The organism is Desulfobacterales bacterium (genome assembly GCA_034520365.1).
Classification (GTDB): Bacteria; Desulfobacterota; Desulfobacteria; order Desulfobacterales; family Desulfosalsimonadaceae; genus M55B175.
The window spans coordinates 344,692-575,377 of the sequence record JAXHNP010000007.1 but is presented as its reverse complement, the minus strand read 5'-3'; the positions used below and the strand labels follow the sequence as shown (position 1 = coordinate 575,377).

The window sequence follows — 230,686 nt, the reverse complement described above, 5'->3', positions numbered from 1 at the left end:
CGGAAGGCCCCTTGGTGCTCGGTTTTTACCGGGGCCGGTGGTGACCGTTCTGCAATCTGGAGCTGGAAGCTCTTGAAGCAGCCCATGCCAAAATCCGGGATCTGGGCGCCACCCTGGCCATGATTTCCCCGCAGTCCCAGGCGCATTCCCAGGCATTTATCGAAGAAAAAGGCCTTTCAATGGAACTTTTGATCGATGCCGGCAACCAAATCGCACAAAAATACGGATTGGTCTATACCGTGCCCGAGGACCTGCAGAAGGTTTACAAACAGCTGGGAATTGACGTGTCCCAATATAATGACGACGGCTCCTGGCAGCTGCCCATGTCCGCCCGCTATATTATCGACACGGACAACCTGATCCGGTATGCCGCAGTTAATGCCGATTACACGGTGCGGCCGGATCCTTCTGAAACCATTGCGGCGCTGGAGAAAATATTGACCTGAGCCGCCGGGCATTTTCCCGACTCATTCGCTATTTACAATTTTTACTTAAACTTTACATTGACATTTACATTATGCCTTTGTATTTTTTTCTCAACTGATAAAAATACGGAGGCGATCTATATGTCATCCCCATTAACAGCCAAGCAGCAGCAGCTTCTCGACTATTTTCAGGACTGGATAGCCGAATCCGGGGACTCCCCCTCGCTGCGGCAGGCCGCACAGGACCTGGCCGTAAGCCATACGGCCGTGGCCCAGACGCTGAATCGCCTGGAAGAAAAGGGCTTCCTCAAGCGGGAGGGCCGATACGGGCGGACCGTCCATCTGATTAACCAGGCCGGGCAACCCGCGGGCCTTCACCGGTGGCGGGAGGTGCCGGTCATCGGCCGGATTACGGCCGGGCTTCCCATGTACGCGCAGCAGGAATGGGAGGACAGCATTGTCATTGACGCTGATATCTACAAGGGGGAAAATTTGTTCGCCCTTCGCGTCAAGGGGGATTCCATGGTCAATGCCGGGATCCTGCCCGGCGATCTGGCGATCTGCTCGCCGCGGCAATACGCCAGTGACGGAGAAATCGTGGTGGCGCTCATCAACGGCGAAGACGCCACGGTCAAACGGTTCCATGCCCGCCCCGACCACATCATCCTGAAACCCGAAAACCCCGCCTATGAAAGCGTACGATACAGATTCGACGAAATCCTGGTGCAGGGCAAGGTGATCGGCATCCAGCGCGGGCCGGATGTGATGCAGCGGGTGTCGTCATGACTGAAACCGCCGATATATGCCGCCTGCGCGTCGGCACCAGCGGCTACTCCTATACCGAGTGGACGGAAGCGGGCTTTTATCCGCCGGGGACCCGGGCCGGAGAGATGCTTCCGCACTATGCGGGCCTGTTTTCAATCACCGAGTTGAACTACACATGGTACCAGATGCCCAAGGCGGAAGCCATCGAGCGGATGCGCCGGCTGGTGGGGGAGGAATTTTCCTTTGCCGCCAAACTCACGCGCACCCTGACCCATGAAGTCGACCCGGACGACTGGCCCGGCCAGGCGGCCCGCTACCGGGACGGCATCGCGCCCCTGGTGCAGGCCGGCCAGCTGGCCGCGGTTTTAATCCAGCTCCCGCCGTCTTTTGACCGCTCACCGAAGAACCGGCATTATCTTGCCGCCCTGCTGGAAAAACTCGAAGGCCTGCCCCTGGCTGTTGAATTCCGGCACAAGTCCTGGGCCGTGGACCGGGTGTTTGAGGAGCTCTCCCGGCGCCGGGTCGCCCTGGCGGCGGTGGACGAGCCGAAGCTGCCCGGCCTGTTTCCGCCCCTGGATGTGGTGACCCACCCCGATTTTTTCTATATCCGGTTTCACGGCCGCAATGCCGCGGGCTGGCGCACCGGCCACATGCAGAAGCAGTTTGACTACGATTACACCGAAGCCGAATTAAAGGAATGGATCGATTCCCGGATTGCCAAGATGGCATCCCAGGCAAACGCCGGCCTGATTTTTTTCAACAATCATGTCCGCGCTCAGGCGGCAAATAATGCGCAGGTGATGATGCGGCTGCTGGGTGAGAAATTTGGATATCAGCCTATCAGACGAGCTTAATTTTGAACTCATGCAGAATTGCTTTTACCCCCATCCAGAGATAAACTCGGTAGAGGTGACAGGTGTATCATCGAAGACTCTCATTTGCCACTTCACTTGCAATGAACGCTAAATCAATATAATATTTATTTATGCCTTTTGAAATTCTAGGCGATATCAAACAGATTGAAATTATTTCGTATGGTAAAAGCACAACAAGAAAAAAAATTTGCGCTTTGCATCGAGAATAAGGATGCCGAAGACTTGGAAAAACGAAAGATTTATCAAGTCATTGCTAACGATTCAGCTGAATCAGAGGGCTATCTTAGAGTCATCGATGAATCCGGAGAAGATTATCTTTATCCGGATTCATATTTTATTATGATTAAATTGCCGCACGCGGCTCAGAAAGCCCTGCAAACAGGCCTTTAAAACATCGAATCCGGCCATAAGTTTTCTTTGCCCGGCATTTTTCCGGTTTGATTCCGCCAGATTTTTTTGCACACAATTACTTCCTCTCAACAACCCTGATGCCGCTTCAAAAATAAAACGATCCCGCACCCCCCCAATTACCTCGGATGCATCTATTTCCGGAAGAAATTCTGATGTCCCATCAAACAAAATTTCTTTAATTAAAACCTATATTGTTAAGTTAAATTTTAATTTAAAAATTTACATTGAACTTTACATTTTTCTTTTGTAATCTTTTATTAAAACCTATGGCCTTTCATGCAACAACATACCGCTCGCGCGCCGTCATCCACCTAAACGTCGCGGACTTTGCCGTGGCCGTCGAACGGCTGGTAGACGGGGGGCTCAAGGACCGGCCCGTAGTCATCGCCCCGGAGGGGGCGGCGCGCGCCGTGGTCCATGACATGAGCGAAGAATCTTACCAGGCCGGCATCCGAAAGGGCATGCCGCTTAAGCGGGCCCGGCGCATCTGCCGGGACGCCCGCATACTGCCGCCACACCCCGACCGGTACGAGCGGGCCATGCGGGAGCTTTTCCGGGAAGTGCTCCCTTATTCCCCGCTTATCGAACCCGGGGAAATCGACGGCCACCTGTTTATCGATGTGACCGGCACCAGCCGGCTGCTCGGTCCTTCGGTTGACGTGGCCTGGCGCATGTACCGGGGGATCCGGGACCGGCTGGGGCTTTCCCCCATCTGGTCGGTGGCCCCGAACAAGCTGATCTCCAAGGTCGCCACCCGCCTGGTCAAACCCATTGGGGAATACATCGTCGGGGAAGGTGAGGAGCGGGCATTGCTTTCGCCGCTGCCCCTCTCCTTAATCCCCGGCATTGAATCCGCCGATCTATTCCGCCTAAAGGAATTCAATCTATTTCACGTGAAACAAGTGGCCGATCTGGCCAAGGATCAGCTGGCAGTGCCTTTTGGCAAACGCGCGGATTTCATCTACGAATCCGTGCGCGGGATCGATCCGTCACCGGTGCTGCCGGCCGGCCGGGAGCCGCCGAAAATCAAAGCATCCCATGAATTCGGCAATGACACCAACGATGTCGCCACAGTAGAACGCGCGGTGTATCTGCTTGCAGAAACCATCGGCGCCCGGCTGAGGAAACGCCGAAAAGCCGCCCGGAGCCTGGTGATCACCATCGATTATGCCGACGGCCTGCGCTGCTTCCGGCAGCTGGCGGTTACGCCGCCATCAGCCAATGACATCACCCTGTTCGAAACAGCGCAATCGCTTCTGTACAAAGCCTGGATCCGGCGGGTTCGGCTGCGGCACGTGCGCCTGACCTGTCCGAAACCGGTTCACCCCCAGGCCCAGATGGATCTTTTTTCCGAAGCCCCGGCGGTCAAGGAAAAACGCGAGGCGGTGATCGGGGCGATGGATGATATTCGGGAGCGGTTTGGAAAGGAGGCTATAAACATTGGCCGGATGTTGGCTTCTTGAGAAAGCTGATGAATGATTTTATCGCTGGAGGTTCACAATTGGCAATTTGAGATTAAGAGCAAGATTAAGAGTAAGATTAAGACGTTAAAAAACCGCCGATGCGGCGGACAAAATTGCTTTTGAAGAAGCTATCAATCAATTGAAAACCATGATCCCCTTAACCGTCCGATCCGCATATTCGCTCATGTGGGGCGTATCCGGTATTAAATCCCTCTGCCGGCATGCAAAAAACTTGGGCTACAACCGGCTGGCCCTGACTGACACGGACAACCTCTATGGGCTCTGGCCGTTTCTGGCTGCCTGCAGAAATGAAGGCATCCGGCCGATCATCGGCGCCGAGGTCACGGACAAAAACACTTCGGCCCGCGCGGTGTGCCTGGTCAAAAATAACCGCGGATACGGCCGTCTCTGCCGCCTGCTCACCCGGCGTCACACCTGCGCTGATTTTGATCTCAAATTCGCGCTCATAAAATACTCCGACGGGCTGACCGTGCTGACGAGCAGCCCGGAACTGCTGCGCACCGGCCATGACGCCGGGATCGATATCGCGGCCGCCCTGCCGCGAAAACCCGTTCCCAAAGCCCACCCACTGCGCGAAACTGCCCGCCGCTTAGGGCTTCCAGTTGTTGCCACGCCCGGGAGTTTCTTCAATCACCCGGCGGACTTTACCATCCACCGGGTGCTGCGGACCATTGACAGGAACACGGCCCTCTCCCGCTTAAAAAATGAAGATACCGCCCCGCCGGATGCCTTTCTGGCCTCGCCTGAAACTTACCGGCAGCGGTTTGCCCCCTGCCCCGAAGCCATCGAGAATACAAAGACGATCGCCGAGCGCCTGTCCTTTACCGGCCCGGATTTCGGCCTGATTATGCCGCCCTATGAGTTCGGCCCGCCGGAAAAGGCCGCCGCCCATTTGCGCCAAGCCGTCTATGAAGGGGCAAAAAGACGATACGGCGAGATATCCGATACCGTGGCGGATCGCCTGGAGCATGAACTCCGGATTATCTCAAAAATGGGATTTTCCGGGTATTTCCTGATCGTCTCCGACATTGTCAGCCACAGCCCCCGGACCTGCGGCCGGGGCTCGGGCGCGGCCTCCCTGGCGGCCTACTGCCTGGGCATCACCAATGTCTGCCCGGTCAAGCACAACCTCTACTTTGAACGCTTTTTGAACCCGGGTCGGACGGATGCCCCGGACATTGATGTGGATTTTGCCTGGGACGAACGCGATGATGTCATTGCCAGGGTCCTTTCCAAGTATAGCGGCCGCGCCGCCCTGGTGGCCAATCACGTCTGCTTCAAGCCCAGAATGGCAGTTCGCGAGACCGCCCGGGTCTTCGGCCTCACCGACCGGGAAATCAACCAGATTGCCACGCGCCTGCCATGGTTCTGGGAATCCGACGGGGATCAGAGCCTTCAGGAGCGGATGGCTACGCTCCCCCAAATGCGGGGCATCGATTTTCCCGAGCCATGGCCGGAAATTCTCGCCATTGCCCGGCGGCTTATCGGGCTGCCCCGGTATCTCTCGGTGCACCCGGGCGGCGTGGTGATAACCCCAAAGCGGATCGACACCTACGTGCCCATCCAGACCGCGCCCAAGGGGGTGCCCATTGTGCAGTGGGAAAAGGATGCGGTGGAAGACGCCGGGCTGGTCAAGATCGATCTTCTGGGAAACCGCAGCCTGGGCGTCATCCGCGATGCGCTTGCCAATATGGGCGAAAACGGCGTCGAACTGGATGAATCCCGCTGGGAACCGGAAGACGATTATGCCACCCAGGAGGCGCTTGCCCGGGGCGGCACCATGGGCTGCTTCTACATTGAAAGTCCGGCCATGCGGCTTCTACAGCAGAAAAGCCGGGTGGGCGATTTCGAGCACCTGGTGATTCATTCCTCCATTATCCGGCCGGCGGCCAACGAGGTGATCCAGGAATACATTCACCGCCTGCACGGCGGCGCGTGGACGCCGATCCACCCCCTGATGGCGGACGTGCTATCCGAAACCTTCGGCCTGATGGTCTACCAGGAGGACGTTTCCCGGGTGGCCGTCCGGGTGGCCGGATTTTCCCATGCCGAGGCGGACGGGCTTCGCAAGGTGATGGCCAAAAAGGACCGCGAGCGCCGGCTGCGGGATTACTTCTACCGGTTCTCGGCCGGGGCGCGGGCCAAAGGGCTGGATGATGACCGAATCGAGCAGATCTGGCGGATGATCATGAGCTTTAACGGCTATTCCTTCTGCAAGCCCCACAGCGCTTCCTATGCGCGGGTTTCATTCCAGGCCGCGTATTTAAAGACCCACCACCCGGCGGAATTCATGGCCGCGGTGATCAGCAACCAGGGCGGGTTCTATTCCGCATTCGCCTACGTGTCCGAGGCCCGCCGCCTGGGGCTCTCCATTCTCCCGCCGGATATTATGGAAAGCCGAATCCGCTGGACCGGACGGGACGATTGCTTACGGGTAGGGTTTTTATCCATAAAAGATCTCTCCGCCGCCACCCGGGCGCGCATCCTCAATGAGCGGAAAAAACGCCTGTTTGCCGATCCGATCGACTTTTTCGAGCGCGTCCGGCCGGATGACACGGAAGCCCGGGCGTTGATCCACTGCGGCGCCTTAGACCGGCTTCACCCCAAAAAACACCGGGCCGCTATCCGCTGGCAGTTCTCCGCCTGGCAGAAACGCCGCAGCCGACAGAACATAGAGCCCTCCCTGTTCTCCGATCCCGATCCGCCGGCCATGCCGGATCTCCCCGAAGACGACCCCCGGCAAAGGCTGCGCCGGCAGTTCTCCGTGCTGGGGTTTTTATGCGACCGCCATCCCATCACCCTGTTTGCGGATCAGCTAAACCCCTTAAACACCGTCAAGGCCGAGAGCATCCCTGTACACCTCGGCCGCCGCATCCGGTTTGCCGGCTGGCTGATCACCGGAAAGACCGTGGCAACAAAAACGGGCGATCCCATGAAGTTTGTGACCTTCGAGGACGAGACCGGACTCGTGGAGACCACCTTCTTCCCGGCCGCCTACAACCGCTTCTGCCACATCCTGGACTACGGCCGGCCGTTTTTACTCTCAGGCAAAGTCGAGGAAAACTGGGGGGTGACTACGCTTACCGTGGACGGGGTGCGGACGGTTTGAATCATCCGGCCCGGCGGCCAGCATGCCGATGCGGTAGCCCGCAATATAGGCGGACGCCATCATGGCCTGCAGCTCACTGCCGGCGGATTCAATGCGGTAGGCGTCTATAACGATGTCCTGGGTTGCCGCGGAAAATCCAAGCATGACCGCAGCCAGCGCCATTATATAGACATGGGGCCGGCTCTGCTGGGGATCGGTTAGCCCGATCCACAAAAGCGCCAGAATGATCATTAACTGGGCCAAAAGAATCCATCCGCGCCGCCGGCCGAATTTTTTTGACAAGTACAAAACCGGCAGCCGGTCCACCAGCGGGGCCCATACGAATTTAAAGGAATAGCCCAGGGCGGCCCAGCTGAAAAAGGTGACATCAGCGCGCTCCACGCCGGCCTCCCGGAGCCATAGGGAAAGGGAGGAAAAAATCAGCAGAAGCGGAAGACCGGCGGAAAAGCCGAAAAAGAGCATGGTAACGACTCGGGGATGCAGAAAGGCCAGAACCGACTGCTTCCAGTTTAACGCTTGCATTTTATGAAAAATCCATCATACTTGGAATCGGTTCTTCAGTCGCAACCCTTACGTCATGTCCAAATTTTATGTGACAGCCAATTGCAGCAATTGGCGATTCAATAACAACCGGCAAAAAAATGGAGGTTCCAATGAGCAGAAAATTGACCCGCATCACCATTTGCACCCTTACCTGTATTGTATTGATCCTTTCCCTGTCAACTTCGCTGTATGCTGAGCAGTATTCCCATGTCGTGGCCTTCGGGGACAGCCTGACCGACCATAACGGACTGAACCAGTATGTCTCCGAGGCACCCGAAGCCTTTACGAACTGCCAGGGGACCCCTTGCGTTTGGGTTGAATACATGGCCGCCGAACTGGATATTGATCCGGAAAGTATAGACAATAATGCCATCGGCGGAGCCATGAGCAAAGGGCACTCGGATGAAAAGCTTCAGGCCGCCATTGATGCGGGCAATCTCCCGCCGCTCGGCATGGTGGGCCAGGTCGGCACCTATCTAAGCGAAGTCCCGGAATTTAACTCCGAAGACACCCTGTTTACCATCTGGATCGGCGGCAACGATCTGCTCGAATTCCTCCGGGAAGAGTCTTCCGCCGCGACCCCCGAGGCGCTTGTCCAAGGGGCCATGGCCAACATCAAGGCGGCGGTGACCGATTTAATTGATGCCGGCGCCCGGAATTTTCTGGCCTTAACCCTCCCGGATTTATCCAAAACCCCGGCCTTTAACCAACTGCCGGAGGACAAACGGGCCCAAATCAGCGAGCTGACTCAAGGCTTTAATAAAGGGCTTTCCGTATCCCTTGAGGCCATTGAATTCCAGAACTCGGGCGTTTCTGTGGTTACTCTGGACGCCTTTTCTCTTATGAACAGCCTGATTAACCAGGGAGTTTTTAACAACACCACGGACACTTACCTGGAACTCGACGAAAACCTCGAATGGACCGGCAATGTCAACGGCGATGCCGAGGATTTTCTCTTCTATGATCCCATCCATCCCATGACCCGGGCGCACGCCATCATCGGAGAAGAAGCCGCCACGACTGTGGAGACGGCCCCCGGCCCGCGGGATTTTGATGACAGCGACACATGCTTTATTAAAGCGGTGGCAGCCGATTAGCAATCCCGTTTAAGAGGTTTCAGTGTTCAGGTTTCAGGTTTTAGTAGCGGTTTAGCGTTTTTCCTGAAACCTGAACACCGAAGTTCACAGTTCAGGATTCACAGTTAAATGTTATACAAACTTAATGCCTCAGTGCCTCAGTGCCTTAGTGCCTTAGTACCTTTAAGGTGCAAATGAAGTTACTTTTACGCTCGGTCCCGGGCTGCGGCCCGGGGGGATTACTCTCGTTTCTGACGGATAAACGCCGCGGCATATTTTAGAGTGCCGTAATCGTATTTTTCAGCAAAAAATTCATACACCGGTTTGAGGTAATTGGTCTCCAGCTGCTTGAATGCGGCATCGATTTCATCAAGCGCCGCCTGAGAGACCAACCGGGAGATGTCGATTTCGCCCGCTTCAACGCAGTGCGCAATGTGGCCCTGAATGGTCGTGATGGCCAGCGAGCGTTCAGCGGCGATCTCCTCGACGGTCTTGCCCTGATTGAACAACTCCAGGCTGACGGTTTTGGTGTTCGGCTTTTTCCGGGTATCCGAATCCTTTTTGACCGGGCCCTGGCCCGGGACCGGGGCATTTTCATGCGGCGGGACCTGCATGCCGGCTTTGGTCAACTCTTTACCGCTTCGGACCGATGCGGCCAAATCCCGGGCCTTATAGATTTTCTGGACCTGGCTGTAAAATAAAAGCTCAAGCTCCTCGAGTTCCCGGATATACTGTTTGACGCCCTTCTTCTGTTTTTTCAAGTCCGCGATATGCCGCCCGATCCGTTCGGAAAATCCGGCAAATATCGGCTCAAAATAGCCTCTGGCCGCCTCGATCCGCTCCTGAAGGTAGGATAAATCGTCATCCCCCCCGGTCTGCAGGATCCGGTCCAGCTGTTTTAAAAACTTATCCCCCACCTCTTTTACGGGCCGGAGGTCTGTCTGTATGGACTGCGCCCAGTCCAGAAAGGTCTGCTTTTTCGAGTGCGCGGCATCCTTGGTATAGGTGCGCCGGTGATAGCTGACCCCCGACCATAATGCGTTAAAATTAAACGCATCCCGGACCATCTCTGCCAGATAGGCCAGGGAGGCGGATTGTAGGGATGGCTCCAGGCTTTGGGTATCGGTTTTCCGGCTCATAAAGTCCAAAAGCGCGGGTTCCGGCGGCATGGCCTCCCAGCGGAAGGGGGCGGTCAGCACCAGCCCCTCCAGGGAAGTCAGCCGGGAGAGCGCCACATATACCTGGCCGGCGGCAAAGGCCTGGGAGACATCGATAACCGCCTTGTCAAAGGTCAAGCCCTGACTTTTATGAATCGTGATCGCCCAGGCCAGCTTCAGCGGAAAATGGGAAAACTTGCCCACTACTTTTTCCTGGATTTCGTTTGTTTCCTTGTCAAGGGTGTAGCGCTTGTTCTCCCATTTATAGGATTCCACCCAGACCGAGGCACTGCCGTCGGCAAACCCCACCTTCACCCCGTCCTCGCGCAGGGCCTCAACACGGCCGATTTTACCGTTAAAAAACCGCTGATCACCGGAGGGATCGTTTTTGATAAACATGACCTGGGCATCCTTTTTAAGCATCAGCACCGCGTCCAACGGAAATGTATGCGCATCAAAGGTCCCTTCCACTTCCGCATGATAGCGAAAGGCTTTACCGGGCAGTTTGTTTAGCTCCGCCTCATTGATCCGGTCCGCCTTGCGGTTATGGGTGGTAAGATAGACATGCCCGTCGCCGGGGGCGGCCTTGAAGTCCGGCCGGTGATGCCGGTTCAACCGCTCGATGTCCTCAGCACTTAGCGCTCCATCCCGCAAGTTGTTTAGGATTGATATAAATGTTTCATCGCTCTGCCGGTAAATATGCTCGAGTTCCAGATAAATGGGCGGCTTCTCGGCAAGCGCCCGGGCGCCGAAGAAAAAAAGGGTCGGATAATACTGGCCGAGCACCTTCCATTCCGGATCCTTAACCACCGGCGGCAGCTGCAGGAGATCGCCGATAAAGAGGATCTGGACCCCGCCGAATGGCAGATGCGGCTGCCGCCGGATCCACCTGAGCACCGCATCAATGGCATCCAAAAGATCCGCCCGCAGCATGCTCACCTCATCAATTACCAGGAGTTCCAGTTTCTTTAGCATATTACGCTTGGCCGCCTGCATTTTGACATGCCGGCGGAGCGTCTGCGGGGTATTCAGTTCAAACGCGGGCGCCTCCTCCCCTGGATACTGTTCAGTGGGGATAAACGCCCCAAACGGCAGCTGAAACAGGGAGTGGAGGGTAACGCCCTCGGCATTGATGGCGGCAATGCCGGTGGGCGCTGCAATAATCGTGTTTTTGTGGGTGCGCCGGCTGATATCATGCAGAAATGTGGTCTTGCCGGTGCCGGCCCGGCCGGTCAAAAACACGTGATGGTTGGTGCTGTTTACAAATTTCGACGCCATGAGGGCGGCATTGTCTGTCCATCGGGGCATACCGATCCTTCTAAAATCCGGGCAGTTTGAATTTCATGGTGACTTCTCCGGTTTCCTTGTCGATTTTAACCATTTTGTCCGATGCTGCACTGGTTTCTATCTTTTGGCCGGTGGCCATTTCAAGGAGCCCGCCGATAAACTCCATACCGGAATTGAGCACCGCCTCCATTTTCTCCGGGGGCTGATCCGCCAAAACCGCGGCCGCCGATTCCCCGCCGGCCGATTCCGGGCGCTCCGCAGCGGCGGCCGCCTCTCCGGGGGATTCATCTGTCCCGGCCTGCTCGTTGGCCGCCCCGCCCGTCTCCTCCGCATCATAGGCAAACGCCCCTTCCGCCTGGTCCTTGAACACCTCGGGGTTTAAATAATGCGGCGTATCCTCGGGAATTTCCTCTGCAGCCGAAGGCTCCGGCGAAACCGGCTCGGGCGCCTCCTGCATCATTTCCCGAAGCTGGTTTAACATCTCTGTGCGCTTTTCCCGGGAAAACTCCACCATATCCGTGGTGCCGTCAAAAACCCCCTGAAACAGATCGGTTTTCAGCTGAATGCCCGCATAAATTCTTTCTTCAATGCTGTTTTTGGCGATCAGGTTGATCACATTGACCGTGCCGCTCTCCTGGCCGATCCGGCTGACCCGGCCGATGCGCTGGTTCATCCGCGCCGGATTCCAGGGGAGTTCGAAGTTGATCACGCAGTCAGCGGCCTGCAGATTCAAGCCCGTCCCCCCGGCATCCGTGGACAGAAATACGCGGCAGTCCGGATTGTTGGTAAATTCATCAATCAGCGCCTGGCGGCGGTTGACCGGTATCTTGCCGGAAAGCTCCACAAAGGGTATCCCCGCATTGGAGAGGTGCCGCGCGATCAGGTAGGTCATGGTCGTCCATTCGGAGAAAATAACGATCTTGCGGCCCTCCTGGATAGCCAGATCAGAGAGAATCGATTCAAGCTCTTTTAATTTAGGCGAAATCTGGGTTTTGCGATCGATCAGGTACGTGGAGTTGCATACCTGCCGCATTTTGAGCAAAAGCTCCTGGATGCGCCGCAGATCCATGGGCGTTAGGAATTTCTTGTTCATGAGGGGCAGCAGTGACTGGGCATAGCCGCCATGGATCTTGTACTGCTGTTCGGTCAGTTCGATATAATAGTTATTGACCAGCTCTTCCGGCAGCTGCTCCAGCACATCCATCTTTTTCCGGCGGATGACAATGGGTTGAAGCTCCTGATGGAGCTTGTCCAGGTTCCGATAGCCCAGGATTTTGCCTTTTTTCTCACGGCTTAACATAAAATGTTCAGCCGCAAACGCCCATAGGGGCGACAGCCGTTCCGGGTCCAGGAACTGAATGATGGAGTAGACATCCTCCAGCTTGTTCTCAAGCGGGGTGCCGGTAAGCACCATGGCATGCTTGCGGGGCAGGCGCTTGACGGCATCCGCGGTCTTGGTGTTAAAGTTCTTGATCCGCTGCGCCTCGTCAAGAATAACAATATCCGGCTTAAAGCGGGAAATCGGGCCCACGTCCCGCAGCACGGCCTCGTAGTTGGTGATTTTGAAGAGGGCATCATCATTATCATAGATTTGCCTGCGCTTGGCCGCGCTGCCCGCGATGATCACCGCCTTTTCGTCAGTAAACCGGTCAATCTCCCGCTTCCACTGCTCCTTTAGGGAGGCCAGGGTGACCACCAGCACCCGGGAGAACCCAAATATATCCCGTTTGAGTATGGAAGCGGCGATGGCCTGCAGCGTTTTGCCAAGCCCCATCTCATCGCCGATGAGCGCGGCCTTTTTGTACAGGGCAAACCGGACGCCTTCCTCCTGATACGGGTACAGCCGGGTTTTGATCACGGAAAAATCCGGTTCCGTCTGCCGGGAAAGTTCGGCCAGCTGCCGCTCCGCCCAGTAGGTTTCCAACTTTTTATATACGGTGCCGGCAATGCGCACGCGCTTGAACTGGTCCGGCAGATCCAGAAGGGAGGTAAATTCGCCCAAATCCGAGGTTTTAAAGGGGCCATCCGGGTCGAAATTATCTTTGATGACCCGGCGGAGCGATTCCGGCTCGTTTTCCGGATGCTCACAGAAAACCCGGGGCCGTTCAGCCGCTGCATCCCAGAAAATATCCACAAACGGGAATATCTCCTTAGCGACTTTCTCCTTAAACCCTTTATGCTCTTTAAGCAGCCGGTGGACCGCGATCAAATGTTTGCAGATCTGGAGCCGGTTGGTTTCAAAATCCGGACAGGAGCAATGGCCGGTGCCGTTTTCCGGATCATGGAGGGTCACCGTATACTGTTTGCCGGCCGGGGTTTCCACCAGATGCTCGCCCTTATACATATCCCCCACGGTGATCTGAAAATTTTCGGTTTTGGCCCGTTTTTGGCGGTCCTCAAGGGCCTGGGCCCTGATTTCCTCACGGCTCAGATAGGGGGACGGCACTGCTTCGGATGCCGGTTCCGGGGGCTTTTTAGAGGATTTGAAGTTAAAATTCTGTGTTATATCGAGCAGCGCCGCCACCGTGTGCTTGCATCCCGCGCCGGGATACGGGCAGTCACAATAGGTTTCAAGCCGATCGCCGTTAAACTGGATTTCAATGGTATAGTCGCCGTAATTGCCGTCCACCGTATATTCGAATCGCCCGTTTTCTGCATCCAGACACCCACCCACACAGGCCCCGTATTCAAAGAGCCGCTCGCCGCGTTTGAAAATAATATCCGTATCTGCCACTGCGTTTCGAATATAGTCCAGGGTCAGCATCTGCATGGTCGCTCCTTAAAAACTTTAAAAATTGTATTAGGCTTATTCAATCAATAAAGGTTGCAGCCACATGCTGCGGCAGCATTTCTTGTAAGCGGTCAGCTTAAAAGATACAAGCAAACAATTAAAGTCCAAAATGCATTTTTTATCCACCTGACTTTTATTTTCTTCAGGAACCGGACAGCTCAATTTGACAAGCCGGCAGTCGCGTTTATGATAAACTAAGGTGTCCCCAAGCCGAAAATCTTTGTTTAAAACAGGTTGTTGTTTAAGGAGCCGTTATGAAACCTTTCCATGAGCTGAAAAAACTGGAGCCCGGGCTTGAATATTTAGGTATCCGGAATATCAAAAAAGTCCACTGGAACTTAAATTCTCCCAAACTTTATGAACAGGCGACAAAAAGAGGCGAAGGGGTCATGTCGCACTTGGGGCCGCTGGTGGTCGTCCGGCCTTCGGAATCCCCCATCAGCACGGGCCGGGCCCCAAATGACAAGTTCATTGTCCGGGATGAAAATACGGAGGACAAAATCAACTGGGGCAAGGTGAATATCGCTTATGATCCGGACAAATTTAATAATATTTTTGAGCGGCTTAAGGCCTATATGCAGGACCGGGAGATTTTCGTCCAGGACGTATATGCCGGGGCGGATGAGAAATATCGGCTGGCCATCCGGGTCATTACCGAATATGCCTGGCAGTCCCTTTTTGCCCGAAACCTCCTGCTCCGAATCCGCGATCGCAGCAAACTGAAAGATTTTACGCCCGAGTTCACCGTGATTGCCATGCCCAAATTCCTGGCCAATCCCGAGCTTGACGGCATCCATTCCGAAACCTTTATTCTGGTCAATTTCTCCGAGAAACTCGTATTAATCGGCGGCACCTACTATGGCGGGGAAATCAAGAAATCCGTATTTACCGCCTTAAACTATATCCTGCCCCAGAAAGATGTGCTGTCCATGCACTGCAGCGCCAATGTGGGCGAAAAAGGCGACACAGCCCTGCTGTTCGGCCTTTCCGGCACGGGGAAAACCACGCTTTCGGCTGACCCGAAGCGGGCTTTAATCGGCGATGACGAGCATGGCTGGAGTGATGACGGGATTTTTAATTTTGAAGGCGGCTGCTACGCCAAAGTGATTCGCCTGTCAAAAGAAGCTGAACCGGAGATATACGAAACCACGCGCAGGTTCGGCACCATCTTGGAGAATGTGGTCTGTGATGAGGAGACCCGGATGGTGGATTTAAATGATGACAGCATAACGGAAAACACCCGGGGCGCCTATCCCCTGACGCACCTGGAAAACATTGTCAAAGAGGGCAAGGGAGGGCATCCAAAAAACATTGTCTTCTTAACCGCCGATGCCTTCGGCGTTCTGCCGCCTATCTCAAAATTAACAACGGATCAGGCATCATACCACTTCCTCCTCGGCTACACGGCAAAGGTCGCGGGCACCGAAGAAGGCGTGACCGAACCTAAAGCCACATTCAGTACCTGCTTCGGGGCGCCCTTTATGCCGCTGCGCCCAAGTGAATATGCCAGGCTGCTGGCCAAAAAAATTGAAAAACACAACGTCCGCTGCTGGCTCTTAAACACCGGCTGGACCGGCGGCCCCTATGGGGTGGGGGAGCGGATTTCCATTAAATATACCCGGGCGCTTTTAAACGCCGCACTGGACGGCCGGCTCGATGATGTGGAATATGTTCAGGATCCAACCTTCTGCCTGAGTGTGCCGACCTCATGCCCGGGGGTCCCCTCCGAAATACTGACACCCCGAAACACCTGGCCTGACAAGGCCGCTTATGATAAGAAAGCCCGGGAACTGGCGGATCTGTTCACCGAAAACTTCGAACAATACAAGGACTTCGTTGATAACCAGGTGTATTGCGCCGGGCCGTTCCAGTCGAAATAGGCATCCGGCAAGAATCGGTTTTCTTGGCGGGCTCTCTCGATGCAGAGCCCGCCATTAATTTTTTGAATCAATCCGAACAATCGTTTTCAAAACCATTGTTCTCCCCTCCACCATGCGGACCTGCTCACTGATCACGGTGAATTTGTTCTGGCGAGAAACCCCATAACCATGGGGTTTCTCGCATGTAAGGTCGGCACGGTGGCCGACCCTACAAAATGTCGGCATTGTCGCGTAGGGCGGGCCACCGTGCCCGCCTGAAAAATAGATAGAACAAATTTACCGTGGCTCAATGATATCAGGGAGTTGACATTCCCGGCGGGATCTGTGATAATACCCAAAAAATTTGTATGCTTATTTTATTTACATGGAAAGGTTGTAATATCAAGCAATTGAATTGCCAATGACATTTCCCATGGAAGCTATCAATGACTATCAGATTATTGAAAAAATTGCCGACATTCGGGGCGTCACTTATTACCGAGGCCGCAAAACCGCTCAAAGTCCACCCGTTATCATCGAGTTCATCAATGTCGACCTTGCATCGCATTCGAAAATTGCCCGCCTGAAAAACGAATACAAAAAAATTCAAAAACTTGACAGAAACTCTGTCATTCCAGTCTACGAAGTATTCGATTACCAAGATGGCATTGCCATTGTAACAGAAGAATTCACTGAAAATCCCCTTTACAACCGGTTTACCCCCGGCGAGATGGATATCGACAAATTTTTGAAGCTTGCCGCAAATCTGAGCCGGGCACTGGGTGACATCCATTCCTGCGGCATTGTCCATGGCGCCATCACTCCGGCTAACATACTTTGCAACAACCATTCAGATGGGGTCAAAGTACTGGGGTTTGGCGCCACCCGTCTGATCTCCCGCATTCATGAAGAAATTTATGACCCAGTGGTAATCAAGTCGGTTCTGCCCTACATGGCCCCGGAACAGACCGGCCGGATGAACTGCTCGGTAGACCACCGGGTTGATCTTTACGCTGCCGGCATTATTTTTTACGAACTCTTGACCGGTGGCTTGCCGTTTTCATCCGATGATCCAATTGAAATCATCCATGCCCATATCGCCCGGCGCCCTGAACCGCCTGTCAAACGTAGGACCGATTTGCCGCAGATTATCTCTGATATCGTGATGAAACTAATTTCAAAAACAGTGGAAAACCGATATCAAAGCGGCTATGGTTTAGCGGCGGATTTCGAGGAGTGCGCCCGGCAGCTCAAAACTGCCGGCGAGATCAGTCCCTTTGCCTTGGCGAGACATGATATCCCACCCGGCTTGCATATACCGGAGAAGCTTTTCGGTCGCCAAAGCGAAGCCAAAAGCCTAATGGCTGCCTTTGACCGGGCGGCCGGCGGCAGTAATGAAATTTTTTTGGTGGCAGGCCCCCCTGGTATCGGCAAATCCACCCTGGTCAATGAAATACAAAAACCTGTGGTGCAAAACCGCGCCTATTTCATTGTCGGCAAAGCCGAGCGATACAAACGGGACATCCCATATTACCCGCTTATTCAGGCCTTCCAGGAACTGGCCGCCCAGATTTTATGTGAGACCGACGCCCAAATCGAAGCCTGGAAAGACAACATAATCAAGGCCGTTGCGCCAAACGGTAGGTTCATTACCAACCTGATACCCAATTTTGAACGCATCATCGGTCCGCAACCGGATTTATCAGCCATTGGTCCGGATATCACCCAACATCGCTATATCTATGTATTCAAGGAGTTTATTAAGGTCTGCGCCACCCAAGAGCATCCGCTGGTCGTTTTTGCAGACGACCTGCAATGGGCGGATCCGGCGACCCTTAGCCTTATCCGCAGGCTTTCCACAGAGCCCGAAATCGGACATCTCCTTTTGATCGGCGCATATCGGGACAATGCGGTAAAGCCGGACCATCCGTTAATACGCACCATGGACGAAGCTGAAAAAAACGGCGCTGCCGCAACCACTATTAAGTTGCCCCCGCTGTCGGTTGAGAATATCAATCAGTTAATCGCTGATTTTTTGCGATGCGTGGACCGCGACTCTCTTGAACTTTCTGAAATTGTCCACAAAAAAACCAGCGGTAATCCCTTTTTCATCCGACAGTTTTTAAAAACCCTCTATGATGAAGGCACCTTGACTCTGGATCCGACTTCCGGCTGGACCTGGAATATGGAAAAAGTTGCAAACATCCAGTTCACGGACAATGTCGTGGATTTCATGGCCGCAAAGATCGCCCGCATGCCGGTTGAGATCCGCCAAACCCTGAAGATTTGTGCCTGCTACGGAAACCGGTTTGATTTATTTGCCGTAGCTGCAAACCAGAATACCACGATAAACGAGACCATCGCCGCGCTATCCGGTGCCGAGAAGGAAGGCCTGATCTTTTTTAAAGAAGACACAGGGGTGTTTTCACATGACCGCATCCGTGAAGCGATTTATCATCTGTTCAGAGAAGACGAGCGGGTCCGGACCCATTACCGGATCGGTCGCTATCTGCTGGAAAATACCTCTGAAAAGCAACTGGATGAGGGCATCATTGACATCACCAATCATTTCAATATCGCCCGCAAACAAATCACCTCGCTTGATCAGCAATATCAAACGGCGCGTCTAAACTGCCGGGCCGGCCAAAAAGCCCTGGCCTCCGGTGCCTTTGAATCGGCGTTTCATTATTTCAAAACCGGAATTGAGTTTATTGCCTCAGACACTGCGCATGGGGATGCAAACGGGGACTGCTGGCGCATCGACTATAACTTAACGCTTGAGCTTTATTCCGGTTGTGCTGAAGCCGCCTATCTCATCGCCGACTATGATGCAATGTATAGACTCACCGACGAGATCATCAACCGCGCCCAAAAACCAAATGATGCGGTCGGCGCCCATATCGTGCGCCTGCAAACCCTGATGGCGCAGAACAATCTCGACGAAGTGATCCGGTCCGGACTTTTGGTTCTAAAATCCATGGGGATCTCGTTGCCGAAGCAGCCGGGCAAACAGCACATTCTCCGGGAACTGCTTCTGACAAAAATCCAACTGCTGGGCAAACAACCGGATGACATTCTGGATTTACCCCCCATGACAGATCCGACCGTGCAGGCCCAGGTGGAAGTCATGGCCACCATCACCTCCACCGCCTACTGGACCCTGCCGAATCTGCTGCCGATTATTGTCCTCAGATTGTTACGAATATTTGCAAAATACGGCAACACGGGGTTTTCGCCCTATATTTATGCCGGATACGGAATGATCCTTTGCACCCTCGGGGACATTGATACCGGCTATCATTACGGGCAAGCCGCGCTGAGATTGATGGACCGAATGAATAATCCAAAATATAAGGCCTGCACCCTAATGGTGGTAAACACCTTTGTCCGGCACTGGAAAGAGCATGCGAAAAACGTTGTGGAACCGCTTTTGGAGGCACATCAGAACGGGCTTGCCCAGGGGGATATTGAATTTGCCGGACACTCCCTGATGGTCCGGGGATACACCCGCTATCTTCTGGCGACCCCCCTGGACGATTTAGACCGTGACCTTGAAAAAAACCGTACAACCCTAAACCGAATCGGCCAGGTATCCAACCTGCACGTTGCCTCCATATTTCATCAAGCAGTGCTCAACTTACGGAACAAAAGTAGCGAAACCTCGCGTTTAGTTGGAAAAATATATAATGAAACCGAGATGATAACAGTCCACGAAGAGGCCAATGATCAAACCGCGCTTCATCACCTGTTTTTTAATAAAGTTGTGCTGAATTACCTTTTTGGTGACTATACGGCGGCGTTTAATGCATCCCGTAAAATGATGGCTTTTATCGACGGGGCCATAGGATCGCCGCTCCATGTGCCCTCATATTTTTATGATACCCTTGCCCATATCGAATATTTCCCTCATGCCGGTTGGCTGTTAAAACAAAAAATCCTTTCCAGGATTCGCCGGAACCTGAAAAAGCTGAAAAAATGGGCCCGTCAGGCCCCATCCAACTGCCTTCACAAATACCACCTGGTTGAGGCCGAACTGGCCCGCATCAAGGGCCGGTACAAAAAAGCCTTTGCCTTATACAAAAAAGCTGTCACCGGTGCCAGAGACAACCGATATCTTCAGGAACAGGCCATGGCCTGCGAACTTGCCGCCCGGTTTTATCATTTCAATGATTTTGATGATCTTGCGGCTTCATACATGGCCAAAACCCATGAACTATATACCGGCTGGGGGGCCCATGCCAAGGCAAACGATATTAAGGAAAAATACGAGGCATGGTTTCGTGCTAAACCTGTTATAGCCGGCATCGAGAAATTGGAGGACGAATTCATTGCCTCCCCGACTGACCGGGCGGTGAACAAACTCGATCTGGCGGCAATGATGAAAATGTCCCAGGCGATTTCCAGTGAAATCCATCTGGACAAGCTTCTGACGATCTTTATGCGGCTTATTATTGAAATTTCGGGGGCTGAAAAGGCTCTGCTAATTCTGAACCGAAATGACCAGCTCCGGATTGAGGCCACCGCTGACATCAACAAGGAAGATATCCTTGTGCTACAGGGAATTGATATTGAGCAAAGCGACGCCTTATCCCACGGCATTGTCAGTTATGTCAAGCGAACCAATGAAACGATCGTTCTTCACAACGCCGCAGATACAGGCATATTTATCCGGGACCCCCATGTCCAAAAACAAGGTGTGCAATCGGTTTTCTGCCTGCCGCTGGTCCGCCAGCAAAAGCTTATCGGCCTTATCTACCTGGAAAATAATCTCACCCCCAATGCGTTCACCCCGTCAACCACCGAGATGATCTCCCTGCTCTCCACCCAGGCCGCCAACTGCCTGGAAAACGCATTTTTTTTCGAAGAAACCCGGGCGGCTGAGAAACGGGCTCAGCGCCAGCGGGAACAGTACCAGAAGCTAGTTGAGACCATGAATGACGGCCTGACCATCATTGATCCGCAACTCAATATAACATATGTCAACAAGGCCCTCTGTCTAATGTCCGGGTACACGGCGGATGAACTCATCGGCAGGCCGGCCAAGGACTTTCTTGATGAAGCCGGTCGGGAAAAACTCGAGCGGGAGGTTGCGACCTGGCAGCAGCGGGGACGGCATATATTTGAAATCGACTGGATCGTAAAAGACGCCAAAATACTATCCACACTTGTCTCGCCCACGCCCATCTATGATGACAGCGGCGAGTTTGCGGGGTTTTTAGGCATTGTCACCGACATCACCGGCGTTAAAAAAGCCGAAAAGGAAAAGGAACTCGCCCAGGCCCAACTGGTTCAATCACAGAAGATGGAAGCCATTGGCACCCTTGCCGGCGGTGTCGCCCATGATTTCAACAACTATTTGATGACGGTTCTGGGCTCTGTTGACCTGCTCCGCCTTAATAAAGATCATCCGGAAAAGACGGAAAAACATATCGGGGATATTAAGAACGCGGCCGAGCTTTCTGCTGCTCTGACCCGCCAATTGCTGGCTTTCAGCCGGCGTCAGATGCTTGAAAAAACCGCTATCGATTTAAACGCTGTGGTCTCTAACATGGAAAAAATGATGCAGCGGCTGATCGGCGAAAATATTGAATTCAAGACCTCTCTCGATCCGAATTTGAAACCTGTCCACGCCGACTTCGGTCAAATGGAACAAATCATTATGAACCTTGCGGTAAATGCCAGGGACGCCATGCCGCAGGGCGGTCACCTCAAGCTGAAAACCGAAAACCTTTTCGTTGATGAGATGTATTGTCAGCAATACCAATACGCAAAACCGGGAGAATTTACCTGCCTGACCATCGAAGACACCGGCGCGGGCATGAATCAGGAGCAGATTAAAAAAATCTTTGATCCGTTTTTTTCTACAAAACCGGTCGGCCAAGGCACCGGTCTTGGCTTGTCCGTGGTATTTGGGGTTGTTAAGCAGCATAGCGGCTGGATCAATGTTTATAGTGAACCCGATATCGGGACAAGGTTTAGCGTATACCTGCCGGTTGCCGAAACGACCTCTGCCAAGGCAGATTTTAACGAAGACGACATTACGGATTTCTCTTTCGAGTTATATCAAGGCAGCCAGGAACGCATCCTTTTGGTTGAAGACCAGTTGGAAGTCCGGGAGGTCGTGGTCACCGCACTGGAAGATAACGGCTATATCGTTCAGGAAGCCGAATCCGTGGAGCAGGCAAAAGCCCTGCTCAAGGCGGCTGAACAGCCCTTTGATCTTTTGTTCAGCGACGTAATTCTGCCGGATGGCAATGGTTTCGATTTATCAACACAAGTCGCCAAACAGTATTCAAATATCAAAATTTTACTCACAAGCGGCTACACCGAAGAACAATCCCGTCCCGATGCCATTAACCAGAAACAATTCCACTACATCCAAAAGCCTTATCAACTCGGCAAAATGCTTAAAATTATCCGCCAGGTACTGTCCGGTTGAAAAAAATTGACTGAAAAAGGAGAAAACCCGCAGAAGCCAGGCGGGGCTTTTCCAGCCCGCCCCGGATTTATCTTTACAATCACTTCAAACTAATCGCCTTTTCGTCTTTTCCGGACAGATTTCCTGGCAGCAAAAACAGGTGATGCAGATGTCTGCATCCGCCACCGGCAGATTCACATCATCGATCGGCAAATTATGCGGCATTCGTAAAGGCCATTGCCAGCCGGTAGGTGGCCACAACCGTCATTTTGATGATTTTCCCCGGTACCATCAGCAGCAGAATTTTGAATTTGGTCCGGTTGATATCATCTGTAAATGAAAACGGATTGTCCACCAGGCCGCCGAACCAGCCCATATTGTGCCGGTCGAATTCCGGCGGATTGAATGTCCAGCAGATCAGGAGGTAGACCGCAACCACGATCCAGTAATGGGGATTTAACGCTGCGGCCATTCGCTCCGAGGCGGCCACGGGGTTAAATACCGCCGGATCGGCGCCGCCAAAAAGGAGCGGGGCTTTCACCAGCAGCACATAGGGCGCGATCACGAACGCGGCAGACAAAACCCAAAGGCCAAGCAGCTTGATCCAGGTGGCGGCGGAAAGATCCACAGCCGCCGCTGCGGCTTCTGCCTGCCCGGCTGTTTGTTTTTCAAGCCGCTCTTTTCCCCAGCCGCAATTTTCACAAAAAAATATGGGGCCGGCATTTTCCGCGCCGGTTCCCGGAGAGGTGGTTCGGGAAAGGGAGTGGTTGCATTTGGGACAATTCATACAAAAATCCTTTGCTGGCGGGTTTATGTTGGCAGTATTCCGGTTGGCTTTTTATTCTTTTTAACACAGCCGGACTGAACAAGCAAGAATCGACAAAATTACCATTGACATGGCCGGTGGATCATTTTAAAAAAATTGTTTGTATACAAAGGATCTAATGGATGTCTAATTTACCCGAGGATTTACCGGAATGCATGGTCTTTCTGCTGGGCAAAGCCTACCAGAAGGCCCATGCGGACTTTAACCGGCGGCTGCGCCCCTATGGCCTGACCAATATGCAGCACCTGGTGCTGGAGGGTCTCTGGTATGAGCCGGGCATGACCGCAACCGAGCTCTCAAAACTTTTGATTCTGGACAAGGCGACGCTATCGGGGGTTTTGGACCGGATGGCCGAGACCGGATGGATCGAAAAGCACCCGGACCCGGAGGACCGCCGCATTCAGCGGATATATCCGTCTGCGCAGGCCAACCGCTTCAAACCGGATTTGATTGAAGAACGAAAAGCATCCAACAAGGAAATAGTGGGAAGCTTTTCCCCGGAGGAGCGGATTCTTTTTAAGCGGCTTCTGCGGGATATGATTTAACCGGTATTGGACGCCGAATATGGCTGCAACATCTTATGCTTCGATAATTCAGCGGGGGCATGCGCCCGAATAGTTCGCATACAAACCAACAAGCGCCATTACTTTAATAAAAAGGAGAAATACCATGCTGCTTAACCCCAAAACCGAAACGTTTGAACATCTCGACCCCGAATCCCGGGAGTTGATGAAAAAAACCGTTGAATTCTTTGAAAACAAGGGCAAGGCCAAACTCAAGGAGGCCAGCCACGAACGAATCTGGTACCAGGACTTTATTGATTTTCTAAAAGAAAACCAGGTCTTTGCCAAGCTGCTGACCCCGGCCCCCTATGCCCCGGATGACCCGGACACCCGCTGGGACACCTACCGCAACTGCGATTTTAATGAAATTCTGGGTTTTTACAACCTTTCCCACTGGTATGCCTGGCAGGTTTCCATCCTGGGCCTGGGCCCCATCTGGATGAGCAAGAATGAAACAATCAAGCAAAAAACCGCCCAGATGTTAAAAGACGGCGGCATCTTTGCCTTCGGCCTCTCCGAGCGGGCCCACGGGGCGGACCTCTATTCATCGGAAATGTCGCTGACGCCTTTAGGCGACGGCAAATACGTGGCAGACGGCGGCAAATACTATATCGGCAATGCCAACAAGGCGGCCCTGGTTTCCACTTTCGGCAAGGACTCGGAAACCGATGACTACGTCTTTTTTGCGGTAAGCCCCTATCATGAAAACTATGATCTTATCCAGAACGTGGTCAACTGGGAGGGCTATGTGGCGGAATACGCCTTAAACAGCTATCCGATTACCGATGACGACATCCTCGAATACGGCCGGGAAGCATGGGATGCGGCATTAAACACCGTCAACGTCGGCAAATTCAACCTGGGCTGGGGCGCCATCGGCATCTGCACCCACGCCTTTTATGAGGCCATCAACCATGCCAGCCACCGCAACCTCTACGGCAACTATGTCACGGATTTTCCGCACATCAAGCAGCTGTTCGTGGATGCCTATACCCGCCTGGCGGCCATGAAGATTTTCTCCCAGCGGGCCACCGACTATTTCCGTTCCGCCTCGGCCGATGACCGCCGGTATCTTTTGTATAACCCGATGGTTAAAATGAAGGTGCCCACCCAGGGCGAAGAGGTCATCAACCTGCTCTGGGACGTGATCGCCGCCCGCGGATTTGAAAAAGACGTCTACTTTGAAATGGCGGCCAAAGACATCCGGTCCCTGCCCAAGCTGGAAGGCACGGTCCATGTGAACATGGCCCTTATCATCAAGTTTATGGCCAATTACTTCTTCAATCCGGCGGAATTTCCGGAAATTCCCAAACAGGATGCCCCGGCGGATGACGAATTCCTGTTTAACCAGGGACCGACCAAGGGACTTGGAAAAATCCAGTTCCACGACTACAACCTCGCCTACAACAGCGTTGACACCCCGAACATCAATGTGTTCAAGGAGCAGATCAAGGCATTTACGGACTTTCTCGTCAATGCCGCGCCCTCCAAAGAGCAGGCCCAGAACATTGACTTTCTGCTTACCATCGGCGAACTCTTCACCCTGGTGGCCTACGGGCAGCTGATTATCGAGAAATACAATATGGAGAAATTCGACGATGACCTGCTGGAGCAGATTTTTGACTTCATGGTCCGCGATTTTTCAAAATATGCGCTGGAAGTCTATTACAAGCGCGACAGCAGCGAAAAACAGCAGGAAATGTGCCTGAAGATGCTCAGAAAACCGAGTGTGGACTACGAGCGGTTCGACCGGTTCTGGCAAAACCATGTGTATGCGCTTCGGGACACCTATGAAATGAGCGAATAATTTCGGCTACCTCCTTTAGCCCTGCAACCCCCCGAAGCGCCCCCCTATCCGTTGCGCTTCGGGGGTTTAATCCGAGCTCGCCGGATTTCCAGAACAACCGCAAAGATTCAGACAATTCCTAAAAAATCCCCTTGCAAAACCCATATCCATGCTCAACTTCTTTTCATGCGCAGCCATCGGGCCGGCTTATAAAAAAGCATAGTATGCTGATATTCAGTTTTAACGATTGACACTATTGCGTATATGTGCGATTAATTTCCAGTTAAAATAGAATATTATTAACTAGGGCGGCTTGCTTTTAACAGCACCGACCGATAACTCAAACGAATCTGAATGGGGGGGGAGATGATGACAAAACAAAAGCTTTTAATTATTGTCGCATTGATCACGGCTGTTGCATTCGCTGCCGGCTGCACCAGTGTTTCCCGGGGGATCGGCAAGGTAACGGCCAATAAGTACGCAGAACCCAGAAGCGGGACGGTCTGGGCGGTACCGCCGCCGCAGCTGGAGCCGCCCAGACCGGATGATAAGAACGTATACATATCGTTTAGAAACATCAGCGACGCCCAGTCAGTGGATCTCAACGATGAACTGAAAAATGCCGCCCAGGCACAGGGCTGGAACATCGTCCGGGATCCGCAGGAAGCCACCTACCGACTGCGCGCCTCGCTTCGCTACTTCGGTGAAGTTAAACCCGGATCCGGCGGCGCCGGCATCGCCCGGAATATGGGCGCGATCAGCGGGGCAGCGGTGGGCATCGGAACCGGGGCAGCGGTGGGTAAAGCGACAGACAGCTGGGCCGCCGGTGCAGCCGCAGGCGTTGGCGCGGGCGGATTGGTGGGCCAGGGCATCGCCAATGCCTCCAGGCCGCGCGAGTGGGCAATGATCATTGATTTCGTACTTGAAGAGTACAACGAACAGCCGATTGAATATGAACTCATGCGCGATACCGGCGCAAGTACCCGGGATTCGGCCGGCACCGGCAACAGCCGCATGGCTGCCGGCGGCGGTACCCGCGGGACGAACACCAGCACGGGCCGCATGAGCAAAACCAGCAACTATTTCCCGCACGGGGTTCGTCTTTCCGCCTGGGCCAACCAGATGAACATGAAGCAGGAAGAGGCAATGCCCCTGATCAAGGAACGCACCCAGAAAGTGGTGACCCAGATGCTGCCGCAATAGACGGCATCGCTTAAACGAAACACCCGTTAAAAATGCCGTTTCCCCAAGTTTAAGGGGGGAGCGGCATTTTTTATTTTGGGGATCGCTATTTCTAAAACAGGGATTGAAGGATTAAAATGCTGCATTAACTTAAATGGGTATTAGCTGCAATTTAACCAGGCAAGAGGCACAATATGACCTATTTTAAACATATCATATTAATTTTTATGGGGTTATTCATCATGGGCACATATACTGGCTGTCAGGGCGATGCGGTCGGCACCAATTCGCCGGAAAATAAAGACGCACCGGAAAATCTTGAGACCGCGACGTTTGCCGGCGGCTGTTTCTGGTGCATGGAGGCGCCGTTTGAAAAGCTTGACGGCGTATACAAGGTAGTCTCCGGCTACACCGGGGGACATACTGAAAACCCGGCCTATGAGGAAGTGTCAGCCGGCAGAACCGGCCACGCCGAAGCCATTCAGGTTAGCTATGATCCGGAAAAAATCTCCTATGAGCAGCTGCTGGATGTTTTCTGGCGGCAGATTGACCCCACGGATGCGGGCGGCTCATTCGTGGACCGGGGATCGCAATATCGATCGGCAATTTTTTATGAAAACGAAAACCAAAAAAAGCTGGCCGGGGCATCCCGCAAAAAGCTGGAAGCCTCCGCGCGGTTTAAAGAACCGGTTGTCACTGAAATCGTGCCGCTGGATAAATTCTACCCGGCGGAAGACTATCATCAGGATTATTACAAAACCCATCCCATCCGGTACAAATTCTATCGACACGGCTCCGGCCGGGATCAGTTCCTGACAAAGGTGTGGAAAAACGAAAAGGAAGTAGAGCAGGAAGCGGAAAAGGATACCGGGGCTTATAGCCGGCCGCCGGATGCGGAATTGAAAGAAAAACTCACCCCCCTTCAATACGCGGTTACCCGAAAAGATAAAACCGAGCCGCCGTTTGACAATGAATACTGGGAAAACAAGAAAGCCGGCATATATGTGGATGTGGTCTCCGGCGAGCCGCTTTTTTCGTCAACGGACAAATTCGAGTCCGGCACCGGATGGCCGAGCTTTACCCGGCCGATCAAACCGGATGCCGTGGTGGAAAAGAAAGACCGGAGCTTATTCATGACCCGCACGGAGGTGCGAAGCCGGCACGCAGACTCGCATCTGGGCCACGTATTTGACGACGGGCCGCCGCCCACGGGCTTGCGCTACTGCATCAACTCCGCCGCGCTTCGGTTTATCCCTGAGGATGAACTGAAAGAATCCGGATACGGGGAATTCAAAAAGCTTTTTGAATAAGGGCGTTGATATTATTTAAGGTATCAGACGCCCTTTATCGCGATATCCAGCGCTTGATCGATTTCATCCTCGGTGGTCATGCGGCCGACGCTGAACCGGAGGGTGCCCTTTGCCCAATCTTCGGCAGCACCCATGGCCACCAGGACGGGGGATATGTCCACAGTATCCGAATGGCACGCGGACCCGTCCAGCTTGATCCACGGGCAGATAGGTAACGGAAAACCCCTCGGTTTCCAGAAACCTGAAGACTTCGATGACTGTCGGATCATCCACCTGGAAGGTCACAATATGGCGCGGCCCCGGTGTTTCGGGAAGCCTTCTATATTTCGAAACTCGGGGTCTTTTAGCTTCTGGCGCAGTTGTTCGGTAAAATAAGCCCGCCTGGCCTCATCATTTTCAAATGTCATGCCCAGGCAGGTTAGCGGTTCGCCTTGTGTTTCAAACTCTTCATCAAAGAGCTGGCCGGATTCTTTTTTCCCGCGTACGAACTTGGTTTTAAACAGCTCCTGCTCCTTCATTCCATTTTCTCCAGTATCTTTTTTCCCTTGGAAGTATTCCCCCCGGGCTGCCGCCCGGGACCGAGCCTAAAAGTAACTTTAAAGGCACTGAGGCACGGTAAATTTGTTCTATCTATTTTTCAGGCGGGCACGGTGGCCCGCCCTACGAATGGGGAAAAACCTGATTCATCGTAGGGTCGGCCACCGTGCCGACCATAAATTTTTGATTTCATTAACCTAATACCTAATACCCAAAACCTAATACCCGTGAAGTTACTTAGAAGTATTCCCCCCGGGCTCACGCCCGGGACCGAGCTTAAAAGTAACTTTAAAGGCACTGAGGCACGGTAAATTTGTTCTATCTATTTTTCAGGCGGGCACGGTGGCCCGCCCTACGAATGGGGAAAAACCCGATTCAGCGTAGGGTCGGCCACCGTGCCGACCATAAATTCTTGATTTCATTAACCTAATACCTAATACCCAAAACCTAATACCCGTGAAGTTACTTAGAAGTCAGACGATATTTTTGTTTGCTGCTTTTGGGTTTGTCGGGGATTGTCATTTCGATTATGCCCAGGGCAATGCCCGGCTGTTGGTAGCGCTGCCTGAAATGTTTCTGATCTTTTAAGCCGAGAGCAGTCATTATCTCTTTTCTCGTCATATCTCCCTGCAGCACACTCAGCAGGCTTTTGACTTCGGGGGTGACTTCAGGGGCAACTTCGGGGGTGACTTCGGGGGCGTCATGGGCCTCATCCGTCAAATCCGCTTTGGCACTAAACTCCGGCACGCTGATGATCATGCGGAAAATATCACCCTCGATAAGCTGCGGATCCCCGCTGCCGTATTTCATCATGTTGCGCATGCCGGAGCCCAATTCGTCGGCCCGGTCGATTTCCCGGAAAAAGGCGCCGATTACAGGGTTTTTTGGATAGGGGGTAAAGGATTCCGAGTCAAGCCGGCCAAAACCGTGGGGGCGATTGGCGTTGTAAGTGTTAACCTGGCCGTATTCGATGATCAGCTGTCAAGCGACAATTATTTTTGAAGTCGGGCCGGGGTGGCGTTGGTGTATTCCCGGTGTATTAGCAGGTTTGATGCAACTTCCCGGGGAATGGCATCCCGCAGGCTTTTTCTTTCGGTGCCCTCCATCGGCTCCGGTTTCAAGAATTCTGGATGCAAATGTATGCCGACAGGCATGAAGACAGAATTCTGGATCGTTTATCTCCAAGCCTTTTCTTGCCCATCTGAAGGCCCTATTAGCTTGGTCGCTATTGATTTCTTTAAACGGCTTCTTTCCTTTCTTCTCAATGATTGCTTTGGCTCTTTCAGTTAAAGGGACTGTCCGTGGTTTCTGATTTTTAAAATCTTCGGGGAACAGAGTAATTACATCATCAGTCATCAAATTGGATTCATCAAGATCTACAGGAATTCCGCATTCGACGCACCAACGATCCACACATGAGTAAGTAGGTATGGTCTGAAGAAGAAAGGGGGCTTATAGAGGGTCTCAATTTGCCAAAACATCTCAGTTAATCACTCGTTCATCTTTTTAATCCAGAGACTCGTTCCGGAATTTTCCAGGCATAACGGCATGTACTGCTTAAAATAATACCCAAAGAAGTGGCAAACATAAGAACTCATAAGCACAATCTTATACATCTTATTAAACATCAGGAATGCCCTAAGAATATATGCTTCATTCCACGCTCTGCCTTCATAGACCCATTCTTTAGGGTATTCAAATGGCCAGACGATATCATGGAAGTGGACATGGACCCCTGGCTTAAGGACCGGCAGGATCTCAAATAGGATCTTATTCACATCACTGTTTATTTTGGATACATGAGTCGAGTCGACAAAGAGAATATCGTTCTCTTCCAGGTGCTCAAATCGATCCAGAGGCACATCCTGGAGTCTCATCTGTACCAAATTTGGTTTGTCTTCAGTTTTCAATAGTGACCACAAAGTATCCGGATAAGGTTCAATGAGAGTGGTGTCGATAGACCAATTAAAAAACCTTTCATTCGTGTCCAATGTCACACATGAGGAGAACCCGAACCTATCTCAATGACTCGCTTCGGTTTCAGGTAGCGCAACATACAGTAAAGGAATATGCCGTCAGCATAGACATAAGAGTGATTGTCTAAATAATACCGCAAGCCTTCCGTCTGGTTTGGTTCAAAAGGCATTTCCTCATAGAACTTCCGAAATGATTGGTCCAACAAACACATCTGTTCCATATCATTCATCTCAATACCATGAAGAACCTTTGGCATGCTGAAGATCCTTTCAGCATCTCTGTCGACTTCATCCAGGGATGGGATAGGTGAGTAAAAGTGTCCGGGGGGGACAAACTGCTTAACTGATGACATGGCACTTCCTCCGTTAGTAAGTATTTAAGGGATGCTTGGAAATAACAACTAATTCATATCACGCCTTTTTCTGCCAAAAGTATTTATTTATAGGTGTTCGTATTTATTTGCATGGAATTTATAATAACTTGTCAAGACTCCTTCGCTGACTTTTGCTATGTCCGGTCAATGATGGCCAGGAGCAGCCAATGATAAACAGCAAAATAATGTTGACTTGCTAATTGGGTCAATAGTTCTGAAATAAGGAAAAGCTTGATGTTTTGATCTTAATTGGGCTTTAAAAGAGAGAAATCAATTTCATAATCAAACTTTATCATAGCTTTCTTCAGAAGCATTTGCAATCCATACCGCTTCCCATATCGGCCCATCGTAATGGAATCGACAGAATGGCCCAGGAGTTCAGATATCATGTAAGGGTCAACCTGTTTCTGCTTGAGGTGGTCGGCAAATGTGTGCCGGAAATTTCTCCAGAAACAAAAAGCCCGTCCTCAGTTCATCAATTTAGCAAACTGAAAACGGGCTTTAAATAGCAATTGAAAGCTAATGATTTAACAGAATTTGATTTAGATCTGCTTTAAAAATCCTCCGTGCTTTTGCAAAGTCCCAACAGCAGTCACAACAGTCAGGCCTTTTTTAGCCTTTTTATTTTTCCGTTAAACCAACGTAACCTATTGATTTCTCTGGTGGTGCCGGAGGCGAGACTCGAACTCGCATGCCCCGAAAGGCGGAGGATTTTGAGTCCTCTGCGTCTACCAATTCCACCACTCCGGCACAACGTCATTCTATATATGAGAATTAAGCCATCCTGTCAATAGGGATGGCTTAATCGAAACCAAAACCCGGCTTGCCTGATCCGGCCGCCTTTTCGCATCGCTTCCGAATTGCCACATGCCGGAAGTGCTTATTTCAGGCTATTGAGAATATCAATCTCAGACACCCCGCCTTCGCGCAATACAACCGGCGGATCTGTGGTGACATCCACCACGGTCGATCCGGCGCCGCCTGCCAAGGGTCCGGCATCAAGGATCATCGCCATCTTGTTGGCAATATCTAAAGCAAGCTCCGAAAGTTGCGCGCATCCCGGCTCACCGGATAAATTGGCGCTGGTGCCGGTGATCGGATGGGGCAGTTCCGCGAGCAGGGCATCAGCCACGGGATGCGCGGGCATCCGGATACCGATTTTGCCGGTATTTCCGGTAAGTGCGGCCGGCACATCGGGTCCGGCGGCAAAGACAAGGGTGATAAGACCCGGCCAGAATCGGTGCATCAGCCGCCTTGCCGTTTCCGGAACGTCGTCGGCCAGCTCGTTTAGCCGGGCTTCAGATCGGATCAGCACGGAAACGGGCTTATCCGCGGCCCGGCGTTTGGCCTGAAACACCCGGGAGACCGCATCCGGATTATAGATATCCGCACCAATCCCATAGAGGGCGCGCGTGGGAAATACCACCAGGCGGCCGGTTTTTATCAGCTCCGCCGCCTGCCGGATTAAAATCTGGTCCGGCGCAACCGGGTCAATTGAAGCAAACCGGGAATTAAAATTTGAGGGCTGCTGCCTTTTGCTCAACTTTTTCCGCCATTTCCGACTTAAACTCTGAGAGCTGACGCTGTAGATCAGGATCTGAAACGGAGAGGATCTGAACCGCCAGTATTCCGGCGTTTCTGGCCCCGGACTTGCCAATGGCCATGGTGGCCACCGGCACCCCCGGCGGCATCTGAACGGTTGAGAGCAGGGAATCCCAGCCGGACAGGGCAGAGGAGTCAATCGGGACCCCGATTACCGGCAGTGTCGTGTGGGCGGCCAATACGCCGGCCAGATGCGCGGCATGGCCGGCGCCCGCAATAATGACCCGCATGCCGCGATCCAGAGCAGATGCGGCGAACTCCATGGCCCGGGCCGGGGTGCGATGCGCGGAGGCCACGGTGATCTCATAGGGGATGCCGAAGCTTTTCAAAACATCCCCGGCCGCCTGCATCACCTTATAGTCGGAGTCGCTGCCCATGACGATGCCCACCCTGGGCGGGGTTTCCAGCCGTTTCACCGCCTTTTGACCGATGTCCGAGCGATAGTAAACCCCTTTCCAGCTGATTTTGCCGGCCGCCTCATAGGCCTTTTCAATAGACTTATAAATGGTGTCCCCAAGGGCGGTCACGCCAAGCACCCGGCCGCCACTGGTGACCGGTTTGCCGTTTTTCTCCGCAGTTCCGGAATGGAACACTTCGACATCTTTCAGTCTCCGCGCCGCATCCAGTCCGGCAATTTCCATGCCTTTTTTATAGGATCCCGGATAGCCTTCTGCTGCCATAATCACGCACACGGCAAACCGCTCATCCACATCGATCCGGCATTTATCGAGTCCTCCGTCCACCACGGCTTCCATTATCGGGACGATATCGGATTTTACCCGCATCAAGAGCGGCTGGGTTTCCGGATCTCCGAAGCGTGCATTAAATTCAACCACTTTGACCTGGTCCCGCTCAATCATCAACCCGGCATAAAGCACGCCCTTGTAGGGCCGGCCTTCCGCGGCCATGGCCCGGACCGCGGGAATCATAATCTCTGAGAGGATCTTTTGCTGCATGGCCGCATCCACCAGCGGCGCCGGGGAATAAGCGCCCATGCCGCCGGTGTTCGGTCCCTGGTCATTATCATAGACCGCCTTATGATCCTGGGACGCCGGCAGGGGCACCACATGTTCGCCATCGGTGAACGCAATAAAAGAGGCTTCCTCGCCGGTCAGGCATTCCTCGATCACGACCTTTCGGCCGGCCTCACCAAAGCTTTCTTCTTTCATTATCCGGTCTAAAGCATCAAGCGCTGCCTCCCGGGTTTCGCAGACCATAACCCCTTTGCCGGCGGCCAGGCCGTCGGCTTTAACCACGATGGGCGCGGGCATTTTATTGATGTATTCTTTTGCGCTCTCAAATCCGGTAAATGCCCGGCCCGCTGCTGTCGGAATATTATAGCGCTGCATCAGCCGCTTGGCAAAGGACTTGCTTGACTCAATCTCGGCCGCTTTTTTGGTGGGACCGAAAATTTTCAGGCCCGCTTTTTCAAATTCATCCACGATGCCATCCGCCAGGGGCGCCTCCGGGCCGACCACGGTGAGATCCATGGCTTTTTCCCGGGCAAAAGCCAGTAATTTGGGGATATCTCCCGAATCAATGGCCACGCACTCGGCCGCCTGGGCGATGCCGGCATTGCCGGGGGCACAGTAAATTTTTCGGGCTTTCGGACTTTTTGCCATTTTCCAGGCCAGCGCATGCTCTCTGCCGCCGCTGCCAATGATCAAAATCTTCATAAATTCGGTCCTTTCTCAAAATCTGGTTGCCGGCGTTCAAGCCCCAGTTCGATCAGCCGGTCCAGGAGCTGGCCGAAGCTCATTCCCAGTGTCCCTGCGGCCAGGGGCAGTAGGCTTGCCGGGGTCATGCCGGGGATTGTATTGGTCTCAAGCACATAAATCCGGTCCTTGCGCAGGATCATATCCGTGCGGCTGCAGCCCTTGCAGAAAAGGGCGCGATGGGCTTTTACGGCCAGATTTTGGGCCTGTTGGGTAAGCGCCCCGCTGATCCGGGCCGGGCAGATTTCCCGGGTTTCGCCGGCCGTATATTTGGCGGTAAAATTGAAATATTCGTGATGGGCGGCCGGCACAATTTCAACTATCGGGAGCGATTCCAGGGTGTCGTTGCCGAGGACGCCGCCGGTGATTTCGATACCGGAGACATATTCCTCGATTAAGACTGTTTCATCTGCGGCAAATGCGATTTCCAGGGCCTCGGGCAAAGCATCCGCTTTCCGGACAATGCTCATGCCGATACTGGAACCGGAGCTTACGGGCTTTACCACCATGGGAAGCCCTATACGCGCCGCACAATCCGCTGCATCCACTCCAGCCTTCCGGGTCACCCCCATATAGGCCGGTACCGGAATGCCGGCGGCTTCATAGAGTTTTTTTGAGGCCAGTTTGTTCATGGCTAAGGCGCTGCCCAAAGGACCGGAGCACTGATATGGAATGTTTAGGAGGTCAAGGAGGCCTTGCACTGTCCCGTCCTCCCCGTTGGCACCATGAAGAATTACCAGGGCCACATCGATACCGGGGGCATCGGCAAAAAGTCTCGGAATATCGGCTTGGGGATCATAGCGGTGCACGTGGTATTTTTCTTTATCAAGCGCGGCATAAACCTGATCGCCGCCTTTTAAAGAAATGTCGCGCTCAGAGGAAGTGCCGCCGGCAAGCAGGGCAACAGATAGCTTTTTTCCCATAAACCCCTTTTTGAGATGCCTCTTTTGGTTCAATCCGCTTAAGCGCCGCCGGCCGGCCTACTGCCTGGGCGGGGCGTCTTTCATCAGCGCATTTTTGGCGCGATCGTATTCCTCAAAGGATATCAGGTTCTTCTCAAGCAGCCGGGCAAGCTCCGAGAGCTCCCGAACCCGCATGCGCTCCGGATCATCAAGCTGATACACGGACGACGGGCTCTCCTGCTCAATGGCCGGCCAATGAGTATCGCTGTTCTGGTTATCTATTTTAAACGAGGCCAGGCCGCCCAAGATATTGACTTCCACCCGCCGATCCTTTAATTCCGGCAATTCAAGCAATTTGGCGACCATGGTTTTTTCTTTCTGGATATAGCGGTAAAGCAGAAATAGCCCTGCGCCCGCAAGCAGCCCGCCGCCCAGCAGAATCCAGACCAGATAGTTGACAATGCCCCTGAAAATAAGGATCAGCAATCCGATGGCAGCCAGCAGGAGCACGTGAAAAAGCAGTATGGCAAAAGCCAAGAAAAGACTGCTGATTAAATGATTATCACTGGGTTTGCGTTTAAACATGAGTGTTCGATGTCACCATTTTTAAATCCCAATGGACCGGTACAAGCAGGGATTTTTTTAGGCGGGATCATCCGATTTTTTGCTGGTTGCCAGCCGGTCCAGCAGTGCGCCCTCATACTGCTGGGGCACTTCAAATTGGATCGCGCCCTGGCGCAGCGTGTTGAGCTTTAGTATTAAAAAATTCAATTTCTTCATTGTCTTATATTTCAGCCGGACATCGCTGATCTCTTCCAGCAGGGCTTCGGTTTGCCGGATCTCCTTTTTCAGCTCAATTTCCGGCGGCAGACAATCGGCGTTTTTCAATATGCGGTAGGCCAGGCGGAGTTCTTCCGGAATGTGGCTTAAGTCTTCTTTGGGCAGGGGTTTGCCCGCTCCCTTCAGGTTCTCGAATTCCCCGCGTTTCTGCGCCTGGGCAATCCGCTCCTCCACTATTTTTTCAAACCCGGTGTATACTGGAAACATGGATGGAAGCCATTCCTTGTTTATTTTCGAAAAAATAAGCCCCTCTGAAAAAGCAGAGAGGCATCAAAACATTTTTGGTGGCGATGCAGGGATTTGAACCCCGGACGCTGCGGATATGAGCCGCATGCTCTAACCAACTGAGCTACATCGCCGTATTCGAATATTAACCATCAGTTCAATTCAGCGCAACCGGATAGCCGTTTGGGGTTTTCGTAAGCAATCCAACAAAGTAAATAGATTGATACAATACCATTAATTGGCAGTATTGCCCGCCCAATGCCTGGATCAATTACGAAAGCCCCAACCGGAGCAAAGAATGCTCTTTAGCAATTCCCGAATTCTTAGTCAAGCCAAAAACACTCGGCTATTCTGTGGCAGAGGCAATCACCTCCACATTAAATTCCGCCATATTTTCCGGAAGACTGCCAAAGACCACCATAAAGGGGACGGATTGCCCGGGGGTCACATCCACATTGGCATCATCGTCCCCTCTACGGTTGGCCAGTTGTGTTTTAAGGGTTTCAAGGGATTGGCTGGAAAGCTCCGGATCCTCAACCATGTTTCCGGCAAAAGCGGTCTCGGAGCGAAGGACCTGCCCCGCAGGGTTAAACAGGTTCGCCTTCACCTGAATAAAACTGCGGGGCTGGTCGTATCGGTTGGTTACATTGCCGGTAACCACAAGCAGTTCACCGGCGGTTTCATTATTCACAAAACGATAATCCGGATTCGGAATCATTTCGATCTGCAGATTCCCCTGGTCGATGACAGCCGGTTCTTCTTCGCCGCCAAAGAAAAACATATAACCGCCTACGGCAATCGCCCCGAGCACGATCAGGATGATTGCTGTAATCAGCACGGGTTTTACCCGGCTTTTGCGGGCTCTGGCAAACGTGGGCTCAGAAACCGGGGCCACGGGCTCGGGCTCGGGCTCGGCTTCTTCTTCCGGAAAGGCCTCAAAAGCCTCGTCAGCCGCAGCAGCAGCAGGTTGTTCCGGGGCATATTCGGTTTCCTCTGGCGCTTCCTGTTCATCAACGGTTTCCAGGGAGATTTCCTTTTCATCCCCGAACCTGGCATCTTCCTCCTCGTCCAGCATCGTTTCAAGATCCAGATCGGATTCAGCGGCTTCGGATTCAGTCTCCACGGTTTGGCCTTCTGAGGCTGTCTCCAGATCCAAATCCAGTTCCGCACTCTCTTCCATGGTTTCCGTTGATTCGGCAGCCGGCGCTTCTTCCTCGAGAAAGTCCTCGATCTCGGAAAGATCGAATTCTTCTGTTTTGGCGGTTTCGTCGCCGGAGGGGCCCTCAGCCGTTTCGCCCTCGGGCTCAAGGTCCAGATCCAGGTCAAAGTCCTCGTCTGATGCCGCTTTTTCGGGCTCAGCCTCGGAGTCCAGATCCAGTTCATATTCCGCAGTCTCTTCTTCGGATTCAGGCTCAAGGTCCAGATCCAGATCAAATGCTTCATCCGAGACGCCGGCAGCCTCTTTTTCGCCCTCTGGCGTCAGGTCCAGGTCCAGATCAAAGTCTTCTTCAGCATCGGCGGACGCCGCTGCCTCCTGACCCTCGGATTCAAAATCCAAATCCAGATCAAACTCTTCTTCGCCTTCATCGACGGTTTCCGCGGATTCTTTTTCCGGTCTGAGATCCAGGTCCAGATCAAAATCCTCTTCCTCGAGCTCCGCAGTGCCTTCTTCATCTCCTGTTTCCAGGTCCAGATCGTCAAACTCATCCAATTCCAGATCCAGCCCAAAATCTTCTTCATCAGCAGTTTCGGTGGCAGGCTCGCCTTCATCCAGTTCGGCCTCAAAGTCTAAATCAAACTCCTCAAGCTCATCGCTTTCGGCTTCCGCCTTTTCCGGGGTTTCATCGAGATCGAGATCCAGGTCAAACGCTTCTTCTGTATCGCCTGCATCGCCAGCACTCGGTGGCCCCTCATCGAACTCGGATTCGGATTCGGACTCTAAATCAAATTCCTCGAGTTCATCGCTTTCGGCTTCCGCTGCCTCAGGGGTTTGTTCAAGGTCCAGGTCCAGATCAAGCGCCTCTTCCTCGCCGCCTTCTTCATCACCCAGGGCCTTTTCGAGCTCGTCCTCAAAATCGAGCTCAAAATCCTCGGTGGCCATTGACGGGGATTCTTCAGAAGCTTCTTTCTCAGGCTCTGCCGGTTTTTTGCCGCCGTTTTTTTTGTCTGCTGAATCAGAGGATTTTTCTTCTTCTGGTTCCTTGTCTAAATCAAAATCTTCCAATTCAGTATCAAAACCTCCTTCCATTTCTTTTTCTGGTTCTTCGGGCTCAAGCCATACATCCTCGGACTGGGGCTGAAGTTCCGGGGGTTCGGTTTCTTCGGCCACGAGGTCCGTTTCATCAAAAAGGGCTTCATCCTCGGTGGTCGTCCGGGTCATATCATCCAGATCAATCTCTGAAACCGCATCCATTTCCGAGGTTTCTTCAAAGTCGGACGTATCAGCCGACGACTCGCCAAAAACATCTTCATCCTCTGTGGTTTTGACGACATCCTCAAAGTCAATTTCAGAAGTCTGATACAACTCCGAACTCTCTTCAAATGGTGCCTCTTCGATTTCCGTTTCAGCGAAAAGGTCTTCATCCTCAGCGGTTCTGCCGAGATCCGCAAAATCGATTTCCCCGGTTTCATCCATCATGCCGGGGGCTTCTGACTTGCCGGTCAATTCATCGAGATCCACCAGTTCCCCTGAATCCGCTCCGGATTCCAAATCTTCTAAGGAAACGATCTCCTCCGATGCCGGGCCGGCCTCAAGATCCGAGAAACTGATTTCCGGTTCATCAGAGGGCCCAAAAACGGGGCTTTCCTCATCAAAAAGGGTCTCGGTTTCGGATACCTCCCGGGTAACTTCCGTGACATCCTCGTTGATCATGGCCTCCAGATCGCTGATAGTGTCGCCTTCCTTCATCCGGGCGGCCTGTTTGTCCGTATCGCGCAGCGCCTCCAGATCGGTGATGGTTTCACCCTCCATTGTGGCATCGCGGCCGGCTTCCCTGCTTTGCGCAAATTCTTCGTCCGCTCCGAAAATTCCCGGGGAGACATCGTCTTTATAGCCTTTTCCGGCCTGGTCTGCAGAGCGGCTATCCGGCATTGCCGACGGGGCATAGACGATAAATACATGCTGACATTTGGAGCATCGGACCTTTGAGCCCGATTCACTGACCATGCTTGACTTTAACCGAAAGCTTGTGCCACATGTCGCGCAGGTAATTATCATTTTTGTTCAATCCTCTTTGATTAAAATTTTAGATCATAAATCGCCGGCAAATTTCTATACTGCTCTGCATAGTCCAGTCCATAGCCAACCAGAAAGCCGCTTTTGACCGTATGACAGATATAATCAGCGTGAAACGCAATTTCACGGCGTTCATATTTATCGATTAACGCGCACACTTTGACGCTTCTTGCCCCCAGTTGCTGCAAGTATTCGATCAACCGGGTGATAGTGAGCCCGGTATCAATGATATCCTCGACCACCAGGATGTGTTTATTCGCCACATCAACGGAAATGTCGCTGCGAAAAGCAATTTCGCCGCCGGAAGAATCACTGCACCCATAACTGGACAACTGGATAAAATCGATTTCTACAGGAATGGTAAGCTGGCGGGCCAGATCGCTCAAAAACACAAATGCGCCTTTTAAAACCCCAAGCAGCAGGAGGTGCTCATGTTGATAATCGGCTGAAATCCGGCGGGCAAGGGAAACAACCTTCTGATGGATTTCATCGGCTTTCAGCACCGGCACCAAATCCGGCGTTTTTTTTAATATTGGTTGTTGAAGGCGTTCCTTCATTAAGCATTCCGCAATTTGTCACTTGGCTGATGCCGGGGCAAAATGCATCCAACCGGCCCATCGCCTGTGTTTATTTGCGGGCTTCCGTCAACCCGGTGATTGGTGGATAAAAAACCATTTGCCTACGCTGCATTCCAACAACTGCTGGACCGATAACCGCTGAAATTTACTCATTTTATTTTGTATGCCTGATAGGTATCAAACTATATCGCCATCAAATAAAATTGTCAATGAATTTAAAGCACTTCCCTTTACGGCCGGCCGGCGCAGACGCAATCCTGTCAATGGGGTCAGGGGCATCGCGCCGGCTACAGTCACCTAAATTGAGGAGACATAAAAAAACCGGCTGGAACCCTTTGCGCCTTCAGCCGGTTATTATTCAATAATCAGTGGAAAAATGATAGTTTATGCCGGATTAAAGACCGGTTTCGGCCAGCTGCTGGACCAACTCCTTTTGCTTATCGGTGAGGCGTTTGGGCATTTTAATGTTAATCACCACATAGAGATCACCGGCCTTGCCCCCCTTCATATGGGGGAGGCCATGGCCGGAAAGCCGCATTTTCTGCTTATGCTGTGTTCCCTTCGGAATGGTTAGGGATAATTGCTTGCCGTCCACCGTGGGAACAGATATTTTGCTTCCCAGAAGCGCCTCTGTGAGCTTGATTTCGCGATCAATATACAAATCATGGTCTTTTTGTTTATAAACCGGGTCATTGACCACCTTTGACCGGACGTACAAATCCCCTGCCGGTCCGCCATAGGGGCTGGGCTGGCCGCGGCCGGAGAACCGCAGTTTTTTTCCGGTAATCCAGCCCTTGGGAATTTTCACCGTCAACTGCTCAGTGCTGCCGGACGGCGACGTGAGCGAAATCGTCTTGGTGGCCCCGTGAAAAATATCCTGGATGGTAACCGGCAGCTCAGATTCGACATCCCCGCCTTTCATCCGGGCGGTTTCCTGCTGGCCGCCGCCGCCGAAACCGAAGATCGACTCCGGATCGAATGAAAACCGGCCGCCGCCCATACCGGCGGATTTTTTGCCGCGGCCGAAATTGGTAAAAAATGTTCCGCCGCCGAAGCCGAACTCCCGGAGAATGTCTTCGACATTGGAGCCCCGGAAAATATCTTCCTGGGAATATCGCTGCTGGAAATCCTCGGAGCCATAGGTGTCATACTGTTTTCGCTTTTCCTCGTCACTTAACACCGCATAGGCCTCGCTGATCTCCTTAAACTTCTCCTCACTGGCCTTGTCTCCGCCGGCATGATCCGGATGATACTTCCGGGCCAGCTTCCGGTATGCCTTTTTTATTTCATCCTGGCTCGCATTTTTGCTAACGCCAAGAATCTCGTAATAGTCTTTTTGGGCCATAGAGAACTACCCCTTTACAATCAAAATTTGCTATAAAATCAAGGAATTTAGTTATTTATAAGTTAATACCCATTTGCGAAATGTCAACCCGTGATGGACTCGTAAACAGTCGCTTCCGGGACGGCAAAGAAAAAAGTTCAAGTTCGCGGCACGCAAATCCCGAGGAATGCAGCGTACTGACTCGTAGGTGAAATTCCGAGGGATGCAGCGCAACAAAGATATTGGACTTTTTGCGAAGCCGTCAACCCGTGGCCCGGGATTTAAGCGCCACCATAAGGATGGAAATAGCCGCCGGCGTCATCCCGTCAATTCGCGATGCCTGGCCCAGGGACAAGGGCTTGATGCTTGAGAGTTTCTCGCGCAGCTCATTGGACAGGCCGTGAAGGGCCGCATAATTAAAATCCGGTGGAATTTTATGGTGCTCCAGGGACTGAAACTCCGCTATCGCCTTCAACTGTTTATTGATATAGCCCTCATACTTGGTCTCAATCTCCACCTGCCGGATCACTCGCGGGTCTGTGGGCGTCGGGCCGCCGCCAAACTGGCGGACGATGTCATAATCAATCTCACTTCGCTTGAGCAGCTGATCCAGACGCACCCCGTTATCAATCTCGGCTGAATTTTGACGCCTAAGATATTCATTCACCCCGGCAGAAGGTTTTATAACCGTTTTTTGGATGCGTCGGATCTCTTCCGCCACCTGTGCTTTGCGATCTTTTACTTCGGCCAGGGCGTCCTTGTCGATCAGGCCCAGGGCATGGCCGATCTCCATTAAGCGGAAATCCGCATTGTCCTCGCGCAGCATCAGCCGATACTCCGCCCTTGAGGTAAACATCCGGTAGGGCTCGGTTGTCCCCCGGGTCACCAGATCGTCAACCATGACACCCATATAGGCCTGGGACCGGTCCAGAACAAACGGCGGCCGCCCCTGCACCCGGCATGCGGCATTAATGCCCGCCCAAAGGCCCTGGCCGGCGGCCTCCTCATAGCCGGAGGTCCCGTTTATCTGGCCCGCAAGATAAAGCCCCGAAACCCGCTTGGTCTCCAGGGTGGGAAGCAGCTGTTCCGGGTTGACATAGTCATACTCAATGGCATAGCCCGGCCGCATGATTTCCGCCGATTCAAGGCCGTCCACGGACTGGACCAACTGGAGCTGGACCTCCATGGGCAGGCTGTTGCCAAGGCCGCTCACATAAATCTCCTCCGTATCCAGACCTTCGGGCTCGAAGATAAGCTGATGAGAGGTACGATCCGGAAATTTGACCACCTTGTCCTCAAAAGACGGGCAGTAGCGGGCGGATACCCCGCTGATCCGGCCGCTGTATAACGCTGAGTTTTTCAAGTTCTCTCCCGCAATACGGATGGTCCGCTCATCCGCATGCCCGATATAGCTGGGCAGCTGGGGCATGGCAAACCCTTCGGAGAAATAGGAGAACGGCTCGGCGGCTGCGTCTCCGTCTTGTCGCGTCATGCGGCTGAAATCAATGCTTGCCCGATGCAGCCGCGGGGGGGTGCCGGTTTTCATCCGGCCCAGGCTAAACCCGCAGGCCTTCAAATCCTCAGCCAGGCCGTATGCGGCAAATTCTCCGGCGCGGCCCGCCTGGAACGTATTTTCCCCGATATGCACCAGCCCGCTTAAAAATGTGCCGGTGGCCAGGATTATCGTCCGGGCCTCAAATCCATACCCGGTTTGATCCAAAACCCCGACAACGCAGCCGTTTTCAACAATCAGGCGCTCCACCAGCCCCTGTTTGACATCCAGGCCCGCGGTTTTTTCCAGCACGGATTTCATGGCCATATGGTAGCGGATCTTGTCGTTCTGAGTGCGGGAGGACTGAACCGCCGGGCCTTTTCGGGTATTTAACTTCCGGTAATGGATGGCGGTCTGATCGGTGATCCGGGCCATCTCACCGCCCAGGGCGTCGATTTCCTTGACCAGCTGACCCTTGGCCATACCGCCGATGGAAGGGCTGCAGGGCATGGCGGCGATTTTATCCAGATCAATCGCCATTAAAAGCACCCGGCATCCCATGCGGGCGCCGGCCAGGGCCGCCTCGCAGCCGGCATGGCCGGCGCCGACAACGATCACATCATATATTTTCGGATGAGTGCCCATTGCGTGTGTTCAAACTCCAATTGATTGCGGTTTAGTATCGCTTATGATATTGTTAAGCATATATAAAATAGGCATTTTTCAACTTTTTTCTATGATTCAAAGATATTATGATCTAGCCACCTACCTGCGGAAACGCTGCGGCTGCCGGGTGCAGAAAATCTCGATTGATGCGGGCATGTCATGCCCCAACCGGGACGGTACCCTTTCAAAAGACGGCTGTATTTTCTGCAACGCCGCCGGTTCCGGCACCGGCGCCCATGAAAAAGGGCTTTCAATCACCCAGCAGGTGCGAAACAGCAAACAGGCGCTTTCCAGGCGATACAAGGCCAAAAAATTTATCGCCTATTTTCAATCTTTTACAAACACCTATGCGCCGGTTGAAACGCTACGGCGCCTCTATGACGAGGCCCTGGCCGCAGACGACATGGTCGGCCTTTCCATCGGCACCCGGCCGGACTGCGTCAACGAGCCCACCCTGTCGCTTATTGAAGAATATACCAGAAATTATCTGGTTTGGATAGAATTAGGCCTGCAGTCCGCCCATGATGAAACGCTTGCTTTAATCAACCGGGGCCATGAGGTCAAGGCGTTTGAACAGGCGGTAACAGCCGCGCGCAACCGCGGAATAAACATTTGTGCCCATGTGATCCTGGGACTGCCCGATGAACCCCGGGAGAAAATGCTTGAGACCGCTGATTACCTGGCGGATCTGGGAATTGACGGGATAAAGCTCCACCTGCTCTATGTGGTGAAAGGCACCGCGCTTGAGCGGCTGTATTTAAACGGGGATTATCAATGCCTTTCCCAGGCGGAATATGTGGATATTGTCTGCGAGTTTCTGGCGCACCTGCCGGAGAACATGGTAATCCAGCGCCTTACCGGCGACCCCCATCCCAAAGAACTTGCGGCCCCGGAATGGGCGCTTCAAAAAGCCGATACCCTCAACCGGATTCGCCGGGCGCTGGCCGAGCGCAATCTCTACCAGGGCTGCAAACGCCACAAAAACGCCTGATGGGAGCATGTTTTTTTTCATTTAGCTATCCAGCGCCTCCCGAACTTTGGCGGCCAGGTCTTTAATGGCAAACGGCTTTTGTAAAAAATTGACGCCGGTATCGATTACTCCATGATGGGCAATTACGTCCACCGTATACCCGGACATATACACTACCCTGATCCCGGGGTATAAGCCGGATACCCGCTCAAACAATTGCTTTCCGTCCATTTCCGGCATGACCACGTCGGTAAGAAGAAGGTCTATCGACCCCTTGTGGCTTTCCAATAATTCTATTGCAACCTCACCGGTCTCCGCCGCCAAGACCTTATATCCCTTTTCTTCAAGCACGCTGCGCGATAAGTCCCTGACCTGATGGTTGTCTTCCACAAGCAATATGGTTTCCGCCCCTCCCCTGCCTAATAGCTTTGACTGGCTGCCCGCCTCCGTTTCCTCTAAACGATCCGCTGATTCCGGCAGATATACCCTGAAAGTCGTTCCCCTGCCGGGCTCGCTGTAGGCCCATATGTTGCCGCCGTGCTGTTTGACAATGCCGTAAACAGTAGCCAGGCCCAGCCCTGTGCCCTTGCCGAGCTCTTTTGTTGTATAAAACGGCTCGAAAATTGCCTCCAGGGTCTCCTCATCCATTCCATACCCTGTATCCATAACCGTCAGCCTGACATGGGGGCCCGGTGTAACATCCGGATGCTCTGCGGCGTAGCTTTGATCCAGCTCAACAACGGCGGTTTCAATGCTCATTTTCCCGCCGTCCGGCATGGCGTCCTGGGCATTAATGGCCAGATTCATAATAACCTGTTCCAGTTGACCGGGGTCGCCTTTTACAGGCGGCAGGGACGGGGCCAATTGTATATTTATGTCAACATTTTCCCGAATGGTGCGACGGAGGAATTTATCAAAATTTTTTAATAAATCGTTCAGATCAAGGCTTTTAAACTCAAGCATCTGCTTGCGGCCGAAAGCGAGCAGCTGCTGAACCAGGTCTCGTGCGCGCTCTCCCGCCTTAAGTATCTCCTTTAAATTTCCCCTCCAGGAATCCGCCGGCCCGCGGGCTTGCAGAAGCATCTCGCTGTAGCCGAGGATCGGAGAGAGCAGGTTATTTAAATCATGGGCCACGCCGCCGGCAAGGCGTCCGATTGATTCTAGTTTTTGGGCCTGATTAATCTGCTCCTCCAACCGGGCCCTTTCTTGCTCGGCCCTTTTTTTCTCGGTGATCTCCTGGCCAAAAACAGCCAGTGCTTCAACCATTCCGTCATCATCAAGGATCGGATAGGCCCGGATGTCCCATATTCTTCCGTCTGGGGTATGCTTTTCTGAAAACTGCGGCGCCTTCGTGTCCTTTGCCCTCTGAACGGCACAGAATGCGCATGGCGCATTCTCCTGACACCACATCTCCCTGCAGCTCAAGTCCACCAGTTCTTTCTCGCTTTTTCCAGCTGATTGACCGGCAGCCCGATTAGCCCAGATAACCCGCAGGTCAGGGCTGTAATAAATCACTTTTTCCGAGGTGGAATTCAGGATTAAATTTTTCTGCCTTTCGCTCTGCTGCAACGCCTTTTCAGCCCTTTTTTTCTCGGTAACATCTCTTGCAATGCCCCTGAACCCCACTGCCTGCCCTGCTTCATCCCTTACAAGAGAGACAGACGTGTCAATATTTGAAATTGCGCCGTCCTTTCTTATCAGCTCCCAGTCAAATGCCCTGTAAGGCTCACCCATGCGGTATACCCGATTGAACGTCTCAAAAACCTTTTTGGCGTTCGCCTTGTCCATAAACTTCCTGTTATTCATGCCCATCATCTCGTCTTCGGTAAAACCGAGCATTCTGCGCATGGCTTCGTTAAAAAAGGTAAAATTGCCGGCAAGATCAACTTCAAAGTATCCGTCTTCCATGCTCTCAAGAATGGTCCGGAACCTTTCTTCGCTTTTTCGAATCGCTTCCTCAGCCTTTTTCCGCTCCGTCAGATCCAGGCCGAGGCAGGTCACATCAATGACATCGCCCCGGGCATCCCTGGTGATCACGTTAGACCAGGAGACGTTTCTCAATTCTCCGTATTTGGTCACAATTTCGTTTTCATAGCTTGAAAACTCCTTTATATCACGATCCCTGATAACATTCTGGAACACGCCCCTGACCGCTTCCCTGATATATTCCGGGATAAAACAATCAAACCAGTTTTGCCCCATTACCTCCTGTTCGTCCCAGCCTGTAAGGCGCAAAAAATACTCATTGGCAAAGGAAATTTTTCCATCAGGGTTTATGGAGACACCGATCTGCGGTGTCTGAACAAGGATTTGCCGCCATTTGCTTTCAGCACGGATCAACGCCTCTTGCGCTTTTTTATGCTCGGTCACATCCTTTCCAACCCCAATAACGGCCTCACACCCCTTAAAATCTATTGGAGAAACAGTGAGCTCAAGAATTTTGCTTTTACCGTTAACTAAATATTCAGTCTCCACCGTGCCGCCTGTCTGCCATAAAGCCTGATGCTCTGATATCATCTGATCCTTGTTCTCAAAAGGCGAGAAATCGAATACGTTTTTTTTCAAAAGGATCTCTTTTGAAGTTTCAACAAATCGGAGAAACGCCGGATTCGCATCAAGGTATCGCCCCTGCTTGTCAATAATGGCTATCGGATTCAAATTTTTTTCAAACAGGGTCCGGTATCGATATTCACTTTCACGCAAACTCTCTTCGGCACGTTTACGCTCATCTATGTTTACCAGCATGCCCTGTATTCCGAGCAACTCCCCTTCCCGAAAGATCGGCGCGGCATTCGTCAACACCCATACCAGCGATCCATCCTTTTTGACGTATCGATACTCGGTGGCTATTTGCTCTCCATTCAGAATCTTCTGAAAATTCTCAAAACGACCCTCAATGTCATCTGGATAAACAAAATCGGTAAAAGACCGGCCGATGATTTCCTCAGGGGTATATCCGCCAATTTTTTCCACATTAGGAGAAACAAAGGTTACCTTTGCATTTTGATCCAGGGTATAAATGACTTCATTTAAATCCGCCATCAGCTGCAGGCACTTTGAATACCTCTCCTCCAAATCCGCTTCCCGACCCTTCAGCTCCCCGTTTTCCTTTTCCAGAGCCTTAATTTTTTTCAAGAAATCTTCATTAGCTGATTTTGAGGTCATTATGCCCTGCCTGAAAATTGTATTAAAATCAAAACTATGTTTATAAGTTTACCATATAACAAATAATGGGCGATTTTTAAAGGGCGGGGCTGAAGGCGGATTCAACACAACCTAAAATGCATAAGCGTCGAGAAAAGACAAAAGGGTATCAGGAGGGGCATCAGCAATCCGGAAAATAAAAAAGCCGAGCTTTAAAAACCCGGCCAAGTATTTGATATGGCGGAGAGAGAGGGATTCGAACCCTCGATGGAGGTTTCCCCCCATACTCGCTTAGCAGGCGAGCGCCTTCAGCCAGCTCGGCCATCTCTCCGCATGCATAATATGGCGGAGGGAGTAGGATTCGAACCCACGGAGCTTTCGCTCAACGGTTTTCAAGACCGCCGCCTTAAGCCACTCGGCCATCCCTCCGATTGTCAAAGCTGATATAACAAAAGGCGAAAATCCACGTCAATATTTTATTTTATCCGGTTTTGCCGTTTCTCAAATCAGCGGGAAAGGTTTTTCGGCCTCCGGTTTCACCCATTCCCGGTGATCGACAGAGATGTTGACATCTCCTGATTTTGCCTTATTATATCGATATTAAAGGATTTATGTGAATTTAAAATTAACAATCAATTCGCCGTATTGCAACCAATACGGCATATTTTTTGAAGGAGACCCCGGATGAAGCAGAAGTACTTAGTCACCAAAGACCCAAAAACGCAGCAGGTGACCATTCAGGAATTTGCGGAACTTGACAAAGACGTGTTTTCCCTGGTCTGCGAAGAAGCCTATGACGGCAACAAAATCAAGACTGCGGTATCCGAGGGAAAAGATGAACTGATCGAAACCCTGCGCACGCCGAATCTGTATCCGGTGGCCGAATATGCCGACAAAATTGCCGATTCCGTGATTGAGCTGTTCAACCAGGGGGATCAGGAATCCATTGAAATCGCATTCGATGACATTGATGCCCTTAAGAAGGAAAAAGCAGCCCGGTCAGCGGCGGAGGAAGATGAGTCTGTGGCCCTGGATGAGCTCTTAAATGATGATATAGACGACGAGGACGCCGAAGACTCGGATAGCGCGGAAGACAAAAAAGTTGACAGTGCCGATGATGAGGACAGCAGCGATGTCTCTGAAATCGAGGAGGGGTCGCTGGATTTGTTTGACAGTGAAGAAAGCGATGAGGATGATGACGAAGACAAAGACAGCACTAAATAACCCGAAACCCTGAGGATTTTGTCCATCAGGTGGCCAATAAAGGAGAATTCAAATGAATTTTGAGACAAAAGAGCAGGTTCTGGAACGAATCATTGACCAGGTAAAGCCGATCTGCCCCCACTGCGGGAAGGAAATGGAGGTCTGGGAAGTGCCGCCCGTGGCTTTCAGTGACGGACTGGGCTGGGATTCACCGTATATGTATGTCTGTTTTAATGATGAATGCCCCTTATATATCAACGGATGGCAAAATCTGTGGGAAAACTTTGCCCAGCGGGCATCCTACAGATGCATTAAAAGCCCCAATGACAAAAATTTTGAAGCCATGCCGGTTTTCAGCTCCATGGGCGGGCAGGGGCAGGTCATCGATGAACAGGTGATGGCGGAGCGGGAGGCCCTGAAAGAGAGCACCAAGAAAGGGTTTTCCATTCTGGCGGAATGCTATGTATCAAAAGATGAAGTCACTGTCATGCAAATGCTGATGGATGCGACGCAGCCGGCCCGGGTGCGGCTGAAGGCAGCTGAAATAGCGGCGGATGTGGGCGGTCTGGACGCCATTGAACTGATCACCAATCACAAATTCGGCAACCCCGTTCTGCAGGAGAAAGTGGATGAGACGGTGGATAAAATCCACCAGCGCCATTTCACCCGGGAATGCCCGTTCTGTGCCGAGATCATCAAAAAGCGGGCCAAGGTCTGCAAGCACTGCAGCAAGGAGGTGGCCGGCAAATAGGGATTAAGCCGGCTGCACCGCCCGGCTTCGGTCAATATCGTCAATAAATGATTGCGGTTTTTTGCTCTGAAACTTGACGTGAATGGAATAATCGTCAAAAATCATGGATTGGATCGCGATAATGGTCGTCTTTTCACTGACCGGGCGGGCGCCTCCCGAATTAAGCGGCAGATCGAAACTCACCAGAATCGGGCGGCCCAGAAGCAGGCGAAGGGTTTCTTCCTTGGAGCTTTTCACCACAAAAGAGAGGCCGCCGACGGAAATATCGGCAATTTCGCCTTTATAAGCTTTGCCCATAGGATTTCCGCTTTTATCAAGCAACTGCAAGGAGAGCCGGCCGGTCAATTCCAGGCGTTTGTCCGTACGGCGCTCCATCTTTTTGTTTTCCAGCTCCTGTTTGACCCTGTCTTTTTTTACGCAGTAGTCATAGAGTTTGGCCTCAAGCGCCGGCACATCGGCTTTCCATTGTTTCAATACACTGTTTTCCAGAAAGCTTGCCTTAACCCTTGTAAATGCATTCATGGTGACCGTGCAGACCGTGGCAGAAAAAAACGGGGACTGTCCGAGGAGCTCTCCGGAATAAAGGGTTTTAAACAACACCTCGGTATCCCCGCGGGTATAGAGCGCGTTGACTTCCCCGCTTAGGATAAAGTACAAACGGCTGTTTAACTGACCCTGCTCCATAATCGTCTCGCCGGACTCAAATGTCTTCGGTTTCATGGAATAATACAGGGCATTGGCTTCCGATGTGTTTAGCCGACTATATAAATCCGACCACAGCTCCAGATGCTCCGGGTCCAGCGTTTCACTTTTTTCCGCTTCAATGATATCGCTGGAGCGCACAATTTCAGTCAGTGCCATGGGATCGACTTCATACATTTTATTATGCAGGGCTTCGGCTTTTTCGAAATTCTTTTCCTTGGCATATTCGGTAATCAAATCATATAACAGCTTTATCGCGGAGGCTGTATCGTTTTGCGCCACATACTGATCCACCTTGGCTTCCTGCTGCGATCGCTCGCTTGACTGCATTCAAACCCTCCTGTTAAAAATCTGTTTGGCTGTCAACGGCCAATCATTTGCGGCTGATTTTGGCCAGGGCCTTTTCCGCCGCTGCCTTAACTTTTGGATCATAGGTCTTGAGCCCCAAAAAACTCCGGGCTTGAATTACCTTTTCAAGCACTGGTATGGCCCTGGCATCCCCCATCTGGCCCAAGGCTTCACAGATTTTGGCATTTATTGCCGCTGTGGCCTCTCTGGTTTGCCCCAGACTCCGGTTTTCCAATGACATTGTCAAATACGGCAGGGCTTCCCGATAATTCATAAGCCCCAAAACCGAAACGATTACACTCTTTACGCTGTCAGAGACGGCATCCAGTCGATTTAACAGAATCTTGCCGGCCCTTTCCCCGCCAAGATTCTGAATGGCCAGCACCGCTTCCCGCTGTATCCGGAAATCCGAGGCAGATAAAAAACTCTCCAGGAGCTCCAGGTGGCTTGCATCGCCGATACGCCCGAGCAGCAAAACCAGGTTGCGGATGTAATACCACGGGCCTTCCTGATAAAGGCGTTCCACCACGGATTGTACCGCCGGTTCGCCGATCCGGGAAATTACCTGGACGATCCGGTTACGCTCCTGCCGGTTATGGCTGTCCCGCAGCCGATCCAACAGGCGTTCAATGGTCGTGGTGCCCAGGATCACCAGGCTATAAATATCCGCCTCGCCATCCTTTTGGCCTTCCTTGACCTTTTCTTTTAATAACAGATCAAGTATATCGTCTGTAGCGATATTTTGCAACATATTCGCAGCCAGCGCCTGAATCGCCTGATCCCTGGATAAATTCCCGGATGCTAAAAACTGGTAAGCCTCCAGAATATGGGCGGCGTCTTCTGCCCGGTTTTCCCGGATCAGGGTTTCGGATATCTCCTGAAGCTCACGGCTCACGGTTTCAAATGCCGCGCTAATCTCGGCCTCTTGCTTGATCCATTCCGAAAGTTTTTTAGACCATTCGATTCGCTCCGCCAGCCGATCATTTGCCGCCAGCTGCTCATCCATATTGGCGATCATCTCCGCGGCGCCAGCTTTAACATCTGGGTGGCTGCTTTCAAGGCCCTGCATGAGCCGATCAAAAAGCGCGTTGATCGTTTCCGCCCGGCCGCCTGCGGCAAGCTTTTCAACCGCCTGGTTGATTCCGGCCATCAGCGTAAGCCGGGGCAGGACCTCGACATCGCCTTTTAAAAGCTGATTTAAAGCGGTTTTGACGTTTTCTTTGGCGGACTCGACCCCGGCTTCAGCGGCTGGCTGCGGGCCGGGCCTGGAAGCTTCTTCTGAGTCGGGACGGGGTTCTTTTTCAAGCGCCTCGCTATATTGGCTGTCTCCGGCATGATCCGCGGCCTTTAATTCCTGCAGTGCTTTTTTAAGGCTTTTTTCCGCATCTGCCGGTGCGGTTTGGATCATCTCCTCAACCCTTTCCATAAGCCGGTTAAATGTGTCCTGATCCAGGCTCCGGGCAATCTCTTCAAAAAATTGCTTGCCGAATATGGTATTTAAATTCTGGGTTAAGAGGGACTGGAGCACACTGTCATCCATTTCCGCCATGGCCTCGATAATGGCCTGGGAAATGTCCTGCCGATCCACCGGTGAGAAGGCCTCCAGCTCATCGATCATTTGGGAAAACCGCTCTGAAAGGTCGGATCGCATCTGCTCTTCGGATGCCACGGCCTGTTTGACACCACTCTGAAAGACCCGGGAGAGCCATTCAGGCTGCCTGGCCAGTTCGCGCAGGGTATCCATGGCCTCCTCGGAGACCGATTCCTCACCGAAAACTGCCCGGGCAATATCCTCATCCGAGATATCCATTTCAGAGAGGATGCTCTGGCCGGCACCCCGCTCCACATAAATCTTTTCATCGATCAGGATATGCTTGATCTGGCGCTGGGCGAGCAATTCTTTTAACTCACCGGCGATTTCCCGGTCCGCCGGCGGGTTACCGAGCAGCTGTACAAATTCATTAAGTTCCGTTCCGCTCACCCCCCGCTCAAAGCTTAAACTTCTGATTCCCATGGTTAACAGCATGGTCAAAAAGGATTGAATCTGTGGCTTTTTCTGCTCTTTTTCAGGCAGCGGCGCCCCCTGGATCAGGAGGTTTTTTTCGGATTCTGCATAAATAATGGCCGGCGTATCCGCCAGGAGGGCCTCCAGCGTGGCGTTTAAACGGTCAACGGAGCGGACGATCATGGCGCTTTGCGGCGGATAAAGGCGCACATTGGTAATTGCGCCGTTTAAATGATTGATTAGCTCAATCGCCTTATTTTGTATCTGCGCATCCGGCATAATGAATCAAAATTCGGAATAAATTTTAATCAATGACTTATAATTCCGTCGGTTAATCCCCTACAAAAAGCAATGCCAAAAGGATAAGGGGATTACAAGAGAAAGGTTTTAAAAATGAAGTTGGGGCTTGTCCAATGGATAGAAACCTTCGCCGGTCCATCGGCGCGGGTAGGGGTTATTTTTTCAAAAATCGCTGCACATTCATATTCATGCTGTCATAGGATTTAAATATTATTTTCTCCCGCTCCTGCCGGTCCTCGGCTATGGGCGCGGGTGCGTAAGTTTTTATAAATTCCCGGGCCGCTTCATAGGTCGGGATTTGATCGAGGCCCTCGGCGATTTTTTTCCGGCTGCCCGCATCATATATGATGGCGGTTTTCCCGTCCGAGACCACCGCATAGGGCACGGGCACGGATCCCATGACGCGCGCGGCCGCGAGGACCTCCTTTTCCCTGGACTCAAGGGAGCCGGCCGCACATTTAATCACCATAACCGGCTGATCTGAAACCATTACCACAAGATCCAGCTGGGTCTCATACGTCTCTCCGGCCACAGACAGAGATAGCGGCACGTCCACCCCGATGCTTGACAGGGGATAATTTAATTTTTCGTGCAGGTATCGCTCCACCGTCTGCCGATGCGTTTCCGCCCCGATATCCGGAATTTTTCGGCCGGTGGCATAATCGGTGATCATCTCATAGGGTTTTTGCACATCTGATATCATGGCACCCCTTTAATGGATTGTTTTCAGCTCTCAATCAGACTTTTGCCGGTCATTTTCTCAGGCTTTTCAATGCCTATGATCCCCAAAATGGTAGGCGCTACATCGCCCAGCACCCCGGGCCTAAGGCGGGTGCTCCGGAACCGGCTTTCCTCATTTGCCACCAGAATGAAGGGCACGGGATTTAAGGTGTGGGCGGTATACGGCTGGCCGTTTTCATCTTTCATCTTCTCTGAATTGCCGTGATCTGCCGTGACCAGTATCGTCGCGTCCTTCTCAAGGGCGGCGGTCACCACCTTTTCCACGCATTGATCCACCGTTTCACATGCCTTAACCGCTGCTTTCATAACACCGGTATGGCCCACCATATCCAAGTTGGCAAAATTTAGGACGATGAGATCATATTTTTCCATCTTTAGATAGGAAACCACCTGATCCGCCACCTCATAAGCGCTCATTTCCGGCTTTTCATCATAGGTGCCCACCTCCCGCGGGGACGGCACCAGGTGGCGGTCCTCATTGGCAAACGGGGTTTCCTCGCCGCCGTTAAAAAAATAGGTCACATGGGCGTATTTTTCCGTCTCCGCGATCCGCAGTTGTGTAAAGCCCTGATAGCTCAACACTTCGCCCAGGATCTGATCCAGATGAACCGGTGGAAATGCCACCGGCAGTGTAAAATTTTCATCATACTGGGCCATGCAGACATAATCGCAAAGATCCGGCCATACATTGCGGTCAAATTCCTTGAAATCCGCTTCGGTAAATGCCCGCGTGATCTGCCGCGCCCGATCGGGGCGGAAATTAAAAAAAAGGACCCCGTCGCCATCCCCCACCGCGGCCACCGGCGTGCCATCAGCCAGGGTGAGAGCAACGGGTTCGACGAACTCATCCGTCTCTCCGCGGCTGTAGGCATTTTTCACCGCCTCCACCGGATCGGTTTCAAAAATCCCGGCCGCCTCGGTATAAAGCCGATAGGCTTTTTCCGTCCGCTCCCAGCGGGTGTCCCGGTCCATGGCATAGAAGCGGCCGCAGATGGTGACGATTTGGGCATTGGATTTGTCTTTGATATGCTGTTGCAGCTGTTCCATATAGGTCACCCCGCTGTCCGGCGGGGTATCCCGGCCGTCTAAAATCGGGTGGATATAGACATGGGATAGGCCTTTTTCGGCCGCCATATCGATTAAGGCGAACAAGTGGTTCAGCTGGCTGTGCACCCCGCCGTCTGATAGCAGGCCCATGAGATGGAGCGCGGACTGATTGGCCGCGACCTTGTCCATGACCCCGTTTAACGCCTCATTCTCAAAAAACGAGCCGTCTTTGATGGCCATATCAATGCGCAAAAGCACCTGGTAGACCACCCGGCCGGCGCCCAGGTTTAAATGCCCCACCTCGGAATTTCCCATAATGCCCTCGGGCAGCCCCACAGCCTCGCCCGAACAGGCGAGCCGGGTTTGGGGATAGTTGGCCGCAAGCCGGTCCAGAAAGGGCGTGTTGGCCATGTACACGGCATTTCCTTCCCCCGGCGCATCAAGACCCCATCCATCGAGTATCATCAGCATGCACGTCATTTAGATTACTGCTCCATCGGCTTGATCATCGTCCGGCAATTGCTCAACAATCTCATCAATCGGAAGCGGCCGGGCATCCGCCCACAGGCTTTCCAGATCATAAAACTGCCGGACCGGTTCATAAAATACATGGATGACCACCTGGCCGTAATCCAGAAGCACCCAGTGGCCCTCCTTCATGCCTTCCACATAAAGCGGCCGGATGCCGTGCTCTTTTAAAAATCGACGGATATGGTCGGCAATCGCGGAGACCTGCCGGTTGGACCGGCCGGTACAGAGCATGAATACATCCGCCAGCGTGGTCAGCTCCCGAACATCCAAAAGCAGCAAATCCCTGGCTTTTCTTCCCATAGCGGCCTGAACATAGAGCTTTAATTGCCCGCCCAGGTCTTCATGTACCCTATCCATAGAGATCCTTTGCTATAATATATGCCTCCACTGTGTCTGTTACAAGATACTTGATTGATTGCCGGTTCCTCGAAAGTTCCCGGATTTTACTGGATGAAATGGCCAGAGGGGTGACCTCGAAGAACCAGATCGGCTGCTTGGTCTCATGGATAAGGCACAGCCTGTCCGCCCTGGGCTGATATCCCCCATCCACATGGTGCCTCGCGTGTTCGGCCATCGCGTCAAACTTTTTTAAGGGATCAATCCCGGCTTCAGGCGGCCGGGTTATGACGATAAAGGGAATTTCTTCAAACAGGGCTTCAAATGCTTTCCAGGTATTGATTTCAAAAAATTGATCCATGCCGATGATCAGGTAATAATCCGTATCTCCGGCTGAATCATGCTGAAAGGCCCTTACCGTATCAATGGTATAGGATCGGCCCTGGCGCCGGATTTCCACGTTGGAAAGGGAAAACCCCGGATTGGCGGCGATCGCTTTATCGATCATCGCCTGCCGGTCCCGGGCATCGGCCAGGCCCGCCGCATCCTTGTGCGGCGGCAGGGCCGCCGGAACGAAATAGACATAATCCAGTCCAAATCCATTTTTTACTTCCTCCGCCGCCCGGAGATGGCCCACATGGACAGGATTAAAGGTTCCGCCGAACAGGCCGGCCCGTTTCACCAGGGTCCCCATCAGGATCGCAGCTGCCCGCTGCCCCGGGCAACAAATTTGGTGGTGGTCAGCTCATCCACACCCATGGGCCCATAGGCATGAAGCTTGGAGGTGCTGATCCCCATTTCCGCGCCCAGGCCCAGCTGACCGCCGTCATTGAACCGGGTGGAGGCGTTTACCAAAACCAGAGAGGCATCCACTTCCCGGAGAAAACGTCTGGCCCGATTGTAATCCGAAGTGACGATCGCCTCCGTGTGGTTGGAGCCGTATGCAGCGATATGGGCCATGGCCGCGTCCATGTCATCCACCACCCGGACCGCCAGGATCAGGTCCAGAAACTCCGCATACCAGTCCGCTTCTTCGGCGGATTTGGCCTGATCAACCAGCTCACAGGTCTTGGGGCAGCCCCGGATTTCCACGCCGGCTTGCGCAAACCGCCCCGCCATTTTGGGGAGAAAATCCGGTGCAGCGGCCTGGTGAACCAAAAGGGTTTCCATGGCATTACAGACCCCGGGCCGCTGGACCTTGGCATTAAAACAGATTTCCTCGGCCATTGAAAGGTCCGCGGATTTGTCCACATACACGTGGCAGACCCCTTTATAATGTTTTAGTACCGGGATCTTTGAATTTTCCACCACAAACCGGATCAACCCCTCCCCGCCCCGGGGGATAATGAGATCGACACATGCCTCCTGTTGAAGCAGTATATTGACTGCCTCCCGGTCCCGGACCGGTACGATCTGAACGGAATTTTCCGGGAGCCCGACATCGGATAGGGCCGTGGCGATGGTCCGGGCCAGGGCCTGGTTGGAATGTATGGCCTCGGAGCCGCCCCGCAGAATCACCGCATTACCGGCTTTGAGACATAGTCCGGCGGCATCAACGGTTACATTGGGCCGGGATTCGTAGATAATACCGATTACGCCCAGCGGAATCCGCATGCGGCAGACCTCCAGGCCGTTCGGCCGTATCCAGGTCTCACTCGTGGTACCCACGGGGTCGGTTAGCTTCACCACATCGCGCAAGCCCATGGCCATATCCGAAACGGTCGCATCCGTCACCGTCAGGCGGTCGATCATGGCCGCGGACAGCCCGTTTTCCCTGGCTGCGGCCACATCTTTGGCGTTCTCCGCCTTGATACGTTCCGCATCGGCTTCCAATTGGTCAGCAATCTTTAAGAGCGCGGCATTTTTTTTATCCGCTGGGCACCGGGCAAGCTCCCCGGCGGCCGCTTTTGCCGATGCAGCCATTTCCACTATCGTCGCTTCTACTGACATTTACCTCTCCCTTGGCCTTTTATATATGACACTGATCCAGCACAGTCAGGTTGTCCCGATGGATGACCTCGTCATAGGGGTTGTGGCCGAGCCGCGCCTTGATCTGCGAGGTATTTAACCCTTTGATTTTTTTAATATCCCCGGCGCTGTAGTTGACCAGGCCAACGGCCAGCCGTTGGTCGTCCCGACCGGTTAATTCCACCGGCGCCCCCACGCCGAAATCCCCGACAACATCGATGATCCCGCCGGCCAAAAGGCTCTTGCCTTTTTCCCGGATAGCCAGCACCGCTCCGTCGTCAATTTTTATCGCCCCTTTGGGCTTGACCGTAAAGCCGATCCAGCATTTGCGATTGGAGAGCTTACCCTTGGCCGGCACAAAAAACGTACCCCGGGCCGGGTCGCTGAAGAGGCTTTCCAGAACATCCGGCCGCCGGCCGTTGGCAATCACCATGGGAACACCGGCCGTCGTGACCTTCCGGGCGGCCTGGATTTTGGTCATCATGCCCCCGGTGCCCAGGGCGCCGGGGATATCGCCGGCGATTTTTTCAATGGATTTGTTAATGGCGGTGACCTCGCTGATCAACTCCGCATCCGGCCGGGTTCGCGGATCCGCGGTGAACAGGCCGTCAATATCGGTCAGATTAATCAGCATGTCCGCATTCATCATCAGGGTAATCAGCGCGGACAGATTGTCATTATCGCCGAACTTAATCTCCTCGACCACCACGGTGTCATTTTCATTGACAATCGGCAGCACCTGCCAGGAAAGCAGCGTGTACAGGGTGTTCCGGGCATTTAGATAGCGGCGGCGGCTTCCGCTTAAGTCATCGCTGGTCAAAAGCACCTGGGCCACTTTTCGGTTATACCTGGAAAACGCGTTGTCATAGGCCAGTATCAACCCGGCCTGACCCACGGCGGCAATGGCCTGGCGTTTGGGAATCTCATCCGGCCGGCGGGAAAGTCCGATCTTTTTCTGGCCCGCGGCCATGGCGCCGGAGGAGACCAGGATTACCTCAATGCCTTTTTGGATCAATCCGTTGATTTGATCGGACAGGGCGGCGATCACCGAAAGCTCCAGGCCCTCCGGTCCGGTCAGCACATTGCTGCCCACCTTGACCACAACCCGCCGGGCTGTTTGGAAATACGCGGATCGGCTATTGCTTTTCTGCATGCGCATTGATGAATTCGTTTAAGTGATCAATTAATGCAGACACATTGTAACCGGTGTAAGCCGAAATGTACATAAGCCGGGAGCCGGAAAAGGCCGCCTGAAATCGGTCGGCATTATCCTGTGCCTTTGGCAGATCCATTTTATTTAATACCACACATTGGGGCTTATCCAAAAGCCCCGGCTGATACCCGTCAAGCTCGCGGTTGATGGCGTTGTATGCATGCAGCGGATCAGCGGGGTCTATGGCCGCCGCGTCGATTAAATGCAAAAGCACCCGGGTACGTTCCACGTGCTTTAAGAATTTATCGCCCAGTCCGGCGCCGTGGTGGGCGCCTTCGATCAATCCGGGAATATCGGCAACAGCAAAGGGTTCCCCGCTTTTTGGGGTCACAACGCCCAGAGCAGGGGTAAGGGTGGTGAACGGGTAATCGGCGATCTTGGGCTGGGCCGAAGAAATTCGACTAATCAAGGTTGATTTGCCCGCATTGGGATAGCCGATAATACCGATATCGGCCAGGAGCTTTAATTCTAGTTGAAGGGAATGGGTCTCTCCGGCAAGGCCGGGTTGGGCATGGCGCGGAGCCCGGTTGGTGGAACTGACAAAGCGCCGGTTGCCCCGACCCCCGACTCCGCCTTTTGCGAGCACTAAGGATTCGCCCGCTTGGGTAAAATCCTTGATCAAATCGCCGGTTTGCGCATCCCGGACAATGGTTCCCGGCGGAACTTCGATGATGACATTTTCCCCGTTTTTGCCGGTCTTCTGTTTGCCCTGCCCCGGGCTGCCGTTGGCTGCTTTGAAGTGTTTTTTATAACGAAATTGATATAGGGTTCGCCGGCGCGCCGAGGTTTGGATAATGATATCCCCCCCTTTGCCGCCGTCGCCGCCGTCCGGGCCGCCCTTGGGAACATACTTTTCCCGCCTGAAGCTTACACAGCCCGGGCCGCCGTTTCCGGCGCTGACACGAATTACGGCTTCATCAATGAATTTCACACGGCGTAGACGCTCACCCGCTTTTTGGACCGGCCCATGCGTTCATAGGAAACCCGGCCGTCGATCTTTGAAAACAGGGTATAATCCTTTCCCATCCCGACATTCTGGCCCGGGTGAATTTTGGTGCCCACCTGACGCACGAGCACGTTGCCGGCCCTGACACTCTGGCCGCCATAGCGCTTGACCCCGCGATGCTGGGCGTTGCTGTCCCGACCGTTCTTTGAACTGCCGCCTGCTTTTTTATGTGACATGGTTGTACTCCTTATTGACCGATACTGTCGATTTGAACCGCGGTAAACGGCTGTCGATGGCCCTGCTTGCGGCGATACCGTTTCCGCCGCTTATATTTGAACACCAGGACCTTTTTTCCTTTTCCCTGCTCCACAATCCGGGCATTGACTGAGGCGTTCGGCACTGTGGGCTCACCGATGTTTAATTCATTGCCGTCTGACAAAAGAAGTACTTTGTCAAACGCCAGTGACTCACCCACGTTGCCCGGCATTTTCTCAATGCGGAGAACGTCGCCCTCTTTCACCCGGTATTGTTTGCCGCCTGTGGCAATCACCGCATACATAATATCGTATCCTCCAATCAAAATTATCTTTTATATTATAAACTGGAAAAGTATAAAGTAAACTTTTATTTTGTCAATAAAAAAAGGGTTCATCCCAAAGAATGAACCCTTTAACTATGTTTCGAAGCTTTCTTACTCGCCGGTTTCCTGCTTAACCCCCACAACAACCTTGTAGAGAATCGTGAGGATAAGAAATCCGGTGGCATAGATCGCAATGGTGATCATGATTTCCGGCACCGTGGGCACATATTCGCGGACATGGTGAAGCGGATTGGGAATAAATCCGCCGGAAATCATCCCCAGCCCCTTATCAATCCAGATGCCCACGAATATGGCCACACAGGCCACTCCCAGGACCGCCTCATTTTTTCGGGCCGCAGGGATTACCAGCAATATGATGGCCGTAATCATCAGAAATATCGAGGTCCACATCCAGGGCACCAGCACGCCATGGCCCTCGAGGCCGAAGAACAGGTACTGAAGATGGGCGGTGTGTTCCGGAATCTGACTGTATACGGCAACAAAGACTTCACAGAGAAAGAAGAAGATGTTGGCAATGGCGCCGTAGGTGACGATTTTGGCCAGGGTCTGAATCTGCTCGCGCCCCACATCGTAGTTGGCAAACTTTCGAACGATAAAAGCCAGCAGAATAAGAAATGCCGGACCCGCGGCAAACGCGGAGGCCAAAAAGCGGGGGGCCAGTACGGCCGTCAGCCAGAAGCCCCGGCCGGGCAGACCGCAGTAAAGAAATGCGGTGACCGTATGGATACTGATGGCCCAGGGAATTGACAAGTAGATAAGCGGTTTGACCCATTGGGGGGGCGGCACATCATTTCGTTCCGCATCCAGCACGTTCCAGCCGATCACAATATTTAAAAGCAGATACCCGTTCAAGACGATCATGTCCCAGAAGAGCATGGAATAGGGCGTGGGATGGATCAAGACATTGAACAGCCGCATGGGCTGCCCGAGATCGGCAATAATAAACAGCAGACACATGATCACCGAGGAGACGGCCAGAAACTCGCCCAGCACCGTGATCTTGCCGAATTTCTTGTAATCATGCAGGTAATAGGGAATCACCAGCATCACGGCCGAGGCTGCCACCCCGACCAGAAATGTAAACTGGGCGATATAGAACCCCCAGGATACATCGCGGCTCATGCCGGTAATGCCCAGCCCGAAGTTGAGCTGGCGCAGATACACCCCGAAGCCAACCCCGATGACCGCAAGCAGGGCCAGCAGCCACACCCAATAGCCTTTACTTCCTCTTAGCGCCTTTTCAAGCATAATCTACCTCATATAATGTAATATACCGAAGGGTTCGTGCCCAGGCTCTGCTTGCGGCGGATCGCGTAGTTCTCCCGCAGCACCTTCCGGATCTCAGAGTTCGGATCTTCGAGATCGCCGAATACCAGAGCACCCTCTGACACCTCAACACAGGCCGGCATTTTGCCCTCAGCCAACCGCTCCGCGCAGAAATTGCATTTTTCCACCACGCCTTTCATCCGCGTGGGAAAATCCGGATTTTCCTCTTTAATCGCCGGCCGCGGATCCCGGAAGTTAAAACTCCTGGACCCATAGGGGCAGGCGGCCATGCAGAACCGGCAGCCGATGCACCGATGAAAATCCATCATCACGATGCCGTCTTCACGCTGGAAAGTCGCCTGAGTTGGACATGCCTGCACACAGGGCGGGTTGTTGCACTGGTTGCAAAGGGAAAGGATCGGCAGCCCGTGCAGCCGCTCGGCCAGATATTGATCATGCTTCATGGGAAAGATGTGCTCAAAACCGTCTGTCCAGAGCCATTTGATGGTATGGCGGTCATTGTCAAGATCCGGGACGTTATGCGTCTTGTGGCAGGCAGCCACCATTTTATCACACAGACTCCGGGTCAGTTTGCGGGTATCCACCACCATGCCCCAGCGTTCGGCGGTCAGCGCCTTTTCCGTATTCTTATAGAGAGGCTCGGACGCGGTGTCCGCCGCAGTGACCGCTCCCGGCTTCAAACCCGTCAGGATTGATACCCCACCCAGCCCCAATGCTGAAATTCCTGCGAATTTTAAAAAGCTTCGTCTTGAATCATCCATCACTTCTTCTCCTCCGGATAGGTATGGCAGTCCCAGCAGTAAGGATCGACCGATGTATAGGTGTGACACTTGTCACAGAAGTCTTCCTTGTTGGAATGGCAATCCATACATGTGTTTGAAAGACTTGCCATATATTCCTTGCCGCTTTTGTTTACGTATACCCGTTTGTCCTCGCGGGTTACCGTATCCCGCCATTCATCAAGAATCTGCATATGTTCGGTGCGCATGTAGGTGGTATCTTCAACGCATTTTTCAGCCTTCTTGGCCTTATCGGTCAGCTTCGGCTCCGGCGGCTGTGTTGCAGACCCGTGATTGTACCAGAAGGGAAATGTAAACACGGCAACGAAGATAATCAGTCCGACGATGATTTTTCCCTTATCATTCATCCGATTCGTCCTCCTCTTCCTTCAGGGGTTCGAACCGCAGGTTCGTGGTTCGCTCGATTTCCCCGTCCATTACCAGGGCATTGGCCACCAGTTCATGGACACCCGTGGTTCCCACCTCAGGCACCCAGTATTCCATAAGCGGCGGAAAGGCCGCCCGGTCGATGGCGCAGATGCAGGCCAGCATATTGACCCCGTATTTCTCATACACATGCTTGACGGCATTGGCCCGGGGCAGCCCGCCTCTTAACCGCAGGTCCATCACTTCTTCGTTATTTAAGCCGGAACCGCTGCCGCAGCAGAAGGTCTGCTCCCGGATCGTGTTTTCCGGCATTTCATAGAAATTGTTGCATACGTTCTGGATGACATAACGGGGCTCATCCAGAAGCCCCATGGCCCGGGACGGGTTGCAGGAGTCGTGGAAGGTGACCTTGTAGCTGTCGTTTCTGCTTGGATCAAGCTTTAGCTTGTTGTGCCGGATCAGATCCGCCGTAAACTCGGTGATGTGCACCATTTTAGTGGAGGCCGCGTTGTTGAACACCGTGCCGGTGATCGGCGATTTCGGCACTTCCATAAAATCGGCCGGGCCGTTCATGGTATCCATATACTGGTTGATCACCCGCCACATATGGCCGCACTCCCCGCCCAGAATCCATTTAACGCCCAGGCGGCGGGCTTCGGCATACATTTTGGAGTTTAGCTTTTTCATGGTATCCGATGATGTAAACAGGCCGAAGTTGCCGCCTTCCGAGGCATAGGTGCTCAAAGTGTAATCCAGGCCCAGCGCCTCAAACAGCATCAGATATCCCATGAACGTATATGTTCCGGGATCGGCAAAGTAGTCGCCGGAGGGCGTGATAAACAGGATTTCGGCGCCTTTCCGGTTAAAACTCGGGTTTATCTTGATACCGGTGATCTCCTCGATATCATCGGTCAAGAAATCCACTATTTCCTTAAACGCCTGGGGTTGGATGCCCAGATGGTTTCCGGTGCGGAAGCAGTTGGCCACCGGCTCCATGATCCAGTTGATGTTAAGCCCCAGAAGATTTAAAAGCTCGCGGCCCATCATGGTCACTTCCGCCGTATCAATCCCATAGGGGCAGAAGACCGAGCAGCGCCGGCATTCCGAGCATTGATAGAAGTAGGAGAACCATTCCTTGATTGTATCCTTGGTGAGACTCCGGCCGCCCGCAATGGAGCCCAGGATCTTGCCGGCGGTGGTAAAATCCTTGCGATAGATGGAGCGCAAAAGCTCGGCCCGCACCACCGGCATATTCTTGGGGTCGCCGGTGCCGATAAAGTAATGGCATTTGTCCGCGCAGGCCCCGCACCGGACGCAGATATCCATAAAGACCTTCAGGGAGCGGTATTTCTCCAGCCGCTCCTTGAAACCCTCATGGATAATTTCCTGCCAGTTGTCCGGCAAGGGCCACTCTTCATCCTTCGGCGACCACTCCCCCGGCGCGCGAAACTCCATGACCTCTAAGTTCTTGCCTTTGGCCGGATAGGAAAACCGGCCCTCGGTAATGGGGGACTCAATCTTCTCCCACTCCTCCTCCGGGGGGGTATGATCTATGTTCTCAATCAACTCATCGGGTTTTGGGACTTCTGACATATCTACTCCTTTTCCACCGGGATGCCCGCTTCTTTGAGTTTATCCCTGAAATGTTCTTCATATTCTTCATAGGTATGGATTTTAACACTCGGATTCCACGGGTTGATGTGCCGCTTCATGCGATTGTTGTTGGCCAGGTTCCGGGTGGGGCTCAGGAAAACCCCGCCCATGTGCATGATTTTACTGAACGGGATATAGGCGACCAAGAGGCTTACAAAAAAGATATGCACGTAAAACAGGGCGCCCACCCCACCTTCCGGTATACCGGGATGAAAAGAGGCAAGCCCCAGGGTAAGCTCCTTGACCTTCACTACGTCCACCTTGGTAAAATGGCGCATCAGAATCCCGGTCAGGGCGATGCCGATGATCAGAAACAAGGGGAAGTAATCCGCCGGCCGGGAGAAATAATTCATTTTCGGCAGAAGTATCCGGCGGAGCAGGAGCAGGGTGGCCGCCCCCACCAGCACCACGCCGGAGAGGAAAAGCCCCGGCAGCCCGATCTGCAGCATGCCGTCAACAGCCTCCAGCGAAGAGACGAAAAAGGGCACCGGCTCCACAAAGAAGCGCAAATGGCGAATCACCACAACCAGAAAGGAATAGTGAAACATAATGGCAAACAGCCAGAGCCAGACCACCCATTTGTAGGCAACCGTTTTCCCTTTAATTTCCACCCGGGTATTTCTGAACAGGGAGCGGAACAGCAGGATCTCAAGCAGCATCCGGATAATGACGCCGGTGGTGGTACTTGGATTGTCGATTTTTGATTGTTTGATCCAGTCTTGGGACGTCTGCTGCCCGCAGGTGGTGGTAATCCTGAACGGCACCGGGGATTTGGCCCAGTCAAGCACCTTGTTGATAAACCCCAGAAAAAATACCAGAACCGCCAGGTAGGGGATTACAATACCAAAGAGGGCTTCCAGTCCGATGGCCGCTCCCGCATAAGCGATTAATCCCAGTACGATCACCGCCAGAAGCGAATACAAATAACTGACATTCATTGACATTACCTCGCTTTACAGTTTAACCTGTTTGTTAATGGTCCGGCTATGCAATAATATCTTCAAGGTTGTTTCCTTTTTCGGGAATCTCCTCGATATATCCCTTTTTGATCAACAGTTGGCGCACCCGGTCCCGTGACTGATTGGCGCGCATCAAAAAAACCTTCTGGCGGCACTCCATGTAGAGATCAAACGCAATGCGCAGCAACTGTTCGATATTGGCATCCAGCGCGTCCAGATAGGCTTTAACCGCTTTTTCATTCTCATATTTTGTCAGGCGTTTTCGAATCGATGGCTTAATGGAGAAGATAAACCCGATGGCATCCGACGGTTGGAACTCCTGCACAGATTGAATCCGGATAATTCCGTCAATAGCGTTTTTAACCGCTTCCTGATCCCATTCGGATTTGATTAATTCATCGAACAACTCATTTAAGGAACGCTCGATGGTGCTGCCCACCGGGTTGGCAAACGGATCGGCGGTTTTTTTGAAAAATTGGGTGGAGTCGTCCGGATAAGCGGCAATGACCGCATCAAACCATTGGTTGATAATTTTTTTCCGCTTTTGCGATAATAGGGTTTCCGGATTCATGCTCAGTTACCTGTTACTATTTGACATAATTAAACATTTCATGATCAGATGAAACGTTTGGGATAGGTTTACAAAAGGTTGAATATATATTCAATTTTCCCGGGTATGTCAAGATTATTTGTATATATTTAAAAAAGGTTGTATATTATGGGCCCAAACCAAAGTTACTGAGGCGAAACCCCTTTAAACAAACACATGGAAGATCATGAATCGCATAAAGATTAACACGCTGCTGGCTGCGGCATCCGCATGGGACGCCGTCTTAGTCAAAGGCTGGGTCCGGACACGGCGGGATGCCAAAGATTTTTCATTTATCGAGCTAAATGACGGCTCCTGCCGGGAAAACCTCCAGGTGATTGCGGATGCGAACATGGCGGGATACGAAGATGTAAAACGCCTCTCCACCGGCTCCGCTGTATCGGTGACAGGGAAAATGAAACCTTCGCCAGGCAGGGAACAGGCCTGGGAAATCCATGCGGCGCATATCGACATCCATAGCCTCGCACCGACGGATTTTCCGCTTCAGAAAAAACGCCATTCGGATGAATTTTTACGCACTATCGGGCATCTGCGGCCGCGCACCAATAAATACGGGGCGGCCTTCCGCATTCGCTCTGAACTCTCATTTGCCATCCATCAATTCTTTCACGAACGGGGCTTTATCTATATCCATACCCCCATTATTACCGGATCGGACTGTGAGGGGGCTGGTGAATTATTCCAGGTCACGGCCCTGGATCTGAATGATCCGCCAAAAACCGACGGCCGCATCGATTATACCCGGGATTTCTTTGAAAAACCCGCCAATCTCACGGTTTCCGGCCAACTGGAGGCCGAAATGATGGCCCTGGCCTTAGGCGATGTATATACCTTCGGCCCCACGTTCCGGGCGGAGAATTCCAACACCAGCCGGCACATGGCGGAATTCTGGATGGTGGAGCCTGAGATGGCCTTCTGCGATCTTACTGGAGATATGGATAATGCCGAGGCTTTTATCAAGTATGTCACCGAATATATCATACGCCACTGCCCCTCGGATCTTTCCCTGTTTGCCCGGTTTGTGGATAAGACCCTGATGGCGGCCCTCGAAAATATAAATGCCAACAAGTTTATCCGGCTTCCCTATACGGAAGCTGTCCAAATTTTATCCCATGCTAAAAACCGGTTTACCTATCCGGTCCACTTCGGAAGCGATCTTCAGACCGAGCATGAGCGGTTTCTGGCTGAAACCCATTTCAAACAGCCCGTGATCATCTATGATTATCCTAAAACGATCAAACCATTTTACATGCGGGTCAATGCGGACGGCGAAACCGTGGCGGCCATGGATGTGATCGTTCCCCGGATCGGGGAGATCATCGGCGGCAGTCAGCGGGAGGAACGTATGGATGTGCTTGAAGAGCGGATGACCGAAACCGGCATTAATCCGGCGGACTACTGGTGGTATCTGGATTCAAGACGCTACGGCAGCGTCTATCACAGCGGCTACGGGGTGGGGTTTGAGCGGTTGATGATGTTGTTGACCGGTATCAGCAATATCCGGGATGTGATCCCCTTCCCGCGAACTCCGGGAAATCTTGAATTTTAAATATCCAGGGTGTTGACCTCTAAGGCATTGCTCTGGATGAAGTTCCGGCGCGGCTCCACCTCATCGCCCATCAGGATGGTAAACGTATCATCGGTATCCACAATATTTTCCACCCGTACCTGAAGCAGGGTCCGGGTTTCCGGGGCCATTGTGGTCTCCCACAGCTGATCCGGGTTCATCTCTCCCAAGCCTTTGTAGCGCTGAATGCTTAAGCCCTTCTTGCCGTCCTCTAACATCTGATTGATCAGTGTTTCCTTGCTCTCCACCTGGATGGGCTTGGATTCCTTGTCGGTTTTGTGGATGGAAAAGGGCGGGCGGTCATATTTGAGGATTTTCTTATACAATACCAGCGCAGTCTGAAAATCCGTGGAATAAACCAGGCCGCGGCCGATTTTTACCGGAATCCGGTTTTTGGCGGTCTGGTCTTTGAACAGCTGATTTAGAATGTCCTGCTGGGTGGAAGTAACCATCATTTCATAAACATTTCGCTCCGGATTCCATTGGTAATCACTGGCCTCATAGCCGTTTTCCATCATTATTTCACGCAGCGCCGCCATTCGCTCTTCGCTCTGCAGAAATTCCTTGTCTTCCACCCCGCTTTTGATCATCAACTCCACCAGTTCGGAGTAAATCCCGTGTTTTTCCAGCCGGGTTAAAACCGTGAAATATTCGGCCAGATTGGAAATAAACATGTATAATTCCCGGCCGCTAAGATCCTCCGCCCCGTCGTCTAACGTAAGCCGCACATTGTCGCAGACCCGCTCCAGGAGGTAATCCATGTATTCATGTTCATCTTTGAGATAAATGGCATTTTTGCCCTTGCCCACCCGGAAAAGCGGCGGCTGCGCAATATAGAGATACCCCCGGTCAATGATCTCCGGCATCTGGCGATAGAAAAAGGTCAGCAGGAGAGTCCGGATGTGGGAGCCGTCCACATCCGCGTCCGTCATGATGATCACCTTGTGGTATTTGATTTTATCAATATCATATTCCTCACTGCCGATACCGGTGCCCAGGGCGGTGATCATATTCTTGATCTCCTCGCTGCGCAAAAGCTTGTCAAACCGGGCTTTTTCAACGTTTAAAATTTTTCCTTTGAGCGGCAGAATGGCCTGGGATTTACGATCCCGGCCGAGCTTGGCGGAGCCGCCGGCGGAGTCTCCCTCCACAATAAACAATTCCCGGAACTCGGGTTCGGAATACTGACAATCCGCCAGTTTTCCAGGCAGCGTGGTATCTGCCAGCGCCCCTTTGCTCCGGGCCAGATCCCTTGCCCGCTTGGCCGCATCCCTGGCCCGGGCCGCATCCACGGCCTTGGCCACGATTTTTTTGGCAATCGCCGGATTTTCTTCCAAAAAAACGCTTAGCTTTTCATTAAGCAGGGATTCGACAACCCCCTTGACCTCGGAGTTTCCCAATTTGGTTTTGGTCTGCCCCTCAAACTGGGGGGATTTGATCCGGATGCTGATGATCGCGGTCAGCCCCTCCCGCACGTCATCGCCGGAGATTTTGGATTTAACGTTTTTCAGAAGCTCCGCGCCCACCGCGTACTGGTTAAGTGTTCGGGTAAGCCCGGTCTTAAATCCGATTAAGTGGAACCCCCCTTCGGCGGTATTGATATTATTGGCAAAAGAAAAAATCTTTTCTTTATAGGTATCATTGTACTGAATGGCGATTTCAGCCTGGATGTCGTTTTTCTCACCTTCGATTAAAACCGGTTCATGAATGGGGGTGTGGCGGCGGTTTAAGTATTTGACGAACTGGGCAAGCCCGCCCTCATAACAGAACGCCTCTTTCTGATCCGAGCGCTCGTCTTCAATGGTGATATTTAAGCCCTTGTTTAAAAACGCCAGTTCCCGGAGTCTTCGGTTAAGGGTCTCATAGTTGAATTCATCGGTGGTGAGGATTTCCATATCCGGTTTAAAGCGGATCTTGGTGCCCCGTTTCTCGGTTTCCCCGATTACCTTGAGTTCAGAGCTCTTATGCCCCTTTTCATAGGACTGGTAATAAATCTTGCCGTTCAGATACACTTCCACCTCAAGAAAGGCGGACAAGGCATTGACCACCGAAACCCCTACGCCGTGGAGGCCGCCGGAGACCTTATAGGACTCGTGGTCGAATTTCCCGCCGGCATGCAGTTTGGTGAGCACCACCTCAAGGGCGGGCATGTTTTCGCTTTTATGCATGCCCACCGGAATGCCCCGGCCGTTGTCCTCAATGCTGACCGACTTATCGGTATGGATCCTCACTGTTATCAGATCGCAGTAGCCGGCCATGGCCTCGTCAATACTGTTGTCCACGATTTCGTAGATCAGGTGATGCAGCCCCTCCACATCGACATTGCCGATATACATGGCGGGCCGCATCCGGACAGCCTCCAGGCCCTTTAAAACGTTAATGCTTAATTCATCATAGGTATGTTTGGCTTCTTCAGTCATATTTTCATCGGCATGATTATGTTTAGATAGTTATCGGAATTTTCAGCCCGCACAATGCAGGGCCGTTCGCCGTCCACAACATTTAAGCGCACATTATCGCTTTCGATAAAATTTAAGGCTTCAATAAAATATCTGGGGTTAAAAGCGATCTCAAGGGGATCGCGGTCATAGTCAATGGTCATTTTCTCTTTGGACTCACCGACATTGGGGTTAACCGCCCGGATCTGGAGTTCGTGGTTGTTATAGCTAAAAATAACCGCCTTGTACTCCTCTGAGGTGACAATGGTCATGCGTTTTAGCATCATCAAGAGTGGCTCGCGGGGAAACAGGATATCATAGTCGGTCTGAATATTTAAAAGATCCTTATAGGCCGGAAATTCCCCGTCCAGTAGATTGATAATGATGGTTTCATTGGCTTTCCGGACGATGAAATGGTTGGACTGGATCCCCACCTCCACCGTACCGTCCTGGCTTAAAAACTTATTTACCTCAGCCAGGCCCTTTTTGGGAATGATCACGGATTCATCCGATGTAAAACCGGCGGATTCATCACAGATATAGTCTGTTTTGGCCAGCCGTTTGATATCGGTGGAGACCATGCGAACACAGTTTTCGGGATTTTCGGCAATTTTTTCAAAGCTCACCCCGATCATGTGCGCCCGTTTCTCATCCCCGGCAACGCCGATGGCAATGGATTTTTCAATCATCGCCTTAAGGGCGCCGGCCTCCATTTCAAAAAACTCAACCCCCTCTGCTTTTGGAATATCCGGAAAGTCCTCCGGGTTCATGGCGACCAGGTGATACTCCACCGTATCGGAGGTAATAGCAATCCATCGGTTTTCCAGTTCTTCAATGTGAATCTGATCCGCCGGAAACATTTTGACGATATCATAGAGCTTTCGGGCATTAATCGCCATTACGCCCTCAGATTCCACAGTTGCGGGATATGTTCCCTCAAATCCGGTCTCCAGGTCCGTGGCCGCAATGATAACCTCTTCGTCTGCCGTTTGAATCAATACATTTTCCGTAATCGCCAGACTCGTTTTCCGGCCGGTTACGCCCTGGACTTTAGTTAATACATCCAGCAGGCCGGATTTGGGTAAGATCATTTTCATACAATAATCCTGATAATAATTAATCTTTGTTAAATTTATTATTATTATATATGGTTGTTGAAATATTTAAAAACGGTATAATAGACTATAAATATTTTTAATTTTATTGTGCCGGCTTGTTCATAAAATTGATGAAATCGATTCAATAACTGAACCGGTTTTAAAGAACCGGGGTAAGAGCTGTTCAAAACTATTAAGTTGTCGACAAAATATCAACACAAATTTATTTAAAACCAAACAAGGAAATCCGTGGTCGCCCGGCGATGATTGATTTTTTAAAAAAAATATATTTCAGATACTTATGGTGGTTCTGGCAGGTGGTGTTAATTATTTTAGCCGTATTTTTCATGATTTTGGGCATTCAGGTATTGATATTTGCCTACCGCTTAAATGATCCGTTTGATTTCATCCTCTCCTTTTTTGCCTCCAATCTGATGATTTTAATCAGCCTGGTCCTGCTCGTGGGGTTTATTTACCGCATGTTTGGCGTATACCGGTTGATTTCGCAAAAGCGCCGTCATTCGGATAATTGCCAAGAATAATTTAAAACTATATCTTGAATAGCCCCCTGCCGTCAATGTTCGATAATTTACAATATAAAGCTTAGCGCCGGATAACTCCGGCTTGATAAAAACCGGCGGGTTTGCTAAAAACCGGCTTTTCATGGCATCGTTCAGGAGTTAACAGGTTTTATGCGAAGGTTTTTTAAATGGATCGGCATCCTGCTGATCATCGGGATAATGATGGCTGCGGCCGGAATAGGGGGATTATATGTCTATTTTGCGGCGGATCTGCCCAAAATTGTCAATTTGAATGACTATCAGCCGCCGGTCATCACCACGGTTTATTCCCAAAACAATAAAAAAATCGCTGAATTTTATAATCAGCGCCGCATTGTTATTGCATTGGAAGAGATGCCTGAGGATTTGCTCAATGCGTTTGTCGCAGCTGAGGATGCCAGATTTTACGAACACGAGGGCATTGATCTCCACAGTATCATCCGGGCGTTTTTTAAAAATCTCGAGGCCGGCCGGATTGTTCAGGGCGGCAGCACCATCACCCAGCAGGTCGCCAAATCTTTCTTTTTAACCCCCGAGCGAAGTTATTCGCGAAAAATCAAGGAGGCCATTCTGGCCTACCGCATTGATAAGCGTTTTTCCAAAAAACAGATCCTTTTTTTATACCTCAATCAGATATATCTAGGCCATGGCGCCTATGGCATTGAGGCGGCCGCGCAAAACTATTTCGGCAAATCCGCGGATAATCTATATCTTGCAGAATGCGCCATGCTCGCCGGTCTCCCCCAGGCGCCCAGCCGGTATTCCCCTTACCGGCACCCGGAGCTTGCCAAGCAGCGCCAGATCTATGTGCTAAACCGGATGGTGCAGGAGGGCATGGTATCCCGGACCGCTGCGGATCAGGCCATTGATAGGGAACATGACATCAAGGGCCGGAAAAACTGGTATATGGAGAATGTGCCCTATTATACCGAGCACATCCGCCAGACCCTGGTTGAAAAATACGGCAAGAAAAAAGTCTATACCGATGGGTTGAAAGTCTATACAGCGGTGGATGAGAAAATGCAGGAGATGGCCAGAGATTCGGTACAAAAAGCCTTGTATGCCCTGGACAAGCGCCAGGGGTTTCGCGGGCCGATCAAGGAGTTATCCCCTGAAGCCTTTGAATCCTTTTCCAAAGATCTTCAGGCTGAAATAGCGGAGAATCCCCTGAAACCGGGAGATCGCGTAAAAGGGGTGGTTATCGAGGTCGACGATGCGGCAGACACCGTAACCGTGCGCATGGGTAATGAACGGGGGGTTATCGCCCTGGCGGATATGCGATGGGCCAGACCGCCGGATACGGACACATTATATACCCAGGACCGGGTTAAAAATCCGGGCAGTGTATTATCGGTGGGTGATGTGATCCAGGTGCGGATTAAAGAGAAACCATCGGAAAACGGGCTTTGGCAGCTTGCCCTGTCCCAGACGCCCAAGGTTCAGGCGGCCCTTATGTGTATTGAAACTGGGACTGGTCATGTCAAAACCATGATCGGCGGCCGGGATTTTTCAGACAGCCAGTTTAACCGGGCGATTCAATCCCGCCGGCAGCCCGGCTCCGCATTTAAGCCGATTATCTATGCCGCCGCCCTTGATAAGGGGTATACCCCGGCCACGGTTATTTTTGACTCGCCCATCGTATTCAAGGATACCCGGCATGATTTTACCTGGAAGCCGAAAAATTATGACCAGACCTTTCACGGCCGCACCCTTTTCCGCACCGGCTTGATCAAATCCCGGAACATCATTACAGTTAAGATTTTACGGGATATCGGAATCGACTATACCATCGAGTACGCCCGGAAACTGGGGATAAAGAGTCATCTCAGCCGGGATCTGTCCCTGGCGCTGGGCTCATCCGGCATCTCCCTGCTGGAGATAGGGCGGGCCTATTCCGTGTTTGCCAACCAGGGGTCGATGATTGAACCGCAATTTATCACCCGTATCGAGGACCGCCAGGGCAATGTGATTTATGAACCGGATCAAGCGCCCGAACAGGTCATCGAAAAAAGCACCGCCTACATTATTACGCATTTGTTGAAGGAGGTCGTCGAACACGGGACGGGTTGGCGGGTCAGGGCGCTGGAGCGGCCGGTGGCCGGTAAAACCGGCACCACCAATAACCTCTATGATGCCTGGTTTGTGGGGTATACCCCCAGATACGTGACCGCTGTATGGGTGGGGTTTGATGAGGAAGCCCCCCTTGGCAGAAAAGAGACCGGCTCCCGGGCGGCCAGCCCGATATGGCTTGATTTTATGAAACAGGCCCTGGCGGATAAACCGGAGAAGATTTTTCCGGTTCCGGACAGCGTGGTATTTAGCAAGATTGATCTGAAGACCGGGCTTTTGCCCATCCCTGAGTCCAGGCATACCGCCTATGAATGTTTCAAAGAGGGCACGGCGCCCAAACAGAAGACCCAGGCCCCGGATGCCGTTGATTCGGAGGAATTTTATAAAAAAGGCCTGAACTAAAAGGGGGACAAAGCAAATCTGGGGGTATTTTTAATTAACTTCAGGAAGTTTAGGGTTAAGGAATTTAAATATGGATGCAACGAATAAAGATACACAGCCGGTCCAGTCGGAGCGCCGCACGGTCCTGTCCGAATACGATGCCAAGGCGTTTCTTGCCGGCTACGGGGTGCCGGTGGTTTCGGAGAAAAAAGCCGCAGATATTCCGGAAGCGGTGGCCGCCGCCAGAGAAATCGGTTTTCCGGTGGTGCTTAAGGGGCTCGGCCCAGAACTGCTGCATAAAACAGAAAATCAACTGGTCCACTTGAATCTGGAAAGCGAGGCGTCCGTAGAAGCCGCGGCCAAAGCGGTTTATAAATCTGCGGGCGACCGCCTGGCGGCCTACCTCATTCAGCCCCAAATCTCAGGCAAACGGGAATTTGTGGCCGGGCTCTTTAATGACGCCCAATACGGTCCGGTGGTGATGTTCGGTTTAGGGGGGATTTTTACCGAAGTGCTCTCTGATGTGACCTTTCGGCTGGCGCCCATATCCCAGGCGGATGCGGCTGAAATGATCACCGAACTGCGCGCCTCGTCTATGCTGGGCGCGGTCCGGGGGGAAGCGCCGGTCAACCGGGACCGGTTGATTCAAACCCTGACGGGATTGTCCCGGCTTGCCGAAGAAAATCCCGATATCCGGGAAGTTGATATAAACCCGCTGCTGATTGACCCGGACGGAAGTCCAGTGGCCGTGGATGCCCTGGTGATTAAGGGCGGCGGGCAAAGCGCAAAACAATTTCCGCCGCCGGTCGATCCCCGACACGTGGGCGGATTGTTTTATCCCCGGTCCGTGGCCTTTGTGGGGGCTTCAAGCCAGATCGGCAAGTGGGGATACAACCTTTTAACCAACACCATCAGCGGCGGATTCGAAGGCGATATTTATCTGGTCAACCCCAAGGGCGGCACCATCGCCGGCCGGCCGGTTTACCCGTCCATCGAAGATATCCCCGGCCCGGTGGATGTGGGAGTGGTGACCATTCCCGCGGCCAAGGTTAAGGGTTTGATTCCGCAGTTTAAGGAAAAGGGAATCCGCAATATGCTTCTTATTGCCTCGGGCTTTTCTGAAACCGGTGCGGAGGGGGCGCAACAGGAGCAGGAACTGGTGGATGCGGCCCGGGCCGCCGGAATTCATATTATCGGGCCAAATACCATGGGCATATCCAATCCGCATATCAATTTTTATTGCACCGGCAGCCATGTGCGGCCCAAACCCGGGGCGACCAGTGTTGTGGCCCAGTCCGGCAACATGGGCCAGCAGCTCTTAGCCTTTGCCGAACTCCAGGGAATCGGCATCCGTGGTTTTTGCGGTTCCGGCAACGAGGCCATGATCACCATAGAGGATTATCTTGACGCATTTGAGGTGGATGAACTGACTGAAACCGTGATGCTCTATATCGAAAGCGTGAAAAACGGCCGCCGGTTTTTTGAAAGCGCCCGCCGGGTGGGCCGGAAAAAACCCATCGTGCTGCTCAAGGGCGGCCAGACAAAGGCCGGGATCAAGGCAGCCGCCAGCCATACCGGCGCGCTGGCCTCAAACAACCGGGTGTTTAATGCGGTCTGCCGGCAGGCCGGGATCGTGAAGGTGGAAAAACCCATGGATCTTTTGGATTTGTCAGCCGCGTTCTCATCCCTGCCCCTGCCCGCCGGCAGCCGGGTGGCGATTATGACCCTGGGCGGCGGCTGGGGTGTGGTGGCCGCAGACCTGTGCGAGGCCTACGGCCTGACGGTACCGGAGCTCGATCCGAATATTATCGAGGCCGTCAATCAGATCCTGCCCCCGTACTGGAGCCGGTCAAACCCCATTGATCTGGTGGGGGAGAATGATCCAAGTATTCCGATAACTGTTCTTGAGGCATTAATGAAATGGGACGGCTGTGATGCGGTGATCAACTTAGGCATCATGGGCAGACGGCATATGGTCTCCCGGCTGGCCGATTCGGTGCGCCAGGCCGATCCCGCATGCCCGGCGGATTTTCTTGAAAAAATCAATCGGTCCCATGCTGAATTTGAGGATCAATACATTGCGCACATCGTGTCCTTAATGGAGCAGCATCCGAAACCGGTGCTCGGGGTGAGCATGGTAAAGGATGAAACCGACCGGACGGTCTATACCCTTGAAGACCGCAAATACAAAGGGCTTTTCTTTCCCGCGCCGGAGCAGGCGGTGAAATCCCTGGCCAAAATGTACGAATACCAGCGGTTTTGTCAGCGCGAGGACCGCCGGTGCCAATAAGGTGTTGCTTATTCAGCAATTACGGATAGTTCCGGCATTTCCGGATCAGGCAGCAGGCAGATGCGGGTGAGATCAAAGGCGTCTTTTAAAACCGTGAGGTTTTGCTTGTTTAAACCCTGCATCCGGGAGATGCTTTTCGGGTGGATCCGGAGGTTTATGTGGTGCCGGGGCAGGGAAATATGCTGCAGCTGGTGCGTGGCCTGATCCAGCATGATCGTTGAGAGCACCATATGGCCCAGGGCCGGGTGATAGGGACCGGCAATCACGTTGTCTGCAGACAGCCCTTCTGTTGCCTGAAGTCCCATCCGGATCACCTTGATCTGATTTTTTGTAAACAGATGATATAACTGTTTAAGGCGGGCGACACAGGCGGCAAGGGATAGCGGTGTATAGCGCTTTTCCCGGTACCAGCGGGCAAGGGGACTGCCTTTAATCACCAGGGTGGGATAGATCCGGACAAAATCCGGCGCCATTTCCACAATTTCCCGGGCGGTTAAGGCGGCGGCCACGGCATTATCACCGGGAAGGCCGATCATCACTTGAATGCCGGTTTGGTAGCCCGCTTGCTTTAACAAGGCCATGGCCTGCCGAACGGCCGCTGCGTCATGGCCCCGCCGTGAAAGCGCGAGCACATTTTCGGCCATGGACTGGACCCCGATTTCGATCGTTCTGACCGGGAAAGGCGCAATCTGTTTGAGCGTCTCCGGGGTGATCGTATCCGGCCGGGTGGAGCAGCGGATGCTGTCGATCATCTGCGAGTCTGCATATGCTGCCGCAACATCCAGACACATCCGGATTTTTTCCGGCGGCAGGCCCAGAAAATTTCCCCCGAAAAAGGAGATTTCGGTTTTTCCCCGGTTTTTGCCTTTATACGGCATCAGCCGGTCGATCTCACCACGCAGCCCCTCGGCCGAGGGAAAGGGCTCGTTATTTCCGGTGATGGCGGTTTGATTGCAGAATACGCATCTGTGGGGGCAGCCCGCGTGAGGGAGAAAAATCGGGATGATAAAGGGTTTGCTCATTCTTTGGCTTCAAGCCGGTCCAGCGCCTTTCGGGCGGCGGCCTGCTCAGCGCTTTTTTTGCTTTTGCCCGTGCCCTGGGTTCGCGTCGCCCCGATGGAGAGCTCCACCTTGAAGGTCTTGTCATGATCCGGCCCGGATTCTTCGATAACAAAATAGACCGGGGTTTCTTTGAGTTTGGTCTGGACCATCTCCTGGAGGCGGCTTTTAAAATCCCGGAACTGCTCAGGCATCTCAATCTGATCCAGAAGCGGGTCAAACAGGTTGGCAATCATCTGAAACGTCCGGTCAAATCCACTATCCAGGTAGACCGCCGCAGTCAGTGCCTCAAATGCATCCGCCAGGATGGATCTTTTTTTCTGTCCCTTGGTCTGGATTTCGCCCTTGCCCAGTTCGATTTCTCCGCCCAAATCAATTTTTTTTGCAATTTCAGAAAGTTGAATTTCGTTCACCAGGTAGGAACGGGTCCGGGACAGATCACCTTCAGACAAGCGGGGGTAGCGTTCCATGAGCAGGTGGCTGATGATCATGTTCAAAACCGCATCGCCCAGAAATTCATAGCGTTCATTATCCGCCAGCCCGGCTTCCGGGTGCTCATTGACAAAGGAGCTATGCCGCAGGGCGGTTTGCAGGTGCGCTTTATCGGAAAAGGTATACCCCAGGCGGGCTTCCAAATCTTTGAGTCTGTCATTTTCCATAGGCGATTGAGTTAGATCGGTTTTTCTTTAAGACGGTCATGATGGATTCATAGATGGTGTAGGGGATATAGAGATCTCCCCGGCCGATACCCAGCCGGATTTCCGGATTGATGTCCCCGTGAAAATCCGTGCCCCCGGTGATAAGAAGGGCCAGTTTTGCAGCCAGATCCGTAAAAAAGGACTGCTGGCCGGCTGAATGCCCCGGGTAATAAACCTCGATGCCCTGAAGGCCCATGGCCATGAGCTCAAGCAGAAGCCGTTCATAGGTTTCTGCATCCCCCAGATCAAGTAGACCGGGATGGGCCAGCACGGCCAGGCCGCCGGCTTTTAGGATTTGCTGAATCGCCTCATCCGCTGGAATCCGAAATTTTTCAACATACCCCGGCCGCCCTTTGCCGAGATAGCTGTCAAAGGCCTCATCAACGGAGGCTGCCAAGCCTTTTTTCACCAGCCATTGGGCGATATGGGGGCGCCCGACCTGTGGACTTCCGGTTTCCGCCCGGATATCCGCAAGCGCTACCCTGATGCCGAAATGGTTCAGGCGCTCGATAATCTGTGGTGTCCGGTTTATGCGGGCCTGCTGCTGCTTGTTCAGAATTTCATTGAACCCCGAATGGTATACATCCATCCCGTATCCCAGGAGGTGTATACTGCCGTGAAGGCGGAAAGCGGGCGGCGGGGCGGCGCTGATTTCCACCCCTGTGAGGAGGTCTAATTGAGTGGGAGGTTGCGCATTTAAAAGTGTTTTCACCCCTTCGACGGAATCATGATCGGTGAGCGCAATGGCGCATAAATCCTGCTCGGCTGCCAGGGCCAGGATGGCGTCCGGGGAGAGTGATCCGTCCGATGCGGTGGAATGGATATGTAAATCAATTTTTCCAGATTTATAATCCAAGGGCTTTCTCTAAAGCCTCTTCCTTTGTCTTGCACTCAATGCATTGGGTGGTCACCGGCCGGGCTTTCAGGCGCTCAATGGCTATATCATCCCCGCATTTTTCGCATATGCCGAACGTGCCGTTTTCAATGCGATCCATCGCTTTTTTGACCTTTTTGATCAGTTTGTGTTCCCGATCCCGGATTCTAAGCTCAAAATTCCGGTCCGCTTCATAGGCGGCCCGGTCGGTGGGATCCGGAAAATTGTCCTTCGGATCATTCATGTCCGAAACCGTATCATCGGCCTGACTGAGCAGTTCATCCAGTCGTTGGGTGAGAAGGTCTTTAAAATAATCGAGATCTTCTTGTTTCATAATCAAACGTCCCCTTTCCCTCTCCATGGTTTTCCAGCGGGTTGAGGCATTGATGCGAATTGTCCGCAACCCATGTACAAATTATCGGAGGCTTTTCATTATCATGGTCAAAATTAAAAAGTAAAGCAAAAATTAAAACGCGCAACCCTTGGCGGACACGGATTCGGCGTGTGAAAAACCGGGGCAGCCCTTATTCGATGTCATCATCGAGGTTAAACAGTTTGCGGGTCATATCAATGTAAATGGATTTATTCCGGTGGGTGCCGGGGTTTTTGAGAAACAGGGTGGGATCATGAAGCATTTTTTTCACCATGGCATCGGTCATCTTTTTCAGTGCATCTGCGGCCTCAGGCGGTACATCCAGGGTGTGAATGGTCTTATTCAATTCCGCCGTGGCAATCTGCTGCAGCTTATCCCGCAGCGCCACGATCGTTGGCACCACATCCAGGCTGTCATACCATTGGCGGAACCGGACCACCCCCTCATCTACAATGCGCTCGGCCATCATGGATTCCTGATGCCGGATCTGGATGTTTTCATTGATGACGCCCTGCAGATCATCGATATCATACACATACGCGTTGGGAATCCGGTTAATGGCCGGGTCAATGTCTCTGGGCACGGCGATATCAATAAAAAACAGCGGCCGGTTTTTCCGCCGGCGCATGATCGGCTTCACATGATCGCGGGCGATAACAAAATCCGGGGAGCCGGTGGAGCTGACGATAATATCCACGGATTTCAGGGTCTCCGGGATCTCTTCGATCCGGATCGGGGTGCCGTTAAACCGGCCGGCCAGCTCTACCCCCACGGAAAAGGTCCGGTTGGCAACGAAAATGCGGCCGGAGTGACGGCTTCGCAGCAAATGGGCGACCGCCAGCTCCGCCATTTCGCCGGCGCCCACCATGAGGATGGATTTGTCCGCCAGGGAGTCGAATATTTTTTTGGCCAGCTCAATGGCCGCATAGCTGATGGACACCGCATGGCCGCCGATGCCGGTCTCGCTTCTGACCCGCTTGGCTATGGAGAAGGCCTTGTGCATGAGCCGGTTCAAAATCACCCCGGTGGTTTTGGTGTCCACCGCGTGCTTGTAGGCCGCCTTTACCTGGCCCAGGATCTGGGGCTCGCCCAGCATCATGGAATCGAGACTGGCGGAAACCCGGAAGAGATGGCGGACCGCCTGGTCGCCGGCATAAACATAGACCGCCGGCACAAACCGGGCAAGCGGCATGGATTTCCACTCGGCGATGTGGGCCGGGATCATCTCCCTGGCGGTTTCCGGCTGATCCGTGGTGACCAGTACTTCCACCCGGTTGCAGGTGGAAATCAAAAGCGCCTCCCGGACAAAGGGAAGTTTTCTTAAGGTAATCAGGGCGGATTCGGTTTCTTCAGCGGAAAAGCCTAATTTTTCGCGGAGCTCCACGGGCGCGGTCCGGTGGTTTACCCCGATTAAAACGATTTTGAGCGCTTCCGGGGAGACCGTCTGGGGGGCAGCGGCGGATTTTCGGCTACCATCGGGTAAATTCATTGTGGTGCCCCTCCAGAAAAAAATTGACGCCGATAAAGGTAAATATCAGCGCCCCGAATCCGATAATCGCCAGAATCGCCGCCCGCCGCCCGCGCCATCCGGCTACCAGCCGTTCGTGGAGCAGCGCCGCATAGATGAGCCAGGTAATCACCGACCAGATTTCTTTGGGGTCCCAGCTCCACAACGTGCCCCACACCTTTTCTGCATAGATAAACCCGGTGATCAGTCCGATGGTGAGCAGGGTAAAGCCGGTAATGACAAATGCATAGCCCGTGCTGTCCAAAACCGCCAGGGAAGGCAGCCGCTTGAAAAAGAAGCGGGGGTTTTTGGTTTTAATGGCCCGCTCCTGGATCAGATAAAGAACCCCGGTCCCGCCGGCCAGGGCCAGAGACGCCTCGCCGATAAAAATAATAATAATGTGGCTGACCAGCCAGAGGCTGTTAAACAGGGTGTTGGGCTCTGCCGGGGCGTGCTGCGGAAGACAGAAGGCCACGACCATGATCAGCGTGGCCAGGGGCGCGGTGTAGGCGCCCAGAATTTTAATGCGGAATCGATACTTAAGCAGCAGGTAGACCCCGGCAAGCGCCCAGGCGGCAAATGAAAGGGTCTGATGCAGATTCTGGACCGGAATCTGGCCCCAATGGACGTATTGGTAGCCGATCAGCCCGGTATGCAGAATAAATCCGGCCATCAGCACCCCATAGGCGATCCGGTGGAAAACATTCCGCTGGACGCTGAAATATCCAATATATGAAGCGGAACTCAACATATAAAGGAGAATAATAAAGCCGAACACCGCTGTCATGAACCGGCCCCCTCCGAGACTTCTATTTCCTGCATCAATTCGATGTAGTCAAAGCCCTCGCCCAGGACCTCAAAAAGAATCCGGTTGATGGCGGCGGTATCGTTTTGCCGGATAAGATCCAAAAGGTTTTTTTCAATCAATCGGTTAAACAAATGTTTATGGGCTTCCGGGGCATGGGCTTCGGCCAGCAGGCGCTTTCGGACGGCGCCCATTAGCTTGAGAAACCGGTCGTATTCCGGGCCGTAGGCATCCTGCAGCTGGCGGCGCAGGTGCCTGGCAAACGCCGGGCTTTTGCCGGATGTGGAAATGGTGAGTATGAAATCCCCCTGCCGGATCACGGAGGGCAGAATAAAGTTGCAGACCTCGGGCACATCCGCAATATTGCAGAGCATCTGCCGGTTTTCGGCATCCGCGTGGATACGGCGGTTTAAGGCCATGTCGTCTGTGGCGCCGATGACAAGGAACATGCCGTTAAGATCACGGGACTCATAGGGGCGCTCTACCAATTGAACCCGGGGATGATCCGCCATGTTTTGGATCGTCTCGGAAAAGGCCGGGCTGACCACAGTGACCGCTGCCCCGCAATCCAGAAGTGATCCGACTTTTCTGGAGGCCACACCCCCGCCGCCCACCACCAGGCATTTGCGGCCGCTGATATTTAGATTTACCGGATAATATTTCATTCGGGTCCTAAAAGGCTGATGCATAAATGATCCCGGGCCAGTTCCAGCGCGCCGGCATAGGTGCTGCGGCACTGGTCTTTAATATCGGCTGTTTCGCATTCCGGATAAAAATGGGTGAGCACCAGTTTTTTAACCCCTGCCCGGGCGGCCATCTGTCCGGCCAGCGACGGGGTAAGGTGGCCGGGCACTTTGCGCCCGTCCGGCAGGGCGGCCTCGCAAATCAATAAATCTGCCCCGGCGGCTAAAGCCACCAGGTTTTCGCTTTCATCCGTGTCGCCGGAGTAGACGATGCTATTATTTTCCGGCCCCTCGATCCGAAAGGCGATGCTTTCCGGCTGATGAGCCACAGGCGCGGTTTGAAGCAAAAAGCCGGGGAAGCTTTTTTCACTTTTTGTGGACTCCCCCATTTCAATGAGATGGAGTTTTCCCGCCCCGTCGATCCACTGGCCGTAAACCCCGCCGAGCTGGTTGAAAAAATTTTTAAACCCGGGCCCGCCGATCAGCGTCAAAGGGGCTTTTCGCCGGCTGCCATCCGGATATTTGTTGGCAAAGAGAAACGGCACCAGTTCGCCGGTATGATCGGGATGGAAATGGCTGATCCCCAAATGGGTCACGTCAAATATCGAAACCCCCGCTTCAAGCAGCCGCCGCATGGTGCCGGGGCCGCTATCGAGCAGAAAAACCGTGTCATCAAAAGTGATCAGCACAGAACAGGCGCTTCTTTCCAGGGAGGGTACACAAGTCCCGGAGCCAAGGATCGTTACCTGTAAAGGCTTCTGGTTTGGCCGCATATCAATCGATTTCGCTGAATTTATCTATTATCCAGCTGTTAATGGCGTCGGGGGCGGATTCCTTGAGTTCGGTTTTCAGGTTCTCAAACGGGATTTCCGCCCGGGCCATGTTTTTATGCCCCCCGGCCGGGCCAAACCGCCCAAACAGCTGGCTGGACACGCTTCCGGCGTCTTTTCGAAGCCCGTCATTTCTGATGACGATAATCAGCCGGTTTTCAAATACACCGGAGACCAGGCTCCAGGTGACCATATTCACTCGCATGAAAAAATCGGCTATTAAAACACAGACATCCGGGTTTTTCACATCACCCAAATGGGCGAAAATCCGGTTTTGGCTTAATACATAGCTGTTCAGGGCTTTTTTGAAATACTCCAGAAATTCGATCCGCAGATCCACCTGCTCCATACGCCGGGCCAGATGGATATTGGCATGGGTAAACAGATACTGAAAGGCACGGATATCCGCGTTTGTGGCGTTTCGCTCGAAATTGCCGGTATCGGTTTTGATGGCATGGAAAAGGCCGGTGGCCAGCAGCCTGGAGGGCTTGATCTTTGCCGCCCGCAGGTATTCGGTCATAATCGTGGCCGTAGCCCCGTAATCCGGCCGGATATCCTTGAACGGCAGCTGGCAGCCGGAATCCTCATGATGATCAATCACCGCTGTAAAGGCAATATCGGCAAAGCTCTCGTTATGCACCGGCTGAGAATCCACGATGACGAATTTGTTATAAAAATGGAAATCAATTTTGGACAGGTGGATCAGGGTCACATCCAGCAGGCGGATCATGGCCATGTTATCCGGCCGCGTGATGGTGTTGATGTTGGATATGGTCACGTTGGTCACCCGCCGCCACAGCAGCCGGTTGATAGCCATGGCACTGGCAATGGCATCCGGATCGGCATTGATCACGATCAGGACGTGATCAGCCCCCGTGAACTGGTCATAAAATTGATTGAGTTTATCAAGGTTTGTCTCGACCAAACCCGCACCACTCCTTATTGGTAACAGAGAATTTCTTACGCCCTGTTTTTATTCTTATCGTTTAATAAAAAACCGGCTGAATAAACATATAAGTAAAATTTAAGCGATAAGCCCGTATCCGGTTTAATGTCAATGAAAAAACCAATGGTCTGTCGCCGAAATTTTTAGAATATTATCATTTATCGGCGATTGTCGAGGGGGGTAAACGGCATGTATACGTTTCGCCTTTAGATGGGGGCACGTCAGCCCTTTTGCAGAAGGCGGCTTCTTGAACCGGCCGGCCGGATGGCTATGGCGTTTTTACCACGAAGCCGCCTTTTGCCAAACCGCTGGATTTGATCTGCTCCAGGGTTTCTTGGGCCTTTTCCGCGTTTGCGTAAGGCCCCAAGCGGACCCGGTACCAGGTCTCCCCGTCCACTTCGGCTTTTTGCCGGTAGACCGGATAGCCTTTGGCGGTAAACTTTTCTTTAACGAAATCCGCATTATCCGGTTGCTTCAGGGCTGCAACCTGTACCCCGTATCGGGCCGGACTTTGATCCGGTTGGGGGGCTTGGGCTCGGGGTTCTGTTTGGGTTTTTTGGGTGATCCGCAGCTCAGCGCGCCGGTTAAAGCCTCTGCCCCGGCTCGAATCGTTGGGCGCAATCGGATCTGTTTCGCCGGCATCGATTCTCTCCGGTGAATCCAGTATCCCGGCAATAGATTCCGCTCGTTTTGAATCCGGGGGCATTGGCTGCGGGTGATATAATTCCGAATTCAACGCGGCTTCCCGTGCCAGGGCCAGAATGTTTTTCGCTTCCTGGTCATAGCCCTCCCAATACGTAATGGCGGCGGTTTTACCGAGTTCCATCGCTTTATCAATCTGTTTTTCCGCATACAAAGAGTCCCCGTGACGTTTGGCCTTTTCGATAAGTTTTTGGGTTTTGCCAAAATCGCCCGGGGAATGAATGGCCTTGTCTTCAACACCGAAGTAGCCGGTTCGAAATGAATTACAGCCAGCGGCTAAAAAAAGGCATCCGATGGATAAGGTGATGAAAAAGAATTTCATTCATGAATCCTTAAAATTGGGTGTAAAAAGCCATTGCTTTCCTGCAGTCTGTATTGTAATAAGATTAATATGTATTAAAATAAACTGTTAGTCAATGAGTTATGTAATAGGCAGACGCCACCCAGGCTCATCTTGGGTGGCGTTTTTTATTTTTGGGCCGTTTTAAACCAATTCAAACCAAAAGGGCCGTCCAAAGTATGCAAACCCTGCTGGTAATTGACAACTATGACTCCTTTACCCATAACCTGGTCCAGATGTTTATGGGGTATCGGCTTGATATCCGGGTTTTTCGAAATGATGGGATCACCATTGCGCAGGCGCTTGAAATAAATCCGTCGTATCTGTTAATCAGCCCGGGGCCAAAGGATCCTGAAAATGCGGGGATGTCAATGCCATTGATTCGGTGTTTTACCGGAAACACACCGATTTTGGGGGTATGTCTGGGCATGCAGTGTATTAATGAGGTCATGGGCGGTGAGACGGTTCCGGCCCCGGTGCCGGTGCACGGCAAAAAAAGCCGCATTCTGCATAATCGGAGCGGCATTTTCAGGGGGCTGCCATCCCCATTCACCGCCGCCCGGTACCATTCCCTGATGGTAAAACCCCTCGGCGGCGAACTAGAAATCCATGCATGGACATCCGATCATATTATCATGGGCCTTTCGCACCCCCGTTATCCTGTGTTCGGGGTGCAGTTTCATCCGGAAAGTTTTATGACCGAATACGGTCAGGGGCTTGCCCGGAATTTTCTTTCCTATGGGGCAGAAACCCCGGAATATGCTTACAGCGCGGCATAGATGGCACAAACGATCGAAAACTGGTTAAATCATCACATCGGACGGATTACCGGCGTGCATACGAAACAAATTCGCCCGGTGGATGCATTCATGGATTTGGCGGTACAGGCAGCCGATACCTGCGGTACGGTGGCCCTGATGAGCGGCGGGGAATCCGACAGCGCGCGGTTTCATTTGCTGGCCGCCAAGCCCTGGCTTACGGTTAAAGCCCATGGCCGCGAGATTTTTCTGTCTGCCGGAAAGGCCTCTGCGGTTTTTGAGGCAGATCCGTTTGAAGCAATTGAGCGCCTTCTCGACTATTTCGCCATAACCCCGAAAACCCCCCATCTTCCTGTGACATCCGGACTTTTTGGCTATTTCTCCTACGATCTGAAGGATTTTATCGAAAAACTGCCCCGGACCGCGGTAAATGATCTCTCCCTGCCCCACCTGTGTCTGTATGCCCCATCCGTTATCGTCATTTACGACCGTCAGGAAAAGTGCACCTGGCAGTGTATTCCGGAAATAAACGGCCGGCCGGCGGCTTCCGGCCGGGAGCTAAGCAAAGGAGCCGATGCGGGGCGGCGAAAAACAGAACTATCCTTTGCCAGCACCGGCGATTTGCATGCGGGAATGGTCAAGCCGGCATATCTGGCGGCTGTGGCCGCGATCAAGGAATATATTGTCTCCGGCCATATTTATCAGGCCAATCTGGCCCAGCGGTTTGAGACCGATTTTCACGGCAGCCCTTTTGGTTTTTTTAAAACCCTGTTTGAAGCCGCGCCTGCGCCGTTTTATGCCTATATCCATGCGGGGGACCACCATGTCGTCTCCACTTCGCCGGAACGCTTTGTCCGGCAGGCCCGAAAACAGGTTGAAACCCGGCCCATCAAGGGCACCCGGCCCCGCGGCCGGAGCGCCCATGAAGATCAGGCCATGCGTAAGGCCCTGGTTGAAAGCGCCAAGGACGAAGCCGAGCTTTCCATGATCGTTGACCTCCTGCGAAACGATTTCGGGCGGGTCTGCCGGGCCGAGAGCGTCCTAGTGGCCGAACACAAGCGGGTTGAATCCTATGTGAACGTGTTTCACCTGATTTCTATTGTAACCGGGGAACTGCGGGATGACATGAAAACGGTGGATTTGATAAAAGCGGTTTTCCCCGGCGGCTCAATTACCGGATGCCCCCGCATCCGGGCCATGGAAATAATCGATGAGATGGAGCCCTGCCAGCGGCATATCTATACCGGCGCCATCGGCTATATCAGCTTTCATCAAACCATGGACCTCTCCATTGCCATCCGCACCGCCACCATTACCGGGGAAAAGCTGATTTTTTCCGTCGGCGGCGGCATTGTCCATGATTCGGATGCAGAAGATGAATATCAGGAGACCCTGCATAAGGGCCGCTCGCTTATCACCGCCCTGGCCGCTGAGAACCAAAAGCAGCCGGCAAAGATGCACGTTTGGCGAAACGGAAGGCTGGAGCCATTCGATGCGGCCGCCGTACCGATATCCGACCTCGGCCTGCAATACGGGTTTGGTTTTTTTGAGACCATTCGGGTGGCAGAGGGCCGGCCCGAGTTTTTAACGGAACATGTCCGGCGGTTCAACCATGCCTGGAAACACCTGTTTCAAACGCGGGTGCCGGATGTCACCTGGGCTGATATCATTGCCCGGGTAATCCGGAAAAACCGGCTGTCTGAAATCACTGCGGCGGTAAAACTCATGGCGACCCGCGGCACCCGGTCGCATCCGCCGTATGATCATCAACTGGTGGTCACCGCCCGCCCTTACGTCCGGCGGCCAGCCATTTCAGAAAATGGGGGGCTCTCCCTCGCCGCCTATCCATATCCCCGGCAAACGCCCCTGGCGGATTTTAAGACCATGAACTACCTGTATTATTATCTGGCGGGAAAATGGGCGGCGGAAAACGGGGCGGATGAGGCCCTGATCATGAACCCGGACGGCAGCGTCTCGGAGACGAATACGGCCAATATTTTCGTAATTAAGGGAGAGACTGTTTATTGCCCGGTCTCTTCCCATGTGTTAGAAGGCGTGATGCAGAAACAGGTCCGCGACAGCTTTGCGCAAATGGGGTATTTAATAAAAGACCAGCCGGTGTATCCCGCTGATCTCTTATCCGCTGATACCTTAGTCCTTACCAATTCCCTGATCAGGGCGGTGCCGGCCACTTCACTGGACGGCAAACCGCTTGGCTTTAATCCGGAATTGTGCCGGCAAATTTGCCGGCAGATCAGCAGTCAGGATATCCCTGACTGCTGAACATTGAAACCTGAAATCTGAATTTCTGCATAAAACAGGCGATAGCGCGTATTGGCAAAGGTTTATCAGCTCCGCACCGCCTCGCGTATCCGGTTCATGGCCGCTTCGATGTTTTCGTAGCTGTTAAATGCGGACAGCCGGATAAATTTTTCCCCGCAGGTGCCGAAGCCAAGGCCCGGGGTGCAGACGACCCCCGCCTTGTTCAGCAGCATGTCAAAAAAATCCCAGGAATCGGCCCTGGTGTTTATCCAGATGTAGGGCGAATGGGTGCCGCCCACATAGTCATAGCCCAGGGCATCGATTTCCTCCCGGATACGGGCGGCATTATTCATGTAGAAATCAATTGTTTCTCTGACCTGCTGTTTGCCTTCCGGGCTGTAAACCGCTTCCGCGGCCCGCTGGACCGGGTAGGAAACCCCGTTGAATTTGGTGGAGTGGCGGCGGTTCCATAGGGCATGCAAAGAATGCGCGTCACCTTTGGAATCATAGGCCATGCAGTCCTTGGGCACCACTGTAAACGCGCACCGCGTGCCGGTAAATCCGGCGGTTTTGGAAAAGCTTCGGAATTCAACCGCCACTTCCCGGGCGCCTTCGATTTCATAAATGGAGTGCGGCAGGGCATGATCGGTGATAAAGGCCTCATACGCCGCATCGTATAAGATTAACGCCTTGTTTTCCTTGGCAAACTGGACCCACCGGGAAAGCGCTGATTTGGAAATCATGGCGCCCGTGGGGTTATTGGGAAAACACAGGTAGATGAGATCAATGGCCGCCGGCGGCAGGTCCGGGATAAATTCGTTTTCCGGGGTGCATTCCATATAATGGATGTTTTCATACCGGCCGTTTTGCCTCTCCCCGCTTCGGCCGGCCATCACATTGGTGTCCAGGTAGACCGGATAGACCGGATCCGGCAGGGCTACATGGATATCATTGGCCAGAATCTCCTGAAAATTACCGGTATCGCATTTGGCCCCGTCGCTGACAAAGATTTCATCTGCGGAAATATCCGCGCCCCGGGCCTGAAAATCCTCGGCCGCAATTTTTTCCCGCAAAAAAGGGTAGCCCTGTTCCGGCCCATATCCCCGGAATGTGGCGTCTTCAGCCATCTCGTCCACGGCCCGGTGAAAGGCCGCAACACAGGCCGGCGGCAGCGCCCGCGTGGCATCGCCAATGCCCAGTTTGATGATTTCCGTATCCGGGTGGGCCTTTTGGTAGTCATTTATTTTATTGGCGATATTGGAAAACAGATAGGAGGCCTGCAGTTTTAAATAATTCTCATTAATTTGAATCATACCCGATCCTTTTTTTGGTTTCATATCAATGGCAAAGTGGCTTTTGGTTATAATAGAAATGTATTGGCCCTGTCAATTGCAAGCCTTATTCTTCCACGGTGAATTTGTTCTGGCGAGAAACCCCATAACCATGGGGTTTCTCGTATGTGAGGTCGGCACGGTGGCCGACCCTACAAAATGTCGACATTGTCGCGTAGAAGGGCGGGCCACCGTGCCCGCCTGAAAAATAGATAGAACAAATTTACCGTGCTTATTCTTCCTTGACAGGGGAAAGCAGTTTCCCATAAATAGAATTTTTTATTTAAAAACAGAAATTTCCAAAACAGAGGGGATCTGCCATGCTTGAGCCATATATCGAAGACGACATTCAGATTGTTAAGCTAAACAACCCGAAAACCAATCCAATTAACCGGCCGATGCTCGAAGAGCTTAATGAAATTATCCGGACGGTCAATGACAATCCCTCCCCCAAGGGACTGATTCTGACCGGCGAAGGCCGCTTTTTCTCCAGCGGCTTTGATCTGCCGATCTTCATCAATTTCAAGGATCTCGAGGAAGCGGTCGCGTTTTTTGCCTTTGAAGAGGAAGTGCTGCTATCCCTTTTTACCTGCAGCAAACCGGTGGTCTCTGCCATAAACGGCCATGCCGCCGCTGCCGGCCTGATCTATTCCATGGCCGCGGATTACCGGATCGTCAAGGATCACCCCAAAATTAAGATCGGCATGAGCGAGATCAAGATCGGACTTCCCCTGACCATCTGCCAGCACGAGGTGATGCGGTTTGGCTTTGACGGCAGCCTTAAGTTTCGCGATGTCATGTTTAACGGTCAAATGGTGGATGTCCACAAAGCCAAAGAAATGGCCCTGGTCGATGAGGTGGTGGCAGAGGCGGAGCTTCTGGATCGGGCCAAGCAGGTGGTCGCCCAATGGATAGATACCCCCAACCGGCCGTTTATCCGGATGAAGGAGCTTTTGAAAATGGACACCGCCCGCCGTATCCGACAGAAGCTTGAAACGGAAAACTGGCATGCGGGGCTTAATTGTTTCTTCCAGGAGGATGTCCGCCAGACCCTGGAGTTTGTCCAGGCCAGCATGCAGTAGCCGATGGATAACTCTACGATTGATGATATCCGGCCGCTGGTTTCCAAGCCCAGCCGGTATCTCGGCTCTGAAATCAATACGGTGAAAAAACCGCCGGATACGGTAAATCTCCGGATGGCGCTGGCGTTTCCCGATCTCTATGATATCGGGACTTCCCATTTCGGCCTCCAGATTCTATACCAGATTTTAAATAACGAGCCGGATATCTCGGCTGAACGGGTGTTTACCCCGGGACTGGACATGGCCGCCTGCCTCCGCCGGGCGAACCTGCCGCTTTTTTCCCTGGAAACCCAGACCCCGCTGGCTGATTTTGACATTATCGGGTTCTCGCTCCTCTATGAGCTGAATTTCACCAATGTTCTGGCCATGCTGGAGCTGGCCGGCATCCCCTTTCGGCAAAGCCAGCGCAATGCTTCGCATCCCCTGGTTATCGCGGGCGGCCCCTGTACGTGCAACCCGGAGCCCATGGCCGAGTTTTTTGATGCCATGGTGGTGGGCGACGGCGAATCGGTGATTCTTGAGATGGTCCGGGCCTGGCGAGAATGGGCAAAATCCGGTCAGGGCGACAGAGGTACGCTGCTTTATGCCTGGTCCCGGATCGAGGGGGTCTATATCCCCGCTTTTTTCGAGCCGTATTGGGATGAGGATGGATTTCAAAGGCTTACGCCTAAACTTGAGGGCTATACGTCGGTTTCCCGCGCCATTGTGCCGGATTTGGATGGCGTTTCTTTTCCGGATCACCCCATTGTTCCTTTCGGCAAACCGATTCACGACCGGCTGCGGGTCGAGCTGGCCCGGGGCTGTACCCGGGGATGCCGCTTCTGCCAGGCGGGCATGATCTATCGGCCGGTGCGCGAACGCTCGCTTTCAAACCTTCGGGATCTGGCCGAGACGGCCCTTAACCGGACCGGGTATGAGGATATTTCGCTTCTGTCTCTGAGCACCGGGGATTACAGTTGTCTCAGCCCGCTTATGAAGGAACTGATCCTCAGGCATTCTTCGGATCCGGTGGCCATCTCCCTGCCATCCTTCCGGGCCGGGACGCTTGCGCCGGAGATGATGGAACTGGTCAAAAAGGTGCGGAAAACCGGCTTTACCATTGCCCCGGAGGCGGGCAGCGAGCGCCTCCGGCGGGTCATTAATAAAAATATCTCCGAGGCCGAAATCCTGGAAACCGTCACCCAGGCGTTTTCCCTGGGCTGGCGGACGATTAAGCTCTATTTTATGATCGGGCTGCCCTCAGAAACCGAGGCCGATATTGACGCCATCGTGGATCTGGTCCATAAGATCCGCCGGAAAAAAGGGATTGCCGGCCGCAAGGCAACGATTAACGTCAGTGTGGCAACCTTTATCCCCAAGCCGCACACCCCCTTTCAATGGCAGGCACAGCTCCCGGTTGAGAGGGCAAAAAAGATTATAGGGGCCCTGCACCATCGCTTAAATCTCCCGGGCGTTCATTTTAAATGGCAGAACCCGGAGGTCAGCCGATTGGAGGGCCTGTGGGCCCGGGGGGACCGACGGCTGGCCGATTTGCTGGAAGCGGCTTACCAGAAGGGATGTCAGTTTGACGGCTGGTCGGATACATTTGATTATGACGCGTGGCTTGCCGCCTGCCGGGATACCGGCGTTGACATCGATTTTTTTATCAGCCGCACCAGAGCCTTTGATGAGCCGCTGCCCTGGGATGGGATTGACTGCCGTATCGATAAGGCCTTTTTGCGGGAAGAAAACGAAAAGGCAATTGGCGAGGCCGCTACCGGGGATTGCCGGCTGGATGCATGCAGCGGCTGTGGGGCGTGCGACTTTGAAACCGTCCGCCCGCGCCTGGCGGTGAATAAAACCGATTTTGGCGAAATTTTGCCGGCAGAATCAGAGGCCGGTAACGAATCAAGCGTTGAAAATCGTTTGCGAATGCGGTATGCAAAGCTTGAATCAGCCAAGTATTTCGGTCATTTGGAGTTGATCCACATTTTTCAGCGCGCCCTGCGGCGGGCGGGCATCGGCATGAAATACACCCAGGGGTTTCATCCAAAGCCCAAATGCTCTTTCCATGAGGCCATCCCGGTGGGCGTGGAAAGCCGATGCGAGACGTTTTATTTGACCGTGGCCGGGGAAATTGACTGTGACCAGGCTGTCCGGGCCGTAAATCGAGAGCTGCCGCCGGGGTTGACGCTGATTGACTGCCGGAAAGTGCCGCCAAAATCCGGCCCCGAGCCCGAGGCGATCCGGGTGTATGAGATTTATCAAAAAGACGGGGCATTTGATGCGGCCGCGCTTGATCGGTTTAAGGCGGCCGATACCTTCCGGATAAAACGGCGGACCCAAAAGGGGCGCACCCTGGATATCGATCTGGCAAAGGTGGTACGGGATATCCGCCTTGAAAACGGGGCGCAGCTGTTGCTAAGCCTCAACCACCTGCCGGGCCAGACCGTCAGGCCGGGGGAGGCGCTTCAGGTCGTATTCGGCCTGTCCACGGAATCCGTCTTGCGGCTGAAGGTGATAAAACTGCCGGCAGAAAAGGAATCATCCCCAATCTAGTCAGGAGGAGCAGATTGTCTGATATGGAAAAAGAGATCGTCATAAACTCGGTCGGGCCGGAGGTTCGGGTTGCCTTGCTGGAAGATGGGGTGATTGTGGAGCTTTTCGTGGAGCGAAGCGATGGACATAATATCGCCGGAAATGTCTACAAAGGCCGCATTCAGCGCGTTCTTCCGGGCATGCAGGCGGCATTCGTGGATATCGGCCTCCAGCAGGCGGCGTTTATCTATGTGGATGATATCATTAGCGGTCGTCGCGCCGAGAATGACGATTTTAACGATTTGGTGGATCTGGCCGCAGACGAGGAGAAAGGCGATGACGCGGGTGAAGAACGGCCTGAAAAAGCGCTGCCGCCCGCCAGGCCGCCCATCGAAGAGCTGATTTCAGAAGGTGAAGAAATTCTGGTTCAGGTCGCCCGCTCGCCGATCGGGAGCAAGGGGGCCCGGCTTACCACATTTATTTCCCTGCCCGGCCGTTTTCTGGTGTTCATGCCCACGGTGGATCATGTCGGCATATCCCGGCGGATCAACGAGGAGGCCGAGCGCTTGCGGTTAAAGGCTTTGGCCGAATCCTTGCGGATCGGCAGCTTCGGCTATATCGTGAGAACGGCCGGAGAAGGCATTTCTGAGGAAAAAATGGCCCAGGAAATGGAGTTTCTGGTCAATCTCTGGGCCGATATCCAGCAGAAGTACCGGACCATGGGCGCGCCCGCCCTGTTACATGAAGAGCTGACCGTCACCCTGCGAAGCGTACGGGATCTCCTGACCCATGATGCGGACCGGGTGACCATTGATTCGCCGAATGTGTATACTTCCGTGCTGTCGTTTATTGAAAAATTCATGCCCCGGTTAAAAGGTGCGGTGGCCCTGTATACCGGCACGGAACCCATATTCGACGCCTACAATCTGGAAGGCGATATTGTCCGGGCATTGAAGAAAAAGGTTTGGCTCAAGTGCGGTGGTTATATCGTGATTGAGATGACCGAAGCGCTGGTGGCCATTGATGTCAATACCGGCCGGTACGTGGGCAAGCATAATTTTGAGGAAACGGTTTTAAAGACCAACCTTGAGGCGGTCAAGGAGATCGCCTATCAGATCCGCCTGCGGAATCTCGGGGGGATTATCATCATCGATTTTATCGATATGGAGCGCAAATCCAACCAGGAAAAGGTCTTTAATGCCTTGAAGGAATCCCTTAGAAAGGACAAGGCCAAAACCCATGTCCTGCCCATGTCGGACATGGGCTTAATCCAGATGACCCGCAAGCGGATCGTCCAGTCCCTAAACCGGATGCTTTGCGAACCCTGTTTTTACTGTGACGGCGAGGGCGCGCTCCTGTCCCGGCAGACCATATGCAACAATATTTACCGGGAGGTGATCCGGCTCTCCCAGGACGTTGCGGGGGACCGCATCAGTCTGCGGGTGCACCCGGAAATTGCGGACCTGCTGCTGGGTGAAGCCAGCAACATCATCAATATGCTTGAAAAGAAATTGGAGCGGCAGGTGATCATCTACCCCATGGAGGGCTATCACCTGGAAGAGTATAACATCATTGAGGTTTATAAAGGGGCGGGCTGATTTTGACGACATGAATTAATGCTTGACAAAATTAAGCAAAATATGCTCTTTTTACAAATTTATATCAAAAAAGAGTATGTGGCAAAATATATCATAAAGGAAATGTAAAGGCATGAAACGGACATATCAACCCAGCCGACTAAGACGGGCACGAAGACACGGATTTTTAAAACGGATGTCCACCAAACAGGGCCGACGGGTGCTGAATCGCCGGCGGGCCAAAGGAAGGAAACGGCTCATCGCTTAGATGGGGGCTAAACGGATATAACGCTTTAAGCGATCCAACGGGTGTTGTCGGATTCTATGTTGAGCTTTTCTCAAAACCAGGGGCAATCGGATAGGACCGAGGGGTTTCAACCATCGGATCGGCTGTTAAGACGGGCCGAATTTTTATCTGTATCGAAATCGGGCAAAAAGCTACAAGACCCCTATTTTATCATTATTTATCAGAGGGGCCGGACAGATCGCCCCCGCTTGGGCGTTACGGTATCCAAACGCGTGGGAAAAGCGGTCACCCGAAATCGGCTGAAGCGAATGATCCGTGAATTTTTTCGGAAAAATCGATTTGCGCTTGAAACCAACTGGGACATTAATATTATTGCCAAGCCGGCAGCCGCCAGTTTAACCGCGCGCGGAGTGCAAGACGCTCTGGCCGGGCTTTTTTCCAGAATAAGGCGGGTTCACAATTAAGTTTTTTGTATTATTCATAATAAGGCTATATCAGGTGACGTTGTCGCCTGTGTTGGGAGGGGCTTGCCGCTTTTATCCCTCCTGCTCCCAGTACGCCTGTGAAGCGGTTATCCGCCACGGCGCCATTAAGGGTTCAATTCTGGCCGTCAAGCGGATTCTTAAGTGCCATCCGTTTCACCCCGGCGGGGTGGATCCTGTCCCATGATCCGATCTGCGCAGTGTTTTCCGACTTCCCCCAGCAAGCTGTAAATGGCGAAACCGGTGATGGTTTTTTCAAAAGATGTGGCTGACGATTGGCCGGGGCCGGCTGTATCCTGCCGGTTTACAGGAAAAAACCCGTTTTGCGGAAAGCCGATTCCGGCAGCCGGGTGTGTAACCGCCCTGCTATTGGCCGGCGTTAAACCCATTGGCTTTTGCGGGAGCGATCATATTCGCAGCCTTCATCGATCGTGTGTGTTTTCCTTTGTCCAAACTTGATGGCCTCGTAAAAAGTCGATTCTGGGACGGCAAAGAAAAAAGTTCAAGATCGCGCCGCGCGAATCCCGAGGAATGCAGGGTACTTAATCGTACGTGAAATTCCGAGGGATGCAGCGCAACAAAGATATTGGACTTTTTGCGAAGCCGTCAAACTTGGCATTTTTCGATCTGAACACATTTGATCGCGTTATATAAGGCGGGATCAGGACAGCAGGCAAATGATATTCGGGCAGGAGTAATTTATGGAACAATGGCGTTTATTTTTGGCAATTGTGCTATCAATTTTTGTTTTTTTTCTGTGGGAGGTCTTTTTTGCAAGCCATCCGCCGCCCCCCCCGCAGGCGCCTGATAAACCGGCCGAGACGCAGAAAAGGCCTGATGAGCCGGCCTCCGCGGCAAAGCCCGGGACTTCCGGCGCCGAACTCACTCAGGCGGATCAAAAGATTCCGGAAAAGGCGTTTAAATCCGTCACCGTTCGCTCTTCGCTCTATACAGCGGAAATCTCTGAAAGGGGGGCGGCTTTAACCAGTTTTGTGCTTCAAAATTATCGAAAGGATGCGGCGCTAAATGCGCCCCTGAAGCAGTTGATCCCCGGGGAAAATCATGCCGGCACCGCATTGGTTCATTTGGCCGGCCATGATCGGAAAAGCTGGGCGAATGCCCGGTTTACTACGAATTACAGCGGAGATAGGCTGGAGATTGGCAATTCCCGGGAGTCTCTTTCGTTTTTCTGGGAGTCCCCGGAGGGCATTGTAGTTGAAAAGCAATATACCTTTTTTCCAGAAAGTTACCGGGTTTCCTTGAAAGTCCTGATTAGAAACCTGTCGGATCAGCCGATTACCGGGGATTTGATCCTGACGCTGCAAAACCCGATGGACCCGGATCGCTCCCGCTTTGCTTTTGAGGGTCCGTTTGCCTATATCAACCAGGAATTGGAAGAAATCGATGTCAGCGACATCGAAGACAAGGATACGTATACCGGCCGCATTGGATGGGCGGGCATGTGCGATCGCTACTTCATGACCGTGGCTGTGCCCGCATATGATGGCGAATCCCGGTTCACGCTGGCGCATGAACCGGAAACAGATATGGTCAGTGTCAACTATATCCAGCCGATTGAAAAAATTTTGGCCAATACCCAGGATGCAGCCGATTTTTCGCTTTATTTCGGCCCCAAGCGGATGTCCACCCTGCGCGAATATGACGATAACCTGCAGGCGGCCCTGAATTTTGGATTTTTCGATATTATTGCCAAACCCTGCCTGTGGCTGATGAATTTTATCCATGACCATCTGTTTGCCAACTATGGCGTGGCGATTATTCTGCTGACCATCCTGTTTAAGATCATCTTCTGGCCCTTGGGGTCCAAAAGCTATAGATCCATGGCCGAAATGAAGAAGCTGCAGCCGTTAATGGCTGATATCCGCAAGAAGTACAAGGATGACAAAAAGCGGATGAACGAAGAGGTCATGCGGCTTTATAAGACCTATAAGGTTAACCCGATGAGCGGGTGTCTGCCGATGGTGGTCCAAATTCCGGTGTTTATTGCTTTCTACCGGATGCTCTATGAGGCCATTGAACTGCGTCATGCCCCGTTTATGCTGTGGATCAACGATCTGTCTGCGCCGGATCGCCTGTTTCACTTTGATATCAATATACCGCTGATGCTGCCGCCTTACGGGATACCGGTGCTGACCATTATCATGGGCGCGACCATGTTTCTTCAGCAGAAACTTTCCCCGCCGCCCGGGGATCCGGCGCAGGCCAAATTCATGATGATGATGCCCCTGGTATTAACCGTTATTTTTGTCAATTTCCCGGCCGGGTTGGTTCTGTATTGGCTGGTCAACAATGTTATTTCCATCGCCCAACAATACTATATCACGAAAAAGCATGTGTAGATGGAGGCGTTTTCATGAGTGATTTTTTGGATTTTGAGGGCAAAAGTGTCGAGCAAGCGGTTGAAAAAGCATGCCAGGAATTAAAGGTTTCCAAGGACAACTTGATTTACGACATTATCTCTTACGGCTCAACCGGCATTTTCGGGCTGGTTCGCACCAAAAAAGCCTTGATACGGGTGACACCGCCGAAAACAACGCCCGCAGAACCAACGGATGGCGTTTATGAAGGCGCCTCATCCCAGACAGCGGCCGAGGAAAAAGAAAGCCGGTCGGCCATCAATGCATTGATCAATGAGGCCTTTGGCGAGGCGCCCGATACCGTTGAGCCCCCGGAGACGGCGGAGGCCCAAGCCGAGGGGGAGCCTGAACCTGAACCTGCGGCTATGGCCACCGATGAGGCGATTGCTGTTGCGGAAGACATGTTAAAGCAGATTTTGAGTCTGCTCTCGCCTGAAGCCCAGGTATCCATTCATCAGGACAATGATCAGCACCGCATCCATATTGGCGGCGGGGAGCCCGCCATTCTGATCGGCCGAAAAGGACAGACCCTGGAGGCGATGCAATACCTTGTGGATAAGACGGTAAACAAGCAGTGCGGAAAAGGGTATCGGATTGTGGTGGATGTGGAGGGCTACCTCGAGACCCGTCGCAAGGAATTAACCGAAGCCGCCAATCGACTGGCGGATAAGGCCCGCCGCACCGGCAAGCCATCGACCATGAACCAGATGAACGCCCATGACCGCCGCATTGTGCATCTGGCCCTGAAAAACAATAAGGCGGTCCGAACGCAAAGCGTGGGCGAAGGCTACTATCGAAAACTGATGATCATGCCCAAGCGCCGGAAAGGCCCTTCAAAAACCGGGCCCCGAGCCCGGCAAAATCAATAGAATTCGGTTTTTACAGAGCCGACAGGGTGGTTTTATGGACACCGCCACCATTGCCGCAATCGCTACGCCTGCCGGATATGGCGGCATCGGGATTATCAAAGTCAGTGGCCCGGCGGCCATCCCTGCCGCGCTGTCCATATTCCAAAGAGAGCCGCCGTCCAGTCGCGCCTCCGCCGACGCCTGGACCCCGGAATCCCGCCGCATGTATTACGGCCATATCATAGACCCGGAGACGAACCGTTACATTGATTCGGCCATGTTTGTGGTGATGCGCGGGCCCGCCTCTTATACCGGTGAAGATGTGGCCGAAATCCAGGCGCATGCCGGGCCGCTGGTATTAAGATCCATCCTGGAGCTGCTTCTCTCCCGTGGTGTTCGGCTCGCAGGTCCCGGGGAGTTTACCCGAAGAGCGTTTTTGAACGGGCGTATGGACTTAACCCAGGCAGAGGCCGTAATTGACCTGATCCATGCCCGGTCCGCAACCGGCCTAGATCTGGCTGTTCAGCATCTGGACGGGCATTTACGGTCTGAAGTTGAATTGCTCAGGAATGCCCTTTTGGATATGTTAGCCGAGCTTGAGGCAAGCATTGACTTTCCGGAAGATGTGCCCGAAGGGCCTGCTGCTCAAGAAATAGCTGAGCGACTGGATCAACAAATACTTGCGCCTATCGAACGGTTGCTCCGGCAATACGAAGACCGTAGCTTTCTGCGGGAGGGGCTTAGGGTGGTAATCGCGGGGACACCGAATGCCGGGAAATCAAGCCTTTTGAACCAACTGCTAGACCGGGAGCGCGCCATCGTGACGGAGTATCCCGGCACCACCCGGGATCTGGTTGAGGATGGTTTTATAATCGGCGGCATCCCTGTGGTAATTACCGATACCGCCGGCATTCGCGACAAGCCGGAGCCGATTGAGGCGGCGGGCATCGATAAGGCCTATGCCAACATCGAGGCGGCGGATCTGATTTTATTTGTGCTGGATTCCCATCAGCCGATTGAATCGGTCCATCACAGCTTTATGACACGATTCATGCACAAACATAAGCTGCTTGTGCTAAATAAAATTGATTTGCCCGAGCGATCAGTCCTTCCGGAAGAATGGAAGGGGTATCCCACGGTCCGGATATCTGCCAAGTACAGCCAGGGGATTGACCGGCTGAAGGCTTTTCTGGCATCCTATGCCGGTGATCAGCAAGCCCCGGGTGTTAATGAAATTGTTCCTAATTTACGCCAAAAGCAGGCCATAGAGAAAAGTTTTGCCGCATTAAGTAGCGCCCGGAAAGGGCTGCTTGAAAACCAAACCATAGAACTTATCGTTATAGATTTACAGGAAGCCCTGGCAGGGCTTCAGGAGATTACCGGTGAAAATGTTCGGCCGGATATTTTGGACCGGATATTTGAGCAGTTTTGTATCGGTAAATAGCCAGTAACGGCTAATGTTTCACGTGAAACATTACAGCGATTCAAAATACCCGATCGGCAGGATATGGCTGCTGATTCAATAAATTGTTTGGAGGGAGACAGATGATGAATATTGATTTTACCCCCTTTTTTAAACGGTATGAGGCGCTCGTGGAAAAGGCGGATAAGGCCTTTGCCCAGGTTAAGGCCCAGTTTCCCGAGGAGGTAAAGTGTACGCCCGGCTGCGCGGATTGCTGCTATGCATTGTTTGATTTAACCCTGATCGAAGCGTTGTATATCAACTATCATTTTAAACGGGAGTATACCGGCGCCGCCCGGGAGACGCTTCTTGAAAAGGCCAATGCGGCAGACCGAAAGATATATAAGATAAAAAAAAGTGCCTTTAAATCAGCGCAAAACGGTACGGATGAGGAAAAGGTGTTAACGGATGTAGGTCAGGAACGGATTCGATGCCCGCTCTTAAATGAGGAGAAGCGATGCGACCTGTATGCGTATCGCCCCATTGCCTGCCGGGTTTACGGAATTCCCCTGGCAATCGGCGGCAAAGGGCATACCTGCGGCCATTCCGGGTTTGTCGAGGGCAAGCGGTACCCCACATTTAATCAGGATGTGATTCATGATCAACTAATGGCGATCTCTGCGGAGTTCGTCCAGGAGATTGAATCCCGGCATGTCAAAATGGCGGATGTTTTGGTGCCGCTGTCCATGGCGTTGCTGACCGATTATGATGAGCAATATCTCGGTATCGGAACGCCCCCATCAGATGAAAAGCGCGAAGAGGGAAAAAATGAGTGAGGATCCGAAAGAAATTGAACGTTTGAAACAGGCGATTTTTGACCGGATGTCGCCCCGCCGGCAGAAGCAGGTGTTAAAGCGCGGGTATGAACAATGGGATCCGTTTCTAAAACCGAAAGATCCCATTGATATCCGGCGCGATCGCACCCGACGGACAACGCAGATGCTGGTACAACAGTTTTTGAGATCCCGGAATCAGAGCACCTATTCCAATGAGTATGGCCGGGGGGCGTTCGAATTGTGTCTTGGCATCGTAAATGAGGACGAACGGTATGTGGGTATGTTTGAGTTCGCCTGCTGGTACCGCGAGCTTCTGGAAAAAGAGCTCGGAGAGGATACGCTGAGCTGATTTCATCTAAATTGAGCGATTTTCAATTTAGGTTCAGTAAACATTTTCGGCGGGCGGGGATCGTTAAGTCCCGCCCGCCGATGTATTTTATTGTCGGGTCAGCCATGCCAGAATTGGCAGCAGCAGGGCGATGAAGATCAGAGCGCCCGGTACCGAAAAGTACGGGGTGTACCAGGGCCGGCCCATTTTTTTTGCCTGTTTGACCTCTTTTAAAAACCAGTTTCCCAGAATTCCTGCGGCCGCCAGTATGGCGACGATTTTAGCGATCTCTAACAGCCAGTGCACATAGCCTCCGTTTCTGATTATTCATAGATTTTTTCATCCGGCGCATCCGCCTCTGCCGCATCGTTTTCGTAATCCCTGATCTGGCCGGGGCCTTTCATGGTATTGAAGTACTCCCGGTACCATTCGTGGGCGATAATCATGGCCATCACCTCATTGGAGCCGGTCCATATGGACGCCAGCCGCAGGTCCCGGACAATGCGTTCAATGGGGAAGATGTTGGTGTATCCGATGCCGCCCATCACCTGCATAGCATTATTGGCGGCTTTCTGGCAGGATTCGGTGACAAATTTTTTGGCCTCGGAGATCATGCGGCGAAGCCGACGCTCTTCGACCTTTTCATCAACGGCCCGGGCGGTGGTATAAATGATGGATCGGCTGGCATCCAGCAGCATGGCGCTTTCGGCCACCTGAAAGCTTACCCCCTGAAAATTATTGATCGTGGTGCCGAAGGCCTTGCGCCGGGTGGTGTAGCCGGTGGCCACATCCAGTGCGGGTCGGGCGCTGCCAATGGTCATGGCCGCGGTTCCCAGCCGTTCCGGAATCATCATGGTCTTAAACACCTTATAGGCCCCGTTGACTTGGCCGACCACGTTTTCTTTGGGTACCTTCGCGTCCTTGAATACCACCCGGCCGGCACCGCCGCCCCGGCAGCCCATCAGGCCGTAAAGATACTTGGTCTCAACCCCCGGGCCCCGATCGACAATCAGGCAGGTCAAGGCCTCGTGGGGTTTGGCGTCCGGAGCGGTCTTGGCGTAAACCAGAAAATAGTCCGCCCCTTCTGCACCCACAATAAATCGTTTCTGGCCATTTACCAGAAAATAATCGCCTTTATCGTCAGCAGTGGTCGTGGTGCCGAAAAAATCCGATCCGCCCCGGGGTTCGGTCAGGCATTCGGCAGCAAACATCTCCCCTTTAAGCAGCGGCTTTACATACTTTTCTTTTAGGGCGTCCGTGCCGTGCTGAATGATGGCGTCGCAGACGAGCTCCGCCCCAACCCCAAAGGTACAGGCGAATATATAGCCGAGGGTCCCGATTTCCTCCATCACCGTCACCGTGCTCACCCAGTCCAAATCCCGCCCGCCCCATTCTTTGGGGTAGCGGCAGCCCATGAGGTTGCGCCGGCCGGCTTCCTGGAGAAATTCCTTGGGAAATTTGATTTTGTCCTGATCCATATCAATAATCATTTGGCGGGGAATCCAGTTTACCAGGTCGCGGGCTTCATCCCGAATTTTTTTTGATGCCTCAGGCAAAAGATGGTCAAACATTGGCATTTCCTTTTTTTGTTTGAGAAGAATTGAAACTTTACGTTAACGGAAAGATACTGAAGGAAAAGGGCGCTGTCAACGGGAAAACCGCCTGAAGGGGGCGGGTTATCGGATGACACAGGTTCCAACGTGCGCGGCCATAACAGACTGGTAATGCGTCATAACGGCATCATTAATATACCAGTCGCGGGTTTTAAAAAATTCAGGACAAAGCACGTTCACGGATTCATGCTGCACCCGTTGAAGCGCGTGGCGCGTGGCCCCGTGAATCAGTTCGGCCATCACCTCAATGGCCGCCTGATCCACAATGGGCAGTACACAGGTGGTCCGGAATTCATGGGGCAGCTGGGAGTCCAGAATGGACTGGACGGCGACGATAATATCTGATGGCTCACACGTGCGGCAAATGAGCGGATCATAGCGATCCGGATCGGTTTTAATGTCCATGGCCACAAAGTCGATCAGTTGATCGGTGATCAGTTGTTTGATCATGGCCGGATGGGAGCCGTTGGTGTCAAGCTTTACGGAAAATCCCATTTGCTTTATGCGGCGGCACAATTCCGGAAGATCGGCGTGCAGGGTGGGTTCGCCCCCGGTAATAACCACCCCTTCCAGAAACCGCCGCCGTTTTAAAAGAAATGCGGTCAGTTGATCCGGGTCAATGGCCGGACGGCCGTTTTTTCCCCGGACCAACTCAGGGTTATGGCAGTACGGGCAGTTGAAATTGCATCCGGCGAGAAAAAGAACGCAGCTGACCTTGCCGGGATAGTCAATCAGGGACGTCTTCTGGATGCCGCCGATTTTCATGAAAATTCAAGCGCTTCGACTTGCTCCAGATCAAATGTCTCCCGGATTTCGAATTCAGACTGCTTGCCATTGTTCCACTGGTTGATCGGCCGGAGATAGCCGACGATCCGCGAATAAATTTCGGTTTTTTCATGGCAGGTCGGACAGGTTTCATGATAGCCGGTGATATAGCCGTGGCTGTCACAGATGCTGAAGGTGGGGGACAGGGTAAAATACGGCAGCCGAAAATTATCCGTAACCCGCTTTATCAGCGATTTCGTGGCATCCAGATCGGTTACCTGTTCGCCCAGGAAGATATGAAATACCGTCCCGCCGGTATACCGGGTCTGCAGATCATCCTGAAGCTCCAGGGCCTCGAAAATGTCATCCGTGTAATTGACCGGCAGCTGGGTCGAATTGGTGTAAAAGGGCTCCGAACCGCTCCGATATTGGGGCTCGTTGGCGCACTGGATGTCCTGATACTGGTTCTTATCGATGAGCGCCAGCCGGTAGGCTGTTCCTTCCCCGGGCGTTGCCTCCAGATTAAAAATTTCACCGGTTTCTTCCTGGATGCTCTCCATTATTGTCCGCAGATAATCGAGTACTTCAACGGAGAATGCGTGGCCTTCGTCAGTGCCGATATCCTCGCCCAGCAGATTGAGGCAGGCTTCATTCATGCCGATGATGCCGATGGTGGAGAAATGGTTGCTCCAATAGGTATTGGTCCGTTCCTTGATGGCGCGAAGATAAAATCTGGAATAGGGATAGAGGTTCTGTTCGGTGAATTTTTCAAGCACTTTCCGCTTCACCGAAAGACTGTCCTTGGCGATGTGGGCAAGCCGGTGCAGGCGGTTGAAAAAGTCCTCCCGGCTTTCAGCCAGATACCCGATGCGGGGCAGATTGAGGGTCACCACCCCGATGGAGCCGGTGAGCGGATTGGCGCCGAAAAGGCCGCCGCCGCGCTTCATCAGCTCCCGGTTGTCCAGCCGCAGGCGGCAGCACATGGAGCGGGCATCCTCCGGGGACATATCCGAATTAACAAAGTTTGAGAAATATGGAATTCCGTATTTGCCGGTCATCTTCCAGAGGTTTTCAAGGGTGGGGTTGTCCCAGTTAAAGTCTTCAGTGATGTTATAGGTGGGGATCGGGAAGGTAAAGACGCGGCCTTTGGCATCGCCTTCCATCATGACTTCGGCAAAGGCGCTGTTTAAAACATCCATTTCATGCTGGAATTCACTGTAGGTCTCTTTTTGATGGACGCCGCCGATAATCACCGGCATGTCCTTTAAGGTGCTGGGAACGGTTAAATCCATGGTGATGTTTGTAAACGGCGTCTGAAAACCGACGCGGGTGGGGATGTTGATATTGAAAACAAATTCCTGCAGCGCCTGTTTGACCTCTTTAAAGCTTAAATTGTCATAGCGCACGAATGGGGCGAGCAGTGTGTCAAAATTGGAAACCGCCTGGGCGCCGGCCGCCTCGCCCTGGAGGGTATAGAAGAAATTGACCACCTGCCCCAGGGCGGAGCGCAGGTGCTTGGGCGGAGCGCTTTCCACTTTGCCCGGAACGCCCTTGAAGCCCACGGTCAGTAAATCCTGCAGATCCCACCCCACGCAGTAAACCGAGAGCAGGCTTAAGTCATGGATATGAATATCCCCGCTTTTATGGGCATTTCGGATTTCCGGCGGGTAGATGCGGTTTAGCCAGTATTCCGAGGTAATATCCGAAGAGATATAATTGTTCAGGCCCTGCAGGGAATAACTCATGTTACTGTTTTCGCGGATTTTCCAATCCAGCTTTTGGACATAGTTTTCCACCAGCTCCACATGGGCTTTGGTGGCGATGTTTCTGAGCTGGGCGTGCTGTTCCCGGTACAGGATATAGGCCTTGGCGGTCTTGTGAAACGGGGAATTCAAAAGCACCCGCTCCACGATATCCTGAATCTCTTCGACCTCCGGCGGATGGTTTAACGGCATCTCGTGGGCCAGGGTCAGGACCCGCAGCGTCAGGTTTTTCGCCTCCTTTTCACTGAACTCGTCGGTGGCTTTGCCGGCTTTGGCGATGGCGGCGGTGATTTTTGCGGAATCAAACTTAACAATCCGGCCGTTTCGTTTTTTGATGCTGTCAAACATGTCCATTCCCCTCTAGGCTGAAATAGGATTTTTAGATATTGTATACGGGTATGGGGTAATTAATTGTTATAATATATATATCACAATATATGGGGTTAAGTCAACAAAAAAATCAATATATTGTGTTCTTTGGTCTTGGTTAGGCATCGGGTGCGGGGGCCTGGCAGGCTTGTCGCCGGTGACCCAGATGTAGTCGGCGATATCCGGTTTGACCGTCTGGCCCGCAGACACCGGTATTACCGTGCGATAGGCAAGTGAATTCCGGTATGACACGAACGGAACAGAGATCTTCAATCATTTGATCTAAAGTGACCGGCAATCCGGAAGCGGTCTGAACAATGGTTTCCGGGGGATAGGATTGCTGGTGGCCCTCGATCTGAAGATCCTTTGGGGTTGCCGCACATCCCAGGCAGAGGCCCAAAAGCAGGAACGCAGAAATATACTTAAAAAAGGCCCGCCCGGTTTGGGATGCCAGGCCAGTCTGGACACTTGGGCCAGGGTTTGATATAAAGAAAATCAACGTGCGGCCCATATTAACCTCTATCTGTTTTGGATTGCGCCATGAACCGAACCCCTGTATTTCGGAAGGCCATCGTACCCTGGTATGATACGAATGCCGTATGCATCGGCGTGTTGGTCCTGATGGCCGCGGTATTGGTGCTTGGCATCGAAGGCATCCGGGTTGCGGGAACCATTGAAACATATCAAAGCCATGCTTGGGTGCCGATATTGATAGTTATATTAAGCAGTTGCGTCTGTGCGTCGATACTTTTTCGAATGATCAGGCGATATCGGAACCGATTTTCGCTGTGATCGGGCTTTTTATACCAAGCCCCCTATAGCCCTTCCGCAAGCAGGGCCTCTATCGCCTCCTCGGACAGTCGAATCCGCATGCATTCCAGAAAATAATGGACGATTCGAGCGGTTACCCCCCAAATTACGATGTCCCCGACCGGGTATACCAGTTCCCCCACCCCTGGGACGCGGCCGTTAAACCGCTGGTCCAGATGCTGCTTGAATAGCACGGGAACCGAGGGGGTTAATACCCGGGCGATTTCGCTGGGGTCAAAGTAAATATCGCTTTCATCTCCTTGAAAAAACCCCAGGAAGACCTCAATATCTTTTTGCTGAATGGTTTGAAAATGCCCCAGCGACCCCACAAACTCAATCGCGCCGGGCGTAATATGGAGTTCCTCTTCGGTTTCCCGAAAGGCGGCCGCCAGCGAAGAGCTGTCGGTTTCATCCACATGCCCGCCCGGCAGGGCCACCTGATTGCGCCATGGATACCCCTTGTTGTCTGCCTTTAATACGGCCAGCAGAAAAGGGGTTTGGTCTTTGTTAAATACCAGCATGAAAACGCTGGTGGGAATAAACCGGTCCCCATCCGGCGGGCCGGGATGGGCTGTATCGGAAATGATGTGCTGGAGCAGTCCGGCATTAAACGGAAACGGCATTAGCAGGCGTGTTTGCGTATATTTAAAAGATGTTTAAGCCTATTGATCCATAAATTCCTTGAAACTCATGGTCTTAAAACTTTCCGAGTCAATATACTCAAGCATTTTCAAAAAAAGATCCGGCGGAATAAAACCCGGCCGCTTGCCGATTTCGGATTGATCTTCGGCAATAAACCCGTTGGTCGGAAAGCTGCTTACGCCGTATTTTCTTGCCACGTCCCGCTGCGCTTCGGCATCCACCCGGATCGGCACAAAATTTTCATTTAAAAAGGCGATCACCGAATCATCGGAAAAGGTTTTCCGATCCATCAGCTTGCAGTAGGTGCACCAGTCCGTATAAAAATGGATAAATCCCTTTTTGTTCTCATCGGCGATTTTTTCCATCCCCGATTCATAGGATGTCCAGTTAATTTGAGAGTTTGCAGCCAGTAGCGGCGAACAGGCGAATATCAGGACCCCAAAAAGTATGCAACCGGCCCAGTTTTTAATACGCATGAGTATCTCCATATGAAAAAATAAATTTTAAAAAAGAGTAAGTATGGCGAGGTTGCGCGTCAATAAAAAAATCCCCATCAGGATGAGAAGGCAGCCGGCAATCGTATTGATGTAGCGCATAGCCGGTTTGGCCCGCTGTATGATGATCATAAGAAAATCAATAAAGATTGATATCAGAATAAAGGGAATGGCTAAACCGAGGGCATAAACAGATAATAGGCCAACGCCTTGCCAAATTGTTTCTTTGCTGGCTGCTATGGCCAGTATGGATCCAAGGAAAGGGCCGGTGCAGGGGCTCCACCCGGCCCCAAACGCCATCCCGACAAGAAAAGTGCCCATGATATGAAGTGGCTTTTCCCTTATGTGAACCCGTTTTTCCATTTGCAGCCAATTGATGCGAAGCCAGCCGATAAGGTGAAGGCCGAAAAAAAGCAAAATCAATCCAATGCCGATTTCAATAATCGAACTATAACGGAAAATGAAGGCCCCGATAAAAGATGCAAATGCCCCCATAAGGATAAAGAGCAGGGAAAACCCGCAGACAAAGGAAAGGGTGGAAAGAATCACTTTACGGCGAATTTGCCCATTTTGGCCAGCGGTCAATTCTTCAATTGAAAATCCGGTGATAAAGGTAAAATAGGCCGGGATCAGCGGCAGGACACATGGGGTAAAAAAAGAGGACAGGCCCGCCAGAAATGCCGCAGAGATGGATACGGTTTGTGTAAACATAGGGTATAACCGGGAACTTCCGTTAAATTGCTACTCGCTTAATTCCGCCGCCCGTTGGGCCGCGGCGGTCACTGCCGCGATGATATGGGACTTAACATCATGGTTTTCCATCACCGATAAGGCGGCTTCCGTGGTGCCGCCCGGGGAGGTCACCTTCTGGCGCAGGGCTTCGGGCTCGGACGATGATGCCTCAAGAAGCTTCAGTGCGCCGGAAAGCGTTGAAACCGTCATTTTCAGGGCCTCTGTTTTTGAGAGTCCCAATTCAGTTCCGGCTTCAGCCATTGCCTCAATCAGATAGAATCCATACGCCGGCCCGGAACCAGCCAGCGCGGTAAACGCATTCATATCAGTTTCTCGGCAGTCAAAAACGGTCCCCATTGCCGAAAGCAGGGTTTTTATAGCCTCAATATCCGCCGGTGCGGCATATTCATTGGCGCAGATTGCCGACGTGCCGGCCCGGACCAGGGCCGGGGTGTTCGGCATCACCCGCAGGATCGGCATCTGATGCTTATCGGATTCCGTGAGCTGATCATAGATAATTTTTTCAAGCGCGGCGATCCGGATACCTGCAGCAATGGAAACAAGCCGTTTTTTGGGGCTGCGGGGAATAAAAGCGGTCTCTGCGGCCAGATTTTTCAGAACCCCTTGCATCTGCTGGGGTTTTACGGCAAAAAAGATGATATCGCAAGAGCCGATCACTTCTTTATTGGAATCTGCCGAAAGCACCTGATAGGCGTTTTTTAGCGATTGGATCCGTTCCGGGTCAATATCGCTGACAAAAATGTTTTCTGCCGGCGCGAGATCAGCCGCAATAATCGCGCCGATAATTGCCTCAGCCATATTTCCGGCGCCGATAAAGCCGATTTTTTCAGTCAATTCGGCCATGATGCCTCCCGGGGGTAATTGGTTTGCCCCTAACCAATTGATGTTGTTGGGGCTTATTGTCCTGTGAGTCATAGCTTCTTTAGCCCGGGCTTGTCAATTGATTTAAGCACGGTAAATTTGTTCTATCTATTTTTCAGGCGGGCACGGTGGCCCGCCCTGCGCGGGCTGTGTCGACATTTTGTAGGGTCGGCCACCGTGCCGACCTCACATGCGAGAAACCCCATGGTTATGGGGTTTCTCGCCAGAACAAATTCACCGTGTTGATTTAAGGGAAAGGCTTGACTTCGAATCAATATATAATTTATTTATAGGGCATTAATTGAGTTACCAATGAGCGCTAAAAAAAAGAAAGTTTATATCGATGTTTATCTTTTCTCATTTTCTTGAAGGCATTGCGCGCGTGCTTGACGCGGTTTTGACGCTATACATGTTTATTGTTATCGCCCATGCCGTCTTGTCATGGGTCAACCCGGACCCTTATAATCCCATTGTTCGGTTCATCCGTCAGATGGTCGATCCGCTGTTGTTTCAGATAAGAAAACGAATCCCCACCGTATTCGGGGGAATTGATATTTCTCCCATTATAGTTCTTTTGGCCATCATTTTTTTACAGAGTTTTCTGGTGGCAAGCCTCAGGCATCTGGCAATGATAATTGCTTAATATGTTGTTTAATTCTTAATATTTTGGCAGGAGTAGCCCATGGCGAAAATTGATGCGTTTTTTAAACTGATGAATGATCAAGGTGCATCCGATCTTCATCTGATCGCCGGCCAGCAGCCAGCCCTGCGCATCCGGGGGGAAGTCGAGCGGGTTAAGTACCAGCAGATGGACAATGATCAGCTGCGAGCGATGCTCTATGAGATTGCGCCCGAGGATAAAATCAAGGTTTTCGAAGAAACCGGGGATGTGGATTTCGGCTATGAGATCCCGGGGCTGGCCAGATACCGGGCCAACTTTTTTATGCAGCGAAACGGGGTTGGGGCGGTTTTCCGGCAAATCCCCAACAATATCATGACCTGCGAGCAGCTCGGCCTTCCCTCGGTGGTGGCCAAGCTCGCTTCCCTTCCCCGGGGACTTGTGGTGGTGACCGGTCCCACCGGCAGCGGCAAATCAACGACCCTGGCGGCAATCATCGATGAGGCCAATCGGCTTCGCAAGGATCATGTGATTACCGTGGAGGATCCCATCGAATTTGTGCATGAAAGCCGGGGCTGCATTATCAATCAGCGGGAAATCGGCCTTCATACAAAATCCTTCAGTGCTGCGCTTCGGGGGGCGCTCCGGGAGGATCCGGATATTATTCTGGTGGGCGAGATGCGGGACCTGGAAACCATCTCACTGGCCATCGAAGCCGCCGCTACGGGGCATTTGGTTTTTGCCACCCTGCATACATCCAGCGCCATGAAAACGGTGGACCGGATTGTGGAGGTGTTTCCGGAGAATCAGCAGGCCCAGGTGCGTTCTAATCTCTCCGACTCCATCCGGGCGGTGGTGGCACAGGTTTTGTTTAAGCGGATCGACCGGAAGGGCCGGGTCCCGGCTCTTGAAATCCTTGTCGCCACGCCTGCGGTCAGAAACCTGATCCGGGAGCAGAAAACCCACCAGCTGGCCTCCTCCATGCAGACCGGAAAAAAATACGGGATGCAGGTATTGGATGATGCGATCATGGATCTCTACAACAAGGGCTATGTCAGTGCTGAGGACTGTTACCTTAAAGCCAATGAAAAACAGCGGTTCCGGCCGTTTTTGAAGGCGCCGCCGCCTGATTTTACTGAAGCCTAAATAATGTTGCCAAGGAGACGGCAATGCGAAAACAGGAAGTCGACTATTTACTGACCACCATGCTCGATTCCCATCAGAGCATTTCAGACCTCAACTTCACCGTGGGCAAACCCCTCCAGGTGGAAACCTTCGGGGAACTGGTGGGCGTGGACATGAATCCGCCGTTAAAATCGCTCACCCCGTTTCAGACCGAGATGGTCGCCTTAAATTTAATTAACCGGGACCGGCGGCTGACGGAAACCCTCATCAGTGAAGGCTCCTGCGACCTGTCCCATTCCTTGCCGGGCAAAGCCCGGTTTCGCGTGAATGTCTTTTCCCGCTCCGGCGAATACTCCATCGTGCTCCGGCAGCTGGAAACCAAGGTGCCCACCATAAAGGAGATGGGGCTTCCGGAATCATTCTATAAAATGTCCGGGGAGCGAAACGGGATTGTCTTTTTTACCGGGGCCACCGGCACCGGTAAGACCACCTCGCTTGCCGCCATTCTGGAAGAAATCAACAAGAATAAATCCGTTCATATCATTACCCTGGAAGACCCGATCGAATATGTGCACTCCCATAAAAAGGCCACGTTCAATCAACGGGAGATGGGAACGGATTTTAACTCATTTTCGACCGGGCTGCGGGCCGCGCTCCGCCAGGCGCCCAAAGTGATTCTGGTGGGCGAGATGCGGGACCGGGAAACCATTGAAATTGGTCTAAATGCCGCAGAAACCGGACATTTGGTCCTGACCACCCTGCATACCACGGATGTCTCCCAAACGGTGAACCGGATTCTGGGGATGTTCTCCATTGACGAGGAAAATCAGATTCGAAATCGCCTGGCCGGTGCGCTCAAGTGGGTGGCCTGCCAGCGACTCCTGCCCAAGATGGGCGGCGGCCGGGTGGCCGCATTTGAGATGATGAGCACCAGTCTGCGGGTCAAGGATGCGATCCTAAACGGTGAAGGCGAAGGCGCCACGTTTTACGATATCATGGAGGCGGGTACGGCATTCGGCATGTCCACCTTTGACAACTATATCATCAAACTTTTTGAAAAAGGCCTGATCACCGAGGAAACCGCTGAGGACTATGCCTCCCGGCGTTCCATTGTCGGCCGCGGCATTGATATGGTTAAGAGCGCCCGGGGGGAGACCACCACGGATATTGATAGCCTGGAAATCGATATGACCTATGACAAAAAAAAGCGCCGTTAGAACATGCCTTTCGCGCCAGGCATAAATTTACAGGGATTGGGTAAAACAAATGGAAATTAAATGCGATCAGTGTCAAAGCAAGCTAAACATCCCGGATGAGAAGCTTCCGGTGGGAAAGATTTCCTCTGTTCGGTGCCCGAAATGCAAATCCAAAATAACCATTGATCTGCGCCCGGAACAGGCCGCGGAAAATAACACCGACGGAGACGCGATTTTTTCCGCAAACGGCCCGGAAACGGCGGAGCCGAAGGGGGCCGTGGATGAAGAGGGCTATGATGCCAGTGAAAAGCCCTTTGATTTTCTTGAGGAAGAAGGAAAAACTGCGCTGATCTGCGAAAATGACAGGGCCCGGGTCAAGCAGATCAAAGAAGTGCTGGAGATCATGGAATACAATATTACCGAGCCGGAAGGCATCCGCGATGCGCTTCGCAAGATGAAGTACCATACCTATGACCTGGTGCTTGTCAATGAAGGCTTTAACGAGAGCGATCCGGAATCCAACGGGATTCTGATTTATCTGGAGCGGATGCAGATGGAGGCACGCCGGGATATTTATGTGGGCTTGATCTCGGATCGGTTTCCCACCATGGATTATATGGCCGCTTTTTTAAAAAGCGTAAATATCACCATTAATCCGAAAGATATGGGCAGCCTGGACCAGATCCTGACCCGGGGGATCAATGAGCGCGATCTGTTTTACAGTGTTTATAAGGAAAGCGCCCAAAAATTCGGCAAAATCTGAAATTTAGGAATATGTCTCAAGACACCCGATATACCTGCACCGATTACCGGCTGGAAATGGTGCTCCTGTCTCTGCGCCGGCAGCTGGCCCATAATGACCTCTCCGAAGCGGAAAAAACGGAAATTCAGCAGGAAATAAAGCGCCTGGAAGCCCAGATGGGAATGGCATGAGGGCAGAGCGGTTTATTTCGACTGCTCGCTGATCATCCGCAAGCCCTCCAGTGTCAATTCGGGTTCCACGGATTCAATGGCCTGGGAGATATCGCGCATGACTGCGGCCATGCCGCCTGTGGCAATCACTTTGGGCACGGCCGGCTTAAGTTGGCTTTGAATCCGCCGCACCATGCCGTCCACCAGTTCCGCATACCCAAAAAGAATGCCGGATTTCATGCTGTCTGCGGTATTGGTGCCGATAACCTGCGGCGGCGGCTGAAACTCAACCCGCGGGAGCTTGGACGCCCGGCTGAAAAGCGCCTCTGCAACGATGCCGATGCCGGGGGCAATCGCTCCGCCGATGTATTCGCCCTTCTCCGAAATCACGTCAAAGGTGGTGGCAGTCCCAAAATCGATCACGATAAGGCTTGTCGCATATTTTTGGTAAGCGGCCACGGCATTGACCAGCCGGTCTGCGCCGACCTCTGCTGGATTGTCGTATAATATCGGCATGTCTACATTCTGCGCCGAGATCCATAGGGGCGGATGGCCTATGTGTTTGCGGCAGAACGCGTCTATCATATTGACAAGCGGCGGCACCACACAGGAAACCACCGTTTTTTCGATACCATCCAACTGGCGCCCGGCCTGATCAAACAGCCCGGATACCAGCAGATGGAACTCGTCCGCCGTCATCGCGGGTTCGGTATGAATTCGCCAGTCCCGGAGCAGCGCCTGTTCTTCAAATATGCCGATAACCGTATGGGTGTTGCCCACGTCAACGACCAAAAGCATTAAGCGATCCTTTTGTTTTAAGGGGCTGTTTCTTCGGCTTCTGCAATTTCCACCACAAAAAGTTCAGGCCGGGCGTCAATCAGCACATAGCCCTCCGGAAGGATAATCCGGGCCGGCCGGACATAAATCCCGGCGGCCAGCCCATTTGCCTGAATATAGGCAAAAGCCGCGTTCTTTAATTCATCAGGGGCTTTGGGTTCAGATGCCGGCCCAAGCAAAGTGATGTCAATGCTCGGGGGATGAATCCGTATGGCCGCCCCGGTTTTTTCAGCGTGAATGGGTAAGCTCATAAGCTGCTGTTTGATGGGGCCGTTTTCGATCGGGACATCCGTGATGGATTGCGCAGCTTTATCAGGAACCGGCCGGCTGTCTTTAAAACGGCGGCTTGACGGATCAGTTTCCTCTTGCGTATCAGCCGGGAAGCCTGAAGCGCCGGCCAGGGCCAAAAGCATTAAACTGATCAAAAAGGGTTTCATCAAGCGGCGGAGAAAAGATGCAGCCATGGGGGCCTCAGCATGCACCGGCGGATAAACAGGCATTTTTTATGGCATCGGCAATTTTTATGGTTGCCGATGCATTGCCCACTTCGTGAACCCTCACCATATGGGCGCCGTTTAATACGCCCGCTGTGATGGAGGCCTGGGTGCCGGTTTCAATTTCAGGGGCTGTCGGCGGCGGTTCGCCGCCGCCGTTTGCGGCTCCGAGGATTTTTCGGATAAACGCTTTTCTGGAGGATCCGAGCAAAACGGGCACGCCCAGTTCCTGAAAGGCATCCAGTTCTTGGATGAGGCATAAGTTGTGTGCAGCCGTTTTGCCGAAACCGATGCCCGGATCAATGATGAGTTTGGATTTATCAATCCCGTAGGATTGCGCCCGCAAAATGGCTTCTTTCAGGAACTGATATATCTCCCCGATCAGATCCTCATAGGTCGGCGCCACCTGCATATCCGCCGGAGAGCCCTTCATATGCATGAGGACGGTCAATGCATCGGTTTCCGCCGCCACCCGGCCCATTTCCGGATCAAATCGCAGGGCGCTGATATCATTGATGATGGAGGCGCCCGCGGAGATAGCTTTTTGGGCCACTTTCGCCTTGGTCGTATCTATCGAGATGGGCACCTCAAGCCGGCCGGCCAGTTGTTCGATGACCGGCAGCACGCGGCGGCATTCTTCTTCGGCTGAAACCGGCTCTGAAAACGGGCGGGTGGATTCGCCGCCGATATCAATAATATCCGCCCCGTCTGCGATCATTTTTTCCGCATGGGCCAGCGCGGTTTCATGGGCAAAAAATCGACCACCGTCCGAGAATGAATCCGGCGTAACATTTAATATGCCCATAATCCGGGTTTTTGAGCCCAGCTCAAGCCTGTGCGTCTGCCATGCCAGTTGGTGCGTCGTCACTCTCATTGTTTGTTTCCGCCTCATCGTCGCCAGCCTTGGATGCATCCGACGGAAGCTTAAATCCCGGCCGCATGGCATAAATCAACTCGTCAAGCTCTTTGCCCATCACGGTTTCTTTTTCAAGCAGCAATTCGGCCAGTTTATCCAGGATATCCCGATTGTCTTTTAGGAGGTCCCTGGCCCCCTGATAGCTTTCCTTGACTATCCGGCTGATCTCTGAATCGATCAAATTGGCGGTCTCTTCGGAGTAATCGCGATGCTGGGCGATCTCCCGGCCCAGAAAGATCTGCCCATCCTGCTGCCCATAGGATAGCGGGCCCAGCGCCTCGCTCATGCCCCAGTTTCTCACCATGTTGTGGGCCAGTTCGGTCGCCTGCTTGATATCATTGGCCGCACCCGTACTGATCCGGCCGAAAACCAGTTCTTCTGCGACCCGGCCGCCCATGGCAACGGATAATTCGCTGAGCAGCTGATCCTTGTATTTGAAATCCTTTTCCTCCGGAAGGAACCAGGTGACGCCGGCCGCCCGTCCCCGCGGGATAATGGTAATTTTGTTAATCGAGTCGGTTTCCGGCAGAAACCGGGCCACAAGCGCATGGCCGCCTTCGTGATAGGCGGTGGTCCGTTTATCCTCCTCGCGCATGACCTTGGATTTTCGTTCAAGCCCCATAAAGATTTTGTCCTTGGCATCCTCAAAATCTTCCATGGTTACCTGCTCTTGGTCCTTTTTGGCCGCAATCAGCGCCGCCTCGTTTACCATATTCTCCAGATCCGCGCCGGAGAAGCCGGGGGTGCCCTTGGCCAGGATTTCCGGGTTCACCGCCGGGTCAATCGGGCTCCGTTTGAGGTGGACCTTAATGATTTCCGTGCGGCCTTTGATATCCGGCATGGGGACCACCACCTGCCGGTCGAACCGGCCGGGCCGCAGAAGCGCCGGATCCAGTACATCCGGACGGTTGGTGGATGCGATAAGAATCACTCCTTCATTGGATTCGAACCCGTCCATTTCCACGAGCAGCTGGTTTAAGGTCTGTTCGCGTTCGTCATGGCCGCCGCCAAGCCCCGCTCCGCGCTGGCGGCCCACCGCATCGATCTCATCGATAAAGATAATGCAGGGGGCGTTTTTTTTGCCCTGGACGAATAGATCCCGCACCCGGGAGGCGCCGACGCCCACAAACATTTCCACGAAATCGGATCCGGAAATGCTGAAAAACGGCACACCGGCTTCCCCGGCAATGGCGCGGGCAAGCAATGTTTTTCCCGTACCCGGGCCGCCCATCATCAACACGCCTTTGGGAATACGGCCCCCGAGTTTGGTATACTTTTTGGGGTCTTTTAAAAATTCCACCAGTTCGGCGACCTCTTCCTTGGCTTCATCCACGCCGGCCACGTCACTGAACGTAATTTTTTCCGCCTGATCGGAGAGCATCCGGGCGCTGCTTTTGCCAAAGGAAAGCGCCTTGCCGCCGCCGCCCTGCATCTGCCGCATAAAAAAGATCCATATGCCGATAAGCAGGATCATGGGCAGCCACGATACAAGGACGGACACAAACCATGGGGTCTGCTGCTCGGGTTTGGCCTGGATTGAAACCCCTTTATTTCTGAGGATTTTGATCAGGTCGTTGTCCGGGGGGGCATAAACATTAAACCGACTGCCCTTGGCATCTGTCACACGCAGATTCTGGCCTTGTATGACGACCTGCTTGATCTCGCCGTTATCGACCATGGAAAGAAATTCGGTATAGTTGACCTCCGCCTGCCCGGTCTGCTGCTGGCTGAATATGTTGTAGAGCAGGATCATCATCAGAACGATGACGATCCATAGCGCCAGGTTTTTGTTAAAGTTGTTCAATCGTTTTTACCTCCAGAATTTTTAATGAACTCTAAATCAATCTATTATAAATAATAATGATATTTTTTAGCAACAACGAATTTTTATTAGCCGGCTTTCAATTCGGCTTTAATAAGCCTTTTTGAAGCCGGGATGACCTTTACGGCTTCCGCGATCCGGTGGCCGGCTAACCAGATGATCTTGTGCTCAGTTACCAGCACCGGATAAAACCGACGATCCGGCTGCGGGACTTTGCTGTTGATAAAATAATCCTTTAGCTTCTGGGAGCCTCGCATGCCCAGGGGCACGAATCGATCGCCGGGTTTGGGGTTTCTGATAATCAGGGGAAACCGGAGCCGGTCCAGATCAAAAACTGCAACATCTGGGGCGGGATGATCGTCTATATTTAAGCCATCGGCCTCATCGGCCTCATCGGCCTCATAGGGGGCTGAAATTGTAATCCTTTTTTGGATTTCCGGAATCCACAGGTCAAGGGGCAGATCCGCCGGCTGAATGCGATATTGATACGCCGGCATGGGCGGACTGGGCCTGTCGGCGCGCAAACTTCGGGCGACCTGCCGGATGATCAGCTGATCCCCCTTTTTTTCAACGCGGATGCGGTCGGATAAATCGCTCCAGGTTGTTTTATTCTCATTGTATATAAGGTCCACGGCGGCCTCTATCTGGGCCATCCGGATGCGGCGGAGATCGCCTTTTACCGCTTTAATCCCCGCCCGCATCATTCGCCGCAGGTGGGCCCGATGGCGTCCTTTAAGGCTTGATATGGAAAGGGCCAGTTCTGTTTTATCCTGATAAAGGCGCGCCTGGTTCAGGGCTTGAATGGCCAATTCGTCCAGCCAATCGGTTTCGCTCCGGCAGATCTTTGAGAGCCGGTTTAAGCTGTCCGGGAGATTCGGATTAAACTCCTTTTTTAGATAGGGCATCAGGTGATGCCTTATTTTGTTTCGCAAAAATACCGGATCCGCATTTGTCTGATCCGTCACGTATGCCACACGGTTCTCTGCCAGATAGGCTAAAATGTCCTGGCGGCAGACCCGGATTAACGGGCGGATAATTTGATCCCGGGCCGGCGGAATGCCGGCCAAACCGTCAAGCCCTGCCCCCCGCAAAACATTCATTAAAACTTGTTCGGCGTTATCGTCGCGGTGGTGACCGAGGGCGATTTTATCAAACCCGTGGGCAGCCGCGGTTTCCTGAAAAAAATCATATCGCGCCATCCGGCCCGCCTCTTCAAGGGAGCGTTTGTAAGTATTTGCCAAATCCCGGATATTCACTTTTTGATAAAAAAAGGGCGTGCCGTAGTATTTTGCCGTATCCCGCACGAAACCGGCATCTTCGTCTGATGCGGCCCCCCGGAGCCCGTGGTTCAAATGGGCCACGCCGGTGTGGATGTTTAATTGATCAGCCAGGGCCATTAACGCATGCCACAGGCAAATCGAATCCGGCCCGCCGGATACCCCGATTAAGACCTTGTCGCGGGAATCTATCATGCGGTGGGCATGGATTGTTCGGCCGATGGTTTGTCGCAATTGATTGGTTGTCGAAATCCGGGAACACATAATGGGTATCTATCATAGCAGATCAATTATAAAGAATATATACAGCAATTGAGGGTGTGGCAATATGCGGACATTAAATTCCCTCTTGAAAAAGCCCTGGTCCGGTCTTATAGTGCTAATTCCTGGCTGTGATAGGCGGGGGGCTAGCGGTACCCTTTTCCCGAAATCCGCTTTATGCGGGGCTGAATTCCCTGCCAAGGGCTTTAAGTGATATCGCGGGGGGTTCTGACCGGCCGCCGCGCAACAGGCGGTTGCGAACCTCGTCAGGTCCGGAAGGAAGCAGCGATAAGCAGCGCAGTCTGTGTCGCGGACCGATCCCGGTCAAGTTACCCCCCGCTTTACACGAAAGCCCGATGCAGGGTTCACAGCCAGGTTCAATCGTCCTTGTTTAATCCTGTGGCACACGCCGGCAAGCCCCCTGCTTTTCCCCCGCTTAGTCTCTTGACATTCCATTATCGCGTCTTATCTTTTTCACGAAATTATAAATGGATTTAGCATTTTAAATATACTTCCGGGGTTATAACCCGAGCTGGTAAATCAGATGAAGCATGATTCATTGCATCGGGGTGATGTAATTGGCTAAAAAATCCGAATCTAAAAAGACCGAGGCGATGGAGAAAGATATGGCAGACGCCAATGTGAATAATTCAAAACAGGGCAGCACGCAGACAGAAGATGAAAATTCGGCAGGCACGGCGGCACAAAAAGAGGCCGCCGCATCCAAAACGGATTTATCCGAAGACACCACGATTGAGCAGTTAAAATCAGAGCTGGACCAGGTGCGCCAGGAGGCAGCGGATGAGCATGACCGGCTGCTCAGGTTGTCTGCTGAATTTGAAAACTATAAAAAGCGGATGGATCGGCAGGCGGAGGAGTTTAAGAAATATGCCAACGAGTCGCTTTTAAAAGAGTTTTTGACCGTGGTGGATAACCTCGAACGGGCGATATCCTCGACGGATGTCGATAAAGGGGTGAACAGCGAGGCCTGTGTGATCGAAGGCGTTGAAATGACCCTCAACGAAATCCTCAAGATTTTGAAAAAATTCAATGTTACGCCGATAGAGGCCAAGGGCAAACCCTTTGATCCGGTTTACCACGACGCCATGATGCAGGAAGAAACTGATGAATATCCGGAAAACACGGTTATTAATGAGCTTCAAAAAGGATATCTGATTCATGACCGGCTGCTTCGGCCGGCCATGGTGGTGGTTTCAAAACCTAAATCCAAATCTAAAAAATAATTTTACTAAATATAGGTATATCTGAAAATTTATCCTAATTATATAAGGAGGTAAACAAAATGGGGAAGGTAATCGGCATAGATCTCGGTACGACCAATTCCTGTGTAGCGATTCGAGAACAAAAGGAAACCAATGTTATCACAAATCCGGAGGGCAACCGGACGACACCGTCGGTAGTTGCGATATCGGAAGACGGTGAACGGATGGTTGGCCAGGTAGCCAAACGCCAGGCCATTACCAATCCGGAGAATACGGTATTCGGCGTCAAGCGCCTGATCGGCAGAAAGTTCGATTCCCCTGAGGTTCAGCGCGATATCAAGAATATTCCCTACAAGATTGAAAAAGCAAGTAACGGCGATATCCGGATTAACCTGCGGAACAAGCAGCATAGTCCGGCGGAAATCTCTTCGTTTATCCTGGCAGACATTAAGGATACGGCGGAGCAGTACCTGGGCGAGACCGTAACCGATGCGGTAATTACGGTGCCGGCCTATTTTGACGACAGCCAGCGGCAGGCAACAAAAGACGCCGGTAGAATTGCGGGCTTGAATGTGCAGCGGATAATCAACGAGCCGACAGCCGCTTCGCTGGCCTACGGGCTGGACAAGAAATCCGATGAGAAAATCGCGGTTTTCGATTTGGGCGGCGGCACATTTGATATCTCCATCTTAGAGATCGGCGACGGGGTGTTCGAAGTCAAGGCCACCCATGGGGATACCCACTTGGGGGGTGATGACTTTGATCTTCGGCTGATCGATTATCTTGCGGATGAGTTCAAGAAAGAAAGCGGCATTGATGTCCGCAATGACAAGATGGCGCTGCAGCGGTTAAAGGAAGGCGCGGAAAAGGCCAAGATGGAGCTCTCCACCGCCCTTCAGACCGATGTGAATCTGCCGTTTATCACCGCTGATGCAAACGGCCCCAAGCATTTAAACATCCGGATTACCCGGGCCAAGCTCGAGGGCCTGGTGGAAGATTTGCTTAATAACCTCGAGGGCCCCTGCAAAACCGCATTAGACGATGCCGGGCTAAAAGCCAGTGAGATCGACGAGATTATCCTTGTCGGCGGTATGATCCGGATGCCGGCTGTGCAGGAGCGGGTCAAGAATATTTTCGGCAAAGAGCCCCACAAGGGCGTCAATCCGGATGAAGTGGTGGCCATCGGCGCAGCCATCCAGGGTGGTGTGTTAAAGGGCGACGTCAAGGATGTGCTCCTTCTTGATGTGACGCCGCTGTCTCTGGGTATTGAAACCTTAGGCGGCGTGATGACCAAGCTGATCGAGAAGAACACCACCATCCCGACCCGAAAGAGCCAGATTTTCTCGACCGCCCAGGACAATCAGCAGGCGGTGACCATCCATGTGCTTCAGGGCGAGCGCGAAATGGCGGCGCACAATAAAACCCTGGGCAAATTTGAATTGACGGATATTCCGCCGGCGCCGCGCGGCGTGCCTCAGATTGAGGTGACCTTTGATATTGACGCCAACGGCATTGTCCATGTTTCGGCACAGGACAAGGCCACCGGCAAGGAGCAGTCCATCCGGATTACGGCCTCCAGCGGCCTGTCCCAGGCGGAGATCGATCAGTTGATCAAGGACGCGGAGACGCACGCCGAAGATGACAAGAAGCAGAAAGAGCTGGTGGAAGCCCGGAACAATGCGGATTCTTTGATCTACTCCACGGAAAAATCGCTTAATGAGCTGGGCGATAAGGTGGACGCCGGAACCAAATCCCAGATTGAAGAAATCATCGGCCGGCTCAAGAAGGAAATGGAAGGCGATGATGCGGAGAAGATCAAGAGCCTCTCTGAAGAACTGACCCAGGCCTCCCATAAGCTGGCGGAGACCATGTATCAGCAGGCCTCCCAGAGCGCCGAGCAGCAGGCCGGCGCCGGAGAAGCCGGCGGCACGTCTCAGTCCCAGGGCGGCGGCGCTGAAGAAGAGGATGTGGTTGATGCGGATTATGAAGAGGTCAAAGACGACAACAAGTAATTATTAATATAACATCTGAATCCAGAGAAAGCCCCCCGGCCCGCTGACATGCGGGTCGGGGGCTTTTTATTTGTGGCGCCCAGCCCCAAGTGCTCAGATAACAATGCGGCACGGTAAATTTGTTCTGTCTATTTTTCAGGCGGGCACGGTGGCCCGCCCTACGACGACATGCGTCGTAGAGTCTTTTTTTAGGGCACGGTGGCCCGCCCTACGCGACAATGCCGACATTTTGTAGGGTCGGCCACCGTGCCGACCTTACATGCGAGCAACCCCATGGCTATGGGGTTGCTCGCCAGAACAAATTCACCGTGTTAGCCGTGAACAATGCGGTTGACTTTTTGCGTTTTTTTGATAGGGCGATGGAGATTTGAAAATGAGGCATGATCTATTGACCCTTTGCCGGGGCCCTTCGAAGTATTTGGAATTAATTAATAATATTTTGTCAAATAAGGCTTTTATATATGGTGATCACTGAAATATTGGCCCGTAACGCCCGAATGTATGGGGATGAGGTCGCGCTGATCGAGCGCGAGCCCGCCACCGGCCATCGCGCTGAAATAACCTGGGCACAGTTTGACGCGCTGGCCAACCAGACCGCCAATGCCCTGCGGCAGCAAGGCCTGGGAAAAGGCGACCGGGTGGTTCAGCTCATGATGAACTGTATTGAGTGGCTGCCGGTCTATTTCGGCATCCTGAAGGCCGGGGCCATCGCCGTTCCCGTTAATTTCAGGTTTGAGGCACCGGATATCAGCCGGTGTGTTCGTCTTAGCGAGGCCCGGGCCCTGATATTCGGTGAAGAATTCATTGAGCGGATTGAATCGGCCAAATCCGGGACGGATCAGTGGGTGGATTGTTACCTGTTTGTCGGTCCGCCATCCAAGTGTCCGTCAAACAGTTTTTTTTATAATGATTTTATCGCGCCCGCCGCAAAAGATGCGCCGGATGTGCAGATAAGCCTTTGTGACGGGGCGGGCATCTACTTTACCTCAGGTACTACGGGCAAACCCAAGGGCGTGTATCTGACCCATCGGCATCTGGAGTTTGCCTGCTACGCGGAAAACCGGCATCACAATCAGACCCATGCGGATAATTTCCTCTGCATCCCCCCCCTCTACCATACCGGCGCGAAAATGCACTGGTTCGGCAATCTGATCGTCGGCGCCAGGGCGGTAATCCTGAAGGGCACCAGTCCGGAGGCCATTCTTGAGGCGGTGTCCGAGGAGCACGTAAGCATTGTCTGGCTGCTGGTGCCCTGGGCCCACGACATACTTGTTGCCATTGAACGCGAGACGGTTGATCTCAGCCGGTATCAGCTGGATCAATGGCGGCTGATGCATATCGGCGCCCAGCCGGTGCCGCCGAGCCTGATTGAGAAATGGAAAATGTATTTCCCTCACCATGAATACGACACCAATTATGGGCTAACCGAGGCGACGGGTCCGGGCTGCGTGCATCTGGGGGTGGAGAATTTCCATAAAATCGGATCCATCGGCATTCCGGGGTTTGACTGGGAATGCCGGATCGTGGATGAGCATGGTATGCAGCTTCCTTCCGGGGCGCCGGGGGAATTGCTTGTCCGGGGGCCGGGGGTGATGGTGGGCTATTACCGGAATCCGGATGCAACGGGTGCGGTGTTTACGGACGGCTGGCTCCATACGGGCGATATCGCCCGCAAGGACGCAGACGGGTTTATCTGGCTGATTGACCGGAAAAAGGATGTGATTATTACCGGCGGGGAAAACATTTTTCCGGTTGAAATTGAAAATTTTCTAATGACCCATGAGGACATACTGGATGCCGGGGTCATCGGGGTGCCCGATATCCGCCTGGGTGAAATTGCGGCCGCGGTTATTGCGTTAAAGCCTGGCAGGCGCCTTTCTGAAGACGACATCCGCCGGTTCTGCGAGGATCTGCCCAAATATATGCGGCCGCGGCGGATTTTTTTTGACGATATCCCCCGAAATCCCACCGGAAAGATCGAAAAACCCAGACTTCGGGCCAAGTACGCCAAAAATGACGGCTAACCGGTATTTTACGCTTCCTTCAGCATCGCCTTGGCCATGTTAAGGTCATAGGCCTGGCCGGGGTTGAACTTTTTGCCCTTATACATCTCTGCCGCCGCCTCAATGGCGTCATAGGGCACCCATCCGTGCTCTTCCCATAGCTTGGGGTCATCCGCACTCCACAAACGGAAATATAAGGTGTGGTTTGCTTCCTTCACATACATCCGCACCCGCTTGTTCTCCGGAAACGGATAGTAGTAGACGCCGTTTTCATCCTTCATGCTATATTACCCTCAAATTTTTTCAGCATATTTTTTGGCCTTTCCCTACCGCACCCCCGGGCGATTTTCAATTCCTAAATTGAGCGTTTCAAATTTAGGAATTGTTTGTTTGGCTCGCTATTCATTTTGGTGCAGAGGATTGACCCGGTCTGCCGGGGCCGGCCAAAAGGTTTGATTCCGTATTGACTTTTTTCAGAATTGATGCTCTCGTATGCCAATCCTTCTTGTATAACCTAAATTGAGCGATTTTCAAGTTTGCCGCAGATACAAGCACGGTGAATTTGTTCTGTATCCAAATCGAAATCGCTATCGGGATCGAAATCGAAAAAATATGACCCTTGGACGCGAAAAACTGGACGTCTATCGCCTTTCAATAGGCTACGTTGCATGGGTTTACGAGAAGGCCGACAGCCTGAACGGAGTCCATCGGCCCGCCCGGGATCAATGGCTTCGGGCCAGCCAGCCGATACCGCTCAATATCGCCGAAGGTAATGGCAAGACCGCGGAAGCCGACCGAAGGCGTTATTTCGAAATCGCTCGTGGCTCCGCGCTTGAGTGCGCGGCGATTCAAGATGTGCTGATTGTCGGCAAGGCGCTGGACAAGATGGAAAGCCGGAACCGCAAGGATGAACTCGACCGTATGGCCGCGATGCTCAGCCGTCTCGGCGGAAGAGGATACCAAGTTCGAGAGGATCAGGAAGTCTACAGTGTCGATTTCGATTTCGATTTCGATTTCGATCCCGATAGCGAAGAAAACGAATCCCAACCTTAGCGTTAACAGGACCGGGGGTATGGATTTTGCGGTTAGAACAAATTTACCGTGCAGATACAAGGAAAATGATGTCGAGCTATAGGTGCCTATGCGAGACATCATTTGACGCAGTAGATGCGGTGAAATTGAAAATCCCGGAGGTTTTTTGATGAAAGCAAAGCGACCCGTTTATTATCAGGAGGCAGAAGCATGCGTGGATGCCGTTATTGAAAAAGTCGGCAAAGAGATCGTATTAGGCCTGCCGCTGGGGCTTGGCAAGCCTAACGAGTTTACCAATGCCATCTATCAAAGGGCCAAAAAAGACCCATCCATTAAGCTTACCCTTTGCACCGCACTTTCCCTGGAGCGCCCGCGCGGCGCCAGTGATCTGGAAAAACGGTTTCTGGGCCCCTTTGTGGAAAGAAAGTTTAAAGGATATGTGGATCTCGATTACATGACCGATCTGCGTCAGGGGCATCTCCCGGAAAATGTGGAATTGCGGGAGTTCTATGCCAAGGCCGGTTCCTACCTGAATGTGGACCATACCCAGCAGAACTATATCAGCTCCAATTATACCCATGCCTGGCGGGATACTCTGGATAACGGGGTGAACGTGATCGCCCAGATGGTGAGCAAAAAGGAGATAGACGGCCAAACCCGCTACAGCATGAGCTGCAACCCGGAGGTGTCCCTTGATCTTGGTTCGGCCATGCGCGAGCTTGAACAGCAGGGTAAAAGCATCTGCATCATCGCCCAGGTCAATCAGAACCTGCCGTTCATGTACGGCGATGCCGTGGTCGTACCGGAAACCTATGATATGGTGATTGATACCCCAAACTATTACTCCCGCCTTTTTGGCGCACCCAAGATGTCCATACCCACCGCTGACTATATGATCGGTCTTCAGGCCAGCACCCTGATAAAGGACGGGGGAACGCTCCAGATCGGGATCGGCTCACTGGGCGATGCGCTGTGCTACGGCCTTCAGATGCGAAACGAAGACAATCCGGAGTATAAGCGGTTTGTCCGGGATACCGGGATTTATGATCGATTCGGGCCGGTGATTGATCGCATCGGCGGCCTTGATGCGTTTGATGAGGGCATCACCGGGTCCACGGAAATGCTGGTGGATGGGTATCTGCATTTGATCAAGTCCAACGTGGTCAAAAGAAAGACCTATAACAGCGTGGCGATTCAGCGCTTGATCAACGAGGGCCGCATTGATGAAAACGTAACCCCGAAAACCCTTGAGTTTTTGCTCGAGGCCGGTGCCATAAGGCCCCGGCTGTCTGCCGCGGATTTTGATTTTCTGTGTGACTTCGGCATATTCAGATCGGGTTTGACCTTTACCGAAGGGGTCATTTATACTGAGGATCAGGAAATCCCAGCGGATCTGTATGATCCCAAACGCATGGATGAGATCCTCCGGTGCTGTCTGGGCGATACCCTTAAAAACGAGATTCTGATTCATGGCGGCTTTTTTTTGGGGCCGGAGGGGTTTTACCAGGCCTTAAATGACATGAGCGAAGAAGAGCGCCGGAAAATTTTTATGACCAGCGTTTTAAATGTCAATCAGCTCTACGGCAACAATTGCTATGCCAGTGAAGAACTGAAAGGCCTGCAGCGGCGGCACGGCCGGTTCGTCAATGCCTGCCTGATGGTGGCGCTCTCCGGGGCGGTGGTCTCCGACGGCCTGGAAAACGGCCAGGTGGTCAGCGGCGTGGGCGGCCAATACAATTTCGTCTCTCAGGCCCATGCCCTGCCGGATGCCCGCTCCATTTTGATGTGCAAGGCCACCCGGGCAAGCGGCAAAAACATCGCCTCCAATATCGTATTTAATTACGGCCATACCACCATTCCCAGGCATTTGCGCGATATCGTGATCACCGAGTACGGGATTGCCGATTTGCGGGGAAAAACCGATAAAGCGGTCATGGAGCAGCTTTTAAATATCGCGGATTCCCGGTTTCAGGATGAGCTGCTCCAGCAAGCAAGGGATTCCAGAAAAATCCCGGCGGACTATCAGATTCCGGATCAATTCCGAAACAATTATCCCCAGCGGCTGGAGGCGGAAATCGCCCCGTTTAAAAAAGCCGGGTGGTTCCCGCCATTTCCTTTTGGAACGGATTTTACCGATGAGGAGCTGGTCATCGGCAAGGCGTTGAAATGGCTTAAAGGCCAGATGGCCGAGGGGTTCAGCAAGGTGTCGAGTCTTAGCAAAGCCATGACCATCCGGCAGGTACCGCAAGGCGCCAAGCCTTATTTGGAGCGCCTGGAGTTAGATGCCCCCCACTCCGCCAAGGAGAAAATGATGCAGAAGCTGGTGATATATGCCTTGTCCGCACAAGGGGTGCGTTAGCTGGCCGTCTTATTAAAAGGGCCCGGGCCGCCGCATTTTTTTATTGCGGGACTTGCGGTACGATAGAATGCAACAAAATGTGAAATCAGCGCATAACCATAAAGGAGACCCTATGGAGACCAGCCTTAATCTTGAAAGTTTCGGGCGGAAACATCTGCGGCGCATTCACCGGAATCTCACCACGCCGATGCTGTATGAAAAAATCGCCACCAATCGCGAAGGGCAGCTCGCGCATTTGGGGCCGGTGGTCATCCGCACCGGCCATTACAGCGAGATGCCGCCGGAGGACAAGTTTATCGTCAAGGATTCATTCAGCGAGGAAAAGGTTTTCTGGAGCGATGAAAAAAACGAACTTTCGGAGAATCACTTCAATACCCTGTTTCACCGGCTGCTGGCCTATATGCATGATAAGGAAGCTTATGTCCAGGACTGCCTGCTCGGCAGTGTCCCCGAACACCAGATTCCGATCCGGATTGTTACGGAAAGCGCATGGCATAGCCTGTTTGTCCGGAACATGTATTATCAGATCCATGACCCGGCCGAACTTGATGCCTTTGCCCCGGAATTTACCATTATCCATGTTCCGGGCTTTAACGCAGTGCCGGAGCAGGACGGCACCCGTTCCGCCGCATTCGTGATCTATAACTTAAGCCAGCGGCTGATTTTAATCGGCGGTTCCAGCTATGCCGGGGAGATCAAGCAGGCGGTGTTCACGCTGGCCAGTTACCTGGTGCCGGAATCGGTCTTTTGTATGCGATGTTCCGCCAATGTGGGCGCGGCGGGGGATGTGGCGATTTTTCTCGGCCGGGAGGAGACCGGAAAAACGACGCTGGCCATGGATCCCGGCCGGCGGCTTTTGGGCGACCATACCCACGGGTGGACGGATACCGGGATTTTTAATCTGGAATGGGGGGGGTATGCCAAGCTCTTTAATCTGTCCGCTGAGGATCAGCCGGCGGTTTATGACTGCACCCGGCGGTTTGGGACCATTCTGGAAAATGTGACCTGTGATCCGGATACCCGGCGTATTGATCTGACCGATGGGAGTCTGACCCGCAATACCCGCGCTGTTTATCCCATCAGCCATTTGCCGAACGCCATTCATAGCGGTATCTTTGATCCGCCCCGAAACCTGTTTCTGCTGACCTGCGACGCCTTTGGGGTGCTTCCGGCCATCGCCCGGCTGACGCCTGAACAGGCGGTATACGCCTTTTTGTCCGCCTATACATCCAAATTTACTCAGACCGAAAGCGGCGAATTTGAGCCCCAGGTGATGTTCAATGTCTGTTTCGGGGATGCGGCGCTGGCGCTGCCCGCCTATTCCTGCGGGATGCAGCTGCTTGAAAAGATTAAGACCCACAATACCGTCTGCTGGCTGATGAATACCGGCTGGATCGGAGAGCCTTCCCACAAGGCCGACCGTATCAGTATCCGGCATTCCCGGGCCCTGGCCGATGCCGCCATATCCGGCGCATTAAATGATGTGGAATTTGAAACCGATCCGGTGTTTCAGTATGAGATCCCCAGGACCTGTCCGGGGGTGGACATCCCTGCGAAGATGCTAAATCCCCGGGAGGCGGCTGCGGACGCCGGCGACTATGAGCTTCGGGCCAACCGGTTGGTCGCGGAATTCATGAAGGATTTTGCCCAGTACGAAGATAAGATGCCGGAAGACATGCGGACGATGCTCTCCCAGATTATTTCCGTGGATGATACGCTGGATCTGGAGGAGTTCGGGTTTTCGATGTAGTTTTTTTAATGATGGTTGGGGCTCAGTGCCGACCCCCATTAAAACCTGGGTTATCCGTGTTTTGGCTTCATTATCTCTTCCTGAAAGTTCAGCGTGGCAAAATAGTCGTCCATGGTTTCCGCCCGCCGGATCCGCTCCACCGATCCGTCGCTTCTTAACAAAAGCTCCTGGGGCCGAAGCTTGGCATTGTAGTTAAAGCCCATGGCGTGACCGTGGGCGCCGGTGTCCTGGATGATCAGCAGGTCACCGTCATCGATTTTCGGCAGTGTCCGCTGGACAGCGAATTTGTCAATATTTTCACACAGGGAGCCCACCACATCGACGGTCTCTGCCGGCGTTTCATCTAAATTTTTTCCCAGTACGTCGATATGATGATAGGCGCCGTACATGCCGGGGCGCATCAGGGCGGACATGCAGGCATCCACCCCGATGTATTTGCGATATATATCCTTGTGATTGATGGCCTTTGTGACCAGTACCCCGTGGGGGCCGGTCATATAGCGGCCGCTTTCCATGAAAAGTTTCGGGGCCTCGCCGTGCTTTTTTTTGAATGCATTAAACAGGTCTTTTATTTCCCGGCCCATTGCTTCGATGTTTAGGGGCGGCTCATCCGGTTGATAGGCAATCCCCAGTCCGCCGCCGATATTTATAAATTCAAACCGGATGCCCAGTTCATTGGAAAGCCATTCGACCATCTCCAGGAGCATCCGGGCGGTTTCGACCATGTATTCATAATTGCGTTCATTGGATACCAGCATGGTATGAAGCCCGAAGCGTTTGGCCCCGAGCCCGATCATTTTTTTATACGCATGGAGAATCTGATCATGGCTGACCCCGTATTTGGCTTCAACCGGATTGCCGATAATCGCATTGCCGGAACGACGCGGCCCCGGATTGTATCGGAAGCTGGTAATCTCAGGAATTTCCGGCAGCTTTTCGATAAGCGTGATGTCATCGAGGTTTAAGATGCAGCCGTCCACTGCCATGGCGGTTTTAAAGTCCTCAACGGTCGTGTTGTTTGAGGTAAACATGATGTCATGGCCATGGGCGCCGATTCGGCGGCTGAGCTCTATCTCCGGGATTGAACTGCAGTCAAAGCCGAACCCCATATCCTTCATAATGGATAGTATCCGGGGGTTTGGAAGGGCTTTGACGGCAAAAAATTCTTTGAACTGATCGACTCCGGCAAAGGCGGTTTTTAAGCCGCCGCCCGTGTCACGGATGCCGGTTTCATCATATATATGAAACGGCGTATGGAAACGATCGGCAATTTCCGGTAAAAGCGGAAAAAGTCGATTCTTAAACTCCTCTGTCATTGGCATGGGTGCACCTCAGATTGAATTTAACGAATTAAAACCAATTAAATAATCACAATTTCATGTTTTTTCAAGAAAAGAGATAATTATCATTGCCCCCTGCTTGGCCAAACGGCATTGTATGATTTGATGAACACCTGTATACAATTGTACACAAAAACAAGGAAAAATATGAGGCGGTGTTTACTAAAACAATTATTTTTTAATGCGATTGACGGTTTAAGAGCATATTTGAGGGATTGCATGGCAGGAAAATTGCAAAAAGCAAAACCACGGATCGCTAAAAGTATTCCCCCTGGGCCGTGCGCCCGGACCGAGCCTGTAAGTAACTTTAAAGGCACTGAGGCACTGAGGCACGATAAATTTGTTCTATCTATTTTTCAGGCGGGCACGGTGGCCCGCCCTACGAATGGGGAAAAAACTGATCCATCGTAGCGTAGGGTCGGCCACCGTGCCGACCAGAACTTATTGATTTAATTAACCTAATTTCTAATACCCAAAATCTGATGCCCGTGAAGTTAATTAAAAGGCTTTATTTAATTATTTGCTTGACATAACAACAATTTAACGGCAAGAATGGTTTCGGGTACCAAATGGCGGCTTGCAAATTATCGAGAGCTATGATAATCGGAAGATCACTGCAAGTGATTATTGTTAACCTTAGCTGAGCGTTGCGAGTAAGCATTTTGAAAAAAAACCCTCACGCCCCGACATTGCGATCACTTCCCTTAATCCATCAGTGGATAAATTTATCCCGTAATCTTTCTTCCTTTAACGTAACATTCAGATTCTTTCGCTTTTTTATACACCATAACCCTAAGCGTATAACGTAGAGACTTATTATGATAGTTGGGTCCAAAAATCATCTCGTCGGTCTGGATATCGGATCAAGAGCCATTAAAGCCGCTGAAGCCGTGGAAACCAGAAAAGGCTGGGAGTTGAGAAGATTTGGCAGCATCGATGTCGAGCCGGGGGCCATCGAGGAAGGTGTTATTAAAAATTCTGAGGCCATGTCGAATGCCGTCCAGCAGCTTTTTGATCTATACAATTTTAAAACAAAAAACGTGGCCATTTCTATCGGCGGCTATTCAGTGATTGTAAAAAACATCAGTGTTCAGAAAATGCCGGAAGAGCAGCTGGTTGACAGCTTGAATTTCGAAGCCGAGCAATACATCCCCTTTGATATAAATGATGTAAATATCGATTTCCAGCTGCTGGGTGAAAGCGAGCAGAACCCCAATCAGATGAATGTTTTGCTGGTGGCTGCCAAAAAAGACATGATCAATGACTACATTAATCTGATTGACAGCTCGAATCTGAATCTTTGCATCATCGATATCGACGCCTTTGCCCTGCAGAATATCTATGAAACCAACTACGGGGTTCAAAGTGAGAATGTCGCTCTGATCGATATCGGGGCCAGTAAAACTTCGGTCAACATTCTAAAAGGCAATACGTCCGTATTTTTACGGGACGTGTCTCTGGGATGCAATCAGATAAACGAAAAAATCGCCTCGATGGCCAATTGTTCGCTGGCAGAGGCGGAAACCATTCGTCAGCAGGAGTCGCCGGATAAGATTTCCCCTGAAAATTTGAAACAGGTGGTTTCATCTGTTGTCAACGACTGGTGTGATGAGATCGGACGGGCGCTGGATTTTTTTAAATCTACCAATCCGGATGAAGGGATGAAAAAAATCGTGCTCAGCGGCGGCGGGGCGAATATCCGGGAGTTTAGGGAGCTATTGGCTGCACAGACGGCTACTGAGACCACTGTAATCAATCCGTTTGAAAATTTTTTGATCGGCAGTGGGCAACTGGATAACGTCTATTTGAAACAGATCGCACCTCAGGCTGCCATAGCAATGGGGCTTGCATTAAGAAGAGTGGATGACAAATGATAAGGATTAATTTACTCCCCTATCGGGCTGCCCGGAGCAAGGAAAATATCCGCCGGCAGGTTTCTATCTTTTGCCTCTCAATCGCGCTGCTTATAATCGTTTTCTGGGTTTTTAACGGATATTTAAGCGGCCGGATCAATAATTTGTCCGCCAGACTGGATGATTTAAAAAAAGAGGTCAAACCCTATGAGGAAAAGGCCAGGCAGGTTGAGGAAATAAAGGAGAGGCTGGCGGCCCTGAATAAAAAGATCGAAATCGTGAATCAATTGAAGGCTTACCGTAAGGCGCCGCCGCAACTGCTTGCTGAAATGACGGAGATGATCGTGCCGGACCGCATGCAGCTTACCAGGTTTAAATCCAATAATGATAGTGTTTCATTGGAAGGCTTGGCGCTAGATAATGAAACCGTGGCTGTCTTTATGACCCGGCTTGAGCGCTCCGCCATTTTTAACGGGGTAACGCTCAAATCAGCCAAACAGCAGGCAAGATTCAATATTGACATGAAGAATTTTAATATCGTGTGCAAAAAAGCCGCAACCTACGAGCCGGATAAAAAGAAGGCGGATAAGTAATGAAAAAGTCCAGTCTCTCTAGTTCAATTGAACCGTATATTCAAAGAATCGGTCAACTCCCCCGGATTCAGCGCATACTCATTGCTGCCGGTACAGGGGTGTTGATAATCGGGGTGTTCATTTATTTCTTCTGCATGCCAAAGTATAAGGAAATTGACCGCCTGAAGGATGAGGTTGCCAAAGCGGAAAAGAAGCTTTCGGAAACCAAAGAAAAAGCGGCGGCGCTTGATGAATACAAAGAGAAAATAGAAGCTGCGCGGGCTAAGTTTACCATTGTGTCAAGGGCTTTGCCGTTGAAAGACGAGGTTCCCTCTCTTCTAACCAGTGTTTCCCAGGCAGGAAAAGATTCCGGACTCACTTTTTTATTGTTTGAACCCAGGGAAGAAAAAAAGCAGGATTTTTATGCGGAGATTCCCATAAACATGCAGCTTTCCGGCAGCTATCATGATCTCGGGGAGTTTTTTGACAAACTGGCCGGTATGTCGCGGATCGTCAATGTCAAGGAATTCGAGATGACATCAAAGGATGTCATGTCCACGAACCTTAACATTGACTGCACGGCGGAAACTTATAAGTTCATCGAATCATCCGGTGAGGATAATAAAAAATAGCCAAAGAGAAAAAGACCGATCATGCAAAGATTTACTCTAAAAATCGTTTGTTTTTTGTGTTGCCTGCTTTTCATCGTGGCTGTCGGTAACGTCCAGGCTGCAAAATCCTCGGCCCGGCATGTAAGCAATCGGGTAAAGATTGAGCGCCCGGAAAAACCCTCTGCCGCTCCGGCTGAGACGGCAGCGGAAAAATCCGATAAGCCGGCTGAAGAAGCGGCTGTGGCGGAAAAGCCGGCGCCTGAAAAAGAAGCCGGAGCCCCAGAAAAACCGGCTGAAGAAAAATCCGTTAGCGCCCGGGAGCAGACAGCAAGCCGGGAAAAACCGGCTGATGCGGAGGAGATGCGCAAAGAGGCCATTGGCTTACTGGGAGAAAAACAGGAGCTCTATGCCCGGAAAGGACGGATAGATCCTTTTGCGCCGTTTGTCCAGGGCCCGAAACCTGAGCGGGACGAAGAAGCGCAAAAAAAGCTCGAGCGCCGGAAACCCCAAACCCCCCTTGAGCGCTTAAGCCTCGGCCAGCTTGAGCTGACGGCGATTATGGAGACGCCGGAGCAAAGGCTGGCAATGGTTGAAGAGGCATCCGGGAAGGGGTATGTGGTCAAAAAAGGAACATATATAGGCGATCAGGGCGGCCGGATAACAGAGATTTTATCGGAAGCCATTGTTATTGAAGAAAAATATCTGGATGTCTTTGGCAAAGTGGATGTCCGGGAAAAACAATTGAAACTTCAGAAATAACCTGGAGAACGTAAACATGCTTAATCGAAGGTACTTTCTCAATATTGGAAAGGTGTTACTGTTGGGGGTTTTAGCGACCGCCATGCTCGCCTGCGCGGCAAAGTCGGTAAAGGAAGAAAAGCCCGAAGCGGCCTCGCCTGAGCCCCTTGCCATTTCGGATGTCCAGGCCAAATCGATCCATGGCGGAATGGGGATTTCAGTCAATGCCAGCGATGAATTGGATTATACGGCGATTAAACGCCGCGACCCCCTTTCCGTGATTCTTTATTTTCCGAACACCCATCTAAAAGATGTTCCCCCCGTGGAACTCCCTGACAATGACATTGTTAGCTCGGTAAAACCTTCGATGGCGGAAAACCAAAAAAATGCGCGGATTGAAATCGCACTGCTGAAAGATTTGCCCTATAAGGTCGAGAAAGACGGAACGTCGCTGCAAGTGGTTTTTCGGGCCGAGGCTTCATCTGCCGCCCCGTCCGGGCAAGAGGCCCCGGCCGGATCTTCGGAAGAGGCGATGGCCGCTGAAAGCGCAGCTTCATTCGAAGAAGACGACAGGGACTCGGCCGGATATCAATCATCTGGCGCATCGAAAAAAACTGAAGCGCCGGAGCCGGATCGCGCTGACAGCACTGAGCCGGCCCTGGTCCAGCGGATCGATTTTTCAGCCGAAGAATCCGGGAAGTCGGTGATCAGCGTGGAGACGAGCAAGCCGGTAGCCTATCAGATTGAAAAGATCAGGCCTCGCCTGCTGAAATTGAAGTTAAACAACAGCCGGCTGCCTGAATATCACCAGGGGCGGCCTTTAATTACCACCCGGTTTGACAGTGCCGTGGACCGGGTGATTCCTGCAAAAAGCGCCGAAGCGGACAATGTGACTGAAATATTGATCGAACTCCGGGAACAGGTCCCTTACCGGCCGGTCAAGTCAAACGGGCTGCTGGCCATTCATTTTGAAGCCTCTTCAATCGGTCCCAGACCGTTTGAAGCGGCCAATCTGCCATCCTGGCAAAACGTTTTGGAGAACTCTCTGTCCCCGGAAACCCCAACAACCGTTTCAGGCAAAAAACCTTCAGCTATGCCCGCCGAACCGGAAAACCCCTATGCGGATTTGCTCGGTGAGGATAAGGAGTATACCGGGGAGAAAATCGCACTGGATTTTTTTGAAACCAATATCAAAAACGTATTCCGGATCCTCCAGCAGGTGAGCGGTAAAAATTTCGCCATTGATCCCAATGTACAAGGTTCAGTGACCCTCTCCTTTCAAAAACCCGTGCCCTGGGACCAGGTGCTTGATCTGGTCTTGCAGATGAACGGGCTGGATAAAGTGGAAAAGGGCGAGATCATCCGCATTGCCACAAAGGGTACGTTAAGGGCGGAGGAAGAAGCCAGGCGCCAGAAAATCGAAGCAATCCAAAAACGAAAAGAGCAGCAGAAACAGCTGGAACCGCTGGTCACCGAATACATCGAGATCAGCTACGCCAATGCCCAGAATGAGGTGCTGCCCCATGTCAAAGATGCGCTTTCAAAAGAGCGGGGCAGTGTTACCGTGGATTCGCGCAACAACCAGCTCATTATTACAGATACCCAGGCCAAGATCCGCAAGGCCAAAGAAATCATCACTGAAATCGACAAGGTCACGCCGCAGGTGATTATTGAAGCCCGCATTGTTGAGGCAAATGACAACTTCAGCCGAAAGGTCGGGGTTACCTGGGGCGCACAGAGCGAAGATGTTTACCGATCGGATCTGGGCGGCAACTACTCATATAATTCGGTTGTTAATACGCCCTTTATCGGCGGCGGCGCGGAAGGCGGAACAGAGAGTCCAAGCTTGTTTAATTTTTCCTTTGAACGATTGCCGAGCATGGGGACTCCGTTTTTACTGGATGCCACCCTTCGGGCCATGGAAACCGAGCAGGTGTTAAAAATTATTTCAACGCCAAAGATTGTGACCCTGGACAATAAAGAGGCCACAATTACCCAGGGGGTTGAATGGCCTTATCAGAATGTAGAAGAGGATGAGGTGCAGACAGAGTTCAAAGAGATTAATTTAACCCTTAAAGTGACCCCTCACATCACGCCGGATGAGCGCGTTTCCCTGGAAATAGACCTTCAAAAAGATGATATTCAGGAAATTACCGCCTCTGGAGAGCCGGCGATATCCACGAACAATGCCCAGACCGAACTGCTGATCGACAACGGCCAGACCATTGTCATTGGCGGTATTGTGAAGCGAACCGAGAGTAATGCCCAAGCCGGTCTGCCCATATTAAAGGATATCCCAGGAATCGGCTGGCTGTTTAGCGCCAAGCAGGATGAGGTCGTCAAACGGGAGCTTTTGATTTTTATGACCCCCAATATTGTGCAACTGGAGCAAAGGGGTCTCGCCCAGGCCCAAACCGAATAAATAACACTACTAAGAATAAAATTCTTGAATATTCCAAACCGAAGTTTTGAAAGGATACCATTTATGAAAGCCCAATATGCCAAGATAACCGTTCAGGTGCTGCTTGTCAGCCTGCTGGCATTATTATTAGTCGGGTGCGGCGAATCCGGAAGCCCGGGGGGCGGGACTGGTCCCGGTGAAACGGCCTCCATTGCCTTGACATCCGGTAGCGCCACTCTGCCGGCGGATGGATTTTCGTCTACTTCCATCACGGCCTCATTAACTGATTCGGTTGGACAGTCCGTGGATCAAAATACCGAGTTGACATTTCATACCAATCTCGGGCACTTCAGAAATGGTGAACAGGTTTACAAGGTTGATACGGTTGATGATAGCGGTACATTCATCGCTCAGCTGTCGACGGGCACGACGGCGGGAACCGCCGAAATTATTGTTACTTCCAACAGCATTACCCAAAAGCTCGAGATCGAGCTTATTAAATCCCTGCCGCCGGTCACGATTGACCTCAGCATTGCGCCGAGCACCCTTAATCCAAACGGCACCACCAGTGTCACGGCAATGGTGAAAAATGTTAATGATGAACCGGCGGCCGATGAGACGATTATTTTTTCGGTTCAGTCGAGCGACAGCGGGGGCGAATTTCAGACACTTACCGCGACCACAAACGTAAATGGGGAGGCTGAGGTCAATTACATCGCCGGCAGCGGCTCCGGTGAAGACTTGCTTAAAGCGACAGCCGAAACCAATGGGGTATCAGGGAGCGCCACGCTGATAGTGGACCCGGATGCCACCGTGGTCGATAACATTACGGTTGTCGCCGGTGCCGGTTCAATTTTAGCAGACGGCATTACAGAGGTTGCCATCCGGGCAACCGTGACGGATATCGATGGGAATCCGGCTTCCGGCAAAATTGTCAATTTCCAAACCACGGCCGGCACGCTGACAACAACAAGCAGCACCACCAATGCGAACGGAATGGCCGAAGTCTCGCTCCGCTCATCTACCACGACCGGAACGGCGACTGTCAGGGCGGAGGCTGACGGCTTTTTCAGCGAAGTGGATGTCGCCTTTGTGTCCGGCGCGGCTCAATCGATTCTGGTGTATGCCAGTCCGGAAACGGTTAATCCCGGTGACAGCTTCCAAATTTCCGCAGCTCCGCTGGACGCAAACAATAACCGCTTAAATAATGAACGACTGACCTTTAGCGTCCGGGAAGTCGGCAGCAGTGAGATTTTAGACACCGCCGAACAGGTGACGGATGAACAGGGCATTGTCCGCATTGATTTGGCAGCTGTCTATGGAACCAGCGATCTTGAAATAACGGTTGAAACCAGCAATGGCACATCCAATTCTGTGGTTGTGGAAGTTGATGAAGAAGCCACGGTGGTTGGATCTATTTCTCTCGATGCCGGCGCCTCCGCGGTGGTGGCAAACGGCAAATCCCTCACGAAAATCCGGGCTACGGTCTTGAATAAAAACGGCAGTCCCGCCCCGGGAATTGAAGTTGACTTCGAGACGACCCTGGGATCATTGACCACGACAACGGCCACGACAAGTTCTGATGGGGTGGCTGAGGTAACCCTTAAAGCCGGGAAAACGATCGGAGCCGCCATTGTGACCGCTGACGCCAGCGGGTTTAAAGATCAGGTTGAAGTGGAATTTGTTGGCGGCCCTCCTGAATCGATTACCGTGCAGGCGATTCCATCGTCCGTGCCGCCTGGCGGCAAAAGCTCCATTGTGGGTACACTCAGGGATCGAATTGGTAATCCGATAGCGGGTGAACAACTCAATTTCAGTCTGATACAAAACAACAGCGCAGCAAGTCTCTCTGCGCCAAGCGCTGTCACCGATGTCAATGGGCAGGCCATGGTTGATTATACGGCGGGTGATTTGGTAAGAACGGATAAGGTTCAAGTCGTAGCGGACAGAAATCAGACTGTGGTAAGCAGCACCTGGATTACCGTGGACAGAGGAAGCGAATCTGTTGGGTCGATTTCGTTATCGTCAGGTGCGGAGTCTATACCGGCGGACGGAAAAAGTTCGGTCGCAATTACGGCGACATTATTTGATAATTCGGGAGCCCCTATGCCCAGGGGAACGAGCGTTTTATTTGAAACCAACCGGGGACAGTTCTCTACATCAGGCGCTAAAACCATTGCACAGAAAACGATAGATGATTCGGGAACCGTGGTGGTGGCGCTTATCTCTAGTGAAGATGCTGGAACAGCCACGGTCACAGCGTATTCTGGCGGGGTTTCCCAGTCAATTAATGTGGTGTTTGAGGGAGAAGGCGTAGTGGTACCAACCGCTGCGTTTCTGTCGCTATCCACCTCAAAGACATCGATAAAGACAAACGGGACAGACAAAGCAACCATCACAGCCACCGTGCTTGATGAAAACCGGGTATCCATAGAAGGGACAACCGTTAATTTTAGTACAGATGGCGGTCAAATCAGCTCTGCAAACGTAAAAACGGATGAAAATGGACAGGCGACGATTGATTTAAGCTCGGGGCCGGATAAGAAAAACAGTACCGTAACGATAACCGCTACTGTTGATGAGGAGGTGGCATCAATACCGATTAACCTGCAAGGCACCGAGCTTACCATTACGCCGGCCAGCGCACAAGTTAGTACGGGCGATACGCAGGAAATTGTCATCCAGGCGCTTGATGGCGATGATACCCCCATTTTTGATGCTGATATCAATGTAAGTCTTGATGCCTCGACGACCCCGCCGGCAGATCTCAGTTTTTCACCTTCTCTTCCAGATACGTTCCAGACGGACTTGAGTGGGAAAATATATCTTGAGCTGCAAGCCGGAGCAATTGCCGGCAACGCAGTAATTGTAGCTGATGCCGTGGATAGTTTAGGCGCCTCTGCCACCGGAACTTACCAGATTGGGGCTGCAGCGGATATTTTCGAGATTACTGCTCCTGCGGAAGATTTTTCTTTTGCCATAGCTGACGGGTCAACACCGGTTGAGGTTACGGTTCATGCGGGCGGGTTGAGTGCCGGTGAAACGGTGGAGTTTTATACTTCATTTGGACGGTGGGCTGGGACTGGCTCAAGTACGACTTCTGAGACATTAACAACAGCGGGTCAGGATGTCACCAGAGAGCTTATCGCAGACGACCCCGGCGTGGCCACTGTCGAGGTATATGAGCAGTCTGATCTTGATCCTTCGGATACCGTTCAAGTATCTTTCTATAATCCGGCGGATAAAGCCTATGATATAAGCGTAGAAGCCTCACAGGCCAACATACTGCCGAGTACCGGCGACACGGAATACAGTATCACCATTACGGCGGCGGTTTTTGATGAAAACAATTCACCTGTTGGGGACGCTACGGTTTATTTTTCTTTGGACAATACCACGGGGGGTGGAGAATACCTGTCTCAGGCGACAGTAACAACCGATCCAAGCGGCATCGCGGAAACCACCTTCACTTCCGGCTCCAAGGGTACCGGAAGTGAATCGGATGACGCGGTTCTTGTCACCGCTACGGTTGCAACCCCGGCTCACCCGACAGATACGACAAGATCGGATGACGTTCCCATTGTGATCCGGGAGGATGCCGCCAATATATCCATCGGATTTGCAACCCAAATTGAATCCAATGAGGATAATACCCAGTATTTGCTCCCCGTATCTGTCTTGGTTGCAGACACTAACGGAAACCCGGTGGTTGGCAAACAGGTTTCTTTGGGGCTGAGGCCGTCATTGTTTAGGACCGGTGAATGGATTAAATCTGGTGATGAATGGGTGGTCTCCTATGAGAACCCCTGCGATGGTAGTGATCTCTTTATATTTGTCAATGAAGATTTAAATGGCAACTCCTTTCTTGATGATGATCCGCCTTTGAGTGAGGATCAAACGGATGGTTATAATGTGGGGGATTCTGATTTACCCGCGTATTTTGACGGGTATAGCGCTGGTGACCAAGTGCCCGGGCTCAACAATGGCATGCTTACGCCGGGCCAATCCTCCGCCGGTTCCATACCGTCTAATGTGGAAACCGATGAAAACGGGGTGGCAAGCTTTACCTTGAGATATCAAAAGGAATACGCTGTATGGATTCAAGCACAGATTACCGCAACGGCTACGGTTTTTGGAACGGAAAATACGACTAAGTCTCGCAAATGGCTGCCGATTGCCACGGACGAAAAGGAAGATATCGCCAATGCCTTTCCTGAATCTCCATTTAATGTGCTTCCTTGTGCTGAGGTGACTCCATGATGCAATTTGACGGTTATCGGACTTAGGGGGATATGATTTAGGAATATAATTACATTATCTATCAAATAGGGCGTTTGAAAAATTTTCAGACGCCCTATTTGATTCTAACTGCGGCTTTTGACATTTTTCCTTTTAATCGTCATTTTTCCTTTTAATCGTTATAAATAAAAAAAAGATGTGAGAGAAGATATGAGCACCCTGTTGATTCCGCTGTTGATCATTGTTGTCTGGATCGCCCTTCAGTTCTGGATACTGCCTCGCCTCGGGGTGAACACCTGAATGCGCGATGCCTGTCAGGTGCCAGGCAATAAAAAGAAAGATCCGGAAGATAATCAATAACGGGAAAGATCCCGGAGAGGCCCGGGGTTGGTTTAGCCCTATTGAAATTTGGTGCTATGCGTTTGTGATTTTTAAGTCCCAAAAAAGGAGCGCACGGACTGGCACCGGGTGGTGATATTCGGCCGGCTTGCTGAAATCTGCATGCAGTCAATATCTGTCCAAGGGCCGGCTTGTCTATATCGAGGGCCGTCTCCAGTCCCGCTCCTATGAGCAGGACGGGGGGTGACCAAGTGTTGTGGCCAATGAATATGCAGATGCTGGAATCTAAAATGCGGCCCAGTCCCAGTATGCGGATAATGCCGCGCCCGCCTATGATGCCGGTGCAACTTCGCAGCCGCAGCAGCAGTCTTCCGCATCATCCGGCGGGGGCGGCAATGAATTTGATGATGATATTCCTCCTCATCTGCAAGACGGATTTGTCGGAAAGAGAATCCAATCTTTTTCTAAACCAGAGGCCGGGTAATTAGCGGTATTCCGACTGTTAAAAATCGATTGAGCGAAATTCAGGCTTTACTCCCGCTCGGAAGAATTCGGCTCCGGTTTTTGTTGAATCCTTGCATTTAACTGGTTCACTTTTTCCTGAAATTCTTCGCAGGATCTTTCATATTGCTTAATCCGTTCGTTTAGCTCCTGGATACGGGCTTTGTGCGCACCCCGGGAGTCGGCATCCATATTTTCAGTGGACTGTCGTCCCAGAAGCTCGGCCTTTTCTTTTTGAAGCGCCTCAAACTTTTTGTCAAGCGCCTCTTTTTCGGCATCTAGCTGCTCAGCACGCATCTGTAAGCCGCCGTCCCATGTGTTTGGATCAGGGGCTGTTGCCCGGTCGCCTGATCCGGAAGAACGCTTCCGTGCATTTATACTGGACGGGGTTGGTTTTTTTTCAATGGATTCAAATTTATCTATCTCACCCCGCTGACTTTCAGGAACCTGTGCTTTATCATCTGTAAAATGAAGATTCCCGTCTTTGTCCGTGTACTGATAGTATTCAGACAAGGTAACGCCCGGAAACAAAATACATACCAAAACCGCATAAAGTACAATCTGAAATCGCATCACCCTCATCTTTATCGCTCCTCATTCCATCCTGAATCTGCAGTTGTCTGTCTACCGTGGCGATTGCAGGCGTTTTAACTCGACGATTTCGCCACGATCATTTAACTTGACGCCGACGTAAGCGCCCTGGCTTACGGATGAAATTTTGGCGTCCTCAGCGATCTTAAAGTTGCCATCCGATATAACCACCCGGTCATCAGTTTTATAATTAACTTTACCGGTAAGGTCGAAATGTTTTTTGACCGCGCTGGAGATATCGACTTCGCCTGCATCAAAACCTGCCGGCGGCCGGATTTCTCTGACACCTTCCCCCCCTTCATCGGCGGCCACCGGAGCCACAAAAACCATCCCCAAAACCACAAAAAGCATCATCACGCCATGTTTTATTCTATTAGTAAGGTTTATCCTGCCCATGGATATATATCTCCTTTATTTTAATTGCTTCATTGTCTCGTGCAAAACCTTATCGAATCCAACGCCAATACAAAACCCCTTCACCGGAATACGGAATCAGCACCGGGTTGATATTGCCTGTTGAGTCATTAATATACAAACGATCCTCGAGTTGAATCGGCGTATAAAGCATTTGGTCAAATGATTTTCCGGTTTTGCTGGCATCATCCTCCGCATTGATCTCTTCATCTGCGTTCGTATCAAATTGCGCCCTGTCGGTCTTACTCCCACTGCAAAGGCTGACCTGATATAGCCAGGAATTCCCGCCTGCGGCACAAGGCGATTCTGAAGGTATCGAAGAAATAAATGTCACAATTCCCACATCATCCCCTGTACCCATTCGGATGTCCGGATCACGGATAACACGCGCCCCCTCATCATTCAGGTTGAAATACCAGCCGGCATGATCCGTCTCTGTATCATCATCACCGCCCGGCGGCACGAAATAGTCAATGGAATTATCGGTAAACTCCCGCCATCCATCGCCGGCATCTGAAGCCGTTTGCTCAAGCAGAGTCAGATTGTCCGCAGCACCCGGGGCGTTTGTCAACACGGGGGCGGTGTCGGTGGCTGTAAATTCGCCAAGGTATTTGTCCGCCCGCTCTCCCTCGGGCCAGTTATCCTGCCAGTCCCACACCCCGTAAAAGGACTGTTGGGTTGTGTCCTCAAAATCCGTTGCACCGATGTACTGGCCGGTGCCAAATACCACAAAAAACCCATCCTGGCTGGCATCGCAGGCCATGCTCGTCAAGTCCGGCTGAACGGTAATTGGCTGGCCGCCGTCCCCGTTTTTGACCTGAATTAAAGGCTTGGCGGTGCCGCCGTCTGAATAGGCGAACCCCCAATCAGAGACGTTATCCCCCTTTAGGCTAAACTTCCATAGATTGCCCTGAAGGTCACCGGCGTAAGCATAATCGACATAACCGTCAGCATCTACATCAGCCACCGCAGGTGTGGACAGGCCGTTGCAGCCGGTTGCGCCGGTATGAAATTTCTTGATGACGGTCCCGTTATCAGCATCCAGAACATAGAGCACTGCCTCTTCATTCACACTGCCATAGCCGTTACCGAAAACCACCACCCAGTCTTCGGCTTTGGTCTTGGCAATAAACGCCCGGCTGTAGGAATAGCCCAAATCATCATCACTGTCAGCGGTATATTCCCATTTGACCGCTCCGCTTGCATCCCCTTCAACCGGCGGATCACTCAGCGCGCTCACATCCAGGCAGAAATAGCCTTTGCCGCCCTTGCGCAGCCCGCCGACGAGTAGGGAGGCGCTGTCCGTCTTTCGGCCATAGGGCGTATTATCGACATAGAATTTATGGCTATAACCGGGATTTGCATAATCAGGAAGATTGCCTGCATCTAATACGATCTTGGGCACATAGGCAAACAGCTCGTCACCCGTTTCCGCATCAAATGCATGCATCATCCCATCGTTTGCCCCGATATAGATCACCCCGTCAAACAAATGCGGCGCGGAGTGAACCACATCGCCCAGCTTGCCGCTTCTTACCCGGTATGATCCGCCGTTTTGCTGGTTGTTGGAGGTATCACCGCGCAGATAATCGATCAAATCTCCTGACAGCCCGATATTATCGGCATTGCCGCTGGTAAACGCCATTCCGCTCGAGCCGTCATAGGTAAAAATAACCCGATCCCCATGATCGACTTCATCCAGCTTGGAACTGGCAGACCAGTTGTCTCCGCCAGTTTCGATGGCCCCGGTAGTCCGATTGACATCCATTGAAACCACATCACCGTACCAGTTGTCCGTGTGATAGGTCCCCTGGTAAATTTTGCTGCCCGCCTGCCGCTGAATGGAGTTGGTGGCAACGGCTGCAGCCGACCCGAGCCGGGATTCTATATCACTTTTCAGCCGCTCTAAGGCATCAAGAAGTTCTTCCGGATTGCCGGCGTTGATATACTTGCCGCGGCCGTTTATCGCTGCATGGTAGAGATCATCAATCTTTTTCTTATCGGAATCATAAGGATTCGACCAGGCGGGGCAATCCTCAACCGGACAATTTGGATAGCTTTCCCGATCGATGGTCCCGCTGACACCGAATGATACCGAATAGGTCACCATGTGTTGATGCGTGGCATCATCACTGTTGGCGGTATTCTTGGGCACATAATCCGCAAGGATTTCATTCAGATCATCCTCATAATAGCGCATGGCCACATCCGCCAGGGTATCGCTATAACTGTCGGCAAACTTTCCGCCGTCAAATTCGGTGTCTCCATTGCCGTCCTCGTTGCCGACACCGGGATCGCCGCCGTTCCAGTAGCCGTCGGTCATGGCGATACAAAACGCCTGCTGGCACTCCCCGCCTTTATCTGCAAGAAAAAACGGATAGCTGTCCTCAGACATAAAATTACTGATATAATCCGGCTCAGTCGAGATTGAATCCGGCCTGAGATTCGCACCATAATCGGTGCCGTCAAGGTATTGCCCGATATCCTCCAATCCATTTCTAAGCGGGGTTCCGCCGCCTGAATCATAAGCATAGATCTGTCCCATTAAAGAATCACTCTGGTCGTAAAGCGTATCGTTCAATGTCACATTGACCGGCAGCGCCGATTGTTCAACCTGACCGTTAATTCCCAGCATGCCGATATAAACCCCTTGTATATCATCGATCACGTTGCCCACGGCATTTTTGGCGGTCAGCTCGCGCTTGCGGTAAAACGAATACCAATTGGCAAAGTTGACCCGTTCTTCGTCATAAGTGCGGCCGGTGACGATATCGGCCGGCGGGTTGTTCACCCGTTCCAGTTCCTCGACGGTATCGACTTCCATGTTGTCATTATCGTCGTTGACCCGCCAGTATTCGATCTCGCCGTCGAGGTTCACCAAATACATTTTGTCTTCGGATTCGGATTTCACATAATAATGGGCGCGCACCAGGTTAATGGGCGAGGGGCCGCTTGAGGGCATAAAGGCGACCGCATCGGCTGAAGCCCGATCATTATTTGCATCCGGCACATAATGATCCAGGGTTACCACACCGGTCTCGGAACTGAATGACAATTCCGTGGCCAGCTCCATCCACCGACCGCCGTTTTGCTCCTGATCAAAATTTTTGGTGGCGGTCCCGCCGTCATGGTCAACGGAATACTGAACGGACGTGGAGCGGCTGTCAAATGCCACCCACCAAACATAAACATCATAATCCATGGATGAATCAAGGCCGCAGGCCGTCCAGGTCGCTGTATAACTTTCAACATCGGGGGTCCAGAGATAATCAGGCCCGTAGCGCTGATCATCCGCGGCGGTGGAATCATCCCAGGGGCCGGTCGCGTTAAATCCGCAGGCATCACCGCAATTCGAAACGCATACAAGCTTAATGGCATCCGCGCTGACTTCGTCCGAAGAAGAACCGCTGCCGGCTTCTGTCACCTCATAATTGTCAATCTTGATCGTGGCTGTGCCCGAGTCAAATGTATATGTGTCATTGCCCAGTTGCTGCCAGTCGTTTTGTCCGGCATAATCTTCCTGGTTGACGTAAATTGTTGTCTGCCCATTGGAATGATTGATGGTATAAGGAATCTGGGTTCCCCGCTCATCATAAGCACTCCACATGGCATATACTTCGTATTCGGCATTTGGATCCACTGCTGCTTGCCAGGTGGCCGTGTAAGAAACGCCCTCCCAATCGTTGCCAGCGACCCAGGAGGTTGGATTACAACCCCCGTCGTAACCGTTCCCGTTCTCAACCCAATTGCCACCATTCGTAGATTTGGAAAACCCCGGATCGCAGTTGTCGATAATTGTTTCTGTAGGGTCGGTAACAGTGGCGTCTTCATTGTCCACGATCACCCCGCCGGCATCCAGAATCTGCTGCGTGGAGAGGGTTTCGCCGAAATCAAAATAGGTGGCGTCCATATTAAGCGTATGGGCACTGGACGTAGGCAAAGACCGGGGATTGTTCGGGTCCATGTCATAGGGCGTGGTAGCGGGCAAAGGGTCATTCCAATCCGGAGTATCCGTCTCGGCCAAATCATTCCACCGGGGCCACGGCTTGTATTCAGAGCCCGGGTTGTAATACATTTTATTGGTTTCCGACCACTGGGTCACCCATTCCATTCTGCGGCTGTCCGGAAGGGGAGGCCAACTAGAGGAATACATATCACCTGGATCATCAAATACATACCCATAGCCATGATATAACCCATTGCCGTCTCCGCCATCTGACTCATCCATCATAATGGACCAATCCATGGAGCCGGAATCGTCGAGCAGAAACATGATAATGCCCGGCGCCGCCTGCTCCTGGGTATCGAGCGGAATATCTGCCAGATAATTAAACACACATTCGCCATTTGCAGGCAAAGGGCTGGCGATCAAAACAAAGGCCAAAAGCGCAGCGGCCGCAATAATGCCTACCCTGTTTTTATATCTACCTGGATAATACATATTGTCCTGCCTTTCTTTTTTTAGCATGTTTCGGCAAATATATGGAAACCGACAAAGAGTTTGTCCGCATGGGCAATTGTCAATCTATCCCTGTTTGCCGTTTCTTTAAAATATCATTCAGGGCGCCCGGACCCGCTTTCTGAAACCAACCTCCACAAGCGCCTCGCCCTGGTCACTATTCGATTCCGCCAGACCATAAACAGCATAGTCGATATCGGCATCTTCGCCGGAAATCACCACCGGCGGGTCAAAATCCACCGCATAAGATGCATTCGCATGGACATTCGATGAACTGTCTAAAACCATTGATTCGGTAGAATCGTCAGAGGGGTCGTCGGGCCAGTTATCCGAACTTTCAAAATGGGTGTTATCCGTATCTGTTTTGTTGACCCATGGCAAGTCGTTGGTTTGACCCATCAGATCGTCAAAATCTGCGATGCCGCTGAGCAGGTCAAGGCGCTGCGCCGCCTGTTTGGCTGCCCCTTCGGCCATATACAGGTTCTGCTTACTTATGGCGTAGTTGCGGGCCACCCAGTTTTCCGTAATGGTATCCTCTGTGGCCATGAGCCCGGCAATCGTCAGGGTCACCATTATTAAAAGCACAATGAACATCAAAGATCCCCTTTGATTGTTGACTGGGAGAATCGGCTCTATCATTAATTAATCCTTTGACCTTATTTGTTTAGAGTACGCTTGTGCGAAATCCTGTGAGGTGAAGCTCCCGCCCCCCGTTTTCCCATGTAACGGTGATATCAATCTGTTTGGCATCATCAGGGCCATCCCCATCTAAATCCACATCCGTGATATCCCAGGTGAGATTGAATATACCGCTAAAATAATCATGTTCCGGGATATTATCATTATCGCCACGGGTGTAATCCGTGCCCTCGGCAAACTCATCCAGCCGGTGCCACTCCCCCTCATCCGCCTCATCTTTCGTGCTATCGCCGTCATTGTCTATGCCATCGTTTAGTAGCTCGGATTCATCATCATTATCTATCGTGCCATCCCCGTCATCATCAATATTGAAACGGTCATCAGAGCCGCCGCCAACCCGCATCAACAGTTCCATGGTATCTGCGGCATACTCCGTGGCCAGGGTACTTTTACGTGCAACGGCGTTTTTATTAATCGTGCCGGTTTGCAGGCTCATGGTGCCCATGATGGCGATTGAAAAAATGGCGATGACAAGCATGACTTCAACAAGTGTAAACCCGGCTGCCTGATTTTTATCTGCTTCTTTTACTTGCTGTTTCATTGGTTTCATATGGTTTGCTCTTTGAGTTTTGGGTTGCCAATTATTTTTTAATCCGTATGGGTTTCCGGCCGCTGCCTTAATCCTCGATCATATTCCGGCATTGGACCCTGCCGGTAATAATTTGACGTTGGAACCCATCGTTATAACTCCAGTCAGTGCCCGAAAATGAGGTGTAAGTTTGATTGCCTCTGGAGCCGGTTTCATGCGCCGTGCGGGCTATAAACGAGATACCCACCGCCCGGATATCTTCAAGATTCGCAGGAGTGCTTGTCTGAGTGCCATCCGCCAGGGTATAAAAAAATTCAAGCTCTTCAATATCTAATGCAATGGCCTGGCCTCTTGGGTCTGGCACAACCCCCGGGCCGTCCCTGAGCTCCCGGCGGAGATCGCTGTCCCCGTCGCCATGGGCATCATAGAGTTCATAAAAAACGGTTTCGGTTTCATCGCCCTCATCGGTCGTGCCATCGTTGTTGTTATCAATACCGTCACGATCTGCCACATAGGAGAATTCCAGCCCACCTGCATCTGCGGTTTCAAATGTGTCATCATTATCCAGGCCGTAGCCAGCCATCATTAAATCCCACTTTAAAAAATTCATGGCAAGGCGCATGTTCTGCTGCATGTCAATCATCATCTGCTGTTCGCGGCTGATCCGCGTCTGGGTCCAGTATGCCCCGACAATCAGGGTCATCATAATGGAAGCCACCGCCATTGCGATCAGAAGCTCTATTAGAGTGAACCCCTTGTTATCCGCTGGTCGTTTCAATTTCTGAATTATTGACATTTCGCTATCCTTATACTTCCGGTGGCGCTGACTCGAATTTCACTGCACCGAATGTTGTTTTTGACCTCAACAGAGCCAAAATTCAAAGACCCGTCCGGCTTTCGGGCTATCCCCATGGAATTGAAAACAGCCTGAGTATCGCCGCTAAACCCGGCATCCGCCATTGTGACGCCGGGCGGCATCTGACCTTCCTGGATTACATCATCCGTTCCGGCATCAAACGTGTCGTTGTCATCGAGATCTTCAAATACTCTGAACGTTCCGGCAGAACCACTGCCATTGACAAAGTCAATAAATACCGTCGCATTATCTTTGATTGCGGTCATTTTGGCGGACTGGAGGGTGGAATAGACCTGCCTGGCGGCTCTGGTAACTTGCTGATTGTTCCTGTAGCTAATATAGTTGGGCACAGCAATAGATGATAAAATGGCAATTATCGCAATTGCGACCATCAATTCGATTAATGTAAATCCATATTTTTTACCCATTACGACTCCTTGATAGGGTTTATTTAGCTTTTATATATTTTTTGAATGCAATTCCTGCACCAATTAAACAGATTTTACCTCCCGCATTCACATAAAACAACTTAAATGTTTGAAATTATTGATTAATTTAAAAAATTGGAAATACTACAATCAAGCACTTTTTAAACAGAAAGAAAAAAGGAAGGTCAAAAGTATTAAAAAATTTAATAGCACATTAAAAAAAATTAAGGGCAGGAAACAAATCAATCAACGATCTTCCGGCAGTTCGAATAATGGTTTCATCCGCCTAAACGCGGAACAATTTTGCACACAGCTTTCGTATCTTAGCCGGCTTCAGATAAAAATTTTTCGACGCGCCTGCCTACACCGACATCCACAAGAAAACTGTTCAACCGTGATTCTCATCCCTCGAATTGTTGGTTTTCCAAGCATTATTTCCGAATGAATCGTTATTCGGTCAAGCAATGTTTCTGTTTTCATCGTAAAAAAACCTCCCCGCTTTCATCATTTTGGCTTTTTTAAATGTATCAGGGCCGGTGAAGAGATGCAAATAAAACGATCCGGTATTTAGCAACAGCTATCATTCTCGCGCCAAGACGCAGAGGCGCAGAGGTTCAAATCTCTATGGTAGCGTAGCGGCAGACGACCTGGTTTTCGTTGATCAGGCGATCCATAACCGCTGCATCCGCCAGGAATTTCAAAATCTTCTCGCCCGCGTTTTTCTTCATACGGACCGCCTGGATAACCCCGGCGCCGGGGTTCTCACCCCAGGAAACGCCGTTTACGAAAACCATGGCCTGGAAATTAGGGCCAAATTAACGTAAAATATCAGAATACCAGATCACAGTTGACATCAAGACTGGAATTTGATTCAGTCCGGTCATCCTCCTAAGAAAATTGATCCATTGGAGTAATAATTATGATTCCGAAAGTCATAGAAGCTGAATACGTAGACGATTATGTTGTGCACCTTCGATTCGCTGACGGGACAGAGGGTGATGTCGACCTCAGTCAGGAACTCTACGGAGAAATATTTGAACCCCTCAAGAATCGTGAAACATTCGCAAAAGTCAGAGTACATCCGGAGTTTCGGACTCTGTGCTGGCCAAATGGTGCCGATATCGCGCCCGAGTTCCTCTACGAAAAGATAAAAATTACCGCATAATCCTGTCACGGCCAATTTGTTTTAACCGCACAGCCCATAACCACGGCCCTGTTAACGGACAGATAGTCGGCACGGTGGCCGACCCTACGATGCAGGTAAGCGTAGGGCAGGCCACCGTGCCTGCCTAAGCGGCCTAAGAAAAGACAGAACAAATTTGCCCTGAATTTTTAAACGGGTCGGACCAGCACAACTTATTGATATCATTGTTCTTGATTTGTTATTTCATGCTGATTTTAGTATTGGGAGCTGATTTTTGATATTGAAATGAGCCCTCTAAGGGTGCCCGGAGATAACAATTTTTTAAACTGTCAGTTTTATACCCCAAAAGTTTGATTTAGCTCAAATAACAGCCCTTTTCATGAATCTTTTCTATTTATTTCGAGGTGTTATTTTGGTCCGACCCCAGATTCATGGAATTTTCTGCATGGTGTCCCCCGAATTTTTGCCTCACACGATTTCTCACATCCTCACACGAGCTCACACTTGAACTTCATATCTCACATCACTTCCCCGGCCCTTTTTGGTCACCAAGTCCATACCTATCAATTTATTCAACCGCTTAATAGCGGTATTTTGATGGATATTCAAATGGTTAGCAATTTGACTGCTGGCCAGACGGCCCTTGTCAGTAAGTAGATCATATATTGTTTTGAGTTCATGTGGCAAAGCAGTATGGCGCTTGTAAAAAATGACTTTAAAATAATTGCCGATCTCCAGAAATTGGGGTTCGATAAGCCCGGCTCTACTACAGGCGTCACGCATTCGAATGATGCCCGTTCCAAGCTGCTCTATATATCCAGCCTTGCGAAAAATCTTAACGATCTGTCTGTTGCGGATTTCAGAAGTCCCCAAACCAAGGTCAGACAGAGAAATTCCCACAGGCAAAGTACCCGGACTAATGATCTCTACGCGATCAGTAAAAACCTCTACCTTGCATTGAGATCCTTGCATGGCGTAATCCCTATGGCAAATCGCATTTACAATAGACTCCCGCAAAGCAACAATGGGTATATCCGAATTTTCATCCCTGCGCAGGCCGCTGATCTCAACCCTGTTGCCAAGATAGGCGTCAACAGCTTCCATAACCATCTGGGGGGCATCCAGAAGGCCGCAGGTTATGTATTGAGAATGGACAAGGCCAGACCTGCTATTGCCACGGTATATGGCCACAGCGAAACCAGCATATTCATAAGGATCCGGGAGCAAATCACAAAAAAGCAAAAGCCCGCCAATTGTAGGGTGACAACTCCCGTTATAGCGCACTGCCAAGTTTTCTTTTACCAAATAGTCCACACTGACCTTAGCCTTGATTTCCCTCCAATTCATATACCTAGACAGGACCTGAGTGGAAAATACCTGACAGTCGAAACGGACATCCACCTCCTCATCCAGACAGCGGTTGTGCGCTTGCCTGCGTAGATCCGCTAAAATCCATTGATCAGCGACTCTGTTTGTCGAGCCGACTCGGACATAAGCGCCCTTTTCCGGCCCCTTGGACCTCAAATAATAAGGCTTATTCGGGCCGGGAAATACCTTGATTTTAAATAGAATGTGTTGCTTGTATGTGATCGTCTGAAAAAAAACACCGGGAATTGGAGAGATCTTGTCGTAGATAGAATTGGCCAGACGTTCTTCAAGCTCAAAAGGATCATGATCAATACCGACAATATTTCTGTCATCATCAATGCCTATAATTATTTCTCCGCCTGCGCTATTGCTAAAAGCGATGACAGTACGCAATATATTATCTAATTTCCTGGAAACTTCTCTTTTAAACTCCAGGTTGCGACCTTCAGGGCTCTTTATCAAATTTTCTGTATTCATAATTTAACCGCCCTCATTTTTCGCGGGCTTGGGACTGGCCCCACGCAACCCACTTAAATATCATCATATATATCCAAAAACAGGATTTTTTCAGCTATTTAAACTCGTTAGGCGCATAAACGGAGAAATTTTCGTCTTTTTCCCGGGTAATTGACCAATTAGCTTAGGCATTTTTTGCGCCAGTTTCAATTTTAAGTTCCGATTTTTTAAAAGGAATTTTAACAGGCGTACAGCTTGAGTTTTGCGTCATTTCAGCCGCCAATCGTGGGCCGGGTTTTCATACATGATGGTCATTCACCTAAGCTAAACAAAGTACAACCTCCCGTCAATTACAAAGTACATGGCCAATTCACGGGACCATTCACCGCCTCACTTTCATGCGGTGTATGGCGAATATCAGATCACAGTTGACATCAAGACCGGAATTTGATTCAGTCCGGTCATCCTCACTAAGAAAATTGATCCATTGGAGTAATAATTATGATTCCGAAAGTCATAGAAGCTGAATACGTACACGATTATGTTGTGCACCTTCGATTCGCTGACGGGACAGAGGGTGATGACGACCTCAGTCAGGAACTCCACGGAGTCGGCACGGTGGCCGACCCTACGATGCAGGTAATCGTAGGGCAGGCCACCGTGCCTGCCTAAGAAAAGACAGAACAAATTTGCCCTGATAACTGTTTTGACATATGCCATATTAAATAGTATTAATTACGCAAGGCACTCCGCAATTGCCGGAGAATGGTGATTGCGGCGTTTGCGTGGGGATCCCCTGTGGGATCAAACCGGGAAATTGAGACAAACAGGAAAAGGAGCAGGCAATGGCAGGATCGCTGAACAAGGTGATGTTAATCGGGCGGCTCGGCAAAGACCCGGAAATCCGCTATACGCAAGAAGGCCGGGCGGTGGGGAATTTTTCCATGGCTACCAGCCAGCAGTGGTCGGACAGGGACTCCGGCGAAAAAAAGGAGCGCACGGACTGGCACCGGGTGGTGATATTCGGCCGGCTTGCTGAAATCTGCAGTCAATATCTGTCCAAGGGCCGGCTTGTCTATATCGAGGGCCGTCTCCAGTCCCGCTCCTATGAGCAGGACGGGGTGACCAAGTATATCACGGAAGTTGTGGCCAATGACATGCAGATGCTGGAATCTAAAAATGCGGCCCAGTCCCAGTATGCGGATAATTCGGCGCCCTCCTATGATGCCGGCGCAACGTCGCAGCCGCAGCCGCAGCAGCCTGCATCATCCGGCGGGGGCGGCAATGAATTTGATGATGATATTCCGTTTTAAAGGTTTCGCGTGATTAACTTAAGCCATTTTTACCCTCATCCCGGCCTTCTCCCATAGGGAGAAGGAGATAAAAGGATATTGGCCTGTGGGTTATTAAAGATTTCTCGGCGCTTTCGCGCCTCGAAATGACAGGCGGGACGCTTTAGTTAACTGATACCTAAATTGCACGTTCCAAACTTAAAAATCGCTCAATTTAGGGGATAGAATCAACTTTGCGGGCTGTTATGGGCGGGGATCAGGATTTATCCTGGTCCTCTTTTTTGTTTTCAAGCTTTTCCGGTTCGCTGTCTTCCTCGGATGTTGCTTTTTTGAAGTTTTTGATGCCTTTGCCGATGCCGGAGCCGATTTCAGGCAGTTTGCCGGCCCCGAAAATAATGAGAATGATCACCAGAATAATAATGAGCTCAGGCATGCCAATGCCAAACATGGATTTCTCCTCCGTTTATCTGCCCGCCATTTTTTAAGGAGCGGGTCCATTCTTTTTTGTTGGGTTTATCTTAGGGCATTCCTAAGATTCTGTCAATTCATTCCAATCATTGAAAATTTTTAAAAATACAAAAATCTTGTCAAGGCTTTAAAAGAATTGTAAGATTAATATCTTTTGATCATGAGTTCTATCATATCGTCACCATTAATTTTATTAAAGTGGTCACATGAGCTAAACTGTCATTTCGAGCGTGAGCGACAAATCTTTCAATTGCATGATTTTAAAGATTTCTCGTCGCTGGCGCTCCTCGAAATGACAGTTTGGGAACTTTGACTTTTTTAATATTTGGTTGCAAAGGAAAAACGTTTTATATGAAAACCGAGTTTAAACCAAACGCAAAGCCGGCGCTGATCGGCAGTCTGCCCATGGATGAGCATCCGGCGGCGGTGCAGTTGATGGGCGAATATACACCGGAAATTCCCTTATGGATCCAGCTCCCCCATTTTTCCGCAGAGGGCATGATGGCCCAGTTTCTGCCGGGCATGCCGGCAGTCGCCAGGGACGGGGAGAAAACCTATATCAATACCGCGGATGAAGATTTTGACCAGGCGCTTTTGGCGTTTTTTGAGGATTATATGGCGGTCGAGGGGGGAACCCTTGATATTTCAGATTCCCGGTTTGCCCTGACCGATAACACAGCGCCCGGTTTTTTTGAGTTTCTGCGATATCTGGACAGCCGGCCGGAGCCGCCGGCAGCGGTAAAAGGCCAGGTCACCGGACCGTTTACTTTTGCCACCGGCGTGGTGGATGATGCCGGCCGGGCGATTTTCTATGATGACCAGCTCCGGGATGCCGCGGTCAAGCTGATTGCCATGAAGGCGCGCTGGCAGGTCAATCAGCTCAAAAAATACGGGTTGCCGGTGATTATTTTTCTGGATGAACCCGGGCTTGCCGGATTCGGTTCATCCGCGTTTATCAGCGTATCCCGCGAGGATGTGGATCAGTGCCTGGCGGAGGTGATTTCCGCCATCCATGCCGAAGGCGGGCTTGCCGGCATTCATGTGTGTGCGAACTCGGAGTGGTCCATTGTGCTGGACTCCCCGGCGGATATCGCAAGCTTTGACGCGTATTCCTTTTTTGACAAATTCATCCTGTATGCGGATCAGGTAAAAAAGTTTATCACAGACGGCGGGATCCTGGCCTGGGGCATTGTGCCCACCGGTGACGGGGAAACCATCGCCAAAGAATCGGTTTCTTCCCTGGCTGAATTGTGGGAGGATGAGGTTAAACGCACCGAAGCCCTCGGGCTGGATCGGTCGACCATTTTTGAAAAATCGCTTATTACCCCAAGCTGCGGCACGGGGTCGCTATCGCTTCCCGATGCCACGCGGGTGTTGGAGTTGACGCGGGATTTGTCAGAGAGGATACGGGCGTATATGGAAGGCTGAAACATGTAAGGTCGGCACGGTGGCCGACCCTACAAAAATACGGGAAGGGATGGCAAAATAGTAAGGTCGGCACGGTGGCCGGCCCTACAAAATCTTGGCATTATTTACTGTCATTCCGAGGAGCGCGAGCGACGAGGAATCTCGTTTGAAAGATTTCTCGCTGCCGCTCGAAATGACAGTAGCGTGGGCTTTTTCTATATCGTATAGCTTGTTGAATTGAATTAATACGCATTAAAATAAATTTGATTGTATAATAAACGGGGAGTCTTATGAGTAAAAACAGACAGGCCAATCAGTTTAGCGGCGCAAGCAAGTATGTGCTGGACGAGGAACTGGCCAAAATCGTAAACATTTCAATGGCCCTTGAGATGCCGCTGCTTTTAAAGGGCGAGCCGGGCACCGGCAAGACCATGCTGGCCCATGCAATCGCCGAGGCCCTGCAAATGCCGCTGATCATTTTAAACGTCAAATCCAACATGAAGCTGGTGGAGGCCCTCTACCAGTACGATACCCTCACCCGGCTAAACGACAGCCGCTTCGGGGATTCCAGCCGGGATGTGAGCCGGATCGAGGATTATATCAAGATGGGCAAAATCGGGCAGGCGTTTGCGGCAGATACCCGCACAGTGCTCTTAATCGATGAGATTGACAAGGCGGATACGGATTTTCAGGATGACATGCTCGATGTGCTGGATCAGATGGAGTATGACATCATCGAGATCGACAAGACCATCCGGGCCAAGCACCGGCCGGTGATCGTCATTACCTCAAACGCGAAAAAAGATCTGTCTGATCCGTTTTTGGGGCGGTGCAACTTCCATCACATCGCGTTTCCGGACCCCAAGATGATGCGGAAAATTATCGGTGTCCATTTTCCCAATCTGGACAATGAGGTCATGGAAAACGCCGTTGCCACGTTCTACAAACTCCGCGAGATCGACACGGTGGAGAAAAAACCCGCGACCCGGGAGCTGATCAACTGGATCCGGGCGCTTCAGATGGACCCGGATTTCAAGCCAAAGCAGCTCGCCAAGGGGGATATCCCCTATCTGGGCGTTTTGTTTAAGAAAAGCCAGGATTACGTAAACGCCGGCAATTATATCAACCGTCGCAAACTGTTTTAAATTTATAAAATGTTCGTCGATTTTTTTTATAAACTGCGCGAGGCCGGGATCCCCGCCACACCCACGGCGTTTTTGACCCTGTGCAAGGCGCTTCGCATGGGACTGATCAGCTCGCTTGAGGATTTCTACACCGCCTCGCGGGCCATTCTGGTAAAATCCGAGCGGCATTTTGATCTGTTTGACCAGCTTTTTGCCCATTATTTCGAGGGCGCGGAGCTGCCGGACGTGGAGGGGCTGGAGCTGGATAACATGGCCAGGGCCCTTTTGGATGAATGGCTGAAAAATCCCAAGGAAATCGCCGAGGCATTCGGCGTGGATCCGGAAACCCTGGAAAAGTATTCGCCCGAGGAGCTGCTCGAGTATTTCAAGGAGCGGCTAAAGGAGCAGACCGAGCGGCATGACGGGGGCAACCGATGGATCGGCACCGGCGGCACCTCGCCGGTGGGCCACTCTGGCTATCATCCGGAGGGCATGCGCGTGGGCGGCGAGTCCCGGAACAAATCCGCGGTAAAAGTTGCCAATGAACGGCGCTACAAGGATTATTCCCGGTCCGGCCCTCTCACCCATGCCTCCATGGGCGAGGCCTTGAAGCGACTCCGCAATCTGGTGCCGTCAGGGCCCAAGGACGAGGTCAACGTTGATGAGAGCATCTACCAGACCATGAAGAATGCGGGCGAAATTGAAATCGTGTTTGACCGCAGCCTGCGGGACCGGCTCAAGGTGATCCTGATGATCGATAACGGCGGCTGGTCCATGGACCCTTACGTGCCGGTGGTGCAGACGCTTTTCAATTACGCCAAAAGCCAGTTCAAGGATTTGAAAACCTACTTTTTCCACAACACGGTCTATGACACGGTGTGGGAGGATCCCAGCCGGTACAAGAAACCGGTCCGGGTGGATGAGTTTGCCCGTAAAGATCCGGAGACCCGGTTGATCATGGTAGGCGATGCCAGCATGGCGCCCTACGAGGTGATGGCCCGGGACGGCTCCATTTATGCGACGGAGCGAAGCGGTCTGCCGAGTATCGAGCGGCTGAGATTACTGTCAGAGACGTTCCCCCGCAATGTCTGGCTCAATCCCGTATCCGAGCGGATGTGGCCGTATACCCGGACCATCATGATGATCCGGCAGATTTTTCCCATGTATGAATTGTCCATCGACGGACTGGAGGGCGCGGTCACCCAGTTGATGGCCGCATAGGATGGGTGATAAGGCATTGAGGCACTAAGGCACTGAGGTCCTGAGGCACTGAGGTCCTGAGGCACTGAGGCACGGTAAATTTGTTCTATCTATTTTTCAGGCGGGCACGGTGGCCCGCCCTACGAATGGGGAAAAATCCGATTCATCGTAGGGTCGGCCACCGTGCCGACCATAAATTCTTGATTTCATTAACCTAATGCCTAATACCCAAAACCTAAAACCCGATAAGTTACTTAGAAGTATCCCCCTGGGTCTGCAGTCGGGGGCCGAGCCTTACAATAACTTCCTCGTCAGGAGCAGTTTATGAATCAGCGGCTTAAATCTCAAATTAAAACCATCGGATGGGTGTTTGTTTTTGTTTTGCTTTTTGCAATGCTCGCGGCTGCCGGCGAACGAATGGCAGTGAGCGTATCTGTGGCCAATATCCGCTCCGGCCCCGGGCAGGACTACGAGATTTTATGGAAAACGGAAAAATACACGCCCATTGAGGTGCTTGATCGCGACCAATCCGGTGATTGGATTTATTTTAAGGATTATGAAGGCACCAAGGCCTGGATACATAAAAATCTCGTGCGAAACATTGATACGGTGATCACGAAAACCGGGCTGTGCAATATCCGGTCCGGTCCGGGAACGGATCACGACCTTCGGTTTCAGGCGCAAAAAGGCGTGCCCTTCAAGGTGATGCGCCGTGACGGCGACTGGATACAGATCAAGCATGCGGATGGGGATACGGGCTGGATTCATCAGAAACTGGTGTGGTGAGATAAGGTGTAGGGTGTAGGGTGTAGGGTATAAGGTATAAGGTATAAGGTTTAGGGTGTAGGGTGGTGCCTGTCATTTCGGGGAGCGCATGCGACGGGAAATCTTTTTGGTATAATGGCTACACTGGCAGTCAAATAGGATAAAAAGGAAAATTTATGAGCGGATTATCGTTTCAGACGGACAAGCAGGTAATTGTATGCGTGGGCTCCGCCCTGGTGGATATGCTGGCCCGGGAGAACGACGAATTTATGCAGGACCTGGGTGTTGAGAAAGGCGGCATGAACCTGGTGGAAAGCGATTATATCGATCAGTTGGTGGAAAAGACCAAAGAGCCGCCGACCATCGTTCCGGGTGGATCGGCCTGCAATACCGCCATCGGCGTCGGCATGATGGGCGGCAAAGCCCGGTTTGTTGGAAAACTGGGCGAGGACAGCCTGGGTGATATGTTTCACCAGGATCTTAAGAAAAACCATGTGGAACCGGTGCTGTTTCCCTCGGATCTGCCCACCGGTCGGGTGTTATCAATTATCACCCCGGACGCCCAGCGCTCCATGTTTACCTATCTGGGTGCGGCCGCGGAACTGCATCCCTCGGAAATAACCCCGGACTGCTTTGACCAGGCGGCGATTGTGCATGTCGAGGGGTATCTGTTGTTTAACCGGGAACTGATGCTGGCCACCATCAAAGCGGCCAAAGCCGAGGGCGTGCGGGTAAGCCTGGATCTTGCCAGTTTTAATGTGGTGGAGGCATCCAGGGATTTTCTCGATCAGATTATCGAAGACTATATTGATATTTTAATTGCCAATGAGGACGAGGCCCGGGCGTTTACCGGTGAGACCGATGAAGCCAAAGCCCTTTCGGATTTATCCAGAAATGTGGAAATCGCGGTATTAAAAGTCGGCGGCCGGGGAAGTTTTGTGCATTACCAGGGCGAGCAGATTCGTATTGAGCCCATGGCTTGCCCCCATGCCGTGGATTCCACCGGCGCCGGGGATCTTTGGGCGGCCGGATTTTTATTCGGCTTGGTGAATGGCTACAGCATTCAAAAAAGCGGTGAGTTCGCCTCAGCCTGCGGCGCCGAGGTCTGCCAGGTGGTCGGCGCCAACATCCCGGAAGACGGCTGGGGCCGCATTCGCCGGTTGCTCTAATATCAATGGGGTAATTTAGACAGGCGGTAAATTTCAGGCAGGCACGGTGGCCTGCCCTACACAGGCTCGGCTGGCGCACCGTTTGTAGGGTCGGTCACCGTGCCGACCACCCGCTATGTTTAAATAAAAAGGCACAGTGGCCTGCCCTACACAGGCTCGGCCGGCGCACGGTTTGTAGGGTCGGTCACCGTGCCGACCAAAAAATACAGCTTTAATGAGGCAATTGTTCGCATTGCCGATAAATTAGAAATATACCAAAAATTTGGAGATAAAATGGCAGAAGATAACAATAAGGAAACCCCCCATCCCCAGCCGGATAAAATCGAGGTCTATGCCAAGCGGATTCTGGAGTTCGTAAAGGCCAATCAAACCGCCATCGTTGTTGCCGTAAGCGCCGTGGTGCTGGCGGCGGTGGTGGTTTCCGGTATGATTTATTTTCAGAAACGCGCCGAGGAAAAGGCCCAGGCCCTTTTGGGAACGGCCCTGTCCCAGGCAGAGGCCGCCGCCCAGAGCGGCGAGGCCGCGGCCCGGTTTGCCGAAATAAAGCCCAAATTCGAGGAAGTGATCAATAAATATGGCTCTACAGCCGCTGGACGGGCGGCTTTAATAAAATATGCGGATCTTTGCTATCAGACCGGCGACTATGACAAGGCTGTTGAAATGTATAAAAAAGCCCTGGATGCCTATGATGACGGCGAGATCAAAAGCTTTATCCTAAACGGTCTGGCCTATGCCTACGAAAGCAAAAATGCCTATGAGGAGGCAGCCACGTATTTTAACCGGATTGTTACGGACAAGTCCGCTGTAATGAAGGATCAGGCGCTTTTTAACCTGGGGCGGATTTACGGGAAAATGGGCAAACCGGAAAAACAGCGCGAGGTCTATGACCGGATCGTCTCTGATTATCCGGATTCCATGTATTATCAGCTGGCCAGGGAAAAACTGGCGGGCTGACCTCCCAGAAACCCTCCAGTGGCTCTGGCCGGTTGAACAGGCAATGGATATCGCAATAGCAGGGCCGGGCATCCGGTTCTTCGCGTTATGAATAATCAGCAAACACCAGTCAGCCTCTCCGGCCAGATTGAGCGGGTCACCTACACCAACCCGGAAAACGGATATACGGTGGCCCGGCTGAAGGTTCACGGCGGCCGGCAGATCGTCACCGTGGTCGGCAGCCTGATCGATCCGATCCCCGGCGAGGTGATGGAGCTTGAGGGCCGCTGGAAGGTACACCCCAAATTCGGCGAGCAGTTCGAAGTCCAAACCTACCGCACCACCGCCCCCGCAACAGTTACCGGTATCAAAAAATATCTGGGCTCCGGCCTGATCAAGGGCATCGGACCCGTGATGGCCGAGCGCATGGTAAACCGGTTCGGCAAAAAAACCCTTGATATCATAGAGCATGCGCCCGGCCGATTGTCCGAGATCGATGGCATCGGCAAAAAACGGGTGGCCATGATCCAATCCGCCTGGGCCGAGCAGAAGGAGATCCGGGATGTCATGCTCTTTCTGCAGTCCCATAACGTGAGCGCCGGTTATGCCACCAAGATATTCAAGCAGTACGGCAATGAAGCCATTGAGGTGGTATCCCGCAACCCCTATCAACTGGCCACCGATATTTTCGGTATCGGATTTTTAACCGCCGACCGTATCGCCCGGGAACTGGGGTTTGAAAAAGATTCCGACGTGCGGATCCGCGCGGGCGTTCTCTATGTTCTCGATCAGATGGCGGAAGACGGCCATGTTTATTTTCCCTATGATGAACTGCTGGAAAAATGCGCGGAAATGCTTGATGTCGAGGCCTATCCCGTGGCCGACGCCGTTACCCACATGGCTTCCGGTAATAAAATATGCGTGGAAATCATTGCCGGCGGCCATGATCAAGCGGCGGCGGATACGGCCGTATATCTGGCCAAATATTATACCTGCGAGACAGGCGTTTCCGCCATGATCAAACGGCTGCTCAATACGCCCAAGGCCATCCGGGCCATTGATACGGAAAAAGCCGTTTCCTGGGTGCAGGATCAGCTCGCGTTTACCCTGGCGGAAAAACAGGGCCAGGCAGTGGCGGATGCAGCCAGAAGCAAGGTCATGGTTATCACCGGCGGTCCGGGAACCGGTAAAACCACCATTATCCGGGCCATACTCACCATATTCGCCAGACTCAAGGTCAATATCAGGCTGGCCGCCCCCACGGGGCGGGCCGCCAAGCAGATGAGCGCGGCCACCGGCGAGGCGGCCACCACCATCCATCGCATGCTCGCATTCAATGCCGCCGGCGGAGGATTCCAGAAAAACGCCGATAATCCGCTGGACTGCGATTTACTGATTGTGGATGAGGCCTCCATGATCGATACGGTCTTGATGTATCATCTGCTAAAGGCGCTGCCGCCTCAAGCGACCCTGATCCTGGTGGGCGATGTCAACCAGCTCCCCGCGGTCGGGGCCGGCAATGTGCTGGATGATATCATCGCATCCGGCAAAGTGGCGGTGGTGCGGTTAAATGAGATCTTCCGCCAGGCCCGGCAGAGCCGGATCATTGTGAACGCCCACCGGATAAACAGCGGGTACATGCCGAAAATCGAGGAAAGCCAGACGCCATCCGATTTTTATTTTATCGAGCAGGAAGATCCCGAGACGGTGCTTTCCCTGATCCTTTCACTGGCCGGCCGAAGGATTCCGGAATCCTTCGGCTTTGATCCGATAAATGAAATTCAGGTGCTCTCGCCCATGCACAAGGGCACGGTGGGGGCGGCCAATCTGAACCGTGAGCTCCAGCAGCGCTTAAATGCGGGTAAAGAGGGGGTGGCGGTCGGCAATGCCAGTTTTTGCGTTGGGGATAAAGTCATGCAGATTCGAAACAATTATGATAAGAGCGTATTTAACGGCGATATCGGCCGCATCCGGGCGATCAACCATGAAGACCGGGAGTTGATCATAGATTTCGAGGCCCGCGGGGTGCCCTATGATTTTACGGAGCTGGACGAGGTGGTGCTGGCGTATGCGATATCCGTGCACAAGTCCCAGGGCTCCGAATATCCGGCGGTTATCGTGCCCGTTGTCACCCAGCATTATATTATGCTCCAGCGAAACCTCATCTATACGGCGGTCACGCGGGGGCGTCAGCTGGTGGTGCTGGTGGGGACCAAAAAGGCCCTGGCCATCGGCATTAAAAACAACAAGACCCAGCACCGGTATACCCGGCTGGACCTCAGGCTGAAATGGCCGAGCGAACGATTTCAAAAGGAGCATCCAGCGTGAAAATCATCATCGTCGGCGCAGGGGAGGTTGGATTTCATATTGCCAGCCGGCTGTCGCATGAAAACAAGGATGTCGTGGTCATTGATACGAATGCCGCCGCCATCGCCCGGGTTTCTGAGAATATCGATGTGGAGGCGGTGGTGGGCTCCGGCAGCAGTCCGGTGGTACTTGAGGAGGCCGGCATCAAGGAGGCGGAAATTCTGCTGGCCGTTACGGACAGTGATGAGACCAATCTGGTGGCCTGCCTGATGGCGGATACCATTTCGCCGGCCACCAAGAAGCTGGCCCGGATCCGGCAGAAGGATTATGATGCTTACCATCAGATATTTCATGATTCTCCCCCCCACATTGATACGGTGATCAATCCGGAAATCGAGGTGGTCCGCACAATCGAGCGGTTCATGGGCGTTCCCGGAGCAGTGGATGTCGGCGAATTTGCCGACGGCCGGCTTAAGTTCGTGGGCATCTATCTGGATAAAGGCGCGCGGCTGGCTGGCCTGAAACTTCTGGATCTACCCGGCAGGATCGGAACCAAAGTGCTGGTCGCTGCGGTGGTGCGAAACGAAAAGCTGATTATCCCCGGCGGGGATGACCGGATTTATCCCGGGGATTTAATTTATTTTATCAGCGAGGAAGCGGGTCTTGCGCGCATTCTTAAGGCGTTTGACAAAGAGTCCAAGCCCATGAAGCGTGCCTTCATCGTCGGCGGCGGCCGCCTGGGGCTTCGCCTGGCCAGGTCCCTTGAGAAAAAAGGCATCTATACCAAGCTGATCGAAAAGGCGCCCGCCCGCTGCTCCGAGCTTGCCGAGCAGATGAACAAGGTGGTGGTGATCCATGGGGATGGCTCGGATCAGAGCCTTTTGGTGGAAGAAAACATCCAGGATATGGATGTGGTCATCACCCTGACCGACGACGAGGAGACCAATATCCTGGTATCGCTGCTGGCCAAGCGGATGGGCGCCCGCAAAACCATTACGCGGTTAAGCAAGTTCAGCTATTTTCCATTAATGTCCTCCATCGGGCTGGAGCAGGTGGTAAGCCCCCGGCTCTCAGCCATTGATACCATTCTTCAGTACATCCGCCGGGGCAAGGTGCTTGCCGCGCGGACGATTTCCGATGAACAGGCCGAGGTCTGGGAGGCGGAGGCGCTGGAGACCTCGGATATCGTCGGAAAACCCCTTCGGGATACCGATATGCCCCATGGCGCCCTGGTCATCGGCATTATCCGGGAGGATAAGATCCTGATCCCCTCCGGGGACAGCGTGATCCAGCCGCATGACCGTATCATCATTTTTGCCAAACGCCAGGTGATTGCAAAAATCGAAAAGATTCTGACCGTCAAGCTGGAGTTTTTTTAAATGCGCTGGCGGGTGGTCTTCTATATGGTCGGGATTCTGGTTTTTTTTCTGGGCCTGATCATGATCTTTCCCCTTTTGTACAGTTGGTATTTTGACGCGGCGAGTCTCTGTTCCCTTTTTCAGGCCACGCTTATCACAATTTCCGTGGGTGCCGTGCTTTATTTGGCTCTGCGGACCGGGCCGCTTGAGCACATCAGTCAGCGGGAGGGGATGGCCATTGTGGCCATCGGGTGGACGGCGGTGGGGCTTTTTGCCGCCCTGCCGTTTTACTTTTGCGGGGTGTTTGACACCTTTGTCAACGCAATTTTTGAGTCGGTTTCAGGCTTTACCACCACCGGCGCCTCGGTGATGACCAATGTGGAAGCCACCCCCAAGGGCATCCTGTTGTGGCGAAGCCTCATCCAGTGGCTGGGGGGCATGGGGATTATCGTTTTATCCGTGGCGATTCTGCCGTTTCTGGGCGTGGGCGGCATGCAGCTGTTCAAGGCCGAAGTGCCCAGTCCGGTGCCGGACAAGCTAAAGCCCCGGGTCAGCGACACGGCAAAGACCCTGTGGAAGGTTTACGCCCTGATTTCTTTAGTGGAGCTGCTGCTTTTGCTTTTTGGCGGCATGGGACTTTTTGACGCCTTCTGCCACATGTTTACCACCATGCCCACCGGCGGGTTTTCCACCAAGAACCTCTCCATCGCCCATTTTGACAGCCTTTATTTTGATATCGTGATCATGGTCTTTATGCTGCTGGCCGGGGTGAATTTTTCCCTGCACTACCAGATGCTTAAAGGCAGGCCCCTGGCGTTCTGGCGGGATGCGGAATGCCGGTTTTATTTTTTGGTCACCGGCATCCTGGTTCTGGTGGTAAGCCTTAATGTGTATGGACAGGTTTATCAATCCGCCGGCAATGCGCTACGGCACGGCGCCTTCCAGGTAATTTCAATTTTGACAACCACCGGCTATGCCACCGCGGATTTTAACCAATGGCCGGCCATGAGCAAGCTGATCCTATTGCTTTGCATGTTCATTGGCGCATGCGCCGGCTCAACCGGCGGCGGTATGAAGCTCATGCGGATCATGTGCTGCTTTAAATACTGCTACAAAGAGCTCTTTAATCTGGTGCATCCGCGTGCGGTGGTGCCGGTAAAACTCGGCGGCAAAACGGTTTCTGATGCGGTTATCGGCAGCATATTGGGCTTTCTCGCCCTTTACATGGGGCTCTTCGGAATCTGCTCTGTTCTGCTGGCCGGTATGGGTGTGGATTTTGTAACGTCGTTTTCCGCGGTGGCCGCCTCCATTGGAAATATCGGCCCCGGTCTGGCCATGGTCGGGCCGATCGGCAATTATGCGGATATTCCGGATCTTGGCAAATGGCTGCTGATCTGGTGCATGCTTCTGGGCCGGCTTGAAATCTATACCGTGATTATCTTTCTGGTGCCGGAATTCTGGAAAAAGTAGGCGCAACGCTGCCTGGCAAAAAAACTTTACAATTTTTATTGACACTGTTTGAAAATAAAGCGGCATTTTTGCCGAAGTACGAACGGTCGGCGCGGTGGCCGACCCTACAATATGTCGGCATTGCCGCGTAGTAGGGCGGGCCACCGTGCCCGCCTGAAAAATAGATAAAACAAATTTACCGTGGATTTCTCTGTTTTTTTATTGACACTGTTTGAAAATAAAGATAAAAATATTAATTTATAAATAATTTGAGCCGGGAACTTCGGGCCGTTAACTCAGTTGGTAGAGTATCTGCCTTTTAAGCAGAGAGTCGTAGGTTCGAATCCTACACGGCCCACCACCATACGATACAGCTAACCATGCGTCCCCATCGTCTAGCCCGGTCCAGGACACCGGCCTTTCACGCCGGCGACAGGGGTTCAAATCCCCTTGGGGACGCCACCTTACACCCCCAAAGAGTGGCTGGAAAACCGGCCGCTCTTTTTTTTTACCTCACCCCTATCGCCGTTCTCTTTTAGATTGCGCCTCCATCAGATACATAGCCGGCTGAATGCCGTATTGGGCGGGATGATAAGTTTTTTCGACCGTGTGCCGGTATTTGCCGCTGGATTCAGCCCTTTCATTTAAGTCCAGTAGTTCGGCGGTTTTAAGCTGCTTGCTGCTTTTGTCTTTCCGGAGGACCAGTACTTTCGGCATGGGCTGGTCCTCCGGGTCGCCGTTTTTATAAATCAGTCCCACTTGGCCGGTGTTTAGCTTGACCAGGGTGCCTGCCGGATAGACGCCCATCATATTAATAAACCATTTAAGCAGTATCGGATCAAAATCCTTCCCGCTTTTGGAAAGCATAAATCCCAGCGCCCGATCCGGGGAAAGGGTGGTCGGCCGATAGACACGGGGGGCGGTCAGGGCATCATAGACATCTGAGATTTCAATGATTCGGCCGAACAGGCTGATCGGCTTGGACCAGTTGACCGCGGGGTAGCCGGATAAGTCGTATTTCAGGTGATGCTCAAACGGCGGCAGGATGATTTGGGCGATCAGTTCCCGGTAGGCCTCGAGTTTAAGGATCTGGCGCACGCTGTTTAAGGAGTGCTGCTGGATTTTTTTGTATTCCTCATGATTGAGCCGCCCGGCTTTGTTGATGATTTCAATGGGGATGTCCACCTTGCCGAGGTCGTGGAACAGGCCGCAGATGCCAAGTCTGACCAGGGAATTGCGCGATAGCCCGATTTCATGGCCAAGGCAGAGGGAATTGACCGCCACATTAACCGAGTGGGTATAAGTGTAGTCGTCATAGTCGCGGATTGTGCTTAAGCCCATCAGGATACTCTTATCTATAAAAACCAGGTCGGTGATGTCCTGCACCACCCGGACCGCTTTTCTGACCCCGGCCGCATGATTCTCCCGGATTTTACGGGTCACCTCTTTGACTGTATTATACGCATAGGAGTAGGCGCGGTGGGCCAGTTCCATTTTCTGGGCCTCGGTTAGATTGCCTTCGCCCTGGGGTTCATTGATGATATCCACGAACTCAAACCGGTCCTGGTCCAGATATTTCTGCATCCATTCCAATGGGGCTTCCTGCTGCGGGGCTTCAATCAGAATCCGGGCAAATTGGTAGGCCTGTGAATAGCTGATATCAGGGAGCTGGAAGTTAAACTTCAGGCCGTATAAGGAGAGGGTTTCAAAAATGCCGAGCAGTGTAAAAATGGTGGGAGCGGTCTGCTGCCGGAGTAAAAGTTTTTCCCCTTGTACGAAGAGCCTTTCATGGCGGGCTTCAATGATGATTTCAGCTTTTTCGGAAAGGAGCTGCCGGCTTGTTTCCAAGAATTTCCCGGCGGCATTGACGGTTAACCGGTTGTTGGCCTCGTGAATTCTTGCGGTCTGCAGAAGCCGTTTAAAAAATAGCACAAACGCCTCGGCATGGGATTCCGATGCGGGCTCTGGTTCAGACCCTGGTTCCGGGGGCAACATGGGACAACTCCTTTGCATTTTTAACAGCTCGGCGGATGTTTGGCCAGATGCTTCGCGAGGCGGTTTTTATAGCCTGTGACGCTTCATCGGTATTGAGTATATATAGGGCCAGGGCAGCCCCCTGGCGGTGAATGCGCCGCAGTGTGCCGATCCGCCAGGGCCGGCCGAGCAGTTGTTTGGAAAGATAGCCTGAAACATTGGCGCCTTTGCAGTTACCTATCACCTGGTACAGCAGCAGCAGGGATTCCCGCTGATTCGGAGTAAAGGAGGTCTTGTTGAGATAGTCAAGCATCAGGGGCTCAAGGGTTTGCCCGGGCAGTTTTATCAAAAATCGGAATGCCAGCTCACGGATTTCTTTTTTGCGGTCTGAAATAAACGGCAGGAGCTGTTCCGCGGGCGGCGGCGTTTTGCGGGTTAATGCCTGTACCGCGGTTTTGCGCAGCGAGCTGTCATCGGCCCGGGAGGCCTCGGTGATCACCGGCAGGACATCCGGGTGGGAGATGTGGCCCATCGCGAAAATGGCCGTCTTTTGAACCGGCGGGGCCGTCTGCCGGGCCATATGAATAAGCGGGCGAGGGTCTTTTGATGCCTGATGGGTCAGCGCCCGTAAAAGCATGGCGCTTAAGGTCTTGTCCTTTATTTGCTGAAGCGTCTGGCCGATGCTTATCACCGATTCCGGCCGAAGCTGGCAGAGCATGTTTTCCAGGGCTTTGATTTTCTGATGGTCATCCGGTTTTATTTTGCTCAGGGCATCATTTAGTACCGACAATACCTGGGGGCCGGAGATCATAAGCAGGAAATCATCAATATGGGCCAGCGCCCAGGTACCGGAATTTTTGTAAGTCTTGCGCACATCATTTAATTGACCCAGAAATTTTGCCGCATACGGAAAATCGCCCTGGGCAAGGGTGCGTTTAAAACTGTCCTTTATGATATCAAGCACTGTGGCAAAATCTTCGCTTTCCCGCTGTTCCTTTAAGATGACCAGGAGCACGTCAAACAAATCCTGATCAAAATCCCGTGTTTCCTCCGCCTCCACCATTAGTCGGGTTTCGGCGATTTCTTCGGGGGATAGGTCAAGCAACTGCCCGTTGCTTAGGGTATCGGAAATGCTTGGCGCATCCCCTTCATCTTCCTCGGGCGGCTGTTCCGGCCGCGGCTCGGCTCGGCTGGCAGCTAATTTAAGGCTGGCCAGGTCAAGCACCGGCTCATTCTGCCAGAGCACATTGGTGGTGCTGTATTTTATATGATGAAGACCGGCTTCCCAGAGGCTGGTGACAATATCGCCCTTGCTTTCCTCCTCAAGCACCCGATGATGTTTTAATATGTTTAAAAATGACAGGATTTCCGCCTGGGCGATGCCCTCGGAAAAGGAAATCCATTTTAATCCGTCGCGGAAGCATAGATAGGCCGGATTATTCTGAAGATCCGGGTTATGATAGATCTTTTGGCCCTGAAACAGGATATCGCCTTTGCCCATTTCAAGCACGAGCGCCCCGTAATTGCGGGTATAGGCGTTGAGGTGTTCGTAAAGATCTGAAACGGATTTCCGGGAAACGGCGTGATGTTCCGGATAGAAGGAAGTGTTCTTGGCAGCCAGAATCAGTTTGTCAACAACGGTTTTTGCCTCTTGTAGCTGCCTGTCTTCGGACCAGTCAATGGTTTTGGCATGTTGCGTCATACAACAATCCGACCATCGGGAAAAATTGTTTTATGGTCAATGTCATTAACTTAAGATGCCATTTCTGCCTTCTCCCGCCGGGAAAAGGGGGGATTATAAGAAAACTCTATAGCATAAGCAGATGGTGATTGAAATAGTAAATCGAGTGGTTACACGGTAAATTTGTTCTATCTATTTTTCAGGCGGGCACGGTGGCCCGCTCTACGCGACAATGCCGACATTTTGTAGGGTCGGCCACCGTGCCGACCTTACATGCTCTCCGTTTATATTAAAATTTTCTTTGTGTGCCTTGACATATGGGAATCTTGCTTTACTATAATGAAGTTCAAAGCTTACCTGAACAGATTTTTACCATACCCAAAAATTAATTACCCTAACTTGCCGGAATTCGGCGCACAGGTGGGGTGTATGTCAGTCGAGAGGGCAGCCGCCGCTCGATATAACGTTTTCATCAACTAGGGAAAGGGCTGTCTGAGAAATGAAGATTCGTCCGTTAAACGACAGGATTCTGGTGGTTCGGGAAGAGGAAGAGAAGAAGACAAAAGGCGGCATCCTGATTCCGGATTCGGCAAAGGAGAAGCCCATACGCGGAAAAGTGGTGGCCGTCGGCCCGGGAAAGCGGGATGAAAAAGGCAAACGAATTCCAATGGATGTCAAGGAGGGTGATAAAATTCTGTTCGCCAAATATGCCGGAACCGAAATCAAGATCGAGGAAGTCGCGCATTTGTTTATGAAGGAAGACGATATCCTGGGAATTATTCAATAAATAAAGGAGAATGCAATTATGGCAGCCAAAATGATTTGTTACGGCCAGAGCGCCAGGGATCATATGCTTAAGGGGGTAAACACGCTGGCCAATGCCGTAAAGGTAACCCTCGGGCCCAAGGGCAATAATGTTGTTTTGGAAAAAAGCTTCGGCTCGCCCACCGTAACCAAGGACGGGGTAACCGTGGCCAAGGAAATCGAAATAAAGGGCAAGTATGAAAACATGGCTGCCCAGATGCTTCGCGAGGTGGCCAGCAAAACAAGTGATGTGGCCGGGGACGGCACCACCACCGCCACGGTTTTGGCCCAGGCCATTTTTACCGAGGGGCAGAAGATGGTGGCTGCCGGCGCAAATCCCATGGCCTTAAAGCGCGGCATTGACAAGGGCGTGGTGGCAATTGTCGAACGGCTGCAAAAAATCTCCAAGCCCACCAAGGATAAAAGGGAAATCGAGCAGGTGGGAACCATCTCCGCCAATTCGGATGAAACCGTGGGCAAGATTATCTCCGATGCCATGGAGAAGGTGGGCAAGGAGGGGGTGATCACGGTTGAAGAGGCCAAGGGCATGGAGACCACCCTGGAGGTGGTCGAGGGCATGCAGTTTGACCGGGGATATTTGTCCGCCTACTTTGTGACGGATGCGGAGAAGATGGAGGTCAACCTGAAGGACCCCTATATCCTGCTCCATGAAAAAAAGATTTCCAATATGCAGGATCTGCTTCCCCTTTTGGAGCAGGTGGCCCGGGCGGGCCGGCCGCTTTTGATTGTTGCCGAGGATATTGACGGCGAGGCTTTGGCGACCCTGATCGTGAACAAGCTTCGCGGCACACTGCAGGTGGCGGCGGTCAAGGCCCCGGGTTTCGGTGACCGCCGGAAAGCCATGCTCCAGGATATTGCGGTTTTAACCGGCGGCCAGGTCATATCCGAGGATATCGGGGTGAAGCTTGAAAGCGTGACCGTGGATGACCTGGGCACCTGCAAGACCGTCCAGATTGATAAGGACAATACAACAATCATTGAGGGGACCGGCCAGAAGAAGGATATTGAAGCCCGGATCAGTCAATTGCGCGCCCAGATTGAAGATACCACATCCGATTACGACCGGGAGAAACTCCAGGAGCGGCTGGCCAAACTGGTCGGCGGGGTGGCGGTGATTCATATCGGGGCGGCCACCGAGACCGAAATGAAAGAGAAAAAAGCCCGGGTTGAGGACGCGCTGCATTCAACGCGGGCGGCGGTCGAGGAGGGAATCGTCCCGGGCGGCGGGGTCGCCCTGGTGCGATGCATAAAAACGCTTGAAAAAGTCGATGCCAAGGGCGAGGAAAAGGAAGGCATTCGCATTTTAAAGCGGGCCCTTGAAGCTCCCCTCCGCCAGATTGCGCAAAACGCCGGCGTTGAAGCTTCAATAGTTTTTAATAAGGTCTTTGAAGGAAAAGACGACTTTGGCTTTAATGCCGCCACGGAGACCTATGAAAATCTGCTTGAAGCCGGGGTGATCGACCCCACCAAGGTTGTTCGGTTTGCCATTCAGAATGCGGCATCGGTTGCCGGCTTGATGCTCACCACTGAGGCAATGATCGCCGAGAAGCCCAAAAAGAAGAAAGGCGAAATTTTTAGTTAAAAGAATCAAGCAGTTCCAAGACCTCCTCATCCGACACATCATACCAGTTTTCATACACCTGGGCCACGGCCTGGAAAAATTCCGGGGTGGTCAATATGACCGCGTCATCTGCCAGGGACTGAAATTCGATCTTTGTCCGTGGGGACGATACCGGCGCAGCCACAATAATTTTTTGCGCCTTCTGGTTCCGGCACATGGCCACCGACGCCTGCATGGTGGAGCCCATGGCAATCCCGTCATCGATTAAAATAACGGTTCGCCCTTTAATTGCCGGCAGCGGCCGGCCTTTGCGAAGGGTTCGGATCCGGCTTTGGATTTCCTGTTGCTGGGCTTCATATATTTGCTGGCGCTCGGTTTCCGATACGGTTTGGGCAAAGCGGTCAAAAACGACCGAGCTCCCGTCCTCGGCAATGGCGCCGAAACCGGATTCCGGGTTATCCGGAAACGGCAGTTTGCGCACAATCAGCAGCTCAAAATCGCAGTTCAGGCGCTTTGCCACCTCAATACCCACTTCGACCCCGCCCCTGGGGATGGCCAGCACTATGGGATTTTCCGATTCATAATCAATTAGCTTTTCGGCAAGCAGCCTGCCGGCATGTGCTCTATCTCTGAATTTCATATTAACCCCCTGTATTATTTTATGAATATAATCATTTAGGGGTGTTTTATCCAGCCTGCTTTTGGCTTAATTGTGATGCGTATTAATCGGTCCCGGCCCGGGGGGATCCGTAAATGGCATAACGAGGATACGCCACAGGGAAAGGGGGCTCCGATACCGGGAAAGGCCGATTACCATATTGTGGTGTCCGGCCGCGGGCTGCGCCTGGTAGGTGCCGCAGAGCCGGTCCCACCAGGACAGATTGAAGCCGAAATTGCTGTTGGATTCCGTAAGGATCACGGAATGATGAACCCGGTGCATGTCAGGTGTGACAATCAGCCGCCGGATCCATTTATCGATGGCCCCGGGTATGTAGATATTTGAATGGTTAAACATGGATGTGGCGTTTAAAATGATTTCAAAAAGAATTACCGCCCCGGCGGGAAAACCGAACGCGGCCACCGCCCCCAGTTTGATAAACAGGGAGATAATGATTTCTATCGGGTGAAAGCGAAGGCCGGTGGTGACGTCAATATCTAAATCCGCATGATGGATCATATGAAGCCGCCATAACACCGGGACCGCATGAAAAAGGATGTGCTGGATATAGATAATAAAATCAAAAATGAGAAGGGTGGCCAGCCATTGAATGACGACAGGGGTTTCGACATAATTGAATACGCCCCAGCCCCGGGTGCCAGCGAAAACGGCGAAGCCGGCCGGTACCACCGGTATGATAAATCTTAAAACCAGGGTGTTTATCAAAATCAGGCCCAGATTTTTAAAGGATCGGACTATTCTGGAGTCCACCCGGTCTTTTTTTTGATTAAAACTCTCCAGCGCCAGCAGGACAACCAGGATGCCCGCAAAAGAGGCCGCCCGGATAAAGGCTTCAAAAGGCATATATTTTTTCTCCGTTCGGGGTTTAATTCAATAAGTAATCATTTTGATGCAGAAGTCGATAGAAGCGATAGATTTTATTTGGGCAGGCCCTGCGGGTCTGGTATAAAAAGTCACGGTAAATTTGTTCTATCTATTTTTCAGGCGGGCACGGTGGCCCGCCCTACGCGACAATGCCGACATTTTGTAGGGTCGGCCACCGTGCCGACCTTACATGCGAGAAACCCCATGGTTATAGGGTTTCTCGCCAGAACAAATTCACCGTGTATAAAAAGTAAAATCTGACGACAGATGGTGCTGATTGGTGATATGAATTCAACGCTTTCCAACAAATGGCGCACACTTATCTTTTTCGCGGTTTTCTGCATAGCTGCGGCCATCCTTTATTCAGCCGCGTTTCGCGCTCCGTTTGTCTATGATGACATCAACTACATCACCAAGAATGATCCCAATGTCCATATGACCGAATTCTCCTGGGAGGCTTTGAAAACCGCGGCCCTGGAGGGAAAACCCAAAAACCGGCCCCTGGCGAACTTAAGTTTTGCCTTAAACTACTACTTCGGAAAAGAAAACCCGTTCGGCTATCATCTGGTCAACCTGATTATTCATTTGCTAACCGCCGGGCTGCTGTTTTTTCTGATCCGCCTGACCTTCGGGATAATCAATGCGAAGGCGTCCCCGGAAAATGTGACGACAGAAGCGGCGGCAAACTGGATGGCCTTCCTGGCGGTGTTGATCTGGCTGGTCCACCCGGTGCAGACCAATGCGGTGACCTACATGGTGCAGCGCATGACCAGTATGGCCGCCCTGTTCTATATCCTTTCCCTGCTGCTTTATATCAAGGGCCGCCTGGCCATCCAAAAAACCCGGCGGATAAGAGCGGCCGGATTTATGGCCGGATGCATTCTGTCAGGCCTGTGCGCTGTGTTTACCAAGCAGAATGCCGGTATGCTGCCGGTGTTTATTCTGCTCTATGAATGGTTTTTCTTTCAGGATCTGCGGCCGGTCCGCTCAAAGCGGCTGATGTTTGGGGCAATTGCCGCTATTTTGGTATTCTGCGTGATCGGCTATATTTATCTGGGCGGCCATCCGCTGGAGCGCATCCTTTCCGCTTATGAGCGCAGGGATTTTACTCTTTTCCAGCGGGTGCTGACCGAATGGCGGGTGATCGCCTATTATGCCGGGCTCATCGTGTTTCCCCGGGCCGGTCGGCTTCTACTGGATCATTCATATCCCCTGTCCGATGCGCTTGTCGCACCGCTGACCACCCTGACCTCGGCCGGTATGATTCTTAGTGTCCTCGCCCTTGCCCTGTATTCAGTCAGAAAGCAGCGGCTGGTGGCATTCTGTTTGATCTGGTTTGTGGGCAATCTGGTGATCGAATCATCGGTCATCGGCATTGAAATCATCTACGAGCACCGGCTTTATCTGCCGTCCATGATGCTTTGTTTGATGGCGGTGTGGCTGCTATCCCGGCGACTGAAGCAGAATTGGCGGGTTATTATACCGATTGGGGTGGCGGTTGCCCTGGTGTTTAGTTTCTGGACCTATGAGCGAAACCAGATTTGGGCCTCGGATGTGACCTTTTGGAAGGATGTGGCCAAAAAGTCGCCGCAGAAAGCAAGGCCGCTTCAGAACCTGGCCTATTCCCTGCAGCAGAATGGCCGGCATGCTGAGGCGATTACCCACTATCAGGCATCCTTAGATATTGAAGCCCATCCGGCGGTCTACTTCAACCTGGGACTCTCTTTTATTAATGAGAAGCGATATGTAGACGCCGTCAACGCATATTTAAACGCTTTGAAAATGGGCTATCAGGCCCCGGGTATTTATCAGCATTTCGCCTATGCGCTCTCCATGGCGGGGGAGTTTAAGGAAGCACGTCAGCAATATCAGAACGCCATAAAGCGAAACCCGCAAAATGAAAGCGCCCGGAACCGGCTCCGGGCCTTGAGCCAGTTTTTAAACGAGTGCCGAACACCGATTGATTGCCTTAATCAGCGGATTGATGAGCAGCCGGAAAACATGGCGCTTCGATTCAAGCGGGGGGTAAGTCTTGAAGAAAGAGGCGAGCTGGATGCCGCCATGGCCGACTATGAGGCTGTGCTGTCAAATCTTTCCCCATCGGATCGAAAGCTATACCTCTTGGCGCTCAATCGGCTGGGAATGGTGTATTTTCAAACCGGCGGACTGGATGCGGCAATGGATATGTTTACCAAAGGCATCCGCCTGGCGCCCGAAGAACCCCATTTTTACTATCACCTGGCCGCCCTATGGGCGATCAAGGGCAATCCGGAACGATCGCTCAGTTTCCTGGATCAGGCCATTGAAAAGGGGTTCTCGGACGGGGCGGAGCTTAAGCGGGATTCGCGGTTTGACAGTCTTCGCGAGCATCCGGGGTTTAAGCAGCTTTCCGCCAAAATCAGCCCTCCATAGATGCGGAATATAGAAAAGGGGTGTAGAAGGGGTTGAAGATCCGAAAAAAATCCTTTATAAGAACCCTCAAACCATTGAAAAGCGATTGGAAATTATTTTTATAGGAGGGATAAAATGGGTAAAGGCGACATCCGCAGCAAAAGAGGCAAAATTTACCGCGGCACCTTTGGCAAGACGCGCCCCAAAAAGAAGAAAAAGAAGTCCGAATAGGGGGTGTTGCGGTAACAATAAGCTCGTTTTCCTGCCAGCAGGACGGCCGTTATCAAGCCGATTCCGCGCCGTCCTGACTAAACTCCCTTCACGGCTAATTTGTTCTAACCGCAAAACCCACAACCACGGTCCTGTTAACGGACAATTAGTCGGCACGGTGGCCGACTCTACGACGCATGTGGCCGTAGGGCAGGCCACCGTGCCGGCCTAAGAAAAGACAGAACAAATTTGCCCTGAAACTCCCTTCGACTTTTTTGCACCCCGCTCTTATTGGTGATATATTTGTGCCTTAGTGCCTTCAAACACGCAACAAAAGTTATTTACAGGCTCGGCTGCGGCTCGTGGAGAATACTTTCAATGGTTATACCGCCTGATGCTGCCAGATAACTTGTTGATAAAATATTTAATATTAAATGATTAGGGGTGTGTTACAATTTTGTTGTTTTCATTCCGCTATAAATGACAAAAATGTACAAAATAACCCATGCGTGAAGCAAAAAATATAAATTTAAGTATAAATATCAGATAATTAAATATAGCATTATTTTCGGCATGTGATTTGCAATAAGACTTTGTGCTGGAAAAATAATGATAAAACAAGCCGTGCAAAAAGTTTATAAGCGGCTTTAATATGAGGAGCCTTTATGTGTCGACTGTTCGGTCTAACCAGTGAAGCGCCGGTATCGCCCATGGTCGCCTTAAATGCACTGGACGTGATGCGCGAGGGCCATGACGGCTCGGGGGTGGGGCTTTTTCTCCGGGACCTGGGCGGACCGTTTGAAGATATGAAGGATGCCCCCATTCTATCCGGTATTTTCACCGAGGCGGGCTTGAAGCGCCTGGACAGCTTTATGATCGATATCGGGTTTTTGACCAAGTATAAAATCACCATCAAAGTGCCGAAAGTTCCCCCGCCCGGTGTGCCCAAGCGGGATATTTATCTGATCCGCGCCTATGAATACCCGGATGAATGGGAGAGCTTAAGCGATGCGGAAAAGCACAGCCGCCTCCTGGATATCCGCTTAAAGCTCCAGGCCATGGGGCGGGAGAAGCATGATATGATTGTCTTTTCTTTCTGGCCGGATACGATTATGATCAAGGAAATCGGCGATCCCTTAACCGTGGGCAACTACCTGGAGCTTTCCAACGAGAAATTAAACTCCCGGATCATTATGGCCCAGGGCCGGCAGAACACCAACTACGCCATTGACCTGTATGCCTGCCACCCGTTTTTCATCCAGGGGTTTTCCACCATGACAAACGGGGAGAACACGGCGTTTGTGCCCATCCGGGAATATCTCATGAGCCGGGGCGTTTCCGGCTATAGCGGGTTTTATTCGGATTCCGAGGTGTTTGTGCATATTCTGCACTACATTCACACGCGGCTGGGCTTGAATATCGAAGCCTACAAGCACATTATCACCCCGCTTCAGGACGATCACCTGGAGGATCATCCGGACGGGATGTTTTTAAAGCACATGAAAAAAAGCTGCCGCAAACTGATCATCGACGGTCCGAACTGTATCATCGGGGTGATGCCGGACAACACCATGTTCATGGCCCAGGACAGAAAAAAACTGCGGCCCGGCGTCGTGGGCGGCCGTCCCGGCATGTATGTATTCTCCTCCGAAATATGCGGTCTGGACGCGGTGCTGCCGGACCGGGACAAACAAGCCGATTTTCAGCCCATGCATATGGATACGGTGGTTGTCAGCCCGGATCATCAAGAGGCCAAGATATGTCATCAAATGGAAAAATTATCCCTTCTTCATTAAGCACCAAGGATCTGCCCTGGCAGATTGCCTGGAGCAAGGAAAAATGTACCTTGTGCGGAAAGTGCACGGCCGTTTGCCCGGTGCACGCCATTGAACTCGGCGTCTTTCGAAAGCGGATCGTGGACGTGGAAATGGGCCTTAATGCCAAGCCGGGCAATGTCTTCAAAACCTACTACGGGATCCGCCAGCGCACCTCGCCCGCCTATCATTGCGTGGGCTGCGGCATGTGCACCATGGTCTGCCCCAATGACGCGATTATGCCGATGCACTCCGATGAAGCGGAAAAACTCTCGTTTCACATCAACCAGGGCGGCGAGCCGGAGCGCCGCGGCGGCCGGAGAAATGTTCCCGGCGGGGTGCTGGACCGGATCAAGTTCACCCGGATCTCCATGTTAACCGATCCGGCCCTGGATGCCGGCCGGCACCAATTTGAGATGCGAAGCCTCCTGGGCCGGGTTCTGCCGCCTGAGGAGAATATCCGCATGATCCGGGAGCGCGGCTGGATTCCCCCGGTACGCGAGATTTACCCGCTGATCATCGGCGGGATGTCATTCGGCGCCCTCTCGCCCCCCATGTGGGAGGGGCTCCAGATGGGGGTAGCCTATTTAAACGAGGAACTGGGCATGCCGGTTCGGATCAGCACCGGGGAAGGCGGTTGCCCGCCGCGGCTTTTGCGCTCGCGTTTTCTGCGGTATGTGATCCTGCAGATCGCCTCCGGCTACTTCGGGTGGGATGAGATCATTCATGCGATTCCCGAGATGAAGGTGGACCCCTGCGCCATTGAGATCAAGTACGGCCAGGGGGCAAAGCCCGGCGACGGCGGGCTTTTGATGTGGTACAAGGTCAACCAGCTGATTTCGGCTATCCGAGGCGTCCCGCAGGGGGTGAGTCTCCCGAGTCCCCCGACGCATCAGACTAAGTATTCCATCGAGGAGGCGGTGGCCAAGATGATCCAGTCCATGTCCATGGCCTGGGGATTCCGGGTGCCGGTGTATCCAAAGATATCCGCCACATCCACCGCCCTTGCCGTATTAAACAACCTGACCCGAAATCCCTATGCGGCCGGCCTTGCCATTGACGGCGAGGACGGCGGTACGGGCGCGGCCTACAACGTGTCCATGAATCACATGGGCCATCCCATCGCCTCCTGTTTGCGCGACTGCTATTTGAACCTGGTTTCCGTTGGCCAGCAGAATGAAATCCCGCTGTTTGCCGGCGGCGGTATCGGCAAAAACGGCAATCTCGCCGCCAATGCCGCAGCGCTGATTATGCTGGGGGCAAGCGGGGTTCAGGTGGGCAAATACGTGATGCAGGCGGCTGCCGGGTGCCTGGGCTCTGAAACCGGCCGCTGCAATATCTGCAACATCGGTCAGTGCCCCAAGGGGATTACCTCCCAGGATCCCCGGCTTTACCGGCGCCTGGACCCCGATGATGTGGCCCGGCGGGTGGTGGATATGTATGTGAGTTTTGATACGGAGCTTCGAAAAATCGTGGCCCCGCTCGGCCGTTCCACCTCGCTTCCCATCGGTATGTCCGATGCGCTGGGGGTTGATGATAAGGCGACCGCAGAGCGGCTTCAGATTAAATATGTGGTGTAGGTTTAGGTAAGGCACTGAGGTTATAATAGTGGATCATCAGCAATATTATCTTGTGCAAGGCAGGGAAGACGGTGTTCGGCTCGAATCCCGCGTATTGGAAGAGCGGATTCAGGCAGCGCTTGAAAAAGGCCATCGCTACATCGAGGTGGATGCCTACGGGCATCACGGTATCGGCGGGCGTTTATGGAAGGCGGGTCAAGAGCCGGTCCATATCCGCGTGACCGGTCATTCCGGCCAGCGGCTGGGATCCATGGGCTTTCCCAGCACCCGGATCGAGAACATGGGGCCGGCATCCGATGATGTTGGCTGGCTAAACGGCGGAGCGGATATTATTGTGCACGGCCATGCGGGAAACGGCGTGGCCAATGCCATGGCCCAGGGCCGGGTGTGCGTGGCCGGCTCCATCGGGGCCCGGGGCATGACCATGACCAAGCACAATCCGCGGTTTTCCCCGCCGGAACTCTGGGTGCTGGGCTCTGCCGGGGATTACTTCGGCGAGTTCATGGCCGGCGGCATCGCGGTTATCTGCGGCATTGAGGCGCAGACGCCGGGGAATATTCTGGGTTACCGGCCGCTTGTCGGCATGGTCGGGGGCAAGGTATTTTTCCGCGGCCCGCACGGCGGATACAGCAAAAGTGACGCCCGCCTGACGCCTATCAGCGAGTCGGACTGGGAATGGCTTGCGGAAAATTTGCAGCAGTTTCTGGCTGCGATCGGTCGCATGGATCTCTATGATGAGCTCTCCGAGCGTGAGCGCTGGCAGCTGATCGCCGCCCGTACGCCCCGGGACAAGGTGGTGCGAAAAATAAGGTCCATGCAGGAATTCCACCAGTCTGTCTGGAACCGGGAGCTTGGCGCCGGCGGTCTGATCGGCGATTTGACTGACATGGACATGAGCCCGATACCGGTAATTACTTCGGGTGAGCTTCGGCGCTATGTGCCGGTATGGGCCAACCGCATGTATAAAGCGCCTTGCGAAGCCGCCTGCCCGACGGGCATTCCGGTTCATGACCGCTGGCGCCTGATCCGCGATGGCCGGGTGGACGAGGCCGTTGATATGGCGCTTGCCTATACCCCGTTTCCGGCAACCGTTTGCGGCTATCTGTGCCCCAATCTGTGCATGAACGCCTGCACCAAGCAGTCTGTGAATATGCCGCCGGTTGATGTCACCCAGCTGGGAAAAGCCAGCATCGAGGCCAAAACGCCCGAGCTGCCGGAACTTTCAGAAGGTAAAGTGGCGGTGATCGGCGGCGGCCCGGCGGGCATTTCCGTGGCCTGGCAGCTGAGGCTTCGGGGGCATGAGGCCACCATTTATGATATGTCCCAGCTTTTGGGCGGAAAAATTCTTTCGGTGATCCCGGAGAGCCGGATTCCCGAAGACATCGTGGCCAGGGAGCTGGAGCGGGTAAGAGCGGCCATCCCGCATGTGAATCTGCAGCAGAAGCTTTCCCGGGATGATATTGAGCAGCTTAAAGCCGAGGTGGATTATGTGGTGGTCGCCACCGGCGCGCAAACGCCGAAAACCCTGCCGGTTGCCGGCAATGAACGGATGATTCCGGCAAACGATTTTCTGGCCCGGGCCAAAGCCGGCGCGATTGATCCCGGTAAACGGGTGGTGGTGATCGGCGCGGGCAATGTGGGCTGTGACGTGGCAGTGGAGGCCAACCGGCTGGGGGCGGAATCGATCCAGTTGATTGACGTGCAGAAGCCGGCTGCCTTTGGCAGGGAAAAACAACACGCCGAGGCCGCGGGGGCAGAGTTCCGCTGGCCCTGCTATACAAAGGAAATCACCGATGACGGGGTCTATCTGGATACCGGTGAATTGCTGCCGGCGGATACGGTGGTGGTTGCCATCGGGGACATGCCGGATTTGTCGTTTCTGCCGGATACGGTGAAGGCCAAAAAAGGCTATGCGACGGTCAATGAATATTACCAGACAACAGATCCGAAGATATTTGCCATCGGCGACATGGTGGCCCCGGGCCTGTTAACCGATGCCATCGGCGCGGGCCGAAAGGCGGCGGCCGTTATTGCCGACATACTGGAAGGCAAGCGGCCCGAGCAGATGGTCAAGCCGGTTTCGGATAAGCACCAGGGGTTTGTCGATCCACAGCTGTCCGAATCTCACACCATCCACCGGGCGGCCTGGGACTTTCGGGAGGTGATTGACAAACACCGCGTCAAATTGGAATATTTTGACCCCCGGATTACCGAATATCATGACATGAATGCATGCGGCAGCGAGTGTGCCTCATGCGGCGCGTGCCGGGATTGCGGAATTTGCGAAGCGGTCTGTCCGCAGGCGGCAATCAGCCGGGCGGCAAAGGAAAACGGGGATTATGAGTATGTGGTGGACCCTGAGCGCTGTATCGGCTGCGGCTTCTGCGCCGGCGCCTGCCCGTGCGGCGTCTGGGAGATAGTGGAGAATACGCCGCTTTAGGCCGCTTTTAATTGACTGGGTGGCTGAATCTGGTATGAGATAAGGGATTTTTTAAGCAATTTATTATGGATGGATTTATAAAAAACGATTTATTCTGCTGCTGAGGCGGTATTTTTGCAGAAGGTAACTCAAAAAAGCTCTCAAAATCTGTCCATACTGTCATTTCGAGCGATAGCGAGAAATCTTTTACTTTAAGATTCCTCGTCGCTTGTGCTCCTCGGAATGACAGAGGCCGAAGGTGTTGGAATAACAAAATATACTATGCAAAAACTTGACGGATGAATCAGAAGCAATGACGAAAGCCCTGCTTGCCTTCGAAGACGGCCGAACGTTTGAATGCCGAAGTTTCACCGGACACGGCGAAACCGGGGGGGAGGTCGTGTTTAATACCAGCATGTCCGGCTACCAGGAGGTGCTGACCGACCCTTCCTACCGCGGCCAGATGGTGGTGATGACCTATCCGCTGATCGGCAATTACGGCGTCAATCCGGAAGATGTGGAATCCGACCGCGTCCAGGTAGCTGCCTTTATCCTCCGGGAATACCAGGAATTTCCGAGTAATTTCCGGGCGACCGCGTCCTTAAAGGACTATTTGGTATCTCAGAATATCCTGGGCATTCATGAACTGGACACCCGGGCCATCACCCGGCATATCCGGAATGCCGGTGCCATGCGCGCGGTGATATCCACACGGGATCTGGATCCGGCGTCTCTATCCGCCCGGGCCCGGGAAATTCCCAAAATGGAGGGCCGGGATCTGGTGAGCGGCGTGTCCACACCAATTCCCTATTTCTGGGCCGATCGTCCGGAACCCCTTTCCGCCGAAACGGTTGTCGATGATACGATCTGGCGCGCAAAAAGCGGGAAATACCGGGTGGTGGCTTTCGATTTCGGCGTGAAATACAATATCCTGAGGTGCCTTGCGGATGTGGGGTTTGAGGTGCTGGTGGTGCCGGCGAAAACCAAAGCCGAGACCGTCCGGGCGCTTGCGCCGGACGGTATTTTTTTGTCAAACGGCCCCGGGGACCCGGAGCCGCTGACCGATATGGTTGAAACGGTAAGGGCGTTGATTGGCTTTCGGCCCATGTTCGGCATCTGCTTAGGCATCCAGCTGATCGGCCTGGCGCTTGGCGGGCGGACCTATAAGCTTAAATTCGGCCATCACGGGGCCAACCAGCCGGTGCAGTATCTGGCGACCCGGCAGGTTGAGATTACCTCCCAGAATCACGGGTTTGTGGTGGATCCGGAAAGCCTGGATCCGGAGATTGTGGAGATTACGCATATGAATTTAAACGACAACACCCTGGAAGGCTTCCGGCACCGGCATGAACCGCTGTTTGCCGTCCAATACCACCCGGAAGCCGCCCCCGGCCCCCATGACGCCCGGTATTTGTTTGAGGAATTCGCAGGGATGATGAAAGCACTGAAGTACTAATGGAAAGATAAAATCTCAAATTTCAAATCTCAAAACACAAACAATACTCAAATTCCAATGACCAAAATTCAAAACAACAGGCGTTCGGCAAAAGAGGGGTTGTTTTAAGCATTGGGATTTGATTTTTGGAATTTGTTTGTCATTTGAATATTGTAATTTGGAATTTAATTACGAACCGTGAACCGTGAACCGTGAACCCTAAACCCTAAACCTTATACCTTTCTTATGCCCAAACGAGACGACATCCATAAAATTCTGATCATCGGCGCCGGCCCCATCATCATCAGCCAGGCCTGCGAGTTCGATTATTCCGGCACCCAGGCCTGCAAGGCGTTAAAGGAAGAGGGCTACGAAGTGGTGCTCGTCAACAGCAACCCGGCGACCATCATGACCGATCCGGAGATGGCGGACTGCACCTATATCGAGCCGGTAACCCCGAAATCGGTGGAAATGATTATTGAAAAGGAGCGCCCCGATGCCCTGCTGCCCACCCTGGGCGGCCAGACGGGGTTAAATACCGCCGTGGCGGTTTCGGAAAAGGGGATATTGGAAAAATACGGCGTCGAGATGATCGGTGCCAACCTTGAATCGATTCAAAAGGCGGAAGCCAGGGACCAGTTCCGCTGGGCCATGGAAAAAATCGGGCTGCGGAGCCCCAAAAGCGATTTTGCGCAAGATATGGAGACGGTGTGGCGGATTGCCGATAAGATCGGCTACCCCATTATCGTGCGGCCGAGCTTTACCCTGGGCGGCACCGGCGGCGGGGTGGCCTATAACCCGGAAGACTTGAAAAACATGGCCGAGGCGGGCCTGGATGCCAGCATGACCACCCAGGTAATGATCGAGGAGTCGGTGCTCGGATGGAAGGAATACGAACTCGAGGTCATGCGGGATAAAAACGATAATGTGGTCATTGTCTGCGCCATTGAAAACATGGACCCCATGGGTGTTCATACCGGGGATTCCATCACCGTGGCCCCGGCCCAGACATTGACGGATCGGGAATATCAGCTCATGCGGGATGCCTCGATCGCCATTCTGCGGGAAATCGGAGTGGATACGGGAGGCTCCAACGTCCAGTTTGCCGTTAATCCGGAAACCGGGGAGATGCTCGTCATCGAAATGAACCCCCGGGTGTCCCGGAGCTCGGCGCTTGCCTCCAAGGCCACGGGCTTTCCCATTGCCAAGATTGCAGCCAAATTGGCCGTGGGCTACACCCTGGATGAGCTGCCCAATGACATTACCGGCGAGACTGTGGCCGCCTTTGAACCGTCCCTGGACTACTGCGTGGTGAAAATTCCGCGATGGACTTTTGAGAAGTTCCCGGAGGCAGAAGACGTGCTCACCACGTCCATGCGCTCCGTAGGCGAGACCATGGCCATCGGCCGGACGTTTAAAGAGGCGCTTCAAAAATGCCTGCGGTCTTTGGAAATCAATCGTTACGGGTTGGGGGCGGACGGCAAGGATCATCTGGATGCGGAAGCGTTTCCCGAATCGGCCGAAGAGATCGAGCGGCTTTTGGCCCGGCCCACCTCCAATCGGATTTTTTATTTGAGATACGCCCTGCTGGCCGGCATGCCCATAGAAACCATTTATGGGCTTACCGGCATTGATCCGTGGTTTTTGCATCAGCTAAAGCAGATTGTTGACATGGAGGATCGGGTAAAGGAAACCGGCGCCCCCCTGCCGTCCGAATTGCTGGCGCGCGCTAAATCCTTCGGGTTTTCCGACTTTCAGCTGGGGGTATTGAGCGGCACGGATGAGAAAACCATTCGGGATCAGCGCAAGTCTCAAAAAATCCGGCCGGTGTACAAGCTGGTGGATACCTGTGCGGCGGAGTTTGAGGCAGCCACCCCCTATTATTATTCGACCTATGAGCAGGAGAATGAAGCCCGGGTGTCGGCGCGCAAAAAAATTATGATTTTGGGCGGCGGGCCGAACCGGATCGGCCAGGGCATTGAATTTGACTACTGCTGTGTGCATGCCTCTTTTGCCCTAAGGGAGCTGGGGATCGAATCCATTATGGTCAACAGCAACCCGGAAACGGTGAGTACGGACTATGACACATCGGATAAGCTCTACTTTGAGCCGCTGACCCACGAGGATGTCCTTCATATTGTGGAGACTGAAAAACCGGACGGCGTGATCGTCCAGTTCGGCGGCCAGACCCCGCTTAATTTGTCCATCCCGCTGCTTGAATCCGGCGCGCCGGTTATCGGCACGCATCCTAAGAGCATTGCCCGCGCGGAAGACCGCAAACAGTTCCAGGCCATGTTAAATAAACTGGATTTGAAGCAGGCGCCCAATGATACGGCCATGAGTGTGTCTGAGGCCCTTAACGTGGCCGAACGCATTGGGTTTCCCGTGATCGTCCGGCCGTCCTACGTGCTGGGGGGGCGGGCCATGAAAATTGTCTATGACGGGCAAACCCTGGAAAACTTTACCCGCCTGGCGCTGATCGCTTCGCCGGATCACCCGGTATTGATTGACAAATTTTTGGAAGATGCGGTTGAGGTGGATGTGGATGCGGTTTGCGACGGGCGCGAGACCATTATCGGCGGCATCATGGAGCATATTGAGGCCGCAGGCGTCCATTCCGGGGACTCGGCCTGCGTGCTGCCGCCTTATTCATTGACAACCGATGAGATTGAATCCGTGACCGCGGCCACCAAGGCCATGGCTAAAGAATTGGACGTGATCGGGCTGATGAATGTCCAGTATGCCATCAAAGACGGCCATCTGTATGTACTGGAAGTTAATCCCCGGGCCTCGCGTACGATTCCATTTGTCAGCAAGGCCAGCGGTGTGCCCCTGGCCAAAATTGCCACCAAGGTGATGCTCGGCTGGCGCCTTGCAGAGCTTGGATTAACCGCTGAAACCGTGCCTGCCCATATATCGGTCAAGGAAGCGGTCATGCCGTTTGACCGGTTTCCGGACGTGGATACCCTGCTGGGACCGGAGATGAAATCAACGGGTGAAGTGATGGGCATAGACAAAGAGTTCGGGCGGGCCTATGCCAAGGCGCAGATCGGTGCCGGCCAGCACCTGCCGGTTGACGGGGATGTCTTTATCAGCGTCCAGGATTCGGATAAACAGGCGGTGCTGCCGGTGGCCGCCGCATTCCGGGATATCGGTTTTGAGATCATTGCCACGCGCGGCACGTCAGAGTTTTTTTCAAACAACGGAATCGAAAATCGCATGATCAATAAGGTCTCCGTCGGCCGCCCCCATGTGGTGGATGCCATTTTAAACCGGGAGATTCACCTCGTGATCAACACCGGCACCGGGGATGAAACCCGGCGGGACGGATACATGATCCGCCGGGCGGCATTAAAATTCGGCATTCCCTACGCCACGACCATAGCCGGCGCCAAGGCCATGAGCCGCGGCATTGCCGCCTTAAAACAGAAGGCCCTGACCGTGGCCCCGATTCAGAGCTATCACCAGTAGGTATTAGGTGTTAGGTGTTGGGTATTAGGTATGGGGTGTAAGGTGTAGGGTGTAGGGTGTAGGGTGTAGAAAATAAAAGACTTAGTGCCTCAGGGCCTAAGGTGTCAGGTGTCAGGTTTCAGGAATGATTATATTTTTAACTGTGAACTGTGAACTGTGAACTGTGAACTTTTAACTTTTAACTTTGAGCTGTGAACCGTGAATAAGTCTGTCAATCCATTTATCGAAGCCCCGGAAACGGGGGACCGACCCCGCGAATCCTGCGGCGTTTTCGGCATCTTTAACCATAAAGAGGCGGCCAAGCTCACCTATTTCGGTCTTTATGCGCTCCAGCATCGCGGCCAGGAGAGCGCCGGTATTGCCGTGGCCAGGCAGAAAAAGATTGACTGCCACAAGGGCATGGGCCTGGTGCCCGATGTGTTTGACGCCGCGAGCCTGGAATGGCTGGACGGCAGATACACGGCCATCGGCCATGTGCGCTACTCCACCACCGGCGATTCGGTCATCACCAACGCGCAGCCGTTTGTGGTCACCCATGGGGGTAAATCCTACGCGGTGGCGCACAACGGCAACCTGGTCAATGCCCACCTTTTAAAGCGGGAACTGGAGGCGGAAGGCTCGATCTTCCAGACCACCATGGACAGTGAAATCTTTCTGCACCTGCTGGTCAAGAACCTGGGCCACGGGTTTGAGGAAGCGCTCTCCCGGACCGTCAGGCGTTTGAGGGGCGCCTACGCCCTGGTTTTTCTAACCGGCAAGGGGGAACTGGTGGGAATAAAGGATCCGAACGGGTTTCGGCCGCTGTGCCTGGGCCGGAAACCCAACGGCCGCTACGTGTTGGCCTCCGAAACCTGTGCCCTGGACCTGGTACAGGCTGAATTCATCCGGGAGCTGGCGCCGGGCGAGATTGTGATCATTGATAAAACCGGCATCAGAAGTTTACATCCCCATTCGGCGGTTCGCCAGTCCTGCTGCATTTTTGAATTTATTTACTTTGCCCGGCCGGACAGCAATATTTTCGGCCGGAATGTGTATCAGACACGTAAGGCCCACGGCCGCCAGCTCGCCCGGGAGGCGCCGGTGGATGCGGATCTGGTGATGCCCTTTCCGGATTCCGGCAACTATGCGGCGCTTGGCTATGCAGAGGAATCCGGGTTGCCCTTTGACCTGGCCATGATCCGGAATCATTATGTGGGGCGTACATTTATTCAGCCCACCCAAAGCATGCGGGATTTCGGGGTGCGGATGAAGCTAAACCCCGTAAAAGACCTGCTGGCGGGAAAGGAAATTATTGTCATTGAGGACTCCATCATCCGGGGTACCACAGCCAAAACCCGGATTAAAACCCTGCGGGAGCTGGGGGTGAAGCGTATCCACATGCGTATTGCCTGTCCGCCGCATCGGTTTCCCTGCCATTACGGCATTGATTTTCCCACCAAAGGCGAACTGATTGCCGACCGTAAAAGCGTTGAAGAGCTTCGCGCCTATCTTGATCTGGACTCCCTGCACTATCTGAGCCTGGAAGGGCTTTTGGAGGCGACCGGCGGGGCGGATCCGGAAAATAATTTTTGTAAGGCTTGCTTTGATGGATGTTATCCGGTAGAATTCGATCGAAATGTGTCCAAAAAATGTTTGGCATAGATCAACCCGGGGGATTTGATGCCTGCAGGTCCAAATTGATTTTTGATTAGGGGTCAATCAATGATCGAGACAAAGTATTTAAAGGATAATGTCCAGAACATCCAGAAGCTTCTGGCGATTCCCGGCTTAAAGGATTTTGAGACCCGATCGCTGGCAAAGCTGTTGCGGCTGAGCAAAATCCGGGAATACGAAGATGGCGAGCTGATTATAAAGGAAGGCGATAACGATCCCTGGCTCTATTTTTTACTGTCTGGAAAGCTGCGGATCAAGAAAAACGATGTGGAAATCGGCCGGATTTACCAGGTGGGGGATATTTTTGGTGAAATGCGGATTATCGACAATATGACGCGCTCCGCCTCTGTATATGCGGATGGCCCGACGATCTGCCTGTGTGTGGACACCTCGGCCAAGGGACGGCTTGCCACGGTCAGGGAGCGGGATGAAAAGCTCGATTTTCTGCTGCTTTTGTATCGGATATTTGCCGAATATATTTCGATTCGCCTGCGGGCCACCAATGAGGAACTGATCAAAGCCAAAGAGACCATAAAGGAATTAAGAGACTGGAAGACCGAATAGTTTCAGCGTCTTCTCAGCCCCCTCCCTGTTATGAAGAAAACGGTCGCGTTCGCCAAACACTCGGTCAACGTCTTTTTCCATATTTTAACCCAATGCAACCTGAACTGCCGGCACTGCTATATCAATCCCGCCCAGCACGGCAGTGACATCCTTTCCCTGGATACCATCACCCAATGGCTGAATCTGTTTCCGGATGAAAATCGCCAGGCCAACCTGATTCTTTTGGGCGGCGAACCCACGCTGCATCCGCAGCTGGATCGGATCATTCTGGCCGCCCGGCAGATGGGGTATGGCTCCATCACCATTGATACCAACGGCTATTTGTTCCATGACATTTTAAATAAAGTCGGACCTTCTGATGTGGATTTTATCAGCTTCAGTCTGGATGGGGCCACGCCGGCAACCAATGATGCCATCCGCGGCAGTGGATGCTATGATGCTTGTCTGGCAGGCATCCGGGCGGCGTTGGCGCGCGGATTTAAGACCAGCCTGATCTATACGGTGAGCAACGAAAATATCGGGGAACTCGAGATGATGCCCCCGCTGCTGGAAACACTCGGGGTCAGCCGGTTTTTTATTCAGGTGATCGGCATTCGGGGTAAATCCGCCGGGTCCGGCAAGGATCAGCTCCAGGTGGACCGCCAAACATGGATGCATCTGATCCCGAAAATTGCCGAAAAGGTTTCCAAATCGGGCATTACAGCAACCTATCCCAAAGTCTTTTTATCGCCGGAAGAGCCGTTCGAATGCGCCGGTCAGGTGGCGGAGAACTACTTTATTTTCCCCAATGGCCGGGTGTACCAGTGCCCCCTGTGCGAGGACTATCCCCTGCACAGCCTTTTAATAACGGATGGACGGCTGGAGAAAACCGGCCGGATCAATGAGGCGGATTTGTTTTCCCTGACCATTCCCGAGGGCTGCGTGATGAACAAACTGGTGCAGCCCGGAAATTTAAGTTATCAGGCCGACGGTACGCCGGAATACCGAATTGCCTGCTGCCTGCTAAAGGAAGAAGTGCCCGGCCAGAATTAGTTCGAGCAATTTATTTTTTTAACCGCCCAAATAACGGTCAATTAGAACATTACCGCTTCAAACCTGTTTGAATTCCAATTAATTCAGATTTAATTTAATCAAAAATGTTTTTATTTTTAACCTGGAGGTGGCCGTGATATTAGTTACTGGCGAGCTGTTGGTGGATATTTTCCCGGATTATCGGCGTATCGGTGGCGCCCCGTTTAATTTTGCCTATCATTTAAAAAATTTCGGCATGCCGGTGCGATTTGTCTCACGGCTCGGCCGGGATGCTTATGGGGACGAAATCCTTTCCATGTTATCGCGCAATCGGTTTGATGCAGCGGATATCCAGATGGATGAGACCCATGCCACCGGGCAGGTCCACGTCTCCTTTGACCGCGCGGGCAATCCGGAATTCGATATCATGGCGGATGCGGCCTTTGATTATATTGATTTCACCCCTTATCTGTCGCTGTCCGAGCCGCCGGACATGGTGTATTTCGGTACCCTGATCCAGCGCACCGAAAAGGGGTGCGCAAGGCTTCAGGGTTTTCTTGACAGCCTGGATCCCCAAGTTCCCTGCTTTTATGACGTCAACCTCAGGCAGGGAACCCGCCAGCCCAAGGTGATCAACCATTCCCTGGAAAAAGCCAACATCGTCAAGTTAAACGAAGACGAGCTCACCTATATCAATCAGGAGATGCTTGAGATAGAGGAGAAAACCGAGGCAGCGGTTTTTTCCATGATGGAGCGATACAGAATCGAAGTGCTCTCCTTAACCCGCGGCAGCGAGGGAAGCGAGCTGTTTATGGACGGCCGCCAGCACTTTTACGTTCATGCCACAAATGTGGATCCGATTGTGGATACGGTGGGTGCAGGCGATGCGTACGCGGCGGTCCTGGCCCTGGGCTACCTGCGCGGATGGCATCCCGGGCGGATTCTCTCCCATGCCACCATGTTTTCCGCCAGTATCTGCCGTATCGAAGGGGCTGTGCCCGAGGACACCGCATTTTATCAGCATATGCGGAATATGATCGAGGGGGAGGCCAATGGCTGAAAAAGGTCTGTATGTACAAATGTTTAGTATTCATGGGCTGGTGCGCTCCGAGCACCTTGAGCTCGGCCGGGATGCGGATACCGGGGGCCAGGTTAAATACGTGATTGAGCTGGCCAATCAATTGAGCGAGCGCGATGAGGTGCGGCAGGTGGACTTGTTTACCCGGCAGATCAAGGACAAGAAAGTCTCGGAGGATTACGGCAAGGCCATTGAAACGGTCAATGACAAATTCCGGATCGTGCGCATCCGGTGCGGCGGCCTGAAATATATCCGCAAGGAACTGCTGTGGCCGTACATGGATGAGTACGTGGATAAGACCGTCAAATTCATCAAAAAAGAAAATCAGGTGCCGGACATCGTGCACGGCCATTACGCGGATGCCGGGTATGTGGCCATGGAACTGGCCAAGATTTTCGGCCTGCCGCTGGTTTTCACCGGGCACTCCATGGGCCGCTCCAAATTTCAGAAGCTTTTAAATGACGGTATGACCGAAGATGACATCATCAAGAAGTATAAAATCGATCACCGCATTAACGTGGAAGAAGAGGTGATTAAGAGTGCGGATCTTATCGTCACCAGCACGAACCAGGAGATCACCGAGCAGTATAAGCAATATGATAATTCGGACATTCCTGAATACCGGGTCATCCCGCCGGGCATCGACATTACCCGGTTTTACCCCTACTACCACGACCGGCTCCCGGAATATGAAAAAAGCGAGATCGAGCTGTATTCCCAGGCGTCAGTGCTGCGTGAGCTTGACCGGTTTCTCATGTATCCGGATAAACCGTTGGTACTTGCGCTTTCCCGGCCGGACAAGCGTAAGAATATTTCCGGATTGGTCCAGGCTTTTGGCGAGGATCAGGAGCTGCAGACCATGGCCAATCTGGCCATATTCGCCGGTATCCGCAAGGATATTGATAAGATGGAGGAGAATGAGAGCGATGTGCTCACGCGGATGCTCCTTATGATGGATAAGTATGACCTTTACGGCAAAATGGCGATTCCCAAGAAACATGATATTGAATATGAGGTGCCGGAGCTTTACCGGATTGCCGCGGAAAAGCGGGGGGTGTTTGTCAATCCCGCCCTGACCGAGCCCTTCGGCCTTACCCTGCTGGAGGCCTCAGCCACGGGCCTGCCGATTGTGGCGACCAATGACGGCGGCCCCTATGATATCATCAACAACTGTCAAAACGGCATTCTGGTGGACCCGACCAATCCAAAGGAAATTACCGGGGCCTTGAAAACCATTATCACCGATTATGAGCTATGGGCCCGGTATTCCAAAAACGGCATTATGAACGTCCGGAAATATTATACGTGGGAAAGCCATGCGGCCACTTACATGGAAGCGGTCAGTCAAATAGAATCCAAAGCAGATTTTGCGGCGGAAAAGGAGCGCGCGGCCACGCCCATCGGCAAGCGGCTGGCCTGTCTGAACCGTTTCTTAATCACCGACATTGACAATACCCTGATCGGTGATTCCAATGAGCATCTGCCGGATCTCATCGATCTGCTTGAAGATAACAAATCTAAAATGGGGTTTGCCGTAGCCACGGGCCGGCATGTATCCTCGGCAGAGGCGATTCTCGATCGCCATAATGTGCCCAGGCCCGATATTGTGATTGCCTCTGTGGGCACGGAAATTTATTACGGGTCGGACCTTTACTATGACCGCGGCTGGGAAACCCATATCGCCCATCAATGGGATCGTCAAAAAATTGTGGATTTGCTTTCAGGATTTGATTTTCTACAATACCAGGAGGAGGCCACCCAGCGGCCGTTTAAGGTAAGCTACGACATGGATCCCGGCAAAGACCGGCTGGCAAAAGTCCATGATGCCCTGCTTAAAAACAAGTGCCGGTATACGCTTATCTATTCGCATGAGAAGCATCTGGATATTATCCCCTACCGGGCGTCCAAGGGCAAAGCCATCCGGTATCTGAGCTATAAATGGGAGCTTCCGCTCAACAATCTCTTGATTTGCGGCGATTCGGGCAATGATGAGGAAATGCTTCGGGGCGAGCCGCGCGGGGTCGTGGTCGGCAACTACAGCCCGGAGCTGGATACCCTGAAGGGGGCCAAAAACATCTATTTTGCCAAAGCGTCCTGTGCCGGCGGAATCCTTGAGGCCATCAGGAAATATCAATTTATTGAGAAGGCCTCGAAGAAGGCGTGCTGACCTATTTGGAGATGGCCAAGCAAAAAGTTCAAGATCAAGGCGCCGCGAATCTCGAGGAATGAGGCGTACAAGAAGTACGTTGAATGACGAGAGATGAAGCGCAACGCAGATATTGGGCGTTTTGCTTGGCCATCAGACATTAAACCGGAAATTGATGATATCCCCGTCCTGTACCCCATAGGTTTTGCCCTCAAGGCGAAGCGTCCCTTTTTTTTTGGCCGCATTCATAGTGCCGGCTTCCATCAGGTCCTCATAGGAAATGGTTTCCGCCCGGATAAACCCCTTTTTGATATCCGTATGGATGGCGCCGGCGGCTTCCACCGCAATGGTATTCTTGGGAATGGTCCAGGCCTTGACTTCATCTTCGCCCACGGTGAAAAAGGAGATAAGCCCCAGGATGCCATAGGACTTCTGGATGAGGCGATCCGTGGCTGAGGCGGCAATATCAAATTCGGCCAGAAGTTCCGCGGCCTCTTCATCTGTCATCTGGGCCAGCTCATGTTCAAGTTTGCCCCGGATGACCAGGCACTCCTCCCGGCTTAACGCATCCGTTCTTTCAGGCAGGTCCGTGTCCTCATCTTCGTTGTTGAATAAAACCAATACCGGTTTGGCGGATAAAAAGGCATAGCCTCTGAGCTGAGGAGCAGCAGCAATCTCCGGATCACAGCGCAGCGGCGTTTCTGCCTCAAGCAGCGCATGGGCTTTTTTAAGAAGCTCATGTTCATCGGCATCCACCGGCTTGCCCTTCTTGCTTTCGGCTGTCATCCGCTCAAGGCGTCTTTCCACCACCGCGAGGTCCGATAATATCAATTCCTGGTCAAGCTTCAAACAATCCGCCGCCGGTGCGGGCGCATCCAGGCCGAACATACGGAAGTTGCGCACCACGTGAATCAGGGCATCCATATCCCGCAACGCGGTCCAGGCGGTTTCGGTTTTGTCGCCCGCATTTTTCTGCCCGGTTTTGCCGGGCAGAAGATACTCCACCTGGGCGTAAATCGTTTTTCTGGGTTGATACATCCGGCTTAATGCGTCGATTCGTTCATCCGGCACATGAATGGTGCCCAGGCGGTCTTCGCTTTTATCGCCGGTATGGGCGAATTCATGGGTTAGCGCCTCAAAAACGGTGGTTTTTCCGGAAACCGGAAGGCCGATGATGCCGAGTTTCATGTAAATAGCTCCTCAGATGAATCCGTGTTAACGGGCTCGGAAATCTGATATAGCTGACAGGTGTTTGCCCATAGGGTGTCGGCCAGGGCTTGGGGATCACGGTCCAGCACTTCGGCCAGCTTGTAAAGAACGGTCCGCACAAATGCGGGTTCATTCCGTCGGGTATGATTTTTATCCGGTGCAGGGGTCAAAAACGGGGCGTCGGTTTCTATCACCATTCGGTCCGGCGGCACCTGCTGCACCAGGGAACGCAGCGGCTCGCCCCGGGTCTTCATGGTTAGAATGCCGGTGATGCCGATGTAAAAGCCCATTTTTAGATAGGCCTGCATTTCATCGGCCGAACCGCTGAAGCAGTGAACGACCCCCAGGCGCCGGCTGCTGTTGTAATGGGCGGACAGGATCTCCAGAAACCGGCCTTCGGAATCCCGCTCATGAAAAATAAGCGGCAGGTCCAGTTCATCCGCCGTTTCCAGCTGCCGGACAAACCATTTTTCCTGGGCTGCCTGCGGGGAATGCATCCGGTTAAAATCAAGGCCCGTCTCCCCCCATGCCTTCACTGCCGGGGATTTGGCGAGTTCTTCCAAATTTTGCAGGCTGTCTTCGGAGCAGTCGCCGGCATCATGGGGATGCATCCCCACAGAGGCATAACAGCCGGGGAACCGTTCAGCGATTTCAACGGCCTGGCGGGACTCGCCCACGGTAATCCCGACAATCATCATGCCTTCTACATCGGCCGCTTTGGCCCGGTCAATGACCGCCGGCTGGTCCTTTTTATAAGCCCCCAGATTTAGGTGGCAATGGCTGTCAAATATTTTCATCAGGCAGCAGGATCTCTTTATTTATTATCGGTTTTAATTGTTAAATAGAAACCTATTGCCTAACACCCCATCCGCCAAAAGGCAAGCCTCTGATTGGCAGTCCCACGGTAAATTTGTTCTGTATCCAAATCGAAATCGCTATCGGGATCGGGATCGAAATCGAAAAAAATATGAACCTTGGACGCGAAAAACTGGACGTCTATCGCCTTTCAATAGGCTACGTTGCATGGGTTTACGAGAAGGCCGACAGCCTGAACGGAGTCCATCGGCCCGCCCGGGCTCAATGGCTTCGGGCCAGCCAGTCGATACCGCTCAATATCGCCGAAGGTAATGGCAAGACCGCGGAAGCCGACCGAAGGCGTTATTTCGAAATCGCTCGTAGCTCCGCGCTTGAGTGCGCGGCGATTCAAGATGTGCTGGTTGTCGGCAAGGCGCTGGACAAGATGGAAAGCCGGAACCGCAAGGATGAACTCGACCGTATGGCCGCGATGCTCAGCCGTCTCGGCGGAAGAGGATACCAAGTTCGAGAGGATCAGGAAGTCTACAGCATCGATTTCGATCCCGATAGCGATTTCGATCCCGATTTCGATCCCGAGGAAAACGAATCCCAACCTTAGCGTTAACAGGACCGGGGGTATGGATTTGTTCTGTATCCAAATCGAAATCGCTATCGGGATCGGGATCGAAAAAAATATGACCCTTGAACACGAAAAACTGGACGTCTATCGCCTTTCAATAGGCTACGTTGCATGGGTTTACGAGAAGGCCGACAGCCTGAACGGAGTCCATCGGCCCGCCCGGGATCAATGGCTTCGGGCCAGCCAGTCGATACCGCTCAATATCGCCGAAGGTAATGGCAAGACCGCGGAAGCCGACCGAAGGCGTTATTTCGAAATCGCTCGTAGCTCCGCGCTTGAGTGCGCGGCGATTCAAGATGTGCTGGTTGTCGGCAAGGCGCTGGACAAGATGGAAAGCCGGAACCGCAAGGATGAACTCGACCGTATGGCCGCGATGCTCAGCCGTCTCGGCGGAAGAGGATACCAAGTTCGAAAGGATCAGGAAGTCTACAGCATCGATTTCGATCCCGATAGCGATTTCGATCCCGAAGAAAACGAATCCCAACCTTAGCGTTAACAGGACCGGGGGTATGGATTTTGCGGTTAGAACAAATTCACCGTGTTGGCAGTCCTTTTCCCTGAGACATAGATTCCGGATTCCGCAGGTTTTTGACACCATTCCGGAACGCTTTTATAATATAAATATTATATGTTTATTGGGGTTTACAAGACAGCCCGGTAAACGGGTGTTATTTAATGCCACGCAAGATAACATACAGAAAGGAGAGACCCTGATGGCTGTTAAGGAACTGCCGATCCCGGAGCATTTTGACCCGGAAAAGGTGGGCGATGTCTGGCGGGTGGACTATGCGGATAAGGCGGTCGAAGCGGAAAAATGGGCGCAAAAGCATCAAATCCAGGGGGCGGGCAAAGACCGCTTTAAGCTCTGCCTGCTCTTGGTCGATGTTCAGAACACCTTCTGCATCCCCGGCTATGAACTCTATGTGGCCGGCCGCTCCGGTACCGGGGCGGTGGATGACAATGTCCGGCTCTGCCGGTTTATCTACCGGCATCTGCATGCCATTACGGAAGCCGTGCCCACCATGGATACCCATTATCCGATCCAGGTGTTCCACAATATTTTTCTCGTAAACGATAAGGGCGAGCACCCGGCGCCGCTTACCATTGTAACGGAAGCAGATATTGAACAAGGCCGCTGGCGGTTTAATGAAAAGCTGGCGGATACTTTAAATATCACACCGGAATACGGTCAGCAGTATTTGCACCATTATGCCCGGCAGCTCAAAGCGTCCGGCAAATATGACTATATCATCTGGCCCTATCACGCCATGATCGGCGGGCTTGGGCACGCCCTGGTCCCCGCGGTGGAAGAGGCCCTGTTTTTTCATTCCATCGCGCGCTCTACCCAGCCGGATTACCATGTAAAAGGGGAGAATCCCTTTACCGAGCATTATTCCGTGCTGGGCCCGGAAGTGACCCGGGATCCCCGGGGACGCCAGCTGGCGGAGAAAAACGAGAAGATTTTAAACAAGCTCATCCAAAACGATGCGGTGGTGATCGCCGGGCAGGCCAAAAGCCATTGCGTGGCCTGGACGGTTTCGGATCTCCTGGATGATGTGATGGCTTATGACCGTAGGCTGGTCGAGAAGGTCTATATTCTGGAGGACTGCACATCTCCGGTGGTGGTGCCGGACGTGGTGGACTATACGGATGAATCCGATGAGATTTTCCAAAGATTTGCCGAAGCCGGCATGCACCTGGTTCAATCAACCGATCCGCTGTCAAAATGGCCGGGCATGGCGGGAGATAAGTGATGCATCAGCGGCCCCCGGCCATGCCCGATGCGGATGTCTGCGGATAGGCCGATCAAGCAATTCGTATAATCCACCGCTTTGGAAAAGGCCTGTACCGGAATGTTTCCCTGGGCCAGAAATGAGGCAAAGGCTGAGGCAAAGGTACAGCCGGTGCCGTGCGTATTGGGTGTGTCATAGCGCGGCCGGCTTTCAGCCGCTTCCTGGATTTGGCCGTTTTTTCGATAAAGCAGCGTATCGGTCACTGTCGATGCATCCGTATGGATGTGCCCGCCTTTAAGGACTATTCCGTCCAAATTGTTAAACCGTCCCATCAGTTCACGGCCTGCCGCCAAAATGTCCCCGGCAGGGCCGCCATAGAGCTTTTCCAGCTCAAACCGGTTGGGCGTGATATGGTCAGCTATCGGAAGGATGCCGCTTATAAGGGCCTGTGCCGTATCCTCATCAATTAACTGATAGCCGGTGGTGGAGATCATGACCGGATCGCAGACCACCAGGCGATCTTTTAAAAACGGGGCAATCACCTCGCAGATTTCCCGGCTGGTCAGCATGCCGAGCTTGATGACATCAATTCGGATATCGGATAAAACCGCACTCAGCTGCTTTTCCACAAATTCCGGCGGCACAGGCAGCGTGCCTGAGACCTCCATGGTGTTCTGGGCGGTCAGGCCGGTGATTACGGCCGCCCCGTATGCACCGGTCGTGACAAACGCTTTCAGATCCGCCTGAATGCCGGCGCCGCCGGAGGGGTCCGAGCCCGCAATGGTCAGAACGGAAGGTATTGCCCGCGTCTCATTCATGAAGGATTTTCCGGATCATTCGGCATCTATTTGGGTCTTGGGTGTTGGGTACCAGGTATTGGGTCTTTTATTGTATATAATTTGAAAAATCGTCAGATGTCAAGCCGGGATGGCGGCGGCTGAAGGGTAAATTTGTTCTGTATCCAAATCGAAATCGCTATCGGGATCGAAATCGAAAAAATATGACCCTTGGACGCGAAAAACTGGACGTCTATCGCCTTTCAATAGGCTACGTTGCATGGGTTTACGAGAAGGCCGACAGCCTGAACGGAGTCCATCGGCCCGCCCGGGATCAATGGCTTCGGGCCAGCCAGTCGATACCGCTCAATATCGCCGAAGGTAATGGCAAGACCGCGGAAGCCGACCGAAGGCGTTATTTCGAAATCGCTCGTGGCTCCGCGCTTGAGTGCGTGGCGATTCAAGATGTGCTGGTTGTCGGCAAGGCGCTGGACAAGATGGAAAGCCGGAACCGCAAGGATGAAATCGACCGTATGGCCGCGATGCTCAGCCGTCTCGGCGGAAGAGGATACCAAGTTCGAGAGGATCAGGAAGTCTACAGCATCGATTTCGATCCCGATAGCGATTTCGATCCCGATTTCGATCCCGATTTCGATCCCGATAGCGAAGAAAACGAATCCCAACTTTAGCGTTAACAGGACCGGGGGTATGGATTTGTTCTGTATCCAAATCGAAATCGCTATCGGGATCGGGATCGAAATCGAAAAAAGCCCGTGGGGTCGGCGCGGTGGCCGACCCTACGACGGGCGGGTTTTCCCCTTGCGTAGGGCAGGCCACCGTGCCTGCCTTAAAAACTCTCGGACTCAGCGGATAATATTAGGAATTCAGAATCTTTTTCGCAGACTCGTCGTTTGCCTCGGTCACCATGGGAATGCCCGTTATATCAGCGGTTTCCTGGTTACCTGAAAAAAGATCCGCCCGCGCGATCTTGTCCAGGGAGAATTTTCGGGCGCCGGCCATCAGCTGCTGCAAGCCGCAGGACAATTTGTCTGACAGGGTCCAGAAGGCAATCGCCCCATAGGGGATCTTCTGCATTTCATCTTTGCCGACCTTGGCCTGAACATCATAATAGGAAGCAAAGATTTCTTCCGGCGTACTGCCCAGATCGCCTACGGTTTTCGGCAGTTTATCCCAGTTGCCGGCCACTTTGTCCTTTCGATCCGGATTCAGGGCGCCTTCGATGTTTGAGCCCAGAAAACCCGGGATCATGATGGCCCGGCCCATGCAGACCAGCTTGGTATACGGGGCGCCCAGGGCGATGGCTTTAAAAATATGATCTTCCAGGGCGAATCCGCCGGCAAAGGAGAGGTCCACGACGTCCTCGCCGCGGGCGGCCAGAATGCTGTTGTATTCATGGGCTTTGGCATGCAGGTGCAGCGAGGGAACGCCCCAGCTCTGCATCATGTTCCAGGGGCTCATACCGGTGCCGCCGCCGGAGCCGTCAATGGTCAAAAGGTCAAGCCTGGCTTCAGCGGCGAATTTAATGGCCATGGCCAGCTCTTCCATGCCGTAAGAGCCGGTTTTTAGGGAAATGCGTTTGAATCCCAGGCTGCGCAGGTACTCCACGCTCTGCATGAAGGATTCGCGAACCGCCTCCACGGTGTCCATATCCGTTGCCCCGAGGCGGCTGTGGCGGGCAAAAGACCGGATGGAGCCGTGTTTGAAGGCTTCCTGCACGGATTCCTTATAAGGATCCGGATCCACCAGGTAGCCCCGGTCTTTCAGGAATTTTGCGTAATCCAGGCTGGTCACCTGGATTTCGCCGCCGATATCCTTGGCGCCCTGGCCCCATTTGAGCTCGAGAATGCATTTGTTGCCGTATTTTTCAGCGATATATTCGGCAACGCCGTTTCGGGTGTCCTCCACGTTCATCTGGATGATGATGGCGCCGTAGCCGTCGTTGTAGCGGAGGTAGGAATCAATCCGGCGATCAAGCTCCGGGGCTTTGGTGATTCTGCCCTTGCTCATCTCGGACTCCCGGTCAACGCCCACCACGTTTTCCCCGATAACCACGGGGATGCCCACCAGGGATGCGCCGATGGCAAATGAATCCCAGTACTTGGCCGCCACAAAGGTTGATCCCAGAGCCCCGGTCATCAGCGGCATCCGGGCCTTGGTCTTGATTTCCTTGCCGAATTCGGACTCCAGGCTGACATTGGTGAACAGGCAGTCATCCGGATCCCTGGATAGTCCGGCGGTCAGCCCGTGGGAGCCGTAGGCATAGCCCTGGATCCGAAGCGAATTATAGGAGGCGCCCACATGGGTGGTATTGTTGGCCCCGGCCGTGACAATGCCGAAGCTTCTGGGGTAGAGCAGTTTTCTGCCCACAAGGCTTGACATGAAGGTTTCGCATTTGCCCTGGCAGTCCGCCCGGCATAGGGTGCACAGGCTGGATTCCGCGGGGTTGCCCCGGTTGGTTGTGCCCAGCACATCATTGTTTTTTGAAAATCGCATGGTTTTTCTCCTTCCAATTGTTCTTAGATATTTTTATATGTTTTTATTTTAACAGGTTACGTCTGAGGCAATGGATGGGCGCTTAAGAACAAAAAAAAGCGCCTACTATCCTGCCGGATAGAGACGCCTTCGTCACAAAAAAAGATTCACACATCTTTGTGTGAATTCAAAAGAGCTTTCTACATAAAGCGAAACTTAATGTCAATAGCTTTTATTAAGTATCAATACATATCCTCAGATAGTAAAATGGCCTCAGCCACCTGGCGCATGGGTTTTCTATTATCCATGCTTTTTTTCTGGATCCACCGGTGGGCTTCCTCAGCGGATAAATCCATCCGCCGCATCAGCACTTCCTTGCTTCGCTCCACCAGTTTGCGGGTTTCCAGCTCTTCCTGGATTACCCGGGTTTTGACCATGAGTTCAGAGTTGAAAATGGCCACTGCCGCCTGATTGGCCACCGCCTTGATCAGGTTCACCTCGTTTTCGGTGAAGTCGTGGTATTCCGAGGTAAAACAGTTTAACACCCCGATCACCTTCTCATCCCGGACCTGAAGCGGTACGCTGGCCAGGGATTTAAGGCCCAGTTTCCGGGCCATTTCCTTTTCTTTGAACCGGGGTTCCGTCAGAACATCAGGAATCAGCAGGGGCTGCTGCTGGGCGGCCACATAACCGACCACACCTTCGTTTAGGGTCAGAACCCGGTCCTGAACATATTCCGGATCAATGGTCTGGGTCGCTTTAAGCCTTAACTCTTTGGGCTCCTTATCCTCATCGATCAGCCAGAGGGAGCAGATTTCAACGCCCGTGACCTTGGCGGTCACCATAACGATGAGTTTGAGGATATCCTCCAGATAACGATCCGAATTAATGGCCCGGCTGATATCCATCAGGGCTTTTAAATATTTATCGGTATTTTCAGAAGATTTAATTTCCATGAAAACCTTTGAACGCGTTATTTTTTGAGATGTTTTTTAACATAGGCATAGATCTGGGAGTTGGTACAGACCTCATAATATTTTTGGTCCGTATACCTGAGGGTCCGGAAGTCGGTCAGGGAGACTTCCGGGATTTGCGCCTCCCGGATCACCAGGCGCTGATAGCGGCCCGCCATGGTGGGAAATTTGCCGGAATAAAGCGTTATCGGTGCATCCGAAATTTTGGGGAGCCGGCAGCTCAGCCGTTTCAGATGAATCTCTTTCGCCAGTTTATCAAAGGCCTTTCGGTGCAGTTCAATGCCTTTGACATTATACCGGAGCAGTCCCATGGTGGGCGGAAGCGAACTTCCGCCGCCTTCGGCCGAAGGCTTATACAGATAGACATTAAACGGCCGCTTTTTTTTGCGAAACTTTTTTCGCATGGATTTATGGCATTCCGACAGCCGGTCGGCGGTGTTGATGGCCGGGGAGATCATGATCCGGTTGTCGTTGTCATAGAAAAACGTCGGCGCCTGATCGGAAAAGCCGATGCCGATGCCGATATCCAGCATGGGCAGCCGGTTGATTCGGTTTCTCAGGTTATAGCGGCTCACGATCAGCAGAATATTGACGGCCAGGCCGCAGGCCCGGGAAACCGCATACCATTCGTCGGGTTTTTCTTCATGCTCAAAAATTGAAAGAATGACCGCATCGCCCTCAATAAATACTTTTTGGGCCCCATAGAGGGCCAGCACGTTATTGACCGGATCAAAAAAGTTCAGGCTGAAGCTGGTGGCCGGGTTCTGCTGTTTTTCCTTCATCTGCCCAATGATTGCCGAAGAGCCCCGGATATCGGCCTTAATCACGGAATGGTTCTGAATTCGGCTGGCCTCGGCGGCTTGTTCATGGGCGAGGAGGAATTCATAAAGGGTCTGGTTTTCCCGGGACAGCCGGATGCTTTTCTCCTCGGTCCGAAGGTTGATGCTGTCTGCGGTATCTTTCAGCACCTGATAATTCATGAGGTCCCGGTGGTAGCGGGCAAAATCGGTTAAATACCGGATCAGGTATTTCTGCTGATCTTTTCTGGAGGTCCGCTTGATTTTACGGACCATCTGATTCAGGGGCCCTAAGGGGAAATTCTGGGAATAGTACGCCTTAAAACGGTTTAATTTGCGGACAACCGGTTTGCGGGCCTTGGGGATAACCAGGTATTGGAGGCATTCCTGCGGGGACAGCGGGGGGCAGTATTCTTTAAAAACCGGCTGCATCAGGTAGGGGGCCACAATGCCCTGGATCATCAAATTTTTTGAAACGATCCGGTAAAACTGTTTGAGTCGCTGTTTTTGGTCGCGGGCCCGGGTTTTGAGTTTTTTTTGATGGCTCGGCCCGGTTTGCTGGTTTTTTAAATTTTTCAGTGCGTTTCGGGTTTTAAAATAATTAAACAGCAGATCGATATTTTCGACATGTTTGATCATGCCGTCTAGTTCCGGCCGATAGGCATCCGTGATATTGGTGATCTGAGGCCTGATCCGCCGGCTTTGCGGCTGTCCGGCTTCGCGGCCGCTGCTGGCTTGCGGATCGGCGCGGAAATGCGCCGCCAGAAAATTGATCAGAAGATTAAACAGGGTGTTATAATTGACCGGGTCTTCAATGCGATGGCCGATCAGTACGTAGTTTTCAATCAGAAAAAATCCGTTTATTTGGCCGGTGGACCGCAGAATCGGGTTTGAGAATATTTCCCGGGGGATGACGCTTTCTTCCCCGAAATTGGAAATTCTGAGTTTGTTCAGTTCATGCTGGACCTCCGTGAAATATTGAAAGAGATCCGTGCCCGCGTTTCGAATGATCGGGTCTTTGCGCTGGATGACCATGCCGACCTCTTCCCTTAAGGCAAGGGGCGGCTCCATCCGCTGGGCGAGTTCATGTTTGCGGATAGTGGTTTTAAGATGCTGCAGCGTTTCTTCGAACTGGTGTCCGATTGTCTCGGAAAGCATTTTGACAACAGATACCTGCGCCAGAACATCAATCTGGATTTCCCGGCCGGCTTTGGCCATATTGATGCCGTATGACAGAATCTCGTGGCACAGCCGCTTGAATTCCGTGGTCTCGTTATGCCAGTGGAACCGGGTTTCGGTATGGAAGGGCGGGGAGACCTCCGCATAATATAGAATGAGTTGAAAAGCCAGTCGATTGGCAATCCGCTGGAAGTCCGGACTGATATGGACGTCGTGCCGGACATTGTCAATCCCTCGCCGGAGGCGATCGATGGAGATTTCAAAATGATATTGTTTTAGCGGAATTTGATTTGCAGGCGGCTGCGGACGAAATAGTTTGGCCATGAATGGGTCCCGCTTTTTTTCCCGGCGTGTTCCGGAGATTTGTCGGTTAAGGCTTTTGCCGATATTCTGTTTGATTGTTTTTCGCAGGTCCTGCTGCTTGGGCCTCGGGTCCTGCGAAAAACAAAATCGGGATCATTTGTATGAATGCGTGTCCGAGGGAAAACTGCCTTCCTGAACTTCCCGCACATAGGCCTGGATTCCGGAAATGGCCGATTCCCTCAGATTGGCATACTGCTTGACGAATTTGGGCAGCCGCCCGGTCCGGATGCCCAGAAGGTCATGCATCACAAGGACCTGTCCGTCACAGTCCGGGCCGGCGCCGATACCGATGGTCGGAATATTCAAATTCCCGGTGATTTTGGCCGAGATGGCCGCCGGAATTCCTTCCAGGACCACGGAAAAAGCTCCCGCCGCCTCGACTTCTCCGGCATCGGCCAGCAGCCGGTCTTCGTCCCGCTGGACCCGGTATCCGCCCATTTGGTGAACGGATTGGGGCAAAAGGCCGATATGGGCCTGAACCGGAATGCCTGCTTCTGTAAGGGCGCGAATTATATGGCTGACCGAGGCCCCGCCTTCCAGTTTGACCGCAGCCGCGCCGGTTTCCTTTAAAAACCGGCCGGCATTGGCGATGGCATCTTTGGTTGAGATCTGATAAGACATAAACGGCATATCCGCCACCACAAGGGCCGTTTCCGCCGCCCGGCTCACAAGCCGGGTGTGATAGACCATTTCATCCATGGTGACCCCCAGGGTATGGGGTTCACCCTGAATCACGTTGCCCAGGGAATCTCCGACCAGTATGATATGGATGCCCGCCTCATCGGCCATTTTGGCAAACGGATGATCATAGGCGGTCAGTTCAGCGATTTTTTCATTTTTCTGCTTCATTTCAAAAAGCGTTTGGATAGTAATCGCGGAAGTCATAAGAAAACTCCTTTTTAGAAAACATTTCCGGATGTTAATCCATGGGGCGGAACCCGCACGGTAAATTTGTTCTATCTATTTTTCAGGCGGGCACGGTGGCCCGCCCTACGCGGGCTGTGCCGATATTTTGTAGGGTCGGCCACCGTGCCGACCTCACATGCGAGAGACCCCATGGTTATGGGGTTTCTCGCCAGAACAAATTCATCGTGGCGGAACCCGGAATATATATTGACCCAAATAAAATATTTAAATATAAATGCCAGATTATACTTAATGCCATTAACTTAAGATTGAAAATCGGCTCGGTTGTCATTTCGAGCGCCAGCGAGAAATCTTATAATTTCATGATTTTTTTAGATTTCTCGTCACTGTCGTTCCTCGAAATGACAGCGGCGGAAGGCTAAAGTTAATGACATTGAGATTATACTTATTCAAAGGGCTGCCCGAAACTATAATTTAGGTTAAATATTAATAAAGATTAATTTTTTTTGCAATCCGAAATACGCATGGCGGATTGACCGGCAAGCAGTTATGATTCAGTTAATTCGAGGCTTTAAAGATATTCTGCCAAGCGAAGTCGAGCTGTGGAAGCATATCGAGGAAACCGCGATCATGCTTTTTGAAGCCTTCGGCTTCCGGCAGATACGGGTGCCGATTCTTGAAAAGACGGAGCTTTTCCAGCGCAGTATCGGCGAGCACACCGATATTGTGGAAAAGGAGATGTATACCTTTCCGTCAAGCAAGGGCGAACTCCTCACCCTGCGGCCCGAAGCCACCGCCTCGGTGGTGCGCGCCTACATCCAGCAGCGGATGTATGCCAGGGATCCCATCCAAAAGCTTTATACGATCGGCCCGATGTTTCGCAAGGAGCGGCCGCAAAAGGGGCGGTACCGTCAATTTTATCAGATAAACGCCGAGGTGTTCGGCATTGAGGCGCCCTATATCGATGCGCAGCTGATTTATATGCTGACGGTGTTTTTCCAGCGCATTCATATTACGGGTCTGGAAGTCCACTTGAATTCCCTGGGATGCCCTGCCTGCCGGCCGGCATTCAAACAGGCGCTCTCTGAAATGCTCACCGCCAGCAGCGAAGCCCTGTGCAGCGACTGCCTGCGGCGAAAAGATACCAACCCCTTACGCGTGCTGGACTGCAAAGTGCCGGGATGCCGGGCGGTGGTGGAAAATGCCCCGGCCATTACCGATTACCTGTGCGATGATTGCGCCCGACATTTTGATACCGTAAAGGCGGCACTTGACCAAATGGCGGTTCCCTATGTGCTTGCCCCCCGATTGGTCCGGGGTCTGGATTACTATACGCGTACCGCCTTTGAAATACAGACCGCTGAGCTGGGGGCCCAGAATGCGGTGGCCGGCGGCGGCCGGTACGATCATCTCGTTGAGGTCCTGGGCGGGCCGGGCCAGCCGGCCATTGGCTTTGCCATTGGCCTGGATCGGCTGGTGGATCTGGTCTTGAGCAAGACATCCGTCTCCGAGCTCCCGCCGGATATCTTTATCGCAGCCATGGGGGCGGCGGCGCAGGAAAAGGCATTTGAGTGGTCGTGCGAACTCGGGCGCGAGGGCATTAAAACCGAGATCGATTTTTCGGATCGGAGCCTGAAAGCCCTGATGAAGCGGGCCAACCGCATGAGCGCCGGATATGTGCTTATGGTCGGGGATCAGGAGCTTAAACAGGGCCGCGTTGTTTTACGGAATATGCGGAGCAAAGAGCAGACCGAAATCGGGATCAGCGGAATTTTATCCGGCATATTATCTGTTTTAACACCTAATACCTAACACCTAATAAATAAAGGAGAAGTCGCGTGACTGATAAGCTGGGCGATATGCGACGGACGCACCACTGTAATCAGCTTGGCGCTGAAGATATTGGCAGCGAAGTGGTTCTGATGGGCTGGGTTCAGCGAAGAAGGGACCATGGCGGGGTCATTTTTATTGATTTGCGGGATCGCGAGGGGATCACCCAGATTGTTTTCAATCCGGAGCGCGAGTTCGCGGCGCATGAAAAGGCCCATGACTTGAGAAATGAATATGTGCTGGGCGTCCGCGGCACGGTTGAGGCAAGGCCCGAGGGGATGGCCAATCCGGATCTTAAAACCGGCGCGATTGAGGTGATTGTCCATGAGTTAAAAATTTTGAATAAGGCCCAGACCCCGCCGTTTATGGTCGAGGATAATATCGATGCCTCTGAGAGCGTGCGCCTGCAGAGCCGTCATATTGACCTGCGCCGGCCCAGGCTGCAGAAAAATCTCATGATGCGGCACAAGGCGGCCGCAGCGGCAAGGAATTTTTTAAACGATGCGGGATTTTTAGATATTGAAACCCCGGTACTCACCCGGAGTACGCCTGAAGGGGCACGGGACTTTCTGGTGCCGAGCCGGCTCCACCCGGGCAGTTTTTATGCCCTGCCCCAGTCGCCCCAGTTATTTAAACAGCTGCTTATGATTTCCGGCTATGACCGGTATTATCAAATCGTCCGCTGCTTCCGGGACGAGGATCTGCGGGCGGACCGGCAGCCCGAGTTCACCCAGATCGACATGGAGATGTCCTTTGTGGGGGAAGAGGATGTGATGCAGTTGTCTGAAGGCATGATGGCCGCCATTTTTGAGGCGGTTCTGGGAAAGCGGCCGGAACTTCCCTTTCACCGGATGACCTATGCGGAAGCTCTGGACCGGTACGGGCTGGACAAGCCGGATCTGCGCTTCGGCCTGGAACTGGTCGATATATCAGATATTGTCGCGGGCTCCGGCTTTAAGGTGTTTGCCGATGCCGTCAAAAAAGGCGGCATGGTAAAGGCCTTGAATGTAAAAGGGGGCGGGACCTTTACCCGCAAGGAAATCGATGATCTGACCGAGTTCGTAAAGGTTTACCGGGCCAAGGGGCTGGCCTACGTCAAGGTCAAGGGAGACGAATGGCAGTCGCCCATTACCAAATTTTTCACCGATGACGAGCGCCGGCAGATGGCTGAACGCATCAACATGGAGCCCGGGGATCTGGTGTTTTTCGGGGCGGACCAGGCCAAAATCGTCAATGAATCCCTGGGCCATCTGCGAAACCATTTGGCCAAAAAACTGGGGCTGATTGATGAGCAGGCGTATGAATTCGTCTGGATCACGCATTTTCCCATGCTGGAATACGATGAAGCGGAAAAACGCTACCAGGCCATGCATCATCCCTTCACCTCGCCGGTGGAGGAAGATTACGGCAAGCTTGAAAGCGATCCCACACAGGTTCGCTCCCGTGCCTATGATCTGGTGCTAAACGGCTCGGAAATCGGCGGGGGAAGCATCCGTATCCATCAAAAGGATCTGCAGGTCAAGGTCATGGAAGCACTCGGCATGGATGAATCGGAATACACCGAGAAATTCGGCTTCCTCCTCTCCGCCCTGGATGCGGGCGCCCCGCCCCACGGGGGCATCGCCTTCGGCTTTGACCGGCTGGTGACCATTTTGTGCGGCGCCACCTCGATCCGCGAGGTCATTGCCTTCCCCAAGACTCAGAAGGGGTCCTGTTTATTGACCAATGCCCCCTCGGATGCCAGCCAGGCGCAGCTTGATGAACTGGGCCTAAAGGTGAGTCTGGATTAGAAAGAAAGGACTTTTGGCGGAGCCCTCAAATTTTTCTTGACAAAAAATCCCACAAACAGTTAAAAGGCATTTTTAACTTAACACATATTCCCCAGTAGCTCAGCAGGCAGAGCAGGTGGCTGTTAACCACCGCGTCCGTGGTTCGAATCCGCGCTGGGGAGCCAAAATATAGAAGGCCCTGTCTAATTTAGGCAGGGCTTTTTTAATTGGAGCTTCCCAACGGGGTACCCAAGAATTAAAGGGAGGCTGCGTCATGAGATCAGAACTTATTAGGACAAGCCTTTCCCTTGAGCACCCTACGCGAGATTCGAACAAGAATCGCTAACGCACCTTCCGATCGGAGGCTTCGTGAAGAACTCTTACATTTAAAAAAACTGGGTCTGTTATCTTCTTCCGGTCACGGGAGAGGCGCAACCTGGTCGCTGGTGAGATATGAAGAGGAATAGGGCGATAAATAGGGCGAAAATAAGGCGGCCTCATTCCGCCTTATTAGCATTTGATTCGGGAGAAACGTCTTGACATGAAAAAATATAATCCGATGAGTTGGTTTAAAAATAGATTTGAGAATATGGAAACATGAGCGAATACCAGTATTATGAGTTTCTGGCCATTGACCGGCCGCTGACAGAAAAAGAGATAGCCGAGCTGCGCGTCATTTCGAGCCGGGCGGCGATCACGCCGGTCAGCTTTACCAACGAATACAACTGGGGGGATTTCAAGGGCGATCCGGATAAGTTGATACGGCGCTATTTCGATGCCCACATCTATGTGGCCAACTGGCGGATGGCGGTTTTCATGGTACGATTGCCCATCGAAGCATTGCCTCAGGAAACAGCAAAAGCCATGGCCGTACCTTATGTCTTGGATTTCAAGGCCAACAAAACCCACTGGGTGGTTGAGTGGCGTCTGGAAGAGTCGGAGAATTATGATCGCTTCGACATGGAAGACGGCCGCGGCTGGATGCCGCGCTTGGCTCAGGTGCGGGATGAGTTGCTGCGGGGAGATATCCGCAGCCTTTATATCGGATGGCTGGCCGCCGTAACCGGGGGAATGATGGATGACGATGTGACGGAACCGTTGTCCATTGCTGGTCTGGGAGATTTGACACCAGCCCAGCAAGCTGTGGCGGAATTTCTGGAGGTCGATCCGGACCTGCTGGCAGGTGCCGGTATGGACAGCCCGGCTGCGCAAAGCGAGGACCCTTCGGAAAAGGAGATGGACCAATGGATCGATGACCTGCCCAGCAATGAAGTAAGGTCAATCCTGAGAATGCTTCTGAAAGGCAAAGGGCAGCAGGCCGAAAGATCGATTAAAAACCGTTTCGCAAAATGGCAGCGAAACCTTCAGTCCGGCAAGACGGGTGTGCCTTTGCGTACGATTGGAAAATTACGGGAAAATGCCGAAAAGGCCCGACAAATTCGACTGGAAAAACAAAAGCGCGCCCGACAGCGGCGGGAAATGAAGCGTCGTGAAGAACGGGAGGCTTACCTTAAAGACCTGTCCAAAGATTTTTCCAAGGCTTGGCAGGCGGTTGATGTGAAGGTCGCCCGCGGGTCGGGTCTTGCCTATGATGAGGCCTGCCGCGCGCTTGTCGATCTTTCCGAAGCCTATGCCCTTTACGCAAACAAGCAGCAGTTTCAGGCGGAATTAAAGGAGTTTATGGTCCATCACCGTCGGCGCAAGGCGTTAATTCGACGTCTGGTAAAGGCCGGTATTTGGAAGGACAATTAACCGATAAATCCGAAAGATGCCAAAAATAAAATGGAACTCGACGATTTAGACAAGATGAAAGAGGCGGTTGCTGCCGATGCATAAGGCCAAGAAGAATCAATTATCACAGTGCACTCCTGATATAAAAGTTCTGGATCTGCTTTCCTTTATCCAAAATTTTCCTTGACATCCGATCGGCTTTTTTTTATTAAATGGTCCCTTAAAATTATAGGATCCCGCCTGCTTAAATTGCGGGTTTATATATATATAGCCCTGACGGCCATTTGTTTTTGGCTGTCAGGGCTTTTTTTATGGCCCCACGCAGAAAAGGGGCGAAGCTTTGAGAAATAATTATCGAAGATCCCGGCCCTCTGCCGGAGCGTCTGAACGGGTAAAAACGCGGAAGAGAAGATAGAGAGAGGGAATGAAAATCAGGCCGTCCCGGATTATGGTCCCGGTATTGATGATATCATCCGGCTTCTGCAAAAAGCAGCCGCAGTAGATATCCAGGCCCCGGGCCGTGTTGAAGACAAGGGCGCTGATAAAGGCGATCATCAGCAGATTATAGATAATCAGCGCGCCTTCTAACCAGATCCCCAGGATGATAAATGCCCCGGTAAATAATTCCAGCCATGGCAGGACGATGGCCACCGGATTCACCAGAATGTCCGGCAGGATCTGATAGTTGAAGACGGTTTCGGCAAACGCCCCCGGATCAAAAATTTTGGGGATGGCCGCGTAGATAAAAACGCCGCCGACAAGGAGCCGCAAGCCGACAAACAGCCAGCGATCAAGTTTGGCATGAAAGGGGCCTTTCTCCGATCGGGCGGCGGCTTTCGTCTTTTCGCCGGGGAGCTTCCGCATCTGACATCTCGCAGAGCATGGTGGCATTGCCGCACACGGTGGTTTCAAACTGGAAGATCGGATGGTCGATCCCGAATTGATCGTATAGCTCATGACGGAGTTTTTCCGCAAGGCTTTCGGTTTCACTGATCATTTGATCATCAACGGTGATATGGCAGGTAAAGGCAATGCCGCAGCTGCCCAACGGCCAGGCATGCAGATAATGGGCCGATCGGATGTCCGGACGGTTTTCCAGAAATTCCTGAACCTTTGAAAGGTCCAGTTCCTTGGGCACGGCATTCATGAGAATGGCCACGGATTCCTTGAGGACACTCCAGGCATTTTTCAGGATAAAGGCCGCGATAAGGAGCGATAGCAGGGGATCTAACCAGTACCAGGGCTTAAATAAAAGCACGACGCCGTTTGCGAGCACCACCACGGAGGTCAGAAAATCCCCCAGCATATGAAGAAACGCGCCCCGGACATTTAAGTTGTGGCTGGCATCCCCGTGAAGCACCCAGGCGGAAATGCCGTTACCGACAATGCCGACACCCGCCAGTATGATTACGATGGAACCGGAAACCGCCGCCGGATTAAAAAGCCGATGGATGGCGCCGTAAACAATAAACACCACCGCACATGTCAGAATGATGACATTCAGGAGGGCGCCGATGATTTCAGCCCGCTGGAATCCGAAGGTGTGCCGTTCGGAAACCCCCTTTCGGCCGATCAGATAGGCGATATAGGAGATCAGGATGGCCACGAAATCGCTGAAATTATGCACAGCGTCCGAGATCAGGGCCATGCTGTTGGCATAGAGGCCGCCGATGATCTGGGCCAGCGGAATAATAAAATTAATGGCCAGCGTGATCAAAAGCCGCCCGCCCCGTGTATCCCCGGCTGACTGGTGGGCGTGATGATGCGTTTCTGTCATAAGTTATTTTCTCATCCTTCGGGGTATGCCTGGGGCAGGCCTTTCTCCTGCCAGCGGGACCACCCGTTGTGCAGGGATCTGGCTTTTGTATAGCCCAGTTCTTTTAGAAATTCAGCGAGAAAATCGGAAAGCTCACAGGCTTCTCCGTCACAATAGGTGATAACGGGCGTATCCATTGGGATGTCCTGAAAAATTTCAAAACACATTTCTTCCGCGCGGGCCCAGGGGAGATTGCGCGCCCCTCTGATATGCCCGGACTGGTAGGCGGATTCCGGCCGGGCGTCGATGAACACGGCCTCATCCTGTTTATAAAGCCTTGCCGCTTTTTCCAGGGAAATCCGCATCGGATCGCTCGTTGCCGCATCCGCCTGGGATTCGGGTTCCCATTGGCAGTACACCATGATGCCGCTTTCGCGTACGGCATTGACGCCGAATCCGGTAATGGCCGCAATACAGATGATGGCGGCGATTTGGCTGATAATTTTCATGAATGCGTCCATATTATTAAATTTTAACATCAAAAAAGGATATAATTAAACCGTTTAATCGTATTTTCTGTCAAGACAAAACCCACGGCTAATTTGTTCTAACCGCAAAATCCATACCCCCGGTCCTGTTAAAGCTAAGGTTGGGATTCGTTTTCCTCGGGATCGAAATCGCTATCGGGATCGAAATCGATGCTGTAGACTTCCTGATCCTCTCGAACTTGGTATCCTCTTCCGCCGAGACGGCTGAGCATCGCGGCCATACGGTCGAGTTCATCCTTGTGGTTCCGGCTTTCCATCTTGTCCAGCGCCTTGCCGACAACCAGCACATCTTGAATCGCCGCGCACTCAAGCGCGGAGCCACGAGCGATTTCGAAATAACGCCTTCGGTCGGCTTCCGCGGTCTTGCCATTACCTTCGGCGATATTGAGCGGTATCGACTGGCTGGCCCGAAGCCATTGATCCCGGGCGGGCCGATGAACTCCGTTCAGGCTGTCGGCCTTCTTGTAAACCCATGCAACGTAGCCTATTGAAAGGCGATAGACGTCCAGTTTTTCGTGTCCAAGGGTCATATTCTTTTCGATCCCGATCCCGATAGCGATAGCGATTTCGATTTGGATACAGAACAAATTAGCCCTGAGACAAAACCTTAACTTAACATGATTCGGGTTTTTGTTTTTCACGGAAAGATTGTTGACGATTTCCGGATGAGGCTATAACCTAAAAATCGCTCAATTCAGGTATAAAAAAGGATATTTCATTTCCAGCCGTTCGGATCTGTGCGGCAGGGTGATCATAGGGGTGTATCAATATGAACGAATGCACAATGCGGCCCATATGGCGGGATGAGGAACTGGATTGCGTCCGGGTGATCGATCAGCGTCGGCTTCCGCATCATCTGGAAATTCTGGAATTAAACGCCTTGGATGATGCCGTATACGCCATCAGGGAGCTGGTCGTGCGCGGGGCCCCGCTGATCGGTGTGACCGGGGCTTACGCGGTATTTGTGGCCCTTAAAAACGCGGGCAGCGCCGGAACGGATGATGATTCCGTCCGTGGCGCGGCGGCGCGGATCAAGGCCGCCCGGCCCACGGCGGTGAATCTTTCCTGGGCGGTGGATCGCACGCTTAAAAAGGTGCTGGCCCATTCAGACAGTTCCGCCCGAATCGATGCCGCCCGCAGCGAAGCCGCCGCCATTGCCGAAGAAGAGGTGGAAAACTCCCGGGCCATCGGCCGCCACGGCCTGACCCTGATTGCGCCGATCGCCCGCCAAAAATCCGGGGAACCTGTCAATATCCTGACCCACTGCAATGCCGGAAGTCTTGCCTGCATTGAATACGGCACGGCCACCGCGCCGATTTATGAAGCGTTTAACCAGGGGATAAACGTCCATGTATGGGTGGATGAAACCCGGCCGCTTAATCAGGGGGCGCGGCTTACCGCATGGGAGCTGGGCCGTCAGGGGGTCCCCCATACCGTAATTACAGATAATGCGGGCGGTCATTTGATGCAGCATGGGTTGGTAGATATGGTGATTGTGGGAACCGACCGGACCACGCACACCGGCGATGTGGCCAACAAGATCGGCACCTACTTAAAGGCGCTGGCCGCAAAAGACAATGATGTTCCGTTTTATGTGGCGCTTCCATCCTCCACTTTTGACTGGACCATCCGGGACGGCGTGGCGGATATCCCGATAGAGGCGCGCGATCCGGATGAGGTCCGCTACATGCCGGGTTTTACGGGGGATAAAGATTATCTCCTGGTGCCGGAGAACAGCCCGGCCGCCAACTATGCCTTTGATGTCACCCCGGCCCGCCTGGTGACGGCCTTTATCACTGAGCGGGGGATCTGTGAGGCAAATGAGACAGATATCCGCCGTCTCTTCCCGGACCGGTAACCGCACGGTGAATTTGTTCTGGCGAACAACCCCATAACCATGGGGTTGTTCGCATGTAAGGTCGGCACGGTGGCCGACCCTACAAAATGTCGGCATTGTCGCGTAGGGCGGGCCACTGTGCCCGCCTGAAAAATAGATAGAACAAATTTCCCGGACCGGTAACCGCTTTCTTTTGCCCTGGAAATAACACCATTCATTTGATAAACTAGTTATTTGCATAGAGGTATACCACACACCCTAAACCCTAAACCTTAAACCTTATACAAATGCCCAACGATCTGGAAAAAAAAGTAATCGCCGCCCTGCAGGGCGATATCCCGGTATCCCCGCGGCCCTATCTGGAAATTGCCGAAATGATCGGTGTTGATGAAGAAACCGTGCTGTCGGTAGTGAAAGACCTCTATCACCGGGGGGTGATCCGGCGCTTCGGGGCAACGCTGCGCCACCAGAAATCCGGATACAATGCCAATGCCATGGTGGCCTGGCAGGTGGATGAGTCCTTAATTGATGCGGTGGGCGAGCAGATTGCCGGCTATGATGCGGTCACGCATTGCTACCGCCGTGATCCGGCACCGGACTGGCCGTATAACCTGTACACCATGGTCCACGCCCGGGATGAGGCCGGATGCCGGGAGATCGCCCGAAAAATATCCGAGGATACCGGTATTTCTGAATATACCATGCTGTTTAGCCGCCGGGAGCTCAAAAAGACCTCTATGCAGTACTTTGACAATGAATTCGACGACCTTTCCTGATGGCAAAGCAAAAAGCGGTTTGTGCCACTGCTGTAGTAGTATTTATTTTTGTAGGAATTAACTCAAAAAAGCATTTAAAATCCGTCCATACTGTCATTTCGAGCGAGAGCGAGAAATCTTGAACAATCAAGATTCCTCGTCGCTGGCGCTCCTCAGAATGACAGCGGCGTAACATTTTGGCATTGCTATATATATTATTGAGCCCCTCGAAAGAAGCGGATTGTTCTTGGCCCCCCATATTCTGCTCATAAACCCCTGGATTCATGATTTTGCCGCCTATGACGTGTGGGCCAAGCCCTTTGGCCTGCTTCAGCTGGCCGGAATCCTGAGAGCCCATGGATTCCGGGTCTCCTACCTGGACTGCCTGGACCGGTTTCACCCGCGGGAAAAGCCGGCCGACCCGGCTGCCAGAAACGGCCGCGGCCCCTATCGCAAGGAACGGATTGCAAAGCCCGCCGGCTTATCAGATGTGCCCCGGTATTTCTCCAGATACGGCATTCGGCCGGAATGGTTTCGCGAGGATCTGGCGCAAACCGCAAGACCGGATCTGATCCTTGTGACGAGTCTTATGACCTACTGGTATACCGGCGTGGCGGAAACCATCGCCTATGTCCGCTCGGTTTTTCCGGATGTGCCGATTCTTTTGGGCGGCATATATGCCACCCTGTGCCCGGATCATGCCAGTCAGGCCACCGGCGCGGATGCGGTTTTTGAGGGGGGAAAAGCGGATCAGATCCTGGATATCGTTCAAACCTATACCGGCGGTGCTGCGGTCTCACAGAATTTTGACCCGCATGATCCGGATACCTATCCCTGGCCTGCGTTCGATCTTCAGCACAGAATCGGCTATATCCCGCTTTTGACAAGCCTGGGATGCCCCTATGCCTGCGATTACTGCGCCTCAAAAATCTTGCAGCCCCGGCGGATGGTCCGGACACCGGCCCATGTCGTCGAAGAGATCCGGTACTGGCATGATAAATGCGGGGTGAAAAATTTCGTGTTCTATGATGACGCGCTGCTGGTGAATTCGGAAAAGCACGCCAGGCCTTTGTTTGAGCAGATCATCAGCGCCGGATTGGATATCAGATTTCACACGCCCAATGCGGTGCATATTCGGGAAATTACCAGAGAAACGGCACAATTAATGGCTTCGGCCGGGTTTGCAACGCTTCGGCTGGGCCTTGAAACCCTGGATTTTAACGAGCGCCGCATGGATCACAAGGTCAAAAAAGAGGAGTTTCTTCAGGCGGCTGCCTATTTGACGGAAGCCGGGTTTAATGCCAGTCAGGTGGGCGCCTATTTGCTTGTCGGATTGCCAGAGCAGGAATTGACGGCTGTGGCAGAGGCCATCCGCATGGTCAGGCAGACCGGGATCACTCCGATTCTCGCCTATTACAGCCCGATCCCCAAGACCGCCATGTGGCCGGCAGCCGTGAAGGCGGCCCGCTATGATCTGGCGGCTGACCCCATATATACCAACAACGCAATTTTCCCCTGCCAGCCGGCCTTTGACTGGCAGGAATTGTCCCGGCTTAAAAGATTGATCGCTTCCTGAAAAGTGATTTTTGTCGTCACTACGCCATTTCTTGCAGAAAGTAACTCAAAAAAGGCGGTCAAAGTCAGTCCATACTGTCATTTCGAGCGAGAGCGAGAAATCTTTTATAAATAAGCATAAATAAGATTCCTCGTCACTATCGTTCCTCGGAATGACAACAGCAGAACGCTCCGGAATAACATGATATATTGTTGAGTGGGTTGGAGGTACCCCAGCGGACTGCCGCTTGGAACCTATACTGACACCTGAACACTGAACCCTACATCTTAAATCCTATAAACCTTGTCACTTACTTTTTCAAAAGCCCAAGGGCGGTTTCCACAATATTTTCGGTCGTAAACCCGAACTTTTCCATCATCACCGGCCCCGGCGCGGATGCGCCAAACCGGTGCATGCCGATCATTTTACCGTTCATGCCGATGTAGCGCTCCCATCCCATGGGAATGCCCGCTTCCACCGCAATGCGGGAGGTCACTTCCGGCGGCAGCACCTGGTCCTGATATTGCTTTGGCATCCGGTCAAAAAGCTCCCAGCTCGGCATGCTCACCACACGTGCGGCAATGTTTTGCTTTGCCAGTTCCGTCTTGGCTTCCATGCAGAGATAAACCTCGGAGCCGGTGCCGATCAGGATGAGATCCGGGGTGTTCTCGGTATCCGCCAGAATGTAGGCGCCGTTTTTGAGCTCGTCCGCCGGGGCATACGTATTCCGGTCGATAATCGGCAGTTTCTGCCGGCTGAGAATTAGCGCCACCGGCGCATCATCGCTCATAATGGCGCATCGCCAGGCGGCTGCGGTTTCATTGGCATCCGCCGGCCGGATCACCGTCAGATTCGGGATCGCCCGCAGCGAGGCCAGGTGCTCCACCGGCTGATGGGTGGGGCCGTCCTCGCCCACGGAGATGCTGTCATGGGTGAATATATAGATCACCGGCTGCTTCATCAGCGCCGCCAGGCGAATGGCCGGGCGCATGTAGTCGGCAAATACCAAAAATGTGCCCCCATAGGGGCGAAGGCCGTGGTGCAGGATCATGCCGTTTAAAATCGCGCCCATGGCGTGCTCGCGCACCCCGAACCGGATATTCCGGCCCGTGGGCGTATTTTTTTGAAAATCCGGGGAGCCCTCAATCATTGTTTTATTAGACGGGCCCAGGTCGGCGGAGCCGCCGATCAGCCCCGGAACCTTTTCGGAAATGGCATTGATGATAGCCCCGGAGGCCTTGCGCGTGGCAACATTGCCGTCATCCGGCGAGAAAACCGGTATATCCGCATCCCAGTTTTCAACCAGGCCCCGGTCCTGCATATCCAGAAAGTTTTTGGCAAGTTCCGGAAAATTCTGTTTGTAGGCATTGAACCGATCATTCCATTGGGTTTCCAGCGCTTTTCCGGCCTCCCCCGCCTTTCGGCATTCGGTGAGGACCGGCTCCGGCACACAGAAGGATTGATCCGCCGCACATCCCAGGCACTGCTTGGTAAGCATGACCTCGTCCGCACCTAATGGCGCGCCGTGGGAATCCGCGGAGCCCTGCTTGTTCGGGCTGCCGTAAGCGATATAGGTCCTTAGAATGATCATCGACGGCTTGCCGGTCTCCTTTTTGGCCTCGGCAATGGCCGCATCAATGGCGTCCATATCATTTCCGTCTGAAACCGGGATCACGTGCCAGTTAAACGCCTTAAACCGGGCGGCCAAGTCCTCGGAAAAGGTGATGTCCGTATCCCCTTCAATGGAAATCCCGTTGTCGTCATACAGACAGATCAGTTTGCCAAGCCCCATATGCCCGGCCAGGGAGCCGGCCTCGGAAGAGATGCCCTCCATGAGATCCCCGTCTCCGCACATGACATAGGTGTAATGATCCACAATTTCATTTCCCGGCCGGTTGAACAGGCTTTCCAGGTGCCGTTCGGCCATGGCCATGCCCACGGCATTGGCAAGCCCCTGCCCCAGCGGACCGGTGGTGGTTTCAACGCCCGGTGTGATCCGGTATTCCGGATGTCCGGGGGTAATGCTTTTCCACTGCCTGAACTCCCTGATGTCATCAAGGCTCAAATCATAGCCGAATAAATAAAGAAGGCTGTATAACAGCATGGAGGCATGGCCGGCAGACAGGATAAACCGATCCCGATCATACCAGTCCGGATTTTCGGGATTATGGCGCAGGTGGTTTTTCCAGAGGACATAGGCGGCCGGCGCCATGCCCATTGGCGCGCCCGGATGGCCGGATTTTGCTTTTTCAATGGCATCAATGGAAAGCGTGCGCAGGGTGTTGATGCACAGTGTGTCCATGTCGGTTTGGGTGCCGGTCGGACATTCCTTCATCGGTCAGGCTCCTTTGTATGGTGTTATAACGCTCTTAAAAATTCGGGTTTCAGGGATACCTTGCCGTCAAGCGCGGAATCGATCAACTGGATGGTTTTCTCTTTATCCTCGGGCAGTTTGGCCCGGATGGGCAGGTAGTTGGATGCATGGTTGGCATGGAACAGGCCGTCCGAGAGGTCTGTATGCGCAAACATGGTTCGAAGCTCGGCCAGCATTTCCGCGGCATCGGGCAGTTCAAACCGGCCGGCTTCATAATCATCATGAAGCGGCGTGCCGGGAATCAGCATGAGGCTCAATGCGCCCACGAATTCCGGATCTATGGCAGACAGCACCTTGCCGGTTTCTTTCGCATGTACCTGGGAGTGATCCCGGCCGGCAAGGCCCAGAAGTACGGTGATGGAGAGCTGTATTCCTGCTGCCCGGATTTTTCTGCCCATATCGATCATGGTCTGGGCGGAGGCGCCTTTGCGGATATTTTTAAGCGTCACATCATCGCCGGACTCAAGCCCCAAATAGGCGATTTTTAAGCCGTGCGCCTTAAGCTCCCGGAGCTCTTCATCGGTTTTCATCTTTATGCCCTTGGTGTTGGCATAGGTACCCACGCGCTTGACCCAGGGCAGCTGGGTCTCGATTTCCTTTAAAATTTTGAGCAGCCGCTTCTGCGGCACGATCAGGGCGTCGCCGTCGCAGATAAACAGGCGGTCCTGGTTTTTGCAGTGCTTGGCGGCATAGGCGATGTCCTCCAAGATGACATCGTCGGATTTGATCTTAAACCGTTTGTCCTTGTAAGTGCCGCAGAATGTGCATTTATTATGCGAGCAGCCCACGGTGACCTGCAAGAGAATACTGTTGGCCTCGCTGGGCGGCCGGATAATAAATCCTTCATAGTGCATATGGGTATCTCCTTTGCGGACCGTATAAAAACCGATCCCTCTTTTTAGCTGATTTCCTGATCAATCAATTGGATCAGGATATAAAATCGGAAAGTTAAAAATAAATCCGATTCAACCGGAATTCAAGCAAGCAAGTAAGGTCGGCACGGTGGCCGACCCTACAAAATGTCGGCATTCTCGCGTAGGGCGGGCCACCGTGCCCGCCTGAAAAATAGACAGAAAAATTTACCGTGTCTTTTAGCCCAGGCGATCCAAACGATGCAACCCTTTTTACTTTACATAAAATTCCTTATACTGCTCGCGCACTTCCTTTTTATTCAGCTTGCCCACGCTCGTTTTGGGGATTTCATCCACAAACAACACCCGGTCCGGCAGCTGCCATTTGGCGAATTTATTCAACAGATGCGTTTTGATGTCATCTTCGGTGATTTTATCGGCAAACCCCTCATGAAGGACGACCAGGGCGATCGGCCGCTCCTCCCATTGGGGGTGCGGAAGGCCCGTGACCAACGATTCAAGCACCGCTTCATGGGCGATGATCTCGTTTTCCATGTCCACCGAGGAGATCCATTCGCCCCCGCTTTTGATCACGTCCTTTACCCGGTCGGTAATCTTCAAATACCCCTCCGGATCAATGGTGCCCGCATCTCCGCTTCGCCAGTACCCGTCTTCGGTGAACTGGTCCGCGGTTTCCGGGGCATTGTAATAACTGGCCGTAATCCAGGGCCCCCGGATCAGGACTTCGCCCACGGATTTGCCGTCATGGGGCAGGGCCTCATCCTTTTCATTAACGATTTTAAGATCAACGCCCACCACCGGATAGCCCTGTTTTCGCATGAGATCCCATTTTTCTTCATCGGATATTTCATCCAGGAGCCAGGGCTTGATCCGGTTCAGGGTGACCAGGGGCGAGGTCTCGGTGGCGCCGTAGGCATGGACGATCTCCGCACCGGTGAGGTCATGATAGCCCTTCATCATGGATAGCGGCGGCTCGGAGGCGCCGCAGAGCATCCGGGCGCCGGTCATATCGGGTTTTTGGTCGAGCTTTTTGATGTATTCGAGCATGGGCATGAAAAGCGCGGGCGCGCCGGCCGTAACCGTCACCTTCTCATCCACCAAAAGCTTGGCCAGGCTCCCCAGATCCGCCACATTATACATACCGGGGAGCACGAGCTTGGCGCCGACCAAGGGAATGCCGTAGGGGGTGCCCCAGCCCATGGCATGAAACATGGGCACCAGCTGGTAATAGCAGTCGTGAAAGGAGACCGCCGCATTCACCGAAATGCCCGCGGCATGCAGATAGGTATCCCGGTGGGAATAATAGACGCCCTTGGGCTTGCCCGTGGTGCCCGTGGTGTAACAGGCGCCTGAGGCGGATGTTTCATCCATAACCGGCCATTTGATGTCCGTATCCGCATCCTTCAGCAGTTCCTCGTAGCTGTAGACCGGCGAAAGCTTGGTTTGAATGTCGGACAAATCTTTGTCTGTAAGGATGATGTAGCCTTTGACCGTGGGGCATGAATCCGCCACCGCCTCGGCAATCGGGATCAGGGTTTCATCCACCAGGATAAAACTCGTTTCCGCGTGGTTTATGATATAGCTCAGATCATTGGGCGGCAGCCGGAGGTTCAAGAGAAGCACCACCGCGCCGATGCCGGGCACGCCGTAATAGGCTTCAAAGTGGCGATGGGAGTTCCAGTCCAGCACCCCGATGCGGTCGCCCACCCCTGCGCCCAAACCTTTGAGGGCGTTACCCAGCCGTTTCACCCGTTCATAGGTCTCCTCATAGGTGGTGCGGATAATGCCGGAGTGGGTCTGGGCCACGATTTCCTGCCTGGCGTAGGATTTAACCGCCTGGCGCAGGATGTTGATGACGTTTAACTGATAATCGTTCTGCGAGGTTGATGGAAAGCCCTTGATGATGTCTGCCATGTTTTCTCCCCCCCTTGTCTTTTGGATTGGAAAATGTTGACGGGTCCATACCATCTTAATCTTGCTCTTAATCTAACAAAAATTCGCCCTGGCGGGCTCAAAATGACAGAATGGACGGTTTTTAAATAGCATAGTAGGGCGGATAAGCGCCAGCGCATCCGCCAAATGCCTAACACCTAACACCTAACACCTAAAACCTAACACCTGAAACCGATCCAATAAAACACCCGCCGCCGCCACCCCCGCCATCCGAAGACCCGGCCGCCTGGAATTCGACCCGGATCTCATGGTCATTGGTTACGTCGCTGAATGTGTATTCGGTGATTGCCCCCTGAGAAGCCCCGTCCACGATGACTTCCGCCACTTCATAGCCCTCTTCGGCCTCTATGGTAAACGTTTCATCCGCATTTTCAAACACCGGCACCTCGCCTGAGGGTGAGATACTGCCGCCGATGCCGGCATCAGCCTTAATGGTATAGGCCGCGACCTTTTCCCCCGGATCCCGGAAGATCGCCAGGCGGGTGGCCGGGTCGCCGATCAGGTTAAAAACCGTGAGGATCTTTTCCGTCCCGCCCTGGAAAAAGGTATCGATCTTGGCTTCTGTTGCGGCCGCACCGATAATGTTGGTCTTTTCGGTAAATATGCGGGAAAAGAGGTTTCTCCCGAAATTTTCATGCTCCCACTGAAGGGAGAGCCCGCTCGGCGCATAGCAGGCCACAGCCCCGGCGTCTTTGGCCATGACAAATTCTTCGGCCAGGCTGTAATTAAAGGACTGGCCAAAATAGCCGTTTAAGCAGTTAAGCGCGGTGACAAATGTGGGGCGGTTGAGATTGGAGAGCTGGTTTAAATCGCCGGGGTCCAGGATGGACTCCCCGCCCCCGCCGACAGGTTCCGCCCCCCAGCGGGTCACATCCCCGTGGCCCATAAAGTTGGTAAGCAGCATGCCGGTATCGATCTTTTCCAGAATATCGGAAGTGGCTTGCCTGACGTCCTCGTAGCGCCGGGTGTAAACCCGGTTTTCGCTAAAGCCACCGGGCAGATAGCCGATCAGATCCTCATTGAGGGTCTCGAATATCCGCTCGTCATCATCTGCCACAAAAAGCGCCTGTCTGGGGGAAAAATCGCCGGTTTCATACCGGACGGTTTTGTCGGCAATATTTCGCAGCGTTTCAACCGTATTGCCGGGAATCCGGCCGATATACAGATCCGGAATCGGGTCATCGCCGTCCACCGCGGCATACCAGTTATCCGACGGGGTCAGCCCCAGCTCCGGGGTGGCGCTCAAATGCACCGGCACAATATTTTTTTTGCCGGTGCCGATATAATCGCGGTAATCAATATTGGCATCCCCTGCCAAAAGGACGAACTGCGGGGCCGGCTTCTGCCAGTTGTGATACGCATAATCCAGAAAGTCCCGGATCGCCGCCGGATCGAAGCGGCCGAAGCTGAAGGTATTGTAAATATCTTCAATTGACACGGTTTCCACCCGAAAGCCCTGCCGCCGCCGGAGCTCCGCCAGCTTGGAAAGCCCCGGTGCCAGCTCGGCCGAGGTAATAATAATGTAATCCGCCCCGTTTGAAGCGTTTTTCAGGTCGGTTTTGGGGCGGCGGGTGATTTGGTGCGGGGTTTTTAATGCCGCCGGCGTCAGTGCAATGTAGGTTTTGCCGCCGGATGGATGGGTAAATGCAGCGCTGTACCGGCTGCCGTCCGCCGTCACCGAAATATCGGCCACCCGCCGGGGACCATCAGGCCGCGTGATATCAAAAATCCGGATATTCTCCTGGTTGAATCCGGATAGTTTGACCGGCTCTTCGGTGTCTGTATCCATCTGAAAGGTCAAGCTGCTGCCAGAGGCCTGCAGCCGCCTGGGGTAGGTGATTTCAATCCGGTTGACATAGATCACGTCAATGGTGTTTCCGCTTGATTCAAGGGTTACCGTATTGCGGCCGGGCGAAAGCAGGCCGTCGGGAATTTCAGCGACTTGGGTATAAGCGGTGTTGCCGGTCCAGGTATCCGTGCCAAGGGTTTGCCCGTTCAAGGAAATGGTGGTTTCATGCACCGGCGAGTCCGCGGTTTTGGCCTTTCCTTGTAAGAAAATCCGTAATTTTGCACCGGCCGCGTTTCCGGCCGGGGTCGGGGCAAAAATTTCATAATCAGCCGTTTGCCGACCGGTGAGCTTCTCCCAGAACCAGTAGTCAGCCTCCGGCGCGCCCGGGGTATCCGTCCAGATCTCACGGTTTTCTTCAAAGGTTAAAAGTTCATTGAATTTCGTGAGGGACTTATCTGTGCCCGTAATGGTCCCGTTCACCGAAGAAATTCGTTTACCTTCCGATCCGTTCCAATAAAGCCAATAAACATCCGTGCCGGTAAACTGATTATCAAGGCCCCCGGCATAAAACTCAATCACATCAGAAGGTTGAAGTGAACTGCCGCCGGATGCCGCCACCCGGACGGCCGCTTCCGTATCCAGATGAAACAGGCGCAGGGTTTGCGGGTCGATGTTTGCCGGATCAACCCCGGCATCCGCCAAATCCTGGCCGGTAATCCGGTAGAATCCGCTTTTTTTAATTTCAATTTTTAGGCCGGTCTTGTTAGGGCGGGGGTCCGTTTCTGCGGCATAGGTGATTAACGGCAGCACGAGAAAGAAAATCAGGGTAAAATATATGGCTTTTCGAATTTTTGCCTCCTGGCGGGATTTACTGTTAACGGTGACCATATCTCAGTGGGGTTTCGCTAAATTTATAGCTTGCAAAGCCTTCGCTGCTGTCATTCCGAGCGACAGCGAGGAATCTTTTAATTTTTAAGATTTCTCGTCACTGTCGTTCCTCGAAATGACAGTGACGGAAGGCTAAGGTTAATGACATGGTGATTAAAGTTTATTTCAGTATGGAAATAAAGCAGGTTGAGCTGCTGCCTGAACTATTGCTGCGATTCCTGGCACTTGTCACCTGATCAGCACTGCCGTGTTCGGAAACCGGGCCGATGGGGCCGTAAAACGGATTGTCTCGGGTGTTGTCCATATCCACTTCTTCGAGTTTATAGAAATAATTCATATCATCACCCAGATAGATATCACAGTCCCGGTAGGCGTATTTGGCCCCCTGGGTTGAATCGATGGATTTTGCGCTGACAAAGCTGTCCTCGATTCTTTCATATTCCCCGTCCCGGCTCGTGCTGCGCCACAGATAATACCCGATGGTTTCAACCTCGGTGGCGGTCTCCCAGGCAATGTCTATGCACTCCCTGTCCGCATCAGGGTCGGCGGTAAAGGAGATAAGAGATATGGCCAAGGGTTGGTTTTTACCCCCAAGGACATATTCCGGATTTGTCTTTTTTGGTGTGTTTTGATCCTGGTTGAACAACTCCAGGCGTCCGGTACCAAAAGCCCAATTCGCACCGGAATCCGACCATGTTGCGAAACAATAATCTGGCCGTTCAGCCAGACCGATCTGAGGAGCTTCAGGATCAGACGGATCCGCTTTATCCGGAACATTGGGATTGCCCGTGTAATAATACATGACATCATAACTCGGAGGGGCTGTTCCCCAGTCAGTAGCAAATACACCCCAGTACCGAGAATAATCAATAGAAGACCAATTATCATCAAAATCTAAATCATTATTGGGGTCTATCGGCGGGGTCAGGCCATTCGGAGACCTGGGATAAGGATCACTTGGTGCGCTGGGGTAGGGATTCGTTCCGATATCCGGCGGGTAAACCGGTGCTTCGTCGACACGGTAGATTTGGAGACCCGAGAAATCCTCCGTCCAAGGCCCGCTGTTTTCTGTGGCGAATATATAATCGCCATCTAGATGGGCCAGTTGGGTGGAAACCGTCCCCGGTCCGCCATCGTAATAATCCCATGCGCTGTCATCACCAATGGGGGCGGAAGAGCAGACCCGGGCCGCCAGAATATCAGTGCTGCCGTCGGTGCCGAAATTCGTCATCGTGCCGTCGTTTCCATTGCCGGATGCGTCCGGGCAGTTGACGCTGTTGGTTTCCTCGTCAAATCGCCAGTAGCCCACAAGATTGGACCATCCGGTGTCGCTGCTGGTAACTTTTTTGCACATAGTGTCGCGAATTGCATCCTGATTTCTGGCAACGTCCCAGATACGGACTTCATCGATTTTGCCGTTAAAATAATTCGGCCCTGTCTGGTTAACCCCAATGAAAAGATTATTATCCGTCTCCTGAGCAGTAACTGTGGAGCCTGTTGTTTCCTGAACCCCATTGATATAAAGCGTCATCGTGTCCGCACCATCGTTCCAAGTTCCGGCAACATGATACCAGGTACCTGCTTTTAGTGTGGTGGTACTGTTGATCGTGTTAGGCGTTGATCCGTCATCAACAGTAAAGTATACTTGATCATTGGAAGCGCCGCTCATGTAGAGGGAATAGGAATCATTTGTGCCATCGCCTTTATGAATAATGCCCGCGTTGGCCTGATGTGTTGAAATATTCACCCATGCTTCTATGGTTCCGGTAGTGGTGAGATCAAGATCGCCATTGGTTACCGTGTCGCTGACCTCTATGTAATCATCCGTCCCGTCGAAATCAATGGCATTTCTCGGATCCACATCCTGGCCCAGGATGAATTCCGTGCCGCTGAATCCGGCCCGGGTCAGAAGGTCGTTAACTTTATCCTGATCCGCATTGGCGCTTTTCCAGGATTCACAGTTGTGGTTGCGAAATGCCAGATTAAAGGTTTCTTCATTGGTGTATGGATAGCCGGTATAAGTGTAAACCACTTTATAGGTCGGATCAGTACCGCCGGATTTGAAAACGCCCCAGTAATGGGGAGCCAATCCCAGGCTTTTCCAGAATAACGGTTGGCCCACACTTTCCGGGGGGATATCCACCCGGTAGGCATGGAGGCAGGAATCCAGTGACGGATCCCAGTCACCGCCGTCTTCGGTCACCGTTATATTGTCTGCTAAGTTTGAAGCAAAATTCAATACCTGAAAGCTTCCGCCGGCACCGCTTCCATTATAATCATAAGCGCTGTCATCGCCAATGGGCGCTTCAGAGCAGACCCGCTCGGCATTGGTGATGCCGATATTCCCATACGCGGAAGCGTCGTTGCAGACAACACCGCACTGTTCGTCAAACCGCCAGTTGCCCACAAGATCGAGGTAGTCGGATTCCGCGTCCGTGATTTTATGGCACATGGTGTCCCTTATCCGGGCCTGGGTTCTGGCCTCATCCCAGATCCGAACCTCGTCCATGGTGCCGGTAAAGCTTCCGCCTGTCAGCTGGTTGAAACCGATGACCAGATCTTCGGTGGTGGCCTGGACATCAGAAACGCCTGTGGAGCTGGTGGTGATGGCGGCTTCAATGCCGTTGATATAAATCAAGACCTGTGGAGACGCGTTTAGATCCCACACGCAGGCAATGTGATACCATTGCCTGGCAGCAAGGGTGTCATCCGCAATAAATAGATGCTGGTTGTCGCCGGTGTCATAGAGGGCAAAGCCGATATTTTGTGCGGTGCCTCCGGAAAATTTATCTCCGGAATCGCCGCCGCAAAGTCCGATATTAAAGGTTTCAGCCGTGTTCCCCTTACTGATTAATTCTGAATTGGCCTGGAATTCGTCGACATTTATCCAGGCTTCGACCGTACCCGATGTGGTCAATTGAAGGGAAGGCGCGGAAGCGACCGTAACGCTGGCATTGGTCGCCGGGTTAAACTGCATTGCCCTCCGTGCCCCCGGGCAAGGCTGGTTTGTGCAGGAAGATGTGTTGTCCCCGGTTGCGGGATCAAAAATATCAGAAACCACGGTGGCCGTGTTTTCCGTAGGTGAAAATGTCTCTGATACATCCGCATAAATACGGACGGTATGGGAATAGGACGGGTCCGGATATGTCGCCATATCGCCTAATGTCAGGGGGCTTGTCCATGAGTTGCGTGCCCCGCCATCCAAGGTATATTCGATATTGCTGAGCCCTGCGCTGATCAAGGATGTAAGATCATCAGTCAACGCCACGTTGGTTGCCGGATCGGGTCCGTCATTGGTCACCGTGATCACAAAAACCAGCTGGTTGGTCCCGTCCGGGGTGACGGTTGTGCAGTGTTTGACGACTTCCAGGTCGGCATTTCCGTTAACCTGATCCCCGTAATTAACGACCTCGCTGTCGCCGGTCGAAGGTGAGTCCTCTAATGTGACAGATACATCGTTGGGCGTCGTTGACACATAATAATCAGGATCGGTTTCCCTCACGTCGTAATCTCCGGGTGCAAGTTCCGTAAAAATAAAGTTCCCGTCAGAATCGGTTATGGTGTCTCCATAAAAATAAAACGAATCAATCAAATAATCATACAGAGTCACTGTCACATCGGATATCCCCGGCTCGGCGCCGTTCTGGTTGCCATCTCCGTCAATGCCACCAGTGCCGGTGCCATTATCATCAAACACGGTTCCGGAAATTGTGCCGATATAAATGTCGCTGACGGTGGGCTGATTTCCTAAAGTTCCCGGATCGCCATCCGTCCCCTGATAGGTATCATTGGTTCCATCGGAATCGCTGTCGTAGAACCCGACGGCCTGGTTGCTGATCTGGGTCACGCCAGCGGCCATTGGGTCGTCCAATATGACCCTGAATTTAATTTCGACAATATTGTCCGGGGAATCAGCTACCGGGCCGATATCAATGCCTTTGATGACCAGTTCCTCTGGATAACGACCTGTTGGCAAAGGCGGAAAAATTTCAATGGTGTGGTCTGTGTTTAGGGGGTTAGGAACACCAGGCGTTACCTCATAGTCTGTGACAGTGGGAGTAAACGTGTCGTCATAGGTTGTGTTGGGCGGGATCACGTCCGTAATCTCTATTGCGGCAATAGGAACAAACCCGGTCATATTCGTAATCACGATGGTATATTCCAGGGTGTCTCCGGGGGTGATGACCCCGTTTCCATCCGCATCCACGGCCAATGCGGCGGTCTTGGTGCCGGTGGCCTGGGCTGAACCGCCAACGGTGAAGTCTGTGGTCTGGATGCCTGCCGTATAGGGATCGCCATCCGTGAGAATATCGGCAGCGGGGCCGTTTGTTCCGTCATTGTCGGAATCATAGGACACGGTTCCCTGGTTGGAAACCACGGTCGATATAGATGTTCCACTGTTGACAGTCACATCAAAGGTGATCTCGGTCTTTATAACGCCTGTTGGATCCGCGGTGACAGAACCGGTCCATGAAATCTGCCCGGCGTTGTGAGTCACCGTGCCGTTTGTGGCGGTCCATGAACCTGTATAGGTGGTTTCGGCCGGGAGGTTATCGGTAAGCTCCGTCCCCAGTGCGACCACATTGCCGGTGTTGTAAATTTTAACATTGTATTGCATGGTGTCTCCGGGGGTGATGACCCCGTTTCCATCCGCATCCTTGCTCAACGCCACGCTTTTGGTGGCCGAAACATCCGCCTGGAGAGAAGATTCCGCCCCCCAGGCGTCATGGGCCGGCTCCGGATACACGAAATTCCGCACCGCTACCCAGTCGTAATCCGAAAAAGACCCATAATGGTTTTGAAGGGCGATTTCACCATCTCCGGCATAGGTTGTATCGGTGGTGGTGCTCATCAGAGCGTCGTTTTTAAATATGCGGTGGGTGTAAGAGCCGCCGGAAGAGGTGACCGTCACGCTCCCCCGGTACCAGGTGTTCGTGCCGCTACCGAACCGGGTGACGGCAGTCCCGAATCCTGCCCAATTATAATACGGTGGTCGCATATGGGGTGTTTCATTGCCGGTCCGGCAGTCAAATCGACCTTTATAGCCGGTGCCGGCATTCGGAACGTAGTTTCCGCGATAGGCAATTTCTCCCAATGCATTGACGGATTGTTTCAGCCGGACTTCGATGGCGCCGTCTGTGAAATTGTCGTAGGCCGGCGATGATCCCAGAGAGGTATGCCCAAATGTCCCGCCTGTCTGGCCGCCGCCGCATCGCAGAAAATCGCCGGGTTGAATGGCGATAAACCCGCCATCCAGGGTTTTTTCAACCGTCCATTTCGTCGACAGATCCCCGTCAAAGTCATCGAAAAAAATAAAGGTGTTGTCGCCATTCGAAGTGGTGGTGACGGTTCCCGTTGTGTTTCCATAATAAATATAAATAGTTTGATTGGCCGCACCCAGATCATCAGCCACCTTGACCCAGAAAACCGCGCTGACCCCGGGGTCCAGACTGCCGGTTTCCATCCAATAATCCAGTTCCGTGACACCGTCCGAGGAAACAAACCGGACATCGCCGAAATCTGCCTGGCAATTGCCGTCCAGATACACATTTTCCCCGGAATCCGTCCCCGCGCCGGCGGCGGAATTGATGACATGGCTTTTTCGATAGGACCAGTCCGTGGGAAAAGCCGCAAAAAGAGGTTGGGCTGTACCTAATAGAAAGAAGGCCGCAACTGCCAATAGTAAAATTTTTCGACGAATTAAAAATTTTTGCATGAGTGTTTCCTGTTGAGTTTTTATAGGCAGATTCAAAGGCTTAGATGGTGAGAGGGCTACAAGCAAAAGGGTATTACTGCCTATCTTTAATTATCATCGAAATTCTTTTGGATTGTTAATAGTTGATCACTT

Annotated in this window: 183 protein-coding genes, 7 tRNA genes, 1 other RNA gene and 1 pseudogene (2 of these 192 running past the window's edge); 92 read left to right on the top strand and 100 right to left on the bottom strand. The window is 52.6% G+C overall.

Going from position 1 to position 230,686, the window contains the following annotated elements; translation table 11 throughout:
- The 7 genes from U5L07_16745 to U5L07_16715 all read left to right on the top strand — a co-directional run.
- Nucleotides 1-44, top strand: partial view of a hypothetical protein gene (locus tag U5L07_16745; protein MDZ7833394.1) — the final stretch only. 205 nt of this gene lie to the left of the window's left edge; 44 of the gene's 249 nt are visible here — the last part of the coding sequence; the start codon falls outside the window, past its left edge; it ends in the stop codon at nt 42-44.
- A gap of 12 nt (nt 45-56) precedes the next feature.
- On the top strand, nt 57-446 hold the full coding sequence (locus U5L07_16740; protein MDZ7833393.1) for a redoxin domain-containing protein: 390 nt from the start codon (nt 57-59) through the stop codon (nt 444-446).
- Between the two features lie 120 nt (nt 447-566).
- Nucleotides 567-1,211 carry a transcriptional repressor LexA gene (gene lexA, locus U5L07_16735; GenBank protein MDZ7833392.1) on the top strand — a complete coding sequence of 215 codons (645 nt, stop codon included), beginning with the start codon at nt 567-569 and terminating at the stop codon, nt 1,209-1,211.
- On the top strand, nt 1,208-2,044 hold the full coding sequence (locus U5L07_16730; protein MDZ7833391.1) for a DUF72 domain-containing protein: 837 nt from the start codon (nt 1,208-1,210) through the stop codon (nt 2,042-2,044). Before lexA ends, U5L07_16730 begins: the two co-directional genes overlap by 4 nt.
- 165 nt (nt 2,045-2,209) lie before the next feature.
- Nucleotides 2,210-2,455 (top strand): hypothetical protein, encoded by a 246-nt coding sequence (locus U5L07_16725; protein MDZ7833390.1) that lies wholly within the window; start codon nt 2,210-2,212, stop codon nt 2,453-2,455.
- Nucleotides 2,456-2,808: 353 nt separating this feature from the next.
- Entirely contained in the window at nt 2,809-3,939 is a 1,131-nt protein-coding gene (locus U5L07_16720; protein MDZ7833389.1) for a hypothetical protein, read from the top strand.
- A gap of 148 nt (nt 3,940-4,087) precedes the next feature.
- Complete coding sequence (locus U5L07_16715; protein ID MDZ7833388.1) at nt 4,088-7,069, top strand: DNA polymerase III subunit alpha; 2,982 nt, start codon at nt 4,088-4,090, stop codon at nt 7,067-7,069.
- On the opposite strand, the gene U5L07_16710 is transcribed toward U5L07_16715, so the two are convergent.
- Nucleotides 7,004-7,591 carry an MFS transporter gene (locus U5L07_16710; GenBank protein MDZ7833387.1) on the bottom strand — a complete coding sequence of 196 codons (588 nt, stop codon included), beginning with the start codon at nt 7,589-7,591 and terminating at the stop codon, nt 7,004-7,006. The genes U5L07_16715 and U5L07_16710 overlap by 66 nt on opposite strands.
- Nucleotides 7,592-7,722: 131 nt before the next feature.
- On the opposite strand from U5L07_16710, the gene U5L07_16705 reads away from it, so the two are divergent.
- Nucleotides 7,723-8,709, top strand: a complete 987-nt coding sequence (locus tag U5L07_16705; GenBank protein MDZ7833386.1) for an SGNH/GDSL hydrolase family protein — start codon at nt 7,723-7,725, stop codon at nt 8,707-8,709.
- A 218-nt stretch (nt 8,710-8,927) separates the two neighbouring features.
- On the opposite strand, the gene U5L07_16700 is transcribed toward U5L07_16705, so the two are convergent.
- Both U5L07_16700 and U5L07_16695 read right to left on the bottom strand, forming a co-directional pair.
- Nucleotides 8,928-11,153, bottom strand: a complete 2,226-nt coding sequence (locus U5L07_16700) for a helix-turn-helix domain-containing protein (protein ID MDZ7833385.1) — start codon at nt 11,151-11,153, stop codon at nt 8,928-8,930.
- A 10-nt stretch (nt 11,154-11,163) separates the two neighbouring features.
- Nucleotides 11,164-13,902 carry an SNF2-related protein gene (locus tag U5L07_16695; protein ID MDZ7833384.1) on the bottom strand — a complete coding sequence of 913 codons (2,739 nt, stop codon included), beginning with the start codon at nt 13,900-13,902 and terminating at the stop codon, nt 11,164-11,166.
- 275 nt (nt 13,903-14,177) lie between these two features.
- On the opposite strand from U5L07_16695, the gene U5L07_16690 reads away from it, so the two are divergent.
- Nucleotides 14,178-15,803 carry a phosphoenolpyruvate carboxykinase gene (locus U5L07_16690; protein ID MDZ7833383.1) on the top strand — a complete coding sequence of 542 codons (1,626 nt, stop codon included), beginning with the start codon at nt 14,178-14,180 and terminating at the stop codon, nt 15,801-15,803.
- Between the two features lie 412 nt (nt 15,804-16,215).
- Nucleotides 16,216-22,221 carry an AAA family ATPase gene (locus U5L07_16685; protein ID MDZ7833382.1) on the top strand — a complete coding sequence of 2,002 codons (6,006 nt, stop codon included), beginning with the start codon at nt 16,216-16,218 and terminating at the stop codon, nt 22,219-22,221.
- 193 nt (nt 22,222-22,414) lie between these two features.
- Here the strand turns inward: U5L07_16685 and U5L07_16680 are convergent, their stop codons facing one another.
- Nucleotides 22,415-22,987, bottom strand: coding sequence for a hypothetical protein (locus U5L07_16680; GenBank protein MDZ7833381.1), 573 nt, complete (start codon nt 22,985-22,987; stop codon nt 22,415-22,417).
- 161 nt (nt 22,988-23,148) lie between these two features.
- Here U5L07_16680 and U5L07_16675 point away from each other — a divergent pair, with 161 nt between their 5' ends.
- The 4 genes from U5L07_16675 to msrB all read left to right on the top strand — a co-directional run bounded on the left by U5L07_16675 (nt 23,149) and on the right by msrB (nt 27,867).
- The gene (locus U5L07_16675) at nt 23,149-23,571 is read left to right on the top strand and encodes a MarR family transcriptional regulator (protein MDZ7833380.1); all 423 of its coding nucleotides are present in this window, start codon (nt 23,149-23,151) and stop codon (nt 23,569-23,571) included.
- A 124-nt stretch (nt 23,572-23,695) separates the two neighbouring features.
- On the top strand, nt 23,696-25,396 hold the full coding sequence (locus U5L07_16670; GenBank protein MDZ7833379.1) for an acyl-CoA dehydrogenase family protein: 1,701 nt from the start codon (nt 23,696-23,698) through the stop codon (nt 25,394-25,396).
- A gap of 345 nt (nt 25,397-25,741) precedes the next feature.
- The gene (gene traT, locus U5L07_16665) at nt 25,742-26,578 is read left to right on the top strand and encodes a complement resistance protein TraT (GenBank protein MDZ7833378.1); all 837 of its coding nucleotides are present in this window, start codon (nt 25,742-25,744) and stop codon (nt 26,576-26,578) included.
- Nucleotides 26,579-26,799: 221 nt separating this feature from the next.
- Nucleotides 26,800-27,867 (top strand): peptide-methionine (R)-S-oxide reductase MsrB, encoded by a 1,068-nt coding sequence (gene msrB, locus U5L07_16660; protein ID MDZ7833377.1) that lies wholly within the window; start codon nt 26,800-26,802, stop codon nt 27,865-27,867.
- Between the two features lie 23 nt (nt 27,868-27,890).
- On the opposite strand, the gene U5L07_16655 is transcribed toward msrB, so the two are convergent.
- The 17 genes from U5L07_16655 to mnmG all read right to left on the bottom strand — a co-directional run bounded on the left by U5L07_16655 (nt 27,891) and on the right by mnmG (nt 43,312).
- Entirely contained in the window at nt 27,891-28,028 is a 138-nt protein-coding gene (locus tag U5L07_16655) for a hypothetical protein (GenBank protein MDZ7833376.1), read from the bottom strand.
- 120 nt (nt 28,029-28,148) lie between these two features.
- The gene (locus tag U5L07_16650; GenBank protein MDZ7833375.1) at nt 28,149-28,385 is read right to left on the bottom strand and encodes a hypothetical protein; all 237 of its coding nucleotides are present in this window, start codon (nt 28,383-28,385) and stop codon (nt 28,149-28,151) included.
- Between the two features lie 481 nt (nt 28,386-28,866).
- On the bottom strand, nt 28,867-29,226 hold the full coding sequence (locus tag U5L07_16645) for a hypothetical protein (protein MDZ7833374.1): 360 nt from the start codon (nt 29,224-29,226) through the stop codon (nt 28,867-28,869).
- 159 nt (nt 29,227-29,385) lie between these two features.
- Complete coding sequence (locus U5L07_16640) at nt 29,386-29,760, bottom strand: hypothetical protein (protein ID MDZ7833373.1); 375 nt, start codon at nt 29,758-29,760, stop codon at nt 29,386-29,388.
- A gap of 134 nt (nt 29,761-29,894) precedes the next feature.
- Nucleotides 29,895-30,401 (bottom strand): hypothetical protein, encoded by a 507-nt coding sequence (locus U5L07_16635; protein MDZ7833372.1) that lies wholly within the window; start codon nt 30,399-30,401, stop codon nt 29,895-29,897.
- On the bottom strand, nt 30,398-30,733 hold the full coding sequence (locus U5L07_16630; protein MDZ7833371.1) for a hypothetical protein: 336 nt from the start codon (nt 30,731-30,733) through the stop codon (nt 30,398-30,400). Before U5L07_16630 ends, U5L07_16635 begins: the two co-directional genes overlap by 4 nt.
- A gap of 684 nt (nt 30,734-31,417) precedes the next feature.
- Nucleotides 31,418-31,504: transfer RNA gene (locus tag U5L07_16625), tRNA-Leu, on the bottom strand.
- 130 nt (nt 31,505-31,634) lie between these two features.
- The gene (locus U5L07_16620; GenBank protein MDZ7833370.1) at nt 31,635-32,297 is read right to left on the bottom strand and encodes an L-threonylcarbamoyladenylate synthase; all 663 of its coding nucleotides are present in this window, start codon (nt 32,295-32,297) and stop codon (nt 31,635-31,637) included.
- Nucleotides 32,266-34,032, bottom strand: coding sequence for a phosphoribosylamine--glycine ligase (purD, locus tag U5L07_16615; GenBank protein ID MDZ7833369.1), 1,767 nt, complete (start codon nt 34,030-34,032; stop codon nt 32,266-32,268). Before purD ends, U5L07_16620 begins: the two co-directional genes overlap by 32 nt.
- A complete protein-coding gene (locus U5L07_16610; GenBank protein MDZ7833368.1) occupies nt 34,029-34,994 on the bottom strand; it encodes a D-alanine--D-alanine ligase in 966 nt (321 codons plus the stop codon). The genes purD and U5L07_16610 overlap by 4 nt, the downstream gene beginning before the upstream one ends.
- Before the next feature lie 57 nt (nt 34,995-35,051).
- On the bottom strand, nt 35,052-35,510 hold the full coding sequence (locus tag U5L07_16605) for a hypothetical protein (protein ID MDZ7833367.1): 459 nt from the start codon (nt 35,508-35,510) through the stop codon (nt 35,052-35,054).
- A gap of 105 nt (nt 35,511-35,615) precedes the next feature.
- The gene (locus U5L07_16600; GenBank protein ID MDZ7833366.1) at nt 35,616-36,020 is read right to left on the bottom strand and encodes a DUF1992 domain-containing protein; all 405 of its coding nucleotides are present in this window, start codon (nt 36,018-36,020) and stop codon (nt 35,616-35,618) included.
- Nucleotides 36,021-36,095: 75 nt separating this feature from the next.
- Nucleotides 36,096-36,172 (bottom strand) — tRNA-Met (locus tag U5L07_16595).
- Nucleotides 36,173-36,384: 212 nt separating this feature from the next.
- Nucleotides 36,385-39,255 (bottom strand): DUF3426 domain-containing protein, encoded by a 2,871-nt coding sequence (locus U5L07_16590; protein ID MDZ7833365.1) that lies wholly within the window; start codon nt 39,253-39,255, stop codon nt 36,385-36,387.
- Between the two features lie 20 nt (nt 39,256-39,275).
- The gene (hpt, locus tag U5L07_16585; GenBank protein ID MDZ7833364.1) at nt 39,276-39,830 is read right to left on the bottom strand and encodes a hypoxanthine phosphoribosyltransferase; all 555 of its coding nucleotides are present in this window, start codon (nt 39,828-39,830) and stop codon (nt 39,276-39,278) included.
- Nucleotides 39,831-40,245: 415 nt separating this feature from the next.
- Nucleotides 40,246-41,196, bottom strand: a complete 951-nt coding sequence (locus tag U5L07_16580; GenBank protein ID MDZ7833363.1) for a J domain-containing protein — start codon at nt 41,194-41,196, stop codon at nt 40,246-40,248.
- Between the two features lie 241 nt (nt 41,197-41,437).
- Nucleotides 41,438-43,312 carry a tRNA uridine-5-carboxymethylaminomethyl(34) synthesis enzyme MnmG gene (gene mnmG / locus U5L07_16575; protein MDZ7833362.1) on the bottom strand — a complete coding sequence of 625 codons (1,875 nt, stop codon included), beginning with the start codon at nt 43,310-43,312 and terminating at the stop codon, nt 41,438-41,440.
- A gap of 91 nt (nt 43,313-43,403) precedes the next feature.
- Between mnmG and U5L07_16570 the strand changes: the two genes are divergently transcribed.
- Nucleotides 43,404-44,324, top strand: a complete 921-nt coding sequence (locus U5L07_16570) for a TIGR01212 family radical SAM protein (GenBank protein MDZ7833361.1) — start codon at nt 43,404-43,406, stop codon at nt 44,322-44,324.
- A 21-nt stretch (nt 44,325-44,345) separates the two neighbouring features.
- Here the strand turns inward: U5L07_16570 and U5L07_16565 are convergent, their stop codons facing one another.
- The 3 genes from U5L07_16565 to U5L07_16555 all read right to left on the bottom strand — a co-directional run bounded on the left by U5L07_16565 (nt 44,346) and on the right by U5L07_16555 (nt 47,876).
- Nucleotides 44,346-47,438, bottom strand: coding sequence for a PAS domain S-box protein (locus U5L07_16565; GenBank protein MDZ7833360.1), 3,093 nt, complete (start codon nt 47,436-47,438; stop codon nt 44,346-44,348).
- A gap of 247 nt (nt 47,439-47,685) precedes the next feature.
- Nucleotides 47,686-47,778, bottom strand: a tRNA-Ser gene (locus U5L07_16560).
- A gap of 12 nt (nt 47,779-47,790) precedes the next feature.
- A tRNA-Ser gene (locus U5L07_16555) sits at nt 47,791-47,876 on the bottom strand.
- Nucleotides 47,877-48,131: 255 nt separating this feature from the next.
- Here U5L07_16555 and U5L07_16550 point away from each other — a divergent pair.
- Both U5L07_16550 and U5L07_16545 read left to right on the top strand, forming a co-directional pair.
- A complete protein-coding gene (locus tag U5L07_16550) occupies nt 48,132-48,671 on the top strand; it encodes a hypothetical protein (GenBank protein MDZ7833359.1) in 540 nt (179 codons plus the stop codon).
- Between the two features lie 52 nt (nt 48,672-48,723).
- Nucleotides 48,724-49,401 (top strand): zinc ribbon domain-containing protein, encoded by a 678-nt coding sequence (locus U5L07_16545; GenBank protein MDZ7833358.1) that lies wholly within the window; start codon nt 48,724-48,726, stop codon nt 49,399-49,401.
- 3 nt (nt 49,402-49,404) lie between these two features.
- Here U5L07_16545 and U5L07_16540 read toward each other — a convergent pair whose 3' ends face one another.
- The 17 genes from U5L07_16540 to U5L07_16460 form a co-directional block, all read right to left on the bottom strand.
- Nucleotides 49,405-50,433, bottom strand: a complete 1,029-nt coding sequence (locus tag U5L07_16540; protein MDZ7833357.1) for a cyclic nucleotide-binding domain-containing protein — start codon at nt 50,431-50,433, stop codon at nt 49,405-49,407.
- A gap of 43 nt (nt 50,434-50,476) precedes the next feature.
- Nucleotides 50,477-52,735, bottom strand: coding sequence for a HEAT repeat domain-containing protein (locus U5L07_16535; protein MDZ7833356.1), 2,259 nt, complete (start codon nt 52,733-52,735; stop codon nt 50,477-50,479).
- A 175-nt stretch (nt 52,736-52,910) separates the two neighbouring features.
- Nucleotides 52,911-53,459, bottom strand: a complete 549-nt coding sequence (locus tag U5L07_16530) for a type I restriction enzyme HsdR N-terminal domain-containing protein (protein MDZ7833355.1) — start codon at nt 53,457-53,459, stop codon at nt 52,911-52,913.
- Nucleotides 53,460-53,482: 23 nt separating this feature from the next.
- Nucleotides 53,483-55,024, bottom strand: coding sequence for a 2,3-bisphosphoglycerate-independent phosphoglycerate mutase (gene gpmI / locus U5L07_16525; GenBank protein MDZ7833354.1), 1,542 nt, complete (start codon nt 55,022-55,024; stop codon nt 53,483-53,485).
- A complete protein-coding gene (gene rsfS, locus U5L07_16520; protein ID MDZ7833353.1) occupies nt 55,025-55,432 on the bottom strand; it encodes a ribosome silencing factor in 408 nt (135 codons plus the stop codon). It abuts the gene before it with no gap.
- Nucleotides 55,425-56,105 carry a nicotinate-nucleotide adenylyltransferase gene (gene nadD / locus U5L07_16515; GenBank protein MDZ7833352.1) on the bottom strand — a complete coding sequence of 227 codons (681 nt, stop codon included), beginning with the start codon at nt 56,103-56,105 and terminating at the stop codon, nt 55,425-55,427. The genes rsfS and nadD overlap by 8 nt, the downstream gene beginning before the upstream one ends.
- Nucleotides 56,105-57,361, bottom strand: a complete 1,257-nt coding sequence (locus U5L07_16510; protein ID MDZ7833351.1) for a glutamate-5-semialdehyde dehydrogenase — start codon at nt 57,359-57,361, stop codon at nt 56,105-56,107. The genes nadD and U5L07_16510 overlap by 1 nt, the downstream gene beginning before the upstream one ends.
- 19 nt (nt 57,362-57,380) lie before the next feature.
- Nucleotides 57,381-58,532, bottom strand: coding sequence for a glutamate 5-kinase (gene proB, locus U5L07_16505; protein ID MDZ7833350.1), 1,152 nt, complete (start codon nt 58,530-58,532; stop codon nt 57,381-57,383).
- Nucleotides 58,516-59,523, bottom strand: coding sequence for a GTPase ObgE (obgE, locus tag U5L07_16500; protein MDZ7833349.1), 1,008 nt, complete (start codon nt 59,521-59,523; stop codon nt 58,516-58,518). The genes proB and obgE overlap by 17 nt, the downstream gene beginning before the upstream one ends.
- Nucleotides 59,520-59,774 carry a 50S ribosomal protein L27 gene (gene rpmA, locus U5L07_16495; GenBank protein MDZ7833348.1) on the bottom strand — a complete coding sequence of 85 codons (255 nt, stop codon included), beginning with the start codon at nt 59,772-59,774 and terminating at the stop codon, nt 59,520-59,522. The genes obgE and rpmA overlap by 4 nt, the downstream gene beginning before the upstream one ends.
- 11 nt (nt 59,775-59,785) lie before the next feature.
- Nucleotides 59,786-60,097, bottom strand: coding sequence for a 50S ribosomal protein L21 (rplU, locus tag U5L07_16490; GenBank protein MDZ7833347.1), 312 nt, complete (start codon nt 60,095-60,097; stop codon nt 59,786-59,788).
- A gap of 132 nt (nt 60,098-60,229) precedes the next feature.
- Complete coding sequence (gene nrfD / locus U5L07_16485) at nt 60,230-61,387, bottom strand: NrfD/PsrC family molybdoenzyme membrane anchor subunit (protein ID MDZ7833346.1); 1,158 nt, start codon at nt 61,385-61,387, stop codon at nt 60,230-60,232.
- An 8-nt stretch (nt 61,388-61,395) separates the two neighbouring features.
- Nucleotides 61,396-62,187 (bottom strand): 4Fe-4S dicluster domain-containing protein, encoded by a 792-nt coding sequence (locus U5L07_16480; GenBank protein ID MDZ7833345.1) that lies wholly within the window; start codon nt 62,185-62,187, stop codon nt 61,396-61,398.
- Nucleotides 62,187-62,573, bottom strand: a complete 387-nt coding sequence (gene dsrJ / locus U5L07_16475) for a sulfate reduction electron transfer complex DsrMKJOP subunit DsrJ (protein MDZ7833344.1) — start codon at nt 62,571-62,573, stop codon at nt 62,187-62,189. Before dsrJ ends, U5L07_16480 begins: the two co-directional genes overlap by 1 nt.
- Complete coding sequence (locus tag U5L07_16470; GenBank protein ID MDZ7833343.1) at nt 62,566-64,185, bottom strand: (Fe-S)-binding protein; 1,620 nt, start codon at nt 64,183-64,185, stop codon at nt 62,566-62,568. Before U5L07_16470 ends, dsrJ begins: the two co-directional genes overlap by 8 nt.
- Nucleotides 64,186-64,187: 2 nt before the next feature.
- Nucleotides 64,188-65,189: a sulfate reduction electron transfer complex DsrMKJOP subunit DsrM gene (gene dsrM / locus U5L07_16465; protein ID MDZ7833342.1), complete on the bottom strand. Its 1,002-nt coding sequence runs from the start codon at nt 65,187-65,189 to the stop codon at nt 64,188-64,190.
- 40 nt (nt 65,190-65,229) lie between these two features.
- Nucleotides 65,230-65,775, bottom strand: coding sequence for an RsbRD N-terminal domain-containing protein (locus U5L07_16460; protein ID MDZ7833341.1), 546 nt, complete (start codon nt 65,773-65,775; stop codon nt 65,230-65,232).
- Nucleotides 65,776-65,980: 205 nt separating this feature from the next.
- Here U5L07_16460 and asnS point away from each other — a divergent pair, with 205 nt between their 5' ends.
- Nucleotides 65,981-67,363, top strand: coding sequence for an asparagine--tRNA ligase (gene asnS / locus U5L07_16455; GenBank protein ID MDZ7833340.1), 1,383 nt, complete (start codon nt 65,981-65,983; stop codon nt 67,361-67,363).
- Here asnS and gyrB read toward each other — a convergent pair.
- Together gyrB and dnaN are read right to left on the bottom strand one after the other, a co-directional pair.
- On the bottom strand, nt 67,360-69,801 hold the full coding sequence (gene gyrB / locus U5L07_16450; GenBank protein ID MDZ7833339.1) for a DNA topoisomerase (ATP-hydrolyzing) subunit B: 2,442 nt from the start codon (nt 69,799-69,801) through the stop codon (nt 67,360-67,362). The genes asnS and gyrB overlap by 4 nt on opposite strands.
- Nucleotides 69,798-70,916: a DNA polymerase III subunit beta gene (gene dnaN, locus U5L07_16445; protein MDZ7833338.1), complete on the bottom strand. Its 1,119-nt coding sequence runs from the start codon at nt 70,914-70,916 to the stop codon at nt 69,798-69,800. The genes gyrB and dnaN overlap by 4 nt, the downstream gene beginning before the upstream one ends.
- Nucleotides 70,917-71,179: 263 nt before the next feature.
- Here dnaN and U5L07_16440 point away from each other — a divergent pair, with 263 nt between their 5' ends.
- The 3 genes from U5L07_16440 (at nt 71,180) to U5L07_16430 (ending at nt 76,217) form a co-directional block, all read left to right on the top strand.
- Nucleotides 71,180-71,458 carry a hypothetical protein gene (locus U5L07_16440; protein ID MDZ7833337.1) on the top strand — a complete coding sequence of 93 codons (279 nt, stop codon included), beginning with the start codon at nt 71,180-71,182 and terminating at the stop codon, nt 71,456-71,458.
- 150 nt (nt 71,459-71,608) lie between these two features.
- On the top strand, nt 71,609-73,948 hold the full coding sequence (locus U5L07_16435) for a PBP1A family penicillin-binding protein (protein ID MDZ7833336.1): 2,340 nt from the start codon (nt 71,609-71,611) through the stop codon (nt 73,946-73,948).
- A gap of 70 nt (nt 73,949-74,018) precedes the next feature.
- Nucleotides 74,019-76,217 carry an acetate--CoA ligase family protein gene (locus U5L07_16430; protein MDZ7833335.1) on the top strand — a complete coding sequence of 733 codons (2,199 nt, stop codon included), beginning with the start codon at nt 74,019-74,021 and terminating at the stop codon, nt 76,215-76,217.
- Nucleotides 76,218-76,225: 8 nt separating this feature from the next.
- Here the strand turns inward: U5L07_16430 and U5L07_16425 are convergent, their stop codons facing one another.
- The 10 genes from U5L07_16425 to U5L07_16380 all read right to left on the bottom strand — a co-directional run bounded on the left by U5L07_16425 (nt 76,226) and on the right by U5L07_16380 (nt 85,015).
- Nucleotides 76,226-77,239, bottom strand: a complete 1,014-nt coding sequence (locus tag U5L07_16425; GenBank protein ID MDZ7833334.1) for a radical SAM protein — start codon at nt 77,237-77,239, stop codon at nt 76,226-76,228.
- Nucleotides 77,236-77,934: a ribonuclease III gene (gene rnc, locus U5L07_16420; GenBank protein MDZ7833333.1), complete on the bottom strand. Its 699-nt coding sequence runs from the start codon at nt 77,932-77,934 to the stop codon at nt 77,236-77,238. Before rnc ends, U5L07_16425 begins: the two co-directional genes overlap by 4 nt.
- Entirely contained in the window at nt 77,924-78,829 is a 906-nt protein-coding gene (locus tag U5L07_16415) for a PHP domain-containing protein (GenBank protein MDZ7833332.1), read from the bottom strand. Before U5L07_16415 ends, rnc begins: the two co-directional genes overlap by 11 nt.
- A complete protein-coding gene (gene dksA, locus U5L07_16410; GenBank protein MDZ7833331.1) occupies nt 78,819-79,181 on the bottom strand; it encodes an RNA polymerase-binding protein DksA in 363 nt (120 codons plus the stop codon). The genes U5L07_16415 and dksA overlap by 11 nt, the downstream gene beginning before the upstream one ends.
- Nucleotides 79,182-79,371: 190 nt before the next feature.
- The gene (gene hemA / locus U5L07_16405) at nt 79,372-80,709 is read right to left on the bottom strand and encodes a glutamyl-tRNA reductase (protein MDZ7833330.1); all 1,338 of its coding nucleotides are present in this window, start codon (nt 80,707-80,709) and stop codon (nt 79,372-79,374) included.
- Entirely contained in the window at nt 80,690-81,514 is an 825-nt protein-coding gene (gene ccsB / locus U5L07_16400) for a c-type cytochrome biogenesis protein CcsB (protein ID MDZ7833329.1), read from the bottom strand. The genes hemA and ccsB overlap by 20 nt, the downstream gene beginning before the upstream one ends.
- The gene (locus tag U5L07_16395; GenBank protein MDZ7833328.1) at nt 81,511-82,197 is read right to left on the bottom strand and encodes a bifunctional precorrin-2 dehydrogenase/sirohydrochlorin ferrochelatase; all 687 of its coding nucleotides are present in this window, start codon (nt 82,195-82,197) and stop codon (nt 81,511-81,513) included. The genes ccsB and U5L07_16395 overlap by 4 nt, the downstream gene beginning before the upstream one ends.
- Nucleotides 82,194-82,988: an MBL fold metallo-hydrolase gene (locus tag U5L07_16390; protein MDZ7833327.1), complete on the bottom strand. Its 795-nt coding sequence runs from the start codon at nt 82,986-82,988 to the stop codon at nt 82,194-82,196. The genes U5L07_16395 and U5L07_16390 overlap by 4 nt, the downstream gene beginning before the upstream one ends.
- Before the next feature lies 1 nt (nt 82,989).
- Nucleotides 82,990-83,970 (bottom strand): DHH family phosphoesterase, encoded by a 981-nt coding sequence (locus tag U5L07_16385; protein MDZ7833326.1) that lies wholly within the window; start codon nt 83,968-83,970, stop codon nt 82,990-82,992.
- A gap of 289 nt (nt 83,971-84,259) precedes the next feature.
- Entirely contained in the window at nt 84,260-85,015 is a 756-nt protein-coding gene (locus U5L07_16380) for an SPOR domain-containing protein (protein MDZ7833325.1), read from the bottom strand.
- A 197-nt stretch (nt 85,016-85,212) separates the two neighbouring features.
- Between U5L07_16380 and U5L07_16375 the strand changes: the two genes are divergently transcribed.
- Both U5L07_16375 and pabB read left to right on the top strand, forming a co-directional pair.
- Nucleotides 85,213-85,812, top strand: coding sequence for an aminodeoxychorismate/anthranilate synthase component II (locus tag U5L07_16375; protein MDZ7833324.1), 600 nt, complete (start codon nt 85,213-85,215; stop codon nt 85,810-85,812).
- On the top strand, nt 85,813-88,074 hold the full coding sequence (pabB, locus tag U5L07_16370; GenBank protein MDZ7833323.1) for an aminodeoxychorismate synthase component I: 2,262 nt from the start codon (nt 85,813-85,815) through the stop codon (nt 88,072-88,074).
- Between the two features lie 65 nt (nt 88,075-88,139).
- Here the strand turns inward: pabB and U5L07_16365 are convergent, their stop codons facing one another.
- Complete coding sequence (locus tag U5L07_16365; GenBank protein ID MDZ7833322.1) at nt 88,140-89,366, bottom strand: LL-diaminopimelate aminotransferase; 1,227 nt, start codon at nt 89,364-89,366, stop codon at nt 88,140-88,142.
- A 338-nt stretch (nt 89,367-89,704) separates the two neighbouring features.
- Between U5L07_16365 and U5L07_16360 the strand changes: the two genes are divergently transcribed.
- The 11 genes from U5L07_16360 (at nt 89,705) to U5L07_16310 (ending at nt 101,102) form a co-directional block, all read left to right on the top strand.
- On the top strand, nt 89,705-90,466 hold the full coding sequence (locus U5L07_16360) for an enoyl-CoA hydratase/isomerase family protein (GenBank protein MDZ7833321.1): 762 nt from the start codon (nt 89,705-89,707) through the stop codon (nt 90,464-90,466).
- Between the two features lie 3 nt (nt 90,467-90,469).
- Nucleotides 90,470-93,004 (top strand): TIGR03960 family B12-binding radical SAM protein, encoded by a 2,535-nt coding sequence (locus tag U5L07_16355; protein ID MDZ7833320.1) that lies wholly within the window; start codon nt 90,470-90,472, stop codon nt 93,002-93,004.
- 23 nt (nt 93,005-93,027) lie between these two features.
- Nucleotides 93,028-94,581 (top strand): Rne/Rng family ribonuclease, encoded by a 1,554-nt coding sequence (locus U5L07_16350; protein MDZ7833319.1) that lies wholly within the window; start codon nt 93,028-93,030, stop codon nt 94,579-94,581.
- Nucleotides 94,582-94,693: 112 nt separating this feature from the next.
- Nucleotides 94,694-94,828 (top strand): 50S ribosomal protein L34, encoded by a 135-nt coding sequence (rpmH, locus tag U5L07_16345; protein MDZ7833318.1) that lies wholly within the window; start codon nt 94,694-94,696, stop codon nt 94,826-94,828.
- A gap of 56 nt (nt 94,829-94,884) precedes the next feature.
- A complete protein-coding gene (rnpA, locus tag U5L07_16340) occupies nt 94,885-95,271 on the top strand; it encodes a ribonuclease P protein component (GenBank protein MDZ7833317.1) in 387 nt (128 codons plus the stop codon).
- Complete coding sequence (gene yidD / locus U5L07_16335) at nt 95,267-95,476, top strand: membrane protein insertion efficiency factor YidD (protein ID MDZ7833316.1); 210 nt, start codon at nt 95,267-95,269, stop codon at nt 95,474-95,476. The genes rnpA and yidD overlap by 5 nt, the downstream gene beginning before the upstream one ends.
- A 514-nt stretch (nt 95,477-95,990) precedes the next feature.
- Nucleotides 95,991-97,649, top strand: a complete 1,659-nt coding sequence (gene yidC, locus U5L07_16330; protein MDZ7833315.1) for a membrane protein insertase YidC — start codon at nt 95,991-95,993, stop codon at nt 97,647-97,649.
- 14 nt (nt 97,650-97,663) lie between these two features.
- Complete coding sequence (gene jag / locus U5L07_16325) at nt 97,664-98,536, top strand: RNA-binding cell elongation regulator Jag/EloR (protein ID MDZ7833314.1); 873 nt, start codon at nt 97,664-97,666, stop codon at nt 98,534-98,536.
- A 34-nt stretch (nt 98,537-98,570) separates the two neighbouring features.
- Nucleotides 98,571-99,959 carry a tRNA uridine-5-carboxymethylaminomethyl(34) synthesis GTPase MnmE gene (gene mnmE, locus U5L07_16320; protein MDZ7833313.1) on the top strand — a complete coding sequence of 463 codons (1,389 nt, stop codon included), beginning with the start codon at nt 98,571-98,573 and terminating at the stop codon, nt 99,957-99,959.
- A 101-nt stretch (nt 99,960-100,060) separates the two neighbouring features.
- Nucleotides 100,061-100,753: a YkgJ family cysteine cluster protein gene (locus U5L07_16315; protein ID MDZ7833312.1), complete on the top strand. Its 693-nt coding sequence runs from the start codon at nt 100,061-100,063 to the stop codon at nt 100,751-100,753.
- Nucleotides 100,746-101,102: a hypothetical protein gene (locus U5L07_16310; protein MDZ7833311.1), complete on the top strand. Its 357-nt coding sequence runs from the start codon at nt 100,746-100,748 to the stop codon at nt 101,100-101,102. Before U5L07_16315 ends, U5L07_16310 begins: the two co-directional genes overlap by 8 nt.
- An 87-nt stretch (nt 101,103-101,189) precedes the next feature.
- On the opposite strand, the gene U5L07_16305 is transcribed toward U5L07_16310, so the two are convergent.
- The 8 genes from U5L07_16305 to proC form a co-directional block, all read right to left on the bottom strand.
- Nucleotides 101,190-101,387: a hypothetical protein gene (locus tag U5L07_16305; GenBank protein MDZ7833310.1), complete on the bottom strand. Its 198-nt coding sequence runs from the start codon at nt 101,385-101,387 to the stop codon at nt 101,190-101,192.
- A gap of 17 nt (nt 101,388-101,404) precedes the next feature.
- Nucleotides 101,405-102,652 carry an acyl-CoA dehydrogenase family protein gene (locus U5L07_16300; protein MDZ7833309.1) on the bottom strand — a complete coding sequence of 416 codons (1,248 nt, stop codon included), beginning with the start codon at nt 102,650-102,652 and terminating at the stop codon, nt 101,405-101,407.
- A 105-nt stretch (nt 102,653-102,757) separates the two neighbouring features.
- Nucleotides 102,758-103,459 (bottom strand): anaerobic ribonucleoside-triphosphate reductase activating protein, encoded by a 702-nt coding sequence (locus tag U5L07_16295; GenBank protein MDZ7833308.1) that lies wholly within the window; start codon nt 103,457-103,459, stop codon nt 102,758-102,760.
- Nucleotides 103,456-105,570: a ribonucleoside triphosphate reductase gene (locus U5L07_16290; protein MDZ7833307.1), complete on the bottom strand. Its 2,115-nt coding sequence runs from the start codon at nt 105,568-105,570 to the stop codon at nt 103,456-103,458. Before U5L07_16290 ends, U5L07_16295 begins: the two co-directional genes overlap by 4 nt.
- Nucleotides 105,571-106,406: 836 nt before the next feature.
- Entirely contained in the window at nt 106,407-107,024 is a 618-nt protein-coding gene (locus U5L07_16285; protein MDZ7833306.1) for an NUDIX domain-containing protein, read from the bottom strand.
- Nucleotides 107,025-107,063: 39 nt separating this feature from the next.
- Nucleotides 107,064-107,519 carry a DUF255 domain-containing protein gene (locus U5L07_16280; GenBank protein ID MDZ7833305.1) on the bottom strand — a complete coding sequence of 152 codons (456 nt, stop codon included), beginning with the start codon at nt 107,517-107,519 and terminating at the stop codon, nt 107,064-107,066.
- 27 nt (nt 107,520-107,546) lie between these two features.
- Complete coding sequence (locus U5L07_16275; GenBank protein ID MDZ7833304.1) at nt 107,547-108,248, bottom strand: cytochrome c biogenesis protein CcdA; 702 nt, start codon at nt 108,246-108,248, stop codon at nt 107,547-107,549.
- 30 nt (nt 108,249-108,278) lie between these two features.
- The gene (gene proC, locus U5L07_16270) at nt 108,279-109,133 is read right to left on the bottom strand and encodes a pyrroline-5-carboxylate reductase (protein ID MDZ7833303.1); all 855 of its coding nucleotides are present in this window, start codon (nt 109,131-109,133) and stop codon (nt 108,279-108,281) included.
- A gap of 361 nt (nt 109,134-109,494) precedes the next feature.
- Here proC and U5L07_16265 point away from each other — a divergent pair, with 361 nt between their 5' ends.
- The 5 genes from U5L07_16265 to U5L07_16245 are packed head-to-tail and all read left to right on the top strand — an operon-like array spanning nt 109,495 to nt 113,024.
- On the top strand, nt 109,495-109,794 hold the full coding sequence (locus U5L07_16265; protein MDZ7833302.1) for a YggT family protein: 300 nt from the start codon (nt 109,495-109,497) through the stop codon (nt 109,792-109,794).
- 39 nt (nt 109,795-109,833) lie between these two features.
- Nucleotides 109,834-110,916 carry a type IV pilus twitching motility protein PilT gene (locus tag U5L07_16260; GenBank protein MDZ7833301.1) on the top strand — a complete coding sequence of 361 codons (1,083 nt, stop codon included), beginning with the start codon at nt 109,834-109,836 and terminating at the stop codon, nt 110,914-110,916.
- A gap of 23 nt (nt 110,917-110,939) precedes the next feature.
- Nucleotides 110,940-112,112 carry a PilT/PilU family type 4a pilus ATPase gene (locus tag U5L07_16255; protein ID MDZ7833300.1) on the top strand — a complete coding sequence of 391 codons (1,173 nt, stop codon included), beginning with the start codon at nt 110,940-110,942 and terminating at the stop codon, nt 112,110-112,112.
- A gap of 49 nt (nt 112,113-112,161) precedes the next feature.
- Nucleotides 112,162-112,854 (top strand): zinc-ribbon domain-containing protein, encoded by a 693-nt coding sequence (locus U5L07_16250; GenBank protein ID MDZ7833299.1) that lies wholly within the window; start codon nt 112,162-112,164, stop codon nt 112,852-112,854.
- A gap of 11 nt (nt 112,855-112,865) precedes the next feature.
- Nucleotides 112,866-113,024 (top strand): hypothetical protein, encoded by a 159-nt coding sequence (locus tag U5L07_16245; GenBank protein MDZ7833298.1) that lies wholly within the window; start codon nt 112,866-112,868, stop codon nt 113,022-113,024.
- Between the two features lie 12 nt (nt 113,025-113,036).
- Here the strand turns inward: U5L07_16245 and U5L07_16240 are convergent, their stop codons facing one another.
- The 5 genes from U5L07_16240 to tilS all read right to left on the bottom strand — a co-directional run bounded on the left by U5L07_16240 (nt 113,037) and on the right by tilS (nt 118,544).
- Nucleotides 113,037-113,801 (bottom strand): type III pantothenate kinase, encoded by a 765-nt coding sequence (locus tag U5L07_16240; protein ID MDZ7833297.1) that lies wholly within the window; start codon nt 113,799-113,801, stop codon nt 113,037-113,039.
- A gap of 17 nt (nt 113,802-113,818) precedes the next feature.
- Nucleotides 113,819-114,304 carry a hypothetical protein gene (locus U5L07_16235; GenBank protein MDZ7833296.1) on the bottom strand — a complete coding sequence of 162 codons (486 nt, stop codon included), beginning with the start codon at nt 114,302-114,304 and terminating at the stop codon, nt 113,819-113,821.
- Between the two features lie 7 nt (nt 114,305-114,311).
- A complete protein-coding gene (folP, locus tag U5L07_16230; protein ID MDZ7833295.1) occupies nt 114,312-115,208 on the bottom strand; it encodes a dihydropteroate synthase in 897 nt (298 codons plus the stop codon).
- Nucleotides 115,162-117,054, bottom strand: a complete 1,893-nt coding sequence (ftsH, locus tag U5L07_16225) for an ATP-dependent zinc metalloprotease FtsH (protein MDZ7833294.1) — start codon at nt 117,052-117,054, stop codon at nt 115,162-115,164. Before ftsH ends, folP begins: the two co-directional genes overlap by 47 nt.
- A gap of 86 nt (nt 117,055-117,140) precedes the next feature.
- On the bottom strand, nt 117,141-118,544 hold the full coding sequence (gene tilS, locus U5L07_16220) for a tRNA lysidine(34) synthetase TilS (protein ID MDZ7833293.1): 1,404 nt from the start codon (nt 118,542-118,544) through the stop codon (nt 117,141-117,143).
- A 195-nt stretch (nt 118,545-118,739) separates the two neighbouring features.
- On the opposite strand from tilS, the gene ffs reads away from it, so the two are divergent.
- The 4 genes from ffs (at nt 118,740) to U5L07_16200 (ending at nt 123,869) form a co-directional block, all read left to right on the top strand.
- An RNA gene (ffs, locus tag U5L07_16215) (signal recognition particle sRNA large type) lies at nt 118,740-118,981 on the top strand.
- Between the two features lie 207 nt (nt 118,982-119,188).
- Complete coding sequence (gene grpE / locus U5L07_16210; protein MDZ7833292.1) at nt 119,189-119,854, top strand: nucleotide exchange factor GrpE; 666 nt, start codon at nt 119,189-119,191, stop codon at nt 119,852-119,854.
- Between the two features lie 59 nt (nt 119,855-119,913).
- The gene (gene dnaK / locus U5L07_16205) at nt 119,914-121,845 is read left to right on the top strand and encodes a molecular chaperone DnaK (protein MDZ7833291.1); all 1,932 of its coding nucleotides are present in this window, start codon (nt 119,914-119,916) and stop codon (nt 121,843-121,845) included.
- Nucleotides 121,846-122,306: 461 nt separating this feature from the next.
- The gene (locus U5L07_16200; protein ID MDZ7833290.1) at nt 122,307-123,869 is read left to right on the top strand and encodes a class I adenylate-forming enzyme family protein; all 1,563 of its coding nucleotides are present in this window, start codon (nt 122,307-122,309) and stop codon (nt 123,867-123,869) included.
- Between the two features lie 8 nt (nt 123,870-123,877).
- On the opposite strand, the gene U5L07_16195 is transcribed toward U5L07_16200, so the two are convergent.
- On the bottom strand, nt 123,878-124,129 hold the full coding sequence (locus U5L07_16195) for a hypothetical protein (protein ID MDZ7833289.1): 252 nt from the start codon (nt 124,127-124,129) through the stop codon (nt 123,878-123,880).
- A 331-nt stretch (nt 124,130-124,460) separates the two neighbouring features.
- On the opposite strand from U5L07_16195, the gene U5L07_16190 reads away from it, so the two are divergent.
- The 3 genes from U5L07_16190 (at nt 124,461) to U5L07_16180 (ending at nt 128,989) form a co-directional block, all read left to right on the top strand.
- The gene (locus tag U5L07_16190) at nt 124,461-124,901 is read left to right on the top strand and encodes a four helix bundle protein (GenBank protein MDZ7833288.1); all 441 of its coding nucleotides are present in this window, start codon (nt 124,461-124,463) and stop codon (nt 124,899-124,901) included.
- Nucleotides 124,902-125,049: 148 nt separating this feature from the next.
- Nucleotides 125,050-127,239, top strand: coding sequence for an acetyl-CoA hydrolase/transferase C-terminal domain-containing protein (locus tag U5L07_16185; protein ID MDZ7833287.1), 2,190 nt, complete (start codon nt 125,050-125,052; stop codon nt 127,237-127,239).
- A 112-nt stretch (nt 127,240-127,351) separates the two neighbouring features.
- Entirely contained in the window at nt 127,352-128,989 is a 1,638-nt protein-coding gene (locus tag U5L07_16180; GenBank protein ID MDZ7833286.1) for a phosphoenolpyruvate carboxykinase (ATP), read from the top strand.
- 50 nt (nt 128,990-129,039) lie between these two features.
- Here the strand turns inward: U5L07_16180 and U5L07_16175 are convergent, their stop codons facing one another.
- On the bottom strand, nt 129,040-130,311 hold the full coding sequence (locus U5L07_16175) for a diaminopimelate decarboxylase (GenBank protein MDZ7833285.1): 1,272 nt from the start codon (nt 130,309-130,311) through the stop codon (nt 129,040-129,042).
- 836 nt (nt 130,312-131,147) lie between these two features.
- On the opposite strand from U5L07_16175, the gene pilM reads away from it, so the two are divergent.
- The 7 genes and pseudogenes from pilM (at nt 131,148) to U5L07_16140 (ending at nt 141,311) form a co-directional block, all read left to right on the top strand.
- Nucleotides 131,148-132,203 carry a type IV pilus assembly protein PilM gene (gene pilM / locus U5L07_16170; GenBank protein MDZ7833284.1) on the top strand — a complete coding sequence of 352 codons (1,056 nt, stop codon included), beginning with the start codon at nt 131,148-131,150 and terminating at the stop codon, nt 132,201-132,203.
- A complete protein-coding gene (locus U5L07_16165; protein MDZ7833283.1) occupies nt 132,200-132,775 on the top strand; it encodes a PilN domain-containing protein in 576 nt (191 codons plus the stop codon). Before pilM ends, U5L07_16165 begins: the two co-directional genes overlap by 4 nt.
- The gene (gene pilO / locus U5L07_16160) at nt 132,775-133,386 is read left to right on the top strand and encodes a type 4a pilus biogenesis protein PilO (GenBank protein MDZ7833282.1); all 612 of its coding nucleotides are present in this window, start codon (nt 132,775-132,777) and stop codon (nt 133,384-133,386) included. Before U5L07_16165 ends, pilO begins: the two co-directional genes overlap by 1 nt.
- Before the next feature lie 21 nt (nt 133,387-133,407).
- Nucleotides 133,408-134,124: a pilus assembly protein PilP gene (locus tag U5L07_16155; protein ID MDZ7833281.1), complete on the top strand. Its 717-nt coding sequence runs from the start codon at nt 133,408-133,410 to the stop codon at nt 134,122-134,124.
- Nucleotides 134,125-134,140: 16 nt separating this feature from the next.
- Entirely contained in the window at nt 134,141-136,525 is a 2,385-nt protein-coding gene (pilQ, locus tag U5L07_16150; GenBank protein MDZ7833280.1) for a type IV pilus secretin PilQ, read from the top strand.
- 24 nt (nt 136,526-136,549) lie between these two features.
- On the top strand, nt 136,550-140,764 hold the full coding sequence (locus tag U5L07_16145) for an Ig-like domain-containing protein (GenBank protein MDZ7833279.1): 4,215 nt from the start codon (nt 136,550-136,552) through the stop codon (nt 140,762-140,764).
- Nucleotides 140,765-141,184: 420 nt separating this feature from the next.
- Nucleotides 141,185-141,311: pseudogene (locus U5L07_16140) on the top strand (single-stranded DNA-binding protein).
- A 302-nt stretch (nt 141,312-141,613) separates the two neighbouring features.
- Here the strand turns inward: U5L07_16140 and U5L07_16135 are convergent.
- The 8 genes from U5L07_16135 to U5L07_16100 form a co-directional block, all read right to left on the bottom strand.
- The gene (locus U5L07_16135) at nt 141,614-142,156 is read right to left on the bottom strand and encodes a DUF4124 domain-containing protein (protein ID MDZ7833278.1); all 543 of its coding nucleotides are present in this window, start codon (nt 142,154-142,156) and stop codon (nt 141,614-141,616) included.
- Between the two features lie 51 nt (nt 142,157-142,207).
- Entirely contained in the window at nt 142,208-142,570 is a 363-nt protein-coding gene (locus U5L07_16130; GenBank protein ID MDZ7833277.1) for a hypothetical protein, read from the bottom strand.
- Between the two features lie 49 nt (nt 142,571-142,619).
- A complete protein-coding gene (locus U5L07_16125; protein MDZ7833276.1) occupies nt 142,620-147,029 on the bottom strand; it encodes a PilC/PilY family type IV pilus protein in 4,410 nt (1,469 codons plus the stop codon).
- A 117-nt stretch (nt 147,030-147,146) separates the two neighbouring features.
- Nucleotides 147,147-147,641: a pilus assembly PilX N-terminal domain-containing protein gene (locus tag U5L07_16120; protein MDZ7833275.1), complete on the bottom strand. Its 495-nt coding sequence runs from the start codon at nt 147,639-147,641 to the stop codon at nt 147,147-147,149.
- Nucleotides 147,642-147,711: 70 nt separating this feature from the next.
- Complete coding sequence (locus U5L07_16115; protein ID MDZ7833274.1) at nt 147,712-148,296, bottom strand: type II secretion system protein; 585 nt, start codon at nt 148,294-148,296, stop codon at nt 147,712-147,714.
- A 67-nt stretch (nt 148,297-148,363) separates the two neighbouring features.
- Entirely contained in the window at nt 148,364-149,071 is a 708-nt protein-coding gene (locus U5L07_16110) for a prepilin-type N-terminal cleavage/methylation domain-containing protein (protein MDZ7833273.1), read from the bottom strand.
- Complete coding sequence (locus tag U5L07_16105; protein ID MDZ7833272.1) at nt 149,062-149,559, bottom strand: GspH/FimT family protein; 498 nt, start codon at nt 149,557-149,559, stop codon at nt 149,062-149,064. Before U5L07_16105 ends, U5L07_16110 begins: the two co-directional genes overlap by 10 nt.
- Before the next feature lie 333 nt (nt 149,560-149,892).
- Entirely contained in the window at nt 149,893-150,039 is a 147-nt protein-coding gene (locus tag U5L07_16100) for a DUF433 domain-containing protein (protein ID MDZ7833271.1), read from the bottom strand.
- A 439-nt stretch (nt 150,040-150,478) separates the two neighbouring features.
- On the opposite strand from U5L07_16100, the gene U5L07_16095 reads away from it, so the two are divergent.
- Nucleotides 150,479-150,724, top strand: coding sequence for a DUF2442 domain-containing protein (locus tag U5L07_16095; GenBank protein ID MDZ7833270.1), 246 nt, complete (start codon nt 150,479-150,481; stop codon nt 150,722-150,724).
- A 477-nt stretch (nt 150,725-151,201) separates the two neighbouring features.
- Here U5L07_16095 and U5L07_16090 read toward each other — a convergent pair whose 3' ends face one another.
- On the bottom strand, nt 151,202-152,548 hold the full coding sequence (locus U5L07_16090) for a putative DNA binding domain-containing protein (protein MDZ7833269.1): 1,347 nt from the start codon (nt 152,546-152,548) through the stop codon (nt 151,202-151,204).
- 824 nt (nt 152,549-153,372) lie between these two features.
- Between U5L07_16090 and U5L07_16085 the strand changes: the two genes are divergently transcribed.
- Nucleotides 153,373-153,840: a single-stranded DNA-binding protein gene (locus tag U5L07_16085; protein ID MDZ7833268.1), complete on the top strand. Its 468-nt coding sequence runs from the start codon at nt 153,373-153,375 to the stop codon at nt 153,838-153,840.
- A gap of 235 nt (nt 153,841-154,075) precedes the next feature.
- On the opposite strand, the gene U5L07_16080 is transcribed toward U5L07_16085, so the two are convergent.
- The gene (locus U5L07_16080) at nt 154,076-154,267 is read right to left on the bottom strand and encodes a twin-arginine translocase TatA/TatE family subunit (GenBank protein ID MDZ7833267.1); all 192 of its coding nucleotides are present in this window, start codon (nt 154,265-154,267) and stop codon (nt 154,076-154,078) included.
- Nucleotides 154,268-154,638: 371 nt separating this feature from the next.
- Between U5L07_16080 and U5L07_16075 the strand changes: the two genes are divergently transcribed.
- From U5L07_16075 to U5L07_16025, 11 genes are all read left to right on the top strand, one after another.
- Nucleotides 154,639-155,715, top strand: a complete 1,077-nt coding sequence (locus U5L07_16075; GenBank protein ID MDZ7833266.1) for a hypothetical protein — start codon at nt 154,639-154,641, stop codon at nt 155,713-155,715.
- A 269-nt stretch (nt 155,716-155,984) separates the two neighbouring features.
- Nucleotides 155,985-156,839, top strand: a complete 855-nt coding sequence (locus U5L07_16070) for a MoxR family ATPase (protein MDZ7833265.1) — start codon at nt 155,985-155,987, stop codon at nt 156,837-156,839.
- 9 nt (nt 156,840-156,848) lie between these two features.
- Nucleotides 156,849-158,039, top strand: a complete 1,191-nt coding sequence (locus tag U5L07_16065; protein ID MDZ7833264.1) for a hypothetical protein — start codon at nt 156,849-156,851, stop codon at nt 158,037-158,039.
- A gap of 303 nt (nt 158,040-158,342) precedes the next feature.
- The gene (locus U5L07_16060; GenBank protein ID MDZ7833263.1) at nt 158,343-158,804 is read left to right on the top strand and encodes an SH3 domain-containing protein; all 462 of its coding nucleotides are present in this window, start codon (nt 158,343-158,345) and stop codon (nt 158,802-158,804) included.
- A 155-nt stretch (nt 158,805-158,959) separates the two neighbouring features.
- Nucleotides 158,960-159,952 (top strand): adenosine kinase, encoded by a 993-nt coding sequence (locus U5L07_16055; protein MDZ7833262.1) that lies wholly within the window; start codon nt 158,960-158,962, stop codon nt 159,950-159,952.
- A 273-nt stretch (nt 159,953-160,225) separates the two neighbouring features.
- Entirely contained in the window at nt 160,226-160,906 is a 681-nt protein-coding gene (locus U5L07_16050; GenBank protein ID MDZ7833261.1) for a tetratricopeptide repeat protein, read from the top strand.
- An 87-nt stretch (nt 160,907-160,993) separates the two neighbouring features.
- Nucleotides 160,994-163,213, top strand: a complete 2,220-nt coding sequence (locus tag U5L07_16045; GenBank protein ID MDZ7833260.1) for an ATP-dependent RecD-like DNA helicase — start codon at nt 160,994-160,996, stop codon at nt 163,211-163,213.
- The gene (gene trkA / locus U5L07_16040; GenBank protein ID MDZ7833259.1) at nt 163,210-164,571 is read left to right on the top strand and encodes a Trk system potassium transporter TrkA; all 1,362 of its coding nucleotides are present in this window, start codon (nt 163,210-163,212) and stop codon (nt 164,569-164,571) included. Before U5L07_16045 ends, trkA begins: the two co-directional genes overlap by 4 nt.
- Nucleotides 164,572-166,020, top strand: coding sequence for a TrkH family potassium uptake protein (locus U5L07_16035; GenBank protein ID MDZ7833258.1), 1,449 nt, complete (start codon nt 164,572-164,574; stop codon nt 166,018-166,020).
- 264 nt (nt 166,021-166,284) lie between these two features.
- A tRNA-Lys gene (locus tag U5L07_16030) sits at nt 166,285-166,360 on the top strand.
- 23 nt (nt 166,361-166,383) lie between these two features.
- Nucleotides 166,384-166,461, top strand: a tRNA-Glu gene (locus U5L07_16025).
- 57 nt (nt 166,462-166,518) lie between these two features.
- On the opposite strand, the gene U5L07_16020 is transcribed toward U5L07_16025, so the two are convergent.
- Together U5L07_16020 and U5L07_16015 are read right to left on the bottom strand one after the other, a co-directional pair.
- On the bottom strand, nt 166,519-167,994 hold the full coding sequence (locus U5L07_16020) for an HD domain-containing protein (GenBank protein ID MDZ7833257.1): 1,476 nt from the start codon (nt 167,992-167,994) through the stop codon (nt 166,519-166,521).
- On the bottom strand, nt 167,969-169,675 hold the full coding sequence (locus tag U5L07_16015; protein MDZ7833256.1) for a HEAT repeat domain-containing protein: 1,707 nt from the start codon (nt 169,673-169,675) through the stop codon (nt 167,969-167,971). Before U5L07_16015 ends, U5L07_16020 begins: the two co-directional genes overlap by 26 nt.
- A 478-nt stretch (nt 169,676-170,153) precedes the next feature.
- Here U5L07_16015 and U5L07_16010 point away from each other — a divergent pair, with 478 nt between their 5' ends.
- Both U5L07_16010 and groL read left to right on the top strand, forming a co-directional pair.
- Complete coding sequence (locus U5L07_16010; protein MDZ7833255.1) at nt 170,154-170,441, top strand: co-chaperone GroES; 288 nt, start codon at nt 170,154-170,156, stop codon at nt 170,439-170,441.
- A gap of 18 nt (nt 170,442-170,459) precedes the next feature.
- A complete protein-coding gene (gene groL / locus U5L07_16005; protein ID MDZ7833254.1) occupies nt 170,460-172,061 on the top strand; it encodes a chaperonin GroEL in 1,602 nt (533 codons plus the stop codon).
- Here the strand turns inward: groL and U5L07_16000 are convergent.
- Nucleotides 172,054-172,680, bottom strand: a complete 627-nt coding sequence (locus tag U5L07_16000) for a phosphoribosyltransferase (GenBank protein ID MDZ7833253.1) — start codon at nt 172,678-172,680, stop codon at nt 172,054-172,056. The genes groL and U5L07_16000 overlap by 8 nt on opposite strands.
- 66 nt (nt 172,681-172,746) lie before the next feature.
- Nucleotides 172,747-173,562 (bottom strand): sterol desaturase family protein, encoded by an 816-nt coding sequence (locus tag U5L07_15995; protein ID MDZ7833252.1) that lies wholly within the window; start codon nt 173,560-173,562, stop codon nt 172,747-172,749.
- A gap of 288 nt (nt 173,563-173,850) precedes the next feature.
- On the opposite strand from U5L07_15995, the gene U5L07_15990 reads away from it, so the two are divergent.
- From U5L07_15990 to U5L07_15935, 12 genes are all read left to right on the top strand, one after another.
- Nucleotides 173,851-175,995, top strand: a complete 2,145-nt coding sequence (locus U5L07_15990; protein ID MDZ7833251.1) for a tetratricopeptide repeat protein — start codon at nt 173,851-173,853, stop codon at nt 175,993-175,995.
- A 114-nt stretch (nt 175,996-176,109) separates the two neighbouring features.
- Nucleotides 176,110-176,205, top strand: coding sequence for a 30S ribosomal protein THX (locus U5L07_15985; protein MDZ7833250.1), 96 nt, complete (start codon nt 176,110-176,112; stop codon nt 176,203-176,205).
- Nucleotides 176,206-176,849: 644 nt separating this feature from the next.
- Nucleotides 176,850-177,980, top strand: coding sequence for a glutamate synthase (locus U5L07_15980; GenBank protein MDZ7833249.1), 1,131 nt, complete (start codon nt 176,850-176,852; stop codon nt 177,978-177,980).
- Nucleotides 177,944-179,578, top strand: coding sequence for a glutamate synthase-related protein (locus U5L07_15975; GenBank protein ID MDZ7833248.1), 1,635 nt, complete (start codon nt 177,944-177,946; stop codon nt 179,576-179,578). Before U5L07_15980 ends, U5L07_15975 begins: the two co-directional genes overlap by 37 nt.
- A gap of 28 nt (nt 179,579-179,606) precedes the next feature.
- Nucleotides 179,607-182,018 carry an FAD-dependent oxidoreductase gene (locus U5L07_15970; protein MDZ7833247.1) on the top strand — a complete coding sequence of 804 codons (2,412 nt, stop codon included), beginning with the start codon at nt 179,607-179,609 and terminating at the stop codon, nt 182,016-182,018.
- Nucleotides 182,019-182,310: 292 nt separating this feature from the next.
- Nucleotides 182,311-183,453: a glutamine-hydrolyzing carbamoyl-phosphate synthase small subunit gene (gene carA / locus U5L07_15965; GenBank protein MDZ7833246.1), complete on the top strand. Its 1,143-nt coding sequence runs from the start codon at nt 182,311-182,313 to the stop codon at nt 183,451-183,453.
- Between the two features lie 225 nt (nt 183,454-183,678).
- A complete protein-coding gene (gene carB, locus U5L07_15960) occupies nt 183,679-186,903 on the top strand; it encodes a carbamoyl-phosphate synthase large subunit (GenBank protein ID MDZ7833245.1) in 3,225 nt (1,074 codons plus the stop codon).
- Nucleotides 186,904-187,101: 198 nt separating this feature from the next.
- The gene (gene purF, locus U5L07_15955) at nt 187,102-188,544 is read left to right on the top strand and encodes an amidophosphoribosyltransferase (GenBank protein MDZ7833244.1); all 1,443 of its coding nucleotides are present in this window, start codon (nt 187,102-187,104) and stop codon (nt 188,542-188,544) included.
- Between the two features lie 60 nt (nt 188,545-188,604).
- On the top strand, nt 188,605-189,120 hold the full coding sequence (locus U5L07_15950) for a cyclic nucleotide-binding domain-containing protein (protein MDZ7833243.1): 516 nt from the start codon (nt 188,605-188,607) through the stop codon (nt 189,118-189,120).
- A gap of 30 nt (nt 189,121-189,150) precedes the next feature.
- Nucleotides 189,151-190,152 carry a radical SAM protein gene (locus tag U5L07_15945; protein ID MDZ7833242.1) on the top strand — a complete coding sequence of 334 codons (1,002 nt, stop codon included), beginning with the start codon at nt 189,151-189,153 and terminating at the stop codon, nt 190,150-190,152.
- Nucleotides 190,153-190,285: 133 nt separating this feature from the next.
- Nucleotides 190,286-191,191 (top strand): carbohydrate kinase, encoded by a 906-nt coding sequence (locus tag U5L07_15940; GenBank protein MDZ7833241.1) that lies wholly within the window; start codon nt 190,286-190,288, stop codon nt 191,189-191,191.
- Entirely contained in the window at nt 191,184-193,376 is a 2,193-nt protein-coding gene (locus tag U5L07_15935) for an HAD-IIB family hydrolase (GenBank protein MDZ7833240.1), read from the top strand. The genes U5L07_15940 and U5L07_15935 overlap by 8 nt, the downstream gene beginning before the upstream one ends.
- Nucleotides 193,377-193,508: 132 nt before the next feature.
- On the opposite strand, the gene U5L07_15930 is transcribed toward U5L07_15935, so the two are convergent.
- Both U5L07_15930 and U5L07_15925 read right to left on the bottom strand, forming a co-directional pair.
- Nucleotides 193,509-194,543 (bottom strand): DUF933 domain-containing protein, encoded by a 1,035-nt coding sequence (locus U5L07_15930; protein MDZ7833239.1) that lies wholly within the window; start codon nt 194,541-194,543, stop codon nt 193,509-193,511.
- On the bottom strand, nt 194,540-195,361 hold the full coding sequence (locus U5L07_15925; GenBank protein MDZ7833238.1) for a TatD family hydrolase: 822 nt from the start codon (nt 195,359-195,361) through the stop codon (nt 194,540-194,542). Before U5L07_15925 ends, U5L07_15930 begins: the two co-directional genes overlap by 4 nt.
- Nucleotides 195,362-195,474: 113 nt before the next feature.
- Here U5L07_15925 and U5L07_15920 point away from each other — a divergent pair, with 113 nt between their 5' ends.
- The 3 genes from U5L07_15920 to U5L07_15910 all read left to right on the top strand — a co-directional run bounded on the left by U5L07_15920 (nt 195,475) and on the right by U5L07_15910 (nt 197,753).
- Nucleotides 195,475-195,978: a four helix bundle protein gene (locus U5L07_15920; protein MDZ7833237.1), complete on the top strand. Its 504-nt coding sequence runs from the start codon at nt 195,475-195,477 to the stop codon at nt 195,976-195,978.
- Nucleotides 195,979-196,003: 25 nt separating this feature from the next.
- Nucleotides 196,004-196,489, top strand: coding sequence for a four helix bundle protein (locus U5L07_15915; protein ID MDZ7833236.1), 486 nt, complete (start codon nt 196,004-196,006; stop codon nt 196,487-196,489).
- 223 nt (nt 196,490-196,712) lie between these two features.
- Nucleotides 196,713-197,753, top strand: a complete 1,041-nt coding sequence (locus tag U5L07_15910) for a hypothetical protein (GenBank protein MDZ7833235.1) — start codon at nt 196,713-196,715, stop codon at nt 197,751-197,753.
- On the opposite strand, the gene thiD is transcribed toward U5L07_15910, so the two are convergent.
- Nucleotides 197,702-198,550, bottom strand: coding sequence for a bifunctional hydroxymethylpyrimidine kinase/phosphomethylpyrimidine kinase (gene thiD, locus U5L07_15905; protein ID MDZ7833234.1), 849 nt, complete (start codon nt 198,548-198,550; stop codon nt 197,702-197,704). The two genes, U5L07_15910 and thiD, sit on opposite strands and share 52 nt — an antisense overlap.
- Nucleotides 198,551-198,732: 182 nt before the next feature.
- On the opposite strand from thiD, the gene U5L07_15900 reads away from it, so the two are divergent.
- The gene (locus tag U5L07_15900; protein MDZ7833233.1) at nt 198,733-199,197 is read left to right on the top strand and encodes a four helix bundle protein; all 465 of its coding nucleotides are present in this window, start codon (nt 198,733-198,735) and stop codon (nt 199,195-199,197) included.
- 187 nt (nt 199,198-199,384) lie between these two features.
- Here the strand turns inward: U5L07_15900 and U5L07_15895 are convergent, their stop codons facing one another.
- The 4 genes from U5L07_15895 to panB all read right to left on the bottom strand — a co-directional run bounded on the left by U5L07_15895 (nt 199,385) and on the right by panB (nt 205,199).
- Complete coding sequence (locus tag U5L07_15895; GenBank protein MDZ7833232.1) at nt 199,385-201,022, bottom strand: glutamate synthase-related protein; 1,638 nt, start codon at nt 201,020-201,022, stop codon at nt 199,385-199,387.
- Between the two features lie 221 nt (nt 201,023-201,243).
- Nucleotides 201,244-201,957: a GAF domain-containing protein gene (locus U5L07_15890; GenBank protein MDZ7833231.1), complete on the bottom strand. Its 714-nt coding sequence runs from the start codon at nt 201,955-201,957 to the stop codon at nt 201,244-201,246.
- 17 nt (nt 201,958-201,974) lie between these two features.
- Nucleotides 201,975-204,275, bottom strand: coding sequence for a hypothetical protein (locus U5L07_15885; GenBank protein MDZ7833230.1), 2,301 nt, complete (start codon nt 204,273-204,275; stop codon nt 201,975-201,977).
- Nucleotides 204,276-204,407: 132 nt separating this feature from the next.
- Nucleotides 204,408-205,199, bottom strand: a complete 792-nt coding sequence (panB, locus tag U5L07_15880) for a 3-methyl-2-oxobutanoate hydroxymethyltransferase (protein ID MDZ7833229.1) — start codon at nt 205,197-205,199, stop codon at nt 204,408-204,410.
- A 41-nt stretch (nt 205,200-205,240) separates the two neighbouring features.
- Between panB and U5L07_15875 the strand changes: the two genes are divergently transcribed.
- From U5L07_15875 to U5L07_15855, 5 genes are all read left to right on the top strand, one after another.
- Nucleotides 205,241-205,603, top strand: a complete 363-nt coding sequence (locus U5L07_15875) for a hypothetical protein (GenBank protein ID MDZ7833228.1) — start codon at nt 205,241-205,243, stop codon at nt 205,601-205,603.
- A gap of 127 nt (nt 205,604-205,730) precedes the next feature.
- Complete coding sequence (gene hisS / locus U5L07_15870; GenBank protein ID MDZ7833227.1) at nt 205,731-206,993, top strand: histidine--tRNA ligase; 1,263 nt, start codon at nt 205,731-205,733, stop codon at nt 206,991-206,993.
- Between the two features lie 26 nt (nt 206,994-207,019).
- Nucleotides 207,020-208,801, top strand: a complete 1,782-nt coding sequence (aspS, locus tag U5L07_15865) for an aspartate--tRNA ligase (GenBank protein ID MDZ7833226.1) — start codon at nt 207,020-207,022, stop codon at nt 208,799-208,801.
- Nucleotides 208,802-208,889: 88 nt separating this feature from the next.
- Nucleotides 208,890-208,965, top strand: a tRNA-Asn gene (locus tag U5L07_15860).
- A gap of 412 nt (nt 208,966-209,377) precedes the next feature.
- Entirely contained in the window at nt 209,378-210,532 is a 1,155-nt protein-coding gene (locus tag U5L07_15855; GenBank protein ID MDZ7833225.1) for a hypothetical protein, read from the top strand.
- Between the two features lie 330 nt (nt 210,533-210,862).
- Here U5L07_15855 and U5L07_15850 read toward each other — a convergent pair whose 3' ends face one another.
- The 4 genes from U5L07_15850 to U5L07_15835 all read right to left on the bottom strand — a co-directional run bounded on the left by U5L07_15850 (nt 210,863) and on the right by U5L07_15835 (nt 213,402).
- On the bottom strand, nt 210,863-211,375 hold the full coding sequence (locus U5L07_15850; GenBank protein MDZ7833224.1) for a MauE/DoxX family redox-associated membrane protein: 513 nt from the start codon (nt 211,373-211,375) through the stop codon (nt 210,863-210,865).
- On the bottom strand, nt 211,302-212,288 hold the full coding sequence (locus U5L07_15845) for a cation diffusion facilitator family transporter (GenBank protein ID MDZ7833223.1): 987 nt from the start codon (nt 212,286-212,288) through the stop codon (nt 211,302-211,304). Before U5L07_15845 ends, U5L07_15850 begins: the two co-directional genes overlap by 74 nt.
- Nucleotides 212,289-212,299: 11 nt before the next feature.
- Nucleotides 212,300-212,776, bottom strand: coding sequence for a rhodanese-like domain-containing protein (locus tag U5L07_15840; GenBank protein ID MDZ7833222.1), 477 nt, complete (start codon nt 212,774-212,776; stop codon nt 212,300-212,302).
- Nucleotides 212,777-212,910: 134 nt separating this feature from the next.
- Complete coding sequence (locus U5L07_15835) at nt 212,911-213,402, bottom strand: four helix bundle protein (protein ID MDZ7833221.1); 492 nt, start codon at nt 213,400-213,402, stop codon at nt 212,911-212,913.
- A gap of 182 nt (nt 213,403-213,584) precedes the next feature.
- On the opposite strand from U5L07_15835, the gene mtnA reads away from it, so the two are divergent.
- From mtnA to U5L07_15820, 3 genes are all read left to right on the top strand, one after another.
- Entirely contained in the window at nt 213,585-214,673 is a 1,089-nt protein-coding gene (mtnA, locus tag U5L07_15830; protein ID MDZ7833220.1) for an S-methyl-5-thioribose-1-phosphate isomerase, read from the top strand.
- A 266-nt stretch (nt 214,674-214,939) separates the two neighbouring features.
- Nucleotides 214,940-215,428 (top strand): Lrp/AsnC family transcriptional regulator, encoded by a 489-nt coding sequence (locus U5L07_15825; protein MDZ7833219.1) that lies wholly within the window; start codon nt 214,940-214,942, stop codon nt 215,426-215,428.
- 226 nt (nt 215,429-215,654) lie between these two features.
- Nucleotides 215,655-216,983: a radical SAM protein gene (locus U5L07_15820; GenBank protein MDZ7833218.1), complete on the top strand. Its 1,329-nt coding sequence runs from the start codon at nt 215,655-215,657 to the stop codon at nt 216,981-216,983.
- Between the two features lie 289 nt (nt 216,984-217,272).
- On the opposite strand, the gene tkt is transcribed toward U5L07_15820, so the two are convergent.
- The 6 genes from tkt to U5L07_15790 form a co-directional block, all read right to left on the bottom strand.
- The gene (gene tkt / locus U5L07_15815; GenBank protein MDZ7833217.1) at nt 217,273-219,297 is read right to left on the bottom strand and encodes a transketolase; all 2,025 of its coding nucleotides are present in this window, start codon (nt 219,295-219,297) and stop codon (nt 217,273-217,275) included.
- 23 nt (nt 219,298-219,320) lie between these two features.
- Nucleotides 219,321-220,190: a radical SAM protein gene (locus U5L07_15810; GenBank protein MDZ7833216.1), complete on the bottom strand. Its 870-nt coding sequence runs from the start codon at nt 220,188-220,190 to the stop codon at nt 219,321-219,323.
- Between the two features lie 270 nt (nt 220,191-220,460).
- Nucleotides 220,461-222,122, bottom strand: coding sequence for a long-chain-fatty-acid--CoA ligase (locus tag U5L07_15805; protein ID MDZ7833215.1), 1,662 nt, complete (start codon nt 222,120-222,122; stop codon nt 220,461-220,463).
- A gap of 190 nt (nt 222,123-222,312) precedes the next feature.
- A complete protein-coding gene (locus tag U5L07_15800) occupies nt 222,313-224,838 on the bottom strand; it encodes a C25 family cysteine peptidase (protein ID MDZ7833214.1) in 2,526 nt (841 codons plus the stop codon).
- A 160-nt stretch (nt 224,839-224,998) separates the two neighbouring features.
- Nucleotides 224,999-230,554, bottom strand: a complete 5,556-nt coding sequence (locus U5L07_15795; protein ID MDZ7833213.1) for a DUF2341 domain-containing protein — start codon at nt 230,552-230,554, stop codon at nt 224,999-225,001.
- Between the two features lie 86 nt (nt 230,555-230,640).
- Nucleotides 230,641-230,686: the 3' end of a hypothetical protein gene (locus tag U5L07_15790; GenBank protein MDZ7833212.1), read on the bottom strand. The gene runs 392 nt beyond the window's last position; the window shows 46 of its 438 coding nt (coding positions 393-438); its start codon lies beyond the right edge, outside the window; the stop codon is at nt 230,641-230,643.

What these genes read in the sequence shown, in the direction of transcription:
- U5L07_15850 (MDZ7833224.1), bottom strand. Translation starts at nt 211,375, where the DNA reads ATGCGGAAGCTCCCCGGCGAAAAGACGAAAGCCGCCGCCCGATCGGAG.
- dnaN (MDZ7833338.1), bottom strand. Translation starts at nt 70,916, where the DNA reads ATGAAAATGATCTTACCCAAATCCGGCCTGCTGGATGTATTAACTAAA.
- mnmE (MDZ7833313.1), top strand. Translation starts at nt 98,571, where the DNA reads ATGGACACCGCCACCATTGCCGCAATCGCTACGCCTGCCGGATATGGC.
- U5L07_16245 (MDZ7833298.1), top strand. Translation starts at nt 112,866, where the DNA reads ATGTCTCAAGACACCCGATATACCTGCACCGATTACCGGCTGGAAATG.
- U5L07_16670 (MDZ7833379.1), top strand. Translation starts at nt 23,696, where the DNA reads ATGCTGCTTAACCCCAAAACCGAAACGTTTGAACATCTCGACCCCGAA.
- U5L07_15925 (MDZ7833238.1), bottom strand. Translation starts at nt 195,361, where the DNA reads ATGAAAATATTTGACAGCCATTGCCACCTAAATCTGGGGGCTTATAAA.
- hpt (MDZ7833364.1), bottom strand. Translation starts at nt 39,830, where the DNA reads ATGAAGGAACGCCTTCAACAACCAATATTAAAAAAAACGCCGGATTTG.
- U5L07_16380 (MDZ7833325.1), bottom strand. Translation starts at nt 85,015, where the DNA reads ATGAAATTCTTTTTCATCACCTTATCCATCGGATGCCTTTTTTTAGCC.
- U5L07_15840 (MDZ7833222.1), bottom strand. Translation starts at nt 212,776, where the DNA reads ATGAAAATTATCAGCCAAATCGCCGCCATCATCTGTATTGCGGCCATT.
- U5L07_15795 (MDZ7833213.1), bottom strand. Translation starts at nt 230,554, where the DNA reads ATGCAAAAATTTTTAATTCGTCGAAAAATTTTACTATTGGCAGTTGCG.
- U5L07_16095 (MDZ7833270.1), top strand. Translation starts at nt 150,479, where the DNA reads ATGATTCCGAAAGTCATAGAAGCTGAATACGTAGACGATTATGTTGTG.
- U5L07_16035 (MDZ7833258.1), top strand. Translation starts at nt 164,572, where the DNA reads ATGCGCTGGCGGGTGGTCTTCTATATGGTCGGGATTCTGGTTTTTTTT.
- carA (MDZ7833246.1), top strand. Translation starts at nt 182,311, where the DNA reads ATGACGAAAGCCCTGCTTGCCTTCGAAGACGGCCGAACGTTTGAATGC.
- U5L07_16265 (MDZ7833302.1), top strand. Translation starts at nt 109,495, where the DNA reads ATGTTTATCTTTTCTCATTTTCTTGAAGGCATTGCGCGCGTGCTTGAC.
- U5L07_16705 (MDZ7833386.1), top strand. Translation starts at nt 7,723, where the DNA reads ATGAGCAGAAAATTGACCCGCATCACCATTTGCACCCTTACCTGTATT.
- U5L07_16290 (MDZ7833307.1), bottom strand. Translation starts at nt 105,570, where the DNA reads ATGTTTGACAGCATCAAAAAACGAAACGGCCGGATTGTTAAGTTTGAT.
- dnaK (MDZ7833291.1), top strand. Translation starts at nt 119,914, where the DNA reads ATGGGGAAGGTAATCGGCATAGATCTCGGTACGACCAATTCCTGTGTA.
- ccsB (MDZ7833329.1), bottom strand. Translation starts at nt 81,514, where the DNA reads ATGACAGCGGTGTTCGGCTTTATTATTCTCCTTTATATGTTGAGTTCC.
- rsfS (MDZ7833353.1), bottom strand. Translation starts at nt 55,432, where the DNA reads ATGGATAGGGTACATGAAGACCTGGGCGGGCAATTAAAGCTCTATGTT.
- U5L07_16275 (MDZ7833304.1), bottom strand. Translation starts at nt 108,248, where the DNA reads ATGTTTACACAAACCGTATCCATCTCTGCGGCATTTCTGGCGGGCCTG.
- U5L07_16675 (MDZ7833380.1), top strand. Translation starts at nt 23,149, where the DNA reads ATGTCTAATTTACCCGAGGATTTACCGGAATGCATGGTCTTTCTGCTG.
- U5L07_16085 (MDZ7833268.1), top strand. Translation starts at nt 153,373, where the DNA reads ATGGCAGGATCGCTGAACAAGGTGATGTTAATCGGGCGGCTCGGCAAA.
- U5L07_15930 (MDZ7833239.1), bottom strand. Translation starts at nt 194,543, where the DNA reads ATGAAACTCGGCATCATCGGCCTTCCGGTTTCCGGAAAAACCACCGTT.
- rplU (MDZ7833347.1), bottom strand. Translation starts at nt 60,097, where the DNA reads ATGTATGCGGTGATTGCCACAGGCGGCAAACAATACCGGGTGAAAGAG.
- U5L07_16550 (MDZ7833359.1), top strand. Translation starts at nt 48,132, where the DNA reads ATGAAGCAGAAGTACTTAGTCACCAAAGACCCAAAAACGCAGCAGGTG.
- proB (MDZ7833350.1), bottom strand. Translation starts at nt 58,532, where the DNA reads ATGCAGAAAAGCAATAGCCGATCCGCGTATTTCCAAACAGCCCGGCGG.
- U5L07_16440 (MDZ7833337.1), top strand. Translation starts at nt 71,180, where the DNA reads ATGATTGATTTTTTAAAAAAAATATATTTCAGATACTTATGGTGGTTC.
- dsrM (MDZ7833342.1), bottom strand. Translation starts at nt 65,189, where the DNA reads ATGTCAATGAATGTCAGTTATTTGTATTCGCTTCTGGCGGTGATCGTA.
- U5L07_16315 (MDZ7833312.1), top strand. Translation starts at nt 100,061, where the DNA reads ATGATGAATATTGATTTTACCCCCTTTTTTAAACGGTATGAGGCGCTC.
- U5L07_16300 (MDZ7833309.1), bottom strand. Translation starts at nt 102,652, where the DNA reads ATGTTTGACCATCTTTTGCCTGAGGCATCAAAAAAAATTCGGGATGAA.
- pabB (MDZ7833323.1), top strand. Translation starts at nt 85,813, where the DNA reads ATGGCACAAACGATCGAAAACTGGTTAAATCATCACATCGGACGGATT.
- asnS (MDZ7833340.1), top strand. Translation starts at nt 65,981, where the DNA reads ATGAATCGCATAAAGATTAACACGCTGCTGGCTGCGGCATCCGCATGG.
- U5L07_16115 (MDZ7833274.1), bottom strand. Translation starts at nt 148,296, where the DNA reads ATGAAACCAATGAAACAGCAAGTAAAAGAAGCAGATAAAAATCAGGCA.
- U5L07_16045 (MDZ7833260.1), top strand. Translation starts at nt 160,994, where the DNA reads ATGAATAATCAGCAAACACCAGTCAGCCTCTCCGGCCAGATTGAGCGG.
- U5L07_16295 (MDZ7833308.1), bottom strand. Translation starts at nt 103,459, where the DNA reads ATGAAAATCGGCGGCATCCAGAAGACGTCCCTGATTGACTATCCCGGC.
- U5L07_16710 (MDZ7833387.1), bottom strand. Translation starts at nt 7,591, where the DNA reads ATGCAAGCGTTAAACTGGAAGCAGTCGGTTCTGGCCTTTCTGCATCCC.
- U5L07_16715 (MDZ7833388.1), top strand. Translation starts at nt 4,088, where the DNA reads ATGATCCCCTTAACCGTCCGATCCGCATATTCGCTCATGTGGGGCGTA.
- tkt (MDZ7833217.1), bottom strand. Translation starts at nt 219,297, where the DNA reads ATGAAGGAATGTCCGACCGGCACCCAAACCGACATGGACACACTGTGC.
- U5L07_16365 (MDZ7833322.1), bottom strand. Translation starts at nt 89,366, where the DNA reads ATGATTCAAATTAATGAGAATTATTTAAAACTGCAGGCCTCCTATCTG.
- U5L07_15810 (MDZ7833216.1), bottom strand. Translation starts at nt 220,190, where the DNA reads ATGCACTATGAAGGATTTATTATCCGGCCGCCCAGCGAGGCCAACAGT.
- U5L07_16190 (MDZ7833288.1), top strand. Translation starts at nt 124,461, where the DNA reads ATGACCCTTGGACGCGAAAAACTGGACGTCTATCGCCTTTCAATAGGC.
- U5L07_16580 (MDZ7833363.1), bottom strand. Translation starts at nt 41,196, where the DNA reads ATGGCCCAAAAAGACTATTACGAGATTCTTGGCGTTAGCAAAAATGCG.
- groL (MDZ7833254.1), top strand. Translation starts at nt 170,460, where the DNA reads ATGGCAGCCAAAATGATTTGTTACGGCCAGAGCGCCAGGGATCATATG.
- U5L07_16020 (MDZ7833257.1), bottom strand. Translation starts at nt 167,994, where the DNA reads ATGTTGCCCCCGGAACCAGGGTCTGAACCAGAGCCCGCATCGGAATCC.
- U5L07_16180 (MDZ7833286.1), top strand. Translation starts at nt 127,352, where the DNA reads ATGGAGACCAGCCTTAATCTTGAAAGTTTCGGGCGGAAACATCTGCGG.
- U5L07_16195 (MDZ7833289.1), bottom strand. Translation starts at nt 124,129, where the DNA reads ATGAAGGATGAAAACGGCGTCTACTACTATCCGTTTCCGGAGAACAAG.
- U5L07_15845 (MDZ7833223.1), bottom strand. Translation starts at nt 212,288, where the DNA reads ATGACAGAAACGCATCATCACGCCCACCAGTCAGCCGGGGATACACGG.
- U5L07_16285 (MDZ7833306.1), bottom strand. Translation starts at nt 107,024, where the DNA reads ATGCCGTTTCCGTTTAATGCCGGACTGCTCCAGCACATCATTTCCGAT.
- U5L07_15990 (MDZ7833251.1), top strand. Translation starts at nt 173,851, where the DNA reads ATGGTGCTGATTGGTGATATGAATTCAACGCTTTCCAACAAATGGCGC.
- U5L07_16570 (MDZ7833361.1), top strand. Translation starts at nt 43,404, where the DNA reads ATGATTCAAAGATATTATGATCTAGCCACCTACCTGCGGAAACGCTGC.
- U5L07_16480 (MDZ7833345.1), bottom strand. Translation starts at nt 62,187, where the DNA reads ATGGATGATTCAAGACGAAGCTTTTTAAAATTCGCAGGAATTTCAGCA.
- U5L07_16175 (MDZ7833285.1), bottom strand. Translation starts at nt 130,311, where the DNA reads ATGCCAATGACAGAGGAGTTTAAGAATCGACTTTTTCCGCTTTTACCG.
- mnmG (MDZ7833362.1), bottom strand. Translation starts at nt 43,312, where the DNA reads ATGGGCACTCATCCGAAAATATATGATGTGATCGTTGTCGGCGCCGGC.
- U5L07_15950 (MDZ7833243.1), top strand. Translation starts at nt 188,605, where the DNA reads ATGATCGAGACAAAGTATTTAAAGGATAATGTCCAGAACATCCAGAAG.
- U5L07_15885 (MDZ7833230.1), bottom strand. Translation starts at nt 204,275, where the DNA reads ATGGCCAAACTATTTCGTCCGCAGCCGCCTGCAAATCAAATTCCGCTA.
- U5L07_16700 (MDZ7833385.1), bottom strand. Translation starts at nt 11,153, where the DNA reads ATGCCCCGATGGACAGACAATGCCGCCCTCATGGCGTCGAAATTTGTA.
- U5L07_16000 (MDZ7833253.1), bottom strand. Translation starts at nt 172,680, where the DNA reads ATGAAATTCAGAGATAGAGCACATGCCGGCAGGCTGCTTGCCGAAAAG.
- gpmI (MDZ7833354.1), bottom strand. Translation starts at nt 55,024, where the DNA reads ATGACGTGCATGCTGATGATACTCGATGGATGGGGTCTTGATGCGCCG.
- tilS (MDZ7833293.1), bottom strand. Translation starts at nt 118,544, where the DNA reads ATGATAGATTCCCGCGACAAGGTCTTAATCGGGGTATCCGGCGGGCCG.
- U5L07_16390 (MDZ7833327.1), bottom strand. Translation starts at nt 82,988, where the DNA reads ATGCGGCCAAACCAGAAGCCTTTACAGGTAACGATCCTTGGCTCCGGG.
- U5L07_16425 (MDZ7833334.1), bottom strand. Translation starts at nt 77,239, where the DNA reads ATGAGCAAACCCTTTATCATCCCGATTTTTCTCCCTCACGCGGGCTGC.
- U5L07_16650 (MDZ7833375.1), bottom strand. Translation starts at nt 28,385, where the DNA reads ATGAAGGAGCAGGAGCTGTTTAAAACCAAGTTCGTACGCGGGAAAAAA.
- U5L07_16640 (MDZ7833373.1), bottom strand. Translation starts at nt 29,760, where the DNA reads ATGACTGATGATGTAATTACTCTGTTCCCCGAAGATTTTAAAAATCAG.
- U5L07_16280 (MDZ7833305.1), bottom strand. Translation starts at nt 107,519, where the DNA reads ATGCGTATTAAAAACTGGGCCGGTTGCATACTTTTTGGGGTCCTGATA.
- U5L07_16310 (MDZ7833311.1), top strand. Translation starts at nt 100,746, where the DNA reads ATGAGTGAGGATCCGAAAGAAATTGAACGTTTGAAACAGGCGATTTTT.
- nadD (MDZ7833352.1), bottom strand. Translation starts at nt 56,105, where the DNA reads ATGGGGACCCTGGTGAAACGGGCCGGCCTGTTCGGCGGAACCTTTAAT.
- U5L07_16065 (MDZ7833264.1), top strand. Translation starts at nt 156,849, where the DNA reads ATGTTCGTCGATTTTTTTTATAAACTGCGCGAGGCCGGGATCCCCGCC.
- U5L07_15980 (MDZ7833249.1), top strand. Translation starts at nt 176,850, where the DNA reads ATGTGTCGACTGTTCGGTCTAACCAGTGAAGCGCCGGTATCGCCCATG.
- carB (MDZ7833245.1), top strand. Translation starts at nt 183,679, where the DNA reads ATGCCCAAACGAGACGACATCCATAAAATTCTGATCATCGGCGCCGGC.
- U5L07_15975 (MDZ7833248.1), top strand. Translation starts at nt 177,944, where the DNA reads ATGTCATCAAATGGAAAAATTATCCCTTCTTCATTAAGCACCAAGGAT.
- rnpA (MDZ7833317.1), top strand. Translation starts at nt 94,885, where the DNA reads ATGTTGAGCTTTTCTCAAAACCAGGGGCAATCGGATAGGACCGAGGGG.
- U5L07_16010 (MDZ7833255.1), top strand. Translation starts at nt 170,154, where the DNA reads ATGAAGATTCGTCCGTTAAACGACAGGATTCTGGTGGTTCGGGAAGAG.
- U5L07_16630 (MDZ7833371.1), bottom strand. Translation starts at nt 30,733, where the DNA reads ATGTCATCAGTTAAGCAGTTTGTCCCCCCCGGACACTTTTACTCACCT.
- pilM (MDZ7833284.1), top strand. Translation starts at nt 131,148, where the DNA reads ATGATAGTTGGGTCCAAAAATCATCTCGTCGGTCTGGATATCGGATCA.
- thiD (MDZ7833234.1), bottom strand. Translation starts at nt 198,550, where the DNA reads ATGAATGAGACGCGGGCAATACCTTCCGTTCTGACCATTGCGGGCTCG.
- U5L07_16545 (MDZ7833358.1), top strand. Translation starts at nt 48,724, where the DNA reads ATGAATTTTGAGACAAAAGAGCAGGTTCTGGAACGAATCATTGACCAG.
- dksA (MDZ7833331.1), bottom strand. Translation starts at nt 79,181, where the DNA reads ATGAAACAAGAAGATCTCGATTATTTTAAAGACCTTCTCACCCAACGA.
- dsrJ (MDZ7833344.1), bottom strand. Translation starts at nt 62,573, where the DNA reads ATGAATGATAAGGGAAAAATCATCGTCGGACTGATTATCTTCGTTGCC.
- U5L07_15890 (MDZ7833231.1), bottom strand. Translation starts at nt 201,957, where the DNA reads ATGGAAATTAAATCTTCTGAAAATACCGATAAATATTTAAAAGCCCTG.
- U5L07_16250 (MDZ7833299.1), top strand. Translation starts at nt 112,162, where the DNA reads ATGGAAATTAAATGCGATCAGTGTCAAAGCAAGCTAAACATCCCGGAT.
- U5L07_16105 (MDZ7833272.1), bottom strand. Translation starts at nt 149,559, where the DNA reads ATGGGTAAAAAATATGGATTTACATTAATCGAATTGATGGTCGCAATT.
- U5L07_16395 (MDZ7833328.1), bottom strand. Translation starts at nt 82,197, where the DNA reads ATGAAATATTATCCGGTAAATCTAAATATCAGCGGCCGCAAATGCCTG.
- U5L07_15895 (MDZ7833232.1), bottom strand. Translation starts at nt 201,022, where the DNA reads ATGCGATTTTCAAAAAACAATGATGTGCTGGGCACAACCAACCGGGGC.
- purD (MDZ7833369.1), bottom strand. Translation starts at nt 34,032, where the DNA reads ATGAAGATTTTGATCATTGGCAGCGGCGGCAGAGAGCATGCGCTGGCC.
- yidC (MDZ7833315.1), top strand. Translation starts at nt 95,991, where the DNA reads ATGGAACAATGGCGTTTATTTTTGGCAATTGTGCTATCAATTTTTGTT.
- nrfD (MDZ7833346.1), bottom strand. Translation starts at nt 61,387, where the DNA reads ATGCTTGAAAAGGCGCTAAGAGGAAGTAAAGGCTATTGGGTGTGGCTG.
- U5L07_16510 (MDZ7833351.1), bottom strand. Translation starts at nt 57,361, where the DNA reads ATGTCAGTAGAAGCGACGATAGTGGAAATGGCTGCATCGGCAAAAGCG.
- lexA (MDZ7833392.1), top strand. Translation starts at nt 567, where the DNA reads ATGTCATCCCCATTAACAGCCAAGCAGCAGCAGCTTCTCGACTATTTT.
- U5L07_16540 (MDZ7833357.1), bottom strand. Translation starts at nt 50,433, where the DNA reads ATGCAGTCAAGCGAGCGATCGCAGCAGGAAGCCAAGGTGGATCAGTAT.
- U5L07_16070 (MDZ7833265.1), top strand. Translation starts at nt 155,985, where the DNA reads ATGAGTAAAAACAGACAGGCCAATCAGTTTAGCGGCGCAAGCAAGTAT.
- U5L07_16645 (MDZ7833374.1), bottom strand. Translation starts at nt 29,226, where the DNA reads ATGCGCAACATGATGAAATACGGCAGCGGGGATCCGCAGCTTATCGAG.
- U5L07_16430 (MDZ7833335.1), top strand. Translation starts at nt 74,019, where the DNA reads ATGGATGCAACGAATAAAGATACACAGCCGGTCCAGTCGGAGCGCCGC.
- U5L07_16120 (MDZ7833275.1), bottom strand. Translation starts at nt 147,641, where the DNA reads ATGTTCATTGTGCTTTTAATAATGGTGACCCTGACGATTGCCGGGCTC.
- U5L07_16090 (MDZ7833269.1), bottom strand. Translation starts at nt 152,548, where the DNA reads ATGAATACAGAAAATTTGATAAAGAGCCCTGAAGGTCGCAACCTGGAG.
- U5L07_16590 (MDZ7833365.1), bottom strand. Translation starts at nt 39,255, where the DNA reads ATGATAATTACCTGCGCGACATGTGGCACAAGCTTTCGGTTAAAGTCA.
- U5L07_16055 (MDZ7833262.1), top strand. Translation starts at nt 158,960, where the DNA reads ATGAGCGGATTATCGTTTCAGACGGACAAGCAGGTAATTGTATGCGTG.
- U5L07_16680 (MDZ7833381.1), bottom strand. Translation starts at nt 22,987, where the DNA reads ATGAATTGTCCCAAATGCAACCACTCCCTTTCCCGAACCACCTCTCCG.
- U5L07_16695 (MDZ7833384.1), bottom strand. Translation starts at nt 13,902, where the DNA reads ATGCAGATGCTGACCCTGGACTATATTCGAAACGCAGTGGCAGATACG.
- U5L07_16255 (MDZ7833300.1), top strand. Translation starts at nt 110,940, where the DNA reads ATGCGAAAACAGGAAGTCGACTATTTACTGACCACCATGCTCGATTCC.
- U5L07_15875 (MDZ7833228.1), top strand. Translation starts at nt 205,241, where the DNA reads ATGGGGCGGAACCCGCACGGTAAATTTGTTCTATCTATTTTTCAGGCG.
- U5L07_16075 (MDZ7833266.1), top strand. Translation starts at nt 154,639, where the DNA reads ATGAAAACCGAGTTTAAACCAAACGCAAAGCCGGCGCTGATCGGCAGT.
- U5L07_16435 (MDZ7833336.1), top strand. Translation starts at nt 71,609, where the DNA reads ATGCGAAGGTTTTTTAAATGGATCGGCATCCTGCTGATCATCGGGATA.
- rpmA (MDZ7833348.1), bottom strand. Translation starts at nt 59,774, where the DNA reads ATGTCACATAAAAAAGCAGGCGGCAGTTCAAAGAACGGTCGGGACAGC.
- U5L07_16015 (MDZ7833256.1), bottom strand. Translation starts at nt 169,675, where the DNA reads ATGACGCAACATGCCAAAACCATTGACTGGTCCGAAGACAGGCAGCTA.
- U5L07_16110 (MDZ7833273.1), bottom strand. Translation starts at nt 149,071, where the DNA reads ATGTCAATAATTCAGAAATTGAAACGACCAGCGGATAACAAGGGGTTC.
- U5L07_16360 (MDZ7833321.1), top strand. Translation starts at nt 89,705, where the DNA reads ATGCTTGAGCCATATATCGAAGACGACATTCAGATTGTTAAGCTAAAC.
- U5L07_15825 (MDZ7833219.1), top strand. Translation starts at nt 214,940, where the DNA reads ATGCCCAACGATCTGGAAAAAAAAGTAATCGCCGCCCTGCAGGGCGAT.
- U5L07_16375 (MDZ7833324.1), top strand. Translation starts at nt 85,213, where the DNA reads ATGCAAACCCTGCTGGTAATTGACAACTATGACTCCTTTACCCATAAC.
- U5L07_16235 (MDZ7833296.1), bottom strand. Translation starts at nt 114,304, where the DNA reads ATGGCTGCATCTTTTCTCCGCCGCTTGATGAAACCCTTTTTGATCAGT.
- hemA (MDZ7833330.1), bottom strand. Translation starts at nt 80,709, where the DNA reads ATGAATTTACCCGATGGTAGCCGAAAATCCGCCGCTGCCCCCCAGACG.
- U5L07_15805 (MDZ7833215.1), bottom strand. Translation starts at nt 222,122, where the DNA reads ATGGCAGACATCATCAAGGGCTTTCCATCAACCTCGCAGAACGATTAT.
- U5L07_16155 (MDZ7833281.1), top strand. Translation starts at nt 133,408, where the DNA reads ATGCAAAGATTTACTCTAAAAATCGTTTGTTTTTTGTGTTGCCTGCTT.
- U5L07_16240 (MDZ7833297.1), bottom strand. Translation starts at nt 113,801, where the DNA reads ATGCTTTTGGTCGTTGACGTGGGCAACACCCATACGGTTATCGGCATA.
- gyrB (MDZ7833339.1), bottom strand. Translation starts at nt 69,801, where the DNA reads ATGACTGAAGAAGCCAAACATACCTATGATGAATTAAGCATTAACGTT.
- hisS (MDZ7833227.1), top strand. Translation starts at nt 205,731, where the DNA reads ATGATTCAGTTAATTCGAGGCTTTAAAGATATTCTGCCAAGCGAAGTC.
- U5L07_16100 (MDZ7833271.1), bottom strand. Translation starts at nt 150,039, where the DNA reads ATGAAAACAGAAACATTGCTTGACCGAATAACGATTCATTCGGAAATA.
- U5L07_16535 (MDZ7833356.1), bottom strand. Translation starts at nt 52,735, where the DNA reads ATGCCGGATGCGCAGATACAAAATAAGGCGATTGAGCTAATCAATCAT.
- U5L07_16260 (MDZ7833301.1), top strand. Translation starts at nt 109,834, where the DNA reads ATGGCGAAAATTGATGCGTTTTTTAAACTGATGAATGATCAAGGTGCA.
- U5L07_16185 (MDZ7833287.1), top strand. Translation starts at nt 125,050, where the DNA reads ATGAAAGCAAAGCGACCCGTTTATTATCAGGAGGCAGAAGCATGCGTG.
- U5L07_15855 (MDZ7833225.1), top strand. Translation starts at nt 209,378, where the DNA reads ATGAGCGAATACCAGTATTATGAGTTTCTGGCCATTGACCGGCCGCTG.
- U5L07_16125 (MDZ7833276.1), bottom strand. Translation starts at nt 147,029, where the DNA reads ATGTATTATCCAGGTAGATATAAAAACAGGGTAGGCATTATTGCGGCC.
- U5L07_16060 (MDZ7833263.1), top strand. Translation starts at nt 158,343, where the DNA reads ATGAATCAGCGGCTTAAATCTCAAATTAAAACCATCGGATGGGTGTTT.
- traT (MDZ7833378.1), top strand. Translation starts at nt 25,742, where the DNA reads ATGATGACAAAACAAAAGCTTTTAATTATTGTCGCATTGATCACGGCT.
- folP (MDZ7833295.1), bottom strand. Translation starts at nt 115,208, where the DNA reads ATGAGAGTGACGACGCACCAACTGGCATGGCAGACGCACAGGCTTGAG.
- U5L07_16690 (MDZ7833383.1), top strand. Translation starts at nt 14,178, where the DNA reads ATGAAACCTTTCCATGAGCTGAAAAAACTGGAGCCCGGGCTTGAATAT.
- U5L07_16600 (MDZ7833366.1), bottom strand. Translation starts at nt 36,020, where the DNA reads ATGTTTCCAGTATACACCGGGTTTGAAAAAATAGTGGAGGAGCGGATT.
- U5L07_16610 (MDZ7833368.1), bottom strand. Translation starts at nt 34,994, where the DNA reads ATGGGAAAAAAGCTATCTGTTGCCCTGCTTGCCGGCGGCACTTCCTCT.
- U5L07_15935 (MDZ7833240.1), top strand. Translation starts at nt 191,184, where the DNA reads ATGGCTGAAAAAGGTCTGTATGTACAAATGTTTAGTATTCATGGGCTG.
- U5L07_16350 (MDZ7833319.1), top strand. Translation starts at nt 93,028, where the DNA reads ATGGAAAAAGAGATCGTCATAAACTCGGTCGGGCCGGAGGTTCGGGTT.
- U5L07_16050 (MDZ7833261.1), top strand. Translation starts at nt 160,226, where the DNA reads ATGGCAGAAGATAACAATAAGGAAACCCCCCATCCCCAGCCGGATAAA.
- proC (MDZ7833303.1), bottom strand. Translation starts at nt 109,133, where the DNA reads ATGGCCGAATTGACTGAAAAAATCGGCTTTATCGGCGCCGGAAATATG.
- U5L07_16470 (MDZ7833343.1), bottom strand. Translation starts at nt 64,185, where the DNA reads ATGTCAGAAGTCCCAAAACCCGATGAGTTGATTGAGAACATAGATCAT.
- U5L07_16530 (MDZ7833355.1), bottom strand. Translation starts at nt 53,459, where the DNA reads ATGATATCAGATGTGCAAAAACCCTATGAGATGATCACCGATTATGCC.
- U5L07_16165 (MDZ7833283.1), top strand. Translation starts at nt 132,200, where the DNA reads ATGATAAGGATTAATTTACTCCCCTATCGGGCTGCCCGGAGCAAGGAA.
- pilO (MDZ7833282.1), top strand. Translation starts at nt 132,775, where the DNA reads ATGAAAAAGTCCAGTCTCTCTAGTTCAATTGAACCGTATATTCAAAGA.
- U5L07_15995 (MDZ7833252.1), bottom strand. Translation starts at nt 173,562, where the DNA reads ATGCCTTTTGAAGCCTTTATCCGGGCGGCCTCTTTTGCGGGCATCCTG.
- panB (MDZ7833229.1), bottom strand. Translation starts at nt 205,199, where the DNA reads ATGACTTCCGCGATTACTATCCAAACGCTTTTTGAAATGAAGCAGAAA.
- U5L07_16460 (MDZ7833341.1), bottom strand. Translation starts at nt 65,775, where the DNA reads ATGAATCCGGAAACCCTATTATCGCAAAAGCGGAAAAAAATTATCAAC.
- U5L07_16135 (MDZ7833278.1), bottom strand. Translation starts at nt 142,156, where the DNA reads ATGCGATTTCAGATTGTACTTTATGCGGTTTTGGTATGTATTTTGTTT.
- U5L07_16685 (MDZ7833382.1), top strand. Translation starts at nt 16,216, where the DNA reads ATGGAAGCTATCAATGACTATCAGATTATTGAAAAAATTGCCGACATT.
- pilQ (MDZ7833280.1), top strand. Translation starts at nt 134,141, where the DNA reads ATGCTTAATCGAAGGTACTTTCTCAATATTGGAAAGGTGTTACTGTTG.
- U5L07_15945 (MDZ7833242.1), top strand. Translation starts at nt 189,151, where the DNA reads ATGAAGAAAACGGTCGCGTTCGCCAAACACTCGGTCAACGTCTTTTTC.
- msrB (MDZ7833377.1), top strand. Translation starts at nt 26,800, where the DNA reads ATGGGCACATATACTGGCTGTCAGGGCGATGCGGTCGGCACCAATTCG.
- U5L07_15910 (MDZ7833235.1), top strand. Translation starts at nt 196,713, where the DNA reads ATGGCTGTTAAGGAACTGCCGATCCCGGAGCATTTTGACCCGGAAAAG.
- U5L07_15900 (MDZ7833233.1), top strand. Translation starts at nt 198,733, where the DNA reads ATGACCCTTGGACGCGAAAAACTGGACGTCTATCGCCTTTCAATAGGC.
- jag (MDZ7833314.1), top strand. Translation starts at nt 97,664, where the DNA reads ATGAGTGATTTTTTGGATTTTGAGGGCAAAAGTGTCGAGCAAGCGGTT.
- U5L07_15985 (MDZ7833250.1), top strand. Translation starts at nt 176,110, where the DNA reads ATGGGTAAAGGCGACATCCGCAGCAAAAGAGGCAAAATTTACCGCGGC.
- U5L07_16730 (MDZ7833391.1), top strand. Translation starts at nt 1,208, where the DNA reads ATGACTGAAACCGCCGATATATGCCGCCTGCGCGTCGGCACCAGCGGC.
- U5L07_16200 (MDZ7833290.1), top strand. Translation starts at nt 122,307, where the DNA reads ATGGTGATCACTGAAATATTGGCCCGTAACGCCCGAATGTATGGGGAT.
- U5L07_15800 (MDZ7833214.1), bottom strand. Translation starts at nt 224,838, where the DNA reads ATGGTCACCGTTAACAGTAAATCCCGCCAGGAGGCAAAAATTCGAAAA.
- U5L07_16355 (MDZ7833320.1), top strand. Translation starts at nt 90,470, where the DNA reads ATGGATAACTCTACGATTGATGATATCCGGCCGCTGGTTTCCAAGCCC.
- rpmH (MDZ7833318.1), top strand. Translation starts at nt 94,694, where the DNA reads ATGAAACGGACATATCAACCCAGCCGACTAAGACGGGCACGAAGACAC.
- mtnA (MDZ7833220.1), top strand. Translation starts at nt 213,585, where the DNA reads ATGAACGAATGCACAATGCGGCCCATATGGCGGGATGAGGAACTGGAT.
- rnc (MDZ7833333.1), bottom strand. Translation starts at nt 77,934, where the DNA reads ATGGAAAATGACAGACTCAAAGATTTGGAAGCCCGCCTGGGGTATACC.
- U5L07_16080 (MDZ7833267.1), bottom strand. Translation starts at nt 154,267, where the DNA reads ATGTTTGGCATTGGCATGCCTGAGCTCATTATTATTCTGGTGATCATT.
- U5L07_16130 (MDZ7833277.1), bottom strand. Translation starts at nt 142,570, where the DNA reads ATGGGCAGGATAAACCTTACTAATAGAATAAAACATGGCGTGATGATG.